At 71.7% G+C, this 179,778-nt stretch carries 165 protein-coding genes and 7 tRNA genes; 127 read left to right on the forward strand and 45 right to left on the reverse strand.

The features are described from left to right. Positions 1 to 371, reverse strand: a 371-nt coding sequence (locus AQJ64_RS35295; RefSeq protein WP_055638854.1) for a DUF1844 domain-containing protein, incomplete at its 3' end; no start/stop codon positions are given. A gap of 395 nt (positions 372 to 766) precedes the next feature. Between AQJ64_RS35295 and infC the strand changes: the two genes are divergently transcribed. The 10 genes from infC to AQJ64_RS35345 all read left to right on the forward strand — a co-directional run bounded on the left by infC (position 767) and on the right by AQJ64_RS35345 (position 11,694). Beyond that, positions 767 to 1,438, forward strand: coding sequence for a translation initiation factor IF-3 (gene infC, locus AQJ64_RS35300; RefSeq protein WP_079062133.1), 672 nt, complete (start codon positions 767 to 769; stop codon positions 1,436 to 1,438). 111 nt (positions 1,439 to 1,549) lie between these two features. Then, entirely contained in the window at positions 1,550 to 1,744 is a 195-nt protein-coding gene (rpmI, locus tag AQJ64_RS35305) for a 50S ribosomal protein L35 (RefSeq protein ID WP_004933563.1), read from the forward strand. A 101-nt stretch (positions 1,745 to 1,845) separates the two neighbouring features. Then, complete coding sequence (gene rplT / locus AQJ64_RS35310; protein ID WP_010350261.1) at positions 1,846 to 2,229, forward strand: 50S ribosomal protein L20; 384 nt, start codon at positions 1,846 to 1,848, stop codon at positions 2,227 to 2,229. A 199-nt stretch (positions 2,230 to 2,428) separates the two neighbouring features. Continuing rightward, positions 2,429 to 3,280 carry a TrmH family RNA methyltransferase gene (locus AQJ64_RS35315; RefSeq protein WP_059203309.1) on the forward strand — a complete coding sequence of 284 codons (852 nt, stop codon included), beginning with the start codon at positions 2,429 to 2,431 and terminating at the stop codon, positions 3,278 to 3,280. Between the two features lie 54 nt (positions 3,281 to 3,334). Beyond that, positions 3,335 to 4,450, forward strand: coding sequence for a sensor histidine kinase (locus AQJ64_RS35320; RefSeq protein WP_055634540.1), 1,116 nt, complete (start codon positions 3,335 to 3,337; stop codon positions 4,448 to 4,450). A 138-nt stretch (positions 4,451 to 4,588) separates the two neighbouring features. After that, complete coding sequence (pheS, locus tag AQJ64_RS35325) at positions 4,589 to 5,710, forward strand: phenylalanine--tRNA ligase subunit alpha (RefSeq protein WP_055634541.1); 1,122 nt, start codon at positions 4,589 to 4,591, stop codon at positions 5,708 to 5,710. Further along, the gene (gene pheT / locus AQJ64_RS35330) at positions 5,710 to 8,223 is read left to right on the forward strand and encodes a phenylalanine--tRNA ligase subunit beta (protein WP_055634542.1); all 2,514 of its coding nucleotides are present in this window, start codon (positions 5,710 to 5,712) and stop codon (positions 8,221 to 8,223) included. Before pheS ends, pheT begins: the two co-directional genes overlap by 1 nt. Positions 8,224 to 8,366: 143 nt before the next feature. Then, entirely contained in the window at positions 8,367 to 9,377 is a 1,011-nt protein-coding gene (locus AQJ64_RS35335; RefSeq protein ID WP_055634543.1) for a PP2C family protein-serine/threonine phosphatase, read from the forward strand. A gap of 208 nt (positions 9,378 to 9,585) precedes the next feature. Beyond that, complete coding sequence (locus AQJ64_RS35340) at positions 9,586 to 10,926, forward strand: NsdA family TPR-like regulatory protein (RefSeq protein ID WP_055634544.1); 1,341 nt, start codon at positions 9,586 to 9,588, stop codon at positions 10,924 to 10,926. Between the two features lie 231 nt (positions 10,927 to 11,157). Beyond that, the gene (locus AQJ64_RS35345; RefSeq protein ID WP_079062135.1) at positions 11,158 to 11,694 is read left to right on the forward strand and encodes an NUDIX hydrolase; all 537 of its coding nucleotides are present in this window, start codon (positions 11,158 to 11,160) and stop codon (positions 11,692 to 11,694) included. On the opposite strand, the gene AQJ64_RS35350 is transcribed toward AQJ64_RS35345, so the two are convergent. Both AQJ64_RS35350 and AQJ64_RS35355 read right to left on the reverse strand, forming a co-directional pair. Continuing rightward, complete coding sequence (locus AQJ64_RS35350; protein WP_055634546.1) at positions 11,691 to 11,948, reverse strand: hypothetical protein; 258 nt, start codon at positions 11,946 to 11,948, stop codon at positions 11,691 to 11,693. The genes AQJ64_RS35345 and AQJ64_RS35350 overlap by 4 nt on opposite strands. Positions 11,949 to 12,130: 182 nt before the next feature. Next, the gene (locus AQJ64_RS35355; protein ID WP_055634547.1) at positions 12,131 to 12,988 is read right to left on the reverse strand and encodes a 3-hydroxybutyryl-CoA dehydrogenase; all 858 of its coding nucleotides are present in this window, start codon (positions 12,986 to 12,988) and stop codon (positions 12,131 to 12,133) included. 213 nt (positions 12,989 to 13,201) lie between these two features. Between AQJ64_RS35355 and AQJ64_RS35360 the strand changes: the two genes are divergently transcribed. Continuing rightward, complete coding sequence (locus AQJ64_RS35360) at positions 13,202 to 14,446, forward strand: glycoside hydrolase family 10-like protein (protein ID WP_055634548.1); 1,245 nt, start codon at positions 13,202 to 13,204, stop codon at positions 14,444 to 14,446. Position 14,447: 1 nt separating this feature from the next. Here the strand turns inward: AQJ64_RS35360 and AQJ64_RS35365 are convergent, their stop codons facing one another. Together AQJ64_RS35365 and AQJ64_RS35370 are read right to left on the reverse strand one after the other, a co-directional pair. Next, on the reverse strand, positions 14,448 to 14,651 hold the full coding sequence (locus tag AQJ64_RS35365) for a DUF1918 domain-containing protein (protein WP_055634549.1): 204 nt from the start codon (positions 14,649 to 14,651) through the stop codon (positions 14,448 to 14,450). Positions 14,652 to 14,773: 122 nt separating this feature from the next. Continuing rightward, on the reverse strand, positions 14,774 to 15,688 hold the full coding sequence (locus AQJ64_RS35370; RefSeq protein ID WP_055634550.1) for a DMT family transporter: 915 nt from the start codon (positions 15,686 to 15,688) through the stop codon (positions 14,774 to 14,776). On the opposite strand from AQJ64_RS35370, the gene AQJ64_RS35375 reads away from it, so the two are divergent. The 3 genes from AQJ64_RS35375 to AQJ64_RS35385 all read left to right on the forward strand — a co-directional run bounded on the left by AQJ64_RS35375 (position 15,687) and on the right by AQJ64_RS35385 (position 18,344). Next, on the forward strand, positions 15,687 to 17,138 hold the full coding sequence (locus AQJ64_RS35375) for an aminotransferase-like domain-containing protein (RefSeq protein WP_059203310.1): 1,452 nt from the start codon (positions 15,687 to 15,689) through the stop codon (positions 17,136 to 17,138). The genes AQJ64_RS35370 and AQJ64_RS35375 overlap by 2 nt on opposite strands. 27 nt (positions 17,139 to 17,165) lie before the next feature. Beyond that, positions 17,166 to 17,618, forward strand: coding sequence for a GNAT family N-acetyltransferase (locus AQJ64_RS35380; protein ID WP_055634552.1), 453 nt, complete (start codon positions 17,166 to 17,168; stop codon positions 17,616 to 17,618). A gap of 132 nt (positions 17,619 to 17,750) precedes the next feature. Then, positions 17,751 to 18,344 (forward strand): histidine phosphatase family protein, encoded by a 594-nt coding sequence (locus AQJ64_RS35385; RefSeq protein ID WP_055634553.1) that lies wholly within the window; start codon positions 17,751 to 17,753, stop codon positions 18,342 to 18,344. Here AQJ64_RS35385 and AQJ64_RS35390 read toward each other — a convergent pair. Further along, positions 18,326 to 18,769, reverse strand: coding sequence for a DUF6314 family protein (locus AQJ64_RS35390; protein WP_055634555.1), 444 nt, complete (start codon positions 18,767 to 18,769; stop codon positions 18,326 to 18,328). The two genes, AQJ64_RS35385 and AQJ64_RS35390, sit on opposite strands and share 19 nt — an antisense overlap. A gap of 414 nt (positions 18,770 to 19,183) precedes the next feature. On the opposite strand from AQJ64_RS35390, the gene AQJ64_RS35395 reads away from it, so the two are divergent. Beyond that, a complete protein-coding gene (locus AQJ64_RS35395; RefSeq protein ID WP_055634554.1) occupies positions 19,184 to 21,673 on the forward strand; it encodes an alpha-L-arabinofuranosidase C-terminal domain-containing protein in 2,490 nt (829 codons plus the stop codon). 45 nt (positions 21,674 to 21,718) lie between these two features. On the opposite strand, the gene AQJ64_RS35400 is transcribed toward AQJ64_RS35395, so the two are convergent. Continuing rightward, the gene (locus AQJ64_RS35400) at positions 21,719 to 22,378 is read right to left on the reverse strand and encodes a hypothetical protein (protein ID WP_055634556.1); all 660 of its coding nucleotides are present in this window, start codon (positions 22,376 to 22,378) and stop codon (positions 21,719 to 21,721) included. A gap of 67 nt (positions 22,379 to 22,445) precedes the next feature. Continuing rightward, complete coding sequence (locus AQJ64_RS35405) at positions 22,446 to 23,675, reverse strand: SMI1/KNR4 family protein (protein WP_059203311.1); 1,230 nt, start codon at positions 23,673 to 23,675, stop codon at positions 22,446 to 22,448. A gap of 136 nt (positions 23,676 to 23,811) precedes the next feature. Here AQJ64_RS35405 and argC point away from each other — a divergent pair, with 136 nt between their 5' ends. From argC to AQJ64_RS35430, 5 genes are read left to right on the forward strand one after another with little or no spacing between them, the layout of a single operon-like run. Further along, the gene (gene argC, locus AQJ64_RS35410) at positions 23,812 to 24,840 is read left to right on the forward strand and encodes an N-acetyl-gamma-glutamyl-phosphate reductase (protein WP_055638555.1); all 1,029 of its coding nucleotides are present in this window, start codon (positions 23,812 to 23,814) and stop codon (positions 24,838 to 24,840) included. Next, a complete protein-coding gene (gene argJ / locus AQJ64_RS35415; protein ID WP_055638554.1) occupies positions 24,837 to 25,988 on the forward strand; it encodes a bifunctional glutamate N-acetyltransferase/amino-acid acetyltransferase ArgJ in 1,152 nt (383 codons plus the stop codon). Before argC ends, argJ begins: the two co-directional genes overlap by 4 nt. Continuing rightward, positions 25,985 to 26,899, forward strand: a complete 915-nt coding sequence (gene argB / locus AQJ64_RS35420; RefSeq protein ID WP_055638553.1) for an acetylglutamate kinase — start codon at positions 25,985 to 25,987, stop codon at positions 26,897 to 26,899. Before argJ ends, argB begins: the two co-directional genes overlap by 4 nt. Further along, positions 26,896 to 28,089, forward strand: a complete 1,194-nt coding sequence (locus tag AQJ64_RS35425) for an acetylornithine transaminase (protein ID WP_055638552.1) — start codon at positions 26,896 to 26,898, stop codon at positions 28,087 to 28,089. Before argB ends, AQJ64_RS35425 begins: the two co-directional genes overlap by 4 nt. Before the next feature lie 7 nt (positions 28,090 to 28,096). Continuing rightward, positions 28,097 to 28,642 (forward strand): arginine repressor, encoded by a 546-nt coding sequence (locus AQJ64_RS35430; RefSeq protein WP_055638551.1) that lies wholly within the window; start codon positions 28,097 to 28,099, stop codon positions 28,640 to 28,642. 237 nt (positions 28,643 to 28,879) lie between these two features. Here the strand turns inward: AQJ64_RS35430 and AQJ64_RS35435 are convergent, their stop codons facing one another. Genes AQJ64_RS35435 through AQJ64_RS35455 form a run of 5 tightly spaced genes read right to left on the reverse strand, consistent with a single transcriptional unit; the run spans position 28,880 to position 34,097 of the window. Then, complete coding sequence (locus tag AQJ64_RS35435) at positions 28,880 to 29,683, reverse strand: FAD:protein FMN transferase (RefSeq protein WP_240512964.1); 804 nt, start codon at positions 29,681 to 29,683, stop codon at positions 28,880 to 28,882. Next, complete coding sequence (locus tag AQJ64_RS35440; protein WP_055638549.1) at positions 29,676 to 30,782, reverse strand: FMN-binding protein; 1,107 nt, start codon at positions 30,780 to 30,782, stop codon at positions 29,676 to 29,678. Before AQJ64_RS35440 ends, AQJ64_RS35435 begins: the two co-directional genes overlap by 8 nt. Positions 30,783 to 30,841: 59 nt before the next feature. Next, positions 30,842 to 32,224 carry a ferredoxin reductase family protein gene (locus tag AQJ64_RS35445; RefSeq protein ID WP_055638548.1) on the reverse strand — a complete coding sequence of 461 codons (1,383 nt, stop codon included), beginning with the start codon at positions 32,222 to 32,224 and terminating at the stop codon, positions 30,842 to 30,844. A 60-nt stretch (positions 32,225 to 32,284) separates the two neighbouring features. After that, the gene (locus AQJ64_RS35450; protein WP_055638547.1) at positions 32,285 to 32,734 is read right to left on the reverse strand and encodes an FMN-binding protein; all 450 of its coding nucleotides are present in this window, start codon (positions 32,732 to 32,734) and stop codon (positions 32,285 to 32,287) included. A gap of 10 nt (positions 32,735 to 32,744) precedes the next feature. After that, positions 32,745 to 34,097 carry a ferredoxin reductase family protein gene (locus AQJ64_RS35455; RefSeq protein ID WP_059203312.1) on the reverse strand — a complete coding sequence of 451 codons (1,353 nt, stop codon included), beginning with the start codon at positions 34,095 to 34,097 and terminating at the stop codon, positions 32,745 to 32,747. 151 nt (positions 34,098 to 34,248) lie between these two features. Between AQJ64_RS35455 and AQJ64_RS35460 the strand changes: the two genes are divergently transcribed. Then, on the forward strand, positions 34,249 to 34,989 hold the full coding sequence (locus tag AQJ64_RS35460) for a response regulator transcription factor (protein ID WP_059203313.1): 741 nt from the start codon (positions 34,249 to 34,251) through the stop codon (positions 34,987 to 34,989). Next, entirely contained in the window at positions 34,986 to 36,446 is a 1,461-nt protein-coding gene (locus AQJ64_RS35465) for a sensor histidine kinase (protein ID WP_055631593.1), read from the forward strand. Before AQJ64_RS35460 ends, AQJ64_RS35465 begins: the two co-directional genes overlap by 4 nt. 82 nt (positions 36,447 to 36,528) lie before the next feature. Here the strand turns inward: AQJ64_RS35465 and AQJ64_RS49280 are convergent, their stop codons facing one another. From AQJ64_RS49280 to AQJ64_RS35480, 3 genes are all read right to left on the reverse strand, one after another. After that, complete coding sequence (locus tag AQJ64_RS49280) at positions 36,529 to 37,026, reverse strand: hypothetical protein (RefSeq protein WP_157880803.1); 498 nt, start codon at positions 37,024 to 37,026, stop codon at positions 36,529 to 36,531. Positions 37,027 to 37,119: 93 nt separating this feature from the next. After that, positions 37,120 to 37,704, reverse strand: a complete 585-nt coding sequence (locus tag AQJ64_RS35475; RefSeq protein ID WP_055631591.1) for a pyridoxamine 5'-phosphate oxidase family protein — start codon at positions 37,702 to 37,704, stop codon at positions 37,120 to 37,122. Positions 37,705 to 37,814: 110 nt separating this feature from the next. Next, positions 37,815 to 38,729 (reverse strand): hypothetical protein, encoded by a 915-nt coding sequence (locus AQJ64_RS35480; RefSeq protein WP_055631590.1) that lies wholly within the window; start codon positions 38,727 to 38,729, stop codon positions 37,815 to 37,817. Between the two features lie 189 nt (positions 38,730 to 38,918). On the opposite strand from AQJ64_RS35480, the gene argH reads away from it, so the two are divergent. The 4 genes from argH to AQJ64_RS35500 all read left to right on the forward strand — a co-directional run bounded on the left by argH (position 38,919) and on the right by AQJ64_RS35500 (position 43,566). After that, entirely contained in the window at positions 38,919 to 40,349 is a 1,431-nt protein-coding gene (gene argH / locus AQJ64_RS35485) for an argininosuccinate lyase (RefSeq protein ID WP_055631589.1), read from the forward strand. An 88-nt stretch (positions 40,350 to 40,437) separates the two neighbouring features. Further along, entirely contained in the window at positions 40,438 to 41,409 is a 972-nt protein-coding gene (locus tag AQJ64_RS35490; protein WP_055631588.1) for an aldo/keto reductase, read from the forward strand. Between the two features lie 82 nt (positions 41,410 to 41,491). Next, entirely contained in the window at positions 41,492 to 42,058 is a 567-nt protein-coding gene (locus tag AQJ64_RS35495; protein WP_055631587.1) for a TetR/AcrR family transcriptional regulator, read from the forward strand. Further along, positions 42,055 to 43,566 (forward strand): MFS transporter, encoded by a 1,512-nt coding sequence (locus AQJ64_RS35500; protein WP_055631586.1) that lies wholly within the window; start codon positions 42,055 to 42,057, stop codon positions 43,564 to 43,566. Before AQJ64_RS35495 ends, AQJ64_RS35500 begins: the two co-directional genes overlap by 4 nt. A gap of 69 nt (positions 43,567 to 43,635) precedes the next feature. On the opposite strand, the gene AQJ64_RS35505 is transcribed toward AQJ64_RS35500, so the two are convergent. Next, positions 43,636 to 44,307, reverse strand: a complete 672-nt coding sequence (locus AQJ64_RS35505; RefSeq protein WP_055631585.1) for a lysophospholipid acyltransferase family protein — start codon at positions 44,305 to 44,307, stop codon at positions 43,636 to 43,638. Between the two features lie 596 nt (positions 44,308 to 44,903). On the opposite strand from AQJ64_RS35505, the gene AQJ64_RS35515 reads away from it, so the two are divergent. The 3 genes from AQJ64_RS35515 to AQJ64_RS35525 all read left to right on the forward strand — a co-directional run bounded on the left by AQJ64_RS35515 (position 44,904) and on the right by AQJ64_RS35525 (position 47,208). Next, on the forward strand, positions 44,904 to 46,091 hold the full coding sequence (locus AQJ64_RS35515; protein WP_055631583.1) for a glycerophosphodiester phosphodiesterase: 1,188 nt from the start codon (positions 44,904 to 44,906) through the stop codon (positions 46,089 to 46,091). Positions 46,092 to 46,158: 67 nt separating this feature from the next. Continuing rightward, on the forward strand, positions 46,159 to 46,665 hold the full coding sequence (locus AQJ64_RS35520) for a sigma-70 family RNA polymerase sigma factor (RefSeq protein ID WP_055631582.1): 507 nt from the start codon (positions 46,159 to 46,161) through the stop codon (positions 46,663 to 46,665). Positions 46,666 to 46,710: 45 nt separating this feature from the next. Further along, a complete protein-coding gene (locus tag AQJ64_RS35525; protein ID WP_055631581.1) occupies positions 46,711 to 47,208 on the forward strand; it encodes a GNAT family N-acetyltransferase in 498 nt (165 codons plus the stop codon). On the opposite strand, the gene AQJ64_RS35530 is transcribed toward AQJ64_RS35525, so the two are convergent. After that, on the reverse strand, positions 47,198 to 47,614 hold the full coding sequence (locus tag AQJ64_RS35530) for a hypothetical protein (RefSeq protein ID WP_055631580.1): 417 nt from the start codon (positions 47,612 to 47,614) through the stop codon (positions 47,198 to 47,200). The two genes, AQJ64_RS35525 and AQJ64_RS35530, sit on opposite strands and share 11 nt — an antisense overlap. A 1-nt stretch (position 47,615) precedes the next feature. Then, positions 47,616 to 47,975, reverse strand: a complete 360-nt coding sequence (locus AQJ64_RS35535; RefSeq protein WP_055631579.1) for a hypothetical protein — start codon at positions 47,973 to 47,975, stop codon at positions 47,616 to 47,618. 381 nt (positions 47,976 to 48,356) lie between these two features. Here AQJ64_RS35535 and AQJ64_RS35540 point away from each other — a divergent pair, with 381 nt between their 5' ends. From AQJ64_RS35540 to AQJ64_RS35575, 8 genes are all read left to right on the forward strand, one after another. Beyond that, entirely contained in the window at positions 48,357 to 49,373 is a 1,017-nt protein-coding gene (locus AQJ64_RS35540; protein ID WP_055631578.1) for a methionine ABC transporter ATP-binding protein, read from the forward strand. Beyond that, entirely contained in the window at positions 49,370 to 50,107 is a 738-nt protein-coding gene (locus tag AQJ64_RS35545) for a methionine ABC transporter permease (RefSeq protein ID WP_055631577.1), read from the forward strand. Before AQJ64_RS35540 ends, AQJ64_RS35545 begins: the two co-directional genes overlap by 4 nt. A gap of 72 nt (positions 50,108 to 50,179) precedes the next feature. Then, entirely contained in the window at positions 50,180 to 51,016 is an 837-nt protein-coding gene (locus AQJ64_RS35550) for a MetQ/NlpA family ABC transporter substrate-binding protein (protein ID WP_055631576.1), read from the forward strand. A 177-nt stretch (positions 51,017 to 51,193) separates the two neighbouring features. Further along, positions 51,194 to 51,832: a GNAT family N-acetyltransferase gene (locus tag AQJ64_RS35555; protein ID WP_055631575.1), complete on the forward strand. Its 639-nt coding sequence runs from the start codon at positions 51,194 to 51,196 to the stop codon at positions 51,830 to 51,832. Between the two features lie 94 nt (positions 51,833 to 51,926). Further along, on the forward strand, positions 51,927 to 53,138 hold the full coding sequence (gene cbiE, locus AQJ64_RS35560) for a precorrin-6y C5,15-methyltransferase (decarboxylating) subunit CbiE (protein WP_055631574.1): 1,212 nt from the start codon (positions 51,927 to 51,929) through the stop codon (positions 53,136 to 53,138). A gap of 367 nt (positions 53,139 to 53,505) precedes the next feature. Beyond that, positions 53,506 to 57,753 carry a nicotinate-nucleotide--dimethylbenzimidazole phosphoribosyltransferase gene (gene cobT, locus AQJ64_RS35565; protein ID WP_059203314.1) on the forward strand — a complete coding sequence of 1,416 codons (4,248 nt, stop codon included), beginning with the start codon at positions 53,506 to 53,508 and terminating at the stop codon, positions 57,751 to 57,753. 152 nt (positions 57,754 to 57,905) lie between these two features. Then, the gene (gene cobA, locus AQJ64_RS35570; RefSeq protein WP_055633756.1) at positions 57,906 to 59,132 is read left to right on the forward strand and encodes a uroporphyrinogen-III C-methyltransferase; all 1,227 of its coding nucleotides are present in this window, start codon (positions 57,906 to 57,908) and stop codon (positions 59,130 to 59,132) included. A gap of 107 nt (positions 59,133 to 59,239) precedes the next feature. Further along, entirely contained in the window at positions 59,240 to 60,058 is an 819-nt protein-coding gene (locus AQJ64_RS35575; protein WP_055633757.1) for a TrmH family RNA methyltransferase, read from the forward strand. Positions 60,059 to 60,069: 11 nt separating this feature from the next. Here AQJ64_RS35575 and AQJ64_RS35580 read toward each other — a convergent pair whose 3' ends face one another. Next, the gene (locus AQJ64_RS35580; RefSeq protein ID WP_059203315.1) at positions 60,070 to 61,542 is read right to left on the reverse strand and encodes a serine/threonine-protein kinase; all 1,473 of its coding nucleotides are present in this window, start codon (positions 61,540 to 61,542) and stop codon (positions 60,070 to 60,072) included. Between the two features lie 196 nt (positions 61,543 to 61,738). On the opposite strand from AQJ64_RS35580, the gene AQJ64_RS51310 reads away from it, so the two are divergent. The 4 genes from AQJ64_RS51310 (at position 61,739) to AQJ64_RS35600 (ending at position 63,869) form a co-directional block, all read left to right on the forward strand. After that, entirely contained in the window at positions 61,739 to 62,014 is a 276-nt protein-coding gene (locus AQJ64_RS51310) for a hypothetical protein (RefSeq protein ID WP_059203316.1), read from the forward strand. A 115-nt stretch (positions 62,015 to 62,129) separates the two neighbouring features. Then, entirely contained in the window at positions 62,130 to 62,309 is a 180-nt protein-coding gene (locus tag AQJ64_RS35590; RefSeq protein ID WP_059203317.1) for a hypothetical protein, read from the forward strand. A gap of 225 nt (positions 62,310 to 62,534) precedes the next feature. After that, positions 62,535 to 63,479, forward strand: a complete 945-nt coding sequence (locus AQJ64_RS35595) for a phosphotransferase family protein (RefSeq protein WP_059203343.1) — start codon at positions 62,535 to 62,537, stop codon at positions 63,477 to 63,479. 81 nt (positions 63,480 to 63,560) lie between these two features. After that, positions 63,561 to 63,869 (forward strand): TFIIB-type zinc ribbon-containing protein, encoded by a 309-nt coding sequence (locus AQJ64_RS35600; protein ID WP_079062138.1) that lies wholly within the window; start codon positions 63,561 to 63,563, stop codon positions 63,867 to 63,869. Between the two features lie 70 nt (positions 63,870 to 63,939). On the opposite strand, the gene AQJ64_RS35605 is transcribed toward AQJ64_RS35600, so the two are convergent. The 5 genes from AQJ64_RS35605 to AQJ64_RS35625 form a co-directional block, all read right to left on the reverse strand. Further along, a tRNA-Val gene (locus AQJ64_RS35605) sits at positions 63,940 to 64,011 on the reverse strand. Between the two features lie 43 nt (positions 64,012 to 64,054). Beyond that, a tRNA-Val gene (locus tag AQJ64_RS35610) sits at positions 64,055 to 64,126 on the reverse strand. Positions 64,127 to 64,160: 34 nt separating this feature from the next. Further along, positions 64,161 to 64,232, reverse strand: a tRNA-Val gene (locus AQJ64_RS35615). A gap of 1 nt (position 64,233) precedes the next feature. After that, positions 64,234 to 64,307, reverse strand: a tRNA-Cys gene (locus tag AQJ64_RS35620). Positions 64,308 to 64,344: 37 nt separating this feature from the next. Continuing rightward, positions 64,345 to 64,417 (reverse strand) — tRNA-Gly (locus AQJ64_RS35625). Positions 64,418 to 64,662: 245 nt separating this feature from the next. Here AQJ64_RS35625 and AQJ64_RS35630 point away from each other — a divergent pair. The 3 genes from AQJ64_RS35630 to AQJ64_RS35640 all read left to right on the forward strand — a co-directional run bounded on the left by AQJ64_RS35630 (position 64,663) and on the right by AQJ64_RS35640 (position 67,427). After that, complete coding sequence (locus AQJ64_RS35630) at positions 64,663 to 65,715, forward strand: chorismate-binding protein (protein WP_055634220.1); 1,053 nt, start codon at positions 64,663 to 64,665, stop codon at positions 65,713 to 65,715. Beyond that, the gene (locus tag AQJ64_RS35635) at positions 65,712 to 66,533 is read left to right on the forward strand and encodes an aminotransferase class IV (RefSeq protein WP_055634219.1); all 822 of its coding nucleotides are present in this window, start codon (positions 65,712 to 65,714) and stop codon (positions 66,531 to 66,533) included. The genes AQJ64_RS35630 and AQJ64_RS35635 overlap by 4 nt, the downstream gene beginning before the upstream one ends. Positions 66,534 to 66,602: 69 nt before the next feature. Then, positions 66,603 to 67,427, forward strand: a complete 825-nt coding sequence (locus AQJ64_RS35640; RefSeq protein ID WP_206189706.1) for a GNAT family N-acetyltransferase — start codon at positions 66,603 to 66,605, stop codon at positions 67,425 to 67,427. Positions 67,428 to 67,496: 69 nt separating this feature from the next. Here the strand turns inward: AQJ64_RS35640 and AQJ64_RS35645 are convergent, their stop codons facing one another. Next, positions 67,497 to 68,069, reverse strand: coding sequence for a DsbA family protein (locus AQJ64_RS35645; RefSeq protein WP_240512628.1), 573 nt, complete (start codon positions 68,067 to 68,069; stop codon positions 67,497 to 67,499). A 221-nt stretch (positions 68,070 to 68,290) separates the two neighbouring features. Here AQJ64_RS35645 and AQJ64_RS35650 point away from each other — a divergent pair, with 221 nt between their 5' ends. Both AQJ64_RS35650 and AQJ64_RS49850 read left to right on the forward strand, forming a co-directional pair. After that, positions 68,291 to 68,728, forward strand: a complete 438-nt coding sequence (locus AQJ64_RS35650) for a hypothetical protein (protein ID WP_059203319.1) — start codon at positions 68,291 to 68,293, stop codon at positions 68,726 to 68,728. A 163-nt stretch (positions 68,729 to 68,891) separates the two neighbouring features. Beyond that, positions 68,892 to 69,044, forward strand: a complete 153-nt coding sequence (locus AQJ64_RS49850; RefSeq protein ID WP_169809755.1) for a hypothetical protein — start codon at positions 68,892 to 68,894, stop codon at positions 69,042 to 69,044. Between the two features lie 401 nt (positions 69,045 to 69,445). Here the strand turns inward: AQJ64_RS49850 and AQJ64_RS35655 are convergent, their stop codons facing one another. Both AQJ64_RS35655 and AQJ64_RS35660 read right to left on the reverse strand, forming a co-directional pair. After that, the gene (locus AQJ64_RS35655; protein ID WP_059203320.1) at positions 69,446 to 70,006 is read right to left on the reverse strand and encodes a CGNR zinc finger domain-containing protein; all 561 of its coding nucleotides are present in this window, start codon (positions 70,004 to 70,006) and stop codon (positions 69,446 to 69,448) included. Positions 70,007 to 70,341: 335 nt separating this feature from the next. Next, a complete protein-coding gene (locus AQJ64_RS35660) occupies positions 70,342 to 70,755 on the reverse strand; it encodes an SsgA family sporulation/cell division regulator (RefSeq protein ID WP_004002642.1) in 414 nt (137 codons plus the stop codon). Between the two features lie 191 nt (positions 70,756 to 70,946). Between AQJ64_RS35660 and AQJ64_RS35665 the strand changes: the two genes are divergently transcribed. The 7 genes from AQJ64_RS35665 (at position 70,947) to AQJ64_RS35695 (ending at position 79,218) form a co-directional block, all read left to right on the forward strand. Then, positions 70,947 to 71,408 (forward strand): TIGR02611 family protein, encoded by a 462-nt coding sequence (locus tag AQJ64_RS35665; RefSeq protein ID WP_055639059.1) that lies wholly within the window; start codon positions 70,947 to 70,949, stop codon positions 71,406 to 71,408. Between the two features lie 78 nt (positions 71,409 to 71,486). Next, positions 71,487 to 71,558: transfer RNA gene (locus AQJ64_RS35670), tRNA-Val, on the forward strand. A 1,054-nt stretch (positions 71,559 to 72,612) separates the two neighbouring features. After that, positions 72,613 to 73,902 carry an extracellular solute-binding protein gene (locus tag AQJ64_RS35675; protein WP_055633431.1) on the forward strand — a complete coding sequence of 430 codons (1,290 nt, stop codon included), beginning with the start codon at positions 72,613 to 72,615 and terminating at the stop codon, positions 73,900 to 73,902. A gap of 14 nt (positions 73,903 to 73,916) precedes the next feature. Continuing rightward, positions 73,917 to 74,873, forward strand: a complete 957-nt coding sequence (locus AQJ64_RS35680) for a carbohydrate ABC transporter permease (protein WP_055633430.1) — start codon at positions 73,917 to 73,919, stop codon at positions 74,871 to 74,873. After that, positions 74,870 to 75,742: a carbohydrate ABC transporter permease gene (locus tag AQJ64_RS35685; protein ID WP_055633429.1), complete on the forward strand. Its 873-nt coding sequence runs from the start codon at positions 74,870 to 74,872 to the stop codon at positions 75,740 to 75,742. Before AQJ64_RS35680 ends, AQJ64_RS35685 begins: the two co-directional genes overlap by 4 nt. A 54-nt stretch (positions 75,743 to 75,796) precedes the next feature. Beyond that, a complete protein-coding gene (locus AQJ64_RS35690) occupies positions 75,797 to 76,387 on the forward strand; it encodes a hypothetical protein (protein WP_206189677.1) in 591 nt (196 codons plus the stop codon). Between the two features lie 95 nt (positions 76,388 to 76,482). Next, positions 76,483 to 79,218 carry an exo-rhamnogalacturonan lyase family protein gene (locus AQJ64_RS35695; protein ID WP_055633428.1) on the forward strand — a complete coding sequence of 912 codons (2,736 nt, stop codon included), beginning with the start codon at positions 76,483 to 76,485 and terminating at the stop codon, positions 79,216 to 79,218. 7 nt (positions 79,219 to 79,225) lie between these two features. Here AQJ64_RS35695 and AQJ64_RS35700 read toward each other — a convergent pair whose 3' ends face one another. Further along, positions 79,226 to 81,574, reverse strand: a complete 2,349-nt coding sequence (locus tag AQJ64_RS35700) for an SCO7613 C-terminal domain-containing membrane protein (RefSeq protein WP_055633427.1) — start codon at positions 81,572 to 81,574, stop codon at positions 79,226 to 79,228. Positions 81,575 to 81,640: 66 nt separating this feature from the next. Here AQJ64_RS35700 and AQJ64_RS35705 point away from each other — a divergent pair, with 66 nt between their 5' ends. Together AQJ64_RS35705 and AQJ64_RS35710 are read left to right on the forward strand one after the other, a co-directional pair. After that, entirely contained in the window at positions 81,641 to 82,087 is a 447-nt protein-coding gene (locus tag AQJ64_RS35705) for an SRPBCC family protein (RefSeq protein WP_055633426.1), read from the forward strand. Between the two features lie 39 nt (positions 82,088 to 82,126). Further along, positions 82,127 to 82,198, forward strand: a tRNA-Val gene (locus AQJ64_RS35710). 55 nt (positions 82,199 to 82,253) lie between these two features. Here AQJ64_RS35710 and AQJ64_RS35715 read toward each other — a convergent pair. Beyond that, on the reverse strand, positions 82,254 to 82,979 hold the full coding sequence (locus AQJ64_RS35715; RefSeq protein WP_055633425.1) for a 3'-5' exonuclease: 726 nt from the start codon (positions 82,977 to 82,979) through the stop codon (positions 82,254 to 82,256). 215 nt (positions 82,980 to 83,194) lie between these two features. On the opposite strand from AQJ64_RS35715, the gene AQJ64_RS35720 reads away from it, so the two are divergent. The 3 genes from AQJ64_RS35720 to thrS all read left to right on the forward strand — a co-directional run bounded on the left by AQJ64_RS35720 (position 83,195) and on the right by thrS (position 87,083). After that, positions 83,195 to 83,761 (forward strand): DUF4365 domain-containing protein, encoded by a 567-nt coding sequence (locus AQJ64_RS35720; RefSeq protein ID WP_055633424.1) that lies wholly within the window; start codon positions 83,195 to 83,197, stop codon positions 83,759 to 83,761. Beyond that, the gene (locus tag AQJ64_RS35725; RefSeq protein ID WP_055633423.1) at positions 83,758 to 84,984 is read left to right on the forward strand and encodes a hypothetical protein; all 1,227 of its coding nucleotides are present in this window, start codon (positions 83,758 to 83,760) and stop codon (positions 84,982 to 84,984) included. The genes AQJ64_RS35720 and AQJ64_RS35725 overlap by 4 nt, the downstream gene beginning before the upstream one ends. Before the next feature lie 122 nt (positions 84,985 to 85,106). Then, complete coding sequence (thrS, locus tag AQJ64_RS35730; RefSeq protein WP_055633422.1) at positions 85,107 to 87,083, forward strand: threonine--tRNA ligase; 1,977 nt, start codon at positions 85,107 to 85,109, stop codon at positions 87,081 to 87,083. A 28-nt stretch (positions 87,084 to 87,111) separates the two neighbouring features. Here thrS and AQJ64_RS35735 read toward each other — a convergent pair whose 3' ends face one another. Next, positions 87,112 to 87,780 carry a potassium channel family protein gene (locus AQJ64_RS35735; protein WP_055633421.1) on the reverse strand — a complete coding sequence of 223 codons (669 nt, stop codon included), beginning with the start codon at positions 87,778 to 87,780 and terminating at the stop codon, positions 87,112 to 87,114. Between the two features lie 67 nt (positions 87,781 to 87,847). Between AQJ64_RS35735 and AQJ64_RS35740 the strand changes: the two genes are divergently transcribed. After that, positions 87,848 to 88,405, forward strand: a complete 558-nt coding sequence (locus tag AQJ64_RS35740) for an HIT family protein (RefSeq protein ID WP_055633420.1) — start codon at positions 87,848 to 87,850, stop codon at positions 88,403 to 88,405. Positions 88,406 to 88,441: 36 nt separating this feature from the next. Here AQJ64_RS35740 and AQJ64_RS35745 read toward each other — a convergent pair whose 3' ends face one another. Beyond that, positions 88,442 to 90,094, reverse strand: a complete 1,653-nt coding sequence (locus tag AQJ64_RS35745; RefSeq protein WP_055633419.1) for a hypothetical protein — start codon at positions 90,092 to 90,094, stop codon at positions 88,442 to 88,444. 186 nt (positions 90,095 to 90,280) lie between these two features. Then, entirely contained in the window at positions 90,281 to 92,476 is a 2,196-nt protein-coding gene (locus AQJ64_RS35750; RefSeq protein ID WP_055633418.1) for an elongation factor G-like protein EF-G2, read from the reverse strand. A gap of 294 nt (positions 92,477 to 92,770) precedes the next feature. Between AQJ64_RS35750 and pgsA the strand changes: the two genes are divergently transcribed. From pgsA to AQJ64_RS35825, 15 genes are all read left to right on the forward strand, one after another. Further along, entirely contained in the window at positions 92,771 to 93,496 is a 726-nt protein-coding gene (pgsA, locus tag AQJ64_RS35755) for a phosphatidylinositol phosphate synthase (RefSeq protein WP_055633417.1), read from the forward strand. Then, positions 93,493 to 94,413 (forward strand): phosphatidylinositol mannoside acyltransferase, encoded by a 921-nt coding sequence (locus tag AQJ64_RS35760; protein ID WP_055633416.1) that lies wholly within the window; start codon positions 93,493 to 93,495, stop codon positions 94,411 to 94,413. The genes pgsA and AQJ64_RS35760 overlap by 4 nt, the downstream gene beginning before the upstream one ends. Continuing rightward, positions 94,410 to 95,582 carry a glycosyltransferase family 4 protein gene (locus AQJ64_RS35765; RefSeq protein ID WP_055633415.1) on the forward strand — a complete coding sequence of 391 codons (1,173 nt, stop codon included), beginning with the start codon at positions 94,410 to 94,412 and terminating at the stop codon, positions 95,580 to 95,582. The genes AQJ64_RS35760 and AQJ64_RS35765 overlap by 4 nt, the downstream gene beginning before the upstream one ends. A gap of 261 nt (positions 95,583 to 95,843) precedes the next feature. Next, positions 95,844 to 96,386, forward strand: a complete 543-nt coding sequence (locus AQJ64_RS35770) for a hypothetical protein (RefSeq protein ID WP_099053933.1) — start codon at positions 95,844 to 95,846, stop codon at positions 96,384 to 96,386. Between the two features lie 115 nt (positions 96,387 to 96,501). Next, positions 96,502 to 97,407 (forward strand): pyridoxal 5'-phosphate synthase lyase subunit PdxS, encoded by a 906-nt coding sequence (gene pdxS, locus AQJ64_RS35775; RefSeq protein ID WP_055633413.1) that lies wholly within the window; start codon positions 96,502 to 96,504, stop codon positions 97,405 to 97,407. A 6-nt stretch (positions 97,408 to 97,413) separates the two neighbouring features. Beyond that, entirely contained in the window at positions 97,414 to 98,019 is a 606-nt protein-coding gene (gene pdxT / locus AQJ64_RS35780) for a pyridoxal 5'-phosphate synthase glutaminase subunit PdxT (RefSeq protein ID WP_055633412.1), read from the forward strand. Between the two features lie 48 nt (positions 98,020 to 98,067). After that, positions 98,068 to 98,820, forward strand: coding sequence for a YebC/PmpR family DNA-binding transcriptional regulator (locus AQJ64_RS35785; RefSeq protein ID WP_055633411.1), 753 nt, complete (start codon positions 98,068 to 98,070; stop codon positions 98,818 to 98,820). A gap of 151 nt (positions 98,821 to 98,971) precedes the next feature. After that, entirely contained in the window at positions 98,972 to 99,517 is a 546-nt protein-coding gene (gene ruvC, locus AQJ64_RS35790) for a crossover junction endodeoxyribonuclease RuvC (protein WP_055633410.1), read from the forward strand. Continuing rightward, complete coding sequence (ruvA, locus tag AQJ64_RS35795) at positions 99,514 to 100,119, forward strand: Holliday junction branch migration protein RuvA (protein WP_055633409.1); 606 nt, start codon at positions 99,514 to 99,516, stop codon at positions 100,117 to 100,119. Before ruvC ends, ruvA begins: the two co-directional genes overlap by 4 nt. A gap of 63 nt (positions 100,120 to 100,182) precedes the next feature. Beyond that, complete coding sequence (ruvB, locus tag AQJ64_RS35800) at positions 100,183 to 101,250, forward strand: Holliday junction branch migration DNA helicase RuvB (RefSeq protein ID WP_055633408.1); 1,068 nt, start codon at positions 100,183 to 100,185, stop codon at positions 101,248 to 101,250. 177 nt (positions 101,251 to 101,427) lie between these two features. After that, entirely contained in the window at positions 101,428 to 101,952 is a 525-nt protein-coding gene (yajC, locus tag AQJ64_RS35805; protein ID WP_055633407.1) for a preprotein translocase subunit YajC, read from the forward strand. A 131-nt stretch (positions 101,953 to 102,083) separates the two neighbouring features. Next, positions 102,084 to 103,865 carry a protein translocase subunit SecD gene (secD, locus tag AQJ64_RS35810; protein ID WP_206189676.1) on the forward strand — a complete coding sequence of 594 codons (1,782 nt, stop codon included), beginning with the start codon at positions 102,084 to 102,086 and terminating at the stop codon, positions 103,863 to 103,865. A 2-nt stretch (positions 103,866 to 103,867) separates the two neighbouring features. After that, complete coding sequence (gene secF, locus AQJ64_RS35815; protein ID WP_055633404.1) at positions 103,868 to 104,971, forward strand: protein translocase subunit SecF; 1,104 nt, start codon at positions 103,868 to 103,870, stop codon at positions 104,969 to 104,971. Continuing rightward, positions 104,968 to 105,516, forward strand: coding sequence for an adenine phosphoribosyltransferase (locus AQJ64_RS35820; protein ID WP_055633403.1), 549 nt, complete (start codon positions 104,968 to 104,970; stop codon positions 105,514 to 105,516). Before secF ends, AQJ64_RS35820 begins: the two co-directional genes overlap by 4 nt. Before the next feature lie 169 nt (positions 105,517 to 105,685). Beyond that, positions 105,686 to 108,181, forward strand: a complete 2,496-nt coding sequence (locus AQJ64_RS35825) for a RelA/SpoT family protein (RefSeq protein WP_055633402.1) — start codon at positions 105,686 to 105,688, stop codon at positions 108,179 to 108,181. A 94-nt stretch (positions 108,182 to 108,275) separates the two neighbouring features. On the opposite strand, the gene AQJ64_RS35830 is transcribed toward AQJ64_RS35825, so the two are convergent. Next, on the reverse strand, positions 108,276 to 109,505 hold the full coding sequence (locus tag AQJ64_RS35830) for a DUF349 domain-containing protein (protein ID WP_055633401.1): 1,230 nt from the start codon (positions 109,503 to 109,505) through the stop codon (positions 108,276 to 108,278). A 144-nt stretch (positions 109,506 to 109,649) separates the two neighbouring features. Next, positions 109,650 to 110,471: a peptidylprolyl isomerase gene (locus AQJ64_RS35835; RefSeq protein ID WP_055633400.1), complete on the reverse strand. Its 822-nt coding sequence runs from the start codon at positions 110,469 to 110,471 to the stop codon at positions 109,650 to 109,652. Between the two features lie 153 nt (positions 110,472 to 110,624). On the opposite strand from AQJ64_RS35835, the gene AQJ64_RS35840 reads away from it, so the two are divergent. After that, positions 110,625 to 111,335 carry an MBL fold metallo-hydrolase gene (locus tag AQJ64_RS35840; RefSeq protein WP_055633399.1) on the forward strand — a complete coding sequence of 237 codons (711 nt, stop codon included), beginning with the start codon at positions 110,625 to 110,627 and terminating at the stop codon, positions 111,333 to 111,335. A gap of 12 nt (positions 111,336 to 111,347) precedes the next feature. Beyond that, complete coding sequence (gene hisS, locus AQJ64_RS35845) at positions 111,348 to 112,610, forward strand: histidine--tRNA ligase (RefSeq protein ID WP_055633398.1); 1,263 nt, start codon at positions 111,348 to 111,350, stop codon at positions 112,608 to 112,610. Positions 112,611 to 112,653: 43 nt separating this feature from the next. Here hisS and AQJ64_RS35850 read toward each other — a convergent pair whose 3' ends face one another. The 4 genes from AQJ64_RS35850 to AQJ64_RS35865 are packed head-to-tail and all read right to left on the reverse strand — an operon-like array spanning position 112,654 to position 116,184. Then, complete coding sequence (locus AQJ64_RS35850) at positions 112,654 to 113,277, reverse strand: response regulator (protein ID WP_055633397.1); 624 nt, start codon at positions 113,275 to 113,277, stop codon at positions 112,654 to 112,656. Next, the gene (locus AQJ64_RS35855) at positions 113,274 to 114,479 is read right to left on the reverse strand and encodes a sensor histidine kinase (RefSeq protein ID WP_055633396.1); all 1,206 of its coding nucleotides are present in this window, start codon (positions 114,477 to 114,479) and stop codon (positions 113,274 to 113,276) included. The genes AQJ64_RS35850 and AQJ64_RS35855 overlap by 4 nt, the downstream gene beginning before the upstream one ends. After that, a complete protein-coding gene (locus tag AQJ64_RS35860) occupies positions 114,476 to 115,321 on the reverse strand; it encodes an ABC transporter permease (protein ID WP_055633395.1) in 846 nt (281 codons plus the stop codon). Before AQJ64_RS35860 ends, AQJ64_RS35855 begins: the two co-directional genes overlap by 4 nt. Continuing rightward, complete coding sequence (locus tag AQJ64_RS35865) at positions 115,318 to 116,184, reverse strand: ABC transporter ATP-binding protein (RefSeq protein ID WP_055633394.1); 867 nt, start codon at positions 116,182 to 116,184, stop codon at positions 115,318 to 115,320. The genes AQJ64_RS35860 and AQJ64_RS35865 overlap by 4 nt, the downstream gene beginning before the upstream one ends. Positions 116,185 to 116,327: 143 nt before the next feature. On the opposite strand from AQJ64_RS35865, the gene AQJ64_RS35870 reads away from it, so the two are divergent. The 16 genes from AQJ64_RS35870 (at position 116,328) to nusB (ending at position 132,432) form a co-directional block, all read left to right on the forward strand. Next, positions 116,328 to 116,987: a vitamin K epoxide reductase family protein gene (locus tag AQJ64_RS35870; protein ID WP_055633393.1), complete on the forward strand. Its 660-nt coding sequence runs from the start codon at positions 116,328 to 116,330 to the stop codon at positions 116,985 to 116,987. A gap of 43 nt (positions 116,988 to 117,030) precedes the next feature. Then, complete coding sequence (locus AQJ64_RS35875; protein WP_055633392.1) at positions 117,031 to 118,386, forward strand: replication-associated recombination protein A; 1,356 nt, start codon at positions 117,031 to 117,033, stop codon at positions 118,384 to 118,386. Positions 118,387 to 118,688: 302 nt separating this feature from the next. Then, positions 118,689 to 119,303 (forward strand): 30S ribosomal protein S4, encoded by a 615-nt coding sequence (rpsD, locus tag AQJ64_RS35880; RefSeq protein WP_055633391.1) that lies wholly within the window; start codon positions 118,689 to 118,691, stop codon positions 119,301 to 119,303. A gap of 158 nt (positions 119,304 to 119,461) precedes the next feature. Beyond that, positions 119,462 to 119,902 (forward strand): DUF948 domain-containing protein, encoded by a 441-nt coding sequence (locus AQJ64_RS35885; protein WP_055633390.1) that lies wholly within the window; start codon positions 119,462 to 119,464, stop codon positions 119,900 to 119,902. Positions 119,903 to 119,911: 9 nt separating this feature from the next. After that, positions 119,912 to 120,256, forward strand: coding sequence for a hypothetical protein (locus AQJ64_RS35890; RefSeq protein ID WP_059203322.1), 345 nt, complete (start codon positions 119,912 to 119,914; stop codon positions 120,254 to 120,256). Continuing rightward, positions 120,256 to 122,928, forward strand: coding sequence for an alanine--tRNA ligase (gene alaS / locus AQJ64_RS35895; protein ID WP_059203323.1), 2,673 nt, complete (start codon positions 120,256 to 120,258; stop codon positions 122,926 to 122,928). Before AQJ64_RS35890 ends, alaS begins: the two co-directional genes overlap by 1 nt. 8 nt (positions 122,929 to 122,936) lie before the next feature. Beyond that, the gene (gene ruvX / locus AQJ64_RS35900; RefSeq protein WP_059203324.1) at positions 122,937 to 123,401 is read left to right on the forward strand and encodes a Holliday junction resolvase RuvX; all 465 of its coding nucleotides are present in this window, start codon (positions 122,937 to 122,939) and stop codon (positions 123,399 to 123,401) included. Between the two features lie 124 nt (positions 123,402 to 123,525). After that, positions 123,526 to 125,298: an endolytic transglycosylase MltG gene (gene mltG / locus AQJ64_RS35905; protein ID WP_079062139.1), complete on the forward strand. Its 1,773-nt coding sequence runs from the start codon at positions 123,526 to 123,528 to the stop codon at positions 125,296 to 125,298. Beyond that, positions 125,279 to 126,133: a shikimate dehydrogenase gene (locus tag AQJ64_RS35910; RefSeq protein ID WP_059203326.1), complete on the forward strand. Its 855-nt coding sequence runs from the start codon at positions 125,279 to 125,281 to the stop codon at positions 126,131 to 126,133. The genes mltG and AQJ64_RS35910 overlap by 20 nt, the downstream gene beginning before the upstream one ends. A gap of 178 nt (positions 126,134 to 126,311) precedes the next feature. Continuing rightward, positions 126,312 to 127,496: a chorismate synthase gene (gene aroC / locus AQJ64_RS35915; RefSeq protein ID WP_059203327.1), complete on the forward strand. Its 1,185-nt coding sequence runs from the start codon at positions 126,312 to 126,314 to the stop codon at positions 127,494 to 127,496. Beyond that, complete coding sequence (locus tag AQJ64_RS35920) at positions 127,493 to 128,008, forward strand: shikimate kinase (protein ID WP_055637038.1); 516 nt, start codon at positions 127,493 to 127,495, stop codon at positions 128,006 to 128,008. The genes aroC and AQJ64_RS35920 overlap by 4 nt, the downstream gene beginning before the upstream one ends. Then, positions 128,005 to 129,102 (forward strand): 3-dehydroquinate synthase, encoded by a 1,098-nt coding sequence (aroB, locus tag AQJ64_RS35925; protein ID WP_055637039.1) that lies wholly within the window; start codon positions 128,005 to 128,007, stop codon positions 129,100 to 129,102. The genes AQJ64_RS35920 and aroB overlap by 4 nt, the downstream gene beginning before the upstream one ends. Positions 129,103 to 129,269: 167 nt before the next feature. After that, the gene (locus AQJ64_RS35930) at positions 129,270 to 130,178 is read left to right on the forward strand and encodes a Pro-rich N-terminal domain-containing protein (RefSeq protein ID WP_079062140.1); all 909 of its coding nucleotides are present in this window, start codon (positions 129,270 to 129,272) and stop codon (positions 130,176 to 130,178) included. Between the two features lie 85 nt (positions 130,179 to 130,263). Beyond that, positions 130,264 to 131,376 (forward strand): aminopeptidase P family protein, encoded by a 1,113-nt coding sequence (locus AQJ64_RS35935; protein ID WP_055634987.1) that lies wholly within the window; start codon positions 130,264 to 130,266, stop codon positions 131,374 to 131,376. A gap of 52 nt (positions 131,377 to 131,428) precedes the next feature. Next, the gene (efp, locus tag AQJ64_RS35940; RefSeq protein ID WP_055634988.1) at positions 131,429 to 131,995 is read left to right on the forward strand and encodes an elongation factor P; all 567 of its coding nucleotides are present in this window, start codon (positions 131,429 to 131,431) and stop codon (positions 131,993 to 131,995) included. Positions 131,996 to 131,997: 2 nt separating this feature from the next. Further along, complete coding sequence (nusB, locus tag AQJ64_RS35945) at positions 131,998 to 132,432, forward strand: transcription antitermination factor NusB (protein WP_055634989.1); 435 nt, start codon at positions 131,998 to 132,000, stop codon at positions 132,430 to 132,432. 196 nt (positions 132,433 to 132,628) lie between these two features. Here the strand turns inward: nusB and bldD are convergent, their stop codons facing one another. After that, positions 132,629 to 133,129 carry a transcriptional regulator BldD gene (gene bldD, locus AQJ64_RS35950; protein WP_009313753.1) on the reverse strand — a complete coding sequence of 167 codons (501 nt, stop codon included), beginning with the start codon at positions 133,127 to 133,129 and terminating at the stop codon, positions 132,629 to 132,631. 253 nt (positions 133,130 to 133,382) lie between these two features. Between bldD and pyrR the strand changes: the two genes are divergently transcribed. From pyrR to AQJ64_RS36020, 14 genes are all read left to right on the forward strand, one after another. Continuing rightward, the gene (gene pyrR / locus AQJ64_RS35955) at positions 133,383 to 133,949 is read left to right on the forward strand and encodes a bifunctional pyr operon transcriptional regulator/uracil phosphoribosyltransferase PyrR (RefSeq protein ID WP_055634990.1); all 567 of its coding nucleotides are present in this window, start codon (positions 133,383 to 133,385) and stop codon (positions 133,947 to 133,949) included. Between the two features lie 87 nt (positions 133,950 to 134,036). Next, positions 134,037 to 135,017: an aspartate carbamoyltransferase catalytic subunit gene (locus tag AQJ64_RS35960; protein WP_055634991.1), complete on the forward strand. Its 981-nt coding sequence runs from the start codon at positions 134,037 to 134,039 to the stop codon at positions 135,015 to 135,017. Between the two features lie 6 nt (positions 135,018 to 135,023). Continuing rightward, the gene (locus AQJ64_RS35965) at positions 135,024 to 136,310 is read left to right on the forward strand and encodes a dihydroorotase (protein WP_055634992.1); all 1,287 of its coding nucleotides are present in this window, start codon (positions 135,024 to 135,026) and stop codon (positions 136,308 to 136,310) included. Continuing rightward, entirely contained in the window at positions 136,307 to 136,897 is a 591-nt protein-coding gene (locus AQJ64_RS35970) for a PH-like domain-containing protein (protein WP_055634993.1), read from the forward strand. The genes AQJ64_RS35965 and AQJ64_RS35970 overlap by 4 nt, the downstream gene beginning before the upstream one ends. Further along, positions 136,894 to 138,045: a glutamine-hydrolyzing carbamoyl-phosphate synthase small subunit gene (carA, locus tag AQJ64_RS35975; protein ID WP_055634994.1), complete on the forward strand. Its 1,152-nt coding sequence runs from the start codon at positions 136,894 to 136,896 to the stop codon at positions 138,043 to 138,045. Before AQJ64_RS35970 ends, carA begins: the two co-directional genes overlap by 4 nt. After that, a complete protein-coding gene (gene carB / locus AQJ64_RS35980; RefSeq protein ID WP_055634995.1) occupies positions 138,038 to 141,346 on the forward strand; it encodes a carbamoyl-phosphate synthase large subunit in 3,309 nt (1,102 codons plus the stop codon). Before carA ends, carB begins: the two co-directional genes overlap by 8 nt. 77 nt (positions 141,347 to 141,423) lie before the next feature. Further along, positions 141,424 to 142,530, forward strand: coding sequence for a quinone-dependent dihydroorotate dehydrogenase (locus tag AQJ64_RS35985; RefSeq protein WP_055634996.1), 1,107 nt, complete (start codon positions 141,424 to 141,426; stop codon positions 142,528 to 142,530). Further along, on the forward strand, positions 142,527 to 143,369 hold the full coding sequence (gene pyrF, locus AQJ64_RS35990; protein WP_055634997.1) for an orotidine-5'-phosphate decarboxylase: 843 nt from the start codon (positions 142,527 to 142,529) through the stop codon (positions 143,367 to 143,369). The genes AQJ64_RS35985 and pyrF overlap by 4 nt, the downstream gene beginning before the upstream one ends. Positions 143,370 to 143,648: 279 nt before the next feature. Then, positions 143,649 to 143,972, forward strand: a complete 324-nt coding sequence (locus AQJ64_RS35995) for an integration host factor (protein WP_003977346.1) — start codon at positions 143,649 to 143,651, stop codon at positions 143,970 to 143,972. A 9-nt stretch (positions 143,973 to 143,981) separates the two neighbouring features. After that, positions 143,982 to 144,590 (forward strand): guanylate kinase, encoded by a 609-nt coding sequence (gene gmk / locus AQJ64_RS36000; RefSeq protein WP_478078898.1) that lies wholly within the window; start codon positions 143,982 to 143,984, stop codon positions 144,588 to 144,590. A 64-nt stretch (positions 144,591 to 144,654) separates the two neighbouring features. Next, positions 144,655 to 144,927, forward strand: a complete 273-nt coding sequence (rpoZ, locus tag AQJ64_RS36005; RefSeq protein WP_003988945.1) for a DNA-directed RNA polymerase subunit omega — start codon at positions 144,655 to 144,657, stop codon at positions 144,925 to 144,927. Positions 144,928 to 145,033: 106 nt separating this feature from the next. Next, on the forward strand, positions 145,034 to 146,236 hold the full coding sequence (coaBC, locus tag AQJ64_RS36010; protein ID WP_055634999.1) for a bifunctional phosphopantothenoylcysteine decarboxylase/phosphopantothenate--cysteine ligase CoaBC: 1,203 nt from the start codon (positions 145,034 to 145,036) through the stop codon (positions 146,234 to 146,236). Positions 146,237 to 146,475: 239 nt separating this feature from the next. After that, a complete protein-coding gene (gene metK, locus AQJ64_RS36015; protein WP_059203329.1) occupies positions 146,476 to 147,684 on the forward strand; it encodes a methionine adenosyltransferase in 1,209 nt (402 codons plus the stop codon). Positions 147,685 to 147,917: 233 nt separating this feature from the next. After that, the gene (locus tag AQJ64_RS36020) at positions 147,918 to 150,071 is read left to right on the forward strand and encodes a primosomal protein N' (RefSeq protein ID WP_059203330.1); all 2,154 of its coding nucleotides are present in this window, start codon (positions 147,918 to 147,920) and stop codon (positions 150,069 to 150,071) included. Positions 150,072 to 150,169: 98 nt separating this feature from the next. On the opposite strand, the gene AQJ64_RS36025 is transcribed toward AQJ64_RS36020, so the two are convergent. Beyond that, positions 150,170 to 150,718, reverse strand: coding sequence for a hypothetical protein (locus AQJ64_RS36025; RefSeq protein ID WP_059203331.1), 549 nt, complete (start codon positions 150,716 to 150,718; stop codon positions 150,170 to 150,172). 447 nt (positions 150,719 to 151,165) lie between these two features. Between AQJ64_RS36025 and fmt the strand changes: the two genes are divergently transcribed. The 5 genes from fmt (at position 151,166) to AQJ64_RS36050 (ending at position 157,073) form a co-directional block, all read left to right on the forward strand. Continuing rightward, entirely contained in the window at positions 151,166 to 152,098 is a 933-nt protein-coding gene (gene fmt / locus AQJ64_RS36030; RefSeq protein ID WP_055637646.1) for a methionyl-tRNA formyltransferase, read from the forward strand. A gap of 75 nt (positions 152,099 to 152,173) precedes the next feature. After that, on the forward strand, positions 152,174 to 153,601 hold the full coding sequence (locus AQJ64_RS36035; RefSeq protein ID WP_059203332.1) for an RsmB/NOP family class I SAM-dependent RNA methyltransferase: 1,428 nt from the start codon (positions 152,174 to 152,176) through the stop codon (positions 153,599 to 153,601). A gap of 233 nt (positions 153,602 to 153,834) precedes the next feature. Continuing rightward, complete coding sequence (locus AQJ64_RS36040) at positions 153,835 to 154,956, forward strand: DUF3500 domain-containing protein (protein ID WP_240512958.1); 1,122 nt, start codon at positions 153,835 to 153,837, stop codon at positions 154,954 to 154,956. Further along, positions 154,956 to 156,413, forward strand: coding sequence for a HupE/UreJ family protein (locus tag AQJ64_RS36045; protein WP_055638491.1), 1,458 nt, complete (start codon positions 154,956 to 154,958; stop codon positions 156,411 to 156,413). Before AQJ64_RS36040 ends, AQJ64_RS36045 begins: the two co-directional genes overlap by 1 nt. Before the next feature lie 9 nt (positions 156,414 to 156,422). Further along, positions 156,423 to 157,073: a carbonic anhydrase gene (locus tag AQJ64_RS36050; RefSeq protein WP_055638492.1), complete on the forward strand. Its 651-nt coding sequence runs from the start codon at positions 156,423 to 156,425 to the stop codon at positions 157,071 to 157,073. Between the two features lie 25 nt (positions 157,074 to 157,098). Here the strand turns inward: AQJ64_RS36050 and AQJ64_RS36055 are convergent, their stop codons facing one another. Beyond that, positions 157,099 to 159,234, reverse strand: coding sequence for an MMPL family transporter (locus tag AQJ64_RS36055; protein WP_055638493.1), 2,136 nt, complete (start codon positions 159,232 to 159,234; stop codon positions 157,099 to 157,101). A gap of 128 nt (positions 159,235 to 159,362) precedes the next feature. On the opposite strand from AQJ64_RS36055, the gene rpe reads away from it, so the two are divergent. The 6 genes from rpe to AQJ64_RS36085 all read left to right on the forward strand — a co-directional run bounded on the left by rpe (position 159,363) and on the right by AQJ64_RS36085 (position 165,340). Then, the gene (rpe, locus tag AQJ64_RS36060; RefSeq protein WP_055638494.1) at positions 159,363 to 160,049 is read left to right on the forward strand and encodes a ribulose-phosphate 3-epimerase; all 687 of its coding nucleotides are present in this window, start codon (positions 159,363 to 159,365) and stop codon (positions 160,047 to 160,049) included. 160 nt (positions 160,050 to 160,209) lie between these two features. Further along, the gene (locus tag AQJ64_RS36065) at positions 160,210 to 161,253 is read left to right on the forward strand and encodes a sugar-binding transcriptional regulator (protein ID WP_055638495.1); all 1,044 of its coding nucleotides are present in this window, start codon (positions 160,210 to 160,212) and stop codon (positions 161,251 to 161,253) included. 72 nt (positions 161,254 to 161,325) lie between these two features. After that, entirely contained in the window at positions 161,326 to 161,631 is a 306-nt protein-coding gene (locus AQJ64_RS36070; RefSeq protein ID WP_055638496.1) for a barstar family protein, read from the forward strand. 130 nt (positions 161,632 to 161,761) lie between these two features. Further along, positions 161,762 to 163,201: a GuaB1 family IMP dehydrogenase-related protein gene (locus AQJ64_RS36075; RefSeq protein ID WP_055638505.1), complete on the forward strand. Its 1,440-nt coding sequence runs from the start codon at positions 161,762 to 161,764 to the stop codon at positions 163,199 to 163,201. Positions 163,202 to 163,401: 200 nt separating this feature from the next. Beyond that, a complete protein-coding gene (locus AQJ64_RS36080) occupies positions 163,402 to 164,877 on the forward strand; it encodes an amino acid permease (protein ID WP_055638497.1) in 1,476 nt (491 codons plus the stop codon). Between the two features lie 10 nt (positions 164,878 to 164,887). Next, on the forward strand, positions 164,888 to 165,340 hold the full coding sequence (locus AQJ64_RS36085) for an Lrp/AsnC family transcriptional regulator (RefSeq protein ID WP_055638498.1): 453 nt from the start codon (positions 164,888 to 164,890) through the stop codon (positions 165,338 to 165,340). A 5-nt stretch (positions 165,341 to 165,345) separates the two neighbouring features. Here AQJ64_RS36085 and AQJ64_RS36090 read toward each other — a convergent pair whose 3' ends face one another. Further along, positions 165,346 to 166,086, reverse strand: coding sequence for a GntR family transcriptional regulator (locus AQJ64_RS36090; RefSeq protein ID WP_055638499.1), 741 nt, complete (start codon positions 166,084 to 166,086; stop codon positions 165,346 to 165,348). Between the two features lie 219 nt (positions 166,087 to 166,305). Between AQJ64_RS36090 and AQJ64_RS36095 the strand changes: the two genes are divergently transcribed. From AQJ64_RS36095 to AQJ64_RS36130, 8 genes are all read left to right on the forward strand, one after another. Next, entirely contained in the window at positions 166,306 to 167,451 is a 1,146-nt protein-coding gene (locus AQJ64_RS36095) for an ABC transporter substrate-binding protein (protein WP_055638500.1), read from the forward strand. After that, entirely contained in the window at positions 167,448 to 168,344 is an 897-nt protein-coding gene (locus AQJ64_RS36100) for an ABC transporter permease (protein WP_055638501.1), read from the forward strand. Before AQJ64_RS36095 ends, AQJ64_RS36100 begins: the two co-directional genes overlap by 4 nt. Then, on the forward strand, positions 168,332 to 169,144 hold the full coding sequence (locus tag AQJ64_RS36105; protein WP_055638502.1) for an ABC transporter permease: 813 nt from the start codon (positions 168,332 to 168,334) through the stop codon (positions 169,142 to 169,144). The genes AQJ64_RS36100 and AQJ64_RS36105 overlap by 13 nt, the downstream gene beginning before the upstream one ends. Before the next feature lie 3 nt (positions 169,145 to 169,147). Next, complete coding sequence (locus tag AQJ64_RS36110; protein WP_079062141.1) at positions 169,148 to 170,221, forward strand: ABC transporter ATP-binding protein; 1,074 nt, start codon at positions 169,148 to 169,150, stop codon at positions 170,219 to 170,221. Positions 170,222 to 170,295: 74 nt separating this feature from the next. Further along, positions 170,296 to 171,762: an HAD-IA family hydrolase gene (locus AQJ64_RS36115; protein WP_055638507.1), complete on the forward strand. Its 1,467-nt coding sequence runs from the start codon at positions 170,296 to 170,298 to the stop codon at positions 171,760 to 171,762. Positions 171,763 to 171,859: 97 nt separating this feature from the next. Next, complete coding sequence (locus AQJ64_RS36120; RefSeq protein ID WP_240512959.1) at positions 171,860 to 172,954, forward strand: MFS transporter; 1,095 nt, start codon at positions 171,860 to 171,862, stop codon at positions 172,952 to 172,954. Between the two features lie 167 nt (positions 172,955 to 173,121). Beyond that, positions 173,122 to 173,901, forward strand: coding sequence for a carbon-nitrogen hydrolase family protein (locus AQJ64_RS36125; protein ID WP_059203333.1), 780 nt, complete (start codon positions 173,122 to 173,124; stop codon positions 173,899 to 173,901). Positions 173,902 to 173,960: 59 nt separating this feature from the next. Further along, positions 173,961 to 175,664 (forward strand): flavin monoamine oxidase family protein, encoded by a 1,704-nt coding sequence (locus AQJ64_RS36130; RefSeq protein ID WP_059203334.1) that lies wholly within the window; start codon positions 173,961 to 173,963, stop codon positions 175,662 to 175,664. A 4-nt stretch (positions 175,665 to 175,668) separates the two neighbouring features. Here the strand turns inward: AQJ64_RS36130 and AQJ64_RS36135 are convergent, their stop codons facing one another. Further along, positions 175,669 to 176,415 (reverse strand): DUF5995 family protein, encoded by a 747-nt coding sequence (locus AQJ64_RS36135; RefSeq protein ID WP_079062142.1) that lies wholly within the window; start codon positions 176,413 to 176,415, stop codon positions 175,669 to 175,671. A gap of 293 nt (positions 176,416 to 176,708) precedes the next feature. On the opposite strand from AQJ64_RS36135, the gene AQJ64_RS36140 reads away from it, so the two are divergent. Continuing rightward, complete coding sequence (locus AQJ64_RS36140; RefSeq protein ID WP_055636913.1) at positions 176,709 to 177,167, forward strand: acyl-CoA thioesterase; 459 nt, start codon at positions 176,709 to 176,711, stop codon at positions 177,165 to 177,167. On the opposite strand, the gene AQJ64_RS36145 is transcribed toward AQJ64_RS36140, so the two are convergent. Then, a complete protein-coding gene (locus AQJ64_RS36145) occupies positions 177,127 to 178,338 on the reverse strand; it encodes an MFS transporter (protein WP_055636914.1) in 1,212 nt (403 codons plus the stop codon). The two genes, AQJ64_RS36140 and AQJ64_RS36145, sit on opposite strands and share 41 nt — an antisense overlap. Positions 178,339 to 178,464: 126 nt before the next feature. Between AQJ64_RS36145 and AQJ64_RS36150 the strand changes: the two genes are divergently transcribed. Further along, a complete protein-coding gene (locus AQJ64_RS36150; RefSeq protein WP_055636915.1) occupies positions 178,465 to 179,655 on the forward strand; it encodes an ROK family transcriptional regulator in 1,191 nt (396 codons plus the stop codon). The last annotated feature ends 123 nt before the right edge of the window (positions 179,656 to 179,778 follow it).

A 179,778-nucleotide genomic window follows, 5' to 3' on the forward strand; every position in this document is an offset into this window, starting at 1 on the left:
CCGTAGACGGGCCCGGTGTACTTCTCGCCCGGGCCCTGGCCCGGCTCGTCCGGGACGATCGACGCCTCGCGGAAGGCCAGCTGGAGCGACTTCAGGCCGTCGCGCAGCGGAGCCGCGTGGAAGGAACTGATCTCGGTCGCGCTCGCGTCCAGCAGTCCGGCGAGGGCGGTGACCAGCTTGCGGGCCTCGTCGAGGTCCTTGTACTTGTCGCCCTCCTCGGTGAGCCCGAGCTTCACGGCGGCCGCGCTCATCAGGTTGACGGCGACCGTGACGATCACCTCGACGGCCGGGACCTCGGCGATGTCGCGGGTCATCTCGTCGAAGTCGGCGGAAGCGGGGTCCGGGGAGCCGGCGGGGGAGGTCTCACTCATGCCCCACACGATAGGCGCAGGCCGCGCGGACCCCGTACCGAGGCTCGATTCGCCGTTCCCGGCCCGGGCTGCTAGTCTCGATTAACGACCGGTCGGACACGCGTGCCACCCAGCAGGCGGGCCCGGCCCACAAGTGGAGACTCCGAGCTCCCACCCGACTGTCCTCCGGGACGGCGGGTCACCCCGGTCAGGCGGCCGCCATCGTTCCGTACGGACGATGGAGTCGCCCGGTAGTGCGCCCCGCGATCCCCGCGACGGTGCTCCGGTAGTGCTTGGAGCCCCCGCATGTGATCGTTCGGGGCATTTTTTGTGCTTCGGCGTGGTTATAGGTCTAACGACACAGACGTTACGCGGCCGTCCGCCAGACCGTCGCGTGGTGCTACCGAGGAGGATCCATCAGCGCCGAGCCCCGCATCAACGACCGGATTCGCGTTCCAGAGGTGCGACTTGTCGGTCCCAGTGGCGAGCAGGTGGGCATCGTTCCCCTGGCCAAGGCACTGGAGCTTGCGCAGGAGTACGACCTGGACCTGGTCGAGGTCGCGGCGAACGCCCGTCCGCCGGTCTGCAAGCTCATGGACTACGGGAAGTTCAAGTACGAGTCGGCCATGAAGGCCCGTGAGGCGCGCAAGAACCAGGCGCACACGGTCATCAAGGAGATGAAGCTCCGGCCGAAGATCGACCCGCACGACTATGACACCAAGAAGGGTCACGTCGTCCGGTTCCTCAAGCAGGGCGACAAGGTCAAGATCACGATCATGTTCCGCGGTCGTGAGCAGTCCCGGCCCGAGCTGGGCTACCGACTGCTGCAGCGTCTCGCCGAGGACGTCCAGGACCTCGGGTTCGTCGAGTCGAACCCGAAGCAGGACGGCCGAAACATGATCATGGTTCTCGGTCCGCACAAGAAGAAGACCGAGGCGATGGCCGAGGCCCGTCAGGCGCAGGAGGCCCGCAAGGCCGAAGCGAAGGCCAACCCCGGCCGCTCGCAGAACCCCGCGGACGCCGAGTTCACCGACGCCGAGGCCGCCGAGGCGGCCGAGGCCCCTGCCGAGGCTTCCGCCGAGGCGTGATCCGCGGGACATACGTCCCCCGGATGTAACCCACACAGCAGCGACGCTCCACCCAGTGCCCGGTTTCACGACCGGGCACCGGAGCGCCACCGACGAGGAGAGAACGGCGCTATGCCGAAGAACAAGTCGCACAGCGGTGCCAGCAAGCGCTTCAAGGTCACCGGCTCCGGCAAGGTGCTCCGTGAGCGCGCCGGCAAGCGCCACCTGCTCGAGCACAAGTCGTCCCGAGTGACGCGTCGCCTCACCGGCAACGCCGAGATGGCCCCGGGCGACGCCGCGAAGATCAAGAAGCTTCTCGGCAAGTGACGTACGCGGCGCTTTGCCTGAGCGCCGTACGTCTGGACCGGGACCCAATCGATTCCGGGCCGTGTGACGACACCCACGGCCCCGCTACAAGGAGTTAACAAGTGGCACGCGTCAAGCGGGCAGTCAACGCCCACAAGAAGCGCCGGGCGATCCTCGAGGCGGCCTCCGGCTACCGCGGTCAGCGTTCGCGCCTGTACCGCAAGGCCAAGGAGCAGGTCACCCACTCGCTGGTCTACAACTACAACGACCGCAAGAAGCGCAAGGGCGACTTCCGTCAGCTGTGGATCCAGCGCATCAACGCCGCTGCCCGCGCCAACGGCATCACCTACAACCGCTTCATCCAGGGTCTGAAGGCCGCGAACGTCGAGGTCGACCGCAAGATCCTGGCCGAGCTCGCCGTGAACGACGCCAACGCGTTCGCCGCGCTCGTCGAGGTCGCGCAGAAGGCGCTGCCGGCGGACGTCAACGCGCCCAAGGCCGCGTGACGCTGGCGCTGGCTTTGAGCCGACGTGAGTGAAGGACCCGCAGGTTCAGCCTGCGGGTCCTTTGCTGCTGACGCCCGCCGAGGCCGTCCGTTCGGGTGCCGGCCGTCGGGGGCTGGCCGCTCCGTTCCCCGCGCCCCCAGGGGGTGCAGTCGCCCCCCGCTGCCACGCGAGCCGCACTGATACCGAAGGTGAACAGAACATGCCCCCCGCCAGCCCCGAGCTGATCTCCCCCCGTTCCCCCCGTGTGGCCGCCGCGCGACGGCTTGCCCGGCGGAACTTCCGGGGGAAGGAGCGGCTGTTCCTCGCGGAGGGGCCGCAGGCCGTGCGGGAGGCGGCGGCGTACGGCAAGGACACGCTCGTGGAACTGTTCGCCACGATCGAGGCCGCCGAGCGGTACGCCGACATCGTCGGGGAGACCAGGGCCGCCGGCGCGCGCGTCCATCTCGCCGACGAGCAGGTCATCGCGGACATCTCCACGACCGTCACCCCGCAGGGGCTGGTCGGGGTCTGCCGGTTCGTCGACACGCCCTTCGAGGAGATCCTCGCCGCCCGGCCCCGGCTGGTCGCCGTACTGGCGCATGTGCGCGACCCCGGCAACGCCGGCACCGTCCTGCGCTGCGCCGACGCCGCCGGCGCCGAGGCCGTCGTCCTGACCGACGCGTCCGTCGACCTGTACAACCCGAAGGCCGTCCGGGCCTCCGTCGGATCGCTGTTCCATCTGCCCGTCGCCGTCGGGGTCCCCGTGGAGCGGGCCGTGGCCGGGCTGAAGGGCGCCGGGGTGCGGATCCTCGCCGCCGACGGCGCGGGACAGGACGACCTCGACGACGAGCTGGACAAGGGCACCATGGGCGGGCCCACCGCCTGGGTGTTCGGCAACGAGGCCTGGGGCCTGCCCGAGGAGACCCGCGCCCTCGCCGACGCCGTCGTACGCGTCCCGATCCACGGAAAGGCCGAGAGCCTGAACCTGGCGACCGCCGCGGCCGTATGTCTCTACGCATCGGCCCGTGCACAGCGCGCCTCCGGAGGGTGCCGCTCCGTCACCGAGAGCTAGTAGGGTGACGTGCTCGGGGGCCTCCTCCGGGAGGACGGGAGGTGAGGTACGGGGATGAGTGTCGGCACGAGCAGCGCACCGGGAGCGGCCCGCCCTGCCGCTGACCTGGCCGAACTCGGCATCGACCCCGACGACCTGCCCGACGGGCTGGTCGTCGCCGACGAGCACGGGCGGGTGATCTGCTTCAACGCCGCCGCCGCGCGCATCACCGCCGTGCCGCCCGAGGAGGCCCTCGGGCAGCGGCTGGAGAAGGCCCTGCCGTTAGAGGACCTCGAGGGCCGCCGCTGGTGGCAGCTCACCGACCCCTACGGAGGGCTCGCCATCCGCACCGGCCAGCCCGAGCGCAACCTGCTGCTGCCCGGCGGCCGCGAGGTGCTCGTCACCGCGCGGTACGTCCGCACCGGACCCACCGGACCCGTCCGCCGGGTCGTCGTCTCCGTGCGGGACACCGAGGCCCGCCGCCGCACCGAGCGCAGCCACGCCGAGCTGATCGCCACCGTCGCTCACGAACTGCGCTCCCCGCTCACCTCCGTCAAGGGCTTCACCGCCACACTCCTCGCCAAATGGGCCCGCTTCACCGACGACCAGAAGCGGCTGATGCTGGAGACCGTCGACGCCGACGCCGACCGGGTGACCCGGCTCATCGCCGAGCTGCTGGACATCTCGCGGATCGACAGCGGACGGCTGGAGGTGCGCCGCCAGCCCGTCGACATAGGCGCCGCCGTCGGACGGCACATCCAGGCCTACGTCGCCGCCGGGCAGCCCGCCGACCGCTTCCTGCTCCGCATCCAGCAGCCGCTGCCCGCCCTGTGGGCCGACCCCGACAAGGTGGACCAGGTCCTCAGCAACCTCATCGAAAATGCGGTGCGCCACGGCGAGGGAACCGTCACGATTGACGTCACGCCCGCCGCGTCCCCCCGGGAAGGGGAGGACACCGGCACGTCGGTCACCGTGAGCGACGAGGGTGCCGGTATCCCGGAGGAGTCCATGAACCGCGTCTTCACCCGCTTCTGGCGGGGCAGCAAGCGCGGCGGCACGGGCCTCGGGCTGTACATCGTCAAGGGCATCGTCGAAGCCCACGGCGGCACCATCACGGTCGGCCGCGCCCCCGAGGGCGGCGCCGAGTTCCGATTTACGTTGCCCGTGGGCGCCCCGGCGTATCTCGCCTGACGGCCCGCGGGCTCTTCGTTCACCTCCACCCCGTTAGACTCGGCCTTTGGCACCTTTGTGTCCCGAAAACCATGACGCACTGGCCGCGAGAGTCGGTGACGGGGACCATCCGCCAGCCAATCGGAAGCACGGGAAGAGATGTCGGCACCGAATAAGTCGTACGACCCTGTCGAGGTCGAGGCGTTGAAACCGGAAGAAATCGAGCGCATGCGGGACGAGGCGCTCGCCGCCTTCGCCGCCGCGGACTCCCTCGACGCGCTCCAGGAGGCCAAGGTCGCCCACACCGGCGGCACCTCCCCGCTGGCGCTCGCCAACCGCGAGATCGGCGCGCTGCCCCCGCATGCCAAGGCGGCCGCCGGCAAGGTGGTCGGCCAGGCCCGCGGCGCGGTGAACAAGGCCCTCGCCGGCCGCCAGGAGGAGCTGGAGGCCGAGCGTGACGCCCGGGTGCTGGTCGAGGAGGCGGTGGACGTCACCCTGCCGTACGACCGCGTACCGGCCGGCGCCCGCCACCCGCTCACCACGCTCTCGGAGCGCATCGAGGACATCTTCGTGGCCATGGGCTACGAGGTCGCCGAGGGTCCGCAGGCCGAGGCCGAGTGGTTCAACTTCGACGCCCTGAACATCGGCCCCGACCACCCGGCGCGCGGCGAGGCCGACACGTTCTTCGTGCAGGGCCCGGACGGCGGCACCGAGTCCGGTGTCGTGCTGCGCACCCACACCTCGCCCGTGCAGATCCGCTCCCTGATGGAGCGCGAGCTGCCGGTCTATGTGATCTGCCCCGGCGTCGTCTACCGCACCGACGAGCTGGACGCCACGCACACCCCGGTGTTCCGCCAGGTCGAGCTGCTCGCCGTGGACGAGGGCCTGACCATGGCCGACCTCAAGGGCACCATGGACCACATGGTCCAGTCGCTGTTCGGCGAGGGCATCAAGACCCGGCTGCGGCCCAACTTCTTCCCGTTCACCGAGCCGTCCGCCGAGATGGACATGGTGTGCTACGTCTGCCGCGGCGAGTCCGTCGGCAACCCCGACCGCCCCTGCCGCACCTGCTCCTCCGAGGGCTGGATCGAGCTCGGCGGCTGCGGCATGGTCAACCCCAAGGTGCTCACCGCCTGTGGCGTCGACCCCGAGAAGTACAGCGGCTTCGCGTTCGGGTTCGGCATCGAACGGCTGCTGATGTTCCGCCACAACGTCGAAGACATGCGAGACATGGTCGAGGGTGACGTCCGGTTCACTCGGCCCTTCGGGATGGAGATCTGATGCGGGTCCCGCTTTCCTGGCTGCGGGAGTACGTCGACCTCCCGGCCACCGAGACCGGCCGTGACGTGCAGGCCAAGCTGGTCTCCGCCGGCCTCGAGGTCGAGACGGTCGAACAGCTCGGCGCCGACCTCAAGGGCCCCCTCGTCGTCGGTCAGGTGCTGACCATCGAGGAGCTGGAGGGCTTCAAGAAGCCGATCCGCTTCTGCACCGTCGACGTCGGCACCGCCAACGGCACCGGCGAGCCGCAGGAGATCGTCTGCGGCGCCCGCAACTTCTCCGTCGGCGACAAGGTCGTCGTCGTCCTCCCGGGCGCCGTCCTGCCCGGCGGCTTCGCCATCGCCGCCCGCAAGACCTACGGCAAGACCTCGCACGGCATGATCTGCTCCAGCGACGAGCTGGGCATGGGCGACGACGGCACCAAGGGCATCATCGTGCTGCCCCCGGAGACCGAGGTCGGCAAGGACGCCATCGAGCTGCTGGAGCTGGTCGACGAGGTCCTGGACATCGCCGTCACCGCCAACCGCGGCGACTGCCTGTCCCTGCGCGGTGTCGCCCGCGAGGCCGCCATCGCCTACGGTCTGCCGCTGCGCGACCCCGCCCTGATCGACGTACCGGCCCCGAACGCCTTCGGCTACCCGGTGCAGGTCTCCGAGCCGCTCGGCTGCGACCGCTTCACCGCCCGCACCGTCACCGGTCTGAGCCCCGAGGCGCGCTCCCCGATCTGGCTGAAGCGCCGGCTCCAGAAGGTCGGCATGCGCCCGATCTCCCTCGCCGTCGACGTCACCAACTACGTGATGACGGAGCTGGGCCAGCCGCTGCACGCCTACGACCGCTCGCTGGTCCAGGGCACCATCGGCGTCCGCCGGGCCCGGGAGGGGGAGCGGATCGTCACCCTCGACGGCGTCACCCGCAAGCTCCACGCCGAGGACCTGGTCATCACCGACGACCGCGGCCCGATCGGCCTCGCGGGCGTCATGGGCGGTGCCGACACCGAGATCGCCGACCACGACGACACCGAGAAGTCCACCGGTGACGTGGTCATCGAGGCCGCCCACTTCGACGCGGTGTCCATCGCGCGCACGGCCCGCCGGCACAAGCTGTCCTCCGAGGCCTCGCGCCGCTTCGAGCGCGGTGTCGACCCGGCCGCCGCGGCGGCCGCCGCCCAGCGCACGGTCGACCTGCTGGTGCTGCTCGCGGGCGGTACGGCCGACGCGGGCGTCACCGAGGTCGTCACCCCGTCCGGCCCGCACACCATCACCGTGCCGGCGAACCACCCCGACAAGGTCGCGGGCGTCGTCTACGGCCGCGAGACCGTCGTCCGCCGCCTCCAGGAGATCGGCTGCGACGTCTACGGGCAGGACGAGCTGATCGTCACCGTGCCGTCCTGGCGGCCCGACCTCGCCGAGATCAACGACCTCGCGGAGGAGGTCATCCGCCTGGAGGGCTACGAGAACCTGCCCTCCACGCTGCCCAAGCCCCCCTCGGGCCGCGGTCTCACCCACCGCCAGCGCCTGCACCGGCGCGTCGGCCGCGCCCTGGCCGGCGCCGGTTACGTCGAGGCCCCGAACTACCCGTTCATCGGCGAGGGCGTCTTCGACCAGCTCGGCCTGGCCGCCGACGACCCGGCCCGCCGCGTCGTCAAGCTCACCAACCCGCTCAACGACGAGGAGCCCGCGCTCCGTACGTCGCTGCTGCCGGGCCTGCTGGGCGCCCTGCGGCGCAACGACGGCCGGGGCAGCCATGACCTCGCGCTGTTCGAGACCGGCCTGGTCTTCCACCCCCGCGAGGGGGCCGGGGTCGCCGGTCACCTCCCGGTCGACCGCCGCCCGACCGACCAGGAACTCGCGGCGCTCGACGCCGTCCTCCCCGAGCAGCCGCGCCATGTCGCCGTCGTCCTCACGGGCGCCCGCGAGCAGGCCGGCTGGTGGGGCAAGGGCCGTCCGGCCGACTGGGCCGACGCCGTCGAGGCGGGGCGCGCGGTCGCCCGCGAGGCCGGTGCCGACCTGATCGTGCGCGGCGGCCAGTACGGGCCCTGGCACCCCGGTCGCTGCGCCGAGTTCGTGGTCGTCGCCGAGGGCACCGAACGGGTCGTCGGGCACGCGGGCGAGCTGCACCCCCGGGTGCTGAAGGCGCTGGGCCTGCCCGCGCGCACCTGCGCGATGGAGCTGAACCTCGACGTCCTGGAGGCGGTCGGCGACGACACCCCGCAGGCGCCGAGCATCTCCACGTTCCCCGTGGCCACGCAGGACGTCGCCCTCGTGGTCGACTCCTTCGTCCCGCACGCGGACGTCGAGGCCGCGCTGCGCGAGGGGGCGGGTGAACTGCTGGAGGGCATCCGGCTGTTCGACGTGTACGTCAACGACGAGCAGCTGGGTGACGGCAAGAAGTCGCTGGCCTATGCGTTGCGCTTCCGCGCCGGGGACCGGACGCTGACGGTCGACGAGGCGTCGGCTGCCCGGGATGCGGCGGTCGCCCTGGCCGGCGAGCGTACGGGGGCCGTTCTGCGGGGCTGAGGTCCTGTGGGGTTTCTTCACTCATCCGGGTGAGAAGGTGAGGCGAACTGGTCCTTGCGGGCCATCCCGTCGACAGAATCGGACCGGTCTTTCGAGGCCGGTCCGATCTGTGCTGTGCGGCCTTGGACGGGGGGCCAACGACCATGTTCGGCATCAGGTGGCCGTTGTTGCCCACGGCCTGGGGTGCTCTGGCGATCGCGTACAAGCTGATCTGTCCGCTGGCCCGGCAGGACGGGCTCGTCGCCAGGATCGCCACGAGTGCCGTGTTCTTCGCGGTCGGCACCGGGCTCGTACTCCATGTCCGACAGGCCCTGTTGCGGGAGTTGAACCAGGCCAGAAGGGTGGCCGGGGCCGCCCAGAGCGTGCTCCTGCGGCCCCTGCCGCCCCGGGTCGACGGGCTGGACGTGGCGGCGGCCCGGCTCTCCGCCGACCGTGGCGCCACCGTCGGCGGCGATCTCTACGAGGTCATCGCCACCGAACACGGGGTACGGGTCGTGATGGGCGACGTCCGCGGCCACGGGCTGCCCGCCCTCGGCACGGTGGCCGCCCTCCTCGGCTGCTTCCGTGAGACCGTCCACGACGAACCCGACCTGGGGCTGCTCCTGCGGAGGCTGGAGCGGGCTCTGGACCGGCATCTGCGCGAGCGTCACTCCGACACCCCGGTCGCGGAGGAGTTCGTCACCGTACTGCTGGCGGAGATCCGCGCCAACGGGGAGACGTACGCCGTGAACTGCGGACATCCCTGGCCGTACCTGCTGAGAGGCACGGGCGTGGAGCCACTGTGCCGCGCGGATCCCCTGCCACCGCTGGGTCTGTTTCCCCTGCCCGGAGAGCTCCCGCCGACACCCTGCGGGCGCCTGCTCCAGGGCGACTCCTTGATCTTCTTCACGGACGGCGCGGAGGACGCGCGAGACACACGGGGCCGTTTCTTCTCCCTGCCGGAGGCCCTGACGATGGCGGCCCATGACCACCCGGTCTCCCCGCAGCAGATCCTCCGCACGATCCTGGCGGCGATCCTCCGCCACACCGCGGGCAGACCCACCGACGACATCGCCTTACTGGTCCTTGAGAACGCGCGGCTGTCACCCCACCCGGGGGCGCGGGGAACCGTGCGAACAACCCCCACCCACCCGCAGCCGACAACGCACCCCTGACCCGCTCGACCCGCGGAGCGCAACGCCGGACCGCCGCTTATCGAGGGGGAGCCGACGGCCCGGCGAACCTCTTGCGAGGCATTCCAGTCAACCGGGCGGAAACTCTCCGCGACAGCGCGCACACAGCACGGATACGCGCACTCCGTTCACACCCCGTGTGAAGACGCACCCACTACTCTGGCCGCACCGAGGCACCGGGGGGCACCCAATGCAGCCCAACACTCTGCTCGACGCGATCCTGGACGAGGCGGGCATCTCGCACGCGGGCCTCGCCGCCCACGTCAACCAGGCCGGCCGGGCACGCGGACTCGCCCTGCGCTACGAGCACACGGCGATCGCCAGATGGCTCAAGGGACAGCGGCCGCGCGGCCAGGTGCCCGATCTGATCTGCGAGGTCCTCGCGGGCCGGCTGCACCGGCCGGTCACCCTCGACGACATCGGCCTCGGCGTACCGGGCGAGCCGTCCGCCCCGCACGGCACCTCCCTCTCCGGCTTCGTCGAGCGCGCCACCGCCCTGTGGCGCTCCGACGAGCAGCAGCGCCCCCACCTCCTCGGCGCCCCCGCCATGACCGGGACGCCGGCCGTGATGCCCGTGTGGGAGTGGGAGAACCCGCCCGAGGACGTCGACGTCTCCCGGGGCGGCCGGCACCGCGTCACCTCCGCCGACCTCGAGATGCTGCGTGCCGCCCGCACCCACTACGAGCAGATGTACCGCAAGGCGGGCGGCATCGCGACCCGCAGCCGTATCGTCGGCTTCCTCAACGCCGAGGCCGCGCCCCTGCTGCGCGGCAGCTACACCGACGAGACGGGGCGTCAACTGCACCGGGCGACCGGCGGGTTGGTGGCCGTCGCCGGGATCTGCGCCTACGACTCCGACGCGCACGGCCTCGCCCAGCGCTACTTCCACCAGGCCCTCAGACTCGCCAAGGCCAGCGGGGACCGGGGACTTGGCGCGTACGTCATCGCCCTCCTCGTCAACCAGTCGCTGTTCATGCGGGAGTACCGGCAGGCCGTCGCCTTCGCGGAGGCCGCGCTGCGGGCCGCCGGCAAGCACATCACCCCCGCCCTGTCCTCCGATCTGTACGCGATGCAGGCCAAGGCGTACGCCCACCTCGGCGACGGTACGAGCGCGCTGTCGTGCATTCGGCGGGCGGAGACGGCCGCCGATCGCATCCGGCGGGGCGTCGAACCCGACGAGACCGGCTATGTCCAGCCCGGTCTGGTGAACGTGCAGGTGGCGGAGGCGCTGCTCAGCCTCGGTGAGATCGCCGCGGCCGCCGAACACGCCCAGGCCGCGGTCGGCACGCCCGCGCACGACCGGGGCCGGGTGCACCGGCTCGCCATGCTCAGCACGATCGAACTGCGCCAGGGCCATGCCGACAAGGCCGTGGTCACCGCCGTCCGGATGGCCGAACAGGCCCGGGGAATGGAGTCCCAGCGGCTGCGCGACAGACTCCGGGCGGTGCGCGAACACCTGGTGCGCAGCGGCTGTTCGGGCACCGCCGAGGCGGCCGAACTCATCGACGGAGCACTGCGCGTACCGCTCTAGTGCCGCGGCAGGCAACGTTCGCCCCGTCGCGACGCCCGGCACGCACTCTCGCCGCACCGGCCGAAAGCCCAAGTACGTCCAGTACGAGGACTTCCGGCCGGCACGCCGAGAGCACGCACCGGACGCCGCTCCTTGACGGGCAAACGTTGCCTGCCGCGGCACTAGACCTCCGGGGCGCTCCACAGTCCCTGCTGCGATATTGCCACTCACCCGACGGAAGGTGGCAGAACCGTGCAGTGGACGAAACAGAACGAACAAACTGTGTATGAAAACCGCTGGTTCAGCGTCAACCTGGCCGATGTGGAGCTGCCGGACGGCCGGCACCTGGACCACTTCCTGATACGCCTGCGGCCCGTCGCCGTGGCCACGGTGGTCAACGAGGCGAACGAGGTCCTGCTCCTGTGGCGCCACCGTTTCATCACCGACAGCTGGGGCTGGGAACTCGCGGCGGGCGTCGTCGAGGACGGCGAGGACATCGCCCGCGCGGCCGCCAGGGAACTCGAGGAGGAGACCGGCTGGCGGCCGGGGCCCCTGCACCACCTCATGAGCGTGGAGCCGTCCAACGGTCTCACCGACGCCGTCCACCACATCTACTGGGCGGACCGGGGCGAGTACGTGGGACACCCCGTGGACGACTTCGAGTCGGACCGACGGGAGTGGGTCCCCCTGAAGGTCGTACCCGACCTGGTCGCGCGAGGGGAGGTCCCGGCCGCCAACATGGCGGCCGCGTTGATGCTGTTGCACCACCTCAGGCTGACGGGGGACTAGCGGGCCAGCGCCTGCCAGAGCGTCACGACGAGCGCCCCCAGCGCGGTGAGCGCCGCGAGCGAGGGCAGCGGCCAGCGTGTGTGTTCCAGCGAGACCATACGGGCGTTCAGCTCGTCCAGCTCCTTGGCGGTCTCCTCGGTGCGATGGGTGATCAGGGCCAGCCCGCCCTCGACGCGGGCGTAGGCCACGTCCAGCCGGCGACGTAACTCCGCGAGTTCTCCATGGACGACGGGATGCTCGGGATCGGCGGTCACGTGTCCGCTCCTTTCCGTGGTCGACTCACATCCCTGCATGTGCATGGTGAGTCAACTCGCCCGGTGGGCCGGCGGGGAGCGTGTGCGCGCGGCATATGCGGGCCCGCCGTGCACACGGTGTGTGAAACACACGGGCCCGGCACTCCGCAGAGCGCCGGGCCCGTGTCGACCACGGTGGATCATCAGTAGGTGTAGAACCCCGAGCCGGTCTTGCGGCCCAGCCGGCCCGCGTCCACCATGCGCGCCAGCAGCGGGGGAGCGGCGTACAGCGGCTCCTTGTACTCGTCGTACATCGACTGCGCGACCGAGGCGACCGTGTCCAGGCCGATCAGGTCGGACAGCTTCAGCGGGCCCATCGGGTGGGCGCAGCCCATCTCCATGCCGTTGTCGATGTCCTCGCGGCTGGCGATGCCCGTCTCGAACATCCTGATCGCGGAGAGCAGATACGGGATCAGCAGCGCGTTGACGACGAAGCCGGAGCGGTCCTGGGCGCGGATCGCGTGCTTGCCCAGCACCTTCTCGGCGAACAGCTGCGCCCGGCTCAGCGTGCCCTCGGAGGTGGTCAGCGCCGGGATCAGCTCGACCAGCTTCTGCACGGGGGCCGGGTTGAAGAAGTGGATGCCGACGACCTGGTCGGGCCGCGAGGTGGCGACCGCCAGCTTCACCAGCGGGATGGAGGAGGTGTTGGAGGCCAGGATGGCGTCCGGGCGGCTCACCACCTGGTCGAGGACCTGGAAGATCTCCGTCTTGACCTGCTCGTTCTCCACGACGGCCTCGATGACGAGGTCCCGGTCGGCGAACTCGCCGAGGTCCGTGGTGAAGCTCAGCCGCGCCTGCGTCGCGTCCCGCTCCGCCGCGGAGATCTTGCCGCGCTCGGCGGCCTTGGCCAGGGAGCCGAACAGCCGGGTCCGGCCGAACTCCAGGGCCTCACCGGTGGTCTCGGCGACCTTGACGTCGAGTCCGGCGCGGGCGCAGACCTCGGCGATGCCCGCTCCCATCTGGCCGCAGCCCACGACTCCGACGCGTTCGATGTCCGTCACATCGTCCCCTTCGCTGACTCTCACTCTGACTCTGGCGGTGACGCCGGCTCTGAGTCCGTTGCCTGGGACAGGTCCGCCGGGTTGCGGTCTGCCTGCTCCGATCGTGCACGTTACTAGCAGGTATCGATGATCGATCACCGGGGGCGGTGCATGCTGTGCGCGGAGACGATCCGTGACCGAGCGGATCCATGGCGTGACACAGGGATGGGTGCGATGGGGCGACTGACCCGGAGGGCGTTCGCGCTTGCGGCGCTGTCGGCGTTCACCACGGCGGGCACGGCGGGCACGGCGGCCCCCGCTCCCGCGCAGGGCGGAGCGGGGGAGAGCCGGGCGACGGCCGAGATGCGGGGCATGTGGCTCGCCACGGTGGCCAACCGCGACTGGCCGTCCAAGCCGGGGCTGACCGCAGCCCAGCAGCGCAAGGAGCTGATCGACTGGCTGGACCTGGCGGTCCGTAACCGGCTCAACACGGTGGTCTTCCAGGTGCGGCCCACGGCCGACGCGCTGTGGCCGTCCCCCTACGAGCCCTGGTCGCAGGTCCTCACCGGCACCCAGGGCAAGTCACCGGGCTGGGACCCGCTGGGCACCGCCGTCACCGAGGCCCACGCCCGCGGCCTCGAACTGCACGCCTGGTTCAACCCGTACCGGGTCGCCACCCACGCCGACCGCTCCAGGCTGGTCGCCGCCCACCCGGTCCGCAAACACCCGGACTGGGCGGTGGAGTACGGCGGCAGGCTCTACTACAACCCGGGGCTGCCGGCGGTCCGCGCCTTCGTCCAGGACGCGATGCTGGACGCGGTCAAGAGGTACCCCGTCGACGCGGTCCACTTCGACGACTACTTCTACCCCTACCCGGTCGCGGGCCAGTCCTTCGACGACGACGACGCGTACGACGCCCACGGCGGCACCTTCACCACCCGGGCCGCCTGGCGGCGGGACAACGTCAACAAGCTGGTGCGGGAGATGGCCGCCCGCATCAAGGCCGTCCGCCCGGGCACCCAGTTCGGCATCAGCCCGTTCGGGGTGTGGCGCAACGCCTCCACCGACTCACGCGGCTCGGACACCCGCGCCTTCCAGTCGTACGACGAGATCTACGCGGACAGCCGGAAGTGGGTGAAGGAGGGCTGGCTCGACTACGTCGTCCCGCAGCTCTACTGGGAGATCGGCAACTCCGCCGCCGACTACGCCAAGCTCGTGCCCTGGTGGGCGGAGGCGGTCAAGGGCAGCCGGACCCGGCTCTACCTCGGCGAGGGCCTGTACAAGGCGGGCGCCTCGGGGCAGCCCGCGGCCTGGTCGGCCAAGGCCGAACTGAGCAGGCACCTCACGCTGGCGAAGAAGTACCCGCAGGCACGCGGGCATGTCTTCTTCGCCGCCAAGGACGTACGGACGGACCGGATCGGGGCGATGGCGCGGGTGGTCGCCGACCACTACGGGCAGTCGGCGAAGCCCCCGCGCTGATCTACCGCTGTTCCTCGGACGCGGTCCGGTGACGGATCTCGGTGTCGGGGCCGGGTGAGCACACGCCCACGTGCCCGTCGGTGAAGCGGACGCGGAACGGCGGGTTGCCGTCCTGGCCCAGTACTTCGACGATCTCGCCGACCTTGTCGTGTTGGCCGACCACCCTGCCGTGCTGGACAAACTGGTCGCCCGCGGTTGCACGCATCTGCGGGGCCTCCTCGCCGTGTGGAAGGGAGCAGTGGTCCGTGGTGTCGATTCCAGGGTCTGCCTCCCGGCTCGCGCCGGGATTGCGGGCCCTGGCATCCCGGGGCCTGCGCTTGTGCGGCCCTAGCCCCGCGCCCGCTGGGTGACGGCGATGCAGACCAGTACCGCCGCCGCGGTCAGCGGTGCGGCGGGCGTGAGGTGTTCGCCCAGCAGCAGCACCGACCACACCAGTGTGAGCAGCGGCTGCGCCAACTGCAACTGGCTGGCCTTCGGGATGCCGATGGCCGCCATGCCCCGGTACCAGACCACCAGGCCGAGGAACTGCGAGCCGGCTGCCAGCCACACCAGCCCGGCCACGCTGTGCGCGGTCAGTGCGACGGGCTCGTGGGCCAGGGCGAGGGCGGCGGCGGGCACCCCGAGCGGCAGACAGAAGACCAGCGCCCAGCCGATCACCTGCCAGCCCGGCATCACCCGGGCCAGCCGGCCGCCCTCCGTGTAGCCGGCCGCGCACACCAGCAGCGCCCCGAACAGATAGAGATCGGAGCTGGTCAGCGCCCCGCCGCTCTGCTGCACGGTGAACGCCACCACCGCGGCGGCCCCCGCGAACGCCGCCGTCCAGAAGGTGCGCGAGGGCCGGGTGCCCATGCGCAGGGCGGACAGCAGCGCGGTGGTCAGCGGCAGCAGGCCGACGACGACGGCGGCATGGGCCGTGGTGGAGGTCCGGAGCGCGAGGGTGGTCAGGAGCGGGAAGCCGACGACCACGCCGCCGGCCACCACCGCGAGTCCCGCCCAGTGCCGCCGCTCGGGCACCGGTACCCGCAGCGCCAGCAGACACCCGCCCGCGACCAGCGCGGCCAGCACACTGCGCACCGCCACCAGTGACCAGGGGCCGAAGCCCTCCAGCCCCCAGGCGGTGGCGGGGAAGGTGAGGGAGAAGGCGACGACCCCGAGGGCCGCCTGGAGGGTGCCGAGACCGCGGGCGGGCGGGGTGCTGACCGCTATCGAGGGCGGCGCGATAGCGCTACTCTGTGTCTTCATGCAAGAGCGTAGCAGTGTGGGTGACCTGGCGGATCGACTTCGAAGAGAGCTGGACCGCTACTCTCATGGTGGAAAGCTCCCATCGAGCCGGACACTGGTCGAACGGTTCCGGGTGAGCCCGGTGACCGTCTCGCGGGCGCTCGCCCAACTGGCGGCCGAGGGACTGGTGGTGACCCGGCCCGGGGCCGGCGCGTTCCGGGCCCGGCCCCGCCCCGCGGCCGTACCCGCGGGGGACACCTCCTGGCAGGAGGTCGCCCTCAGCGCGGACGGCGCCGCCGACCGCGTCCCGCGCTCGGCCGACGCCACCGGCGTCACCGTCTCCCTGGCCGCCCCGCCGCCCGGTGTGGTCGAGTTCAACGGAGGCTATCTGCACCCCTCGCTGCAACCCGAGCGCGCCATGTCCGAGGCCCTGGCCCGCGCCGGACGCCGGCCCGGCGCCTGGGGACGGCCTCCGATGGAGGGCCTGCCGGAGCTGCGGGAGTGGTTCGCCCGCACCATCGGCGGGAGCGTCGGCGCGGCCGAGGTACTGGTCAGCGCCGGCGGTCAGGCGGCGCTGACCACCGCCCTGCGCGCCCTCGCCCCGCCCGGCGCGCCGGTCCTCGTCGAATCGCCGACCTACCCCGGCATGCTCGCCATCGCCCGCTCGGCGGGTCTGCGCCCGGTTCCCGTCCCGGTCGACGCCGACGGCGTGAAGCCGGACCTGCTCGCCGACGCCTTCCGCGCCACCGGCGCCCGGGTGTTCGTCTGCCAGCCGCTGTTCCAGAACCCGACCGGCGCCGTCCTCGCCCCCGCCCGGCGCGGCGAGGTGCTGCGCATCGCACGGGAGGCGGGCGCCTTCGTCGTCGAGGACGACTTCGTACGCCGGCTCGCGCACGAGGACGCGGGCCCCCTGCCCCGCCCGCTCGCCGCCGACGACCCCGACGGAGTCGTCGTCCACGTCGGCTCGCTCACCAAGGCGACCTCGCCCAGCTTCCGGGTGTGCGCCCTCGCCGCGCGCGGACCGGTGCTGGAACGGCTGCGCGCGATCCAGGTCGTCGACACCTTCTTCGTGCCCCGCCCGCTCCAGGAGGCGGCCCTGGAGCTCGTCGGCTCGCCCGCCTGGCCGCGCCATCTGCGGACCGTCGCCGCCGAACTCCGCGCCCGCAGGGACGCGATGACCTCCGCGCTCCGGCTGCGCCTGCCCGAACTCGCCCTCCCGCACATCCCGTCCGGCGGCTACCACCTGTGGCTCCGGCTGCCCGACGGTACGGAGGAGACCGTGTTCACGGCGGCCGCCCTGCGCGCCGGTGTCGCCCTCACCCCCGGCCGTCCGTACTTCAGCGCCGAACCCCCGGCCGCCCACGTCCGGCTGAGCTTCGCGGCCGTCGCGGGCACGGAGGAGATCGCGGAGGGGGTACGACGGCTGCGCGCGGCCTGCGACGAGGTGCTCCCGGCAAATCGTTCGACATGACGTGCCGCCCGCTGTGAGGATCCGGCCATGAACGCCGTCCCGCCCCTCGCCGAGGGCTACGAGATCTCCGCCGACCCCGCCCGCATCGACGCCGGGCGCGTCCACCGCTGGCTGTCCACCGACGCGTACTGGGCGCTCGGGCGCGAGCGGGAGCGGCAGGACCGGGCGATCGCCGCCTCGCTGAACTTCGGGGTCTACGACTCCGCCTCCGGCGAGCAGGTCGCCTACGCGCGCGTGGTGACCGATCTCGCGACCTTCGCCTGGCTGTGCGACGTCTACGTGGACCCGGCGGTGCGCGGCAAGGGCATCGGGACCTCGCTCGTCGCCGCCGTACGCGACCACCTGCTGCCGCACGGACTGCGCCGGATCCTGCTCGCCACGCACGACGCCCACGGGGTGTACGAGAAGGTCGGCTTCGAGGCGCTGGAGGAGCCGGACCGGTGGATGGCGCTGATCTTCGCGAAGCTCGGCATGGAGTGAGGCCGGCGTCGGGTTGCGTGAGGCTCGTTTTCTCAGGACTTGTCCGGCACTTCCTGACTCGCCGGTAAGAATTCCGGTGCCTGTCGCCCGGCATCCCTTGACCTGCGCAGTTGCTCGGCTCACCATCACCGCATGCCACTTCGGGTGACGTTCGTCGCGGCCGCGCGCAGCTCGCCGCTGCTCGCGGAGCGCTTCGAGGACGACCGGCCGCTGGACCAGGCGGGCTGGGACGAGGTGCAGCGGGTGGTCCCCGACCTCCTGCCCCTCGCCGCCGCCGAGCTGCGCTACTGCTCGCCCACCCCGAGCAGCCGTATCACCGGTGACGCCCTCGGCTATGCCCCGCTCGTGCAACTCGCCCTGCGCGACTGTGCCATGGGCCGCTGGCGGGGCCTGACCCTGGGCGAGGCGATGGCCCGTGAACCGGCCGCCGTGGATGCCTGGCTGGCCGACCCGCTGGCCACCCCGCACGGCGGCGAGTCCCTGCTGGACTTCATCACCCGGGTGGGTGACTGGCTCGACACCCGCCCGCTCGGGGACGGCGACCGGATCGTGGCGGTCGCCGAGCCCGGCGTGATCCGCGCCGCCGTGGTGTACGCCCTCAAGGCGCCGCCGTCGACGTACTGGAACATCGATGTGCGCCCCCTGTCGACGACCACCGTCACCGGCCGGGGCGGGCGCTGGAACCTGCGCCTGGAAGGGGCGTCGGTTCATCCCACGCGCGCGTAGTCCGTGGTGAGCAGCAGGTCCTTGGCGGGGCCGCGGACCTGCCACACCGTGCGCCAGTGGTCCGCGTCCCGGACGGTGAACTCGCCCCGGTAGAGGTCCGCGGAACACGGGTGGTCGGCGGTGTGCCGGCCGGTCGTCAGGTCCAGGTCGTGGAAGGGCCGGCCGTCGGCGAACCGGACGTCCGCCGTGCCCGGCACCGGACCGGGCAGGAAGCGCAAGGTGCGTTCGGCGGGCCGGTCGACCCCCTGCCAGGTGAACGTGCCGGACTCCTCGTGCAGCAGACCCCCGCCGTCCAGCGGGCTGAACACGGTGGTGCCCCGGAACCGGCCCTCGGCCCCGCTCGCCCGATCCCGCACCACGCGCTCCACGCGCCACCGCCCGGCGAGATGGGCGAGGACGTCCGGAACCGGCCGGAACGCGTCCACCGCCGTCACCCCCTCCTCGGCCGACGCCGCCGTCCGTCGGGGGAGTCGCTGGGTGCCTTGCGGTCGGCCCGGGCCCGGATCTCGTGGTGCGAGGCATGGCTGGTGGCACGGAAGACCTCCTCGTGGGCGGTCGGCGCCCCGCTCATCGCGGCCCCGGCGCCGCCGGGCGCCGGATCAGCCGCGCCGCCCAGGTGGGGAGCGCGAGAACGGCGGCGAAAGCGCCGATCGCGACGAAGGGCACGAGTGCGTCCATGCCCCGACGATACGTGCCCGCCCCATTGACGCGCTCATGCCCCGTCTCTATCTTGCCGTTCGAAGTGTTGACCAGCGTTCAGTATTTCGAACATTCCCTTGTGTGGGGACCGCTGATCGGCCACAACTGCACACCGACCCCCCCAGAGCCGCGGAGCGTACATGCCACGCACCACCCGCAACCGTCTGAGACTCGCCCTCGGAGCAAGCGCTTTCCTCCTGGCCGTCGGCGGAGTCCCCGCCGCCCCCGCCGGAGCCGCCGACACCACCGACTACGCCCTCACCGTCGACCCCGCCGCCAAGGGCGCGAAGATCGACGACACGATGTACGGCGTCTTCTTCGAGGACATCAACCGGGCCGCCGACGGCGGTCTGTACGCCGAGCTGGTGCAGAACCGGTCCTTCGAGTACGCGACCGTCGACAACCGCTCGTACACGCCGCTGACCTCCTGGACGGTCTCCGGCTCGGCGAACGTCGTGAACGACGACGGCCGGCTCAACGACCGCAACCGCGCCTACCTCTCCCTGGGCGCCGGCTCCTCCGTCACCAACGCCGGCTACAACACCGGGGTGCACGTCGAGGAGGGCGGGAAGTACGACTTCTCGGTGTGGGCCCGCGCCGGTGCCGGGACCACGCTGACGGTCTCCCTCCAGGACGCCGACGGCACCCTCGCCCCCGCCCGGCAGGTCGCCGTGCGCACGGGAGGCTGGGCCAAGTACAGGGCCACCTTCACCGCCGCCCGCACCAGCAGCACCGGCCGGCTGACCGTGGCCTCCTCGGACGCGGCCGCCCTCGACATGGTGTCGCTGTTCCCGCGCGACACCTACAAGCACGAGCCCAACGGCCTGCGCAAGGACCTCGCCGAGAAGATCGCCGCCCTGCACCCGGGCTTCGTCCGCTTCCCCGGCGGCTGCCTGGTCAACACCGGCTCCATGCAGGACTACAGCGAGGCCTCGGGCTGGCAGCGCGCCCGCTCCTACCAGTGGAAGGACACCGTCGGCCCGGTCGAGGAACGGGCCACGAACTCCAACTTCTGGGGCTACAACCAGAGTTACGGCCTCGGCTACTACGAGTACTTCCGCCTGGCCGAGGACATCGGCGCGATGCCGCTGCCCGTCGTGCCGGCCCTGGTCACCGGCTGCGGCCAGAACAGGGCCGTCGTCGACGACGCCCTGCTCGAGCGGCACGTCCAGGACACCCTCGACCTCATCGAGTTCGCCAACGGGCCGGTGACCTCCACCTGGGGCAGGCTCCGGGCGAAGATGGGCCACCCGAAGCCCTTCCACCTCACCCACATCGAGGTCGGCAACGAGGAGAACCTCCCCGAGGAGTTCTTCGCCCGCTTCAAGGAGTTCCGCACCGCGATCGAGGCCAAGTACCCCGGCATCACGGTGATCTCCAACTCCGGCCCGGACGACGCCGGTTCCACCTTCGACACGGCCTGGCAGCTCAACAGGGACGCCAAGGTCGCCATGGTCGACGAGCACTACTACAACAGCCCGCAGTGGTTCCTGCAGAACAACGACCGCTACGACTCCTACGACCGCAGCGGCCCCAAGGTCTTCCTCGGCGAGTACGCCTCCTGGGGCAACGCCTTCAAGAACGGCCTCGCCGAGGCCGCCTTCATGACCGGTCTGGAACGCAACGCGGACGTCGTCGAACTCGCCTCCTACGCGCCGCTGTTCGCCAACGAGGACTACGTCCAGTGGAGCCCGGACATGGTGTGGTTCAACAACCACGCCTCCTGGAACTCCGCCAACTACGAGGTCCAGAAGCTGTTCATGACCAACGTCGGCGACCGGGTGGTCCCCTCCACGGCCACCGGCACCCCCTCCCTCCAGGGCCCGATCAGCGGCGCCGTCGGCCTGTCGACGTGGGCGACGACGGCGGCGTACGACGAGGTGAAGGTCACGGACGCGAGCGGCACCACGCTGCTGAGCGACGACTTCTCCGGCGACGCCTCGCAGTGGAGCCACACCGGGGGCGGCAGCTGGTCCCTCCAGGACGGGCAGTACGTCCAGACCGACGTGGCCGCCGAGAACACCATGGTCTCCGCCGGTGACGTGAACTGGCACGACTACGACCTGCACGTGAAGGCCACCAAGAAGTCCGGCAAGGAGGGCTTCCTCGTCGCCTTCGGCGTCAAGGACACCGGCAACTACTACTGGTGGAACCTGGGCGGCTGGAACAACACCACCACCGCCGTCGAGCAGGCCGTGGACGGCGGCAAGTCCACCCTGATCTCCAAGGCCGGGACCATCGAGACGGGCCGCGCCTACGACGTCGACGTCAAGGTGCGGGGCCGCCAGGTCACCCTCTACCTCGACGGCCAGGAGTGGGGCAGCTTCACCGACGACAAGCCGGCCGAGCCGTTCCGCCAGGTCGTCACCGAGGACCGGAAGACCGGCGACCTGATCGTCAAGGTCGTCAACGCCCAGTCCGCCGACGCCCGCACGGCGATCGACCTCGGCGGCGCGAAGGTCGCCGCAAAGGCCCGGGTGACGACCCTGACCGCCGCCCCGAACGCGGTCAACACCGAGACGGCGACCCCGGTCGCCCCGGTGACGTCCACCTTCACCGGCGTCGCCGACCGGTTCACGTACACCTTCCCGGCGAACTCGATCACCTTCCTGAGGATCAGACAGAGGTAGCCGGTCCGGGCGGGTGCGCCCGGCCGAACCGGCCGCACCCGCCTCTCAGCTCCCGCCGCGGCGAAACCAGCCCCGCTTGGCCGGCGGCGCAGGCGGCGCCGGCCGGGCGGGGGCCGGCCCGGCGAACGGCGGCAGGCTCTTGAAGCCGTCGTCGAAGGTCACCGTCGGCGCGATCCTCGCCAGCGCTCCCCGCACCAGCGTGAGGGGATGCCCGGGGAACTGCGCGTCCCACCGCTCGTCGTCGCCCACGTGGGACGGCAGCCCGCCGAGCTGTCCCGCCACGTACGGGTGCGCCCGGAAATAGGCGTCCGGCCCCACCTGGGCCATGATCACCGCCTCCCGCATCCCCGTCGTCGCGCCCTCGGCGGCCTGTACCTTCACCACGGTGCTGCAGGCCGCCCGGGGGATCGTGCAGCTGCCGATGAAGGCCTGCCCCGGCCGGTCGCCGAGCGGCACCTTCACCAGCTGGCGCACGGCCGGGACCCCGTCGACGGCATCGGCCACGGCCTCGATCAGACCGCCGCCCGCCTCCGCCGTCAGCCCGGCCAGCGCCGCCCGGAGCCCCTGGAGGTCGTCCAGCGACGCCGGCAGGTCCGGCACCAGCGGGAAGAAGTGGACCGACAGGACGAGCCCCGTGTCATCGGTCCACACCCCCGGCTCGCGCTCGGTGAATCCGGTCAGATCGAGGCCGGTTATCGGCGTCATGGCGATCATGGTGTGTCTCTCCCGTCGAGTACGTCAGGTGGAGAAAACATCAGATGTATCGGATGCGTCAGATGTGCCGAGACGGGTCGGATGTGTCGGCGGCGTCCGCGGCGTCGTCGTCCCAGGGATCGAACCGTGCGAACTCCACCGGGTCGTCCTCCTCGTCCGGTCTGCACAGCCCGGGCCCGCCCAGCCTGCCGCGCTGCCAGGCCAGCAGGGTGTCGATCAGTCCCTGTTCCAGCGGCGCCCCCTGGTCCGCGTGGCGCGGCCAGAACACCAGCGGCCAGGCGTCCGGGTCCTCGCCCTCGGTCAGCCAGCCCAGATGGTCCCCGTCGATGGAGTCGGCGAACGGCAGGAAGCCGCCAGGGGCGGGGAAGGTCGCCAGCGGATACCACTCCGCGTAGCCCTCCCGCAGCGACTCGTACGCCTCCAGGACCTCCTCGACGTACGCCGTGAAGCGCGGCGCTCTCGTGCGCAGCGGCGCCGGGAAGCGCAGCCAGCCGCTCCAGGTGCCGCAGCCGTACGCCTCCATGACCTGCGTGTACTCGCCCGGGAGCCGGACGCCCAGTTGCTCGGCGAGCTGCTCCCAGGAGCCGTCGCCGAGGTGCGGGCGGGCGGGTGGCGGGGTGAGCAGGCGCAGGGCGTCGAGTCCCGTGCCCGTCTCCAGGGCCACGGCGCGTTCGGCCGCGGTGAGGCGGGGCCCGACGGGGGCGGGCGGGGTCCACGGTCCGGCGCAGGGCAGGAAGGCGGTGCGGGCGACGGTGCCGGGCAGCGGGCCCAGCAGCGGTCCGGGCGGGGAAGGGAGCTCCCAGGTCTCGCGGACCGTCTGCCGCAGATACCCGGTGAGCGTGAGGTCGTAGCGGTGCCAGGGGAGCAGTCCGCTGCCCGGGACGCTGTCCCTGTGCCGTACGACGACCGTCCACGCGTCGGGGTCGTCCGAGACGGAGGTGTCCCAGAAGAGGTCGTCGGTGCCCCGGCTGCATCCCCAGGCGAGCAGTCCACCGGGCTCCGGACGGACGGCGAAGCGTTCCTCCCGCGGCAGGTCGCGCAGGGCGATCCGGGCCTCCCGGTGGGTCCGGCCGAGCCACGTACCGTAGTCGAACCGCTCGTCGGCGCACGGCACGTGAACCCAGAGGTACTTCCCGAAGTCCACCGGCCCGTACCGGTCGGCGAGCCGCTTGTAGTCGGCCGGCAGCCGGGTGCCGAGCCACTCCTCCACGGCCGCCCAGTCGACGGGCACCGGCACGGGCGGGCGCCCCGGGTCCGGTGCGGTGAAGTCGGCGAGATCGTCGAGCACTGAGTCCTCTGCCTCCCGGGCATGATCACGGAGTGACCGATTCTGTCATCGACGGCGGGGCCCCGGCCCGCATGGATCACCCATTGCATAAAAGTGCAGCGAAACGTATAGTCATGCCATCGAGGAGGAGGAGTCCATGGCGGTACGTGCGGCAGTGGCCGGAGCGAGCGGGTATGCGGGTGGCGAAGTGCTGCGCCTGCTCCTCGCGCACCCCGAGGTCGAGATCGGCGCCCTGACCGGCAATTCCAACGCGGGCCAGAAACTGGGCGGACTCCAGCCGCATCTGCTCCCGCTGGCCGACCGGGTCCTCCAGGAGACCACCGCCGAGGTGCTCGCCGGGCACGAGGTCGTCTTCCTCGCCCTCCCGCACGGTCAGTCCGCCGCCGTCGCCGAACAGCTCGGCCCGGACGTCCTCGTCGTCGACATGGGCGCCGACTTCCGGCTCGAGGACGCGGCCGACTGGGAGAGGTTCTACGGCTCCCCGCACGCCGGGACCTGGCCCTACGGCCTCCCCGAACTGCCGGGCGGCCGCGCCGCGCTGGAGGGGTCCAAGCGCATCGCGGTCCCCGGCTGCTACCCCACTGCCGTCTCGCTCGCGCTCTTCCCGGCCTACGCCGCTGGCATCGCCGAGAACGAGGCCGTGATCGTCGCCGCCTCCGGCACCTCCGGCGCGGGCAAGGCGCCCAAGCCGCATCTGCTGGGCTCCGAGGTGATGGGCTCCATGTCGCCCTACGGCGTCGGCGGCGGCCACCGGCACACCCCCGAGATCGTGCAGAACCTCAGCGCGGCGGCGGGGGAGCGGGTCTCCGTCTCCTTCACGCCCACCCTTGCGCCGATGTCCCGCGGCATCCTCGCCACGTGCAGCGCCAAGGCCAGGCCCGGCGTCACCGCCGAGTCCGTCCGCGCCGCCTACGAGAAGGCCCTCGCCGACGAGCCCTTCGTGTACCTGCTGCCCGAGGGCCGGTGGCCCGCCACGGCGTCCGTCCACGGTTCCAACGCCGTTCACATCCAGGTCGCTTACGACGAGAGCGCCGGCCGCATCATCGCGATCAGCGCCATCGACAACCTCACCAAGGGCACGGCCGGTGGTGCCGTCCAGAGCATGAACATCGCCCTCGGGTTCCACGAGAACACCGGGCTTTCCACGATCGGAGTCGCACCGTGAGTGTCACGGCAGCCAAGGGATTCACGGCGGCCGGCATCGCCGCCGGGATCAAGGAGAACGGCAACCCGGACCTGGCCCTCGTGGTCAACACCGGGCCGCGCCGCGCCGCCGCGGGCGTCTTCACCTCCAACCGTGTGAAGGCCGCGCCGGTCCTGTGGTCCGAGCAGGTGCTCAAGAGCGGCCGGCTCTCCGCGGTGGTCCTCAACTCCGGCGGCGCCAACGCCTGTACGGGATCCAAGGGCTTCCAGGACACCCACGCCACCGCCGAGAAGGCCGCGGACGTGCTGGGCGTGGGCGCGGGCGAGGTCGCCGTCTGCTCCACCGGTCTCATCGGTGTCCTGCTCCCCATGGACAAGCTGCTGCCCGGCGTCGAGACCGCCGCCGGCCGGCTCTCCGAGCACGGCGGCGAGAAGGCCGCCATCGCCATCAAGACCACCGACACCGTCCACAAGACCTCCGTCGCCCAGGGCACCGGCTGGACCGTCGGCGGCATGGCCAAGGGCGCGGGCATGCTCGCCCCCGGCCTCGCCACCATGCTCGTCGTCCTCACCACCGACGCCGACGTCGACGCCGGGACCCTGGACCGGGCGCTGCGCGCCGCCACCAAGGTCACCTTCGACCGCGTCGACTCCGACGGCTGCATGTCCACCAACGACACCGTGCTGCTGCTCGCCTCCGGCGCCTCCGAAGTCACCCCGGAGTACGAGGAGTTCGCCGCCGCCGTACGCGCCGTCTGCGACGACCTCGGCCAGCAGCTCATCCGCGACGCCGAGGGCGCCAGCAAGGACATCAGGGTCGAGGTGGTCAACGCGGCCTCGGAGGACGACGCCGTCGAGGTGGGCCGTTCCATCGCCCGCAACAACCTCCTCAAGTGCGCCGTCCACGGCGAGGACCCCAACTGGGGCCGGGTGCTCTCCGCGATCGGCACCACGAAGGCCGCCTTCGAGGCGGACCGCCTCAACGTCGCCATCAACGGCGTCTGGGTCTGCAAGAACGGCGGTGTGGGCGAGGACCGCGACAAGGTCGACATGCGTTACCGCGAGGTGCACATCGTCGCCGACCTGGCCGCGGGCTCCGAGACCGCCACCATCTGGACCAACGACCTGACCGCGGACTACGTCCACGAGAACAGCGCGTACGCGTCATGAGCAACGGACCCACGCGGAAGCACACCGCGCTCCCCAAGGCCCAGATCCTCATCGAGGCCCTGCCCTGGCTCACCCGGCACAACGGCAAGACGGTCGTCATCAAGTTCGGCGGCAACGCCATGGTGAACGAGGAGCTGAAGGCCGCCTTCGCCCAGGACGTCGTCTTCCTGCGCCACGCCGGCCTCAACGTCGTCGTCGTGCACGGCGGCGGCCCGCAGATCAGCGCCGCCCTCGACAAGCACGGCATCGTCAGCGAGTTCAAGGCCGGTCTGCGCGTCACCACCGAGGACGCCATGGACGTCGTACGGATGGTGCTCGCCGGACAGGTCCAGCGCGAGCTGGTCGGACTGCTCAACCAGCACGGACCCCTCGCCGTCGGGCTGACCGGCGAGGACGCGCACACCATCACCGCCACCAAGCACCAGCCCGAGATCGACGGCGAGCTCGTCGACATCGGGCGGGTGGGCGAGATCACCGCGATCGACACGGGCGCGATCGAGGCCCTGCTCGCCGACGGCCGGATCCCGGTCGTCTCCTCCATCGCCCGCTCCCAGGACGACGGACATGTCTACAACGTCAATGCTGATACGGCGGCTGCGGCACTCGCTGCGGCGCTGGGCGCCGAGACCCTCATGGTCCTCACGGACGTGGAGGGCCTCTACGAGAACTGGCCCGAGTCCGACGAGGTGATCAGCCGCCTCACCGCCTCCCAGCTCGAGAAGCTGCTGCCGGAACTCAGCGCCGGCATGGTCCCGAAGATGGAGGGCTGTCTGCACGCCGTGCGCGGCGGTGTCACCACGGCCCGGGTCATCGACGGGCGGGTCCAGCACTCGATCCTGCTGGAGATCTTCACCGACGAGGGAATCGGCACGATGGTCGTGCCCGACGAGCAGCAGGGGGAGTCCGCGTGAGCAACCAGGAACTGACCACGCGGTGGCAGGGCTCGCTCATGAACAACTACGGCACCCCGCGGCTGCCGTTGGTGCGCGGCGAGGGCGCCCGGCTGTGGGACGCCGACGGCAGGGAGTACACCGACTTCGTCGGCGGCATCGCGGTCAACGCGCTCGGCCACGCCCACCCGGCGGTCGTCGAGGCGGTCAGCCGGCAGATCGCGTCCCTCGGCCATGTGTCGAACCTGTTCATCGCCGAACCCCCCGTCGCCCTCGCCGAGCGGCTCCTGCACCACTTCGGCCGGGACGGCAAGGTGTTCTTCTGCAACTCCGGTGCCGAGGCCAACGAGGGCGCCTTCAAGATCGGCCGGCTCACCGGGCGGCCCCACATGGTCGCCACCCACGGCGGCTTCCACGGCCGCACCATGGGCGCCCTGGCGCTCACCGGCCAGCCCGGCAAGCAGGAGCCTTTCCTGCCGCTGCCCGGCGAGGTCACCCATGTCCCGTACGGCGACGCGCAGGCGCTGGCCGCCGCGGTCACCGAGGACACCGCCCTGGTGATCATCGAGCCGGTGCAGGGCGAGAACGGCGTCGTCGTGCCCCCGGCCGGCTATCTGAAGGCGGCGCGGGCGATCACCGCGGCCACCGGCTCGCTCCTCGTCCTCGACGAGGTGCAGACCGGCATCGGCCGGACCGGGCAGTGGTTCGAGTACCAGGCCCACGAGGGCGTCCTGCCGGACGTCGTGACCCTGGCCAAGGGTCTCGGCGGCGGGCTGCCGCTCGGCGCGACCGTCGCCTTCGGCCGGGCCGCGGAGCTGCTCCGGCCGGGCCACCACGGGACCACCTTCGGCGGCAACCCCGTCGCCTGCGCGGCCGGCCTCGCCGTCCTCGACACCATCGAGAACGAGGGGCTGCTGGAGAACGTCAAGCGGCAGAGCGAGAAGCTGCGCGGCGGAATCGAGGGTCTGGGCCACCCGTTGATCGATTATGTCCGGGGCGCGGGTCTGCTCCTGGGTATCGTGCTCTCCGAGCCGCTCGCGCCCCAGGTGCAGCAGGCGGCTCAGGAGGCCGGATTCCTCGTGAACGCGCCCGCCCCCGACGTCGTCCGGCTGATGCCGCCGCTGAACCTAGGCGACGACGCGGTGGAGGCGTTCCTCGTGGCGCTGCCCGGCATCCTCGACACAGCCAGCGGGGACGGATCCGGAGAATGAGACGACGATGAGCCAGGCGCAGGACCATGAGCAGGCCGGGGCCAACGGGCCCGCCGTGCCGCAGACCCGCACCGCCCGCCACCGCCGGATCGTGGACATCCTCAACCGGCAGGCCGTGCGGTCGCAGAGCCAGTTGGCGAAACTGCTCGCCGACGACGGGCTGAGCGTCACACAGGCGACGCTGTCGCGGGACCTGGACGAGCTGAACGCGGTGAAGATCCGCAACACCGACGGCGATCTCATCTACGCGGTGCCCAGCGAAGGGGGTTTCCGGACCCCGCGGGCACCGTTGGGGGAGTCCGCCAAGGAGGAGCGGATGCGGCGGCTGTCCCAGGAGCTGCTGATCTCCGCGGAGGCCTCCGCGAACCTCGTGGTCCTGCGTACCCCGCCGGGTGCGGCCCAGTTCCTCGCCTCCGCGATCGACCAGGCGGAGCTGCACGACATCCTGGGGACGATCGCCGGCGACGACACGCTGCTGCTGATCAGCCGGGAGCCGACGGGGGGTCAGGCGCTCGCGGATCACCTGCTGAGGCTGGCCCAGAACGGCCACTGAGGGGGGTGGCCGCGGGAGTTCGCCGACTGCGGGTGAGCGGGGGCTGATCGCGCAGTTCCCCGCGCCCCTGGGGAGGCGCAGTCACGTGCGCTGGCCAGCCACCGCTCGCAATCCGCGGGCAATCGTGCCTCCCCCGGTGCCTTGCAGGCCTGGGAGGCACCCCCAGGGCGGCACGAGTGGGCGCGGCGGCACCCCGTCAGCGCCGGGCTGCGCGACCCACCCCCGCCCAGCCGCAGCTCAGCCCAGCCTTCTGGCCAGCCCGCCCGTGCACCGCACCTCGTCGCCCGCCGTGATCAGCAGCGCCTCCACGTCCGGCAGCGACTCCAGCCACGCCAGCGCTTCCCGCGAACCCATCGCAAAGGCAGCCGTCGCCCAGCAGTCGGCCCAGGTCAGACGCGGGGCGACCACCGTCACGGCGACCAGGTCCGTCACCGCGGACCGCCCCGTGCGCGGGTCGACGATATGCGCACCCCGCTCAGCCGTCCCGGAGGTCGCGACGGCCAGTTCGTCCGCCCCCGCCGCCGACACGACCGCGGCGAGACCGCCCGGCCGCAGCGGATCGGACACCCCGACCCGCCAGGGCCGCTCCGGCCCGGGCACGCCCAGCAACTGCACGTCCCCGCCGCCGTTGACGCTGACCCCGCTCACCCCCGGAACCCCGGAGATCAGCCGCGCCGCCCGCTCGGTGGCCCAGCCCTTGACGATCCCGGTCGGGTCGAGCCGGCCCTCGTAGCGCAGGCTGAACCAGCCGTCGCTCGCCCGCTCCGCCTCGGCGCCCAGCTCCAGCACCTCGGCCACCTCGGGATCGCACTCCCCGACGGTCAGCTCGCCGCGTGCCATCCGGGAGACCTGGCTGCCCTCGCAGTAGGTGCTGAACACCTCGTTCACCCGGTGCAGCGAGGCCACCGCCTCGTCGAGCGCCACGCGCACCGCCTGCGGTTCCCCGCCGCGGACGTCGAAGGAGAAGACGGTCCCCATGACCTCCTCCGCGTGACGCACCGCGGCGGGAGCTGCTGCCGACTCGGCCACGGTGTCAGTCACCGGCCTGGTCCAGCGCCGACTGGAGGGACTTCTTGTAGCCCTCGCTGGTGTAGGTGGCCCCGGAGACGGTGTCGATGTCGGCGCTGGACGCCGCGACCGCCGCCTTGTTGAGCTTGGGGACCGAGAGTTCCGTCTTCTGGGTGCTGGTCCCGCCCGAGGGAGCCTGGACCGCCTCCGCCTTGGTGATCTTGCCGCCCGCGACCGTGATCCGGACCTGCACCGGACCGTACTGGGTCTGCGCCACGGTGCCGGTGAAGGTACCGGAGGCCTGGGCCGCACCCGAGCCGGAGCCCGAACCGGACCCGGAGCCCGAACCGGAGGCCGACGACGAACCCGCGCTCGCCTTCGCCTTGTCCAGCGCCGACTGGAGGGACTTCTTGTAGCCCTCGCTGGTGTAGGTGGCCCCGGAGACGGTGTCGATGTCCGCGCTGCCGGCCGCCACCGCCGCCTGGTTCAGCTTCGGGACGGAGAGTTCCGTCTTCTGGGTGCTGGTGCCGCCGGACGGCGCCTTGACGGCCTCCGCCTTGGTGATCTTGCCGTCGGCGAGCGTGATCCGCACCTGGACGTCGCCGTACTGCGTCGTCGCCGCGTCCCCGGTGAAGGTGCCGGAGGCCTGCACGGCGCCCGAACCGGAGCCCTGGGAGGAGCCCGCGCTCGCGTTCGCCTTGTCGATCGCCGACTGGAGGGACTTCTTGTAGCCCTCGCTGGTGTAGGTCGCGCCCGAGACGGTGTCGATGTTCGGACTCTGCTTGGCGACGACGTCCGCGTTCAGCTTGGGGATCGCCAGCTCGGACTTCTGGGTGCTGGTGCCGCCGGACGGCGCCTTGACGGCCTCCGCCTTGGTGATCTTGTTGTTGACGACGGTGATGCGGACCTGGACGTCGCCGTACTGCGTCGTGACGGCGTCACCGGTCATCGTGCCCGTCACGGGCGCCCCGGCCCCGCCCTGGGCCGCCTCCTGCGCCGCCGTTCCGCCGGCCCCCGCCGCCTGGGTGGACGTCGGGTCGGTCGCCGGCTTCAGCGACAGCAGCAGCACGATCCCGGACACGGTGGCGGCACTGGCCAGCACGACCCGCCGAAGAGGGTGGCTCTTCCTCATCTGCTCCTGAGCTCCTGATTCCTGTAGAAGGCCACGTCACGGGCCGGGAGTCGTGCCGCTCACATCTCGAACGACTCGTGATGGATACGGCGGGCCGGGACCCCGGCGCCGCGCAGTGCCTCGTACACGCCCTGGGCGAAGCCGTTCGGCCCGCACATGAACACGTCGTGGTCGTCGATGTCGGGGATCTTGCGCTGGAGGGACTCCGCCGAGATGTCGGGGCGCTCCCCGTCGGGGCTGTTGACCGCGTACATCAGTCGCGCCCCGCGCTCGTCGGCGATCTTCGCCAGCTCGTCCCACAGCGCCAGGTCCTGGGTGCTGTTGGCCCGGTAGAGCAGTGTGATGTCACCGGGCGCGCCCGGCAGCGTCTCGAACAGCGTCCGCATCGGTGTGATGCCCACACCACCGGCGACCAGCAGCACCTTGCCACGGCTGCGCCGGGAGGCGGTCATCGCGCCGTACGGGCCCTCGGCCCACACCTTGGTGCCCGGCCGCAGTTCGCGCAGCGCCGCGGTGTGGTCGCCGATCGCCTTGACCGTGATCCGCAGCAGCTCGGGGCGCGGGTTCGCCGACAGCGAGTACGGGTGGGAGCTGAACCGCATCCCCGGCGCGAGGAACCGCCACCGGAAGAACTGTCCCGCCTCCGCGCCGATCCGGTGCAGCTTGCGGCCGCCGATCAGCACGGACACGATGCCCGGCGTCTCCTCGATGACCGCCTCGACGTACATGCGGTGCCGCAGGTTCAGCCGGATCGGGGTGAGGATCCGGTACCAGACCACCAGCGCGGTGACCGAGCCGTACAGCCCGTACCAGACGGTCTTGGCGGCGGGCTCGACGGCGAACTCGTTGCCCGTCGTGAGCTGGTGCCAGAAGGTCAGGAACACCGCGGCGTACGTCAGCAGATGGATGTGGTACCAGGTGTCGTACGGCATCTTCCGGCGGACCGGGCCGATCGACACCAGGCCGATGACCAGCAGCAGACCGGTGCCGATCGCCGCCTTGCCCATGTCGGGCAGCTGGTTGATGGAGTCGGTCGTCTGCTGGACGATGTCGCCGAGCGACTTGCCGGCCTGGAGCGCGTACCCCCACATGATGAGGAACACGTGCGCGAAGGTCAGACACAGCGTGTACCGGCCGCTCATCGCGTGCCAGCGCGCCACCCGGTCCGAGCCCACCCGGCGCTCCAGCGCCGGCACCCGGGCCATCTGGAGCACGACGAGTGCCATCAGATAGCCGGCGAGCAGACCGGTGATCCGCCCCGCGTTGAGAATCTTGCTGTCGTTGTCCGCGATGTTCGGCGTATTGCTCCACCACAGCCACAGCACGCCCGCCGCGCCCGCCCATACGGCGAGCAGCAACGGAACGGCGGGGGATCGGCGCGGGCGGATGCGGCGCATCGTCTGGCGGCGGGCGGCGCGTCCGCCTGCGATCGTGGTGGTCACGGTTCCTCCGTGGGGACTTGACCCTGGCGCCCACAGATACGTGCCTCGACCGCTTTGTGTTCAGAGACCCGCCGAGTCCAGTGCGGACTGGAGTGACTGGCGGTAACCGTCACTCGTGTACGTCGCTCCCGAGACGGTGTCGATGTCCGCGCTCTGCGCCTTCAGCGCCTCGCTGCGCAGCTGGGGGATGGCGTAGGCGTTGATCTGCTGGTCGCGCGGATTGTCCTGGGGGTAGGTCACCGCCGTCACGTCCGTGATCTTCCCGTTCTGGACGGTGACACGGACCTGGACCGGGCCCCAGCGGGTCTGCACCGAGTCGCCGGTGACGGTCGTGCCGCCCTTGCCGGAGACGGCACCGGAACTGCTGGAGGAGGAGGGCGCCGGCGACGCCACCGCCACCTGGGGTGCCGTGTGCGGCTTCAGCGCCAGCAGCATCACCACCCCGGAGACGGTGGCGGCGCTCGCCAGCATGATCCGGCGCAGGGGGCGGTTCTTCTTCAGGGGATGCACTGCTACGACCTCACAGCTCGAACGACTCGTGGTGGATCCGCCGGTCCGGCACCCCGGCGGCGCGCAGGGCCTCGTACACGTCCCGGGCGAAGCCGTGCGGGCCGCAGAGGTAGACGTCGTACCCGGCCAGATCGGGCACCGCCGCGCGCAACGACCCGGCGCCCAGGTCCGGGCGCTGCCCCTCGTGCCCGTTGAGCGCGTACAGCACCCTCGCGCCGCGCCAGCGCGCGATCGCCTCCAGCTCCGATCCCAGCGCGAGATCCTCCGCCGACCGCGCCCGGTACAGCACGGTCACCTCGCCGGGCAGCGTCTCGAACAGCGCCCGCAGCGGGGTGATGCCCACCCCCGCCCCGATCAGCAGCGACTTCGGCGCGGTGCGCCGCTCGGCGGTCATCGCGCCGTACGGCCCCTCGGCCCACACGCGGGTGCCGGGCCGCAGCAGCGCCACGCGCGCGCTGTGCCCACCGAGTGCCTTGACCGTGATCCGCATCTGCTCGGGCCGGGGCGGCGCCGACAGCGAGTACGGCGTCGACGTCCACGCCAGCCCCGCTCCGAGGAACCGCCACCGGAAGAACTGCCCGGCCCGCGCCCCGAGTTCGTCCAGCCGCCGCCCCCGTACGACCACGGAGTACACCCCGGGAGCCTCCCGCTGCACGGACTCCACCCGCAGCCGGTGCCGCAGGTTCAGCCGTACGGGGACCAGGACCCGGAACCACAGCACCAGCCCCGCCGCCCCGAGGTAGAGCGCGTACCAGGCGGCCGTGGCCACCGGCCTGCCGTTGAGGTCGTTGCCGAGGGCCAGCTGGTGGCCGAAGGCGAGGAAGACGGCCGCGTAGGTGAGGAGGTGGACGTAGTACCAGAACTCGTAGCCGGTGCGGCGGCGCACGGCCCGCGCCGAGGTCACCCCGACCGCGAGGAGGATCACCGTGCCGGCGGTCGCCTTCAGCATCTCGGGGTAGTCGAGGACCACCGTGAGCGTCTCGTCGACGATCGACCGGCGGTCCTGGGCCGCGTACCCGGCGAGGATCAGCACGATGTGCGCCACCAGCAGACAGACCGTGTAGCGGCCCGCCATCGCGTGCCAGCGCGCCACCCGGTCGGAGCCGATCCGCCGCTCCAGCAGCGGCACCCGCGCCATCAGGGCGACGACCACCGCGCAGGCGTATCCGCACAGCAGCCCGGCGATCCGCCCGGCCCCGGTCAGCCAGCCCGCCGCCCCGACGACCGAACCGGTGCCGGACCACCACAGGGCCAGCACGGCCGCGGCCCCCGCCCACAGCACGGCGAGCACCGGACCCGCGGGGGAGCGCGGGGGAGCCGGCGCCACCGGTGGTGCCGCCCGCCGCTCGTACACGGTGGTCATGAGGAGGTCCTTTCGCCGGTCAGGGGGCCCACTGTGCGCGGCGAACCTCTGAGACCGCTCTGAGCGGCCGCCCCGCACGGCGGACTCAGAGAAAACTCAGAGCATCCGCAGAGCCCGTTCCGCCCGGCCGGGAGCGATCCTGGAAGCAGCCATGAACACCACCCGCTCCGGCCGCCCCGCCCTCACCCGCCCCGACGGCACCCCGCTGCGCGTCCTCGTCGTCGACGACGACCCCGACCTCGCCGAGGTGCTCTCCGGCGCCCTGCGCTACGAGGGCTGGCTGATCCGCACGGCGGGCGACGGCGCCTCGGCCCTCGCGGCGGCCCGGGAGCTGATGCCGGACGCGGTCGTGCTGGACGTGATGCTCCCCGACACCGACGGCTTCGCCGTGCTGCGCTCGCTGCACACGGTCAAACCGGACGTCTGCGTCCTGTTCCTCACCGCCCGCGACGCGGTGGAGGACCGGATCGCCGGCATCACGGCGGGCGGTGACGACTACGTCACCAAGCCCTTCAGCCTGGAGGAGGTCGTCGCCCGGCTGCGCGGACTGCTGCGCCGCGCCGGCATGGCCCGCCAGCAGGACGAGGGCCCGAGGATGATCGTCGGCGACCTGGTCATGGACGAGGAGGCCCGCGAGGTGACCCGCGCGGGCGAACTGATCGAACTCTCCCCGACCGAGTTCGAACTCCTCCGCTTCCTGATGCGCAACCCGCGCCGGGTGCTCAGCAAGACCCAGATCCTCGACCGGGTGTGGTCCTACGACTTCGGCGGCCGCGCCCATGTCGTCGAGCTGTACATCTCCTACCTGCGTAAGAAGGTCGACGCGGGCCGCGAGCCGATGATCCACACCGTGCGCGGCGCCGGGTACGTGCTGAAACCGGCCGCGTCATGAGCCGTCTGCTGCCCCGCACCCTGCGCGCCCGCCTCACCGCCGGCCTCGTGGTCCTGCTGGCGCTCGGCTGCGCGGCGGTCGGCGTGGCCGCGGTCGTGGGCCTGAACGGCTTCCTCACCGGCCGTCTCGACGAACAGCTCGCCGAGGTCGGCAACCGCTTCCCGGCCAGCCTGGAGCACGGCGGCCGATTCCCCGACGACCACGACGGCGACGAGCGCGGCGACACCCGCCGCCAGTCGGCCGGCACCCTCGGCGCCCGGCTGCTGGACGGGAAGGTGACCAACGCGGCCGTGGTTCCCTCCTCCGGCGCCGAGACCACCGACCTCACGGTCGCCCTGACCGCCGCGGACCGGCACGCCCTCGCCGCCGTCCCGGTCGACGGCCGGGCCCATACCCTCCACCTGTCCGCCCTCGACGAGTACCGGGTCCGGGCCAGCGCGGGCCTGGACGGGGACGTCCTGGTCACCGGTCTCCCGCTGGAACCGGTGGAGTCGACGGTCCACCGCCTCGAACTGGTCGCGGGGATCGTCGTCGGCGTGACCCTGGTCATCGCCGGTGTGGCCGGAGCCCTCTGGGTGCGCTGGTCGCTGCGCCCGCTGAGCCGGGTCGCGGCGACGGCCACCCGGGTCAGCGAACTCCCCCTGGCGTCCGGCGAGGTGGCCCTGCCCCCGCGGGCCCCCGAGCCGGACCCGCGCAGCGAGGTCGGCCGGATGGCCGGGGCCTTCAACCGCATGCTGGGGCATGTCGAGGACGCCCTCACCAAACGCCACGCCAGCGAGGAGAGGCTGCGCAGCTTCGCCGCCGACGCCAGCCACGAACTGCGCACCCCGGTGGCCTCGGTCCGCGGTCACGCCGAACTGGCCCTGCTCCACCCCGGCCCGGTCCCCCCGGAGGTGACCCGGGCCCTGGAACGCATCGCGGCCGAGTCCTCCCGCATGGGCGAGATGGTCGACGACCTGCTCCTGCTGGCCCGCCTGGACGCCGGCCGCCCGCTGGAGCGCCGTTCCGTGGACCTCACCCGGCTGGTCCTGGACGCGGTGACCGACGCGAGGGCGGCGGGCCCCGGCCACCGCTGGACCCTCGACCTCCCCGAGGAACCGGTCACCGTCACCGGCGACGCACACCGCCTCCACCAGGTCCTCGCCAACCTCCTGGCCAACGCCCGCCTGCACACCCCCGAGGGCACCCAGGTCACGGTCACCCTGGAGGCGGACCCCGCAGCGGCCCGCCTCCGCGTCCACGACGACGGCCCCGGCATCCCCGAGGACCTCCAGCCGAGGATCTTCGACCGCTTCACCCGAGCCGACCACCGCCGCACGAAGACCGGCACGGGCGCGGGCCTGGGCCTGTCGATCGTGGCGGCGGTGGTGGAGGCACACGGCGGAACGGTGACCATGGCCAGCACTCCGGGCTCCACCACGTTCACGGTCGACCTCGGGATGAGTGGTCCGACCTAGGGGCGCGGGGCTGTATCGGCATGCGGCCCCGCCGCGTGGGCGCGATCAGCCCCGGACCACCCGCACCCGGCGACGAACCGCCTCAGCCCAACGGCTTTGCTTGGCCATCTGCTGCCCCGAGGCGAGCCGCAGCATGGTGCTCCGGGTGAGGTCGCGGAGGGCGAGGTTGCGCTCGATGTCGTCGGGGGGTGGTCCCGCGTCCGCCGAAGGAGCCGAGCGGCGGCTTGGCCGGCGGGTTGACCAGCAGGGTGCCGACGCGCTTGGCGACACTGGCCTGCGCGTCCGTCACCCCGAGGTCCGCGCGTCCGGCCTCACGGAAGTCGAACAGCCTGCGCAGATCGGCGATCCGGTTGCCGGGCATCCGCTCGAAGGCGCCGGCCTCGGGGGCGTCCGGGCTGTCCGGGCTGTCCGGCGGCGACAGGATCCCGCTGGTGCCGGTGAACTGGAACAGCAGCGCCAGGGTGCCGCGGCCGTTCGAGGTCGAGGGCGGGCGAGCGGCCCTGGAGGAGCCGGCGGACGGTGATGTCGTCCTCGAGCTGCGCCGCCGTGGCGTCCAGGGGGGCCGGGTGGTGTCGGTCATCGCCTGGGCCGACTCGGTACGGGCGGTCCGGTCCAGCTGCCGTTCGACGACGCAGTACGAGACAGTCGGTCAAATCATGTGAACCGGACATGTTCACGGAGTCGGCGGCAGCGGCAGCGGCAGCCCGGGAAGGCCGTCGATGCTGCTCGCGATGTACTCCTTCTTGCCGAAGTAGGCGTCCAGCGAGGCGTCGTCCTCCCGCGCGAACCGCTTCCCGTGCAGATCCCGGTCCTGTTCGTACGCCATGAAGGGCACCGCGTATCCGCAGGTGTCCCGGACCAGTTCGGCGTGGACGACGATGACCGCCCGCAGTCCGTGCGGCGTCGGGTCGATACCGGGGAAGTGGCGAAGGAGTTCCTTGAAGCGGGGATCGTCCCGGAACACGGGCTCGCCCCGGCCGTGCACCCGCACGATGTTCGGCGGCCCCTGGAACGCGCACCACATCAGGGTGATCCGCCCGTTCTCCCGCAGATGCGCGACGGTCTCCGCGTTGGATCCGGCGAAGTCGAGGTAGGCCACGGTGAGTTCGTCGATCACCGCGAACGAGCCCTTGAGGCCCTTGGGGGAGAGGTTGACCGTGCCGTCGCCGGACAGCGGAGCGGTCGCGGTGAAGAAGAGCGGCTGCTCCTCGATGAAGGTGCGGAGCCTGCCGTCGATGCGCTCATAGGTCTTTCCCATGTCTAACGATTATTCGGGAAAGCATTCGTTCGGGAAAGCGGTATGCCTGCACAAGCCGCAGCGGCCGCCCCGGCCGGCGCTTCCTCGGGGCGGCCACCGCGCCTGTCACGTCACTTGTTCAACGTGCAGGCGGCCAGGACCTCCAGGCCCTGCGGCTTGGTGCCGGCGCGGCCGATGGAGATGGCGATGCGGTCGATCGTGGAGACACGCTTGTCCTTCAGCGGGCCGAGGATCGCGTTGTTCACGAAGTTCGCGCCACCCTGGCCCACGGTGTCGATCAGGCGCTGGTTGGCCTCGTCGATCTGCGTCTGGAGCAGGGTGAGGTTGCGGTCGACCTCGGCCTGGGCGCGGGCGGGGATCTCCGGGAGCTGCGAGGCGACGTCCGGGCAGGTGATCGTGCCGACACCGTTCGCGTCGGCGGCGTTGTCCTCGGCGCCCGCGCCCGCGTCGTTGCCCATGTCCTGCGCGCCGTCGCCCGCGTTGTCGGCAGGGGTCTCGGTCGCACCCGCGTTGTCCTCGGCGCCGGCTTCGTTCCCGGCCTCGTCGCCCGCCTCGTTCCCGGCGGCCACGCCGTCCGCGTTGAGGGTGCAGGGTGCGAGCGCCTCCAGCCCCTGGGGCTTGTCGGCGGTGCGGCCGATCGCGGTGGCGATGCGGTTCACGGTGGCGATCCGCTTGTCCTCCAGCGGGCCGAGGATCGCGTTGTTCACGAAGTTCGCGCCACCCTGGCCCACGGTGTCGATCAGGCGCTGGTTGGCCTCGTCGATCTGCGTCTGGAGCAGGGTGAGGTTGCGGTCGACCTCGGCCTGGGCGGAGGCGGGGATCTCCGGGAGCTGCGACGCGACGTCCGGGCACGTGATCGTGCCGGGGCCGGAGGCGGCGAGCGTGTTGGCGTTCGTGGTGCTGTCCTTGGACGACTCGCCGGCGAGGGCCTGGTTGACGACCACCGCACCGGTCAGGGCCAGAGCGGCGGCGCCGCCGATGATCGCCACACGACGCTTGTTGTACTTGGGAAGAGCCCTGGACATGCGGATGCCTCACTTGGGTCAGGAGTGGGTTTACAAACGCGGCGCCAGCGTTCAGCCGTGAGTACGGGTAAGCGGTTGCGGTTGTTCAAGGTGACTTCAAAAGTCTTGGGAACTTCCCAAAATTGACGAATCATGCAATGGACTGCATACTCATGCATGACCTTGAGTGCAGCGGTGAGGAGCAACGCAGTGAGCAGCAACAGCGGTGACGTCCGGCTCTGGGGCGGCCGGTTCGCCGACGGTCCCGCCGAGGCCCTGGCCAAGCTGTCCGCGTCCGTCCACTTCGACTGGCGGCTCGCGCCCTACGACATCGCCGGTTCGCGTGCCCACGCGCGCGTGCTGCACAAGGCGAACCTGCTCACCGAGGACGAGCTGACCCGCATGATCGCGGGCCTCGACCGGCTGGAGGCCGACGTCGCCGCCGGCACCTTCGTGGGCACCATCGCCGACGAGGACGTCCACACCGCCCTGGAGCGCGGCCTCCTGGAGCGCCTCGGCCCCGACCTCGGCGGCAAGCTGCGCGCCGGCCGCTCCCGCAACGACCAGGTCGCCACCCTCTTCCGCATGTACCTGCGTGACCACGCCCGGATCATCGGCGGCCTGGTCGCCGACCTCCAGGACGCCCTCGTCGGCCTGGCCGAGGCCCACCCGGACGTGGCGATGCCCGGCCGCACCCACCTCCAGCACGCCCAGCCGGTCCTCTTCGCCCACCATGTCCTGGCCCACGTCCAGTCCCTCTCCCGGGACGCCGAACGCCTGCGCCAGTGGGACGCGCGCACGGCCGTGTCGCCGTACGGCTCGGGCGCCCTCGCCGGCTCCTCCCTCGGCCTGGATCCGGAGGCGGTCGCGGCGGACCTCGGCTTCGAGCACGGCAGCGTCGGCAACTCCATCGACGGCACGGCCTCCCGTGACTTCGTGGCGGAGTTCGCCTTCATCACGGCGATGATCGGCGTGAACCTCTCCCGGATCGCCGAGGAGGTCATCATCTGGAACACGAAGGAGTTCTCCTTCGTGACCCTGCACGACGCCTTCTCCACCGGCTCCTCGATCATGCCGCAGAAGAAGAACCCGGACATCGCCGAGCTGGCGCGCGGCAAGTCCGGCCGTCTCATCGGCAACCTCACCGGCCTCATGGCCACCCTGAAGGCGCTGCCCCTCGCCTACAACCGGGACCTCCAGGAGGACAAGGAGCCGGTCTTCGACTCCTGCGACCAGCTCGAGGTCCTGCTCCCCGCCTTCACCGGCATGATGGCCACCCTCACGGTCCACCGCGAGCGCATGGAGGAACTGGCCCCGGCCGGGTTCTCCCTCGCCACCGACATCGCCGAGTGGCTGGTCAAGCAGGGCGTCCCCTTCCGGGTCGCCCACGAGGTCGCCGGCGAGTGCGTCAAGGCGGCCGAGGCCGAGAACAAGGAACTGGACGAACTGACGGACGACCAGTTCGCGAAGATCTCCGCCCACCTCACCCCCGAGGTGCGCACGGTCCTCAACGTCCCCGGCGCCCTGGCCTCCCGCGACGGCCGAGGCGGCACGGCCCCGAGCGCGGTCGCGATCCAGCTGGCGGAGGTGAAGGCGGACGTGGCGGCCCAGCACGCCTGGGCGACCGCGAAGAAGGCCTGACCCCACCGCACGAACCACCCCTGAGGCGAAGGGCGTCACGGGTTACGTTGGTCGCAAGCCGTACCGGACCGACCGAACGGAGCCCGCGATGCCCTTCGCCCGCCTCGCCACAGCCACCACGCCCACCTGCCACATCGGCCTGGGCCTCGCTGCGGTCGGCCGCCCCGGCTACATCAACCTGGGCCGGGACGAAGACCTGGGGGAGGACCGCAGCGTGGAGACGCTGCGCACCCGTACCCACGACCTCCTCGACGCCGCCTACGCCCAAGGTGTCCGCTACTTCGACGCCGCCCGCTCCTACGGCCGCAGCGAGGAGTTCCTCGCCGGCTGGCTGAGCGCCCGCCCCGCCGTCGACGACGTGGTCATCGGCAGCAAATGGGGCTACACCTACACCGCCGACTGGACCACCGACGCCGAGAAGCACGAGGTCAAGGACCACAGCGTCCAGGCGTACGACCGTCAGCGCGCCGAGACCGCCGACCTCCTCGGCGACCGCCTCGACCTCTACCAGATCCACTCGGTGACCCCGGACAGCCCCGCGCTCACCGACAAGGAACTCCACGCCAGGCTCGCGGAAGCCGCCGCCCAGGGCGTCACCGTCGGCTTCTCCACCAGCGGCCCCGCCCAGGCGGACGCGATCCGCGCCGCCCTCGCCGTCACGGTCGACGGCGAACCCCTCTTCCGTACCGTCCAGTCGACGTACAACGCCCTGGAGACCTCGGCCGCCCCCGCCCTCGCCGAGGCCCATGACGCGGGTCTCACGGTGATCGTGAAGGAGGGCATGGCCAACGGCCGCCTCGCCGACCCGTACGCCCCGGAACTCCTGAAGGCCGTGGCCGCCGAGACGGGCCTCGGCTGTGACGCGGTCGCCCTCGCGCTGGTCCTGCGCACCCCGTGGGCCGGCGTGGTCCTCTCCGGCGCGGCGACCGCCACCCAGCTCGCCTCCAACCTCCACGCGGCGGTCGTGGACCTGGACGAGGACCAGCTCTCCCGGCTGGCGGCCCTGACCGAGGACCCGCAGACGTACTGGAACCACCGGGCCGCCCTGCCCTGGCACTGATCTCCACCTGACCCACGCACCCACGTGAGTCACGCATGCCCCCAGTGAGACAATGGTGTCTCAAATGCTCTATGATCGTCTCATGGCCGTCGACCGTGACCACGTACTCCGCAGCGCCGCCGCCCTGCTGACCCGCAAATCCACCGCGACCATGGACGAGGTCGCCAAGGCCGCCGGGATCAGCCGCGCCACCCTGCACCGGCACTTCGCCGGCCGTGACGCGCTCGTCCGCGCCCTGGAGGCGCTCGGCATCGAGGAGTGCGAGACCGCGCTGGACGCGGCCCGGCTGGACGAGGGCCCGGCCGCCGACGCCGTGGAGCGTCTGGTGCGCGAGATCGAATCCGCCGCCGGACTCCTCGCCTTCCTCTACACCGAGAACCAGCTGTTCGAGGGCGAGGAGCAGAACCAGGGCTGGACCCGGATCGACGACCGCATCTCCGCGCTGTTCCGGCGCGGACAGCTCGCCGGCGAGTTCCGTATCGACCTCACGCCCGCCTGGCTCACCGAGGCGCTGTACGGCCTGCTGGCCTCCGGCGCCTGGCTGGTGCAGTCCGGAAAGGGCGCCCCCAGGGACTTCCGCCCCATGGTCGTGGGGCTGCTGCTCGGCGGCGCGCTGCGCCATCCCGCACAACCGAGAGAGGAATCATGACCAGCACCCTGCAGCCGGCGACCACGACCGAGGCGGTGAAGCGCCCGGACCGCTGGCTCGCGCTCTCCGTCCTCGTCCTCGCCGTGCTGCTGGTGGCCGTCGACGCGACCGTCCTCGGCCTCGCGACCCCGTACATCAGCGAGGACCTCCACCCCACCGGCACCCAACTGCTGTGGATCGGCGACGTCTACTCCTTCGTCATCGCCGGCCTGCTGGTCTCCATGGGCAGCCTCGGCGACCGCATCGGCCGCAAGCGGATCCTCCTCGGCGGCGCCACGGCCTTCGGCCTGATCTCCGTCCTGAACGCCTATGCGACGACCCCGGAGCTGATGATCGCGGCCCGCGCGCTGCTCGGCGTGGCCGGCGCGACCCTCATGCCCGCCACCCTCGCCCTGATCCGCAACCTCTTCCACGACCCCCGCGAACGCAGCCTCGCCGTCGGCATCTGGGGCGCGACGGCCTCGGCGGGCACCGCCGTCGGCCCCATCGTGGGCGGCTTCCTCCTCGAACACTTCTGGTGGGGCTCGGCCTTCCTGATCAACCTGCCGGTGATGGTGGTCCTGGTCCTGGTCGGCATCAAGACGCTCCCCGAGTCGAGGAACCCCGACCCGGGCCCCTGGGACCTGATCAGCGTGGCCCTGTCCCTGATCGGCGTGATCGCCGTCGTGTACGCGGTGAAGGAGGCCGCGAGCCACGGCCTGACCTGGCAACCCCTGGCGGTGGCCGTCCTCGGCCTCGCCGCGCTGCACGGCTTCGTACGCCGTCAGCTCACACTGCCCGAGCCGCTGCTGGACATGCGCCTGTTCCGCAGGCGGGGCTTCAGCGGCGCGGTCCTGGCCGACATGCTGACCGTGCTCGGGATGTCCGGGCTGGTCTTCTTCCTCTCCCAGTACCTGCAACTGGTGCAGGGCCGGCGTCCCCTGGAGGCCGGCCTCGCCGAACTCCCCGCCGCCGTGGGCGCGGTGGTGGCCGGTCTGATCGCCGGCCGCGCGGCCCGCCGCCTCTCGGTACGGACGGTCGTCACCGGGGGCCTGGCGGCGATCGGCCTGGCGCTCGCCGCCCTGACCCTGATCGACACGACGACCGGCTACCCGGTCCTCGGCGCGGCCCTCCTCGCGGTCGGCGTCGGCGCCGGCTTCTCCTTCACGGTGACCGCCGACGTCATCCTCTCCTCGGTCCCCAAGGAACAGGCGGGAGCGGCCTCCGCGGTCTCCGAAACGGCGTACGAACTGGGCGCGGCCCTCGGCATCGCCGTACTCGGCTCGATCGTGACCGGCGTCTACCGCGGCTTCCCGTCCCCGCCGGGAACCCCGGAGGGAGCACACGAGAGCCTGGGCGGCGCGGTCGAGGCGGCGTCGAGGATGCCCGCGGCCGACGCGGACGCCATGCTGACCTCGGCCCGCGAAGCCTTCGTCAGCGGCCTGAGCATGGCGTCGGGCGCAGGCGCGGCGGTCCTGTTGGCCACAGCGGCGGCCGCCTGGTACCTCCTGAAGGGCCAACGCCTCTAAGGGGCGCGGGGAACTGCGCGACAAGCCACAACGCACCCGCACCCGAAAGACGGCCGACCGCCGGAGGCGTTACGCCGCCTTCGCCTTGGTCGCATACATGTCCACGTACTCCTGCCCCGACAACCGCATGACCTCGGTCATCACGGAGTCGGTCACCGCCCGCAGCACATACCGATCCCGGTCCATCCCGTCATAACGGGAGAACTCCATCGCCTCACCGAACCGGACCGTCACCCGCCCGGGCCGAGGCATCCCCGCCCCACCCGGCTGCAGCTTGTCGGTGCCGATCATCGCGAACGGCACGACGGGCGCCCCGGTCATCAGCGTCAGCCGCGCGATACCGGTGCGCCCCCGGTACAGCCTGCCGTCGGGGGAGCGGGTCCCCTCGGGGTAGATCCCGAAGACCTTCCCCTCCTCCAGCACCCGCCGTCCGGTCATGAGCGCGGCCACACCCCCGCGGCCGCCGTCCCGGTCCACCGGGATCATGCCGACGCCGGTGAAGAACCAGGCCATCAGCCGGCCCTTGAGGCTCTTGCCGGTGACGTACTCGTCCTTGCCGATGAAGAAGACCTGCCGGTCGCACACGAGCGGCAGGATCATCGAGTCGATGAAGGTCAGGTGGTTGCCGGCCAGGATGACCGGACCGTCGCCCGGGATGTGCTCCACGCCCTCGACCCGGGGGCGGAACATCAGGCGCATGACCGGTCCGAGCACTGCCTTGATGAGCGCGAAGCGGGACAACGGGCCCTCCGATGCCAAGGGAAAACGGTATGAGTCTGTGCAGGTGAGGACGATACTCGCGGCTCCCGGGGTGACGCACATCGGGTTCACCGAGGCCTTACGCACTGTTGACGTACGTTTACCTGGATGGCGGCACCGTCGCCCGCCCGTCACCTGCGCGGAACGAGGGGAGCGGGCAGGCGAAACAGGGGGAAGCCAGGGAGATCGCCGTCGCCTTCGTCGTACTGGTGCTCGTACTGGCCGCCGCCGCCACGGTGCTCGTCCGCCGCGACCGGCGCCGCTGGGCGGGGGGCCAGGACTCGGCCCGCATCGAGGCGGACGCCACCCGCGGCCTGCGCGACGCCCGGGGCACGATCCGTACGTTGCATCACTTCGCGGCCGGCCCCGGAGCCGTCGGCGCGGTCCGCGACCGGGACGACAGCAGCCGGTACCGACCGCCTTCCCCCTCCCCGCGCGGGTATGCCGACGGTCCGTCACATGCGTGCCGGGCAGCTGCCATCCACCGTCACCCGCGTGTTGGGGCCGACGTCTCCCGACGGTCATGTCCACGCCCCTACGATCGGGCCGCACGAAGGACCGACGGCAGGAGGGCCGCAATGGGATCGCAGGACGCGTGGGAGCCGAACGAGCGCAGGACCACGGGCGGGACGACCGGACGCCGGGCGCTGCTCGGCGCGGCCGTGCTCGGGGCCACGGGAAGCGTCCTGGGCCTGGCCGGCACCGCCCGCGCCACCGAGGCCGGCCGTCCCGCCAGGGGCGGGCTCCAGAGCCTCCCGGTGCCGACGATCATCGGTCACCGCGGCGCCAGCGGCTACCGCCCCGAGCACACCTTCGGCTCCTACGAGCTGGCCCTCGACCTGGGCGCCGACATCGTCGAGGCGGGCGACCTGGTCCCCACCAGGGACGGCCATCTGGTCTGCCGCCACGAGCCGGAGATCGGCGGCACCACGGACGTCGCCGACCACAAGGAGTTCGCCGACCGCAGGACCACCAAGGTCCTCGACGGCGTCTCCACCACCGGCTGGTTCACCGAGGACTTCACGCTCGCCGAGCTGAAGACCCTGCGCGCGATCGAGCGCATCCCGGCCAACCGCCCGCACAACACGCTCTACAACGGCCGCTGGGAGATCCCCACCTTCGAGGAAGTCCTCAGGTGGCAGGACGAGCAGACCCGCAAGCGCGGCAAGCAGGTCTGGATCTACCCCGAGACCAAGCACCCCACCTACTTCCGCAAGCTGGGCCTCGGCCTGGAGGAGCGGCTCGCCAAGCTGCTGCACAAGCACGGCAAGGACCGCAAGCACTCGCCGGTCATCCTCCAGTCCTTCGAGCCGAGCAGCATCCAGCGCCTGAACAAGCTGGTCGACAACCCGCTCGTGGTCCTGCTGTCCGCCGCGAACACCCGCCCCTGGGACTTCGTCGAGGCGGGCGACCCGCGCACGGTCGCCGACCTGATCACCCGGGCCGGCCTGCGCGAGATCGCCGGCTACGCCCAGGGCATCGGCCCCACCCTCGACCTGGTCATCCCGAAGGACGCGAGCGGCAACCTCACCACCCCCACCACCCTGGTGAAGGACGCCCACGCCGTCGGCCTGGTCCTGCACCCGTACACCATGCGCAACGAGAACCCGTTCCTCCCGGCGAACTTCCGCAAGGGCACGGACGCGGACGCCTACGGCGATGTCTTCGGCGCCTTCCGCACCTACTTCGCGACCGGCATCGACGGTGTCTTCACCGACAACGCCGACACCGGCGTCCTCGCCCGCGAGGACTTCGTCAACGGCTGAGTCCCCGTTGGAGTGACATCCGGCCGCGCGGGCAACCGGCCGCCCGCGCGGCCGCATCGTCGGGCACATGAGGCACGACCTGCTCACCGACCTGCGCCCCCTGCTCACCGCCGAGACCGCCGCCGAGGCCCACGCCACCGGCACCGAACCGGCCGACCTGGAACAGGCGGTCTGGCTCCGCCTCCTGGAGCGTCTCGCCACCGACGGCCCGCCGCTCGACCCCCCGGGCTGGCTGCGCCGGGCCGTGCGCGCGGAGGTCCGCCGCACCCGCCGCGCGACCCGCTTCGAGCAGCCCTACGAGACCGACCCGGCCGACGACCGCGACCGCGGCCCCGAGCAGCTCGCCCTCGCCGCCGCCCGCCGCCGCGCCCTGCGCGAGGCGGTGCACCGCCTCCCCGGCCGCTGCTCCCGTCTCCTCGAGGCGTTCCTCTCTCCCGAGGACCCCACCTACCAGGAGATCGCGGGTGAGTTGGGTATCTCACAGGGCGGTATCGGCCCGGAACGTTCCAGATGTCTGGGATGTCTGAGGCGTTTGCTTGCACCGGAGGTTGCGGCCCGCCAACTGCGGGGATAGGAGTGAAGGACCAAAGGCGATCAGGTGAGCGGGAGGCGTGCGCACATGGGCATGAGCGTGACCATCTCGGTGGCGACCGAGCAGGATGCCGAGCAGATCTTCGTGCTGCAGTACCTGTGTTTCCAGAGCGAAGCCGCGCTGTACGGCAACTACCGCATCGCCCCGCTCGTCCAGACCCTGGACTCGGTCAAGGAGGAACTCGCCTCCGACTGCGTCTACGTGGCCCGGCTCGGTGACGAGGTGGTCGGTTCGGTCCGAGGTCACATCACCGAGGACGGCGCCGCCTCCATCGGCCGCCTCTGCGTCCACCCCCGCCTCCAGGGCCACGGCATCGGCGCCCGCCTCCTGCGCGCCGCCGAATCGGCCCTCTCCGAGGAGCGCGGCGCCAAGAGGTTCCGCCTCCACACCGGCCACCGCAGCGAGGGCAACCTCCGCCTCTACCGCCGGGTCGGCTACGAGACGGTGGGCACGGCCGAGGGCACGGACGGCGTCCCGATGATCGTCCTGGAGAAGGCGGCGGGCGAATACGCGGCTACGGCTTAGCCGTACGGGACGCGCGCAACCAGTACAGGGCGGACAGCGGCAGCAGCACGGGAATGAACACATACCCCATGCCGAAGTCGGACCACACGGTCGAGTCGGGGAACGCCCCGGGCTCGGCCAGCGTCCACGTCCCCACGATCAGCACGCCCGCGAGTTCGGCGGCGCAGCACAGCTGAGCCGCCCGCCGCGCCGTCTCCCCGCCCCGCACCAGCGAGTACGTGATGAACCCGTACACCACACCCGCGACGGCGGACAGGGTGTACGACAGCGGCGCCCGGTCGAACTCCGTCGCGATCTGGTACACCGACCGCGACACCGCCCCGACGACCATCACGCCGTAGAACCACACCAGCACCAGGCCGGGCCCGCCGATCAGCCGGGCCGGCTTCTCCTGAACGGCCGTCATCTCAGCCTCCCCAGATGTCGTAGAGCCGCACTTCCAGGACCGCGAGCACGACCGCCGACGCGGCGACCGTCACCGACCCCCACCGCGTCCGCTCGGACAGTGACATGAGCCCCGCCGCCGGCACACACGCCAACGCGCCCAGCAGATACGCCACGAAGATCGTCGTGCCCTGCGCCGGCTTCTGGCCCCACGCCAGCAGCACGATCCCGATCACCAGCTGCATCAGCGCCAGCACCGAGACCACGGCCATGCCCATGAAGTGCCAGTCCTTCGTCGGCTGGTCACGATGGGCCGCCCAGCCGCACCAGGCGGCGAGCAGCAGCGCGGCGACGCCGGTCACCAGCGTCAGGACATCAAGCATGCAGCGACCTTATTACGCCGTAATCGACACCCCGCGCCGGGCCCCGTACCGTCCACGCCCGTCCACGCCCGTCCACGCCTGTCCAGCATGCGGACAGGCGTTTCTCCGTCAGTACCGTACGTCTGGTTTACTGATGCACATGACCACGACGAGCAGCCGCACCCTTGCGACCGAGGCGATCCTGACGCCCGGCGTGCGCTGTATGTGTCGCATGTGTCGCATGTGCGCCTGCTAGCGGGCCCCCGCACCACCCCGAGCCTCCGCTCCGCGCACCTGTTCTCTCCGGGAAGCCCCGGCCAGAGACGTGCCGCGTCCTGAACGAACGCATCCGTGCGCCCGGGCACACCCACGCCCGCGCACTCGACAGTGACGGAAACCCACGTGATCACCACCACGGGCCTGACCAAGGTCTACCGCTCACGCGGCCGTGAGGTCACCGCCTTGGACGGCGTCGACCTGCACGTCCGCGAAGGCGAGGTGTACGGCGTCATCGGCCAGTCCGGCGCCGGCAAGTCCTCGCTGATCCGCTGCGTCAACCTCCTGGAGCGCCCCACCGCCGGCACGGTCACCGTCGCCGGCCGGGACCTCACCGCCCTCGCCGGCCGCGGACCGCGCGCCGGCAGGGAACTGCGGCAGGCCCGCAGCCGGATCGGCATGGTCTTCCAGCACTTCAACCTGCTGTCCTCGCGGACCGTCCAGGACAACGTCGAACTCCCGCTGGAGATCCTCGGCGTCTCGGGCAGGGAACGCTCCCGCAAGGCGCTGGACCTGCTCGACCTGGTCGGACTCACCGACAAGGCGAAGTCCTACCCGGCCCAGCTCTCCGGCGGCCAGAAGCAGCGCGTCGGCATCGCCCGCGCTCTCGCCGGCGACCCCAAGGTGCTGCTGTCCGACGAGGCGACCAGCGCCCTCGACCCGGAGACCACCCGCTCCATCCTCCAGCTGCTGCGCGACCTGAACCGGCAACTGGGCCTCACCGTGCTGCTCATCACGCACGAGATGGACGTGGTCAAGTCGATCTGCGACTCCGCCGCCCTGATGGAGCGCGGCCGGATCGTGGAGTCCGGCACGGTCGGCGAACTGCTCGCCACCCCCGGCTCCGAACTGGCCGCGGCCCTCTTCCCGGTCGGCGGCGAGGCCACCGGCGAGGACCGCACCGTGGTCGACGTCACCTTCCACGGCGAGAGCTCCACCCAGCCGGTCATCTCCCAGCTCTCGCGCACCTACAACATCGACATCTCCATCCTCGGCGCCGCCATCGACACCGTCGGCGGCCTCCAGATCGGCCGGATGCGCATCGAACTGCCCGGCCGCTACGAGGACAACGTCGTACCGATCGGATTCCTGCGCGAACAGGGCCTCCAGATCGACGTACTGCTCGCGGAGGGCGCCGAGTGACCTGGTCGGAAATGCAGCCGCTGCTGTCGCAGGCCTGTGGGGACACCCTCTACATGGTCGGCTGGTCCACCCTCATAGCCGTCGCGGGCGGACTCCCGCTCGGCCTCCTCCTCGTCCTCACCGACAAGGGCGGACTGCTCCAGAACGTCGTCGCCAACAAGGTGACCGGGCAGATCGTGAACATCGCCCGCTCGATGCCGTTCATCATCCTGATGGTGGCGCTGATGGGCTTCACCCGCACCATCACCGGGACGACCATCGGCCGCGAGGCCGCCATCGTGCCGCTCGCCATCGGCGCCGTCCCGTTCTTCGCCCGCCTCGTCGAGACGGCTGTCCGCGAAGTGGACGGCGGGCTCGTCGAGGCCGTGCAGTCGATGGGCGGCAACACCTGGACCGTCGTCCGCAAGGTCCTCGTCCCCGAATCACTGCCCTCGCTCATCTCCTCCACGACCACCACGGTCGTCGCCCTCATCGGGTACTCCGCCATGGCCGGCACGGTCGGCGCCGGCGGCCTCGGCGACATCGCCATCCGCTACGGCTACCAGCGCTTCGAGACCGACCTGATGTGGATCACCGTGGCGATCCTCGCCGTCGTCATCTCCCTCATCCAGTTCGCCGGCGACTGGGCCGCCCGCTCCCTGCACCGCCGCGGCGGCCGCTCCGGCCCCGCCCCGAAGCTGCGGCTGCTGAAGACGAAGGAGCCGACCGCCGCCGATGTGAGCAAGGTCGCCTGAGCCCGGCCCGCACTCCTGAACTCCCCGCACACCCACAGCGGGGCCGCACCACCCCTAGGAAAGGCACTTTTCGTGCGTAACACCGCCAAGATCACCACCGCCGTCCTCGCCGCCGGAGCCCTCACCCTCGGACTCGGCGCGTGCGGCTCGGACAAGGACTCCGGCAGCACCGACGCCGACGCCAAGCTGACCGTCGCGGCCACCCCCACCCCGCAGGGCGAGATCCTCACCTACATCAAGGACAACCTCGCCAAGAAGGCCGGCCTCGACCTCGAGGTCAAGGAGTTCACCGACTACGTGACCCCCAACACGGCCGTCCAGCAGGGCGAGGTCGACGCCAACTACTTCCAGCACCAGCCGTACCTCACCGACTTCAACAAGAAGAACGGCACCGACATCGTCGCCGTGCCCGGTGCGACCGTGCACCTGGAGCCGCTCGGCCTGTACTCCCAGGGCGTCAAGAAGCTCGACGACCTGAAGAAGGGCGCCACCGTCGCCCTGCCGAACGACACCACCAACGAGGCCCGCGCGCTGAAGCTGCTCGAGGCCAACGGCCTGATCGAGCTGAAGTCCGGCGTCGGCTACGACGCCACCCCCAAGGACGTCACCGCCAACCCCGGGAACCTCAAGTTCAAGGAGCTGGAGGCGGCCCAGCTGCCGCGCTCCCTCGCCGACGTCGACGCCGCGGTGATCAACGGCAACTACGCGCTGGAGGCCGACCTCAGCCCCGCCGAGGACGCCCTCGTCGCCGAGTCCGCCCAGGACAACCCGTACGCCAACTTCCTCGCCGTGAAGAAGGGCAACGAGGACGACCCGCGGATCCAGAAGCTCGCCAAGCTGCTCACCTCGCCCGAGGTGAAGAAGTTCATCGAGGACAAGTACGACGGCGCCGTCGTCGCCGCGTTCTGACCGCCCGCGCCGGTCGCCTCGGCAACCCACGGGGTCCGCTCCCTCACGAAGGGTGGGGACCCCGTGGTGCCGCTCGGCCCCTTCATGCTGCATGCTGGGCAGTTCAGCGGGTCCTGACGGTCCGGTAGGTACGGGACCGTTCGGGCACCGAGGTTTCGAAGGCTACGGAGCGGCTTCATGACGAGCACCTTCCCCACCATCTCCATCAGCACGGAGCGGTTGGTGCTGCGGCCCCTCGACGAGGACGACGTGCCCGCCCTGGCCGAGATGATGAACGACGAGCAGATCGGCGCCTGGACAGGGGTCCCGCAGCCCTACAGCCAACAGGCCGCCCACCGCTGGATCACCGAGGACGCGCCCGACGAACGCACGGCCGGACGCGGCCTCGCCCTCGCCGTCACCGAGTTCCTCACCCAGCGGCTCGTCGGCGTCATCCAGCTCACCCGGACCGACTGGCACGTCCGGTCCACCGAACTGTCGTACATCGTCGCCTCCTGGGCCCGCGGCGAGGGCTACGCCTCCGAGGCCGCGCTCGCCACCGCCCAGTGGCTCTTCACCGACCAGAAGTTCGAACGCATCGAGCTGCGCACGGCCGCCGACAACACCGCCTCCCAGCAGGTCGCGCAGAAGATCGGCTGCATCAGCGAGGGGGTCCTGCGGGGCGCCTGCATAGCGCGGGCCCGCGCCGAGGACGGCACCTGGACCGAGGTGCGCACCGACTACATCGTGTGGAGCCTGCTGCCCGAGGACATCGAGGGCGCCGGCGACCAGCTCGCCGAGGGCGGCGGCTTCACCTCGTACACCGACTGGAACTGACCCCGGGCCGGTGATCGGGCGGCAGCCCGCCCCACGCGACCAGGTACCCTCACGGAGCCCGCTGCCTGCGTGAACCCCCGGGAGACTGAGGACGATGGCCGACCGCGTCACCGTGATCGGCTGGGACGGCTCGCCGCTGACCGCCGCGGCCCGCTCGGCACTCGGAGCCGCCACGCTCGTGGCCGGCGCCGCCCACCACCTGGCGCTGCCCGAGATCCCGCCCGCCGCCGAGCGCATCCGCCTGGGCAGTGTCTCCCTCGCCGCCCGCCGGATCGCCGGCCACCGGGGCACCGCGGTCGTCCTCGCCGACGGGGACCCGGGCTTCTTCGGCGTCGTACGCACCCTGCGCGCACCCGAGTTCGGCCTGGAGGTCGAGGTCGTCCCGGCCGTCTCCTCCGTCGCCGCCGCCTTCGCCCGCGCCGGCATGCCCTGGGACGACGCCGAGGTCGTCGTCGCCCACCGGCGCACCCTGCGCCGCGCCGTCAACGTCTGCCGCGCCCACACCAAGGTCGCCGTCCTCACCTCGCCCGGCGCCGGTCCCGCCGAGCTCGGCCTGCTCCTGGAGGGCGTGCACCGCACCTTCGTGATCTGCGAGGAACTGGGCACCGACCGCGAGCGGGTCAGCGTCCTCACCTCCGACAAGGCCGTCGACCACACCTGGCGCGACCCCAACGTCGTCATCGTCATCGGCGGCCCGGCGACCGTCGGCGACGGCGGCGGCTGGCTCGCCGGGCGCGACCCGGGCACCGGACCGCGCGGCTGGGCCCTGCCCGCCGAGGCCTACGGCGGCGACCTCGGCGAGGGCGAGTCGGACCTGCTGCGCGCGGCCCAACTCGCCCGGCTCGGACCACGCGTCGGCGACCTCGTCTGGGACATCGGCTGCGGCAGCGGCGCCTTCGCCACCGAGGCCGCGCGGGCCGGCGCGGCCGTCCTCGCCGTCGACCACGACCTCCACGCCTGCGCCCGCACCGACGCCACCGCCCGCCGCTACGGCGTCCAGCTCCAGATCGTCCGCGGCACCGCCCCGCACGTCCTGGAGAACCTGCCCGAACCGGATGTCGTCCGCGTCGGCGGCGGGGGAGCCGCCGTGGTCTCGGCCGTCGCCGACCGCCGCCCGCAGCGCATCGTGACCCACGCGGCGACCCGCGACGCCGCCGAACGCGTCGGCCGCGATCTCACCGAGCACGGCTACCTCGTCGAGTGCGCCCTCGTGCAGTCCGTACAACTCGACACACGGGTCTGGACGGAGACCGAGCGGAGCGTCGCGTTCCTGCTCAGCGGGGCTCTTCCGGACCGCCGGACGTGACCCGGTTCGCCCTCCCCGTGATCCTGTTGTCGTACCGCTCGCGGTAGGCTGAACGATCGTCGTACCGCTTCCGTTCGCCCGGCACTTCATCGGCCAATGTCCGGAAAACACATCCCTTTTGGGCTGAGCCGTGGTACGGCAGAACCGGAGGGCGCGCAACGTGGCGCAGTCCACAGCGGAGCGACGGAGATCGACCTGTCGCGAGGCGGCGACGGCCGGGACAATGCCACTGAATGGCTTTGTCGCTTTTTCGGGCGGTCGTTCGTGCCGCTGGGCACGGACGCTCGTTCTTCACTACGGGGCGATCGGTGCGCCGTTCCGGGTGAGCTGGTCGTAGGAGCACTAAACCGATGGGCGAGGGGTACGCATGACCGACACCGGCCAGGTCCCGGGCGAGGGGCTGCCGGAGAACGCAGGCACGGTGGAACAGCCGGGCGCCTCCGCGCACGGCGCGTACACCTACCTCTCCGAGACCACCGCCGAGGACGAAGACCTGTTGCTGCTGCCGGGCGCCCAGAGCGCCTGGGGCAACGAGGTGGCGCCGCCCGCGCCCGAGCCGGTCGTCGAGACGGTCCACGAGCCCGGCCCGCACGAGCTCTCCGGCCGCGACAGCGGCTCGGTCGACCTCAGCGCCGTACGGCTGCCCAACCCCGCCGCACCCCCTCAGCCGGCCCCGCGCCGGCCCCTCCACCTGGGCCCGCCGATCCCCGACGCCTCCGCCAGCCCGGTCCGCTCCCTCGCCGACCGCGGCCCGGCCGGTGCTCCCGTGCGCCACCCGGTCCAGCCCGCGCCCGGCCCCGAGTACCTCGACGTTCCGCCGCTGCGCGAGATGCCTCCGCAGGGGGCCGTTCCCTGGGGAGCGGCGGCCCAGGCCACCGCTGCGGAACCCGGTTCGCTGGGAGTCGCCGAAGCCGTCGTGGCGCGCGTGGCGACCGAGGCGATCGCCGCGACCGCCCCGCAGGGGGCCTACAACGCCGAGGCCGCGTACGGCGGAAACGGTGGCGGTGGTGGCGAGGTCACGCCCACGACCCCTGCGGCGCCGGTCGAGCCCGTGCCGTTCTCCCCGACCGCGTCCGGGGTCGTCGACCCCGGCCAGCTGCTCGGAGCGGCGCTGATCGCCGAGGGCGAGCAGGATGTCGCCGACGAGGTGGTGGAGACGGGGCCGGCCGAGCCGGTGGCCGCGCCGCCGGTCGAGGTGACGCCCGCCCCGGAGGTCCTCCCCGAGGCCGTGGTCGCGACGGAAGCCGTACCGGCGGAAGTTCCTGGGGCCAGTGAGCCGACGACCGTGGCGGAGGTCGCCGAGGCGGCGGTTCCGTCTGCGCGGGAGCCGCTGGCATCCGAGGTGGGCGTCGCGGAGGGTGCGCAGGCACCTGAGGCCGGCCCTGCCGAGGAGCCGCAGGCGCCTGAGGTGAGCGTTTCCGAGGCGGCCGCGGTGCCGGACGGGAGTGGCGCCGAGGTGCCCCCGGTCGCCGAGGTGGAGCAGGCCGCGGCCGTGACCGAGGTCGTACAGGCTCCGGAGGACGCCGTTTCCGAGGTCGCGGAGGCTGCCGGGGCCGGCGAGGCCACCGAAGTCGCCGAGGTTGCGGAGGTGCCCGCGCCCGAGGTGGTCGAGGCTCCCGTGGCGCCCGAGCCCCGGGTGGTGCGGGCGGAGGAGGCGAGCCCCGTCGAGGCGGCGCAGCCGACCGAGGCGCCCGCACCCGAGACCGAGACCGTCGAGACCGAGACCGTCGAGACCGTGTCCGAGGTGCCGGTTCCGGACGAGGCCGCAGTGCCGGACGCGTCCGCACCGGTCGAGGCCCTCGCGCCGGTCGAGGCCCCCGCACCGGTCGAGGTCCCCGCGCCGGTCGAGGCGCAGGCCGCCGGGACCGCGGTCCAGACTCCCGAGCCGGCCGTGAGCGTCTCGGCCGAGGCTCCCCTTCCGGTCGAGCCGGTGCAGGAAACCGTGGCGGTGGAGCACGAGTCTCCCGCCCCCGCTCCCGACGCCCCCGTGCTCACGCAGGACACCCACACCGCCGAACTTCCGGCGCCGGAGGCTCCCGCCGAGGCCGTCGCGACTCCCGAAGCCCCCCAGCCCGTGGAGGCTCCCACCGCACCCGTTGAGGTCATCGCGCCGGTCGAGGCCGAAGCGGCGCAGCCCGCAGAGCCCGCCGAACCCTCCGTGACCCCGCTCGTCGAGCCGGAGGCGCCGCAGCCGCAGCCCGAGCCCGTCGCAGAGGTCCACCCGGCCCCCGAGCAGGTGGCGACCGCCGAGCCGACCCCGGACGCGCAGCCGGAACCGGAGCCGGAGGCGACCGCAGAGCAGACGGCGGTGCCCCAGCCGCCGCTCGCCCCCGCCGCCGCCCACCAGCCGGACACCGCATCTCAGCTCCCGGACGCCCCCGCGCCGACCCCGGAGCCGGAGACGCCGGCCGAAGCTGTCGCGGCGGCCCTGGCGGAGGCTCCCGCGGAGCCCCGGGCGATCCCTGCTCCTCCCACCCCGCAGCCGCACCGGCCCGTGGGCACGTTCGTACCGGTCGAGGGCACCGTGCCGACCGCCCCGCACCTCGCCCCGGCCCCGCCCCGGGCCGTGACCCTCCCCACGGAGGACCGGCAGCCCGCCGAGGTCCAGCCGGAGCCGGTCGCCGAGGTCCAGCCGGAGGCGCCGGCGGAGGTGCCCCCCGTCCTCGTGACTCCCGCGCAGCCCACCGCTCCCGCTCCCACCGTCCCCGCCCCCCGCGCGGCCGACCCCGCTCCCGCCCCGGCGACCCCGGACCCGGAGCCCGCGGCCGACGTCCAGGCCGACCCCGACCCCGAGGTCGCGCAGAACCCGGAGGACCTGGAAACCAGGGCCGCCGACCAGGAAGAGAGCCCGGCCACCGTGGAAGAAGCCAGAGAGTCCACCGGCCCTGCCGCGCCCGCGTACGACGATGCCGAGCGCGAGGCCGTCCTGAAGGTCATGCGCGAGCGCCGTGACATCCGCAACGGCTTCCGCGGCGACCCGATCCCGCACGAGGTGCTGCTGCGCGTCCTGGAGGCCGCCCACACCGCGCCCTCCGTCGGTCACTCGCAGCCCTGGGACTTCGTCGTCATCCGCTCCGCCGACACGCGGCGCTCGATGCACGAACTGGCGATGCGTCAGCGCGACGCGTACGCCAAGTCCCTCCCCAAGGGCCGGGCGAAGCAGTTCAAGGAACTGAAGATCGAGGCCATCCTCGAGACCCCGGTGAACATCGTGGTCACCGCCGACCCGACGCGCGGCGGCCGGCACACCCTGGGCCGGCACACCCAGCCGCAGATGGCGCCGTACTCCTCCGCGCTCGCGGTCGAGAACCTCTGGCTCGCGGCGCGCGCCGAGGGCCTCGGTGTCGGCTGGGTCAGCTTCTTCGACGAGCGCGAGATGGTCCGCGCCCTCGGCCTGCCCGACCACCTCGAAGTGGTCGCCTACCTCTGCGTCGGTTACGTCGACGAGTTCCCGCCCGAGCCCGAGCTGATGCAGGCCGGCTGGGCCAAGCGCCGCCCGCTGTCCTGGGTCGTGCACGAGGAGACGTACGGCCGTCGCGCGCTGCCCGGCGAGGACCCGCACGACCTGCTCGGCGAGACCGTCGCCAGCGTCCGCCCGCTGGACGCCAAGGCGCTCGGCGAGGCCTGGGAGCGGCAGAAGCGGATGACGAAGCCGGCCGGGGCGCTCGGCATGCTGGAGATCATCTCCGCACAGCTGTCGGGTCTGTCCCGGCAGTGCCCGCCGCCGATCCCGGAGCCCGCGGCCGTCGCGATCTTCGCGGGCGACCACGGTGTCCACGCCCAGGGCGTCACCCCCTGGCCGCAGGAGGTGACGGCCCAGATGGTCGCCAACTTCCTCGGCGGGGGAGCGGTCTGCAACGCCTTCGCGAGCCAGGTGGGCGCGGAGGTCTGTGTGGTGGACGTCGGCGTGGCCACCGACCTCCCGGCGACCCCCGGCCTGCTGCCCCGCAAGGTCCGCGCCGGCACGTCCGACATGACCACGGGCCCCGCGATGACCCGCGAGGAGGCCAAGCAGGCCATCGAGGTCGGCATCGAGACCGCCCGCGACCTGGTGGCGGCCGGCAACAAGGCCCTGCTGACGGGCGAGATGGGCATCGCCAACACGACCGCCTCGGCGGCGCTGATCTCGGTCTTCACCGGCGCGGACCCCTCCGAGGTCACGGGCCGGGGCACCGGCATCAACGACGAGACCCTCGCCCGCAAGACCGAGGTGGTCCGCCGGGCCCTCGAACTCCACCAGCCCGACCCGGCCGATCCGATCGGCGTCCTGGCCGCGATCGGCGGTTTCGAGCACGCGGCGATGGTCGGCCTCCTCCTCGGCGGCGCGTCCCTGCGGACGCCGGTGATCCTGGACGGCGTCAGCGCCGGCGCGGCGGCCCTGGTCGCCCGCGCGATCGCCCCCGAGGTCCTCGCGGCCTGCATCGCCGGCCACCGCAGCGCGGAGCCGGGCCACGTGGCGGCCCTCAACAAGCTCGGTCTGCGCCCCTTGGTCGACCTCGACCTCCGTCTCGGCGAAGGCACCGGCGCCCTCCTGGCGCTCCCGCTGGTCCAGAGCACGGCCCGGGCGATGCACGAGGTGGCGACCTTCGACTCGGCGGGAGTCACCGAGAAGTGAGTCGTGAGGGGGCCCACGGCGACTCGGCGACCACCCGCGGCCGTGTACGCGGCCAGGACGCCCAGTCACTGGACACCTGAGTCGCCGAAGCCCGCCCCCGCATAAAATCCGCACGTCAGGGCCACCCACGCCGCAAAGGGAGCCGCACCCGCATGGCCGAACACCCCGCCTACCCCGTAGGCCTCCGCCTCACCGGCCGCAGGGTCGTCGTCCTCGGCGCCGGCCAGGTCGCCCAGCGCCGCCTCCCCGCCCTCATCGCAGCAGGCGCGGACATCCACCTGGTGTCCCCCGAGGCAACCCCCTCCGTCGAAGCGATGGCGGACGCGGGCGAGCTCACCTGGCACCGGCGCCCCTACGCCGAAGGCGACCTCACGGACGCCTGGTACGCCCTGATCGCCACCAGCGACCACGCCGCCAACGAACGGGCCTCGGCCGAAGCCGAATCGCGCCGCGTGTGGTGCGTCCGCTCCGACGACGCCGACCGGGCGACCGCCTGGACCCCGGCCACCGGCACCAGCGAGGGGGTCACCGTCGCCGTACTCACCACGGACGCCAAGGGCCGCGACCCCCGCCACACCGCCGCCATCCGGGACGCCGTCGTGGCGGGCCTGCGCGACGGCACGCTGGTCGCCCCCCACCACCGCACCCGCACCCCCGGCGTCGCCCTGGTCGGCGGTGGACCCGGCGACCCCGATCTGATCACGGTCCGCGGCCGCCGTCTCCTCGCCGAGGCCGACGTCGTCATCGCCGACCGCCTCGGCCCGCGCGACCTCCTCGCCGAACTCCCCCCGCATGTCGAGGTGATCGACGCGGCGAAGATCCCGTACGGCCGTTACATGGCCCAGGAGGCCATCAACAACGCGCTGATCGAGCACGCGAAGCAGGGCAAGTCGGTGGTCCGCCTCAAGGGCGGCGACCCGTACGTCTTCGGCCGCGGCATGGAGGAACTCCAGGCGCTCGCCGAGGCGGGCATCCCCTGCACGGTCGTCCCCGGCATCTCCAGCTCCATCTCCGTCCCGGGCGCGGCCGGCATCCCGGTCACCCATCGCGGCGTGGCCCACGAGTTCACGGTCGTCAGCGGTCATGTGGCCCCCGACGACGAGCGCTCCCTGGTCGACTGGCCGTCCCTCGCCCGGCTCACCGGCACCCTCGTGATCCTCATGGGCGTCGACAAGATCGGGAAGATCGCCGAGACGCTCGTCGCGCACGGCAAGCCGGCCGGCACACCCGTGGCCCTGGTCCAGGAGGGCACGACCGCCGCCCAGCGTCGCGTCGACGCGACCCTGGCGACGGTGGCCGAGACGGTGCGGACCCAGGAGGTCAAGCCGCCCGCGGTCATCGTGATCGGCGAGGTGGTCGCCGTGGGCCCGCGCGCCTAGTCACCTCGGACCCGCGGACGCCGCCCGACCCTGCTTGGCGTAACCCCGGGTAACACAACCCGTTCACAGCCGTTGGCACCGCACCCAGGACAAGGCAGTATCACCCTGTGGCCGATCTCATCACCGTTGAGGACCCCGACGACCCGCGCCTGCGCGACTACACCGGCCTGACCGACGTCGAGCTGCGCCGCAAGCGCGAGCCCGCCGAGGGCCTGTTCATCGCGGAGGGCGAGAAGGTCATCAGACGGGCCAAGGACGCCGGGTACGAGATGCGCTCGATGCTGCTCTCCGCCAAGTGGGTCGACGTCATGCGCGATGTCATCGACGAGCTCCCGGCCCCGGTCTACGCCGTCAGCCCGGAGCTCGCCGAACGCGTCACCGGCTATCACGTGCACCGGGGCGCCCTCGCCTCCATGCAGCGCAAGCCGCTCCCGACGGCCGCCGAACTCCTCCAGACCGCACGCCGAGTCGTGATCATGGAATCCGTCAACGATCACACCAACATCGGCGCGATCTTCCGTTCGGCCGCGGCCCTCGGCATGGACGCGGTCCTGCTCTCCCCGGACTGCGCCGACCCCCTCTACCGGCGCAGCGTGAAGGTCTCGATGGGCGCGGTCTTCTCCGTGCCGTACGCCCGGCTCGACTCCTGGCCCAAGGGCCTGGACTCGGTCCGCGAGGCCGGCCTCACCCTCCTCGCCCTCACCCCGGACGAGAAGGCCCGCTCCCTCGACGAGGCCGCCCCGCACCGGATGGACAGGGTCGCCCTGATGCTCGGCGCCGAAGGGGACGGCCTGTCCACCCAGGCCCTGGTCGCCGCCGACGAATGGGTCCGCATCCCCATGTCCCACGGCGTCGACTCCCTCAACGTGGGCGCGGCGGCCGCGGTCGCCTTCTACGCCGTGGCGACGGGCCGCCCGCGAACCTGAGGGGCCGGCCGTCAGTCCGCGCCGCCCCCGGGAACGTACCCCTGCGAGTGCGGTGGCTGATGCCGTACGACGCCGTCCTCGCCGCCGAGGCCTCGGGCCGGCCCCTGGCAGCCCTGGACGATGCCGATGCCCAGCGCGACCAGCAGCGTCACGACCACGAAGACGAACAGCCGCTGGCGCAGCAGGCGTGGATTGGCGGGCCGGCGACCGGTTCCCGTGTTCCTGGGTCCGGGCCGTCCGGCCCCGCTGCGCGGCGCGGGTCGGCTGCCGCTGCCGCTGCCGGCCGGACGACCGCCGCGCGAGGCGGGAGCGGGACGGCTTCCGGACCGTGCCGACGAGGCACCACCGCCACCACCCCGGGAAGCGCTGCCGCCCCGTGAGGGAACTCCACCCCGAGAGGGAGCCGACCCCCGGGAGGGCACTCCACCCCGAGGCGGAGGCGTACCGGCCCCGCCCCCGGTGCCGGATCCCTGCCCGGTGCCGTGTCCCTGTCCGTGCCCCGACCCCTGTCCGTGCCCCGACCCCTGTCCCGCCCCGGTCCCGGGCGGGCCCGGCTGACGCAGGGTGCGCTCCGGGTAGCTGGAGTGGCTGAGCCGCCCGGTGGGCCGGTCCGCCTCCGCCGCTCTCGGTACGGGCGGCCGGGCGTCGCCCATCCCCTGGGCCTCGCGGGCGGCGATCTCCTTCAGCCGCAGCGAGAGATCGAGGGTGCTGGGCCGTTCCTCGGGGTCCTTGGCCAGGCAGGCCCGGATCAGTGGGGCCAGCGCGTCGGCCACGCCGTGCAGCTGGGGCTCCTCGTGCACCACGCGGTACAGCATCACCTCGGAACTGCCGTGCCCGAAGGGGGAGTCGGCCGTGGAGGCGTAGGCGAGCGTGGCGCCGAGCGAGAACACGTCCGTGGCCGGGGTGACGGCGGCCCCCCGCACCTGCTCGGGTGCGAGGAAGCCGGGGGAGCCGACGGCCGTACCGACATGGGTGAGCGTCGAGGCCCCCGTCGCCCAGGCGATGCCGAAGTCGATGATCCGCGGCCCCTTGGGGGACAGCAGGATGTTGGACGGCTTGAGATCCCGGTGGACGACCCCGGCCTCGTGGACGGCGACGAGCCCCTCCGACAGCGCGGCCCCGATCGCCGCCAGCTCGGCGGCGCCGACCGGCCCCTCGTCGTTGACCTTGTCGTGGAGGGAGGGCCCGGGAACGTACTGGGTGGCGAACCACGGCCGGTCGGCCTCGAGATCCGCGGCGACCAGGCGGGCGGTGCATCCGCCCCGGATCCGCCGGGCGGCCGACACCTCGCGCGCGAACCGCGAGCGGAACTCCTGGTCCTCCGCCAGATCGGGCCGGATCACCTTCAGCGCGACGCGCTGCCCCTTCTTGTCGGAGCCCAGATAGACGACGCCCATCCCGCCCGCGCCGAGCCGTCGGTGAAGCCTGAACGAGCCGACGACGCGCGGGTCCTCGCGCCTCAGGCGCATCATCGCCATGTTCATCCCCGCTGCCCGGTCCGTGTGACGTGGCACAGCTTACGTTTCCACGGCCGTTCGCGCGCAGAGGCCGCGCCCTCCGGCCCCGATCGATTGTCAGTGCCGGGCGGAAGACTTGAAGACTGGTCAGAGAGCCTGGGAATAGGCACCTTTTGGCCGTGCTGTGACCTCAACCACCTGTCACAGAAGGGGGGTTGGATCCGTGCAGGGGGACCGGGCAGAGATGGTCGCGGACGCCGGTGACACGAGGCGCACCGATGAGGTGGTGGCCGGCCGGGCGGGCCGCGGAGGGGAGACGGTGGTCCGCCGAGGGGTGGTGGAAGTGAGCGAAGTCACGGAGACCGGGGAGAAACCGCCCTGCAGGGGGCACCCCCTCCGGGAAGACCCCGAGACCTGGGACCTCGTCTCCACCCAGGGGAGTACTCCCCAGCTCATGGCTCATCCTCCGGGAGGCCCGGCAATCGGTACGAGGGCATGACGTGCTCCGCCCGCCACACGCCTAGATTTGAGGTCAAGCGGCGGGTGCAGCACTCGTCCCCCGAGGTCAGACACCCGCCGCTGCCAGGACAACCAGGACGGTCAGGAGAGGGACCATGGCCCACACGGCACCGCGCACGCAGTTCCGCACCCGCGCTCGCCGCACGGGCCGCCGCCACCCCTTGGTGGCGACACTGATGGCCCTTCCTCTGGCGGCTCTGCTCCTTCTCGTCTTCGACGGCTGGGAGACAGTGGCCACACAGGCGTCGTCCGTGGGTGTGATGCTGGGGCGCTGAGCGGCGACCCCAGGCCCGGAAGAGCGGTCCGGGCGGGGACATCCATCCATGAAACCCCGTGGGGACGGGGGTGCGGCGGACGGCAAAAAATGCCGGCGCAGCTGGGGAGCTGCGCCGGCATTGCTCTGCCCGGACTCCACCGGGGACACCACCGGACGCGACCCGCTGACTACGCTCACCACGAAGCCCCGTACCGCTCCAGGGAGCCCCGTGACCGCCACCCCCGTGACCCCCACCCGCTTGCTCGCCGCTCTCACCACCCGGGCCAAGGTCACGGCACACCCGCGCTCCCCCCACCGCTGCCCCTGCCCCTGCCCCGCAGGGACCCTCGCCGACCGTTCCGACGCCACCGTCGTACGCCACGCGGACACCGTCGTGAAGGCCCACGCCCCCACCACCCTCCCCGCCGACCTCGCCCCGCGCCTGGCCACCGCCACCCGCCACCCGGACCTGCTCCTCCCGCCGCTCGCCCCGGCCCCCGTCGCCCTGCACGGCCGCCTCGTCACCTTCTGGCCCTACGGCACCCCCGTGGACCCGGACGACCCCGATGCCGCCCCCTGGGAAGCGGCCGCCACCCTCCTGGCCCGCCTCCACCGCACGCCCGCCCCGCCCGGCCTCCCGCCGATGCGAGGCCCGGCCAAGGCCGCCCAGGCCGTGGCCCGTCTCCAGGAGACCGTCCCGCCCGCCGCCGGCGCCCCCGTCCTCCGCGCCTGGTCCGCCCTCCCCGCCTGGGCCCGCGGCGAAGCCCCCATGCCCGACACCACCACCCTCTGCCACGGCGACCTCCACCTCGGCCAACTCGTCCGCCACCCCGCCCCCGACGGCGCCTGGCGCCTGATCGACGTGGACGACCTCGGCGTGGGAGTCCCCGCCTGGGACCTCGCCCGCCCCGCCGCCTGGTACGCCTGCGGCCTGCTGCCGCCCGACGAGTGGACCCGCTTCCTGAACGCCTACCGCACGGCCCACGGCCCGGCGGTCCCCGGGGACGGCGACCCCTGGCCCGCGCTCGACGTCCCCGCCCGCGCCCTCACCGTCCAGACCGCCGCCCGCGCGGTGACGAAGGCCGCCGCCGAGGACCGGCCGCTGGACGAGATCGAGCAGTCCCTCGTCGACGCGTGTGCCCGAATGGGTTCGGTACCTCCGCAGTTGCCGTCAAGCTCCGCGAAGTAGGGTGCAACCGACCGCAGCCGGACAGAGTCTGTCCTGGCGGTACGCGAAACAGGACCGACCGGCGAGGAGTTGAGCCGAATCATGCAGTGCCCGAAGTGTCACGGACAGATGCAGACATACAACCGCAATGGTGTCCAGATCGAACAGTGCGCCAACTGTCGGGGGATCTTCCTCGACTACGGCGAGCTGGAGGCGCTGACCCGTCTGGAGTCCCAGTGGACCCAGCCGGCGCCCCCGCCGCCGGCCCCGCAGGCGTACCCGCCCGCGCCTCCCGCCCCGGCCTGGGGTGCCCCGCACGGCGGCCACGGCGGTCATGGCGGCCACGGTGGTGGGCACTACGGCGGCCACCACCGCCACAAGAGCTTCGGCCACATGCTGTTCTCCAGCTGAGCCGGACACCCGAGCCGCACGCACGACGAAGCCCCCGGCCGTACGAGACGGCCGGGGGCTTGTCGGTGTGTGGACGATACTGGGATTGAACCAGTGACCTCTTCCGTGTCAGGGAAGCGCTCTCCCGCTGAGCTAATCGTCCTCGGGACCGCGACCACTCCGGGGAGCGGATCACGAACACTGCGTGCGCGATACTGGGATTGAACCAGTGACCTCTTCCGTGTCAGGGAAGCGCTCTCCCGCTGAGCTAATCGCGCGGGACGGATCCCCGGCCTTCCGGCCAAGATCCAGTGGACGATACTGGGATTGAACCAGTGACCTCTTCCGTGTCAGGGAAGCGCTCTCCCGCTGAGCTAATCGTCCTTGGAGGTGGAGACGGGATTTGAACCCGTGTAGACGGCTTTGCAGGCCGTTGCCTCGCCTCTCGGCCACTCCACCAGGAGTGTAGGGGACCGGGAGTCCCCACTTTCCTTCGAGCGGACGACGAGGCTCGAACTCGCGACCTCAACCTTGGCAAGGTTGCGCTCTACCAACTGAGCTACGTCCGCTTGTCGTTTCGTTCCGCTCTCGCGGCCCGGCGACGAGTTGAACTCTAGCGGATTCCTGGGCCAGTACAAAAACGCGTTTGTGCAGCGTGCGCCCCTGCGGCCCCGCCCGGACCCGCACCGGACACGTCCCGGTCGGCTCGGGGTCGTACCCCGGACCTGCTCGGGGTTGTACTGCGGACCTGTTCAGGGCCCCGCCGGGGACATCCCCGAACCGCCCCGTCGGCACCCGACCTAGACTCGACACCGTGCTCGACCTCTCTCCCCTCGCCCGCTTCGGCGGCCGTGTCGCCACCGGCCTCCTGGACGTCACCGACGACCCCGCCGCCCTCGACTCCACCGGTTTCTGGGCGGTCTGCGCGGACTTCGAGGGCCGTGTCGTCTGCGCCCGCTTCGCCGACGTACGGGACGAACCGGTGCCGGCGCCCGTGCCGGGGGAGTGGCACGGGCCCGCCGCGGGTGACTGGACGTCGTCGCTCGACCGCGCCGCGTACACCGCGGGGGTGCGCCGCATACGGGAGCACATCGCGGCCGGCGAGGTCTACCAGGCGAACCTCTGCCGTGTCCTCACGGCGCCCGTCGCGCCCGGCGCCGATGTCGACGCCCTGACCGCCCTGCTGGCCCGAGGCAACCCCGCACCCTTTGCAGGAACGATCCGCCTGCCCGGTCACGGCGTGGAGATCGCCACCGCGTCCCCCGAACTCTTCCTCCGCCGCGACGGACGCGTCGTCGAGTCCGGCCCCATCAAGGGCACCGGCCGCACCGAGGCCGACCTCCTCGACAAGGACTACGCCGAGAACGTGATGATCGTGGACCTCGTCCGCAACGACATCGGGCGCGTCTGTGCCACCGGCAGCGTGACCGTCCCCGACCTGTGCGCGGTCGAGAAGCACCCCGGACTGGTCCACCTCGTCTCCACGGTCCGCGGCGAACTGCGCGACGGCGCCGGCTGGCCCCGACTCCTCGACGCCGCCTTCCCGCCCGGCTCGGTCACCGGCGCCCCCAAGTCCAGCGCCCTGCGCATCATCGACGCGCTGGAGACGGCACCGCGCGGACCGTACTGCGGCGGCATCGGCTGGGTGGACGCCGACCGCGGCACCGCCGAGCTGGCCGTCGGCATCCGCACCTTCTGGATCGACCGCGCCGCCGACGGCACGGCCCTGCTGCGCTTCGGCACCGGCGCCGGGATCACCTGGGGCTCCGACCCCGAGGCGGAGTGGCGGGAGACCGAACTGAAGGCGGCGCGCCTGCTCGCGGTAGCGTCGGGCACGTACGAGGTGAGTGAAGGGACCCTGAGGTGAAGATCTGGCTCGACGGCGCTCTGCAGGACAGCGCGTCCGCCCGCGTCTCCGTCTTCGACCACGGACTGACCGTGGGCGACGGCATCTTCGAGACGGTGAAGGCGACGGACGGGCGGCCGTTCGCGCTGACCCGCCACCTCGACCGGCTGACCCGCTCCGCGCGCGGCCTCGGTCTGCCGGACCCCGACCACGACGAGGTCCGCGCGGCCTGCGCCGCGGTCCTGGATGCGAACCCGATGCCGCTCGGCCGGCTGCGCATCACCTACACCGGAGGCCACGGCCCCCTCGGCTCCGACCGCGGCGACCAGGGCCCCACCCTCGTCGTCGCCCTCGGCGGGACCACCCGCCGCCCCGACTCCACCGCCGTGATCACGGTCCCCTGGACCCGCAACGAGCGCGGCGCGCTGACCGGCCTCAAGACGACCTCGTACGCCGAGAACGTCGTCGCCCTGGCCCGCGCCCACCAGGACGGCGCCTCGGAGGCCCTCTTCGCCAACACCGTCGGACAGCTCTGCGAGGGCACCGGCTCGAACGTCTTCGTCGTCCTGGACGGCGAGATCCACACCCCGCCGCTCGCCTCGGGCTGCCTCGCGGGCATCACCCGCCAGTTGACCGTGGAGTGGACCGGGGCCAAGGAGACCGACCTCCCGCTCGACGTGCTGGAGCGCGCCGACGAGGTCTTCCTCACCTCCACCCTCCGTGACGTCCAGGCCGTCCACCGTGTCGACATCCGCGAACTCACCGGCGCCCCGGGCCCGGTGACCGCCAAGGCGATGCGGATCTTCGACGAGCGCGCCGGCGACGACCTGGACCCGTAAGGTCCGGCCCCGGGCCGCTGCCGGAAAACGAGCTGACTCCGGTCCGCGCGCACGGGTAGAAACCCCCTGATGACCACGACCCTGCGGCCGACCGAGCCGCTTCAGCGCGCTGCCGACGGAGCACTGTCCCGCCACTTCCGGGTGTGCGTGAACAGCCGCCCCGTCGGAGCGGTCCGGCTCTCCACCGATCCCCTCTTCGGGCTCGCCGTCGCCCACATCGACGACCTGCACATCGAGGAGCCGGACCGCGGCCGGGGGCGGGGCGCGGTGGCCGCGCTCGCCGCCGAGGAGGTGGCCCGGGGCTGGGGCTGCCGGCAGATCGAGATCAGGGTGCCGGGCGATTCCGGGCCCGCGCTGCGGCTCGCGACGGCCCTCGGCTACGTCCACCGCAACCGCGGCATGGAGAAGCGGCTCGGCGCGGTGGCGCCCGAACTGCCGCAGGGCAGCCTGGCCAGGCCCATGACGGAGGCCGAGTACGGCCCGTGGGCCGAGCGCGGCACCGAGGAGTACGCGCGGGACTGGATCGACCGGGGGGTGCCCGCCGAACCCGCCCGGGCCAAGGCGCGGGGGGACTACGCGCGCTCGCTGCCCCAGGGCCTCGCGACGGAGAACGTCCGGATCAGCGTCCTGGAGCACGAGGGCGTCCCCGTCGGCGACCTCTGGCTGGCCTTCACCGGCGACAAGGCGTTCGTCTACAACGTCGAGGCCTACGAGGAGCATCGCGGCCGGGGCCACGGCCGCTCCCTGATGCTGCTGGCCGAGGCCCAGACGCTGGCCGCCGGCCGGCCGGTGCTCGGCCTCAACGTCTTCGCGGGCAACACACCGGCCGAGCGCCTCTACGAGTCGCTGGGGTACGTGACCGTCGGCTACTCGATGTACAAGAACCTGCTCTGAGCCTGAGACGCCGGCTCTCTCATGGCTTCGTGCGGTCGGCTTCGTGCGGTCGGCTTCGTGCGGTTGGCCTCATGCGGTCCCGGCCAGCAGCCGGTCCGCGATCTCCTCGATGCGCTCGCGGAGCCCCTCCTGGCTCTTGCCGCCGTCGAGGCGCTCGCCGCCGATGACATAGGTCGGGGTGCCGGTGACACCGATCGCCTTGCCCTCGGCCTGGTCGGCGTCCACGATCAGGATGTGCCGGCCGTCGATCAGCGCGGTGTCGAACTCCTCGGCGTCCAGCCCGAGTTCACCGGCGATCTCGACCAGGAAGGGTTCTCCCGCACGGTCCAGCTCCTCGACCCGGCCCAGCACCGCCTCGACGTACGCCCAGCCCTTGCCCTGTTCCAGGGCCTCCTCGGCGGCCTGGGCACCGGCGAAGGCGTGCTTGTGCTTCTCCAGCGGGAAGTGCCGAAGACGCAGCTCCAACCGGTCGCCGTACCGCTCACGCAGGGCGCGCAGATCGCCGAGGGCACTGCGGCAGTCCGGGCACTGCAACTCGCACCAGACGTCCAGGACGACGGCGGGAGGGACGGATGCCGGGTCGGACACGGAGGCGGATCCGGACGTGGATCCGGGTACGGAGACCGGGGAGGAGTCGCTCATGACGCCAGTCTCCCAGCCCGCACCCGCCCACCCCAATCCGGACCTCCGTGGCACCGACCAGGTCCTACGGAGGAGCCGACCCGGAGATGTCCCTGATGTCCAGCTCGGAGCATGGCCCGGGAGGGGGCCGAAGGTGCAGGATGGAAGGGACGAAGCGCCCGCCTGCGCGAGGCGTCGAGTCGTGGTGTCCCTGCCCGAGTGAGCCTCGCCTGGAGGACCGGATGATTGCCGAGACCGTCTGTTCCGCCGTCGCCGTGGCCGGGCTGGGCATCGCGGCGGTCACGGCCTACCGCAGGCGTTTCCTGGCGGCCGCCCGCATGGCCGCCTACGCGCTCGTGCCGCTCGGGCTCGTGATGACCGGTGTCGTCGAGTGGCTCGCCGACACCGCCTTCAGCCCGACCGCCTGGGCCGGCTTCGCGGTGCTCGGCTGCGCCTGGGCCCTGTTCGCGACCACCCGCGCGGTGGAGCGCCGCCGGGGCGGCGGCCGCGGCACCCGAAAGGAACGCAAGGCGGCGGCCCGCTCCGCCCGGCCCGACGCCGTGGCCCCCGCAGCCTCGGCCCCCTCCCTGGGCCCGGCATCACCCCGCCCGGCGTCCCGCCCCGCCGCCACCGACGACTTCAGCGACATCGAGGCGATTCTGAAGAAGCACGGCATATGAAGCCCGGGTGCGTCTGAGACCGGTCGAAACGACACAGTCGGCCCATGGGCGCACGGAAACGATCACGGCCTGAAACCGACATCACGGAATACGGCGAACACCCGCTCAATCCGGGCGCGTTGATCGCGTAGGACGCCTGGCCTGCGTCATCATCACCCCCGAGATGCTGGACACCGAACAAGGCGACCCCGCGCCGCCTCAGGACGAGCCGCGCGGGTGCCTCTTCGCCCTTTCCCAGCCACCGCTGATGATCTTCCTAGCGGTGATCGGGTGTCTTCTGCTCATTGCGTCGCTGCACGATCTGCTGCTGCTCTGAGCCGTACCCGCGGTACCCGGCGCCACCCGCCGGGACCGCGTCGGCACCGAAAGCTCCTGAGCCCAGGCCCTCCCCGACACCCACAGAACCACACCCGCTCCGCACCGCCCGCCCCGCACCTGCCGCCGGGCCGGACATGCCGCACCTGCCCGCAGGGCCGGCCAAGCCGCGCCTGCCTTCGTCGGCCGGCCGAGCCGCACCCGTTTCCGGGCCGACCGGACCGAGTCGGCCGCCCGTCGGCCGGACCGCACCCGGTGGAACCTCGGTCCCTCGCCCGGGCGAGAGTCTTCAACCTGTGCCTTGGGCGTCACCCCGGGGCAGTCCTTGGCCCTGCTCTCGGCCGCGCCCGCGGCCGGCGGTCTCGGGTTTCCGTCCCCGCCCCCGGTTCCCGCCCGGCGACCTCAGCCCGCCGCTTCCTTGCGGCGGGCGCGGTAGGCGGCCACGTGGAGGCGGTTGCCGCAGGTGCGGCTGTCGCAGTAGCGGCGGGAGCGGTTGCGGGAGAGGTCGACGAAGGCGCGTCGGCAGTCGGGGGCCTCGCAGCGCCGCAGCCGTTCCTGCTCCCCGGCCACCACGAAGAAGGCCAACGCCATGCCGCAGTCGGCCGCGAGATGGTCGGCGACGGACGCGCCCGGCGCGAAGTAGTGGACATGCCAGTCGTAGCCGTCGTGATCCGTGAGCCGGGGCGTGGTGCCCGCGGCGGCGACCAGCTCATTGATCAGCCCGGCGGCCGTCCGGGCGTCCCGGGCCGCGAAGATCCCGGAGAACCGCCCCCGGATCTTGCGCACCGCGGAGAGGTCGAACTCGGACAGCACGCCGACGTCACTGATGGCGTGCTTGCGTACGAACTCCGCGAGGGTGGCGACATCCGGCAGCGCGTCCGGGGTGGTCTCGTCCTCCGGCGCGGTGTTCACCAGATCCACCACGGCATCAAGCGCACACCGGGTGTCGTGGGTGATCAGCACGTTTCGCTCCCTGGCCTGGGGGTCGGGCGGGCGCCCGCCGATGCTGGCCGATGGTAGCCGCCCCGAGCGCGGAAGCCACGGGGCTCCCGGCGCGGACTGCCGACGGCGGCGTCCCGGACGTCGCCCCGAGCTGTCCGGGACCGCCTCCGAAGCGATCGGGGAGCTGCCCCTGGGGACCTCGGCGCGAGCCAGCCCCGGAGGGCGGGCCCCGCACGCGCCGACGCCGCCCCACGGTGGACCGTGGCACGGCGTCGGCGTGTTCCCTGTGCGATTGTCTTCAGCCCGAGCCGTCTCCCCGAGTGGACGGCGCCGGGCAGCTCGGTATGAGCCCCGTCCTAGCTTTCCGCCAGGATGTGCGAGAGCTCTTGATCGAGATCGAAGTGCCGGTGTTCCGTGCCGGGAGGCACGGCCGCGTCCGTCCGCTTCAGGAAGGACTCCAGGGCCCGCGCCGGGGCCTCGAGCAGGGCCTCGCCCTCGGGAGAACTGAGGGCGATGCAGACGACGCCCTGACCGTGACTGCGTGACGGCCAGACACGGACGTCGCCGGTGCCGGTCGGCCGGTGCAGGCCTTCGGCGAGGAGGTCGCGGGCGAACACCCACTCGACGGTTTCCTCGGCTCCGGTGTGGAAGGTGGCGTGCACGGCGTAGGGGTCGGCCGTGTCGTACCGCAGGCCTGCGGGGACAGGCAGGGAGGACTCGCTCGACACAACGAGGCGCAGGTGCAGCTCGCAGCTGACCGTGGTGTTCATAAGCGCCAGGGCCTTTCGCTCAGTGTGCGCTCGGGGATTCGCACGTCGGCGAAATCGACATGCCACCTACGGTGCCGTTGTAAACCCCTCTGAGTGTTTTGCGTGTCTTTACGTAACTCTTCCGGCCGAGAGCCTGTTCGCGAAGTACCACCATTCCGGTGACTGGAATCTCTCGGGTAGGGTCTGGGTGTATGAATACGGGGAGTAACGAGCCTGGCGAGGTAGCCATGGCGGCGAACGGAGCGAAGGCGGGCGGGGCGGGGGAGGAGCCTCAGGAGCAGGGGCTCGGCTCCCGGGCGCCCGAGTTCGTCAAGGCGCGTCGCGTGCTGCATCTGAGCTGGCAGGTCGGTGTCTTCGTGATCGGCCTGGCGGTGGTGGTGGCCGGCATCATCATGCTTCCGTTGCCCGGGCCCGGCTGGATCGTGATCTTCGGCGGTATGGCGATCTGGGCGACCGAGTTCGTCTGGGCCCAGCTGGTGCTGCGCTGGACCAAGCGCAAGGTCACCGAGGCGACCGCCCGCGCCCTGGACCCCAGGGTGCGCCGCCGCAACATCATCCTCACCTCGATCGGCCTCGTGATCATCGGCGTGCTCATGGGTGTCTACGTGTGGAAGTTCGGCTTCGAGATGCCCTGGAACATCAAGGACCAGTGAGCGACCGCGAGGGCGCGGGAGCCGGGCTGTCGTGGTCACAGGCACCGCCTGACATGGGGTAATGTTCTTCCTGCGTCCGGGCGATTAGCTCAGTGGGAGAGCGCTTCGTTCACACCGAAGAGGTCACTGGTTCGAACCCAGTATCGCCCACCCCGAAACGCTGGCCCGTCTGCGACAGAGCAGACGGGCCAGCGTCGTTCTGTGCTGCGCGGACACCCCCGGTGCGTCCCGGCCGTCGCCCGCTCCCGGCGCCCCAAGGTCAGCCATCCGGCCCATGGGGCGCGACAAGAGCCGGACTGCGAGCCTCGGACCGGACGGAATCCCGTACGCCAGGGCATGCCACGCAGGTCAGGGTGCGTGTGCCTGGGGGCGGGCCGCCGGTTCCGCAGGCCGAGCCGCGCGGCGCGGCTCAGGTCGAGCGACGCAGGCCGGCCAGTGTGCGGCAGGCCGGACCGCCGGCCTCGCAGGCCCCGGGCCCTCCCCTCTCGGGCCCCACACCCACCGGCCGGCCCCAGGCCCCCTCCCCTCGGCCCGCCTCCCACCCCCGGTAGCCCCGGTCGGACCCCAGCACCCGGCACCTCCCACGCGCGTCCGACACCCTCGCTCCCCTCCCTCGCGGCAGCCGCGGCCCCCGCCCCGCCCCACGTCCCGCCCCACGGTCCCGCCCCGCCTCGCCCTCGCGAGCACCACACGCGCACGCACAGGCACACCCTCACCCAGGCACACCCTCACCTTCCCCCCAGCCCCCACCAGCGTGACCGTGCGCAGTCATCTCCCCCATCCGCCCCAGCCCCCGCCCCACCCCGCGTCACCCCCGCCCCCTCCCTGCCGCCGCCCCTCCAACCCCTCCGGCCGGCACCCCCGCCGACCCGTCCCTCCACCCCCTCGCCCCACTCCTCCACCCCATCCGCCACCCCAACCCCCACTCACGCCCCACTCCCACCCAGGCGGATTTCCGTCGCTCGCTCCACCCGCCCGACCCCCACCTCCGGTTCGGCAGCCCGAACACGCCCCGCTCACCTGCAACTTCGCTGCCCCATCAGCGACTTGACCCGTCATCGGCCCGTCCCGCCGCGACGTTGCTTCGTAAGAAATTCCTGTCCGAATCATTGACGCTCCCTCAACCCCCTCGTACCTTTTGCCAGCAAGCGCTTTCTTGAAACGATTCATGCAGCGGCGACGATGCCGCGGGGAGGGCCCGACTGTGGGAACCAGCAGGAATGTTGAGAGGCGAACGATCCTGAAGGCGGCCGGGGCGACTGCGGCAACGCTGGGGCTGGCCGCGACGACCGGGTGCGGTGGGGGAAGTGGCAGTTCCGGGGACGGGACGGTGACACTGCGTTACGCGTGGTGGGGTGGCGAGCCGCGCACCATCGCCATCAAGAAGACGATCGCGCTCTTCGAGAAGAAGTACCCGAAGATCAAAATCAAGCCTGAATTCACCGACTACGAGGCGTTCTGGGAGAAGTTCCAGACCCAGGCATCCGGTGGAAATCCGCCGGACGTTTTCCAGAATGCGGTCGGTTTCCTGCGCAAGTACGACAAGCGCGGCGTTCTCATGGATCTCAAGTCGCAGGCGGACGCCGGGAACCTGAGCCTGGACAACTTCCGCAACGGCGTTCTGGCGAACGGTCAGGTCGACGGCAAGCAGCTCGGCATTCCGGTCGGCGCCAACACCATGGCGCTCGTCATCGACCTCAACGCCTTCAAGAAGGCCGGGGTGGAGGCGAAGTTCGGCTGGACCTGGGACGAGTACTTCGCCGCACTCCAGACGATCCAGGACAAGGTGAAGATCGCCGGTGACACCGGCTACTTCTCCATCATGTACCTCTACGACCTGTATCTGCGTCAGAACGGCAAGGCGTTCTTCACCGACTCCGCGCTCGGCTTCACCGAGGACGATCTGACGCAGTGGTGGGAGGACGGCTACAAGCGGGTCAAGTCGGGGCTCGTCGCCGACCCGAAGAAGATCGAGCAGGTCAAGCCCAAGTCGGGGCTGTCGGCGGGGCTCGCCGCGTCCGAGTTCACCTGGGACAACTTCTCCATCCGCTACGAGGGCGAGGGCGAGTCGGACTACGGGCTCGCGCCGATCCCCACCACCGACGGCAAGGACACCGGCCAGTACCTCGGCTCGCTGATGCTCAGCGGCTTCTCCGGGACCAAGCACCCGAAGGAGGTCGCCCAGTTCATCGACTTCATGGTCCACGACCCCGAGGTCGGCAAGATCATGGGCTACGACCGCGGCATCCTCGCCACGACCGAGCAGTACGAGGCGTTCACGCCCACCGACGACAACAACAAGGGCGTCAAGGCGTACGAGGAGGAGGTCGCCGCCGCCGGCGTCCTCGGGAAGATCACCCCGCACCCGTCCGGCACCGACGTCATCGAGGCGGCCTTCCTGCGCATCGGCGGTGAGGTCGCCCAGGGCAAGACCAAGCCGGCCGACGCCGCCAAGGCCCTGTTCGGCGAGGCCAAGGCCGCGTTCGCGGGCTGAGGGGACGTACCACCATGACGCTCGTCAAGGAAGCGCCCGCGCGCCCGGCCGGGAAACGGTCCGCCGTTCCCGTCGCCGGGCGGCGCGGGCGGCGCCGCGAGAACCTCGCCGGCTATCTCTTCATGTCGCCGTGGATCGCGGGATTCCTGCTGCTCACGGCGGGGCCGATGATCGCGTCGCTGTACTACGCGTTCACCAGCTACAACCTGTTCACGCCGCCCCGGTGGGTGGGGCTCGACAACTTCACGACGATGTTCCAGGACCCGCGCTGGCAGAAGTCGGTCGAGGTCACCCTGAAGTACGTCGTCGTGGCCACCCCGCTGAAGCTGCTGCTCGCGCTGGGTGTGGCGCTGCTGCTCGCGCAGAAGCGGCGGGGGCAGGGCCTGTACCGGGCCGCGTTCTACATGCCCTCGCTCATCGGCGCCAGCGTCTCCGTCGGGTTCGTGTGGCGGGCGCTGTTCTCGGACGACGCGATCGTGGACCGTACGCAGAAGATCTTCGGTCTCGACGTGGGGGGCTGGATCGGCAACCCGGACTACGTCCTCTACGCCCTGGTGGCCCTGAGCATCTGGCAGTTCGGCGCGCCGATGGTCATCTTCCTGGCCGGGCTCAAGCAGGTCCCGCAGGAGCTGTACGAGGCGGCCGAGATGGACGGGGCCGGCCCCGTCCGGCGGTTCTGGAACATCACCCTGCCGATGATCTCCCCGGTGCTGTTCTTCAACGTGCTGCTGGAGTCCATCCACGCGTTCCAGGTGTTCGGTTCCGCGTACGTCGTCTCCGACACCCGGTGCGGGCCGGCCGACGCCACCCTCGTCTACACCTGTTACCTCTACCAGAAGGGCTTCAAGGAGGCCCAGATGGGCTTCGCCTCCGCGATGGCCTGGACGCTGGTGGTCGCGGTGGCGCTCGTCACGGCGGTCCTGTTCTGGTCGCAGAAGAAGTGGGTGCACTACGAGGAGGCCGCCAAGTGACCACCGCCACCAGCCCTGTCGCGCGCACCGCGAACGAGCGGCGGCGCGGCGGCTCGATCGCCTGGCACGTGGGCGCGCTCGCCGTCCTCGCCGTCGTCCTGTACCCCGTGATCTGGGTGCTCGGCGCCTCGTTCAAGCCGAGCAAGGACATCGTCGCCAGCATCGACCTGCTGCCCACCGAGCCGGTCTGGGCGAACTTCTCCGGCCTCGCCGACGGTATCTCCGGCATCTCCATCAGCAGCTTCTTCATGAACTCGCTGACGTACGCGGTCCTCGCCGTGGCCGGTGTGGTCCTGTCCAGCTCGCTGACCGCGTACGCCTTCGCCAAGATCCGTTTCGCCGGACGGAACCTGCTGTTCACGCTGATGATCGGCACCTTGCTGCTGCCGTACCACGTCCTGCTCATCCCGCAGTACGTGCTGTTCCGCAAGCTGGAGCTGATCGACACGCTGGTGCCGCTCGTGGCGGGCAAGTTCCTGGCCGTGGAGGCGTTCTTCGTCTTCCTGATGGTGCAGTTCATGCGCGGGCTGCCGCGCGAGCTGGACGAGGCCGCCCGGCTCGACGGCTGCGGACACCTGAGGATCTACTGGTCCATCGTGCTGCCGCTGTGCCGCCCCGCGCTCATCACCAGTGCCATCTTCACCTTCATCAACGCGTGGAACGACTTCATGGGGCCGTTGATCTACCTCAACACCCCGTCCAAGTACACCGTTTCGCTCGGTCTGATGATGTTCCGCGATCAGGAGGGCATCTCCGACTACGGCAGCATGATCGCGATGTCGCTGGTGGCGCTGGTGCCGGTCATCGCCTTCTTCATGGCCTTCCAGCGCTATCTCATCGACGGTATGGCCACTTCCGGACTGAAGTGAACTGAAGTGAACTGAAGTGAAGTGAACTGAAGTGAAAGGGCTGAGGCGGTCGCCATGGCGCAGGCACGGGTGAAGGCACGCAAGGAGTCCGTGTTCGGTGAGCGCTTCGCGCTCTTCGCCGAGACGCTGCTCACCGGCGTGTGGATCGCCGTGGCCTGCCTCGGCCTCGTCACCTACCCTGCCGCCCTCGCGGCCGGCGCCCGGCATCTGCGGCGTCGTACGCGCCACGAGGACGGCGGGCTGCGGGAGTTCGTCGCCGACTTCCGCTCCGCCGTGCGCGGCGGCTGGCTCGTCGGACTCGCCGGCTGGGCCGCCGCGGCCGCGGTCCGGGTGGACGTCCAGGCCGCGCGGGCCGGGATCCCCGGCGGGCCGCTCGTCGGGGCCGTAGGGCTGTTCGCGCTGCTCGGGCTCGTGGTGGCGGGGCTGCGCGCGGCGGCGGTGTGGGAGCCGGGCCGGCTCTGGCGTCCGCTGCTCGCCGAGGCGGGCCGGCGGACCGTGCGCGACCCGGCCGGATCGTTCCTGCTCGTCGCCGGGCTGGCCGTCGTGGCCCTGTCCGGCTGGGTGGTCGCCCCGCTGGCCGTCCCGGTGCTCGGGGCGGTCGTGGCCGCCGCCGTCGCCGTGGAGGAGCGCCGGCGCACCCGCTGAACCCCCGGGGTCGGCGCGCCCCCGGGGGCGGCGCCGTACCTCTCCCTGTCATGCCCCTGACTAGTTGACCCGTCAGACTCGGGAAAGGAAAGACCATGTCTCCCATCCCCCGCAGGTCCCTCCTCAAGGCGGCGGCCGTCGCCGGCGCCGCCGCGCAGTTCTCCTGGGCGCTCGGGACCAAGGACGCCGGGGCCGCGCCCCGGGCCGCGGCGGCCGACGCGGATCCGGTGCCCCTGGACTGGCTGGAGGACGGCGGTCTCGGCGCCGCCCCCGGCTCCACGCTCGGCGTGCCCTGGCCGATGGGCGCCTTCCAGGAGGACCAGACCTTCGCGCTGACGGATGCCGACGGCAAGGACGTCCCCGTCCAGTCCTGGCCGATCGCCTACTGGCCGGACGGCTCCCTCAAGTGGACCGCGCACGCCGTCAGCCAGGGCTCCGGCAAGCTCACCCTCGCCGCCGGCACCCCCGCCGCCCCCGGCAAGAAGGTCACCGTCGACAGGAGCGGCGGCACGGTCGACGTCTCCACCGGTGTCATCACGGTGAGGATCGGCAAGGACGGCGCCTCGATCGTCAAGTCCGTCAGGCGCGGCTCCACCGAGATCGCCAAGAACGGCCGGCTGGTCCTGATCCGCCAGCCCGAGATCGAGGACGAGGACCAGGGCACGGTCAGGACCGAGCGCTTCGAGGGCGCCATCGGCGAGGTCACCGTCGAGCAGGAGGGCCCGGTCCGCGCGGTCGTCCGTATCGACGGCAAGCACCGCAAGGGCAGCCGCAGCTGGCTCCCGTTCTCGATCCGCCTCTACTTCTACGCGGGCGCCGACTCCTTCCGCATGGTCCACACGATCACGTACGACGGCACCCAGGAGCCCGGCAAGGCCTCCGGCGACTTCATCCGCGGTCTCGGGGTGCGCTTCACCGTGCCGATGCGCGACGAGTCGTACGACCGCCACATCCGCATCGGCGGCGAGGGCACCGGTCTGCTGAGAGAGGCGGTCAAGGGCATCACCGGTCTGCGCCGCGACCCCGGCGCCGCCGTGCAGGCCGCCCAGTACGCGGGGGAGAAGCTGCCCGACCCCGCCACCTGGGACCAGCGGGTCACCACCCGTCTGCAGTACATCCCCGAGTGGGGCGACTACACCCTCTCCCAGCTCTCCGCCGACGGCTTCACCCTGCGCAAGCGCACCAAGAAGGGGTACGGGTGGATCGGCGCCGGCGGCGGCAAGCGGGCCTCCGGCTTCGGGTACGTCGGCGGGGCGAGCGGCGGATTCTCCTTCGGGCTCAGGGACTTCTGGGAGCGGCACCCCTCCCAGCTCGACATCCGCGACGCGCACACCGATGCCGCCGAGGTCACCCTCTGGCTCTGGTCCCCCGAGGCCCAGCCCATGGACCTGCGCTTCTACCACGACGGCATGGGCCAGGACACCTTCCCCGAGCAGCTCGAAGGCCTCAACATCACCTACGAGGACTACGAGCCGGAATTCGGCACCCCCTACGGGATCGCCCGTACCTCCGAACTGCTGTTCTGGGCCCATGAGTCGACGCCGACGCCCGCGCGGCTCGCCGAACAGGTCGAGGCCGTACGGGTCCTCCCGCAGCTGGCCGCCCCGCCCCGGCAGCTCATCAAGGCGAAGGTCTTCGGCCCGGGCCTGTACTCCGAACCCGACCGCTCCACCCCCGCCAAGGCGAAGATCGAGGACCACCTCGACTTCCTCTTCACCTACTACAAGGACCAGGTGGAGCAGCGCCGCTGGTACGGCTTCTGGGACTACGGCGACATCATGCACACCTACGACACGGTCCGCCACCAGTGGCGGTACGACATCGGCGGCTACGCCTGGGACAACTCCGAGCTGTCCCCGGACCTCTGGCTCTGGTTCGCGTATCTGCGCTCGGGCCGTGCGGACATCTTCCGCTTCGCCGAGGCGATGACCCGGCACACCGGCGAGGTGGACGTCTACCACATCGGCCAGTGGGCGGGCCTGGGCACCCGGCACGGCGTCCAGCACTACGCCGACAGCGCCAAGCAGCAGCGCATCGCCAACACCACCTACCGCCGCTACTACTACTTCCTCACGGCGGACGAACGCGTCGGCGACCTCATGCACGCCAACGTCGACTCCGACGAGACGTTCCTCGCCCTGGACCCGCTGCGCAAGATCCGCACCGAGCCGTACACCCCCGACCGGCACGCCCTGTCGATCGGCTTCGGCACCGACTGGAGCGGTCTGGTCTCGGCGTGGCTCACGGAGTGGGAGCGCAAGGGCCCCAAGTGGGAGAAGGCCAGGGCGCGCGTGCTGTCGACGATGGAGACGATCGCCGCCCAGCCCAACGGCTTCGTCCAGGGCAGCGGCCTGTACGACCTCGACACCGGGAAGTTCGCCGTGGCCACCACCCCGGTCGTCGGCGTCTCCCACCTGTCCGCCGTCTTCGGCCTCAACGAACTCTGCGCGGAGCTGATCCACCTGGTCGACATGCCGGCCTTCGACGCGGCCTACTTCGACTACTGCCGCTACTTCAACGCCACCAAGGCCGAGCAGGCGGCGCGCTACGGCTCCCACTTCGGCACCCTGCTGCTGTTCCAGGGCCACTCCCGCCTCGACGCGTACGCCGCCGTACAGACCGGCGACGAGAAGCTCGCCAAGCGGGCCTGGACGAAGTTCTACAGCTCCGACGGCTACACCGAGTCCTCGCCGTGGAAGACGGAACCGGTGAGCGGCCCCGCCGCCCTGGTCGCGGGCAGCGAGGCCGCCTGGGTGTCCACCAACGACACCGCTCTCTACGGCCTCGCCGCCATCGAGAACCTGGCCCTCCTCGGCGACAAGATGCCGTAACCGGCGGTCAGTTCATCCGCCCCAGGACCTCCCGCACCTTCCGGACGTCCCGCAGCCGCTGCTCGTACGTCGCCCCGAGCGCGAGCAGCAGCAGTCCGGCGAGGGCGGGAGGCACCCAGCGGGGGAGCGCGTCGGCGGCCTGGACCAGGTACGGGGCGAGTTCGTGCAGCGCGTCCACGACGAGCACCGCGCCGCCCAGCACCAGGAGCGACTGGAGCCGGTGCCGGGCCCCCAGCAGGGTGACCAGCAGCGCGGCCGCGCCCAGCAGCAGGGGGCGGGTCCACTCCGGGTCGCCCCAGGTCGCGGCCAGGCTCGGCAGGAGGGTGGCGGCGAGCCCGGGGCCGTACGCCGTCCAGGACGAGGACCGCGGGTCACGGCGCCGGCGCACCACCCCCACCAGCAGTGCGGGGACGGTGACCGGCAGGGTGTACGCCTCCGGGACGCCAACCTGCCAGGCCGCCAGCCGCACCCAGGAGGCCAGCACGAACAGGACGACGGCCGCGTGGCCGACCCGGCGCCGGTCCGGACGTACGGCCGTGCCCGCGGTGATCACCGCGCACAGGGACAGCACCAGGGCGAGCAGGGGCAGGTCGGGGAGCGCGAGACCGACGGCGACCAGGCCCGCGACGGCACCCGTGATCTCCACCGCGAGCGTGCCGGCGGGGTCGGCGATCCGGGGCGCGAGCAGGGCCGCCGCCACCGGGACCACCAGGACCAGCAGGGCGATGTGCTCCGGCCGCCAGCCGGCCGAGGCGCCCACCGCGCAGGCCAGCGCCGTGGCATGGCCGAGGGAGGCGGCGGCCGGCACCGGGGCGGCCCGTCCGCGCAGGGCGGCCGCCGCGAACACGGCGGTCAGCGAGGCCAGGACGGTCAGGGTGGCCGGCTCGGCGGCCAGGGAGAGGAGGCCGAGGCTGAGCGAGGTCGCCACGGCGAGACCGGCCGCCGACGGCGTGCCGCGCCACAGCAGTGCCGTCACCAGCAGCCCGAGCAGTGACAGGCCCGCCGCATAGGGCAGTTCGAGCGCGGCCGGGAGGGCGACCGCCGCCGCCCAGGCCGGCCCGAGCGCGTACGGACGCCACCGCGCGTCGCCGCGGACCGCGAGCAGCGCGGCGACCACGACGAGGACCAGGGGAGCGGTGGCCGAGTGCGGCGGCCAGAACGCGTCGACCGTCACCGCCGCCCGCGCGTCCTCGGGCGCTCCCGCCCAGACACGGCCCAGCCACACCGTCGGCCCCAGCAGCGCGACACCCGCCGCGGGCAGCGCCCACAGCACGGCGCCGCCCTGCACGGCGTACGAGGCCAGAGTGAGCCCCCGGCGGACCGGCGCCGTGCCCCGCGCGACCGCGAGCAGCGCGATCCCGCAGGCCAGACACGCGGGCACGACCCAGGCACCGGGCAGCGACACCCGCAGCACACCGCCGGCCCCGGCGACCGCGCACAGCCCGGCCGCCAGCGCCGTACCCGTGGCGAGCGCGGTGTGCGGCGTGAACCGCGCGACCCCCAGGGCGATCGCCGCCGCGAGAAGGAGGAGCCCCGCCGCACGGGCGGCGGCGCCCGGACCGGACGCGTCCAGCGAGAGCACCACGGACGCGAGCACGCCGAGGCCGCCCACGGTGAACGCGCACACCAGGGCGACCGGCCGGAGGGGCCGCCCGGACACCCGGAGCGCGACCACGGCGTCGCCCGCCGCCGTCAGCAGCAGCGCGGCCGTCACCGCGTACGGCCCGCCGTCCGCTGCCACCACCCAGAGCGGCAGCGGGAGTTGGCCGGCCAGCAGGGCGGCCGGGCGGGGCAGCCGCAGCTCGTCGAGAGCCATGCCGTACGCCGCCCAGAGCGCCGCCAGCACCGTCGACGCGAGAGCCGTGTACGTCACGCCGTCCGCCCCCGCGAACGCGGCCTCGTACAGGGCGTAGGCGTCCAGGACCGTGAGGGCGAGGCCCAGCCCCGCGACCGACTCGGCGGTCGAGCGCAGCCCGCGCCGCAGCAGCGCCACCGGCGCGCCGAGCACGGCCAGCGTGACCCCGCCCAGCACCAGGGAGCGGCCCGTGATGCCCAGATGACCCCAGCTGACCAGGGTGAACACCATCGCCGCCACGGTGAGCAGCACACCGCCGAGCAGCAGCAGGACGTTCTGTACACCGGGTGCGGTGGCCTCCGGCCGAGAAGAGGGGGGCGGCGGCGCGGGCAGGGGCCGTACCGGCTGGAGAACGGAGACCAGCCAGGCCCGTCGGGCCAGCAACTGGGCGCGCCGGGCGTCCAGTCGGTACAGCTCGGCATCGAGGATCCGCAGTTCCTCGGCCGGGGGCGGAAGGGACGTCATGCCAGGAGTGTGGGGCGCGTCACTTTCGTACGGCATGCGTACGGGTACTCAGAACGTACTCAAATGCCGTCGGGCGGACCCCCGTACCGGCACACTCGGCCCATGGACTGGACGCACTACCGCTTCCTCAGCCGGTGGGCCCTGCCCGCGCCGCCCGCCGTCGTCTACGCCGCGCTGGAGCGGGCCGAGGACTATCCGCGCTGGTGGCGCCAGGTCCGCGAGGTGAACCGGCTCGACGACACCACCGGGATCATCCGCATCCGCTCACTGCTGCCGCACGACATCACGTTCACCGCGCGCGAGACGCGCCGCGATCCGACGGCGGGCGTCCTGGAGATCGCGATGTCCGGCGACATCGAGGGCTGGGCCCGCTGGACGCTCACCGCCGACGGCCCCGGCACCCTCGCCCGCTACGAGCAGGTGGTCGAGGTGCGCAAGCCGCTGCTCAGACGGTTCGCCGTGCCCGGGCGCCCGCTGTTCCGGGCCAATCACCGGCTGATGATGCGGGCCGGGCGGCGCGGACTGGCCGCCCGTCTGGAAGCGGTTTGAAGGAAGCGTGCGGGGACCTGTATTGTTCAGTGCGTTCCCGGGCGATTAGCTCAGTGGGAGAGCGCTTCGTTCACACCGAAGAGGTCACTGGTTCGAACCCAGTATCGCCCACCGGGAAAAAGCCGGTCCGCATACCGCGGGCCGGCTTTTTGCGTGCCGGTCCCGGCTAGGCCGCCGCCGACAGTTCCGGGCGGACCGGCCAGGACGTGTCCACCGTCTCCGGGTTGCCGCTGCGCGCGAACCACGCCTGCAGGCCGCGCGCCTGCGCCGCGAACCACGTCGTCTGGAGCGCGTGCAGCTCGGCGGGGGAGAGCCGCTCCAGTCGCGCCGAGAAGCGCCGGCCCACGGCCCGCACGACCTCCAGCGCGGCCAGCGCGTCCGCCGCCGCGTCATGCGCGTCGGCCAGCGACACGCCGTAGTGCCCGCACAGGTCGGTCAGTGTGCGCCGGCCCTTGCGGTAGCGGTCCAGATGCTTGTCCAGCACCCGGGGGTCCAGCACCCGCAGCGGCGCCGGTTCCAGCCAGTGACCCAGCGAAGAGGCCCGGTGCCGGCGCAGCTCGCGGTCCAGCAGGGTCAGATCGAACGGCGCGTTCATCACGACCAACGGCCGTCCCGCCGCCGCCTGTTCGGCGAGCAGCTCGGCTATCTCGAACATCACCGGCGCCGGCCAGCGGCCGTTGCGCTGGAGATGGTCGTCCGTCAGCCCGTGCACCGCCGTCGCCTCGGCGGGCACCGGCACGCCCGGGTTCACCAGCCAGCGGCTCACCCGCGGCCGTACCCCCGGCGCGTCCTGGACGACGAGGGCGGCCGACACTATCCGGTCGGCCTCCACGTCGACGCCCGTCGTCTCCGTGTCGAAAGCGGCCAGCGGGCCCTCGTACCAGTACGACATACCAACACAACCCCTCGTTCACCCACGGCAGCTGACGCACCGTCTTCTGCCCGTTTGGTGATACCCGGGCTGTTTGCGCCGTACGCCGGAAGGACACAACAGGAGTACGGGTCTTTGCAGTTCAGCGGCCCGCGGCGGGATTCTCACCGAGGTTCACTCGGCATTTCGTTCGGCCCGGTTCCGGGCATCTCACTTGTCGTGGAAGGCAGTTGGTCATGGCGATAGCGCAGCCCGAGCGGGGCGGGCTGCTGCCCGAACAGACGGGCCCCCATCGCGGCACACTCGCCACCACCGCCTGCATGGAGACACTGCAGGTCGGGTACTTGCACGCGGTCGCGGCGGCCGCGGGCTGCTCGCTGTCCCAGCCGTTCCCGGACAACGGCATCGACTGGCACGTCAGTCACAGCGCACCCGGGCACACCGTGGACGACGAGGTCACCATCAAGGTGCAGCTCAAGGCCACCTACCAGATACCGCCCGGTCCGCCGGGCCGGTTCTTCTCCTTCACCCTCGACAACGACCACCTGCGCAAGCTCGCCCGCACCCCGGTGTCGGTGCACAAGATCCTGGTCGTGATGATCGTCCCCCGCTCGCAGGACCAGTGGCTGCGCGCCGGACACGACCGCCTCGACCTGCGGCACTGCTGCTACTGGGTCAATCTGGCCGGCCACCCGATCACCGGGCGGACCCGGACCACCGTGCGGATACCGACCTCACGCATCTTCGACGACCGGGCCCTGTGCGAGATCATGACGCGGGTCGGGACGGGAGGCAGACCATGACCCACCGGCCCCTCGACGAGCCCCTGAGGGCGGTACGGCCGCACCCCGAGCTCTGCTGGGACCGGGCCCCCGAGCCCGGCGAGGTCGACCCGGCCGTCCTCGGCGCCCTGCTGCGCCGGCACGGCTGGCAGCGGCGGGGCGGCGCCGCCGGACGCTACGGCCGCTGGACCCCACCCGGGCCCGGTGCGGGCGGCACGAGTCTCCTCGTGCCCGAGAGCCGGGCCTTCCCCGACAGCGACGACCTGCTCGGCGAGGCGCTCCAGGCGCTCGCCCGCAGCGGCACGCCCTCCGCGCGCGAGGTGCTCGTCGGGCTCGCCGTACCCAGCGACGAGATCCGCTGGTGGCGCGACACCCCGCACGGGCCCGCCGGGGCCGCGCCCTGGACCGTCGAGGAACAGCTGCGCGGCGCCGCCCGCCAGATGCTCCTGGCCGGCGCGCTCGCCACCCGCGCGCGGGCCGGCTACTACGGCGCCCGGCACCGCAGGGCCGCCTCCGCCCTGCTCGACCAGGTCCTGGTCGGCTCCGGGGCCGGCGGCCGCCGGCTGACCGCCTTCGTGCCGGCCGGATCGATCCGCCCCCTCGCCGTCCGCCTCCACCAGGCCCTCTACGCGGTCCGCGAGGCCATCGACTACCAGCGGGCCACCGGCGGCATGGACGCCTTCGACGGCGCCGTGGAGGCCGGCGCCAGCCGGGAGCTCACCGACGCCCTGATCGCCCTCGTCCGCGGCACCGAGGGCGCCCGCGTCGCGGTGGAATGGTCCCCCGCGGCGGGAGTGCCCGAGGACTGCGCCGCCACGAACGAGCCCGTCGAGTTCTCGCCCGGCGACCTGCCCGTGCTGCGCGAGGCCGGCGCCCGCTATCTGCGCGAGGAACCCGCCGTGTCCGTGCGCATCACCGGCACCGTCGTCCGGCTGCGCAGGTCGGGGCCGCGCGGAGAGGGCAGCGTACGGCTGCGGGTGCTGGCCGGCGCCGAGATCCCCCACGTCCGGATCACCCTGGACGAGGAGGACTACCGCACCGCCGGGCAGGCCCACCTCGTCGGTCTGCCGGTGCGGGTGCAGGGGCGGCTGGAGAGCAGGGGCGGCTTCCGCAGGCTCACCGGCGCCTGCGGGGTCGTACCCGTCCAGGTCGACGACGCCGAGCGGGACCGGCTGATGAAGTCGCTCCAGGAACATCTCGACTTCTTCGAGGAGGCCTGCGGCGGGGAGTACGACGGGGACTGAGGCGCTGCGGGGCCGCAGGGGACGGGACAGATTTCGCGGTCGGCGGGTGCGGGTCGGTACGATCCCCTATTGCGCGCGCTCCCGGTATGGCGCCGCACCCCACCTTCAGTCAGGAGAGACCGGTGTCAGACGTCCGTGTGATCATCCAACGCGATTCCGAGCGGGAAGAGCGCACGGTGACGACGGGCACCACGGCCGCCGACCTCTTCGCCGGCGAGCGTTCCGTCATCGCCGCGCGCGTGGGCGGCGAGCTCAGGGACCTGTCGTACGTGCTCTCCGACGGCGAGGAGGTCGAGGGCGTCGAGATCGCCTCCGAGGACGGCCTCAACATCCTGCGCCACTCCACCGCGCATGTGATGGCCCAGGCCGTGCAGGAGATCTTCCCCGAGGCCAAGCTGGGCATCGGCCCGCCGGTCAAGGACGGCTTCTACTACGACTTCGACGTCGAGAAGCCGTTCACGCCCGAGGACCTCAAGGCCATCGAGAAGAAGATGCAGGAGATCCAGCGGCGCGGTCAGCGCTTCGCCCGCCGGGTCGTCACCGACGAGGCCGCCCGCGAGGAGCTCGCGGACGAGCCGTACAAGCTGGAGCTGATCGGCCTCAAGGGCTCCGCGTCCTCCGACGACGGCGCGGACGTCGAGGTCGGCGCCGGTGAGCTGACGATCTACGACAACCTCGACGCCAAGACCGGCGAGCTGTGCTGGAAGGACCTCTGCCGCGGTCCCCACCTGCCCTCCACCCGCCTCATCCCGGCGTTCAAGCTGATGCGCAACGCGGCCGCCTACTGGCGCGGCAGCGAGAAGAACCCCATGCTCCAGCGCATCTACGGCACCGCCTGGCCGTCCAAGGACGAGCTGAAGGCGTACCTCGACTTCCTCGCCGAGGCCGAGAAGCGCGACCACCGCAAGCTGGGTGCCGAGCTCGACCTGTTCTCCATCCCCGAGCAGATCGGCTCCGGCCTCGCCGTCTTCCACCCCAAGGGCGGCATCGTCCGCCGGGTGATGGAGGACTACTCGCGCCGCCGCCACGAGGAGGAGGGCTACGAGTTCGTCTACACCCCGCACGCGACGAAGGGGAAGCTCTTCGAGACGTCCGGGCACCTGGACTGGTACGCCGACGGCATGTACCCGCCCATGCAGCTCGACGAGGGCGTGGACTACTACCTCAAGCCCATGAACTGCCCGATGCACAACCTGATCTTCGACGCGCGAGGCCGCTCCTACCGCGAGCTGCCGCTGCGCCTGTTCGAGTTCGGGACGGTGTATCGGTACGAGAAGTCGGGCGTGGTGCACGGCCTCACGCGCGCGCGGGGCTTCACGCAGGACGACGCGCACATCTACTGCACCCGTGAGCAGATGTCGGAGGAGCTCGACAAGACGCTCACCTTCGTGCTCGGCCTGCTGCGCGACTACGGTCTGACCGACTTCTACCTGGAGCTGTCCACCAAGGACCCGGAGAAGTTCGTCGGCTCCGACGAGGTCTGGGAGGAGGCCACCGAGACCCTCCGCCAGGTCGCCGAGAAGCAGGGCCTGCCCCTGGTCCCCGACCCGGGCGGCGCCGCCTTCTACGGGCCGAAGATCTCCGTCCAGACCAAGGACGCCATCGGTCGCACCTGGCAGATGTCGACGATCCAGCTCGACTTCAACCTGCCGGAGCGCTTCGACCTGGAGTACACCGGCCCCGACGGTGCCAAGCAGCGCCCGGTGATGATCCACCGCGCCCTGTTCGGCTCCATCGAGCGGTTCTTCGCGGTGCTCCTGGAGCACTACGCGGGCGCCTTCCCGGCCTGGCTCGCGCCGGTCCAGGCGCTCGGCATCCCGATCGGCGACGGGCACGTCGAGTACCTGGAGAAGTTCGCCGCGGCCGCCCGTAAGCAGGGGCTGCGCGTCGAGGTCGACTCCTCCTCCGACCGGATGCAGAAGAAGATCCGCAACGCCCAGAAGCAGAAGGTGCCCTTCATGGTCATCGCGGGCGACGAGGACATGTCGAACGGCTCGGTGTCCTTCCGCTACCGCGACGGCTCGCAGGAGAACGGCATCCCGTTCGACGAGGCCATCGCGAAGATCGCGAAGGTCGTCGAGGAGCGGACGCAGGTCTGATCCGGCCGTGGGAGGGCCCCCGGGGAGTTCAGCTCCCCGGGGGCCCTTCGACGTTCTCGCGGTCGCTCTCCAGCGAGAACACCTGGACCAGCCACGACGAGAACGAACCCGTCACCGCCCCCAGCAGCGCCAGCCCGCACGCCATCAGGCCCACCGCGATCGTCCGGCCGCCGGCCGTGACCGGGACGACATCGCCGTAGCCGACCGTGGTGAGCGTCGCGCACGCCCACCACAGCGCGTCCCCGAAGCTGTGCATCTCGGTGCCCGGCGCCCCCCGTTCCCGGTCGTAGACGGCGAGCGAGCACGCGAAGCCGAGCAGCACCGTCGTCAGCCCGGCATACGTGATCACGCGCGCGTAGAGCGACAGCCGGGGTTCGCCGTGCCGGTGCTGGACGGCCTCGTACACCTTGACCACCCGCAGCGGGCGCAGCAGGGGCAGCACGACGACGACGGTGTCCAGCTTGTGTGTGGGGACGAAGCGCAGCCCCTGTCCGCTGAGCCGCCAGCGCACCCCGTAGTCGGCGGCGAACATCGCCCAGGTGAGGGACAGCACCGCCGTGCACAGGTCCCGCCAGGCGCCCGGCAGGTCCTGGGCGAGGACCAGGATCGCGTACATGGTGAGGAACAACAGCGAGGCGAAGGCGAGGGGGATCTCGGTGCGCTGCTCCCAGCGGGCCTGGCGGCTGACTTCGTCCATCGGGCCAGCTTCGCCCGCCGGGCTTCACCCGCAACCCCGGCGACACGCCGCGAACGGGCGAAGCCATATGCTGCCTTGCATGACGAGTGAGCCGGAGCAGCAGATCGGAGTGGGGACGCAGGACGCGTTCCAGCGCCTGTGGACGCCCCACCGGATGGCCTACATCCAGGGTGAGAACAAGCCGACCGGCCCGGGGGCCGACGACGGCTGCCCGTTCTGCTCGATCCCGGCGAAATCCGACGAGGACGGGCTGATCGTCCAACGGGGCGAGCATGTGTACGCGGTGCTCAACCTCTACCCGTACAACGGCGGCCACCTGATGACCGTGCCCTACCGCCATGTCGCCGACTACACCGAGCTGACCGGTTCCGAGACCCTCGAGCTGGCCGAGCTGACCAAGCAGGCGATGACGGCCCTGCGCACCGCGTCCGGCGCGCACGGCTTCAACATCGGCATGAACCAGGGGACCGTGGCGGGCGCGGGCATCGCCGCCCATCTCCACCAGCACCTCGTGCCCCGCTGGGGCGGGGACACGAACTTCATGCCGGTGGTCGGCCACACGCGTGTCCTGCCGCAGCTGCTGGCGGACACGCGGAAGATGCTGGCCGACGCCTGGCCCCGGTGACGGTGGGCGCGTCCGGGGGCCGGAGCCCCCGGACACTCACGCGTCGTACGTGTCGGCCTTGCGCGGTGACACTTCCTGCACGCCGCCGCTCAGGACCGACGAGCGCGAGCTGAACTTCTCCAGGTCCACGTCGTGCTCCTTGAGCACCCGGAACGCGGCCCGGTGCACCGCGCGCAGCACCGGCGTGGCCGTGCGCAGCGCGTCGTCGGCCATGAAGCGGTGCCGCCAGGGCTGGTCGGCCCAGGCGTGCCGCAGGCCGAACGGCTCGGGCAGGCCGATCGAGCCGCCGAGCCACTTCAGCAGCGGCGGGTACCAGCTGATCGTGGCCCGCGCGGCCAGCCGGACCACCTCGTCGGTGGTGACCAGGGGCAGCTTGATGGTCCGCGTCTCCCAGAAGCGGACGGTCTTGGCGACCTCCTTGGTGGGGGCCTCCGGCTTGCTGCTGAACAGGCCGTTGACCGGTCCCAGCGCGTGCCCGGTGACCTCGATGCGCAGGGTCTCCTTCAGCACGGTCACCGTGACCATCATCGTGAGGATCAGGCTGCCGTTGTACAGATGCGGCCACTGCACGCCCAGGTAGTGCCGGTCGCCGCCGTCGAACTGCTTGCCGTTGCAGATGTCCTCCACGGCCCTCGGCTTGACCTGGTACGCCTCGACGTCCGTCCCCTCGGGCCGGGTGACCTCCTTGGCGCCCTCGCCGACATGGGTGACGATCCAGTGCCGCACCTGCGGCTCGGGGAAGCCGCCGGTCTTCAGCCGCTGCCGGTGCAGCACGGTCAGCTCCTCGTGGATGGCCCGTACGACCGTCCAGCTGCGGAACTCGTGGACGCCCTTCACGGGGTCGACCGGGGTCAGCTCCTCCGCCAGGGACCAGGAGCCCCAGCGGGTGCCCATGCCGAGTATGCCCTTGGGGCCGGCGTAGAAGACCGAGTTGGACTGCTGCTCGGCGCTGAGCCGGGCCAGGGACTGGCGCAGCTGCTCGGCCGCGGCCTGGTCGGGGCTGGTCGGCACCGCCTCGGGGACCTTCGCGCCGATGCTGCCGCCGGACAGCAGCCCGTCCCAGCGCTCGCGCAGGTCCTTCGCGGTGCGCTCGCAGACCCGCTTGGCCAGGAACCAGCCGGCCATCGGGGCGACGATGCAGCCACGCGCGTACCACCCCCAGACGCCGGCGAACGGCATCCGGACCAGGAAGATCACGGCGAGGGCGGCGACCGCGACGAGCAGGCCGGTGCCGAGTCCGGAGATCCGCTTGTTGTCCGTCCTGGCCATACCGGCCCGGAGCTGGAAGACGAGCAGCCACACCAGCAGTCCGGGCAGGAAGAGCACCCCGCACAGCAGCATGATGCCGGTCAGCGTGATGTCGCGCTGCCGGCGGATGCGGGTGGCCGCGAGGCAGTGCTCGACGACGACCTGGGGCTCACTGCCGAAGGACTGGATGAGCGGCTTGCGGCCGACGCCCAGCATGCGGTCGATCACCGCCTGGGAGTACGCCTCACCGAAGTTGGGCCGGAAGATCTTCGCCCACTTGCGGCCCTCGTTGACCGTCGACTGGTGCCATTCGTTGTCGGCCTTCTTGATCTCCTCCATCGGGGTGTCCCGGTAGGCCGCCGAGGCGAGCGCGAACGTCGGGCCCTGCCCCGCTCCGCCCGTCCGGGGCACCTGTGGCCCGAAGAAGTCCTCCACGGTCATTCCCGCCCCCACTCGCCGCGATCCCGCTCCTGCGGCCTTCCCGACTTCCGTACTCCGCACACCTGTTGATCAGGTCATCAGCGTATCTCCAGCCACTGACATCCGTCGGCGGACGGCCGAAGCCGCCCGCCGAACCGGAGGATCACCTTCCCCTCTGGGCACTTGAGGCCTGCTCAGCCCCAACCGCTACCCGGCCGCCGCCTGTTGCCGGACCTTCTCGGCCACCTGCGGCGGCATCGGCTCGTGGCGGGCGTACGCGCGGTGGAAGCGCGCCGTGCCGTGCGACAGCGAGCGCAGGTCGACCGCGTACCGGCCGATCTCGATCTCGGGCACCTCGGCCCGTACGAGGGTGCGCCCGCCGGCCGTCTGCTCGGTGCCCAGCACCCGCCCGCGCCGCCCCGACAGGTCGCTCATCACCGCGCCCACGTAGTCGTCGCCGACCAGCACGCTCACCTCGGCCACCGGCTCCAGCAGATGGATCCTCGCCTCGGCCGCCGCCTCGCGCAGCGCCAGCGCGCCGGCCGTCTGGAACGCGGCGTCGGAGGAGTCCACCGAGTGCGCCTTGCCGTCGAGCAGGGTGATCCGCACGTCGACCAGCGGATGCCCGCCCACGACGCCCTTGGCCGCCTGCGCCCGTACGCCCTTCTCGACGGACGGGATGAACTGCCGCGGCACCGCGCCGCCGACGACCTTGTCCACGAACTCGATGCCCGCCCCGCCCGGCAGCGGCTCCACCTCGATCTCGCAGATCGCGTACTGCCCGTGCCCGCCCGACTGCTTCACATGCCGCCCGCGCCCGGCCGACCGGTCGGCGAACGTCTCCCGCAGCGAGACCCGGTGCGGCACCACGTCCACCTGGACGCCGTAGCGGGCGCGCAGCCGCTCCAGGGCCACGTCCGCGTGCGCCTCGCCCAGACACCACAGCACCACCTGGTGGGTGTCCTGGTTCTGCTCCAGGCGCATCGTCGGATCCTCGGCGACCAGCCGCGACAGGCCCTGCGAGAGCTTGTCCTCGTCGGGCTTGCTGTGCGCCTGGATGGCGAGCGGCAGCAGCGGGTCGGGCATCTGCCAGGGCTCCATCAGGAGCGGGTCGTCCTTCGCGGAGAGCGTGTCGCCGGTCTCCGCGCGGCTGAGTTTCGCCACGCACGCGAGGTCGCCCGCGATGGCGTGGGTCAGCGCCCGCTGCTGCTTGCCGAAGGGCGCGGACAGGGCGCCGATGCGCTCGTCGACGTCGTGGTCCTCGTGACCGCGGTCGGCCATGCCGTGCCCCGAGACGTGCACCGTCTCGTCGGGGCGCAGGGTGCCGGAGAAGACCCGCACCAGCGAGACCCGGCCGACGTACGGGTCGGACGAGGTCTTCACGACCTCCGCGACCAGCGGCCCGGCGGGGTCGCACAGCTTCAACTCGCGCGGCCTGCCGTCGACCGTCGTCACCTGGGGCGCCTCGCGCTCCAGAGGCGTCGGGAAGCCCCTGGTGATCAGCTCCAGCAGTTCGACCGTGCCGATGCCCTGCCGGGCGCCCTCGGCGGCGGGGGCGGCCGCCAGGACGGGAAAGAACGTGCCGCGCGCCACGGCCCGCTCCAGGTCCTCGATCAGCGTCTTGACGTCGACCTGCTCACCGCCGAGATAGCGGTCCATGAGGGTCTCGTCCTCGCTCTCGGCGATGATCCCCTCGATCAGCCGGTTGCGGGCCTCCTCCAGGCCCGGAAGCTGGTCCTCGCCCGGTTCGGACTCCTTGCGCTCGCCCGAGGAGTAGTCGAACAGCTTCCGCGACAGCAGCCCGGTCAGCCCGGTCACGGGTGCGTGCCCGTCGGGCGCCTGGGTGCCGTGCAGCGGCAGGTACAGCGGGAGCACGGCGTCCGGGTCGTCGCCGCCGAACGCCTGCGCCAGCAGCGGGGTCAGCTCCTCGAAGTCCGCGCGGGCGGCCTCCAGGTGCGTGACGACGATGGCGCGCGGCATGCCGACCGCCGCGCACTCCTCCCACACCATGCGGGTCGAGCCGTCCACGCCGTCCGAGGCCGAGACGACGAAGAGGGCCGCGTCCGCCGCGCGCAGACCGGCCCTGAGCTCCCCGACGAAGTCGGCGTATCCGGGGGTGTCCAGTAGGTTGATCTTGATGCCGTCCCAGTCGACCGGCACCAGGGAGAGCTGTACGGAGCGTTGCTGCCGGTGCTCGATCTCGTCGTAGTCCGAGAGCGTGCCGCCGTCCTCCACGCGGCCCGCCCGGTTCACCGCTCCCGCCGTCAGCGCGAGAGCCTCCACCAAAGTCGTCTTGCCCGATCCGGAGTGGCCGACCAGCACCACATTCCGTACGGACGCGGGATGGTCGGCCGCCGTAGCTCTGCCGGCGGCTCCGGGGTGGGTGTGTGCCTTGTCGCCCATTTCTTGCCTCCCGTGCACGGTGAGGTCCTCGGGGGCGCGGGCATCACGGCCCCGCGTGCGATGGCGGCTCCGGCGACGCCCGCGGTCCTTCGAGCTTTCCACTCCCGTCACCGCGCGTCCATACGGCGGACGGCAAGCCGGGCGGGGACGGCCGCGACCGGGCCGTGACCCGGATGCCGTCGTGCTGTGACACGGGGTGCGGGTGCCCGTCCGTCGCACACACGCGCGCGTGGCTACGATGGGCCAGCCGGTGGCCAGCAGGGGCCGCGCGGCCAACCGAACCTCGGGAAGGCCATGCTGAACAAGTACGCGCGTGCGTTCTTCACGCGTGTCCTCACGCCGTTCGCCGCATTTCTGATCAGGCGGGGCGTCAGCCCCGACACGGTCACGCTGATCGGCACCGCCGGTGTGGTCGCGGGAGCGCTGGTCTTCTACCCCAGGGGAGAGTTCTTCTGGGGCACGGTCGTGATCACGCTGTTCGTGTTCTCCGACCTCGTCGACGGCAACATGGCCCGCCAGCTCGGCCGGTCCAGCCGCTGGGGCGCCTTCCTGGACTCCACGCTCGACCGGGTCGCCGACGGCGCGATCTTCGGCGGCTTCGCCCTCTGGTACGCGGGCAACGGCGACGACAACGTCCTGTGCGCCGTCTCGATCTTCTGCCTGGCCAGCGGTCAGGTGGTGTCGTACACCAAGGCCCGTGGCGAATCGATCGGCCTGCCGGTCGCCGTCAACGGGCTCGTCGAGCGGGCCGAACGCCTGGTGGTCTCGCTGGTCGCGGCCGGGCTCGCGGGGCTGCACACGTTCGGCGTGCCGGGCATCCAGTACCTGCTGCCCGTCGCCCTGTGGATCGTGGCCGTCGGCAGCCTGGTCACGCTGATCCAGCGGGTCGTCACGGTCCGGCGGGAGTCGGCCGAGGCGGAGGCCGCGGCGGCCACGGACGCGACGGACGCGACGGACGCCACGGACGTCACGCAGGCCACCGGTACCACGGAGACACGGGGGAGCGAGGCCGCGAAGTGAGCCCGCAGGAGCGCCTGACCGACGCGCTGTACGGCCTCGGCTGGAGCACCGTGAAGAAGCTCCCCGAGCCGGCCGCGGTGCGCCTCGGGCGGACCGTCGCCGACCTCACCTGGAAGAAACGCGGCAAGGGCGTACGACGACTGGAGAGCAACTACGCGCGCGTGGTGCCGGACGCGAGCCCCGAGCGGCTCGCCGAGCTCTCGCGCGCGGGCATGCGGTCGTACCTGCGCTACTGGATGGAGTCGTTCCGGCTGCCGGCGTGGAGCGAGGAGCGGATCAGGACCGGCTTCGACCCCAAGGACCTCCACCACCTCACCGACGGCATCGCCTCCGACCGGGGCGTCGTCCTCGCCCTGCCGCACATGGCGAACTGGGATCTCGCCGGCGCCTGGGTCACCACCGAGCTGGCGACCCCGTTCACGACGGTCGCCGAACGCCTCAGGCCCGAATCCCTGTACGACCGTTTCGTCGCCTACCGCGAGGGCCTCGGCATGGAGGTCCTGCCGCACAGCGGCGGCGCCGCCTTCGGCACCCTGGCCCGGCGGCTGCGCGACGGCGGTCTGGTCTGCCTGGTCGCCGAGCGCGACCTGTCCGCCTCGGGCGTCGAGGTGAGCTTCTTCGGCGACACCGCGACGATGCCCGCGGGCCCGGCCCTGCTCGCCCAGCAGACCGGCGCCCTGCTGCTCCCCGTCACGCTCTGGTACGACGACTCGCCCGTCATGCAGGGCCGCGTCCATCCCCCGATCGAGGTACCCCGGTCAGGTACCCGGGCCGAGAGGACGTCTGTCATGACACAGGCCCTGGCGGACGCCTTCGCCTCGGGTATCGCCGACCATCCGGAGGACTGGCACATGCTTCAGCGGTTGTGGCGCGCGGATCTCGACCCCGCGCGTCCCGGTCCCGGGGGGACCGCGTGAGGATCGGCATCGTCTGCCCGTACTCCTGGGACGTGCCGGGCGGCGTCCAGTTCCACATCCGCGACCTCGCCGAGTACTTCATCCGGCTGGGCCACGAGGTGTCCGTCCTCGCCCCGGCGGACGACGACACCCCGCTGCCGCCGTACGTCGTCTCGGCCGGCCGCGCGGTCCCGGTGCCGTACAACGGCTCGGTGGCCCGGCTGAACTTCGGCTTCCTCAGCGCCGCCCGGGTGCGCCGCTGGCTGCACGACGGCTCGTTCGACGTCATCCACATCCACGAGCCGACCTCGCCGTCCCTCGGTCTGCTGGCCTGCTGGGCCGCGCAGGGGCCGATCGTGGCGACCTTCCACACGTCCAACCCGCGTTCCCGCGCGATGATCGCCGCGTACTCGATCCTCCAGGCCGCGCTGGAGAAGATCAGCGCACGGATCGCGGTCAGCGAGTACGCCCGCCGCACGCTCGTGGAGCACCTCGGCGGGGACGCGGTCGTCATCCCCAACGGCGTCGACGTCGACTTCTTCGCCCGGGCCGAGCCCAGGCCCGAGTGGCAGGGCGACACGATCGGATTCGTCGGCCGGATCGACGAGCCGCGCAAGGGACTGCCGGTGCTGATGAAGGCCCTGCCGAAGATCTTCGCCGAGCGGCCGCAGGCCCGGCTGCTGGTCGCGGGCCGCGGCGACGCCGAGGAGGCGGTGGCCGACCTGCCCAAGGAACTGCACGCGCGCGTGGAGTTCCTCGGCATGGTCAGCGACGAGGACAAGGCACGCTTCCTGCGCAGCGTCGACCTGTACGTCGCCCCCAACACCGGCGGCGAGAGCTTCGGCATCATCCTCGTCGAGGCCATGTCGGCGGGCGCCCCCGTCCTCGCCTCCGACCTGGACGCCTTCGCCCAGGTCCTCGACCAGGGCGCGGCCGGCGAGCTGTTCGCCACCGAGGACGCGGACGCGCTGGCCGAGGCGGCCGTACGGCTCCTGGGCGACCCGGAGCGCCGCGCCGAGCTGCGCCGGCGCGGCAGCGCCCACGTCCGCCGCTTCGACTGGTCCACCGTCGGGGCGGACATCCTGTCGGTGTACGAGACGGTCACGGCGGGCGCGGCGGCGGTGGCCGCGACCGACGACGACCGGGGCGGCCCGGGCCTCCGAGCCCGCCTGGGCCTGGCCCGCGACTGACCACGCGGCCGGGGCGAGGAGACGACTCCCGGGCGCCGACTCCCGACCGACCGCGCGCGCGGCGGCGCAGGTCGGGTTCCCTGGCTGACCGGGTGTGTGGTGGGGTGGGGCCTCGGTGGTGCTGTAGGTCGGGTTCCTGGCTGACCGCGCGGGTGGTGGCGTCGGTGCGGATCCCGGGTGAGACCGTGCGTGCGGTGCGGTTGTGCCGGGGGTGCGACCGTGCCGTCGGTGGGGCAGGGGGTGCCGATAGCCTTGCTGCCCGTGACCCCAACCCTCATCTGGGCCCTCGTCGTCCTCGTCGCGATCGGCCTGTACCTGAGCTGGACGGCGGGCCGCCTGGACCGCCTGCACGCCCGGATCGACGCCGCGCGCGCGGCGCTGGACGCCCAGCTGCTCCGCCGGGCGTCCGTGGCCCAGGAGCTGGCCACCTCGGGGGTCCTCGACCCGGCCGCCTCGATCGTGCTGTACGAGGCCGCGCACGCCGCCCGGCAGGCCGAGGAGGAGCAGCGGGAGGTCGCCGAGAGCGAGCTGAGCCAGGCCCTGCGGGCCGTCTTCGCGGACGCCCGCCAGGTGGAGGCCGTCCGCGAGGCACCCGGGGGAGAGGCGGCGACGCACGAGCTGACGGAGGCCGTCCGCCGCGTCCCCATGGCCCGCCGCTTCCACAACGACACCGTCGGCGCCGCCCGCCGGCTGCGCGAGCACCGCAAGGTCCGCTGGTTCCGGCTGGCCGGTCACGCCCCGTTCCCGATGGCCTTCGAGATGGACGACGAGGCCCCCGCCGCCCTGGCGGACCGCGCCTCCTGAGCCGCCCGGAGCGAAAACGATCCACCGCCTTCCCATTGGCCCTTGCTGTGGACTGGTCCGCTCCCGTTTCCTCGGTGATTGCACAATCCCCTCTTCCCTTCCAGTGAGGTCACCCGTGTCCACCATCGACAACCAGGCTCCCGAGACCGGCACCGCGCGCGTGAAGCGCGGCATGGCCGAGCAGCTCAAGGGCGGCGTGATCATGGACGTCGTCACGCCGGAGCAGGCGAAGATCGCCGAGGACGCGGGGGCCGTCGCGGTCATGGCCCTGGAGCGGGTTCCGGCCGACATCCGCAAGGACGGCGGCGTGGCCCGTATGTCCGACCCCGACATGATCGAGGGCATCATCGAGGCCGTCTCGATCCCGGTCATGGCCAAGTCCCGCATCGGCCACTTCGTCGAGGCCCAGGTCCTGCAGTCCCTCGGCGTCGACTACATCGACGAGTCCGAGGTGCTCACCCCGGCCGACGAGGTCAACCACTCCGACAAGTGGGCCTTCACCACCCCGTTCGTCTGCGGCGCCACCAACCTGGGCGAGGCCCTGCGCCGCATCGCCGAGGGCGCGGCGATGATCCGCTCCAAGGGCGAGGCCGGCACCGGCAACGTCGTCGAGGCGGTCCGCCACCTGCGGCAGATCAAGAACGAGATCGCCCGCCTGCGCGGCTACGACAACAACGAGCTGTACGCCGCCGCCAAGGAGCTGCGTGCCCCGTACGAGCTGGTCAAGGAGGTCGCCGAACTCGGCAAGCTCCCGGTCGTGCTGTTCTCCGCCGGTGGTGTGGCCACCCCCGCCGACGCCGCGCTGATGCGCCAGCTCGGCGCCGAGGGCGTCTTCGTCGGCTCCGGCATCTTCAAGTCCGGCGACCCGGCCAAGCGCGCCGCCGCCATCGTGAAGGCGACCACCTTCTACGACGACCCGAAGATCATCGCGGACGCGTCCCGCAACCTGGGCGAGGCCATGGTCGGCATCAACTGCGACACCCTCCCCGAGGCCGAGCGCTACGCCAACCGCGGCTGGTAGTCCCCGATGAGCACTCCTGTCATAGGTGTCCTGGCCCTCCAGGGCGACGTACGGGAGCACCTGATCGCCCTGGCCGCGGCCGACGCCGTGGCCAGGCCGGTCCGGCGCCCCGAGGAACTCGCCGAGGTGGACGGTCTCGTCATCCCCGGCGGCGAGTCCACCACGATCTCCAAGCTGGCCGTCCTGTTCGGCCTGATGGAGCCCCTCCGCGCGCGCGTACGGGCCGGGATGCCCGTCTACGGCACCTGCGCCGGCCTGATCATGCTCGCCGACAAGATCCTCGACCCGCGCTCGGGCCAGGAGACGATCGGCGGCATCGACATGATCGTGCGCCGCAACGCCTTCGGACGTCAGAACGAGTCCTTCGAGGCGGCGGTGGACGTCCGGGGCGTCCAGGGCGACCCCGTGGAGGGCGTCTTCATCCGCGCCCCCTGGGTGGAGTCCGTCGGTGCCGCGGCCGAGGTGCTCGCCGAGCACGACGGCCACATCGTCGCGGTCCGCCAGGGCAACGCGCTCGCCACGTCGTTCCACCCGGAACTGACCGGCGACCACCGCGTGCACTCCCTGTTCGTCGACATGGTGCGCGCGAACCGTACGGCGGAGTCCTTGTAGGATCTCTGGCGTTCGTTATGTGGATGGTTACGCGAAGGAGACAGGCAGATGTCCGGCCACTCTAAATGGGCTACGACGAAGCACAAGAAGGCCGTGATCGACGCCAAGCGCGGCAAACTCTTCGCGAAGCTGATCAAGAACATCGAGGTCGCCGCGCGTATGGGCGGTGTCGACATCGAGGGCAACCCGACGCTCTACGACGCCATCCAGAAGGCGAAGAAGCAGTCGGTGCCGAACAAGAACATCGACTCCGCGGTCAAGCGCGGCGGTGGTCTCGAGGCCGGCGGCGCCGACTACGAGACGATCATGTACGAGGGCTACGGCCCGAACGGTGTCGCGGTGCTCATCGAGTGCCTCACCGACAACCGCAACCGCGCCGCCTCCGACGTCCGCGTCGCCATGACCCGCAACGGCGGCTCCATGGCCGACCCGGGCTCGGTGTCGTACCTCTTCAACCGCAAGGGCGTCGTCATCGTCCCCAAGGGCGAGCTGAGCGAGGACGACGTCCTGGGCGCCGTCCTGGACGCGGGCGCCGAGGAGGTCAACGACCTCGGAGAGTCCTTCGAGGTGCTCAGCGAGGCCACCGACCTGGTCGCGGTCCGCACCGCCCTCCAGGAGGCCGGCATCGACTACGACTCCGCCGAGGCCAACTTCGTCCCGACCATGCAGGTCGAACTGGACGAGGAGGGCGCGAAGAAGATCTTCAAGCTCATCGACGCCCTCGAGGACAGCGACGACGTACAGAACGTCTTCGCCAACTTCGACGTGAGCGACGAGGTCATGGAGAAGGTCGACGCCTGAGCCGACGCTCCTTCGCGAACGGGCCGACGGGACACCCCCCGTCGGCCCGTCGCTTTGTCGGTGACGGCTTTGTCAGTGGCACCCGATAGCCTGCACGAACAGCCTGCACGAACGGCCTGCACACACAGGCAGTCGAAGGGGAGGGGGCGCGGTGCGCGTACTCGGGGTGGACCCCGGACTCACGCGATGCGGTGTCGGTGTCGTCGAGGGGGTCGCGGGCCGGCCGCTCACCATGCTCGGCGTGGGAGTCGTCCGCACCCCCGCCGATGCCGAGCTGGGCCTCCGCCTGGTCGCCGTCGAGCAGGGCATCGAACAGTGGCTCGACGAGTACCGCCCCGAATGCGTCGCCGTGGAGCGGGTCTTCAGCCAGCACAACGTCCGTACGGTCATGGGCACCGCCCAGGCCAGCGCCGTCGCCACGCTGTGCGCCGCCCGCCGCGGCATCCCCGTCGCCCTGCACACCCCCAGCGAGGTCAAGGCCGCCGTCACGGGCAGCGGCCGCGCAGACAAGGCCCAGGTCGGCGCCATGGTCACCCGGCTGCTCCGGCTCGCCGCGCCCCCCAGGCCCGCCGACGCCGCCGACGCCCTCGCCCTCGCCATCTGCCACATCTGGCGCGCCCCCGCGCAGAACCGCCTCCAGCAGGCCGTCGCCCTGCACACAGCCAAAGCACCGACACTGAAAGGCCGTACGGGATGATCGCCTTCGTGAGCGGACCGGTCGCCGCCCTCGCCCCCGACTCCGCGGTGGTCGAGGTGGGCGGCATCGGCATCGCCGTCCAGTGCACACCCAACACCCTCTCCGGGCTGCGCATGGGCCAGCAGACGAAACTGGCCACCTCCCTCGTCGTCCGCGAGGACTCCCTCACGCTGTACGGCTTCGTGGACGACGACGAGCGCCAGGTCTTCGAGCTGCTCCAGACCGCGAGCGGCGTGGGCCCCCGCCTCGCCCAGGCCATGCTGGCCGTCCACACGCCCGACGCGCTGCGCCGAGCCGTGGCCACCGGTGACGAGAAGGCGCTGATCGCCGTCCCCGGCATCGGCAAGAGGGGTGCCCAGAAACTCCTGCTGGAGCTGAAGGACCGCCTCGGCGAGCCCGTCGGCGCCCCCGCGATCGGCGCCCCGGTCACCCAGGGCTGGCGCGACCAGCTGCACGCCGCCCTGATCGGCCTGGGCTACGCCACCCGCGAGGCCGACGAGGCCGTGGCCGCCGTCGCCCCGCAGGCCGAGGCCGCCGAGGGCACCCCGCAGGTCGGCCGGCTCCTCAAGGCCGCCCTCCAGACACTCAACCGCGCCCGCTGACCCCGCACCGCGCCCGCTGACCCCGCACCGCGCCCGCCGACCCACACCCCCCGAGGCACATCAATGAACTGGGACGACCCGACCGACACCGACGCCGAGCGGCTGGTGGGCTCCGTCGCCGACCGCGAGGACCAGGCCGTCGAGGCCGCCCTGCGCCCCAAGGACCTGGGTGAGTTCATCGGCCAGGAGAAGGTGCGCGAACAGCTCGACCTCGTCCTGCGCGCCGCCCGCGCGCGGGGCGCCACCGCCGACCACGTACTGCTCTCCGGCGCCCCCGGCCTCGGCAAGACCACCCTCTCGATGATCATCGCGGCCGAGATGGGAGCCCCCATCCGCATCACCTCCGGCCCCGCCATCCAGCACGCCGGCGATCTCGCCGCGATCCTCTCCTCCCTCCAGGAGGGCGAGGTCCTCTTCCTCGACGAGATCCACCGCATGTCCCGGCCCGCCGAGGAGATGCTCTACATGGCCATGGAGGACTTCCGCGTCGACGTCATCGTCGGCAAGGGCCCCGGCGCCACCGCCATCCCCCTCGAACTGCCGCCCTTCACCCTGGTCGGCGCCACCACCCGCGCGGGCCTGCTGCCGCCCCCGCTGCGCGACCGCTTCGGCTTCACCGCGCACATGGAGTTCTACGAGCCCGCCGAGCTCCGCCGCGTCGTCCACCGTTCGGCCCATCTGCTCGACGTCGAGATCGACCCCGCCGGCGCCGCCGAGATCGCCGGCCGCTCCCGCGGCACGCCCCGCATCGCCAACCGCCTGCTGCGCCGCGTCCGCGACTACGCGCAGGTCAAGGCCGACGGTGTGATCACCCGCGACATCGCCTCGGCGGCCCTCGCCGTCTACGAGGTCGACGCCCGCGGCCTCGACCGCCTCGACCGCGCGGTCCTCCAGGCACTGCTGAAGCTGTTCGGCGGCGGACCGGTCGGTCTTTCCACGCTCGCCGTCGCCGTGGGCGAGGAACGTGAGACCGTGGAGGAGGTGGCCGAGCCGTTCCTCGTCCGTGAGGGACTGCTCGCCCGCACCCCGCGGGGACGCGTGGCCACCCCGGCCGCCTGGGCACACCTCGGCCTCACCCCGCCCCGCACCCCCGCGGCAGGAAACGGACAACAGGACCTGTTCGGGACCTGAGCGGTTCATCGGCGGGGGCAATGGCGGGGCCAGGAACCCAGGTGCCATGCTGAGCGTTGTTCCCTGCACGCGGACTCGCTTAGACTCCGCCGATGCCGCCTTTGTCGGCAGCACACATCCAACCCCCATCCATCAGGCCGCTCAGCCATCGCGGTCGCTTGAAGGAAGTTCCGACCCGTGAGTCCTTTGACCCTCCTGCCGTTCATCGTGCTCATCGGGGCCATGTTCCTGATGACCCGGTCGGCCAAGAAGAAGCAGCAGCAGGCCGCCGACATGCGGAACCAGATGCAGCCCGGCAGTGGCATCCGCACGATCGGGGGCATGTACGCGACGGTCAAGGAGGTCAGTGACGACACGGTCCTCCTCGACGCGGGCCCGGGCGTGGAACTGCTCTTCGCGAAGAACGCGATCGGTGCCGTCCTGACCGACGACGAGTACAACCGCATCGTCCACGGCATCGAGCACGACCTGAAGTCCGACTCCGACGTCGTCCCCGACGACGCCTCCTCCCTCACCGACCCCGCCGACGCCGACGAGTCCGCCGACGAAGCTGCCGCCGCCTCCGACGACAAGTCCGTCGACCTCGGCAAGAAGGGCGCGTCCGACGAGGACGCGGTGCAGGCCGACGAGCCCGAGGCCCAGCAGGCCGAGGCCGACGAGGAGCCGAAGAAGACCGACGGCGACTCCGACGCGAAGAAGTAGTCACGCCCCCGGGGCTCACGGATCACACCCGTGCGCCCCCGGGGCGTGCGCATCTCGCACGGGATCCCGACTACATGTCATGGCCGCCGCCCTGACCAGGCACGAGGCGGCCCGAGAGGGAGTACAAGAAGGTGGCAGCACCTAAGAAGGGCCGGAGCGCGAGCGCCCAGAGCAAGCCAGGGCGCTCGCTGGCCCTGATCCTGATCGCCATCGTGGGTCTCACCGGGGGCATGTTCGCCTCCGGGCACACGACCCCGCGACTCGGCATCGACCTTGCCGGCGGCACCAGCATCACGCTGGAGGCGAAGGCCGACCAAGGTTCCGCGATCAACAAGGCCAACATGGACACCGCGGTCGACATCATGAACCGCCGTGTCAACGGCCTGGGCGTCTCCGAGGCGGAGGTGCAGACCCAGGGCGACAAGAACATCATCGTCAACATCCCCAAGGGCACCAACTCCAAGGAAGCCCGGGCGCAGGTCGGCACCACCGCCAAGCTGTACTTCCGTCCCGTCCTGGCCCAGGAGGCCACCGGCGCCGCCGCGGGCACCGCCTCGCCGAGCGCGTCCGCCACGGGCTCCTCCAGCGCCTCGCCGAGCTCGACCGCGAGCCCCTCCTCGAGCGCCTCCGGCACCGGCGAGAAGGCGAGCTCCTCGTCCTCCCCGTCGGCCACCGCCACCTCGCAGGGCCGCGCCGTCACCGACGCCCTCAAGGCCGACTCCACACCGTCCGCGAGCGCCAGCGCCAAGGCCTCCGCCAGCCCGTCGGCCTCCGCCTCGACGAGCACCGACGCCGAGTCCGCCGCCCTCCAGGCCAAGTACGCGGCGCTGGACTGCACCAAGAAGTCCGTGCGCACCAAGGCCGGCGAGGGCGTCAAGCCCGAGGACCCCACCGTCGCCTGCGGTGAGATCTCCGGCGTCTGGTACAAGTACCTGCTCGGCCCGTCCGCCGTCGCCGGCACCGAGATCGACAAGGCCTCGGCCAACTTCGACACGCAGGGCGCCTCCGGCTGGCAGGTCGTCATGGAGTTCAACTCCCAGGGCCGCAAGAAGTTCGCCGACGTCACCGCCCAGCTGGCGCAGAACACCCAGCCGCAGAACGAGTTCGCCATCGTCCTCGACGGCGACGTCGTCTCCAGCCCCTTCGTGCAGAACGCGATCACGGGCGGCAGTGCCCAGATCTCCGGCAGCTTCACCCAGGAAGAGGCCCAGAACCTCGCCAACATGCTGTCCTACGGTGCGCTTCCGCTCTCCTTCAAGGAGCAGAGCGTGAACACCGTGACCGCCGCGCTCGGCGGTGACCAGCTGCACGCCGGTCTGCTCGCCGGCGCCATCGGTCTCGCCCTGGTCGTGATCTACCTGGTGGCCTACTACCGCGGTCTGTCGCTCATCGCGATCGCCTCGCTGCTGGTCTCCGCGGCCCTCACCTATGTGCTGATGTCGCTGCTCGGCCCGGCCATCGGCTTCGCGCTGAACCTGCCGGCCGTCTGTGGCGCCATCGTCGCGATCGGTATCACGGCGGACTCGTTCATCGTGTTCTTCGAACGCATCCGGGACGAGATCCGCGAGGGCCGCACCCTGCGCCCCTCCGTCGAGCGGGCCTGGCCGCGCGCCCGGCGCACCATCCTGGTCTCGGACTTCGTGTCGTTCCTCGCCGCCGCGGTGCTGTTCATCGTCACCGTCGGCAAGGTCCAGGGCTTCGCGTTCACCCTCGGTCTGACGACCGTCCTCGACGTGGTCGTGGTCTTCTTCTTCACCAAGCCGCTGATGACCCTGCTCGCCCGCCGCAAGTTCTTCGCGAACGGCCACAAGTGGTCCGGGCTCGACCCCAAGAGCCTGGGCGCGCAGCCGCCGATTCGCCGCACCCGCCGTCCCGCCGGTCCTGCCGGCCCCGTCGAGACCAAGGAGGCGTGAGCGTGTCGAAACTCGGCAGCCTCGGCGCCCGACTGCACCGTGGCGAGGTCAGCTACGACTTCATCGGCCACCGCAAGCTCTGGTACGGCATCTCGATCCTGATCACCATCACGGCCATCCTGGGCCTCGCGGTCCGCGGCCTGAACATGGGCATCGACTTCCAGGGCGGTGCCGTCTTCACCACCCCGAAGAACACCCATGTCTCCGTCTCGCAGGCCGAGGACGCCGCGGCGGCGGCGTCCGGCCACGAGGCGGTCGTGCAGAAGCTCGGCGACGGCTCGCTGCGCATCCAGATCGCCGGCATGGACACCCAGCAGTCCGACCAGATCAAGGACGACCTGGCCAAGGACTTCGACCTCAACTCCGAGTCGATCGCCGCCGACCTCGTCGGCCCCAGCTGGGGTGACCAGATCGCCAACAAGGCCTGGCAGGGCCTGGCGATCTTCATGGTCCTGGTCGTGATCTACCTGGCGATCGCCTTCGAATGGCGCATGGCCATCGCGGCGCTCGTCGCCCTGATCCACGACATCACCATCACCGTCGGCATCTACGCCCTCGTCGGCTTCGAGGTCACGCCCGGTACGGTGATCGGTCTGCTCACCATCCTCGGTTACTCGCTGTACGACACCGTCGTCGTCTTCGACTCCCTCAAGGAGCAGACGAAGGACCTCACCAAGCAGACCCGCTTCACCTACAGCGAGGTCGCCAACCGCTCGATCAACGGCACCCTGGTCCGTTCCATCAACACCACGGTGGTCGCCCTGCTGCCGGTGGCGGGCCTGCTGTTCATCGGCGGCGGTGTCCTCGGCGCGGGCACGCTCAACGACATCTCGCTGTCGCTGTTCGTCGGTCTCGCGGCCGGTGCCTACTCCTCGATCTTCATCGCCACCCCGCTCGTCGCCGACCTCAAGGAGCGCGAGCCGCAGATGAAGGCCCTCAGGAAGCGCGTCCTGGCCAAGCGGGCCCAGGCCGCCGCCGACGAGGAAGTGGCCGGGACCCGGGGCGAGTTCGGAGGAGACTCCGAGGACGCCACCCCGGCGGTCGTCGGACCGCGCGACCAGTCCGGGCCGCGCAGCCGCCGCAGGCCTTCGGGGAAGCGCCGATGACCGACGTCGTCGACACCACGGCGCTGCTGCTCAGCCGTATCCGCGATGTGGCCGACTACCCGGAGCAGGGGGTGATGTTCAAGGACATCACCCCGCTCCTGGCGGACCCGGTGGCGTTCACCGTGCTCACCGACGCCTTCGCGGCGATCGCCGAGCGCACCGGCGCCACCAAGATCGTCGGCCTGGAGGCCCGGGGCTTCATCCTGGGCGCCCCGGTCGCCGTCCGCGCCGGCCTCGGCTTCATCCCCGTACGCAAGGCGGGCAAGCTCCCCGGAGCCACCCTCAGCCAGGCCTACGACCTGGAGTACGGCTCGGCGGAGATCGAGGTGCACGCCGAGGACCTCACCGCGGGCGACCGGATCCTGATCGTCGACGACGTGCTCGCCACCGGCGGCACCGCCGAGGCCGCGATCCGGCTCATCCACCGCGCGGGCGCCGAGGTCGCGGGCGTCGCCGTCCTGATGGAACTGAGCTTCCTCGACGGCCGCCCCCGCCTGCGGGCCGCGCTCGGCGAGGCCCCGCTGGACGCCCTGCTGACCATCTGAACACCGCTGCGCCGCGAGGGGCGGGCCCGGAGGAATCCGGCGCCCGCCCCTCGCGTTGCACGGGTTGACGGTCCTCACATCGGCCTGAAGGCGATGCCGGAGCCCAGGATCGCTACGATGGGTGCTCCGGAGCCTGACCGGGGACCCGGATCGCGCACGAGGAGTCCTCTTGCCTGACGAGGCCCAGCACCTGACAGCCGCCAAGCCCGAGTCCGCCTCGGCACCCGCGGCCAAGCCGGCGCAAGCCGACGCCGGCGGCCCGGTCGAGCACGACCGTTCCGCGCCCGTCGAGAGGCCGGCGGAGGAGCCGCGCCCGAAGCCGGCCCCGCCCGAGCGCGCCGCGACCGCGCAGCCCCCCGCCCGCTCCGGCTCCTCCAACCGCGTCCGCGCCCGTCTCGCCCGCCTCGGCGTCCAGCGCGCCAACCCCTACAACCCGGTCCTGGAGCCGCTGCTGCGGATAGTGCGCAGCAACGACCCCAAGGTCGAGACCGCGACGCTGCGCCAGATCGAGAAGGCCTACCAGGTCGCCGAGCGCTGGCACCGGGGCCAGAAGCGCAAGAGCGGCGACCCGTACATCACCCACCCCCTCGCGGTGACCACGATCCTCGCCGAGCTCGGTATGGACCCGGCCACCCTCATGGCGGGCCTGCTGCACGACACCGTCGAGGACACCGAGTACGGCCTCGACGACCTGCGCCGCGACTTCGGCGACGTCGTCGCCCTGCTCGTCGACGGCGTCACCAAGCTGGACAAGGTCAAGTTCGGCGAGGCCGCGCAAGCCGAGACCGTGCGCAAGATGGTCGTCGCCATGGCCAAGGACCCGCGCGTCCTGGTCATCAAGCTCGCCGACCGTCTGCACAACATGCGCACCATGCGCTACCTCAAGCGCGAGAAGCAGGAGAAGAAGGCGCGCGAGACCCTCGAGATCTACGCGCCGCTCGCCCACCGCCTCGGTATGAACACCATCAAGTGGGAGCTGGAGGACCTCGCGTTCGCGATCCTCTACCCCAAGATGTACGACGAGATCGTACGGCTGGTGGCCGAAAGGGCTCCGAAGCGTGACGAGTACCTGGCCATAGTGACCGACGAGGTCCAGTCCGACCTGCGCGCCGCCCGTATCAAGGCGACCGTCACCGGCCGCCCGAAGCACTACTACAGCGTCTACCAGAAGATGATCGTCCGCGGCCGGGACTTCGCGGAGATCTACGACCTGGTGGGCATCCGCGTCCTGGTGGACACCGTCCGCGACTGCTACGCGGCGCTGGGCACCGTCCACGCCCGCTGGAACCCGGTTCCGGGGCGGTTCAAGGACTACATCGCGATGCCCAAGTTCAACATGTACCAGTCGCTGCACACGACGGTCATCGGGCCCAACGGCAAGCCCGTCGAACTCCAGATCCGTACGTTCGACATGCACCGCCGCGCCGAGTACGGCATCGCCGCGCACTGGAAGTACAAGCAGGAGGCCGTCGCCGGCGCCTCCAAGGTGCGCACCGACGTGCCGAAGGCCGGCAAGGGCAAGGACGACCACCTCAACGACATGGCGTGGCTGCGCCAGCTGCTCGACTGGCAGAAGGAGACCGAGGACCCCAGCGAGTTCCTGGAGTCCCTGCGCTTCGACCTGTCCCGCAACGAGGTCTTCGTCTTCACCCCGAAGGGTGATGTCATCGCGTTGCCCGCGGGTGCCACCCCGGTCGACTTCGCGTACGCGGTCCACACCGAGGTCGGCCACCGCACCATAGGAGCGCGGGTCAACGGCAGGCTCGTACCGCTCGAATCGACGCTGGACAACGGCGACCTGGTCGAGGTCTTCACCTCCAAGGCAACCGGCGCGGGCCCGTCCCGCGACTGGCTGGGCTTCGTCAAGTCGCCCCGGGCCCGCAACAAGATCCGGGCGTGGTTCTCCAAGGAGCGCCGCGACGAGGCGATCGAGCAGGGCAAGGACGCCATCGCGCGGGCCATGCGCAAGCAGAACCTGCCGATCCAGCGCATCCTGACCGGCGACTCCCTGGTGACGCTGGCGCACGAGATGCGCTACCCGGACATCTCCTCGCTGTACGCGGCGATCGGCGAGGGCCATGTGGCCGCGCAGAACGTCGTACAGAAGCTGGTGCAGGCGCTCGGCGGCGAGGAGGCGGCCACCGAGGAGATCGACGAGGCGGTCCCGCCGTCCCGCACCCGTGGCCGCAAGCGGCGCAGCAACCAGGACCCCGGGGTCGTGGTCAAGGGCGTCGACGACGTCTGGGTCAAGCTGGCCCGCTGCTGTACGCCCGTCCCGGGCGACCCGATCATCGGTTTCGTCACCCGCGGTAGTGGTGTATCGGTTCACCGCAGCGACTGCGTCAACGTGGAGTCACTGTCCCGGGAGCCGGAGCGCATCCTGGACGTCGAGTGGGCGCCCACCCAGTCCTCGGTCTTCCTGGTCGCCATCCAGGTCGAGGCCCTGGACCGCTCCCGGCTGCTGTCGGACGTCACCCGCGTGCTGTCCGACCAGCACGTCAACATCCTCTCGGCGGCCGTCCAGACCTCCCGCGACCGGGTCGCGACCTCCCGCTTCACCTTCGAGATGGGCGACCCCAAGCACCTGGGTCACGTCCTGAAGGCCGTACGGGGCGTGGAGGGCGTGTACGACGTCTACCGGGTGACCTCGGCCCGTCGGCCGTAGCCCCGCCGCGGACACACGAGAGGCCCCCGTACACCACGTACGGGGGCCTCTTTCACCGCTGTGTCAGCCGCTGGGTGAGCCGCTTAGCCGTGTGTCAGCCGCCGAACTCCTGGAGACCCTTCAGCGCCTGGTCCAGCAGGGCCTGGCGGCCCTCCAGCTCGCGCTCCAGCTTGTCGGCGCGGGAGGCGTTGCCCTGGGCGCGGGCCTGGTCGATCTGCGCCCGCAGCTTGTCCACCGCGGCCTGGAGCTGGCCGGTCAGACCCTCGGCACGCGCGCGTGCCTCCGGGTTGGTGCGGCGCCACTCGGCCTCCTCGGCCTCCTGGATCGCCCGCTCCACGGCGTGCATCCGGCCCTCGACCTTCGGCCGGGCGTCCCGCGGCACATGACCGATGGACTCCCAGCGCTCGTTGATCGAGCGGAACGACGCACGCGCCGTCTTCAGATCACCGATCGGCAGGAGCTTCTCGGCCTCCTCGGCCAGCTCCTCCTTGAGCTTCAGGTTCTCCGTCTGCTCGGCGTCCCGCTCGGCGAAGACCGAGCTGCGCGCCGCGAAGAACACGTCCTGGGCGCCGCGGAAGCGGTTCCACAGGTCGTCCTCGTGCTCGCGCTGGGCGCGGCCCGCGGCCTTCCAGTCGGCCATCAGCTCGCGGTAGCGGGCGGCCGTCGGACCCCAGTCCGTCGAGGCCGACAGCGCCTCGGCCTCCGCGACCAGACGCTCCTTGATCCGGCGGGCGTCCTCGCGCTGCGCGTCCAGCTGCGCGAAGTGGGCCTTGCGGCGCTTGGAGAACGCCGAGCGCGCATGCGAGAAGCGGTGCCAGAGCTCGTCGTCGGACTTGCGGTCCAGGCGCGGCAGACCCTTCCAGGTGTCCACCAGGGCCCGCAGCCGCTCACCGGCCGCCCGCCACTGGTCGGACTGCGCGAGCTGCTCCGCCTCGGCGACCAGTTCCTCCTTGGCGTGGCGGGCCTGGTCGGACTGCTTGGCCCGCTGCTGCTTGCGCTCCTCGCGGCGCGACTCGACCGCCTGCACCAGCTTGTCGAGCCGGGTCCGCAGCGCGTCCAGGTCACCGACCGCGTGATGCGCGTCGACCTGCTCGCGGATGTGGTCGATGGCGACCTGGGCGTCCTTCGCCGACAGGTCGGTCGTCTGCACCCGCTTCTCGAGGAGGCCGATCTCGACAACCAGGCCCTCGTACTTGCGCTCGAAGTAGGCCAAGGCCTCCTCGGGGGAGCCGGCCTGCCAGGAACCGACGACCTGCTCGCCGTCGGCCGTACGCACGTACACGGTCCCCGTCTCATCGACGCGGCCCCACGGGTCGCTGCTCACAGCGCCTCCTCCACATGATGCCTCCGAGGGGCTACGGCGCCCCCGGGCATCGTCCACAGTTTCGTCACGGCCAACATAGGCGACCGGCGGGGCGCCTGTCCGCATCCAGCGCGACCGAAATTCCGCAGTTGGCCGCCCTGGACGTCAGGACTTCGTGACCGTCGCCTTGTTGATCACAACGGTCGCGTTCGGGGCACCGTCACCGGCGCCGGTGTTCTCACCCGCGGCGGCGATCTTCTTCAGGACCTTCATGCCCTCGGCCGACACCGTGCCGAACGGGGTGTAGCTCGGCGGGAGCGAACTGTCCTGGTAGACGAGGAAGAACTGGCTGCCGCCGGTGTGCGCCTGACCGGTGTTGGCCATCGCGACCGTGCCCGCCGGGTAGACGTTGTCCTTGAGGCTCTTGTCCTTCAGGTTCTCGTCCGGGATGGTGTAGCCCGGTCCGCCGCTGCCGCTGCCCGTGGGGTCGCCGCACTGCAGGACGTAGATCCCGTTGGTGGTCAGCCGGTGGCACTTCGTGTGGTCGAAGTAGCCCTTGCCGGCGAGGAAGTCGAACGAGTTGACCGTGTGCGGGGCCGCGGCCGTCTTCAGCGCTATGTCGATGTCACCGCAGGTCGTCGCGAGCTTCATGGTGTAGTCCGCCGACTTGTCGATGGTCACCGCCGGCTCCTTCTTCCAGCTCAGCTTCTCGACCTTGCCGGCGGCCGCCTTCTCGCACGGGTCCTTCGCCGCGCTGGGCGAGGCGTCCGGGCTCGCCTCCGCGCTCGTGTTCGACTTGTCGTCCTTGTCGTCCTTGAGGACGCCCGTGGTGTAGAGCGTGAGGCTGCCGATCACGATCACGCCGAGCACCGACGCGATCACCGAGTTGCGCACGCGCGCCTTGCGCCGCGACGCCGTTCGCCGCTGCTGCTGCCGCAAGAACTTCTCCCGGGCGAGCTGACGCTTGCGCTGTTCCTGGGTGACCACCGGATTCTCTCCTTGTGCGTCTCGTGACATCGACCGCTTGCGTGTGCCCCGTACCGTATATGGGTTCGCTGAGGAAACGGCAGCGCCGGTAGGCTCTGACAGCGGCTGTCGCCGCGCAGAAGCCTCCCGTAATCGACACAACCAAGGACGATCGTGCTCATTGCCGGGTTCCCCGCCGGGGCCTGGGGGACGAACTGTTATCTCGTCGCCCCCGCCGCCGGTGAGGAGTGCGTGATCATCGACCCGGGCCATCAGGCGGCCCCCGGAGTCGAGGAAGCGCTGAAGAAGCATCGGCTCAAGCCCGTCGCCGTCGTCCTCACCCACGGCCACATCGACCATGTGGCCTCGGTCGTCCCGGTCTGCGGCGCGCACGACGTGCCGGCCTGGATCCACCCCGAGGACCGGTTCATGATGAGCGACCCCGAGAAGGCGCTCGGCCGGTCCATCGGGATGCCGCTGATGGGCGAGCTGACCGTGGGGGAGCCGGACGACGTCCGCGAGCTGACCGACGGCATCGAGCTGGACCTGGCGGGTCTGCGGTTCTCCGTCGCGCACGCGCCGGGCCATACCAAGGGGTCGGTGACCTTCCGGATGCCCGAGACGACCGAGATCCCCTCGGTCTTCTTCTCCGGGGATCTGCTGTTCGCCGGCTCCATCGGACGCACCGACCTGCCCGGCGGTGACATGGCCGAGATGCTCGACTCGCTGGCCCGCGTGTGCCTGCCGCTCGACGACTCGACCGTGGTCCTGTCCGGCCACGGCCCCCAGACGACCATCGGCCAGGAGCGCGCCACCAACCCGTATCTGCGGCAGGTGGCGAGCGGAGGCCAGGGAGCAGCTCAGGCTCCCCGACGAGGAATGTGACGAGAGACTTCCGTGAGTACCTTTCAGGCCCCCAAGGGCACGTACGACCTTCTGCCGCCCCGTTCCGCGACGTTCCTCGCGGTGCGCGAGGCCATCGCCGGACCGCTCAGGAACTCCGGCTACGGCTATGTCGAGACCCCCGGCTTCGAGAACGTGGAGCTGTTCGCGCGCGGTGTCGGTGAGTCGACGGACATCGTGACCAAGGAGATGTACGCCTTCGAGACCAAGGGCGGCGACAGGCTGGCCCTGCGCCCCGAGGGCACCGCCTCCGTGCTGCGCGCCGCCCTGGAGGCGAACCTGCACCGGCAGGGCAATCTCCCGGTCAAGCTCTGGTACTCCGGCTCGTACTACCGCTACGAGCAGCCGCAGGCGGGCCGCTACCGGCACTTCTCCCAGGTCGGCGCCGAGGCGATCGGCGCGGAGGACCCGGCGCTGGACGCCGAGCTGATCATCCTGGCCGACCAGGCGTACCGCTCGCTGGGCCTCAGGAACTTCCGCATCCTGCTCAACAGCCTGGGCGACAAGGAGTGCCGTCCGGTGTACCGGGCCGCCCTCCAGGACTTCCTGCGCGGCCTGGACCTCGACGAGGACACCCTGCGCCGCGCCGAGATCAACCCGCTCCGCGTCCTGGACGACAAGCGCGAGTCGGTCCAGAAGCAGCTCGGTGACGCCCCCCTCCTGCGGGACTACCTCTGCGACGCCTGCAAGGCGTACCACGAGGAGGTCCGTGAGCTGATCACGGCCGCCGGTGTCGCCTTCGAGGACGACCCGAAGCTGGTCCGCGGTCTGGACTACTACACCCGGACGACCTTCGAGTTCGTCCACGACGGTCTGGGCTCCCAGTCCGCGGTGGGCGGCGGCGGCCGTTACGACGGGCTGTCGGAGATGATCGGCGGCCCGGCCCTGCCGTCCGTCGGCTGGGCGCTCGGCGTCGACCGCACGGTCCTCGCGCTGGAGGCCGAGGGCGTCGACCTCGGCCTGCCGTCCACCACCTCCGTCTACGCCGTCCCGCTCGGCGAGGAGGCCCGCCGGGTGCTGTTCGCCAAGGTCACCGAGCTGCGCAAGCTCGGTGTCGCGGCCGACTTCTCCTACGGCGGCAAGGGCCTCAAGGGCGCCATGAAGAACGCCAACCGCAGCGGCGCCCGGTACGCGATCGTGGCCGGTGACCGCGACCTCGCCGAGGGTGTCGTCCAGCTCAAGGACATGGAGTCCGGCGAGCAGTCGGCGATCGGCGTGAACGAGATCGTGGCCGAACTGGAGTCGAGGCTGGGCTGAGGCCCGCGGGGTGAGGGGGCCGCACGCCCCCTCACCCCCTCGCTCACTCCAGCAGTCCGTACCGCATGGCGCTGGTGACCGCCGCCGTCCGGTCGTCCACGTCCAACTTGGTGAAGACACGCAGGAGATGGGTCTTCACCGTCGACTCCCCGATGAACAGGCGTCTGCCGATCTCCGCGTTGGTGCAGCCCTCGGCCACCAGCCGCAGCACCGCCGTCTCACGGGTCGACAGACGGGGGCGTTCCGGCTTGGTGCGGAGCTGATCGACCAGACGGGCCGCCACCGACGGGGCCAGCACCGTCTCGCCGCGCGCCGCCCGTCGTACCGCCTCAGCCAGTTGGCTCCGGGGCAGGTCCTTCAGGAGATAGCCCGCGGCGCCCGCCTCCACGGCCCGCAGGATGTCCCGGTCGGTCTCGTACGTCGTCAGGACGATCACCCGGCACGGCAGCCCGGACTCCGTCATCCGCGCGATCGACTCCACACCCCCGCCGCCCGGCATCCGCAGGTCCATCAGCACGATGTCGGGGCGCAGTTCGGCGGCCAGGGCCTCCGCCCGGGGGCCGCTCTCCGCGTCGGCGACGACCTCCAGATCCGGCTCGGCGCTCAGCATCGCCCGCAGCCCCTCGCGTACGACGGGATGGTCGTCGGCCAGGACGATCCTGATCACGCGGTCCCCCTCCTCGCCCCGGCCGGGACGGGCAGCCGGACGGTGACCGTCGTGCCCTCGCCCGGCGCACTGCGCACCAGCGTCGTCCCGCCCACCTCCGCAGCCCTCGCCCGCAGTCCCGCCAGACCGTAGCCGTCCGAGTCCCGGGCGGGGTCGAAGCCCCGGCCGTCGTCGCGCACCGACACCGTCAGCCCGTCCTCGTCGTACCCCAGACAGATCGTCACCCGCGCCGAACTCCCGGCGTGCTTACGGGCGTTGGTCAGCGCCTCCTGGCAGGAGCGCAGCGCCACCACCTCCGGCCCGGCGGGCAGCGCGCGCACCGGGCCCGTGACATCCAGGTCCGCCGAGTGCCGCGCGGCCAGCCGGCCGAGCGCGTCCGGCAGCGAGGTCCCGGCCAGATCGGCGGGGGTGCCGCCCGCGACCAGGGCACGGGCCTCGGCCAGGTTCTGCCGGGCGGTCTCGTCCATCAGCCGCAGATGCGCACGGGCCCGCGCCACGTCCGTCTCCAGCTCCGCCTCCACCGCCTGGGTCAGCATCAGCAGGCTGGTGAAGCCCTGCGCGAGCGTGTCATGGATCTCCCGGGCCATCCGCTCCCGCTCCGCCAGCGCGCCGTGGGCCACCGACAGCCGGGCCACCTCGCTGCGGCTGGCGTCCAGCTCGGCGATCAGCTCGGCGCGCTCCGCGCTCTGCGCGATGATCCGGATGATCCAGCTGCCGACGGCCACCGAGAACACCAGGCTGACCAGCGCGAACAGACCGTTGAGGAAGACGTCCTGGCCGTCGGGCCACCACAGCAGCGCCCAGCCCACCACCGGCGCGACGTTCAGCACGGCCACCGCGATCAGGGCGGGCCGCAGCCGCAGTGTCATGAAGCACTGCGGGACCAGCGCGAACGTGATCAGCCGGGTCTCGCCCACCAGCACCGCCGACGGCAGGAACAGCGCCATCCCGCCCACGAGATGGACCAGGGACCTGCGTTCGTCCGCCTGCGGCTCGCCCTGCATCAGGGGACGCCCCACGACGACGTACCAGGGCACGAGCGGGACGAGCAGCCCGGCCGCCACCACGCGGACCGGCCACCCCGGGTGTTCCGTGCCGAGCACGGTCACCAGGGTGGCCGTCCAGACCAGCGCGAAGTACACGTCCCAGATACGGAAGGAACTGTCCCAGATGTGCGCGTCGGCCTCGGCGGGGCCGCTCATCCGTCGCGCCGGTTCTTCCACCGGAAGGTCAGCAGACACAGCGCCAATCCTCCGACGCACCACGCCCCGAGGACCAGGGCCACCCGTCCGAACTCCCAGCTGCCCGCCTGCTCCAGGACCCGCGCCGACTCCGGCAGGAACACCCCGCGCAGCCCCTGGCACATCCACTTCAGCGGGAACAGCGCGCCGACCGTCAGCATCCAGTCGGGGATCGTGGCGACCGAGATGTACACGCCGGAGATGAACTGGAGCACCAGGAAGGGCAGGACGACCACCGACGTGGCGCTCCGGCCCGACTTCGGGACCGAGCTGATCGCGATGCCGAGCAGCGCACAGGCGGTGAGTCCGAGGACGAAGATCCACGCGAAGTCGAACCAGCGGGCCGCCGACGAGGGCAGATCGACGTCGTACAGCGTGGTGCCGACCAGCAGCAGGACGGCCGTCTCCAGCGCACCGGTGACCAGAACCAGCCAGATCTTGCCGAGGAAGTACGCGGCGGGCGGCATCGGTGTGCCGCGCAGCCGGCGCAGCACCTTCTCGTCCCGCTCGATCGCGATCGAGATGCCCAGGGACTGGAAGCTGGTCGACATGATGCCGGCCGCCATCATCGCCGGGACGTACAGCTGCGAGGCCGTGACGCCCGCCCCGCTGACGTCGTCCTTGAAGATCGACGCGAAGAGGAACAGGAACACGACGGGGAAGGCGAAGGTGAAGACCACCTGCTCGCGCTGACGGAAGAACTGCCTCAGTTCGAGGGCGCCCCGGTGCAGGCCGAGCGTCCAGGCGGCGGGAAGGCGCGGGGACACGGCCTCGGCCCTGGCTGCCGCTGCGGTCGTGGTCATCGGGGGTCCCCCTGTCCGGTCAGGCTCAGATACACGTCCTCCAGCGTGGGGCGGGTCACCGTCAGCCCCGGGATCTCACCGTCGAAGCGGTGCGTCAGCTCGGCGACCACGCGGGTCGGGGTGTCCGTGCGCGTGCTCCGCGCGGTCCCGTCGGGCTCGCTCCAGGCGACCGTCGCGCCCGTGCCGTACCGCTCCCGCAGGGCGGCCGGCTCGCCCTCGGCGACGACCCGGCCGTCGGCCACGACCGCGAGCCGGTCGGCGAGCGCCTCCGCCTCCTCCAGGTAGTGCGTGGTCAGCAGGATGGTCGTGCCCTCGTCGGCGAGCGTGCGGATCAGGTCCCAGAACCGGCGGCGCGCCGCCGGGTCGAATCCGGTCGTCGGCTCGTCCAGAAGCAGCAGGTCCGGGCCGCCGATCACACCGAGCGCCACGTCGAGCCGGCGGCGCTGGCCACCGGAGAGGGTCTTGGTCCGGCTGTCCGCCTTCGCCTCCAGACCCACCAGGGAGATCACCTGCTCCGGGTCGCGCGGCCTCGGGTAGTAGCGCGCGAAATGCCGTACGGTCTCGCGGACCGTCAACTCGGCGGGCGCGGATTCGTCCTGCCAGACGATTCCGACACGTGAGCGCCACGCGCGCGTGCCCGTCGCCGGGTCCGCGCCCAGCACCCTCACCTCGCCCCCGTCCCGGTCGCGGTGCCCCTGGAGGATCTCCACCGTGGTGCTCTTGCCGGCGCCGTTCGGTCCGAGCAGGCCGAAGACCTCGCCCGCGCGGATCCCCAGGTCGATGCCGTCCACCGCGGTCACGTCCCCGTACCGCTTGCGCAGTCCCCGTACGTCCACCGCGAGGTCGTTCGCGTGTGCTGTCATGCCGTCCAGACTCGGCCGGAACCGCTCGTTCTGGGACGACCGTGCGGGCTTCCTTATGTCCATCGAACGGTGGATACCCGGCCCGGTGCGGCAGAATGGCCCCTGCCCGAAGATGGTCCAACTCTCAAACACGGATCGGCGTGATGAGCAAGACGACAGTCAAAGACGTCTCCACGGAGTCCGAGCCCGAGCGTGACACCACGGCCGCGGCCCGGACGGCGGGCGGCAGCCGTGCGTTCGCGATCCTGCTGCTGATCACCGGCGCGGCCGGTCTGCTCGCCGCGTGGGTCATCACGATCGACAAGTTCAAACTGCTCGAGGCCAAGGTCGCGGGCACGACCTTCACCCCCGGGTGCAGCCTGAACCCGGTGGTCTCCTGCGGCAGCGTGATGGAGTCCAAGCAGGCCGCCGCCTTCGGCTTCCCCAACCCGATGCTCGGCCTGGTCTGCTACGGCATCGTCATCTGCGTCGGCATGAGCCTGCTGGCCGGCGCCCGCTTCCCGCGCTGGTACTGGCTCACCTTCAACTTCGGCACGCTCTTCGGCGTCGCCTTCTGCACCTGGCTGCAGTTCCAGTCCCTGTACCGGATCAACGCCCTGTGCCTGTGGTGCTCGCTGGCCTGGGTCGCCACGATCACCATGTTCTGGTACGTGACCTCCTTCAACATCCGCAACGCCTTCCTGCCCGCCCCGCGCTGGCTGAAGGGCTTCTTCGGCGAGTTCACCTGGGTCGTGCCCGTGCTGCACATCGGCATCATCGGGATGCTGATCCTGACCCGCTGGTGGGAGTTCTGGACCAGCTGACGGTCCGGGCCACGTTGTCGGTGCGGTCCTTTAGGGTTTCAGCGTGGAGCCCGACCTGTTCACCGCCGCAGCAGAAGAACGCCAGGAGAAGGATCCCGCCGGGAGTCCCCTGGCGGTCCGGATGCGTCCGCGCACCCTCGACGAGGTCGTGGGCCAGCAGCACCTGCTGAAGCCGGGCTCCCCCCTGCGCCGCCTGGTCGGCGAGGGGGCCAAGGGCCCGGCCGGGCCCTCCTCGGTGATCCTCTGGGGCCCGCCCGGCACCGGCAAGACCACACTGGCGTACGTCGTGTCCAAGGCGACGAACAAGCGGTTCGTGGAGCTCTCCGCGATCACCGCGGGCGTCAAGGAGGTCCGCGCGGTCATCGACGGCGCCCGGCGCGCCACCGGGGGGTACGGCAAGGAGACCGTCCTCTTCCTCGACGAGATCCACCGCTTCAGCAAGGCCCAGCAGGACTCCCTCCTCCCGGCCGTCGAGAACCGCTGGGTGACCCTGATCGCGGCGACCACGGAGAACCCCTACTTCTCGGTGATCTCCCCGCTGCTGTCCCGCTCCCTGCTGCTGACCCTCGAACCCCTCACCGACGACGATCTGCGGGGGCTGCTGCGCAGGGCCCTGACCGACGAGCGCGGGCTCAGGGGCGCCGTCACCCTCCCCGACGACACCGAGGCCCACCTCCTGCGCATCGCCGGCGGCGACGCCCGCCGCGCCCTGACCGCCCTGGAGGCCGCCGCGGGCGCCGCCCTCGACCAGGACGAGAGCGAGATCAGCCTGGCGACCCTGGAGCAGACGGTCGACCGGGCGGCGGTGACGTACGACCGCGACGGCGACCAGCACTACGACGTCGCCAGCGCCCTCATCAAGTCGATCCGCGGCTCCGACGTCGACGCCGCCCTGCACTACCTCGCCCGCATGATCGAGGCCGGTGAGGACCCCCGCTTCATCGCCCGCCGGCTGATGATCTCCGCCAGCGAGGACATCGGCCTCGCCGATCCGAACGCCCTGCCCACGGCCGTCGCCGCCGCCCAGGCCGTCGCCATGATCGGTTTCCCCGAGGCCGCCCTCATCCTCAGCCACGCCACCATCGCCCTCGCCCTCGCCCCCAAGTCCAACTCCGCGACCACCGCGATCGGCGCCGCCCTGGACGACGTACGCAAGGGACTGGCCGGATCCGTGCCGCCGCATCTGCGTGACGGGCACTACAAGGGCGCCGCCAAGCTCGGCCACGCGCAGGGGTACGTGTATCCGCACGACCTGGCGGAGGGCATCGCCGCCCAGCAGTACGCACCGGACGCGATCAAGGACCGGGAGTACTACACCCCCACCCGGCACGGCGCGGAGGCCCGGTACGCCGACGCCGTGGAGTGGACCAGGAAGCACCTCGGTCGCAAGCGGTCCTGAGCACCCTGTAAACTCGTTCGGAGTGCTGCGTCCCGCGCTGTCAGAACGGGACAGTCAGCCGGAGCCCGGTCCCCGGACCGGGTCCAGGAGCGTCGCGCACCGTCGATCGGTGTCGCGGGCAGCCCACCACCACCCGCCGTACGGCGGGAGAGGTCGGTGGGCCACTCGCGTGCTGCACGTATGTGCCCAGACCAGGGGAGCGGCTGCCCGGCGGGGTCCCTCGCGGACCTCATGGGTTTCCCCGGCTGCGGATGCGACCTCCCTTAACTCTGACAAGCCGAAAACCAGGAAATGAGAGACAAGTGGCGAACCAGTCCCGCCCCAAGGTCAAGAAGTCGCGTGCCCTCGGTATCGCGCTGACCCCGAAGGCCGTCAAGTACTTCGAGGCCCGCCCCTACCCGCCGGGCGAGCACGGCCGCGGCCGCAAGCAGAACTCGGACTACAAGGTCCGTCTGCTGGAGAAGCAGCGTCTGCGCGCGCAGTACGACCTCTCCGAGCGCCAGCTGGTCCGCGCCTACGAGCGCGCCTCCAAGGTGCAGGGCAAGACCGGTGAGGCCCTGATCATCGAGCTCGAGCGCCGTCTCGACGCCCTGGTGCTGCGTTCGGGCATCGCCCGCACCATCTACCAGGCCCGTCAGATGGTCGTGCACGGCCACATCGAGGTCAACGGCCAGAAGACCGACAAGCCGTCGTTCCGCGTCCGTCCCGACGACGTCGTGATGGTCCGCGAGCGCAGCCGCGAGAAGACCCTCTTCTCCATCGCCCGTGAGGGTGGCTTCGCCCCCGACGGCGAGACCCCGCGCTACCTCCAGGTGAACCTCAAGGCCCTGGCGTTCCGCCTGGACCGTGAGCCGAACCGCAAGGAGATCCCGGTGATCTGCGACGAGCAGCTCGTCGTCGAGTACTACGCCCGCTGATCCTTCGGCGGCCGTAGGACTTCTGCGCCCAGGCCCGTCGTCTCCCCGGAGGCGGCGGGCTTTCGCGCGCCCGTAATGCGGTACGGAGCCCCGCCCCCGGCGCGATAGGCTCAGAGCGCCTTATTGATTTTTCTCGAAGCGCGGGAAGCAGGTGCGCAGTGTCCGGTGGAGAGGTGGCCGGGATCCTGGTGGCCGTCTTCTGGGCGATCCTGGTCTCCTTCCTCGCCGTCGCGCTGGCGAGGCTGGCCCAGACGCTCAGGGCGACCACCAAACTGGTCGCGGACGTGACCGAACAGGCCGTCCCGCTGCTGGCCGACGCCTCCGCCGCGGTGCGCTCCGCGCAGACCCAGATCGACCGGGTCGACGCCATCGCCTCCGACGTCCAGGAGGTCACCTCGAACGCCTCCGCGCTCTCGACGACCGTCGCCTCCACCTTCGGCGGCCCCTTGGTCAAGGTCGCCGCCTTCGGCTACGGCGTGCGCCGGGCCCTCGGTGGCCGCCGGGAGGACATGCCCGCCCGTGAGCCCCGGCGTACCGTGATCGTGGGCCGCACGGTCTCCCGGCGGGAGAAGCGCAGCGCCCGTGGAAAGAGGGACTGAGAGCCAGCCATGTTCCGCCGTACGTTCTGGTTCACGACCGGTGTCGCCGCCGGTGTCTGGGCCACCACCAAGGTCAACCGCAAGCTGAAGCAGCTCACCCCGGAGAGCCTCGCCGCGACGGCGGCCAACAAGGCCCTCGAGACGGGGGCGCGCCTGAAGGACCGCGCGGTGGGCTTCGCGCTCGACGTCCGCGACAACATGGCCCAGCGCGAGGCGGAGCTCCAGGACGCCCTCGGCATCGACGAGGACCCCGAACTCCCCTCGCCCCGGCGGTTCGCCGCCATCGAGAACAGCACCCACCCGAGGTACGTCCAGACCACGACGTACTCGTACGACCGGAATGAGGACCACTGATGGAGTCGGCCGAGATTCGCCGCCGCTGGCTGAGCTTCTTCGAGGAGCGCGGGCACACCGTCGTCCCTTCGGCGTCGCTCATCGCGGACGACCCGACTCTGCTCCTCGTCCCCGCCGGCATGGTGCCCTTCAAGCCCTACTTCCTCGGTGAGGTCAAGCCGCCCTTCGCCCGCGCCACCAGCGTGCAGAAGTGCGTGCGCACCCCCGACATCGAAGAGGTCGGCAAGACCACCCGCCACGGCACGTTCTTCCAGATGTGCGGCAACTTCTCCTTCGGTGACTACTTCAAGGAAGGCGCCATCTCGTACGCCTGGGAGCTGCTCACCAGCGCCCAGGACAAGGGTGGTTACGGTCTGGAGCCGGAGAAGCTCTGGATCACCGTCTACCAGGACGACGACGAGGCCGAGCGCATCTGGCACGAGGTCGTCGGTGTGCCGAAGGAGCGCATCCAGCGCCTCGGCATGAAGGACAACTACTGGTCCATGGGCGTCCCCGGCCCCTGCGGCCCCTGCTCCGAGATCAACTACGACCGCGGCCCCGAGTTCGGCGTCGAGGGCGGCCCCGCCGTCAACGACGAGCGGTACGTGGAGATCTGGAACCTCGTCTTCATGCAGTACGAGCGCGGCGAGGGCATCGGCAAGGACAACTTCGAGATCCTCGGCGAGCTGCCGAGCAAGAACATCGACACGGGCCTGGGCCTGGAGCGTCTCGCCATGATTCTGCAGGGCGTGCAGAACATGTACGAGATCGACACCTCCATGGCCGTCATCGCCAAGGCCACCGAACTGACCGGCGTGGCCTACGGCGACGCCCATGACTCGGACGTCTCCCTGCGCGTGGTCACCGACCACATGCGCACCTCCGTGATGCTCATCGGCGACGGTGTCACCCCCGGCAACGAGGGCCGCGGCTACGTCCTGCGCCGCATCATGCGCCGCGCCATCCGCAACATGCGCCTCCTCGGCGCCACCGGCCCGGTCGTCAAGGAGCTCATCGACACCGTCATCGGCATGATGGGCCAGCAGTACCCGGAGCTGGTCACCGACCGCGAGCGCATCGAGAACGTCGCCCTCGCCGAGGAGGCCCGCTTCCTCAAGACCCTCAACGCCGGTACGAACGTGCTCGACGGCGCCGTCGGCGAGACCAAGGCCGCCGGCTCCACCGTGCTCTCCGGCGACAAGGCGTTCCTGCTCCACGACACCTGGGGCTTCCCGATCGACCTCACCCTGGAGATGGCCGCCGAGCAGGGGCTGTCCGTGGACGAGGACGGCTTCCGCCGCCTGATGAAGGAGCAGCGGGAGCGCGCCAAGGCCGACGCCCAGGCCAAGAAGACCGGCCACGCCGGTGCCGGCGCCTACCGGGAGATCGCCGACAAGGCCGGCGAGACCGAGTTCATCGGCTACGCCGACACCGAGGGCGAGTCCACCGTCGTCGGCATCCTCGTCGACGGTGTCTCCTCCCCGGCCGCCTCCGAGGGCGACGAGGTCGAGATCGTCCTGGACCGCACCCCGTTCTACGCCGAGGGCGGCGGCCAGATCGGCGACACCGGCCGGATCAAGGTGGCCTCCGGTGCCGTCGTGGAGATCCGCGACACCCAGAAGCCGGTCCCGGGCGTCTACGTCCACAAGGGCGTCGTCCAGGTCGGCGAGGTGACCGTCGGTGACCTGGTGCAGGCCACGATCGACTCCCGTCGGCGCAAGGCCATCGCCCGCGCCCACTCGGCCACCCACCTCACCCACCAGGCCCTGCGCGACGCGCTCGGCCCGACGGCCGCCCAGGCCGGTTCCGAGAACCAGCCCGGCCGTTTCCGCTTCGACTTCGGCTCCCCGTCCGCCGTTCCCACGGCCGTCATGACCGACGTCGAGCAGAAGATCAACGAGGTGCTCGCCCGCGATCTCGACGTGCGCGCCGACATCATGGGCATCGACGAGGCCAAGAAGCAGGGCGCCATCGCCGAGTTCGGCGAGAAGTACGGCGAGCGGGTCCGCGTGGTGACCATCGGCGACTTCTCCAAGGAGCTGTGCGGCGGCACCCATGTGCACAACACCGCCCAGCTGGGCCTGGTGAAGCTGCTCGGCGAGTCGTCGATCGGCTCGGGGGTGCGCCGTATCGAGGCCCTCGTCGGCGTCGACGCCTACCACTTCCTCGCCCGTGAGCACACGGTCGTCGCCCAGCTCCAGGAGCTGGTCAAGGGCCGTCCGGAGGAGCTCCCGGAGAAGGTCTCCGCCATGCTCGGCAAGCTGAAGGACGCCGAGAAGGAGATCGAGAAGTTCCGCGCGGAGAAGGTCCTCCAGGCCGCCGCCGGTCTCGCCGAGTCCGCCAAGGACGTGCACGGCGTCGCCGTGGTCACCGGGCAGGTCCCGGACGGTACGACCCCGGACGACCTGCGCAGGCTGGTCCTCGACGTGCGCGGCCGCATCCAGGGCGGCCGGGCCGCCGTGGTCGCCCTGTTCACGGTCACCAACGGCAAGCCGCTCACGGTCATCGCCACCAACGAGGCCGCCCGCGAGCGCGGTCTGAAGGCCGGCGAGCTGGTCCGTACGGCCGCCAGGACCCTCGGTGGCGGCGGTGGCGGCAAGCCGGACGTCGCCCAGGGCGGCGGCCAGAACCCGGGCGCCGTCGGCGAGGCCGTCGACGCGGTCGAGCGGCTCGTGGCCGACACGGCCAAGTGAGCGGGACCGTGCGCAGGGGCCGTCGACTCGCGATCGATGTCGGGGACGCCCGGATCGGGGTCGCCTCGTGCGACCCCGACGGGATCCTCGCCACCCCGGTGGAGACGGTCCCCGGCCGGGACATCCCGGCGGCTCACCGACGGCTCGGGCAACTCGTCGAGGAGTACGAGCCGATCGAGGTCGTCGTCGGTCTTCCTCGCTCCCTCAAGGGGGGCGAGGGCCCGGCCGCGGTAAAGGTTCGCGGCTTCGCACAGGAGCTCGCCCAGCGCATCGCGCCCGTGCCCGTACGCCTGGTGGACGAGCGGATGACGACCGTGACGGCCAGTCAGGGACTGCGCGCCTCCGGGGTGAAGGCGAAGAAGGGCCGGTCGGTGATCGACCAGGCAGCCGCTGTGATCATCCTTCAGCAGGCCCTGGAATCCGAACGGGTGTCAGGTAAAGCACCGGGCGAGGGCGTCGAAGTGGTCATCTGATCGCGATACGGTAACGTTCCGCGCGATGCGGTAGGTGTTCGAACAGCCGCCGCACAGAGAGAGGCGGAACGGTGACGGACCTGGGAAGGCCGCGTGATCGCCGCCTCGCGGCTCTAGGGGATCGATGACTGAGTATGGCCGGGGCCCAGGCTCCGAACCGTGGCATCCCGAGGACCCGTTGTACGGGGACGGCGGATGGGACGGGCAGCAGCAGGCCCACCAGGGCCATCAGCCTGCCTACGGCGGCCAGCCGCAGCACCACCACTACCCGCAGCAGCCGCAGCAGCCGGGATACGGCGACTGGGGCAACGGACAGGCGCAGCAGTACGACCAGCACCCGTACGGTCAGCAGCAGTACCCGCAGCAGCCCTACGACCCTCAGCAGTACCAGCAGCCCCATGACCAGCAGCAGTACGGCTCCCAGGGCCAGCAGAACTACCACGAGGGGTACCAGGAGGGCGGCTGGGACGGCACCGGCACCCACGCCCATGTGCCGTACGCCGCCGACCCCGGTGACCCGTACGGGCAGCAGCCCGCCGCGTACGGCGCCGAACAGCCCGACTTCTACGGCACCCCCGACGCGTACCCGCCGCCGGAGCCCCCGGCCCGGCGGGTCACCGAACCGGAGCCGGAACCCGAGGCGGAGGCCGAACAGAAAACCGACTGGGACCCCGGACCCGACCAGGGCGAGCACGCGTTCTTCGCGGGCGGGGGCGCCGACGACGACGAGGACGACGACGATCCCGACGGCCGCGGGGGCCGCAGGGGGCGCGGCGGCAAGGACGTCAAGGCGGGCAAGCCGGGCAAGGGCAAGAAGAAGAGCCGCAACGGCTGCGCCTGCCTGGTGGTCGTTCTGGTGTTCGCCGGCGGTGTCGGCGGCGTCGGCTATTTCGGCTACAACTTCTACAAGAATCGTTACGGCGCACCCCCCGACTATTCGGGCAACGGTACGAGCCAGACGGTCAGTGTCCAGGTACCCGACGGGACCGTCGGCGCGGGGATCGGCCGGCTGCTGAAGGAGGCCGGGGTCGTCAAGAGCGTCGACGCCTTCGTCTCCGCGGCCACGAACAATCCCAACGCGAAAAAGATCCAGGCGGGCGCGTACATTCTGAAGAAGGAGATGTCCGCGAAGGCCGCCGTCGAGATGATGCTCGACGGGGACAGTCAGGCCAACGTGCTGGTCACGCCCGGCCAGCGCAATGTGCAGGTCTACACGGTCATCGACCAGAAACTCGACCTCTCCGCGGGCACCACCCGCAAGGTCGCCGAGAAGGACTGGAAGACCCTCGGACTGCCCAAGTGGGCGAACGACAACAGCAACATAAAGGACCCCCTGGAGGGCTTCCTCTTCCCGGGCACCTATCCCGCGGCCAAGGGCATGAAGCCCGAGGCGGTGCTGAAGGCGATGGTGGCCAGCGCGACGAAGAAGTACGCGTCGTACGACCTGGAGGCCAAGGCCAAGGCGTTCAAGCTGGACAGCCCGCTCCAGATGGTCACCGTCGCGAGCCTGGTCCAGGCCGAGGGCAAGACCGAGGACGACTACCGCAAGATGGCGGAGGTGATCTACAACCGCCTCGACCGCGCGAACCCGGAGACATACGGATTCCTGCAGTTCGACTCGACCTTCAACTACCTGAAGAGCGAAAGCAAGATCAATATCAGCGAGTCGGAGATCAACAGCAACAAGGACCCGTACAACACCTACACCAACAAGGGCCTGCCGCCCGGCCCGATCGGCAATCCCGGCGATGTCGCCATCAAGGCGATGCTGAAACCGACCGACGACGGGTGGTACTACTTCGTGGCGACCGACGGGGTGAGCAAGACCGAATTCGCCAGGACGCACGCAGATTTCCTGAAGCTCAAGGACAAGTTCGATGAGAGCACGGGCAACTGACGCCCATCGGGCCGCCGTCCTCGGCAGCCCCATCGCCCACTCCCTCTCCCCGGTGCTGCACCGCGCCGCCTACGAGGCGCTCGAGCTCACCGCATGGACGTACGACCGCTTCGAGATCGACGAGGCCGCCCTGCCCGGCTTCGTCGACGGGCTCGGCGGGGAGTGGGCCGGGCTGTCCCTGACCATGCCGCTCAAGCGTGCCGTGATCCCGCTGCTCGACGAGATCAGCGAGACGGCCGCCTCCGTGGACGCGGTCAACACCCTGGTGTTCACCGAGGACGGCCGCCGCGTCGGCGACAACACCGACATCCCCGGCATGGTCGCCGCCCTGCGCGAGCACGGCGTCGAGCAGGTCGACTCGGCCGCGGTCCTCGGCGCCGGCGCCACCGCGTCCTCCGCGCTCGCCGCCCTGGCCCGGGTCTGCTCCGGCGAGATCGTGGCCTACGTCCGCAGCGCGGCCCGCGCCGACGAGATGCGGCAGTGGGGCGAGCGCCTCGACGTCGAGGTCCGCATCGCCGACTGGTCCGAGGCGGCCGACGCCCTGCGCTTCCCGCTCGTGATCGCCACCACCCCGGCCGGGACGACGGACGCCCTGGCGGCCTCGGTGCCCGAGCGGCCCGCCACCCTCTTCGACGTGCTCTACGAGCCCTGGCCGACCGAGCTGGCCGCCCGCTGGTCCATGTTCGGCGGCGCCGTCGTCAGCGGCCTCGACCTCCTCGTCCACCAGGCCGTGCTCCAGGTGGAACAGATGACCGGCATCACCCCGGCACCGCTGGAGGCGATGCGCAAGGCGGGCGAACACGCGCTGGCCTCCCGGCAGGCGGCTCAGCCGTGAAAGCGGCCGGCGCGCGGCCCTGAGCCGTTTCGTCCGCCCAATGGACCGGGAGCCCGATCCGTGCCGCGGACGTGGGAGGATCGAGGTGGCTGGCCGGAGCCGCGCACCCGGCCGGACCGAGGACGTACGCGAGGACGCGCGTAGGGCAGTACCAGGGCGCGAGCACTGAGGAGCATCGTTGAGCAGGCTGCGTTGGCTGACCGCGGGGGAGTCCCACGGTCCCGCACTTGTCGCGACGCTGGAGGGCCTTCCCGCCGGCGTGCCGATCACCACGGAGATGGTGGCCGACCATCTCGCGCGGCGGCGGCTCGGCTACGGACGCGGCGCGCGGATGAAGTTCGAGCGCGACGAGGTCACCTTCCTCGGCGGCGTCCGGCACGGCCTGACCCTCGGCTCCCCGATCGCGATCATGGTGGGCAACACCGAGTGGCCCAAGTGGGATCAGGTCATGTCGGCCGACCCGGTCGACCCCGAGATCCTCGCCGGCCTCGCCCGCAACGCCCCGCTGACCCGCCCCCGCCCCGGCCACGCCGACCTCGCGGGCATGCAGAAGTACGGCTTCGACGAGGCCCGCCCGATCCTGGAGCGCGCCTCCGCCCGCGAGACCGCCGCCCGTGTGGCCCTCGGCGCCGTGGCCCGCTCGTACCTCAAGGAGACGGCCGGCATCGAGATCGTCTCCCACGTGGTGGAGCTGGCGGCGGCCAAGGCCCCGTACGGCGTCCACCCGACCCCCGCCGACGTCGAGAAGCTGGACGCCGACCCGGTGCGCTGCCTCGACGCCGACGCCTCGAAGGCGATGGTCGCGGAGATCGACCAGGCCCACAAGGACGGCGACACCCTCGGCGGCGTCGTCGAGGTCCTGGCGTACGACGTCCCCGTCGGCCTCGGCTCGCACGTGCACTGGGACCGCCGCCTCGACGCCCGGCTCGCCGCCGCTCTGATGGGCATCCAGGCCATCAAGGGCGTCGAGGTCGGCGACGGCTTCGGCCTCGCGCGCGTGCCCGGCTCCAAGGCCCACGACGAGATCCTCACCACCCCCGAGGGCATCCGGCGCTCCTCCGGCCGCTCCGGCGGCACCGAGGGCGGTCTGACCACCGGCGAGCTGCTGCGCGTGCGTGCCGCGATGAAGCCGATCGCGACCGTCCCGCGCGCCCTGCGCACGGTCGACGTGACCACCGGCGAGCAGGCCCAGGCCCACCACCAGCGCTCCGACGTGTGCGCGGTCCCCGCGGCCGGCATCGTCGCCGAGGCGATGGTGGCCCTCGTCCTGGCGGACGCGGTCGCGGAGAAGTTCGGCGGCGACAGCGTCCCCGAGACCCGCCGCAACGTCCGGTCCTACCTCGACCACCTCCACATCCGATGAGCGGGCCCCTGGTCGTCCTGGTCGGCCCGATGGGCGTCGGCAAGTCCACCGTCGGGCAGCTGCTCGCGGAGCGGCTCGGCGCCGGCTTCCGGGACACCGACGACGACATCGTCGCCGAGCAGGGCCGCAGCATCGCGGAGATCTTCGTCGACGAGGGCGAGGAGACGTTCCGCGCGATCGAGAAGCGGGCCGTGCGCCGCGCGCTCGCCGAGCACGGGGGCGTCCTGGCGCTCGGCGGCGGCTCGATCCTCGACGAGGACAGCCGCGCCCTGCTCGCGGACCAGCGCGTGGTCTATCTGTCGATGGACGTCGAGGAGGCCGTCCAGCGCACCGGCCTCAACGCGGCCCGCCCGCTGCTCGCCGTCAACCCGCGCAAGCAGTGGCGCGAGCTGATGGAGGCCCGCCGCGGCCTGTACGAGGAGGTCGCCACCGCCGTGGTGGCCACGGACGGCCGTACGCCCGAAGAGGTCACCCAAGCCGCCCTGGACGCACTGGAGTTGAAGGAAGCATGAGCAGCAGTGAGGCGGTGACCCGGATCCGGGTCGGCGGCAGCGCGGGCTCCGAGCCGTACGAGGTCCTGGTGGGCCGTCAGCTCCTCGGTGAACTCGCCGGACTGATCGGCCCCAAGGCCAAGCGGGTCGCCGTGATCCACCCCGAGGCCCTCGCCGAGACCGGCGACGCGCTCCGCGCCGACCTGGCCGGGCAGGGCTACGACGCCGTCGCCATCCAGGTGCCCAACGCGGAGGAGGCCAAGACCGCCGAGGTCGCCGCGTACTGCTGGAAGGCGCTCGGCCAGTCCGGCTTCACCCGTACCGACGTCGTCGTGGGCGTCGGCGGCGGCGCCACCACGGACCTCGCCGGGTTCGTGGCCGCCACCTGGCTGCGCGGGGTGCGCTGGATCGCCGTACCGACCACCGTGCTCGCCATGGTGGACGCGGCCGTGGGCGGCAAGACCGGCATCAACACCGCCGAGGGCAAGAACCTCGTCGGCGCCTTCCACCCGCCGGCCGGCGTCCTGTGCGACCTGGCCGCGCTGGACTCCCTCCCGGTCAACGACTACGTCTCGGGGCTCGCGGAGATCATCAAGGCCGGCTTCATCGCCGACCCGGCGATCCTCGACCTCATCGAGTCCGACCCCGAGGCCGCCCGCACCCCGGCCGGTCCGCACACCGCGGAGCTGATCGAACGCTCCATCAAGGTCAAGGCGGACGTGGTCTCCTCCGACCTCAAGGAGTCGGGTCTGCGGGAGATCCTCAACTACGGCCACACCCTCGCGCACGCCATCGAGAAGAACGAGCGCTACAAGTGGCGGCACGGCGCGGCCGTGTCCGTCGGCATGCACTTCGCCGCCGAACTGGGCCGCCTCGCGGGCCGGTTGGACGACGCGACGGCCGACCGCCACCGCTCGATCCTGGAGTCCGTCGGCCTCCCCCTCCACTACCGCCACGACCAGTGGCCCAAGCTGCTGGAGACCATGAAGGTCGACAAGAAGTCGCGGGGCGACCTGCTGCGCTTCATCGTCCTCGACGGGCTCGCCAAGCCGACCGTCCTGGAGGGCCCCGACCCGGCCGTCCTCCTCGCCGCCTACGGCGAAGTCGGCCAGTAGGTCCCGAGGGATCCCTTCCGCCCGATTCACCTTCCACGCCGGGCACTTCGGACCGCCCCCGGCCGTTCACCAAACGACGGCCGGGGGCGGTACCGTTCAGAATCGAAAACGGGGGCCCCACCCCCGCAGCCAGCGCCCATTGCCTGTACGAGACGGAGTGGCACCGGATGCAGCACGCAGTGGGTTCTCCGCTGCCGCCGCCCCACCAGCCGGGGCACGGTCCGGCCGACGGCTGGTCACCGGCCGCACAACACCCGGGCCCGCACCGGCCGGGCAGCCCCCCGCACCAGCCGGGCGGCGCCCCCCACCACCAGCCGGGCTACCTCGGCGCCCCTCCTCCCTCCGGGCCCGTCCCGCCCGCGCCCCGGCCCCCCGTACCGCCCGTGCCACCGCCCCCGGCCCCGCAGCACGCCCCCGCCCCGCACGGCACCGACGTCACCGGCCATGTCCCGCTGCCGCCCGGCGGCCCCGTGGCCATGCCCACGGTCCCGCCCACCGCACCCGGACCGGACCTCGCGATCACCACCGTCGCGGTGCTGCTCATCGGGCCCGCGGGCGCCGGAAAGACCAGCGTCGCCAAGTTCTGGGCCGACCACCGCCGGGTGCCCACCGCCCACGTCAGCCTCGACGACGTCCGCGAATGGGTCCGCTCGGGCTTCGCCGACCCGCAGCGCGGCTGGAACGACCACTCCGAGGCCCAGTACCGCCTGGCCCGCCGCACCTGTGGCTTCGCCGCCCGCAACTTCCTCGCCAACGGCATCTCCTGCATCCTCGACGACGCGATCTTCCCCGACCGCCCGGTCGTCGGCCTCGGCGGCTGGAAGCGCCACGTCGGCCCCGGCCTCCTCCCGGTCGTCCTCCTCCCCGGCCTGGAGGTCGTCCTGGAACGCAACGCCCAGCGCTCCGGCAACCGCCGCCTCACCGACGAGGAGGTCGCCCGGATCCACGGCCGCATGGCCGGCTGGTATGGCTCCGGCCTCCCGATCATCGACAACTCCCAACTCGACGTCCCGTCGACGGCGAAGGTCCTGGACGACGTCCTGTCGAGAGCGATCGCCAGCCCGCCGAAGTGGTGACCCCGGGGACCACCGGGTTTTTCCACGCACCCCACTCGGCCCCTCCCAACCGGCACAATCCCCCCACCCCTCATACGCTCGACTCATGTCAGAGGTGTACGCGTCACGCCGCAAGCGACTGAGGGACCGCTGCAACGCCGGCGGCAGCACAGCCGCGCTCATCTCCCGTCCGGCCAATGTGAGGTACCTCGCAGGCGCCGCCCCCAAGGCGGCCGTCCTGCTCCTGGGCAGACGTGAGGAGGAGGACGTCCTCGTCTGCCCGGGCCCGCCCGAGGACCGTCCCGGCGAGGGCCGCCCCGACGAACAGCTCAGGACGCACGCCCTGCCCCACGCGGGGGGCGACCCCGCCGTCGCCGCCGCGGACATCCTCACGGCGGAGGGCGGCGACTCCCTCGCGGTCGAGGAGCACCACCTCACGGTGGCCCGCCACCGCGCCCTGCGCTCGGTCGCGCCCCGCCTGCGCCTCGCGGACCTCGCGAGCGCCGTCGAACAGCTCCGCGTCGTCAAGGACGAGGAGGAGATCTCCTGTCTCCGCGTCGGCGCCGAGATCGCCGACCAGGCCCTCGGCGAGCTGCTGGAGTCCATCCTCGTCGGCCGTACCGAACGTCACCTCGCCCTGGAACTCGAGCGACGGCTCGTCGACCACGGCGCCGACGGCCCCGCCTTCCCCACCTCGGTGGCCACCGGCCCGAACTCCGGCCGGCCCGGCCACCGCCCCACGGACCGGCGCGTCGAGGAGGGCGACTTCCTCTCGGTCTGCCTCGGCGCCACCTACCGCGGCTACCGCTGCGAGATCGGCCGTACGTTCGTCATCGGTACGTCCCCCGCCGACTGGCAGATCGAGCTGTACGACCTCGTCTTCGCAGCCCAGCGCGCCGGGCGCGAGTCCCTGGCGCCCGGCGCCGCCTACCGTGACGTGGACCGCGCCGCCCGCCAGCTACTGGACTCCGCGGGGTACGCCGCGGGCCTCCCGGCGCTCACCGGGCACGGGGTCGGACTCGAAATCGACGAGGACCCGCAGTTGACTCCCGCGGCCATGGGTAAACTGGACGCTTGCGTGCCGGTCACCGTCGAACCGGGGGTCCACCTCCCGGGCCGGGGCGGTGTCCGGATCGATGACACGCTCGTCGTACGCCCCGAGGCGGACGGCGGACCCGAGCTACTCACCATCACGACCAAGGAGCTGCTCGCGCTGTAGGTAGGAGCGCGTGACCCCGGGGTCGTACGTCAGTCCAGGAGATTCCGCAACCGTGGCTTCCACGAACGACCTCAAGAACGGCCTGGTGCTCAAGCTCGAAGGCGGCCAGCTCTGGTCCGTCGTCGAGTTCCAGCACGTCAAGCCCGGCAAGGGCCCGGCCTTCGTGCGCACCAAGCTCAAGAACGTGCTGTCCGGCAAGGTGGTCGACAAGACCTTCAACGCCGGCGTCAAGGTCGAGACGGCCACTGTCGACAAGAGCGACATGCAGTTCTCGTACATGGACGGCGAGTACTTCGTCTTCATGGACATGGAGACCTACGACCAGCTGCACATCGACCGCAAGACCGTCGGTGACGCCGCGAACTTCCTGGTCGAGGGCTTCGAGGCCACCGTCGCCCGGCACGAGGGCGAGGTGCTCTTCGTCGAGCTGCCGGCCGCCGTCGAGCTGACCGTCGCCGAGACCGAGCCCGGCCTCCAGGGCGACCGCTCCACCGGTGGCACCAAGCCCGCCACCCTGGAGACCGGTCACCAGATCCAGGTCCCGCTCTTCATCACCACCGGTGAGAAGATCAAGGTCGACACCCGCAGCAGCGACTACCTCGGCCGGGTGAACAGCTAACCGTGGCTGCTCGCAACACGGCCCGCAAGCGCGCCTTCCAGATCCTCTTCGAGGGCGACCAGCGCGGAGCCGACGTCCTCACGGTCCTCGCGGACTGGGTCCGGCACTCCCGGGCCGACACCCGGCAGCCGCCGGTGAGCGAGTACACGATGCAGCTGGTCGAGGGCTACGCGGACCACGTGACGCGGATCGACGAGCTGATCGCGCAGTACTCCGTCGGCTGGACGCTCGACCGGATGCCGGTCGTCGACCGCAACATCCTGCGGCTCGGCGCCTACGAGCTGATCTGGGTCGACGAGACCCCGGACGCCGTCGTCATCGACGAGATGGTGCAGCTGGCGAAGGAGTTCTCCACGGACGACTCCCCGTCGTTCGTCAACGGCCTGCTCGCCCGGCTGAAGGAGCTCAAGCCGTCGCTCCGCCGTGAGGGGTCCTGAGCGGTACGAGCCGTACGGCGCGGTACCGGGTTGACGACACAGACGCCGGAGGGCCCGCAGCATCACCGCTGCGGGCCCTCCGGCACATCCGGGTGCCCCCCGCCGCCTCACCGGCCCCCGGAACGCCGTCGGGGTGGCCCGAACCACTTGGTTCAGGCCACCCCGACGGTACGTTTCTGCTCAGCCGCGGAGCGGCTCAGCTCTCCTCGTGGGAGACCGCGCGACGCGCGTCCGCGTCCAGCACGCCCCAGCTGATCAGCTGCTCGGTCAGGACCGAGGGCGACTGGTCGTAGATGACGGCGAGGGTGCGCAGGTCGTCCTGGCGGATCGACAGCACCTTGCCGTTGTAGTCACCGCGCTGGGACTGGATCGTCGCCGCGTAGCGCTGCAGGGGGCCCGCCTTCTCGACCGGCACATGCGCCAGTCGCTCCAGGTCCAGGACCAGCTTCGGCGGCGGCTCGGCCGCCCCGCCCGGGGTGGTGCCGGGCAGCAGCTCCTGCACGGGGACGCCGTAGAAGTCCGCCAGCTCGGCGAGGCGCTGCACGGTCACGGCGCGGTCGCCGCGCTCGTACGAGCCGACCACGACCGCCTTCCAGCGTCCCTGGGACTTCTCCTCGACACCGTGGAGGGAAAGGCCCTGCTGGGTGCGGATCGCCCGGAGCTTGGCCCCGAGCTGTTTGGCGTATTCGCTGGACATATAGCTCCCCGGCACTGGGTCGACGCGGCCGGCTTGGGTTCCGTACCGCGCGGCTGGTAACTCATTGTGAGGTTACGCAGCGTGATTCTTCTGCGTCAAGCCGAATGGTCCACACCGACTCTTCCGTGGTATCGATGGCCGATTACTCCAAGGGGGTGATCAGGGCCGTCCCGGCGGGCTGCTACCGTGGATGGCGCAAACCCGACGTCCTTTAAGATCCGTCCCGTGAGGCGGAGAAGGAGGTCCGTTTCGTATGGACAAGCTCGACTCCCACACCTCCGATGCGCGGCCCGTTCTGGAAGGCCCCGACATCGCGCGGGTGCTGACCCGTATCGCCCACGAGATCGTCGAACGCGCCAAGGGCGCCGACGACGTGGTGCTCCTCGGCATCCCGACCCGCGGCGTGTTCCTCGCCCAGCGGCTCGCCGCCAAGCTCGAGCAGATCACCGACCGCAAGATCCCGGTCGGCTCGCTCGACATCACCATGTACCGCGACGACCTGCGCATGCACCCCCCGCGTGCGCTGGCCCGCACCGAGATCCCCGGTGACGGCATCGACGGCAAGCTGGTCGTCCTCGTCGACGACGTGCTCTTCTCCGGCCGCACGATCCGCGCCGCCCTCGACGCCCTGAACGACATCGGGCGCCCGCGCGCGGTCCAGCTCGCGGTCCTCGTCGACCGCGGCCACCGCGAACTGCCCATCCGCGCCGACTACGTCGGCAAGAACCTCCCCACGTCGCTGCGGGAGACGGTCAAGGTCCAGCTCGCCGAGGAGGACGGTCGGGACACCGTGCTGCTCGGTGTGAAGCAGACCCAGTAGCAGACGGACCCCGCACGCCGCCCCGGCCTGCCCCCGCCTGCCCGGAATCTCCCGAAAAAGCTTGAACTGCCTTACGGAGCCTGACAGATGCAGCGTCATCTCATCTCGGCCGCCGACCTCACCCGCGACGACGCCGTCCTGATCCTCGACACCGCCGAGGAGATGGCCCGGGTGGCCGACCGGCCCATCAAGAAACTGCCGACCCTGCGCGGCCGCACGATCGTCAACCTCTTCTTCGAGGACTCCACCCGCACGCGTATCTCGTTCGAGGCCGCCGAGAAGCGCCTCTCCGCGGACGTCATCAACTTCTCCGCCAAGGGCTCCAGCGTGTCCAAGGGCGAGTCCCTGAAGGACACCGCCCAGACCCTGGAGGCCATGGGCGTCGACGCCGTCGTCATCCGGCACGGTGCCTCCGGGGCCCCGTACCGCCTCGCCACCTCCGGCTGGATCGACGCGGCCGTCGTCAACGCGGGCGACGGCACCCACCAGCACCCCACCCAGGCCCTGCTCGACGCCTTCACCATGCGCCGCCGGCTGATCGGCCGGGACGCCGGGCTCGGCCAGGACCTCGCCGGCAAGCGGATCACCCTCGTCGGTGACGTCCTGCACAGCCGGGTCGCCCGCTCCAACGTCGACCTGCTGCACACCCTCGGCGCCGAGGTCACCCTGGTCGCCCCGCCCACCCTGGTGCCGGTCGGCGTCGAGCACTGGCCCTGCGAGGTGTCGTACGACCTCGACAGCGTCCTGCCCAAGTCCGACGCCGTGATGATGCTCCGCGTCCAGCGCGAGCGCATGAACGCCGCCTTCTTCCCGACCGAGCGCGAGTACTCGCGGCGCTACGGCCTCGACGGCGACCGCATGGCGCGGATGCCCGAGCACGCCATCGTGATGCACCCCGGCCCGATGGTCCGCGGCATGGAGATCACCGCCGAGGTCGCCGACTCCGACCGCTGCACCGTCGTCGAGCAGGTCGCCAACGGCGTGTCGATCCGGATGGCCGTCCTCTATCTGCTCCTGGGCGGCAACGAACCCGCCGTCAGCCACGCCCGTACCACCGAGGAGAAGTAGGAACCCATGAGCAAGATCCTGATCCGTGGTGCGAAGGTGCTCGGCGGCGAGCCGCAGGACGTCCTGATCGACGGCGCCGTGATCGCCGAGGTGGGCACCGGCCTGAGCGCCGAGGGCGCCGAGGTCGTCGAGGCCGCCGGCAAGGTGCTGCTGCCCGGCCTGGTCGACCTGCACACCCATCTGCGCGAGCCGGGCCGCGAGGACTCCGAGACCGTGCTGACCGGCACGCGCGCGGCGGCCTCCGGCGGCTACACCGCCGTGTTCGCCATGGCCAACACCTTCCCCGTGGCCGACACGGCCGGTGTCGTCGAGCAGGTCTACCGGCTCGGCCAGGAGCACGGCTACTGCGATGTGCAGCCCATCGGCGCCGTCACCGTCGGCCTGGAGGGCAGGAAGCTCGCCGAACTGGGCGCCATGCACGAGTCGGCCGCCGGGGTCACCGTCTTCTCCGACGACGGCAAGTGCGTCGACGACGCGGTGATCATGCGGCGCGCCCTGGAGTACGTGAAGGCCTTCGGCGGGGTCGTCGCCCAGCACGCGCAGGAGCCGCGGCTCACCGAGGGCGCCCAGATGAACGAGGGCGTCGTCTCCGCCGAGCTGGGCCTCGGCGGCTGGCCCGCGGTGGCCGAGGAATCGATCATCGCCCGGGACGTCCTGCTCGCCGAGCACGTCGGCTCCCGCGTCCACATCTGCCACCTGTCGACCGCCGGCTCGGTCGAGATCGTCCGCTGGGCCAAGTCCCGCGGCATCGACGTCACCGCCGAGGTCACCCCGCACCACCTGCTCCTCACCGACGAGCTGGTGCGGTCGTACAACCCCGTCTACAAGGTCAACCCGCCGCTGCGCACCGAGCGTGATGTGCGGGCCCTGCGCGAGGCGCTCGCCGACGGCACGATCGACATCGTCGCCACCGACCACGCCCCGCACCCGCACGAGGACAAGGACTGCGAGTGGGCCGCGGCCGCCATGGGCATGGTCGGCCTGGAGACCGCGTTGTCGGTGGTCCAGGAGACCATGGTGGAGACGGGCCTGCTGGACTGGGCCGGGGTCGCCGACCGCATGTCCGCCAAGCCCGCGCGGATCGGCCGGGCCAAGGGCCACGGGCGCCCCGTCTCGGCAGGTGAGCCCGCCAACCTCACGCTCGTCGACACGGCATACCGTGGGTCCGTGGACCCCGCGGGCTTCGCCTCGCGCAGCCGCAACACTCCGTACGAGGGGCGTGAGCTGCCGGGCCGTGTCACGCACACGTGGCTCCGGGGCAAGGCCACGCTCGTCGACGGGAAGCTCACGTGACATCTTCAGCACCCCTGCTGCCGGCCCTCACGGCCCTCGCGGCCGAGAAGGAATCGGCCCAGGTGACCGACTGGGCCGCGCGCATCGGCTGGGTGGTCGGCCTCGGACTCTTCGTCGCGCTCGTCTACTGGCTGATGCGTGAGGGCTGGAAGTGGCGGGGCACCCTCCAGGGCGACCTCCCGGAGCTTCCCACCGCGCCGGACGAGCCCGGCGCGGCGAGACTGACGATGAGCGGCCGCTACCACGGCTCCACCACCGCGGGGCAGTGGCTCGACCGCATCGTGGCGCACGGCCTGGGCACCCGCAGCCGCGTCGAGCTGACGCTCACGGACGCGGGCCTGGACGTCGTACGCCCCGGCGCGACCGACTTCTTCGTCCCCGCCGGAGCACTGCGCGAGGCCCTGCTCGGCAAGGGCATCGCCGGCAAGGTCCTCACCGAGGGCGGACTGCTGGTGGTGACCTGGCAGCACGGCGACAAGCTGATCGACTCCGGTTTCCGCTCCGACCACGCGGCCGAGCACACCGAGTGGGTCGAAGCCATCAACTCCATGATCAAGAACAACACGACGGAAGGCGCCGAACGATGACGACCTCCACCAGGGGAATCCCTTCTGAGAAGAGGCTTCCCGCCGTACTCGTCCTGGAGGACGGCCGGATCTTCCGCGGCCGTGCCTACGGGGCCGTGGGGGAGACCTTCGGCGAAGCGGTGTTCTCCACCGGCATGACCGGCTACCAGGAGACCCTCACCGACCCGTCGTACGACCGCCAGATCGTGGTCGCGACCGCCCCCCAGATCGGCAACACCGGCTGGAACGACGAGGACGACGAGTCGAGCCGCATCTGGGTCTCCGGCTACGTCGTCCGCGACCCCGCGCGGGTGCCGTCCAACTGGCGCGCCAAGCGCTCCCTCGACGACGAGCTGGTCGCCCAGGACATCGTCGGGATCTCCGGCATCGACACCCGCGCCCTCACCCGCCATCTGCGCGAGCGCGGCTCCATGCGGGCCGGCATCTTCTCCGGCGAGGCCGTCGGCGCGGAGACCGAGCTCCTCGCGCGCGTGCAGGCCCAGCCGCACATGAAGGGCGCCAGCCTCTTCGAGGAGGTCGCCACCAAGGAGGCGTACGTCGTCCCCGCGATCGGCGAGAAGAAGTTCACCGTCGCCGCGATCGACCTCGGCATCAAGGGCATGACCCCGCACCGCATGGCCGAGCGCGGCATCGAGGTGCACGTGCTCCCGGCCACGGCCACCGAGGACGACGTCTACGCCGTCGGCCCCGACGGGGTCTTCTTCTCCAACGGCCCCGGCGACCCCGCCACCGCCGACGGTCCCGTCGCCCTGATGACCGCCGTCCTGGAGCGCGGGACGCCGCTCTTCGGCATCTGCTTCGGCAACCAGATCCTCGGCCGCGCCCTCGGCTTCGGCACCTACAAGCTGAAGTACGGCCACCGCGGCATCAACCAGCCGGTCCAGGACCGTACGACCGGCAAGGTCGAGGTCACCGCGCACAACCACGGCTTCGCGGTCGACGCGCCGCTCGACAAGGTCAGCGAGACGCCCTTCGGCCGCGCCCAGGTGTCCCACGTCTGCCTGAACGACGACGTCGTGGAGGGGCTCCAGCTGCTCGACCAGCCGGGCTTCTCCGTCCAGTACCACCCCGAAGCGGCAGCCGGCCCGCACGACGCCGCCTACCTGTTCGACCGCTTCGTATCCCTGATGGAGGGCCAGCGTGCCTAAGCGCACCGATATCCAGTCCGTCCTGGTCATCGGCTCCGGCCCGATCGTCATCGGCCAGGCCGCCGAGTTCGACTACTCCGGCACCCAGGCGTGCCGCATCCTGCGCGCCGAGGGCCTCAGGGTCGTCCTGGTGAACTCCAACCCGGCGACGATCATGACCGACCCGGAGATCGCCGACGCCACCTACGTCGAACCGATCACCCCCGAGTTCGTCGAGAAGATCATCGCCAAGGAGCGCCCCGACGCCCTCCTGCCCACCCTGGGCGGCCAGACGGCCCTCAACACCGCCATCTCGCTGCACGAGAACGGCGTCCTGGAGAAGTACGGCGTCGAGCTGATCGGCGCCAACGTGGAGGCCATCCACAAGGGCGAGGACCGCGACCTGTTCAAGGAGGTCGTGGAGGAGGTCCGCCGCAAGATCGGGCACGGCGAGTCCGCCCGCTCGGTCATCTGCCACACCATGGACGAGGTCGTCGCGGGCGTGGACACCCTCGGCGGCTACCCGGTCGTCGTGCGCCCGTCCTTCACCATGGGCGGCGCCGGCTCCGGCTTCGCCCACGACGAGGAGGAGCTGCGCCGCATCGCCGGGCAGGGCCTCACGCTCTCGCCGACCACCGAGGTGCTCCTGGAGGAGTCCATCCTCGGCTGGAAGGAGTACGAGCTGGAGCTGATGCGCGACAAGCACGACAACGTCGTGGTCGTCTGCTCCATCGAGAACTTCGACCCCATGGGCGTGCACACCGGCGACTCGATCACCGTCGCGCCCGCGATGACGCTCACCGACCGCGAGTACCAGATCCTGCGCGACATCGGTATCGCCGTGATCCGCGAGGTCGGCGTGGACACCGGCGGCTGCAACATCCAGTTCGCGGTGAACCCCGAGGACGGCCGGGTCATCGTCATCGAGATGAACCCGCGCGTGTCGCGGTCCTCCGCGCTCGCCTCCAAGGCGACCGGTTTCCCGATCGCCAAGATCGCCGCCAAGCTCGCCGTCGGCTACACCCTCGACGAGATCCCCAACGACATCACGCAGGAGACCCCGGCCTCCTTCGAGCCCACGCTCGACTACGTGGTCGTCAAGGCCCCGCGGTTCGCCTTCGAGAAGTTCCCGCAGGCCGACTCCACGCTGACCACCACCATGAAGTCGGTCGGCGAGGCCATGGCCATCGGCCGCAACTTCACCGAGGCCTTCCAGAAGGCGCTGCGCTCGCTGGAGAAGAAGGGCAGTCAGTTCACCTTCGTCGGCGAACCCGGAGACAAGGGCGAGCTGCTGCGTGAGGCCGTGCGTCCCACCGACGGCCGGATCAACACCGTCATGCAGGCCATCCGCGCGGGCGCCACGCCGGAGGAGGTCTTCGCGTACACGAAGATCGACCCCTGGTTCGTCGACCAGCTCTTCCTCATCAAGGAGATCGCCGACGAGCTGGCCGCCGCCGACCGCCTGGACGCCGACCTGCTCGCCGAGGCCAAGCGGCACGGCTTCTCCGACCAGCAGATCGGCGAGATCCGCGGTCTGCGCGAGGACGTCGTCCGCGAGGTGCGGCACGCGCTGGGCGTCCGCCCGGTCTACAAGACGGTCGACACCTGCGCCGCCGAGTTCGCCGCGAAGACCCCGTACTTCTACTCCTCCTACGACGAGGAGACCGAGGTCGCGCGGCGCGAGAAGCCCGCGGTGATCATCCTGGGCTCCGGCCCGAACCGCATCGGCCAGGGCATCGAGTTCGACTACTCCTGCGTCCACGCGTCCTTCGCGCTGTCCGACGCCGGGTTCGAGACCGTCATGGTCAACTGCAACCCGGAGACCGTCTCCACCGACTACGACACCTCCGACCGGCTCTACTTCGAGCCGCTGACGCTGGAGGACGTGCTGGAGATCGTCCACGCGGAGGCGCAGGCCGGACCGATCGCCGGTGTCGTCGTCCAGCTCGGCGGCCAGACCCCGCTGGGTCTCGCGCAGGCACTGAAGGACAACGGCGTGCCGATCGTCGGCACCCCGCCCGAGGCCATCCACGCGGCCGAGGACCGGGGCGCCTTCGGACGGGTGCTCGCCGAGGCGGGCCTGCCGGCCCCCAAGCACGGCACCGCCACCACCTTCGCCGAGGCCAAGGCCATCGCCGACGAGATCGGCTACCCGGTCCTCGTCCGGCCGTCGTACGTCCTCGGCGGCCGCGGCATGGAGATCGTCTACGACGAGACCCGGCTGTCCTCCTACATCGCCGAGTCGACCGAGATCAGCCCCACCCGGCCGGTCCTGGTCGACCGCTTCCTCGACGACGCCATCGAGATCGACGTCGACGCGCTCTACGACGGCACCGAGCTGTACCTCGGCGGCGTCATGGAGCACATCGAGGAGGCCGGCATCCACTCCGGCGACTCGGCGTGCGCCCTGCCCCCGATCACCCTCGGCGGCTTCGACATCAAGCGCCTGCGGGCCTCCACCGAGGCCATCGCCCGCGGTGTCGGCGTGCGCGGCCTGATCAACATCCAGTTCGCGATGGCCGGCGACATCCTCTACGTCCTGGAGGCCAACCCGCGCGCGTCCCGCACCGTCCCCTTCACCTCGAAGGCGACCGCGGTGCCGCTCGCGAAGGCCGCCGCCCGGATCTCGCTCGGCGCGACCATCGCCGAGCTGCGCGCCGAGGGGCTCCTCCCGGCCACCGGCGACGGCGGCGAGCTGCCGCTGGACGCGCCGATCTCCGTCAAGGAGGCCGTGATGCCGTGGACCCGCTTCCGCGACACCTCCGGCCGCGGCGTGGACACCGTCCTCGGCCCGGAGATGCGCTCCACCGGCGAGGTCATGGGCATCGACTCCGTCTTCGGCACGGCGTACGCCAAGTCGCAGGCCGGCGCCTACGGCCCGCTGCCGACCAAGGGCCGCGCGTTCATCTCGGTCGCCAACCGCGACAAGCGCTCGATGATCTTCCCCGCGCGCGAGCTGGTCGGCCACGGCTTCGAGCTGCTCGCCACCTCCGGCACCGCCGAGGTCCTCAAGCGCAACGGCATCAACGCCACGGTCGTGCGCAAGCAGTCCGAGGGCACCGGCCCGAACGGCGAGAAGACCATCGTCCAGCTCATCCACGACGGCGAGGTCGACCTCATCGTCAACACCCCGTACGGCACCGGCGGCCGCCTCGACGGCTACGAGATCCGTACGGCGGCCGTGGCCCGGTCCGTGCCGTGCCTGACGACGGTCCAGGCGCTCGCCGCGGCCGTCCAGGGCATCGACGCGCTCAACCACGGCGACGTGGGCGTCCGCTCGCTCCAGGAACACGCGGAACACCTGACCGCGGCCCGCGACTAGCAGCCCTGGGGGGACACCGGAAACGGTGTCCCCCTCATTCATGAGCGCTCTTCATGAGGGCTCTTCATGAGGGAACCATGTACAAGATCTTCTTCAATCTCGTGTTCCAGCGGATGGACCCCGAGCAGGCGCACCACCTGGCCTTCCGCTGGATCCGCCTCGCCGTCCGCATCCCCGTGCTGCGCACCTTCGTGGCCGCCGCCCTCGCGCCCCGCCACCAGGAGCTGCGCACCGAGGCGTTCGGACTGCGCATGCACGGCCCCTTCGGGCTCGCCGCGGGCTTCGACAAGAACGCCGTCGCGATCGACGGCATGTCGATGCTGGGCTTCGACCACGTCGAGATCGGCACGGTCACCGGGGAGGCACAGCCGGGCAACCCCAAGAAACGGCTCTTCCGGCTCGTGAAGGACCGCGCGCTCATCAACCGCATGGGCTTCAACAACGAGGGCTCGCTCGCCGTCGCCGCGCGCCTGGCGTCCCGTACGCCCGTCTTCCGGACGGTCGTGGGCGTCAACATCGGCAAGACCAAGGTCGTCCCCGAGGAGGAGGCCGTCGGCGACTACGTGAAGTCGACCGAGCGGCTCGCCCCGTACGCCGACTACCTGGTCGTCAACGTGTCGTCGCCCAACACCCCCGGGCTGCGCAACCTCCAGGCCACGGAGGCGCTGCGCCCGCTGCTGAGCGCCGTGCGCGAGGCCGCCGACCGTACGGTCGCCTCGCGGCGCGTCCCGCTGCTGGTGAAGATCGCTCCGGACCTCGCCGACGAGGACGTGGACGCGGTCGCCGACCTCGCGGTGGAGCTGGGGCTGGACGGGATCATCGCCACCAACACGACCATCGCGCGCGAGGGACTCGGTCTGCGGTCCGACCCCGCGCTGGTCCAGGAGGCCGGCGGACTCTCCGGGGCCCCGCTCAAGGCCCGCTCCCTGGAGGTGCTCAGGCGGCTCTACGCGCGCGTGGGCGACCGGATCACCCTGGTGGGCGTCGGCGGCGTCGAGAACGCCGAGGACGCCTGGCAGCGCATCCTGGCCGGCGCCACGCTCGTCCAGGGCTACAGCGCCTTCGTCTACGAGGGTCCCTTCTGGGGCCGCGCGATCCACAAGGGGCTCGCCGCGCGGCTGCGCAGCAGCCCGTACGCCACCCTCGCCGACGCGGTCGGCGCCGACGTGAGGAAGACGGCATGACCCTCGAGCCCTTCGGCGCGCGCCTGCGCCGGGCGATGGACGAGCGCGGCCCCCTGTGCGTGGGGATCGACCCGCACCGCTCCCTGCTGGTCGAGTGGGGTCTGAACGACGACGTGGCGGGTCTGGAGCGGTTCAGCCGCACGGTCGTCGAGGCGGTGGCCGGCCGGGTCGCGGTGCTGAAGCCGCAGAGCGCGTTCTTCGAGCGGTTCGGCTCGCGCGGGGTCGCCGCCCTGGAGAAGTCGGTCCAGGAGGCGCGGGCCGCCGGAGCCCTGGTGGTCATGGACGCCAAGCGGGGGGACATCGGCTCGACCATGGCCGCCTACGCCGAGTCCTTCCTGCACAAGGACGCGCCCCTGTTCTCCGACGCGCTGACCGTCTCCCCGTACCTCGGCTACGGCTCGCTCAGCCCGGCCGTCGCGCTGGCCCGGGAGAACGGCGCCGGGCTGTTCGTCCTGGCGCTGACCTCCAACCCGGAGGGCGGCGAGGTGCAGCACGCGGTGCGCGCCGACGGCCGGGACGTCGGCGCGACCGTGCTGGCGCACCTGACCGCCGAGAACGCGGGCGAGGAGCCCCTGGGCTCCTTCGGGGCGGTCGTCGGGGCGACCCTGGGCGACCTCTCGTCCTACGACCTCGACATCAACGGTCCGCTGCTGGCACCCGGCGTGGGTGCCCAGGGGGCGACTCCGGCCGATCTTCCGGGGGTGTTCGGGAGCGTGCTGCGCAATGTCGTGCCGAACGTCAGCCGGGGAGTGTTGCGCCACGGTCCCGACGTGACCGCGCTGCGTGACGCCGCGGACCGCTTCGCGGACGAGATCCGCGTCACGTTGGAGTCCTCCTGAGGGCGGGTCCGAGGGCGTTTCAAACCTCCGATGAGTGCTTCGTGGCCGATTTGAGGCTGGATACATCCTCAAATCCGGGGCACTATGTCTGAAATATCCCGTCCTGACAGAGGCTGACCAGGACTTTTCCTCTGTTCTCGCTGACTCAGGCGGAGTTGGCCGCTAGTCTCCGAGCAGAGTGAACGGGCAGAGCGTGTTGCTCGTAGCTCCCTAGGTGTGGGGCGACTAGGTTCCTCACCGGTCCGTATCCGACAGTTCGACATCCGAGGTGACGTAGGCGTGGCTCTTCCGCCCCTTACCCCCGAACAGCGCGCAGCCGCGCTCGAAAAGGCCGCCGCGGCTCGCCGGGAGCGGGCCGAGGTCAAGAATCGACTCAAGCACTCCGGCGCCTCCCTGCACGAGGTCATCAAGCAGGGTCAGGAGAACGACGTCATCGGCAAGATGAAGGTCTCCGCCCTGCTCGAGTCCCTGCCGGGCGTGGGCAAGGTCCGTGCCAAGCAGATCATGGAGCGACTCGGCATCTCCGAGAGCCGCCGCGTACGCGGTCTCGGTTCCAACCAGATCGCCTCCCTGGAGCGTGAGTTCGGCAGCACCGGGTCCTGATCCCGGGTACTGCCGGGAAGGGAGTCCCGGGCACTCCGGGATTGCTGGAATAATCGCTGCATGAGTGAACGTCCGCGGCTGACCGTGCTCTCCGGCCCCTCCGGGGTCGGCAAGAGCACGGTCGTCGCCCATATGCGCAAGGAACACCCCGAGGTCTGGCTCTCGGTGTCGGCGACGACCCGGAAGCCCCGCCCCGGTGAGCAGCACGGGGTCCACTACTTCTTCGTCACCGACGACGAGATGGACAAGCTGATCGCCAACGGCGAGCTGCTCGAGTGGGCCGAGTTCGCCGGCAACCGCTACGGAACGCCGCGAGGCGCCGTGCTGGAGCGGCTGGAGGCGGGTGAGCCCGTCCTCCTGGAGATCGACCTCCAGGGCGCACGGCAGGTCCGCGAGTCCATGTCGGACGCTCAACTGGTGTTCCTGGCTCCCCCCTCCTGGGAGGAGCTGGTGCGCAGACTCACCGGGCGGGGCACCGAGCCGCCCGCGGTCATCGAGCGACGGCTGGACGCCGCGAAGATCGAACTCGCGGCCGAGCCGGAGTTCGACGTGACCCTGGTCAACACCTCCGTCGAGGACGTGGCGCGTGAGCTGCTAGCCTTGATGGATGTCGTGTGATCACGACCCTGTGATCGGGTGTGTGATCGCAGCCATTCTTTTCCCATCCATCGGAAGGTAGAGCGTGTCCTCTTCCATCTCCGCGCCCGAGGGCATCATCAACCCGCCGATCGACGAGCTTCTCGAGGCCACCGACTCGAAGTACAGCCTCGTGATCTACGCGGCCAAGCGTGCCCGCCAGATCAACGCGTACTACTCGCAGCTCGGCGAGGGCCTCCTCGAGTACGTCGGTCCGCTCGTCGACACCCACGTCCACGAGAAGCCGCTCTCGATCGCGCTCCGCGAGATCAACGCGGGTCTGCTGACGTCCGAGGCCGTCGAGGGCCCGGCGCAGTAAGTATGATCCTCAGCTTGCAGCTGACTTTTCCACAGGCCCGGCAGTGCTCCTGCCGGGCCTGTGGTGTGTCATGGAGTCGTACGTTTCCGAGGTTCGGGGAGAGACGGTGGACAAGCCCAAGGTCGTCCTGGGGGTCAGCGGTGGCATCGCCGCCTACAAGGCCTGTGAGCTGCTGCGCAGACTGACCGAGTCCGGCCACGACGTGCGTGCGGTCCCCACCGCCTCCGCCCTGCACTTCGTCGGCGCCGCCACCTGGTCCGCCCTCTCCGGCCACCCCGTCTCCACCGAGGTCTGGGACGACGTCCACGAGGTCCCGCACGTCCGCATCGGCCAGCACGCCGACCTGGTCGTGGTCGCCCCGGCCACCGCCGACCTGCTCGCCAAGGCCGCCCACGGCCTCGCGGACGACCTCCTCACCAACACCCTGCTCACGGCGCGCTGTCCCGTCGTCTTCGCTCCCGCGATGCACACCGAGATGTGGGAGCACCCGGCCACCCAGGAGAACGTGGCGACGCTGCGCCGCCGCGGCGCCGTCGTGATCGAGCCCGCCGTCGGCCGTCTCACCGGTGTCGACACCGGCAAGGGCCGGCTGCCCGACCCCGCCGAGATCTTCGAGGTCTGCCGCCGCGTGCTGGCCAGGGGAGTGCGCGAACCCGACCTCGCCGGCCGCCATGTCGTGGTCAGCGCCGGCGGCACCCGCGAGCCCCTCGACCCGGTCCGCTTCCTCGGCAACCGCTCCTCCGGCAAGCAGGGGTACGCCCTCGCCCGCACCGCCGCCGCCCGCGGCGCCCGGGTCACCCTGATCGCGGCCAACACCGGTCTGCCCGACCCGGCGGGCGTCGACGTCGTCCAGGTCGGGACCGCCGTACAGCTGCGCGAGGCCGTGCTCAAGGCGGCCGCCGACGCCGACGCGGTCGTGATGGCCGCCGCGGTGGCCGACTTCCGGCCCGAGACCTACGCCACCGGGAAAATCAAGAAGAAGGACGGCCAGGATCCCGACCCGATCGTCCTGACACGAAATCCGGACATCCTCGCGGAGATCTCCGCCGACCGCGCCCGCCCCGGGCAGGTGGTGGTCGGTTTCGCCGCCGAGACGGACGACGTGCTCGCCAACGGCCGCACGAAACTCCGCCGCAAGGGCTGCGACCTGCTGGTGGTGAACGAGGTGGGGGAGCGCAGGACCTTCGGCTCCGAGGAGAACGAGGCCGTCGTCCTGGGGGCCGACGGCACCGAGACCCCGGTACCGCACGGGCCCAAGGAAGCCCTGGCCGAAATCGTGTGGGACCTGGTGACGCCACGCCTGACCTGACTGTTTGATGCGCTCGACGTTCCCTCGTACGCCGCTCGATTCGGGCGTGGCGACCCTGGCCAAGCGCGCTCGGCATTCGGCAGAATGCCCGTGCCGCAGGTCACAGCGCTCCCGAGAGGCGAGACGGGTGGGCCGGTGGCCGGGCTCGACCGATAAACTGTTCCCGGACGACGCCGGGCGCAGCTCCCGTCGCGTCCGCCAATGATCAGCCAGCAGCCGCTGCAACCCCAGGGAGCGTTGTGTCCCGTCGCCTGTTCACTTCGGAGTCCGTGACCGAGGGTCACCCCGACAAGATCGCTGACCAGATCAGCGACACCATCCTCGACGCGCTGCTGCGCGAGGACCCGACGTCCCGCGTCGCCGTCGAGACCCTGATCACGACCGGTCTGGTGCACGTGGCCGGTGAGGTCACCACCAAGGCGTACGCGCCGATCCCCCAGCTCGTCCGCGAGAAGATCCTCGAGATCGGCTACGACTCGTCGAAGAAGGGCTTCGACGGCGCCTCCTGCGGCGTCTCGGTGTCCATCGGCTCGCAGTCCCCGGACATCGCGCAGGGTGTCGACACGGCGTACGAGTCCCGGGTCGAGGGCGACGACGACGAGCTCGACAAGCAGGGCGCCGGTGACCAGGGCCTGATGTTCGGCTACGCCTCCGACGAGACGCCGACCCTGATGCCGCTCCCGATCTTCCTGGCGCACCGCCTGTCCAAGCGGCTCTCGGACGTCCGCAAGAACGGGACCATCCCCTACCTGCGCCCCGACGGCAAGACCCAGGTCACCATCGAGTACGACGGCGACAAGGCCGTCCGCCTCGACACGGTCGTCGTCTCCTCGCAGCACGCGAGCGACATCGACCTGGACTCCCTGCTGGCGCCCGACATTCGCGAGTTCGTCGTGGAGCCCGAGCTGAAGGCGCTGCTGGACGACGGCATCAAGCTCGACACCGAGAACTACCGCCTCCTGGTCAACCCGACCGGCCGCTTCGAGATCGGCGGCCCGATGGGCGACGCCGGCCTCACCGGCCGCAAGATCATCATCGACACCTACGGCGGCTTCGCCCGCCACGGCGGCGGCGCCTTCTCCGGCAAGGACCCGTCCAAGGTGGACCGCTCGGCCGCGTACGCGATGCGCTGGGTCGCCAAGAACGTGGTCGCCGCCGGTCTGGCCGCGCGCTGCGAGGTCCAGGTCGCGTACGCGATCGGCAAGGCCGAGCCGGTCGGTCTGTTCGTCGAGACCTTCGGCACCAACAAGGTCGAGACCGAGAAGATCGAGAAGGCCATCGACGAGGTCTTCGACCTGCGTCCGGCCGCGATCATCCGCGACCTCGACCTGCTGCGCCCGATCTACGCCCAGACCGCCGCGTACGGCCACTTCGGCCGTGAGCTGCCCGAGTTCACCTGGGAGAAGACCGACCGCGTCGAGGCGCTGCGCAAGGCCGCGGGGCTGTAGAGCCCAGGGCCGCACCAGGACGACACCGGCTCCCGGGACCATCACCGAGATGGCCCCGGGAGCCGGTCCGTCTGTGCGGCGGGTCACGCCGTCGCCGTTACGCCTTCTGGGGCTCGGCCGAAGGGGTGGAGGTTGCCGATGGGGTTGACCAGCGCCACCCCGGGGCGTCCGCCTGGAGATCGTCGGTACTCGGGGCGGATCCGCTGTCAGTGGGGTTTGGTAAGAATGCAGGGGTGAGCAGCGAGAACGGGCCGGGGGCCGGGGGCGGGGAGGGTGCGCCGCCGGAGCAGCTCGCGTTGATCCGGGAGACGGTGCGCAGGGCCAAGGAGCCGCGGGCGAAGCCGCGGACCTGGCGGGGGGCGGCGCTGGCCGAGGAGCTGCCGGTCGCGCGGGTGCTCGTCGACAAGGGCGTGCTCCATCTCGACCGGTACTTCGACTACGCGGTGCCCGCCGAGCTGGACGCCGCGGCACAGCCGGGGGTGCGGGTGCGGGTGCGGTTCGGCGCCGGCCGGGGCCGGGTGCGCGAAGGCCGGCGCGAGGGCGGGGGACTCATCGACGGGTTCCTCGTCGAGCGGCTCGCCGCCTCCGACTACTCCGGGCCGCTCGCGGCCCTCGCCCAGGTCGTGTCGCCCGAGCCGGTGCTGGGCCCGGAGCTGCTGGGACTGGCCCGGGCCGTCGCAGACCGTTACGCCGGGAGCCTCGCCGACGTACTCCAGCTCGCCGTACCGCCGCGCAACGCGCGCGCCGAGCAACGGCCCTCGCCCGCACCGCCGCCCCCGCCGCCGGCCCCGGCGGCCGGATCCTGGACCCGGTACGAGCGCGGGGCCGCGTTCCTGGAGTCACTGGCCTCGGGAGGCGCACCCCGCGCCGTGTGGAACGCGCTGCCCGGGCCCGGGTGGAGCGAGGAACTGGCCCGGGCCGTCGCCGCGACGCTCGCCTCGGGACGCGGGGCCCTGGTGGTCGTACCGGACGGGCGGGCCGCCGCCCGGGTCGACGCGGCCCTGACGGCCCTGCTGGGGGAGGGGCGCCACGCGCTGCTCCAGGCGGACGCCGGGCCGGAGAAGCGGTACCGGGAGTGGCTCGGCGTCCGGCGCGGGAGCGTACGGGCGGTGGTCGGGACCCGCGCCGCGATGTTCGCCCCCGTGCGCGACCTCGGACTGGTGGCCCTCTGGGACGACGGGGACGACAGCCACAGCGAGCAGCACGCGCCGCAGCCGCATGCGCGCGAGGTGCTGCTGCTGCGCGCCGCGCAGGACCGGTGCGGGTTCCTGATGGGCGGCTGGAGCTGCACGGTCGAGGGCGCGCAGCTCGTCCAGAGCGGGTGGGCGCGGCCCCTGGCCGCCGCGCGGGAGCAGGTGCGGCAGGCCGCGCCGCTGGTGCGGACCGTGGGGGACCAGGACCTGGCGCGGGACGAGGCCGCGCGCGCCGCCCGGCTGCCCACCCTCGCCTGGCAGGCGGCCCGGGAGGGGCTGCGCCACGGGCCGGTGCTGGTGCAGGTGCCGCGGCGGGGTTACGTACCGCGCATGGCGTGCGCGCAGTGCCGGGCCGCCGCTCGGTGCCGGCACTGCTCCGGGCCGCTGGAGGCACGGGACGGCGGGGCGCTGTGGTGCGGGTGGTGCGGGCGTGAGGAGAGCGCGTGGCACTGTCCGGAGTGCGGGTCGTTCCGGCTGCGGGCCCAGGTCGTGGGGGCGCGGCGGACCGCGGAGGAGCTGGGGCGGGCGTTTCCGGCCGTCCCGGTGCGGACGTCCGGGCGGGAGCACGTCCTCGACACGGTGCCCGGGGCGCCCGCGCTGGTCGTGAGCACTCCGGGGGCCGAGCCGGTGGCCGAGGGCGGGTACGCGGCAGCACTGCTGCTCGACGGCTGGGCCATGCTGGGCCGGCCCGATCTGCGCGCGGGGGAGGACGCGCTGCGGCGCTGGATCGCGGCCGCGGCGCTGGTACGGCCGCAGGGGGACGGCGGGACCGTGGTGGTCGTCGCCGAGCCGACGCTACGGCCCGTGCAGGCGCTGGTGCGGTGGGATCCCGTGGGCCATGCGCTGCGGGAGCTCTCCGAGCGGGCCGAGCTGGGATTCCCGCCGGTGTCGCGGATGGCGTCGGTGTCGGGGACGCCGGAGGCGGTGGCCGCGTTCCTGGCGGCGGTCGAGCTGCCCGCCGAGGCGGAGGTGCTGGGGCCGGTGCCGCTGCCGGTCACCCCTCCGGGGCGGCCGAGGCGGCCGGGGGCACCGCCCGCGGGGGAGCAGTGGGAGCGGGCGCTGGTCCGGGTGCCGCCGGGGAAGGGCGCCGCGCTGGCCGGTGCGTTGAAGTCGGCTCAGGCTGCTCGGATGGCTCGGGGGGCGGAGGAGGCGGGGCGGGTGTGGGTGCGGATCGATCCTGGGGACATCGGGTGAGCGGTGGGGCGAGCGGGGGTGAGGGGATGAGTCAGCGGGGCCGGGAACGCGGCCGCCCTCTCGGGAGGGGGCCGAGAGGGCAGGAGGGGTGCGGGTGCTCAGCCGTTGCGCGGGCCGGGGAAGGCGGTCGGCCTCGCCTCGTCGCGCAGGGCCGGGCTGCCGGCCGTCGGCTGGGTCGGCATGGAGCGGGCGGCGGGGACGGTGGGGACCGTCGGCAGGCCCGTGTTCACGCTGACCGTGCGGGGGCCGGTCGGATCCGCCGAGGTGTGCTCGGGCTCGGCGGGTGCCTGGGCGGCGGCGGCCCGGCGGGCGCCGTAACGGCGGTGGACCGCCTGCTTGGTGACTCCCAGCGCGGAGCCCACCGCGTCCCACGAGAAGCCGAGCGAGCGGTCGAAGTCCACCGCCGCGGTGACCAGGGTCTCCACGCTGTCCCGGAGTTCCTGGGCGAGGCGGACCGTCGGGGCGGGGGCGCGTCCGTAGACGACGAAGCCCGTGGAGGGGCCGGAGCGGCGGGGGCGGTAGACGTTGCCCAGTTGGGCGGTGAGCGTGCGCAGCGCGTCCACCTGCCGGCGGACCCGCTCGATGTCCCGCACCAGCAAGTGCAGGCTGGCCCGGGCCTGGGCGTCGTGGGTTGCATGGTCGGCCATGAACAAGCCTCTCGAACCGGCGTTGGGGAGAAGGTCAACTCTTTCTTGACCAACGCGGGTTCGCTCCGCTGGTCACGGTGTGGGGGCGTATGGGCATATGCGGGCGCTCCCGGTGCCGGTCTGCGCCCCCTTCCTCTCCCACCCGCGCACCGCCCGTTTCCAGGGGGATGAGGGGTGAGCGTCTCCCGTGGGGGTGCGGCGCCGTCGGCGGCTTCCCCGCCATCGTGGCATCGACGGACTGCCACCGTTCCCCCTCGTCCCGCTTCCACCGTCCCCCTCGTCCCCCTCGTCCCCCTCGTCCCCCTCGTCCCGCTCCCGCCGTGGCACCCCCTCCCGCCCTGTCGGCCAGGGGGCCGTGCCCCGTCGGTAATTGAGGTGGGGGGCTCGGGGCGGGGTCATAGACTTGTGCGTTGCCCGTGGTTTGTTTTTTCGAGAGGCCCGTCCTTCATGAAGCTCGTCTTCGCCGGTACCCCCGAGGTCGCCGTTCCCGCTCTGGACGCTCTGATCGCCTCCGGGCGGCATGAGGTGGCCGCCGTGGTGACGCGGCCCGACGCGCAGGCCGGGCGGGGGCGCAGGCTGGTGGCCTCTCCGGTCGCCCAGCGGGCCGAGGAGGCGGGCATCGAGGTGCTCAAGCCCGTGCGGCCCCGGGATCCGGAGTTCCTGGAGCGGTTGCGGGAGATCGCGCCGGACTGCTGTCCCGTCGTCGCCTACGGGGCCCTGCTGCCCAAGGTGGCGCTCGACATCCCGGTCCATGGCTGGGTCAACCTGCACTTCTCGCTGCTGCCGGCCTGGCGTGGCGCCGCGCCGGTGCAGCATGCGGTCATGGCGGGGGACGAGATCACCGGGGCGTCCACCTTCCTGATCGAGGAAGGGCTGGACTCCGGGCCCGTCTACGGGACCGTCACCGAGGTGGTGCGGGCCACCGACACCAGCGGGGATCTGCTGACGCGGCTCGCCTTCGCCGGCGCCGGGCTGCTCGCGGCCACCATGGACGGGATCGAGGACGGCGGCCTGAAGGCCGTGCCGCAGCCGGCGGAGGGAATCACCCTCGCCCCCAAGATCACTGTCGAGGACGCGCTGATCGACTGGGCCGCCCCCGCGCTGCGGGTGGACCGTGTCGTGCGCGGGTGTACACCCGCCCCCGGCGCGTGGACCACCTTCCGGGGCGAGCGGCTCAAGCTCATCCATGTGCAGCCGGTTCCCGGGCGGGACGACCTCGCTCCCGGCGCGCTGGCCGTCGGCAAGAACAGTGTCCACGTGGGGACGGGGTCGTACGCGGTGGAGCTGCTGTGGGTCCAGGCCCAGGGCAAGAAGCCGATGCGGGCCGCCGACTGGGCGCGCGGGGTGCGCATCGGCGAGGGCGAGCGGGTCGGGGCGTAACGCTCCTGCGCCGGTCCCGCGTGCACGTCGTACGCTGGACGCCACTTCCTTCCTGCAATCCGGAGCACCTTTTTCGTGAGCGACCAGTCCCACCGTCCCCGCAAGCCCGCCCGGCCCTACCGCCGGCCCCAGAAGGACCCGGTCCGCATGCTCGCCTTCGAGGCGCTGCGGGCCGTGGACGAGCGGGACGCCTACGCCAACCTGGTGCTGCCGCCGCTGTTGCGCAAGGCGCGGGAGAAGGAGGGACCCGACAAGTTCGACACACGGGACGCCGCGCTCGCCACCGAGCTGGTGTACGGCACGCTGCGGCGGCAGGGGACGTACGACGCCGTCATCTCCGCCTGTGTGGACCGGCCGCTCCGGGAAGTCGATCCCCCCGTGCTCGATGTGCTCAGCCTCGGCGCGCACCAGCTGCTCGGGACGCGGATCCCGACGCATGCCGCCGTGTCCTCCGCGGTCGAGCTGGCGCGGGTCGTGCTCGGGGACGGGCGGGCCAAGTTCGTCAACGCCGTGCTGCGGAAGATCGCCCAGCACGATCTCGACGGCTGGCTGGAGCAGGTCGCCCCGCCGTACGACGACGATCCCGAGGAGCATCTCGCCGTCGTCCACTCGCATCCGCGCTGGATCGTCTCCGCGCTGTGGGACTCGCTCGGCGGCGGGCGGGCCGGGATCGAGGACCTGCTCGAAGCCGACAACGAGCGGCCCGAGGTCACCCTCGTCGCCCGGCCCGGGCGGGCCGCGCCGGAGGAGCTGCTGCGGGAGGAGGCCGCCGTACCGGGGCGCTGGTCGCCGTACGCCGTGCGGCTCACCGAGGGCGGGGAGCCCGGGGCCGTCGACGCCGTACGGGAGGGGCGGGCGGGGGTGCAGGACGAGGGGAGCCAGCTCGTCGCGCTCGCCCTCGCCAACGTGCCCGTGGAGGGGCGGGACGAGAAGTGGCTCGACGGGTGCGCCGGGCCCGGTGGCAAGGCCGCGCTGCTCGCCGCCCTGGCCGCGGAGCGCGGGGCCGTGCTGCTCGCCTCCGAGAAGCAGCCGCACCGGGCGGGTCTCGTGGCCAGGGCGCTGCACGGCAATCCCGGGCCCTACCAGGTCATCGCCGCCGACGGGATCCGGCCGCCGTGGCGGCCCGGCTCCTTCGACCGGGTACTGATGGACGTGCCGTGCACCGGCCTGGGCGCCCTGCGGCGGCGGCCGGAGGCGCGCTGGCGGCGCCGGCCCGAGGACCTCGAGGGGTTCGCGCCGTTGCAGCGCGGGCTGCTGCGGACCGCTCTGGAGGCCGTACGGGTCGGGGGCGTCGTCGGATACGCCACCTGCTCGCCGCATCTCGCGGAGACCCGGGCGGTCGTCGCCGACGTGCTCAAGCAGTTCCCGCGGACCGATCTCGTCGACGCGCGGCCGCTGCTGCCGGGTGTGCCGGCGCTGGGCGACGGGCCCGACATCCAGCTGTGGCCGCACGTGCACGGCACCGACGCCATGTATCTGGCGCTCATCCGCCGCACCGGCTGACATGACGGTACGTCATATCCCAAGCCGGACAACGGAGTTGAAGTCGGGAACCTTAAGCCGATGACCCTCGGGCACAGCATCGCATAGGTAAACCCGATTGTTTCTCGATGTCGGCCACAGTGGCGACTGGTTGCCTTTATCTCACCAAAACAACGGCGCGGAATTCCTTGGACAGCCCTCTCCGGAGGGATTTCAGGAATTCCTTGAAGCCTCTTTGGAAGGGATGGAAAAAGGTGCCAGAGAACAACACTCACCGCAGGTCGAAGAATCGGTTGAAGAAGGCCGGTGCGGCTTTCGCCGCAGGCACGGCCCTGCTCTTCGGCGCGGTGTACGTCAACGCCAACGCCGCCTCCGTCGGCGGGTCGGCGACCACGACCGCCTCGCCGGCCGCCTCGTCCGCCGCCTCGTCCGCCGCCGTCTCGGACGTGGTCGACGCCGCCGACGCGTTCCTCGCCACCCTGGACGACGACCAGCAGGCCGAGGTGCTGCTCGACCTCACCGAGGAGAACGCGACCGCCTGGTCCAACCTCCCGTGCGGTTCCACCTGCCGGGTCGGCATCGAGCTGAGCACGCTCAGCGAGGAGCAGCTCGCCGCGGCCGAGGCGGTGATCGAGGCGGCGACCGGCACCGGCAGCGGCACCGGCTACGACCAGATCTCCCAGATCCTCGCGGCCGACGACGTCCTCGGCGAGACCGCCGGCGGCTACAGCAGCGGCAACTACTACCTGGCGTTCCTCGGCACCCCGGGCACCAGCGGAACCTGGCAGCTGCACTTCGGCGGTCATCACCTCGCGGTGAACCTCACCTACGAGGACGGCGAGGTCGAGGGCACCACCCCCTTCTTCATCGGCGTCGAGCCGACCAGCTGGACCGACGACGACGGCACCTCGTACGCCCCTCTGGCCGGGATGCACGACGGCATGCTGGACCTGCTCGCCGGTCTGAGCGACGACGAACTGTCGCAGGCGAAGCTGTCCGAGTCGTACACCGACGTGCTGCTCGGCCCGGACGAGGACGGGGACTTCCCGGAGACCAAGGAAGGCCTCTCGGTCGGCGAACTCACCGACGACCAGCAGGAACTGGTCCTCAACGCCATACAGCCGTGGGTCGACGTGGCGGACGACTCCACCGCCGCCTCCGTGCTGAGCACCTACGCGTCGGAACTCGACGACACCTACATCTCGTACTCCGGCGGCACCGACCTGGACACCCAGGGCGACTACGTCCGGATCGACGGGCCGGGCGTGTGGATCGAGTTCGTCTGCCAGGACGGCGTGGTCTACCAGAACCAGATCCACTACCACACCGTCTACCGGGACCACACCACCGACTACGGCGGAGAGTTCTCGTTCTGATGGACCGTCTGCCGATCTCACCGTCACATGCGCTGCGCATGATGGCCGGGGTCGCGCTGGCGGTGGCGGCGGCGCTGCTTCTGGCAGCGCCGCCCGCTGCCGCGCATCCGCTGCCCCACTCGGTGCTGCTGCTCGACGTGCACGAGACGTCGGTGGCCGCCGAACTGGAGCTGCCGGTCAGCGATTTCTCCCGGGCCAGCGGTATCGCCCTGGACGACTCCACCACGGCGAAGCAGCTGTCGGCGCGGACCGCCGCGATCCGCCGCTACCTGGCCGCGCATCTGCACCCGACCACCCGCGGGGGCGAGGCCTGGACCGTCGCCGTCGGCGCCATGGCCCTGGGGCGGGCGGAGCAGACCTCCACCGGCACCTACCGCGAGCTGACGGTACGGGCCACGCTCACACCGCCGGCCGGCGGGGACCCGCGCCGGTTCGTCCTCTCCTACGACGCCGTCGTCCACCAGGTCGTCACCCACACCGTGATGGTCTCCGTCCGGCAGGACTGGGCCACCGGCCACGTGGCCGACGAGGGGCAGGACACCGCGACCGAGGTCGGCGTCATCCGCGTCGACACCCGGACGATGACCGTCGCCCCTCTCAGCGTCGACCTGGAGAGCGGGAGTGCCTGGAGCGGGACGTACGCCATGTTCCGGCTCGGCGCCGATCACATTCTCGACGGCACCGACCATCTGCTTTTCCTGCTGATTCTTCTGCTTCCCGCTCCCCTTCGGGCAGCGGGAAAGCGCTGGCGGGGAACGGTGAACAACCGGGCCGCAATTCGGCGAATCGGCCGGACGACCCTCGCCTTCACCGTCGGGCATTCCCTCGCGCTCGCACTGAGTTCTTTCGGACGTCTCGACATTCCGGCTCAGCCGGTCGAGGTGTTTATCGCCTTCAGTATTCTCGTCGGTGCCGTGCACACCATGCGCCCGATATTCCCCGGGCGAGAAGCCCTCGTCGCCGGTGTCTTCGGTCTCGGGCACGGCCTCGCCTTCTCGCTCACGCTCGCCGAGATGAACCTCTCCACCACCCAACTGGCCCTCAGTCTCGCGGGATTCAACCTCGGCATCGAAGGCATGCAACTCGTCCTGGTCCTCCTCGCCCTGCCGAGCCTGATCTGTCTCACCCGGCTGCGCGGGCACTCCGCGCTGCGGGGCGGGTGCGCGGCGCTGACGGCCGGCGCGGCCCTCGGCTGGCTGCTGGACCGGCTCGGCCTGCCCAACCCCGTCGCCCGCGCCGCGGACAGCGCCGGATCGCACACCTCCCAACTGCTCCTGGTCCTCGTCGCCACGGCTCTGCCGGCCACCCTCCGGTTGATCACCGCCCACCGCCGCGGCCGGGGCCCCGGGGCGAACCCCGGCACCAGCCCGGTGCTCACCGCGCGCTCGTCGACGGCGCGACCGGACCACCCGTGGTCGGCCGGGGGTGGTGCGGCGAGTGCTTCGGACGCTCCTTAGGGTGGCCCCATGCCACGCACCTCCCCCGCCGTCGCCCTCGACGCTCTCCTCTCCGGGAACGAGCGATTCGTCGCGGGCGCACCCAGCCATCCCAACCAGGACGCCGCCCGCCGGGCCGAGCTCGCGCCCGGCCAGGAACCCTTCGCCGTCATCCTGGGGTGCTCGGACTCCCGGCTCGCCGCGGAGATCATCTTCGACCAGGGGCTGGGCGACCTCTTCGTCGTCCGGACCGCCGGGCATGTGCTCGGGGCGGAGGTGCTGGGCAGCGTGGAGTACGCCACGGCCGTGCTCGGCTGCCGCCTGGTCGTCGTCCTCGGGCACGACTCCTGCGGAGCCGTCGCGGCGGCCCGCGAAGCCGTGGCGAACGGACTGCCCTCGACCGGCTTCGTCCGGGACGTGGTCGAGCGGGTCACCCCCAGCGTGCTGGCCGCCCGTGCCGCCGGACTGACCTCCGACAGCGACATCGTCGACGAGCACATAAGGCACACCGTGCATCTGCTCCTCGACCGCTCCCGCACCCTCTCGGACCAGGTGGACACCGGGGACGTGGCGGTCGTGGGCATGGCGTACCGGCTCGCCGAGGGCAGCGCCTGCGTCCTGGTCTCCCGCGGGAACACCGGCACCCCGGTCCCGGCCGCGGGCGGCCACCAGGCCCCCTGAGGGGCGCGCTCCGGCGGGGACGCGTTCAGCCGCTGGACTTTGTGGCGGCCTCCGGCGCGCCCTCGGTCACCGCCCGGCCGTCGTCCCGGGCCAGCCGGTGCGGCCACCACACCTTCGGGCCCACATCCAGGAACAGCGCCGTGACCAGCACCGACCGTACGACGAAGGTGTCCAGGAGGACGCCCAGGGCGACGGCGAAGCCGATCTCGGCGAAGCCCACCATGGGGAGCGTGCCGAGGGCGGCGAAGGTGCCCGCGAGCACCAGGCCCGCGGAGGTGATGACCGAGCCCGTGGCGGCGAGGCCCGTCACCACGCCCGTGCGGGTGCCCTGGCGCAGCGCCTCCTCACGGATCCGGGTGGTCAGGAAGATGTTGTAGTCGATGCCGAGGGCCACCAGGAACACGAAGACGAACAGCGGGAAGTCGGTCGACTCACCCGCGTAGTCGAACACGTACCGGAAGGCCAGCGCGCTGATGCCGAGCGCCGCCGCGAAGGACAGGATCACCGTCCCGACCAGCAGCAGCGGGGCGACCAGGGCGCGCAGCAGACCGCACAGGATCAGCAGGACCACGCCCAGCACCAACGGGATGATCAGGATGTTGTCGTGGGTGGTGGCCCGGTCCGCGTCCAGCAGGGCCGCCGTTCCGCCGCCCACCCGCGCGTCGGCGTCGGGCACCGCGTGCACCGCGTCCCGGACCCGCTCCACCGTCTGTTTGGCGGCCTCGCTGTCGGACGGGGCGGTCATCGTCGCCTCGAACAGCACCCTGCCCTCGTGGAGGGGTTTCGTGCCCGGCGGCAGCCCGAGCGAGGTCGGCACGACCCCGTCCGTGGCGGCCACCGCCGCGCCCACCTGACGGGCCTGGGCCTGGTGGGAGACGATCACCAAGGGGTCGCCGCTGCCCGCCGGGAAGTACTTCTCGGACACCTCCTGGCCGGTGATCGAGTCCGGTTTCCCGGTGAAGGCGTCCGCGTTGCTGATGCCCTCCGCGCGCAGCTGGATGAGGCCCAGCGAGCACACCCCGAGGACGAGCGCGGTCACGATCCAGATCATGCGCGGGCGGTCGGCGATGCCCCGGCCGGTGCGGGCCCAGAACCCGCGCTCCGTCGGATCGGCGGAGCCGAAGTGGGGGATGGCCGGCCAGAAGATCCAGCGGCCGCAGATCACCAGCAGGGCCGGGAACAGGGTCATCATCGCGAGCAGCGCGACCGCCACGCCGATGGCCGCCACCGGTCCCAGACCGGCGGTGGAGTTCATCTCGGCGGCCGTCAGGACCAGCATGCTCAGCACCACCGTGGCGCCCGAGGCCAGCACCGCCGGGCCCGCCCGGTGCAGGGCCAGGGTCATCGCCTCGTGGCGGTCCTCGTGACGGCGCAACTCCTCCCGGTAGCGGGCCACGAGCAGCAGGGCGTAGTCCGTCCCGGCGCCGAAGACGAGGACCGTGAGAATGCCGGCGCTCTGACCGTTCACGGTCAGGCCCGCGTAGTGGGCCAGGAAGTAGATCAGCGCCTGCGCCGTGAACAGCGCGACCACCACACCGATCAGCGGGACCAGCAGCAGGGTCGGACTGCGGTAGGTGATCAGGAGCATCACGATGACGACTCCCATGGCCGCCACCAGCAGCGTGGAGTCGATGCCCTCGAAGGCCTTGGCGAAGTCCGCGGAGGTGCCGCCCGGACCGGTGATGTGCACGGCCAGCCCCGCGCCGCCCCTGCCGACGACGTCACGGATGGAGTCGACGGCCGGCGAGATCCGTGACCAGCCCTTCTCGTCCATGGTGATCGGCACGTGGATCTGCGCGGCGCGCGGATCCACCGGACGGTCGTACACCGGCCCCCGCGTCTCGGCCCCCCGGATCCCATGGTCCGTGAGCCGCCTGAGCTGCACCGTGTCCGCCGCGATCCGCGCCCGGTCCCCTGCCGTCAGCCCGTCGTCCCGGGCGTACACCACGATCGCCGGGATCTGCTCCGGCCGGAACCCCTTCGAGATCTCCAGCACCTGGGTCGACTCGGCCGACCCCGGCAGCCAGGACGCCGCGTCGTTGTCCTGGGCCCCGGTGAGCTTGGAGGCGAACGGCGCCATCAGGAACAGCACGATCAGCCACAGGATGAGGACCACCCACTTGGCCCGCCGCCCACAGACAAGATGCGCGGTGGCTCTCATACCGACCCCCGTTGGTGAGGGGCGCGCGGAACTGCGCGACCGGCCGCACACGACCGCCGGTCGACGGACGGCCCGCGCCACGAGGGACCGGCGTTCCAGCACGGCGCAGCGCATGGCAGGCTTGGGGCATGGCCGCGCAGATCAACCCCAGCATTCTGTCCGCCGACTTCGCCCGCCTCGCGGACGAGGCGAAGGCGGTCGAAGGAGCCGACTGGCTCCACGTCGACGTCATGGACAACCATTTCGTCCCGAACCTCACGCTCGGTGTGCCGGTCGTAGAGTCCCTGGCCCGTGCGACGGACACTCCGCTGGACTGCCATCTGATGATCGAGGACCCCGATCGCTGGGCCCCGCGGTACGTCGAGGCGGGTGCCTCGTCCGTCACCTTCCATGTCGAGGCGGCCGCCGCGCCGGTGCGACTCGCCCGCGAGATCCGTGCGAAGGGTGCCCGTGCCTCCATGGCGCTCAAGCCCGCGACGCCCATCGAGCCGTACGAGGACCTGCTGCCCGAACTCGACATGCTGCTGATCATGACGGTCGAGCCGGGCTTCGGGGGCCAGGCGTTCCTCGACATCATGCTCCCGAAGATCCGCCGCACCCGCGAGTTGATCAGCAAGCACGGCCTCGAGCTGTGGCTCCAGGTCGACGGCGGCGTCTCGGCCTCGACGATCGAGCGGTGCGCGGAGGCCGGCGCGGACGTGTTCGTCGCCGGATCCGCGGTGTACGGCGCGGAGGACCCCGCCGAGGCGGTCCGCGCCCTGCGCGCCCAGGCGGAGGCGGAGACCGCGAAGGCGAGCTGGGCCTGCGCCCACTGAACCGGAGCCGAGCCGCAGGCGTCTGAACAGTGGGCCGGCACCGTACGTAGCCCACTGAACACGCGGCCCGTGCGGACACTGGGCCACAGGTACGTGAACGGCTCCCATCAGGGCTGATCAAGTGCGCCGGATCTGCAAGGATGAACGGCGTATCCAGAGTGTGAACAGCAGTGAGGAGATCGCCGTGTCGGGTATGTCGGCGGGCCGGTCAGCCATGCGGATGGGACCCGCAGAGCTGGTGCAGGCGGCGGCCATGGCCCGCCGCTTCTACCTCGAGGGCAAGTCCAAGATCCAGATCGCGGAGGAGTTCGGCGTCAGCCGCTTCAAGGTGGCCCGGGTCCTGGAGACCGCCCTCGAACGGGATCTCGTACGGATCGAGATCCGTGTGCCGGCCGAGCTGGACGCCGAGCGCTCCGACGCGCTCCGCGCCCGGTACGGCCTCAGGCACGCAGTGGTGGTCGAGTCGCCGGCGGAGGCCGAGGACTCGACCGACCCCGAGAACCTGGGAGAGGTGGCCGCCGACCTGCTCGGCGAGCTGGTGAACGAGGGGGACGTCCTGGGCCTGGCCTGGGGCCGCTCCACCATCCACATGGCGGCGGCCCTGGACCGGCTGCCGCCCTGCACGGTGGTGCAGCTGACGGGCGTGTACGACGCGGGGACCGCCGAGCGCGGCTCCGTCGAGGCCGTCCGCCGCGCCGCCCAGGTGTCCGGCGGCGACGCGCACCCCATCTACGCGCCGATGCTGCTGCCGGACGCGGCCACCGCGGCCGCGCTGCGCCACCAGACCGGGATCGCCCGGGCCTTCGAGTACTTCGACAAGGTCACGGTCGCCTGTGTCTCCATCGGCTCCTGGGAGCCCGGTATCTCGACGGTGCACGACATGCTCAGCGACGAGGAGCGGGCCCACTACGCCTCGCTCGGTGTCGCCGCCGAGATGTCCGCGCACCTCTTCGACGCCGAGGGCCGCCGGGTCGGACGGGACCTGGGCGAGCGGTGCATCACGGTCAAGACCGACCAGCTCCGCCGTGTCCCGGAGGTCGTGGCGATCGCGGGCGGGCAGCGCAAGGCGGCCGCGATCGACGCGGTGCTGCGGTCCGGACTCGTCACCAGCCTGGTCACGGACACCTCCGCGGCCGACTATCTGATGACGGCGGGACCGACGCCCAAGCCCGCCCTCAACCGGGCGGACCCGGACGGGATCTGAGAGAAGATCAGAAGGGGGCGGTCCTCTCGGCCGCCCCTTTCCGCAATCACGACTGTTCAGGACGGTGCCTGGATGACGGAGCACGTGCTCACGCTGGACCTCGACGGGGTCATGGACAAGGCGGCCCTGATGGACCGCTGTGTACGGGACCTCGAACTGCCCGACTGGTTCGGCCGCAACTGGGACGCCCTCGCCGACAGCCTCACCGACCTGCCGGAGGGACCCGAGTCCGGCCCGGTGCTGGTCGTCGTGCGGAACTGGCAGTCGTACGCGAAGGCGCAGCCGGAGGAGTGGGAGATCGCGCAGGAGGTGTTCTCCTCGGCGGTGAACCACGTGCCCGCGCTCTCGGTGGTCCTCGCTCTCGGAGGATCCTCCTAACCGCCTCCGAGCTGCTTGGACGTTCTGTCCGGGCACCGCGTCACGGTCGTCATGGGACAATGAAGTACGTGCTCTTCCCCCTGGCTGACCTGTCAGGGGGTCACCTCTGAACGACCGGGATGTGCAGCACGTGCGTTTCCTCAACGACATCCAGCCCGCCTACGACCTCACCTACGACGATGTCTTCATGGTGCCGAGCCGCAGCGCGGTCGGGTCGCGGCAGGGGGTGGACCTCTCCTCCCCGGACGGCACGGGCACCACGATCCCGCTGGTCGTCGCCAACATGACGGCCGTCGCCGGACGCCGGATGGCCGAGACGATGGCGCGGCGCGGCGGACTCGTCGTGATCCCGCAGGACATCCCGAACGACGTGGTCACCGATGTGATCACCTGGGTCAAGAGCCGGCATCTGGTGCTGGACACGCCGATCGTGCTCGCCCCGCACCAGACCGTCGCGGACGCCCTCGCGCTGCTGCCCAAGCGCGCGCACAACGCGGGCGTCGTCGTCGACGGGGACTCCCGGCCGGTCGGTGTCGTCACCGACCAGGACCTCAGCGGCGTCGACCGCTTCACCCAGCTCGAGGTCGTCATGTCCCGCGACCTGCTGCTCCTCGACGCCGGCATCGACCCCCGCGAGGCCTTCAACATCCTCGACGCGGCCAACCGGCGGTACGCGCCCGCCGTGGACGAGGACGGCCGGCTCGCCGGCATCCTCACCCGCAAGGGCGCCCTGCGCGCCACGCTGTACACGCCGGCCGTCGACGCGCACGGCAGGCTGCGCATCGCCGCCGCCGTCGGGATCAACGGCGATGTCGCGGGCAAGGCGAAGGAACTGCTCGACGCGGGGGTCGACACGCTCGTCATCGACACCGCGCACGGCCACCAGGAGTCGATGATCAGCGCGATCCGCACGGTGCGCGCGCTCGACCCGCAGGTGCCGATCGCGGCGGGCAACATCGTCTCCGCCGAGGGCGTCAAGGACCTGATCGAGGCGGGCGCGGACATCATCAAGGTCGGCGTCGGCCCCGGCGCCATGTGCACCACCCGGATGATGACCGGCGTGGGCCGGCCGCAGTTCTCGGCGGTGCTGGAGTGTGCCGCCGAGGCGAGGAAGTACGGCAAGCACGTGTGGGCCGACGGCGGTGTCCGGCACCCCCGTGACGTTGCCATGGCGCTGGCCGCCGGTGCGTCCAATGTGATGATCGGGTCGTGGTTCGCGGGGACGTACGAGTCGCCGGGCGACCTTCAGCACGACGCCAACGGGCGCCCGTACAAGGAGTCCTTCGGGATGGCCTCGGCGCGGGCCGTGCGCAACCGCACGGCGGAGGAGTCGGCCTACGACCGGGCCCGCAAGGCGCTGTTCGAGGAGGGCATCTCGACGTCGCGGATGTTCCTCGACGCGGCTCGGCCGGGGGTGGAGGACCTGGTCGACTCGATCATCGCGGGTGTGCGGTCGTCCTGCACCTACGCGGGTGCGGGCTCGCTCGAGGAGTTCGCCGAGAAGGCCGTCGTGGGCATCCAGAGCGCGGCCGGTTACGCGGAGGGGAAGCCGCTGCACGCCAGCTGGTAGAGCCCCACAGCAACAAAAGTGCACCTTGGTGCCGTGAACGCAATGATCTTGCGTGGGTGCGCAAGGTTGCATCATTACGACCGCTACCGCCCTGCTCATAGGGTCATGCGCTGTACGTGGCGTGGCAGGGACCCCGCTCGGTGGGTTCCCGCCCGCACCGGTCTCCGTCGTGCCGCCGGCAGCGACGAAGGAGTCAGCGCGTGCTCGACCAAGGCGCACCCCCGAAGGACCGCACCCAGGCCGCCCCTCCGTCCCCGGGGTTCGGTGCGCGGCTCATGCGGCGCAAACCCGTGGAACGGCTGGTCGCCGAGGGCGGCCAGGGTGAGGGAGGGGCGCTGCGGCGGTCCCTCGGGCTGTGGCAGCTCACCATGATCAGCATCGGCGCGACGCTCGGCACGGGCATCTTCGTCGTCCTCGGCGAGGCCGTGCCGAAGGCCGGACCGGCCGTCACCCTGTCCTTCGTGATCGCCGGTCTCACGGCGCTCTTCTCCGCCCTGTCCTACGCCGAGCTGGCCGGCACCATCCCGGTCGCCGGATCCTCGTACTCGTACGCGTACGCAACGATGGGTGAGCTGATCGCCTGGGTGTGCGGCTGGTGTCTGGTCCTGGAGTACGGCGTGTCGGTGGCCGCCGTGGCCGTCGGCTGGGGCGAGTACCTCAACGAGCTGCTCGACGGGACCATCGGCGTGACCATCCCGGACGCGCTGTCGGCGCCGCCGGGCGACGGGGGTGTGTTCAATCTGCCCGCCCTGATCGTCGTCCTGCTGGCCATGGCCTTTCTGCTGGGCGGGGCGCGGGAGTCGGCGCGGGCCAACACCGTGATGGTCGCCGTGAAGATCGCCGCGCTGGTGCTGTTCTGCGCCATCGGCGTGCAGGGCTTCCGCTCCGGCAACTACGCGCACTTCATGCCGCTGGGGATGGCGGGCGTCAGCGCGGCCGGGGCCACGCTGTTCTTCTCGTACATCGGCTTCGACGCCGCCTCCACCGCCGGCGAGGAGGCGAAGAACGCACAGCGCGACCTGCCGCGCGCGATCATGCTGTCGCTCGTCATCGTCACCGCGCTGTACGTGCTGGTGGCCGCCGTGGCCGTCGGCGCCCAGCCCTGGCGGCAGTTCGGGGACTCCGAGGCCGCGCTGGCGCAGATCATGCGCGACGTGACCGGGCAGTCCTTCTGGGCGACCCTGCTCGCCTTCTGTGCGGTCGTCGCCATCGCGAGCGTCGTGCTGACCGTGCTCTACGGCCAGACGCGCATCCTGTTCGCCATGTCCCGGGACGGGCTGGTGCCCAAGGTGTTCTCGCGCGTCCACCCGAGGACCGGCACCCCTCGCGCCAACACCCTCATCGTGTCCCTGTTCTGCGGTGTGCTCGCCGCCGCGATCCCGCTCGGCCAGCTGGCCGACGCCACCAGCATCGGCACGCTGTTCGCGTTCGCGCTGGTCAACGTGGCCGTCGTGGTGCTGCGCCGGACCCGGCCGGAGATGCCCCGCACCTTCCGGGTGCCGCTGTCGCCGGTGCTGCCCGCGCTGGGCCTCGCCTTCTGCGTCTGGATGATGGGCAGCCTGTCGGCCGTCACCTGGGTGGTCTTCGGTGTCTGGATGGCCGTCGGGCTCGTGGTCTACTTCGTGTACGGCCAACGCCGCTCCCGACTCGCCACACCCGCTCCGCTGGAGAAGTGAACCACCCACCGTGCTGAACGATCTCGACGAACGCATCGTGCACGCCCTCGCCGAGGACGCCCGCCGCTCCTACGCGGACATCGGGCACCTGGTCGGTCTGTCCGCGCCCGCCGTGAAGCGGCGCGTGGACCGGCTGCGGGCGACCGGCGCCATCACCGGCTTCACCGTGCGGGTGGACCCGGCGGCGCTCGGCTGGGAGACCGAGGGGTTCGTCGAGATCTACTGCCGGCGCAACACCTCGCCGGAGACCATCCAGCGGGGCCTGGAGCGCTACCAGGAGGTCGTGGCCGCCTCCACCGTCACCGGCGAGGCCGACGCGGTCGCGCAGGTCTTCGCCGCCGACATGCGCCACTTCGAGCGGGTTCTGGAGCGGATCGCGGGGGAGCCCTTCGTGGAACGCACCAAGTCGGTGCTGGTGCTGTCCCCCCTGCTGCGCCGGTTCTCGTCCGGTTCGCCCACCTGAGCGCTTCAGTCGGCCGTCTTGCGCGCCAGCGCGTTGTTGCCGATCGAGTTGTGGACGCTGAAGCTCACCGCGTCCGAGCGGTAGCGGTCGTCGGACCACTCCACGGGGCGGCCCTCGTGGGTCGTGGTGACCCGGCGGACCCGCAGCAGCGGGCTGGTGCGGCGGACGCCGAGGAGTTCCGCGTCCTGCGCGCCCGCCGCCACCGCGTCGATGACATGCTCGCCGTAGGCGAAGACCAGCCCGGTGTCGTCCAGCAGCCGCTGGGTCACCGAGGGGCAGTCCGGCTCGATCGGCTCGACGGCGGGGGAGATCCAGTCGGCGTACACGGTCCGCTCCAGCAGAACCGGCTCGCCGTCCAGCCCGCGCACCCGCAGGACGTGCAGCACCGGGGTGCCGAGGGGGAGCTGGAGGCGGACGGCGTCCTCGTGGCCGGCCGGCTGGTACTGCTGGGCCACCACCTGCCCGGTCGCCTCGCGGCCCATCGCCCGCGCCCACTCGGCGAAGCTGCGCAGTTCCGCGAAGCTCTGGCTGCGGCGGCTGGCCAGCACTACCCGCCGGGCGCCCTGGCGGGAGCCGATGAGCCCCTCGGCGGTCAGTGCCGCCACGGCCTGGCGGACCGTGCCGCGGGAGACTCCGTAGCGGGCCGCGAGGTCGGTCTCGGCGGGCAGCCGGGCACCCACCGTGTACTCCTCGCGGTCGATCGCCCGGCGCAGTGCGTCGGCGATCTCCTCGTGTCGGGCCGCCATGCTTCCCCTTCGCTCCAGCTGCTGTGCACAGCCTGACCAGCGTAGTCGACATCGAAACGTGAGGAGCGGCAGCCCGGAGTGTGCGCGAAATAAGGGATCAGGGTTTCACGGGAGTTTACCGGGGGGACATCAGCGGCGTGGTTACTGGGGCCAACTTGTTCAGACAAGTTCGCCCCGTCTCCTGATCTCCCGCACCCTCGCGCGTCCCCTGGAGAAGCCGTGACCGTGTCCCTGCCGAGAACCGCCGCCCTCGGTGTCATCGCCGCCCTCGCCCTGAGCGCCTGTGGCGCCGCCCCCGACGACTCCACCACCACCGCCGACGGCAAGAACGCCGCCACGGCCACCTCCGCCGCCGACTTCGGGGGCCTCGACGCCCTGGTGAAGGCGGCGAAGAAGGAGGGCAAGCTCAACGCCATCGCGCTGCCCCGCGACTGGGCCAACTACGGTGCCCTCATCGACGGCTTCGAGAAGAAGTACGGCATCAAGATTGCCGTCGAGAACCCGGACGGCTCCAGCCAGGACGAGATCAACGCCGTGACCTCCCGCAAGGGCCAGGACCGCGCGCCGGACGTCCTCGACCTCGGCAGCTCCTTCGCCCTGAGCGCCGCCCAGCAGGGGCTGCTCGCGCCGTACAAGGTCGCCTCGTACGCCGACATCCCCGAGGGGCAGAAGGACGCCCAGGCCCGCTGGTACAACGACTACGGCGGCTATATCTCCATCGGCTGCGACGCGGCGCGCGTCAAGACCTGTCCGACGACCTTCGCCGACCTGCTCAAGCCGCAGTACAAGGGCCAGGTCGCGCTCAACGGCAACCCCACCAAGTCCGGCTCCGCCTTCGGCGGCGTCTACGCGGCCGCCCTCGCCAGCGGCGGCTCCTTCGACGACATCCAGCCCGGCCTCGACTTCTTCGCCAAGCTGAAGAAGAACGGCAACTACACGCCCGTCGAGTCCACCCCGGCCACCGTCGAGAAGGGCGAGACCCCGATCAGCATCGACTGGGACTACCTCAACGCCGGGTACGCCGACGAGTTCAAGTCCAAGGGCGTCGACTGGAAGGTCGCCGTCCCGGCCGACGGCCAGTTCTCCCAGTTCTACTCCCAGGCGATCAACAAGGACGCCCCGCACCCGGCGGCCGCCCGCCTGTGGCAGGAGTACCTCTACAGCGCCGAGGGCCAGAACCTCTGGCTCAAGGGCTACGCCCGCCCGGTCCTGATGACCGCCCTGGAGAAGGCCGGCACCCTCGACAAGACGGCCGCCGCCAAGCTGCCCGAGGTCTCCGGCACGCCCGCCTTCCCGACCGAGGACCAGCAGAGCAAGGCCAAGACGGTGCTCGGCCAGGGCTGGGCGAAGGCCGTCTCCGGATGACGGCCACCGCCGTACGGGTCGACTCGGCGCCCGCCGCTGCGGTGAAGCGGCGGCGCCGGTCGCTCGGCTGGCTCGCGGTCGTCCCGCTGCTCGCCTTCACCGCGCTCGCCTTCGGGCTGCCCGCCCTGGCCATGCTCGACGGCGCGTTCACCGCCAAGGACCCGGCCACCGGCGCCACCTCCTACACCACCGGCAATCTGACGGCCTCGCTCCAGGGGGCGTACCTGACCGCCCTGCTCGGCAGCGTCAAGCTGTCGGCCGTCTCCGCCGCCCTCGGCGTCCTGCTCGGGCTGCCGCTCGCCCAGGCCGTCGTCACCTCCCGGTTCCGCGCCCTGCGCGAGGCCGTGCTCACCGCCTCCGGAGTGCTCGCCAACTTCGGCGGCGTCCCGCTGGCCTTCGCCTTCGTCGCCACCCTCGGCAACGCGGGCGTGCTCACCCGGCACCTGGGCCTGGCCGACCAGGGCTGGGACCTCTACAGCTTCTGGGGCCTGGTGATCGTCTATCTGTACTTCCTGATCCCGCTGATGGTCCTCACCATCACCCCGGCCCTGGAGGGCCTGCGCACCCAGTGGCGCGAGGCCGCCCAGAACAACGGCGCGACACCCGTGCAGTACTGGCGGCACGTGGCCCTGCCCGTGCTGCTGCCCTCGCTGCTCGGCGGGCTCGTGCTGCTCTTCGGCAGCGCCTTCGCCGCGTACGCCACCGCCGCCGCGATGGTCGGCAGCTCCATCCCGCTGGTCACCCTGCAGATCGCCGACGCCATCTCCGGCAACGTCCTGGTCGGCCAGGAGAACGTGGCGCTCGCCCTCAGCCTCGACATGGTCCTGGTCGCCGGTCTGGTCATGGCCGTGTACCTGCCCCTGCAACGGAGGAGCGCGCGATGGCTCGCCTGACCCTGTGGCGGTGGGGCGTCCTCGGCCTCGCCGGGCTGTACTTCCTGGTCCCGCTCGCCGCGTCCGTCGTCTTCACCGTCGACGTGCCCGGCCAGGGAGTCACCTTCGACGCCTACACCCAGATCTTCTCCACCGACGGCTTCACCTCCAGCCTGCTGCTCTCGCTGGAACTGGCCGCCGCCACCATCGCCGTCGTCCTGCTGCTGATGGTGCCCGCCATGGTCGCGCTGCGGCTCGGCGCGCCCCGGCTGCGGCCGGTCGTCGAAGTCGTGTGCTCGCTGCCGTTGGTCGTACCGCCGATCGCGTTCGTGGCCGGCATCGGGACCGTGCTCAAGTGGGGGCCGGAGCACCTCTCCCGCACCCCGCTGTTCCAGACCTTCGTGGCGATCCAGAACCCGGACTTCCCCTTCGTGCTGGTCCTCGCGTACGTCGTGATGGCGCTGCCGTTCGTGTACCGGGCCCTGGACGCCGGTCTGCGCGCCGTCGACGTCCGCACCCTCGTCGAGGCCGCCCGCAGCTGCGGCGCCGGCTGGCCGCAGGCGCTGGTCCAGGCCGTGCTGCCCAATCTGCGCGGGGCCCTGCTCAACGCCTCCTTCCTCACCCTGGCCCTGGTGCTCGGCGAGTTCACCGTGGCCCAGCTGCTGGGCTTCCAGCCGTTCGCCGTGTGGATCGTGAACGTCAGCGGCTCGCAGGCCCAGCTCTCCGTCGCCGTGTCCGTGCTCAGCCTGCTCGTGACATGGGTCCTGCTCCTCGCGCTCGCCGGTGCCGGCGGGCGTACCCGAACCGCATCCCGGGGATGAACCATGACCGTGACCGCGCCCGACACGACGGCGACGACCGCAGCCACCGTGGAATTCCGTGGCCTGCGCAGGGAGTTCGGGCCCACCGTCGCCCTCGACGGACTCGACCTGACCGTCCGCCCCGGTGAACTCCTCGCCCTGCTCGGCCCCTCCGGCTGCGGCAAGACCACCGCGCTGCGCATGCTCGCCGGGTTCGAACACCCCGACTCCGGCGAGGTGCTGATCGACGGCGAGGACGTCACCCGGGTCCCGGCCCACCGCCGCGACGCCGGGATGGTCTTCCAGTCGTACAGCCTCTTCCCGCACCTCGACGCGCTCGACAACGTGGCCTTCGGACTGCGCATGCGCAAGGTCCGCACCTCCGAACGGCGGGCGCGGGCGGCCGAGCTGCTGGAGCTGGTCGGTCTCGCCGACAAGGGCGGCCGGTTCCCGCACCAGCTCTCCGGCGGCCAGCAGCAGCGCGTCGCGCTGGCCCGCGCCCTCGCCCTGCGCCCCCGTGTGCTGCTCCTCGACGAGCCGCTGTCCGCGCTGGACGCCAAGGTCCGGCTGAGTCTGCGCGAGGAGATCCGCCGGCTCCAGCAGGACCTCGGCATCACCACCCTGTTCGTCACCCACGACCAGGAGGAGGCCCTGTCCATGGCGGACCGGGTCGCCGTGATGCACGCCGGACGGCTCGAACAGTGCGCGCCGCCCGCCGAGCTGTACGGCCGGCCCGCCACCGCCTTCGTCGCCGAGTTCGTCGGCACCATGAGCCGGATACCCGGACGGCTCGCCGACGGCGGCGTCGAGGTGCTCGGACAGCGGCTGCCCGTCGACGGACCCGTACCGGCCGGCCCGGACGTCGATGTGCTGGTGCGGCCGGAAGCGGTGGGCGTGCGCACCGACGGCGACGGATCCGCCCGCGTGGTCGCCACGTCCTTCCTGGGCGCCGCCGTCCGCGTCACCGTCCGGCTCGCCGACGGCACCGAGGTGAAGGCCGACCTGCCCGCACACGAGGCCGGCGGCCTCGGCGCCGGGACCGCCGTCACCGTGTCGCTCCCCGAGCGGCCGGTCCTGGTCGCCGCACGCACCCCCTGATCCCCGCACAGATCCCCCACGGATCCCCATGGAGTCCCCCACGGATTCCGTTCCCCCGCAGAAAGAGAGTGACCGTGTCCCGACTCCCGCTCCAGGCCGTCCTGTTCGACATGGACGGCACGCTCGTCGACACCGAGCGGCTGTGGTGGGAGGCGGTGGAACGGGTGGCCGGCCGGGCCCTGACCGAAGCGGACCAGCCGGAGGTGCTCGGCCGACCGGTGGAACACACCGCCGACTGGCTGGCCACGACCACGGGCCGGCCGGCCGCGGACCTCGCCGACACCCTCCACCGGGAGTTCGCCGACCGGGTGCGCACCGGCATCGTGCCCCGCCCCGGCGCGCTCGCCCTGCTCGACGCCCTGGCCCGCGACGGCGTGCCCACCGCCCTGGTCACCGCCTCCCCCCGCACCGTCGCCGACACCGTCCTCGCAGCGCTCGGCGCCCACCGCTTCGCGATCTCCGTGACCGCGGACGACACCGAGCACACCAAGCCCGCCCCCGACCCCTACCTCGCCGCCTGCCGCGCCCTCGGCGTCCACCCCTCGGCCTGCGTGGCCGTCGAGGACACCGAGACCGGTGTCGCCTCCGCCGAGGCGGCGGGCTGCGCCGTCCTCGCGGTGCCCTCGCTGGCCCCCGTCGGAGCCGCCCCCGGCCGGACCGTGCTGACCAGCCTGGAGGGCGTGACCCCCGAGCGGCTGCGCGCGCTGACCCCGCCCAGGCTGCGGGTCATGACCTGGAACCTCTGGTACGGCGGCACCAAGGTCCACGACCACCGGGCCAAGCAGCTCAAGGCCATCACCGAGGCCGAGGTGGACGTGGTCGGCCTCCAGGAGACGTACGGCACCGCCGCCGGGGAACTCGCCGAGGCGCTCGGCTGGCACCACCACCGGGCCGGGGAGAACCTCGGCGTGATCAGCCGCCACCCGATCACCGCCGTCCTCGGCGACCCGGACGTGGGCTTCTACGGGGCGGCCGGGGTCCGGCTCGACGTGGACGGCACCGAGGCCGACGTCTGGACGGTCCACCTCGACTACACGCCGTACGGCCCCTACGAGGCGGCCTTCGACGGGCTGCCGGCCGCCGAGCTGATCGCCCACGAGGAGGTGCGGCTCGCCCAGCTGCGGGACGCCCTGCGCCGGCTCGACCCGGCGGTGCCGGTCGTTCTCGTGGGCGACTTCAACAGTCCCTCCCACCTCGACTGGCCGGACGTGGCCTGGCCGGTGACCAGGGCGGCCGAGCGGGCGGGTCTCGCCGACTCCTACCGCGAGGCCCACCCCGACCCCGTACGGGAACCCGGACACACCTGGTCCCCGGTGCACGCCGAGCACGAGGACGGCAGCGGCCGCCCCGAGCCCCAGGACCGGATCGACTTCGTGCTCCACCGGGGCCTCACGGTCCTGGACTCACGGACGTACGTCACCGGCAGCCCCACCCCGTGGCCGGACGTCGAGGACAACGACTGGCCCTCCGACCACGCGGCGGTGATCACCACCTTCGCCGTCCCCGGAAACCGGCTGGGCAGCGGTCCGGACGGTGTCTAACATCGGTGGCATGACCTGGCGACATTGATCCACGACCGCCCCCGGCACCCGTCGGCTGACCGCCACGCTCTACGCGTACGCGTTCCTCGACGAGTTCGTGCTGCTCTACCCGGTGTACGCGCTGCTGTTCGCGGACACCGGGCTGTCCGTCGGCCAGATCTCCTCCCTGTTCGTCCTGTGGTCCCTCACCGGCGTCCTGCTGGAGGTCCCCTCCGGCGCCTGGGCCGACGCCGTCTCACGCCGTCTGCTGCTGTGGCTGGGCCCGCTGCTGGGCGGTGCCGGCTTCGCCCTGTGGGTGCTCTTCCCGTCCTACGGGGCCTTCGCCGCCGGATTCGTCCTGTGGGGCGTCCGCGGAGCACTGGGTTCCGGTGCGCTGGAGGCGCTGGTCTACGAGGAGCTGGAGCGGCTCGGCGCGGCCGACCGGTACGCGCGCGTGATGGGCCGCTCCCACGCGGCGGGCCAGGTGGCCGTGACGGCGGCGACGGGCCTGGCCGGACCGGTCCTCGCGGCCGGCGGCTACCCGGCGGTCGGCGCGGCGAGCGTGCTGGCCTGTCTGCTGTGCGCCGCGACGGCGACCCGCTTCCCCGAGCACCGGACCGCCCCGGACCACGGCGAGAGCTGGGCCGCGGCCCTGCGGGCCGGCCTCGGCGACGCCCGCCGCGACCGCTCGGTGCGGGGCGCCCTGCTGCTCGTCCCGGCCGTGGCGGCGGTGTGGGGCGCCCTCGACGAGTACACGCCCCTGCTGGTGCGGGACACCGGGGTGCCCGAGCCGGCCGTCCCGTACTTCCTCATGCTGCTCTGGGCCGGAGCCACCGCCGGCAGCCTGCTGACCGGCCCCGCCGAACGGCTCGGCCGGACCGGATTCGCCGCCCTGCTCACCGGCTCCGCGCTCGCCCTGGCCCTCGGCGCGCTCACCGGCAGCCCCGCCGGCATCGCCCTCGTCGCCCTGGCCTTCGGCGGCTTCCAGCTCGCGACCGTCGTCGCCGACGCCCGCCTCCAGCGGCGCATCGAGGGCACCGGCCGGGCCACCCTCACCTCCGTCGCGGGCCTCGGCACCGAGGTGCTGACGATCGGTGTCTACGGCGCGTACGGCGCCCTCGGTTCGACGTTCCCGCACGGCACGGTGTTCGCGCTGTGCGCGGTGCCGTACCTGGTGACGGCGGTGGGAGTGGCCCGGCGGAGGCGCCGGTGAGGGCGCGCAACGAATCGCCGCGCGGCGGTCGGCGTACGCAACGAATCGCTCCCGGGCGCGCAACGGCTTCTCCTTGTCCGGGCGGAGCGCCCGACCGTACCGTCTAGTAGGCCCCCGAAACGGTCCGGGCGGCCCCCCGACCCCCCTTCGCCCGGTGAGGATCCCGCATGCGCACAGCCCTGCTCCAGAGCTCCGGCCGCCCCGGCTCGGTCGTCGAGAACCTCAAGGTCCTCGACGAGGCCGCGGGCCGGGCCGCCGCCGCGGGCGCCGGGCTGCTGGTCGCGCCGGAGCTGTTCCTCACCGGCTACGCGATCGGCGCGGACATCGCGCGCCTCGCCGAGCCCGCCGACGGCGACTCCGCGGACGCGATCGCCGAGCTGGCCGCCCGGCACGGGGTCGCGGTCGCCTACGGCTACCCGGAGCGGTCCGGCGAGACGGTGTACAACGCGGCGCAGCTGATCTCCGCCGACGGCACCCGGCTCGCGAACTACCGCAAGACCCATCTCTTCGGCTGCTTCGAGCACGACCACTTCGTCCCGGGGGAGCGGGCGGTCGTCCAGGCCGAGCTGGGCGGGCTCACCGTCGGCCTCCTGATCTGCTACGACGTCGAGTTCCCGGAGAACGTCCGGGCCCACGCCCTGGCCGGCACGGACCTCCTGCTCGTCCCGACCGCGCAGATGCACCCGTTCCAGTTCGTCGCCGAGTCGATGATCCCGGTGCGCGCCTTCGAGAACCAGATGTACGTCGCCTACGTCAACCGGGTCGGCCGGGAGGGCGAGTTCGAGTTCGTCGGGCTCTCCACCCTCGCCGGCCCCGACGGGGTGGGCCGGGCCCGTGCCGGACGTGAGGAGCAACTGGTGTTCGCCGACGCCGACCCCGCGTTCCTCGCCGCGTCCCGCGAGGCCAACCCGTATCTGCGGGACCGGCGACCCGAGCTCTACGTCTGAGCCCCCCGCACTTCCCTGTCGTCCGTCGCACGCCGTAAGCCGCAAGGAGCCCCTACCCCATGACGTCCATGGTGCCCAACGCCGTCGAGCACACCGACGAGCCGCAGCAGCCCCCGATCACCATGTTCGGCCCGGACTTCCCGTACGCGTACGACGACTTCCTCGCGCACCCGGCCGGCCTCGGCCAGATACCGGCGACCGAGCACGGCACCGAGGTCGCGGTCATCGGCGGCGGGCTGTCGGGCATCGTGGCCGCGTACGAGCTGATGAAGATGGGCCTGAAGCCCGTCGTGTACGAGGCCGACCGGATCGGCGGGCGACTGCGGACCGTCGGCTTCGACGGCGCCGGTGCCGAGGGGCTCACCGCGGAGATGGGCGCGATGCGCTTCCCGCCCTCCTCCACGGCCCTCCAGCACTACATCGACCTGGTGGGGCTCGAGACCAGCCCCTTCCCCAACCCCCTTGCCGAGGCGACCCCTTCGACGGTCGTCGACCTCAAGGGCGAGTCCCACTACGCCGAGACGATCGACGACCTCCCGCAGGTCTACCGCGATGTCGCCGAGGCCTGGAACAAGTGCCTCGAGGAAGGCGCCGACTTCTCCGACATGAACCGCGCGATGCGCGAGCGGGACGTGCCGCGCATCCGCGAGATCTGGGCGAAGCTCGTCGAGAAGCTCGACAACCAGACCTTCTACGGCTTCCTCTGCGACTCCGAGGCCTTCAGGTCGTTCCGGCACCGGGAGATCTTCGGCCAGGTCGGCTTCGGCACCGGCGGCTGGGACACCGACTTCCCCAACTCCATCCTGGAGATCCTGCGCGTCGTCTACACCGAGGCCGACGACCACCACCGCGGTATCGTCGGCGGCTCCCAGCAGCTGCCGGTGCGCCTGTGGGAGCGCGAGCCGGAGAAGATCGTCCACTGGGCGTACGGCACCTCGCTGGCGAGCCTGCACGAGGGCGGCGAGCCCCGCCCGGCCGTGACCCGGCTGCACCGCACGGCCGGCCACCGGATCACGGTGACCGACGCGAAGGGCGACATCCGCACCTACCGGGCGGCGATCTTCACCGCCCAGTCCTGGATGCTGCTGTCGAAGATCGACTGCGACGACTCGCTGTTCCCGATCGACCACTGGACGGCGATCGAGCGCACCCACTACATGGAGTCCTCGAAGCTCTTCGTGCCCGTCGACCGGCCGTTCTGGCTGGACAAGGACGAGCGGACCGGCCGTGACGTCATGTCGATGACGCTCACCGACCGTATGACGCGCGGCACCTACCTCCTCGACGACGGTCCGGACAGGCCCGCCGTCATCTGCCTCTCCTACACCTGGTGCGACGACAGCCTGAAGTGGCTGCCGCTGTCCGCGAACGAGCGGATGGAGGTCATGCTGAAGTCGCTCGGCGAGATCTACCCCGACGTCGACATCAGGAAGCACGTCATCGGCAACCCGGTGACCGTCTCCTGGGAGAACGAGCCCTACTTCATGGGCGCGTTCAAGGCCAACCTGCCCGGCCACTACCGCTACCAGCGGCGCCTGTTCACCCACTTCATGCAGGACCGGCTGCCCGAGGAGAAGCGGGGCATCTTCCTCGCCGGCGACGACATCTCCTGGACGGCGGGCTGGGCCGAGGGGGCCGTCCAGACCGCGCTCAACGCGGTGTGGGGCGTGATGCACCACTTCGGCGGCGCGACCGACGCGGCCAACCCGGGCCCGGGTGACGTGTACGACGAGATCGCCCCGGTCGAGCTGCCGGAGGACTGAGGTCTCAGTCCCGCAGGGGCGTGAGCAGCATGCGCCCGGCGAAACCCACCGCCGTGTCGAGGCGCTCGGTGAACTCCTCGGCGACGTCGGGCAGCCGGCGCAGCGCCCACAGCGCCCGGGCCGCCGTCCAGGTGGCGTCCCGGGCCCGCTCCAGGCTCCAGGAGCCCAGCAGATGGGTGAGCGGATCGGCGATCTGGAGGAGGTCGGGGCCCGGCATCAGCTCCTCGCGGACGCGTTCCTCCAGCGCGACGAGCAGGTCACCCACGCGCTCGTACTCGTCCGCCAGATCGGCCGGTTCACAGCCGAGGTCGCGGCAGGCGTCGACGACGGCGAGCGCCAGGTCGTGCCCGATGTGCGCGTTGATGCCGGCGAGCGCGAACTGGAGCGGCCGTACGCCGGGATGGCGGCGCATCTGGAACAGCGGGCGCCAGCAGGCGGGCGGGCGCCGGTCGGCCTCGGCCGCGTCCACCGCGGCCAGATAGCGCTCCGCGAACCGCAGGTCCAGCGTGCGCGCGGCCCGCGCGTCCGGGAAACGGCCCGTGTCGATCCGCCGGTCGACCTCCTCGGTCACGGCGAGGTACACCCGGTTGAAGACCGCGATCCCGTCGGCGGCCGGCAGGGCCGCGTCCAGGGCCCGCATCCGGGCGATCACGTCGTGCACGGTCGCGTCGGGAGCCGGGTCGACGGCCCTGTCCGCAGGGGGGACGAGGACCGTGTCCAGGGGCGGGATGAACTGTTCCAATTGCGGCATGGGGGAAGGGTCGCAGCCCTGGGCCGCCCCGCGTGTCGGCGAGCCCGACGCTTCCCCGGAACGGGGGAACGGGGCCCGCCGCGCGGGAGGCGGGAGGGGGCCGGCAGGGCACCGGCCTCGCACCAGGACGGGCGCGACGAAGGACGCGCCGAACATCGCCACCACGTGCTGGGCGCCGAGCCCGACCGTGCGGGGCCGGGTGAGCCGCTCGTCGGGCGAACGGAAGGTGAGCGACCGCTTAGCGACCCCGTACGATGGTGTCGTTGCCTCATACATGCACAGGAGCCCCGCCCGTGACCGCCGAAGCCCCGATCGCCCCCGCCCTGTCGTACGGCCGGCTGATCCCCGTCACCGTCCACTTCGACGACCTGGACGCACTGGGCATGCTGCACAACGCCCGCTACCCGCTGCTGGTCGAGCGCGCGTGGACCGAGTTCTGGGAGGCGAACGGCGTCCGCTTCGAGGGTGACTGGGCGAGCGCCGGGGACGCCTGCAACGTGGTCAAGGAGCTGCTCATCGGCTACGACGCCCCGGTCACCCGCACCGGCACGTACGCCGTCCACCTCTGGCTGGAGCGGCTGGGCACCACCGGGCTGACGTACGGCTTCCGCTTCTGCTCGGCCGACGGGGGCGCGACGTACGCGCGCGGGACCCGGGTCCTCGTCCGGCTCGACGCGGCCACCCTGCGGCCGACGCCGTGGAGCGAGGGCTTCAGGGCCGCGGGTCGGGCACTGCTGCGGCCCGCGGACTGACCTTCGCACCGGTCCGCCCGCCGCCGCGCAGCACTCCCGCGAACACCGCGAGCCCGCACGCCAGCAGTGTCACCACGCCGAACGACACCACCAGGCTCGTCGCCTGAGCCACCCCGCCGATCAGGCTCGGGGCGATCAGCCCGGAGGTGTACGTGATCGTCGCGACGCCCGCGATGGCCTGACTGGGGTTAGGCCCGCTGTGCCCGGCCGCGGCGAAGCACAGCGGTACGACCACGGCGATCCCGAGGCCCATCAGCCCGAACCCGGCCATCGCCACCGCCGGATGCCCGGCGAACACGATCAGCAGCCCGCCCAGCGCGGCCAGCACCCCGCCCGCCCGCACGGTCCGCACCGCGCCGAAGCGGTTCACCGCCGCGTCGCCCACCAGCCGGGCCACCGCCATGGTCAGCATGAAGCCGGTCGTACAGGCCGCCGCGAGCCCGGCCGAGGTCTCCAGCTGATCGCGCAGATACACGGCCGACCAGTCCAGGCTCGCCCCCTCCGCGAACACCGCGCAGAAGCCGACCGCGCCGATCAGCAGGGCCGAGCGGGGCGGCAGTGCGAAGCGCGGCGGCGGCTCCTCGTCGTCCTGCGGGCGCAGGTCCGGCACCCAGCGGCAGGCCAGCAGACCGAGCGCGGTGAGAACGGCGGCCGCCAGCGCGTGGTGCACCCGCGCGTCCGCGCCCAGATGCGCCGCGAGCGTCCCGCCCGCCGAGCCGATCAGTGCCCCGGCGCTCCACATGCCGTGCAGCCCCGACATGATCGACTTCCCGAGCAGCCGTTCCACCTCCACGCCGAGCGCGTTCATCACCACGTCGGCCATGCCCGAGGTCGCGCCGTAGGCGAACATCGCCAGGCACAGGGTCGCCAGGTTCGGCGCGAGCGACGGCAGGGTCAGGGAGAGCGTCCACAGGGAGATCAGCAGGCCCAGGGCCGTCCGGGTGCCGAGGCTGTGCGCGATGCGGCCGGCCAGCGGCATCGAGCAGGATGCGCCGAACGCCGTGAAGGCGAGGGCGAACCCCAACTGGCCCGCGCTCACCCCCGCGTGGTCCTGGATCCACGGCACCCGGGTGGCGAAGGAGCCGGTCACCGCGCCGTGCACGGTGAACACGGCCGCCACGGCGTACCGGGCGCGCCGTACCTGGGACGGTGCGTGGACCACTTCGCTCATTCTTCCGCCCCTCCCGGCCGCGCACCGCTCCGGCGCGGTGCTGCCGTAAACTATCAGGAACCCTGCCTGATAAAAAGAGAGCGCTCTCGGACCGGCGCCCGTCCGGCCCGTGGGAGGATTCCCCGCATGCCCGCATCGCCGCGCACCGCCCGGGCCATCAACGACCGGCTGGCCCTGCAACTGCTCCAGGACGAAGGCCCGTTGACGGCGGGACGGCTGAAGGAACTCACCGGCCTGTCCCGGCCGACGGTCGCCGACCTCGTCGAACGCCTCACGGCCGCCGGGCTGATCGAGGTCGCCGGGGAGGCGGGGGAGCAGCGGCGCGGCCCGAACGCCAAGCTGTACGGCCTGGTCGCCGACCGCGCCCAGCTCGCCGCGCTCGACGTGCGCACCGAGGGGGTCGCCGTCCGTGTGTCCGACCTGGTGGGCCGGGTGCTGGCGGAGGCCTCCGCGCCGATCGCCGGCGACATCGGCACCGGTCCGGCCGTGGAGCAGGCGGTGACGCTCGTCGAGCGGACCGTGAAGGAGGCCGGCGCCGACCGGCTGCACACCGTCGGCATCGGCGCGCCCGGGCTGATCGACCCGGCCGGCGGAGAACTGCGCAACTCCATCGGTCTGCCCGAATGGCACCGCCGTCTGGTGGCGGCCCTTCAGGAACGCTTCCCGCACGCGCGCGTGAGCGTCGAGAACGAGACCAACCTCGCCGCCCTCGCCGAACAGCGGGAGGGTGCCGCCCGGGACCGGGACACCTTCGTCCTGCTCTGGCTCGGCCACGGCACCGGCGCCGCCGTCGTCCTCGATCGCACCCTGCGCCGCGGCGCCTCCGGCGGGACCGGAGAGATAGGTTTCCTTCCGGTCCCGGGCACGGGAGGGCTCCCCTCCGCCGCGGACTGCGAGGGAGGTTTCCATTCCCTGGCCGGCTCGGCGGCGATCACCGCACTGGCGGCGCGGCACGGGCTGACGGCCCGCGCGGAGGGCGAGGAGCCGTCCGGGGCCGCCGTGGTGCGGGAGGCTCTGGCGAAGGGCGCCCCGGAGGGATCGCCTCCCTTTCTCTTCCTCGACGCCCTCGCCGACCGCATCGCGATCGGGGTCGCCTCGGTCGTCGCCGTCCTCGACCCCGGGTGCGTGGTCCTCGCCGGCGAGATCGGTCAGGCGGGAGGGCCGGAGCTGGCCGGGCGGGTGGCCGAGCGGCTCCGGCGGATGACACCCCTGCCCACCGAGGTCCGGCCGAGCCTGCTCGGCGGCACGGCGGTCCTGCGCGGAGCGCTGCTCACCGCCAGGGAGTCCGCGCAGGGGGAACTCTTCGGGACACCTTGAGACGGCCGCCGCGGGCGGGCAGGCCCACCGTGCCTGCGCCCGCGGGCCGACCGATCCTCATGCACGCGGTGTCGGCCACCGAGCCCACGCACCTGTGCCGCTCACCGAGTCCTGCGCGCGCGT

This window comes from Streptomyces griseoruber, from assembly GCF_001514205.1.
GTDB classification, from domain to species: domain Bacteria; phylum Actinomycetota; class Actinomycetes; order Streptomycetales; family Streptomycetaceae; genus Streptomyces; species Streptomyces griseoruber.

Excerpts from the sequence above, each read along its gene's own strand:
- AQJ64_RS36135 (WP_079062142.1), bottom strand. The coding sequence starts at position 176,415 with ATGCCGCAATTGGAACAGTTCATCCCGCCCCTGGACACGGTCCTCGTC.
- AQJ64_RS35860 (WP_055633395.1), bottom strand. The coding sequence starts at position 115,321 with ATGACCACGACCGCAGCGGCAGCCAGGGCCGAGGCCGTGTCCCCGCGC.
- AQJ64_RS35870 (WP_055633393.1), top strand. The coding sequence starts at position 116,328 with ATGAGCAAGACGACAGTCAAAGACGTCTCCACGGAGTCCGAGCCCGAG.
- AQJ64_RS35920 (WP_055637038.1), top strand. The coding sequence starts at position 127,493 with ATGAGCGGGCCCCTGGTCGTCCTGGTCGGCCCGATGGGCGTCGGCAAG.
- AQJ64_RS35555 (WP_055631575.1), top strand. The coding sequence starts at position 51,194 with ATGACGAGCACCTTCCCCACCATCTCCATCAGCACGGAGCGGTTGGTG.
- pheT (WP_055634542.1), top strand. The coding sequence starts at position 5,710 with ATGCGGGTCCCGCTTTCCTGGCTGCGGGAGTACGTCGACCTCCCGGCC.
- AQJ64_RS35320 (WP_055634540.1), top strand. The coding sequence starts at position 3,335 with ATGAGTGTCGGCACGAGCAGCGCACCGGGAGCGGCCCGCCCTGCCGCT.
- AQJ64_RS35985 (WP_055634996.1), top strand. The coding sequence starts at position 141,424 with ATGTACAAGATCTTCTTCAATCTCGTGTTCCAGCGGATGGACCCCGAG.
- AQJ64_RS35855 (WP_055633396.1), bottom strand. The coding sequence starts at position 114,479 with ATGAGCGGCCCCGCCGAGGCCGACGCGCACATCTGGGACAGTTCCTTC.
- AQJ64_RS49280 (WP_157880803.1), bottom strand. The coding sequence starts at position 37,026 with ATGACCGACACCACCCGGCCCCCCTGGACGCCACGGCGGCGCAGCTCG.
- AQJ64_RS35525 (WP_055631581.1), top strand. The coding sequence starts at position 46,711 with ATGGGCATGAGCGTGACCATCTCGGTGGCGACCGAGCAGGATGCCGAG.
- AQJ64_RS35535 (WP_055631579.1), bottom strand. The coding sequence starts at position 47,975 with ATGCTTGATGTCCTGACGCTGGTGACCGGCGTCGCCGCGCTGCTGCTC.
- AQJ64_RS35315 (WP_059203309.1), top strand. The coding sequence starts at position 2,429 with ATGCCCCCCGCCAGCCCCGAGCTGATCTCCCCCCGTTCCCCCCGTGTG.
- AQJ64_RS35400 (WP_055634556.1), bottom strand. The coding sequence starts at position 22,378 with ATGACGCCGATAACCGGCCTCGATCTGACCGGATTCACCGAGCGCGAG.
- bldD (WP_009313753.1), bottom strand. The coding sequence starts at position 133,129 with ATGTCCAGCGAATACGCCAAACAGCTCGGGGCCAAGCTCCGGGCGATC.
- AQJ64_RS35705 (WP_055633426.1), top strand. The coding sequence starts at position 81,641 with ATGGACTGGACGCACTACCGCTTCCTCAGCCGGTGGGCCCTGCCCGCG.
- AQJ64_RS36025 (WP_059203331.1), bottom strand. The coding sequence starts at position 150,718 with ATGGCCGACCATGCAACCCACGACGCCCAGGCCCGGGCCAGCCTGCAC.
- AQJ64_RS35475 (WP_055631591.1), bottom strand. The coding sequence starts at position 37,704 with ATGGGAAAGACCTATGAGCGCATCGACGGCAGGCTCCGCACCTTCATC.
- AQJ64_RS35590 (WP_059203317.1), top strand. The coding sequence starts at position 62,130 with ATGGCCCACACGGCACCGCGCACGCAGTTCCGCACCCGCGCTCGCCGC.
- AQJ64_RS35650 (WP_059203319.1), top strand. The coding sequence starts at position 68,291 with ATGATTGCCGAGACCGTCTGTTCCGCCGTCGCCGTGGCCGGGCTGGGC.
- rpe (WP_055638494.1), top strand. The coding sequence starts at position 159,363 with ATGGCCGCGCAGATCAACCCCAGCATTCTGTCCGCCGACTTCGCCCGC.
- AQJ64_RS35680 (WP_055633430.1), top strand. The coding sequence starts at position 73,917 with ATGACGCTCGTCAAGGAAGCGCCCGCGCGCCCGGCCGGGAAACGGTCC.
- AQJ64_RS35430 (WP_055638551.1), top strand. The coding sequence starts at position 28,097 with ATGAGCCAGGCGCAGGACCATGAGCAGGCCGGGGCCAACGGGCCCGCC.
- AQJ64_RS35665 (WP_055639059.1), top strand. The coding sequence starts at position 70,947 with ATGAATACGGGGAGTAACGAGCCTGGCGAGGTAGCCATGGCGGCGAAC.
- AQJ64_RS35890 (WP_059203322.1), top strand. The coding sequence starts at position 119,912 with ATGTTCCGCCGTACGTTCTGGTTCACGACCGGTGTCGCCGCCGGTGTC.
- AQJ64_RS35530 (WP_055631580.1), bottom strand. The coding sequence starts at position 47,614 with ATGACGGCCGTTCAGGAGAAGCCGGCCCGGCTGATCGGCGGGCCCGGC.
- AQJ64_RS35965 (WP_055634992.1), top strand. The coding sequence starts at position 135,024 with ATGAGCAAGATCCTGATCCGTGGTGCGAAGGTGCTCGGCGGCGAGCCG.
- AQJ64_RS35480 (WP_055631590.1), bottom strand. The coding sequence starts at position 38,729 with ATGTCCAGGGCTCTTCCCAAGTACAACAAGCGTCGTGTGGCGATCATC.
- AQJ64_RS35640 (WP_206189706.1), top strand. The coding sequence starts at position 66,603 with ATGACCACGACCCTGCGGCCGACCGAGCCGCTTCAGCGCGCTGCCGAC.
- AQJ64_RS35375 (WP_059203310.1), top strand. The coding sequence starts at position 15,687 with ATGCAAGAGCGTAGCAGTGTGGGTGACCTGGCGGATCGACTTCGAAGA.
- AQJ64_RS35370 (WP_055634550.1), bottom strand. The coding sequence starts at position 15,688 with ATGAAGACACAGAGTAGCGCTATCGCGCCGCCCTCGATAGCGGTCAGC.
- AQJ64_RS36050 (WP_055638492.1), top strand. The coding sequence starts at position 156,423 with ATGCCACGCACCTCCCCCGCCGTCGCCCTCGACGCTCTCCTCTCCGGG.
- AQJ64_RS36110 (WP_079062141.1), top strand. The coding sequence starts at position 169,148 with ATGACCGTGACCGCGCCCGACACGACGGCGACGACCGCAGCCACCGTG.
- AQJ64_RS35495 (WP_055631587.1), top strand. The coding sequence starts at position 41,492 with ATGGCCGTCGACCGTGACCACGTACTCCGCAGCGCCGCCGCCCTGCTG.
- AQJ64_RS35820 (WP_055633403.1), top strand. The coding sequence starts at position 104,968 with ATGACCGACGTCGTCGACACCACGGCGCTGCTGCTCAGCCGTATCCGC.
- carA (WP_055634994.1), top strand. The coding sequence starts at position 136,894 with ATGACGACCTCCACCAGGGGAATCCCTTCTGAGAAGAGGCTTCCCGCC.
- AQJ64_RS36055 (WP_055638493.1), bottom strand. The coding sequence starts at position 159,234 with ATGAGAGCCACCGCGCATCTTGTCTGTGGGCGGCGGGCCAAGTGGGTG.
- AQJ64_RS35440 (WP_055638549.1), bottom strand. The coding sequence starts at position 30,782 with ATGAGGAAGAGCCACCCTCTTCGGCGGGTCGTGCTGGCCAGTGCCGCC.
- AQJ64_RS35690 (WP_206189677.1), top strand. The coding sequence starts at position 75,797 with ATGGCGCAGGCACGGGTGAAGGCACGCAAGGAGTCCGTGTTCGGTGAG.
- AQJ64_RS35740 (WP_055633420.1), top strand. The coding sequence starts at position 87,848 with ATGCTGCCTTGCATGACGAGTGAGCCGGAGCAGCAGATCGGAGTGGGG.
- AQJ64_RS36100 (WP_055638501.1), top strand. The coding sequence starts at position 167,448 with ATGACGGCCACCGCCGTACGGGTCGACTCGGCGCCCGCCGCTGCGGTG.
- AQJ64_RS35465 (WP_055631593.1), top strand. The coding sequence starts at position 34,986 with ATGAGCCGTCTGCTGCCCCGCACCCTGCGCGCCCGCCTCACCGCCGGC.
- AQJ64_RS35910 (WP_059203326.1), top strand. The coding sequence starts at position 125,279 with ATGAGAGCACGGGCAACTGACGCCCATCGGGCCGCCGTCCTCGGCAGC.
- AQJ64_RS36125 (WP_059203333.1), top strand. The coding sequence starts at position 173,122 with ATGCGCACAGCCCTGCTCCAGAGCTCCGGCCGCCCCGGCTCGGTCGTC.
- pdxT (WP_055633412.1), top strand. The coding sequence starts at position 97,414 with ATGAGCACTCCTGTCATAGGTGTCCTGGCCCTCCAGGGCGACGTACGG.
- AQJ64_RS35700 (WP_055633427.1), bottom strand. The coding sequence starts at position 81,574 with ATGCCGTACGAAAGTGACGCGCCCCACACTCCTGGCATGACGTCCCTT.
- AQJ64_RS35580 (WP_059203315.1), bottom strand. The coding sequence starts at position 61,542 with ATGAACATGGCGATGATGCGCCTGAGGCGCGAGGACCCGCGCGTCGTC.
- pyrF (WP_055634997.1), top strand. The coding sequence starts at position 142,527 with ATGACCCTCGAGCCCTTCGGCGCGCGCCTGCGCCGGGCGATGGACGAG.
- ruvB (WP_055633408.1), top strand. The coding sequence starts at position 100,183 with ATGAACTGGGACGACCCGACCGACACCGACGCCGAGCGGCTGGTGGGC.
- AQJ64_RS35660 (WP_004002642.1), bottom strand. The coding sequence starts at position 70,755 with ATGAACACCACGGTCAGCTGCGAGCTGCACCTGCGCCTCGTTGTGTCG.
- AQJ64_RS35335 (WP_055634543.1), top strand. The coding sequence starts at position 8,367 with ATGTTCGGCATCAGGTGGCCGTTGTTGCCCACGGCCTGGGGTGCTCTG.
- AQJ64_RS36130 (WP_059203334.1), top strand. The coding sequence starts at position 173,961 with ATGACGTCCATGGTGCCCAACGCCGTCGAGCACACCGACGAGCCGCAG.
- AQJ64_RS35520 (WP_055631582.1), top strand. The coding sequence starts at position 46,159 with ATGAGGCACGACCTGCTCACCGACCTGCGCCCCCTGCTCACCGCCGAG.
- AQJ64_RS35720 (WP_055633424.1), top strand. The coding sequence starts at position 83,195 with ATGGCGATAGCGCAGCCCGAGCGGGGCGGGCTGCTGCCCGAACAGACG.
- mltG (WP_079062139.1), top strand. The coding sequence starts at position 123,526 with ATGACTGAGTATGGCCGGGGCCCAGGCTCCGAACCGTGGCATCCCGAG.
- AQJ64_RS36145 (WP_055636914.1), bottom strand. The coding sequence starts at position 178,338 with ATGAGCGAAGTGGTCCACGCACCGTCCCAGGTACGGCGCGCCCGGTAC.
- AQJ64_RS35515 (WP_055631583.1), top strand. The coding sequence starts at position 44,904 with ATGGGATCGCAGGACGCGTGGGAGCCGAACGAGCGCAGGACCACGGGC.
- AQJ64_RS35935 (WP_055634987.1), top strand. The coding sequence starts at position 130,264 with ATGTCAGAGGTGTACGCGTCACGCCGCAAGCGACTGAGGGACCGCTGC.
- AQJ64_RS35365 (WP_055634549.1), bottom strand. The coding sequence starts at position 14,651 with ATGCGTGCAACCGCGGGCGACCAGTTTGTCCAGCACGGCAGGGTGGTC.
- AQJ64_RS36090 (WP_055638499.1), bottom strand. The coding sequence starts at position 166,086 with ATGGCGGCCCGACACGAGGAGATCGCCGACGCACTGCGCCGGGCGATC.
- argB (WP_055638553.1), top strand. The coding sequence starts at position 25,985 with ATGAGCAACGGACCCACGCGGAAGCACACCGCGCTCCCCAAGGCCCAG.
- AQJ64_RS35960 (WP_055634991.1), top strand. The coding sequence starts at position 134,037 with ATGCAGCGTCATCTCATCTCGGCCGCCGACCTCACCCGCGACGACGCC.
- AQJ64_RS35360 (WP_055634548.1), top strand. The coding sequence starts at position 13,202 with ATGGGGCGACTGACCCGGAGGGCGTTCGCGCTTGCGGCGCTGTCGGCG.
- aroB (WP_055637039.1), top strand. The coding sequence starts at position 128,005 with ATGAGCAGCAGTGAGGCGGTGACCCGGATCCGGGTCGGCGGCAGCGCG.
- AQJ64_RS35490 (WP_055631588.1), top strand. The coding sequence starts at position 40,438 with ATGCCCTTCGCCCGCCTCGCCACAGCCACCACGCCCACCTGCCACATC.
- fmt (WP_055637646.1), top strand. The coding sequence starts at position 151,166 with ATGAAGCTCGTCTTCGCCGGTACCCCCGAGGTCGCCGTTCCCGCTCTG.
- cbiE (WP_055631574.1), top strand. The coding sequence starts at position 51,927 with ATGGCCGACCGCGTCACCGTGATCGGCTGGGACGGCTCGCCGCTGACC.
- ruvA (WP_055633409.1), top strand. The coding sequence starts at position 99,514 with ATGATCGCCTTCGTGAGCGGACCGGTCGCCGCCCTCGCCCCCGACTCC.
- argC (WP_055638555.1), top strand. The coding sequence starts at position 23,812 with ATGGCGGTACGTGCGGCAGTGGCCGGAGCGAGCGGGTATGCGGGTGGC.
- AQJ64_RS35750 (WP_055633418.1), bottom strand. The coding sequence starts at position 92,476 with ATGGGCGACAAGGCACACACCCACCCCGGAGCCGCCGGCAGAGCTACG.
- pheS (WP_055634541.1), top strand. The coding sequence starts at position 4,589 with ATGTCGGCACCGAATAAGTCGTACGACCCTGTCGAGGTCGAGGCGTTG.
- AQJ64_RS36070 (WP_055638496.1), top strand. The coding sequence starts at position 161,326 with ATGACGGAGCACGTGCTCACGCTGGACCTCGACGGGGTCATGGACAAG.
- AQJ64_RS35725 (WP_055633423.1), top strand. The coding sequence starts at position 83,758 with ATGACCCACCGGCCCCTCGACGAGCCCCTGAGGGCGGTACGGCCGCAC.
- pyrR (WP_055634990.1), top strand. The coding sequence starts at position 133,383 with ATGGACAAGCTCGACTCCCACACCTCCGATGCGCGGCCCGTTCTGGAA.
- AQJ64_RS35500 (WP_055631586.1), top strand. The coding sequence starts at position 42,055 with ATGACCAGCACCCTGCAGCCGGCGACCACGACCGAGGCGGTGAAGCGC.
- AQJ64_RS36150 (WP_055636915.1), top strand. The coding sequence starts at position 178,465 with ATGCCCGCATCGCCGCGCACCGCCCGGGCCATCAACGACCGGCTGGCC.
- AQJ64_RS49850 (WP_169809755.1), top strand. The coding sequence starts at position 68,892 with ATGCTGGACACCGAACAAGGCGACCCCGCGCCGCCTCAGGACGAGCCG.
- AQJ64_RS35735 (WP_055633421.1), bottom strand. The coding sequence starts at position 87,780 with ATGGACGAAGTCAGCCGCCAGGCCCGCTGGGAGCAGCGCACCGAGATC.
- AQJ64_RS35865 (WP_055633394.1), bottom strand. The coding sequence starts at position 116,184 with ATGACAGCACACGCGAACGACCTCGCGGTGGACGTACGGGGACTGCGC.
- AQJ64_RS35715 (WP_055633425.1), bottom strand. The coding sequence starts at position 82,979 with ATGTCGTACTGGTACGAGGGCCCGCTGGCCGCTTTCGACACGGAGACG.
- cobT (WP_059203314.1), top strand. The coding sequence starts at position 53,506 with ATGACCGACACCGGCCAGGTCCCGGGCGAGGGGCTGCCGGAGAACGCA.
- AQJ64_RS35380 (WP_055634552.1), top strand. The coding sequence starts at position 17,166 with ATGAACGCCGTCCCGCCCCTCGCCGAGGGCTACGAGATCTCCGCCGAC.
- rpmI (WP_004933563.1), top strand. The coding sequence starts at position 1,550 with ATGCCGAAGAACAAGTCGCACAGCGGTGCCAGCAAGCGCTTCAAGGTC.
- AQJ64_RS35645 (WP_240512628.1), bottom strand. The coding sequence starts at position 68,069 with ATGAGCGACTCCTCCCCGGTCTCCGTACCCGGATCCACGTCCGGATCC.
- pgsA (WP_055633417.1), top strand. The coding sequence starts at position 92,771 with ATGCTGAACAAGTACGCGCGTGCGTTCTTCACGCGTGTCCTCACGCCG.
- AQJ64_RS36045 (WP_055638491.1), top strand. The coding sequence starts at position 154,956 with ATGGACCGTCTGCCGATCTCACCGTCACATGCGCTGCGCATGATGGCC.
- alaS (WP_059203323.1), top strand. The coding sequence starts at position 120,256 with ATGGAGTCGGCCGAGATTCGCCGCCGCTGGCTGAGCTTCTTCGAGGAG.
- cobA (WP_055633756.1), top strand. The coding sequence starts at position 57,906 with ATGGCCGAACACCCCGCCTACCCCGTAGGCCTCCGCCTCACCGGCCGC.
- AQJ64_RS35385 (WP_055634553.1), top strand. The coding sequence starts at position 17,751 with ATGCCACTTCGGGTGACGTTCGTCGCGGCCGCGCGCAGCTCGCCGCTG.
- AQJ64_RS35745 (WP_055633419.1), bottom strand. The coding sequence starts at position 90,094 with ATGACCGTGGAGGACTTCTTCGGGCCACAGGTGCCCCGGACGGGCGGA.
- AQJ64_RS35785 (WP_055633411.1), top strand. The coding sequence starts at position 98,068 with ATGTCCGGCCACTCTAAATGGGCTACGACGAAGCACAAGAAGGCCGTG.
- AQJ64_RS35600 (WP_079062138.1), top strand. The coding sequence starts at position 63,561 with ATGCAGTGCCCGAAGTGTCACGGACAGATGCAGACATACAACCGCAAT.
- AQJ64_RS35395 (WP_055634554.1), top strand. The coding sequence starts at position 19,184 with ATGCCACGCACCACCCGCAACCGTCTGAGACTCGCCCTCGGAGCAAGC.
- AQJ64_RS36105 (WP_055638502.1), top strand. The coding sequence starts at position 168,332 with ATGGCTCGCCTGACCCTGTGGCGGTGGGGCGTCCTCGGCCTCGCCGGG.
- AQJ64_RS35340 (WP_055634544.1), top strand. The coding sequence starts at position 9,586 with ATGCAGCCCAACACTCTGCTCGACGCGATCCTGGACGAGGCGGGCATC.
- AQJ64_RS35695 (WP_055633428.1), top strand. The coding sequence starts at position 76,483 with ATGTCTCCCATCCCCCGCAGGTCCCTCCTCAAGGCGGCGGCCGTCGCC.
- AQJ64_RS35455 (WP_059203312.1), bottom strand. The coding sequence starts at position 34,097 with ATGACCACCGTGTACGAGCGGCGGGCGGCACCACCGGTGGCGCCGGCT.
- AQJ64_RS35930 (WP_079062140.1), top strand. The coding sequence starts at position 129,270 with ATGCAGCACGCAGTGGGTTCTCCGCTGCCGCCGCCCCACCAGCCGGGG.
- AQJ64_RS35460 (WP_059203313.1), top strand. The coding sequence starts at position 34,249 with ATGAACACCACCCGCTCCGGCCGCCCCGCCCTCACCCGCCCCGACGGC.